Here is a 230,686-nt window from a genome sequence, read left to right on the forward strand (position 1 = left end):
ACGCCTGCCGCACCCACCTGCATCACGGCGCCGGGTAGATCGGCTTGCCGGTGGCGGTCTCGTGCGGATAGATCGAGACGAACTTGATGTGATCGTGCTCGTCGACCGTGAGCTGGCCGAGCGGCGTGAGTTCGCCGATCTGGCCGCCGGTCTCATCCAGCGCGAAGGTGCCGTCCAGCGTCTTGAGCTGGCCGCTGAGCGAGAACACCGCGCGGCGCAGCTCCATCTGGTCGAGGCTGGTCGCTACCGACAGCGTCTTCTCGATCACCAGCGCCGTGGTGTAGCCGGCCACCGCGTTGAAGCCGAACTCCATCTTGCCGTCGTTGTACTTTTTGGTCCAGGCGGCGCGGAAATCCTTCATGTTCATCCCGAAATTGACGGGATAGTCCAATTCGGACGGCGGCACATAGGTCCAGATGTGCTCGAGACCCTTGGCGCCGACGTTCTTCTCGAGCAACTCGGTCTCGAGGCCGGCATAGATCGCGAACAGCATCTTGAACTTGGTGCCGACGTCCTGGACGTTGCGCAGGAAGGCGATGTCGTTCGGCGCATAGCCGAAATGGATCACCGCGTCGGGATTGGCGTTGCTGATGTTGTTGATGATGACGTTGTAGTTGGTGGTCTCGGTCGGAACGCCCTGGTCATAGACGATCTCGATCGGCGCGCCGGACTCCTTGACGAACTTGCGGAACGCGTTGGCCTGGGTGCCGGTGAACTCGTTGGTCGAATAGAGGATCGCGACCTTCTTGATGCCGAGGCCAGGACCGTCATGGCTGATGAAGTCGGCGACCGGCTTCGGCCACACCGTCGACACCGGATCGGCCATCAGCGCGATGTAGGGATTGTCCTTCGAGAAGAAGCTCGCGCCGGTGCCGGTCTGGTCGAACAGGAACATCTTGTGATCGCGCGCGATCGCAACCGCGGGCGCCGTCAGCACCGATCCGGAATCGGCGACCAGGAGATCGACCTTATCCTGGGTGACGAGCTGATTATAAAGCGTCGAGGCGGTCGCGGTGTTGCTCTGGTCGTCATAGGAGACGAGCTTGATCGGGATCTTCTTGTCGAACGCCTTCACGAAGACGCCGCCCTCGGCGTTCTTCTGCTCGACCCACAATTTCAGCGAGCTGTAGACCGGCATCGAGATCGAGGCGTAGCGCCCCGAGGATGCGTAGAGCGTGCCGATCTTGATCTCCAACGGTGCGTCGGCGGCCATCGCCTGCGTGGCGAATGCGAGGCTGGCAGCGAGTGCCGCGCCGATGATCCTCAGCATCATATGTTCCTCCCGGCTATCTTGAACGTGTCTTGGACGTATCTTGGACGCGGCCCTTCTACGCGCCGGATCGGAGCGACACAAGCAGCGCGGCCTTAGCAATTGTGCGAGGGGCGGAATATGCGGCATGCGCGGGACACAGGCCGCTGCGCGGAGCATGGATGGACCGTTGACGGGCCTTGGTTCAATGTCGCATCAAGACTGTAACGATTTCGGGAGGAGACATCAGACATGGCCGAGCCCGCGCGCGCGAAACCAAAGCCGACACCGGAGACCCAGCATTTCTGGGATGGCACCAAGGCTGGCGAGCTGCGCCTGCAGCGCTGCGATGCCTGCGCCAATGTCTACTTTCCGCCGCGGCCGTTCTGCCCCTCCTGCGCCTCGCGCAAGGTCTCGATCTTCAAGGCCAGCGGCAAGGGCAAGCTCTACAGCTACGTCATCAACCACCGTCCCGCAGCGCCCGGCTTCACGCCGCCTTATGCGATCGCGGTCGTCGAGCTCGACGAGGGCCCGCGCATGATGAGCAACATCATCGATTGTCCGCAGACGCCGGAAGCGCTCGAGCTCGACATGCGGCTCGAGGTCGCCTTCGAGGCGCTCGACGACAAGATCACCCTTCCCTTGTTCCGTCCGGCAAAGGGGTAATGTGATGCGCAGGAACCAGGTTGCCGTCGTCGGTGCGGCCGAAACCACCGAACTCGGCGTCATCCCGAACATTTCGCAGATCCAGCTGCACGCGGACGCGGCGCTGAATGCGATCGCGGACGCCGGCCTGAAGCTGTGCGACATCGACGGCTTCGCTACTGCGGTCGAGACCCCGCAGCAGATGGCGCACTATCTCGGCATCACGCCGACCTGGGTCGACGGCACCTCGGTCGGCGGCTGCTCCTTCATGCTGCATGTTCGCCACGCCGCTGCGGCGATCGAGGCCGGCCTGTGCAAGACCGTTCTGATCACGCATGCCGAAAGCGGCAAGTCGATGATCGGCAAGCAGCCGCGCTTCACGCCGGCCGACAGCCTCAACGGCCAGTTCGAGGCGCCGTTCGGCGTCTACGGGCCGCCGAGCATGTTTCCGATTCCCGTGCTGCGGTTCATGAAGACCCACGGCATCACGCATGAGCAGCTCGCGATGGTCGCGGTGGTGCAGCGCGAATGGGCGGGGAAGAACCCGCGCGCGACCATGAAGGACCCGATCACCGTCGCCGACGTACTGAACTCGCGGATGATCGCCTATCCGTTCCGGCTGCTGCAATGCTGCCTCGTCACCGACGGCGGCGGCGCGCTGATCCTCACCTCGGCCGACCGCGCCAAGGATTTCCCGAACAAGCCGGTCTACATCCTCGGCACCGGCGAGAGCGTGGAAACGCCGATGGTCAGCCAAATGAAGACGTTCGACTCATCGCGCGCCTTCAAAGTGGCAGGGCCGCTGGCCTTCAAGGAGGCCGGCATCACCCACAAGGACGTCGATCATCTGATGATCTACGATGCATTCGCGCATCTGCCGCTCTACGGCCTCGGCGACCTCGGCTTCATGCCGTATGAGGAGACCGGCAAGTTCATCGCCGACGGCAACACCCGCCCCGGCGGCAAGCTGCCGCTCAACACCAATGGCGGCGGCCTCAGCTACATGCACTCCGGCATGTACGGCATGTACGCGCTGCAGGAGAGCGTGCGGCAGATGCGCGGTATCGCGCCGGCGCAGGTGCCGAACGCAAAGATCTCGGTCTGCCACGGCGTCGGCGGCATGTTCGCCGCAAGTGGCACGATCATCTTTACGAACGAGAAGTAACAACTCCGTCGTTCCGGGGCGCGCGAAGCGCGAGCCCGGAACCTCGAGATTCCGGGTCTGGTGCTTCGCACCATCCCGGAATGACGGAGAGCAAACCAGGAGAACCGACATGGCAAAATCACTGCAGGATAAGGTCATCATCGTCACCGGCGCGGGCCGCGGCATCGGGCGCGAGATCGCGCTGCTCTGCGCGGCGGAGGGCGCCAAGGTCGTGGTCAACGATCCCGGCGGCGCCGCCGATGGCGCCGGCACGAGTGCCGCGCCCGCCGAGGAGGTGGTCGAGGAGATCAAGAAGCGCGGCGGCACCGCGGTCGCCAATTTCGAGTCGGTGGCGGAAGCCATTCCCGCCAGCAAGATCGTGAAGACCGCGACCGATCATTTCGGCCGGCTCGACGGCGTCGTCAACAATGCCGGCATCCTGCGCGACATGATCTTCCACAAGATGAGCGTGGAAGCGTTCGAGGCCGTCATCAAGGTGCATCTGATGGGCTCGTTCTATGTCAGCCACGCCGCGGCGCGGATCTATCGCGAGCAGGAGTCGGGCTCCTTCGTGCACTTCACCTCGACCTCCGGCCTGATCGGCAATTACGGCCAGGCCAACTACGCCGCCGCCAAGCTCGGCATCGTCGGCCTGTCGAAATCGATTGCGCTCGACATGGGCCGCTTCAACGTGCGCTCGAACTGCGTGTCGCCGTTCGCCTGGACCCGCATGATCGGCACCATCCCGACCGAGACCGACGCCGAGAAGGCGCGCGTCGAGAAGATCAAGCAGATGGGCCCGGAGAAGATCGCGCCGGTCTGCGCCTATCTGCTCTCGGACGCGGCCAAGGACGTCACCGGACAGATCTTCGGCGTGCGCATGAACGAAATCTTCCTGTTCGGCCAGCATCGTCCGGTGCGCTCGGTTCATCGCGGCGAAGGCTGGACGCCCGAGACCATTGCCGAACACGGCATGCCGGCGCTGAAGGGATCGTTCGCCAAGCTCGACCGCTCGGCCGACGTCTTCACCTGGGATCCGATCTGAACTTGATCTGATCCTCCGATCCGATCTGGACAGTTTTATGAAATCGTCGCCTCGGCGAACTCCGCGCGCAATCGCGCGCTAGGCGGGGGCGACACACTCTTTGGTTGTTTCATCATGGCGTGCCCGCATTGTGCCAGAATTGCGGGGGTATGATCGTCCTCCCGATAACAAAAAAGCCTGGGAGGACTTTCGTGACAAATCCAAGCAACATTCAGAAACACGAGGGCGACGGTGCGAAGGCGTTCGACCGTCGGACAATCTTGCGCGGCGCAACCGCGCTTGCTGCAACCGCGATGGCCGCATCCGATGCCGCAGCGCGCGACTTCGGCCCCAACGCGGAGCCGCAGCGCTATCCCGATCCAGACGTCGTCGTGATCGACGACAAGCGCTTCAAGGCCAAGGTCGGCAACACCGCGATCAAGCGGCTCTACACCGGCTGCCTGTGGGCGGAGGGCCCGGCCTGGAACGCGCAGGGCCAGTATCTGGTCTGGAGCGATATCCCGGCCAACCGCCAGTTGCGCTATCTCGACGATGACGGCCACATCTCCGAGCAATTCCACAAGCCGTCGAACGAGGCCAACGGCTCGACCTTCGATTTCGAGGGTCGCCAGATCACCGCCGAGCGCACCCGGCTGGTGCGCTACGAGCACGACGGAACCGTCACGCCCTTGGCGGAGCAGGCCAATGGCAGGCAGCTCAACGGGCCGAACGACATGGTCGTGCATCCCAACGACAAGTCGATCTGGTTCACCGATCCCGGCTATGGCGCGATCTCGATCTATGAGGGCCAACTGGCCAACACGGGATCGAAGCAGCCCTACCAGAAGGAAGCCGTGTATCGCATCGATGCTGCGACCGGTCAGATCACCAAGGTTGCCGACGAGCCGTTCAAGCCGAACGGCATCGCCTTCAGCCACGACTACAAGAAGGTCTATGTCTGCGACACCGGCATCACGCACTATCCGAATGCCAAGAACATCGTCTGGCAGTACGACCTCAACGGCGACAAGCTCTCCAACCCGCGCACGCTGATCGACATGACGCTGGACGGCAAGTCAGGCTTCCCGGACGGCCTGCGTGTCGACGTCGACGGCAATATCTGGGTCGGCGCCGGCTGGGTCGGACCGGGCTACGACGGCGTGCAAGTGTTTGCGCCCGACGGCCAGCGGATCGGCCAGATCCTGCTGCCGGAGACCTGCGCCAACCTCACCTTCGGCGGCAAGAAGCGCAACCGCCTGTTCATGACGGCAAGCCAGTCGCTCTACGCGGTCTATGTCGAGACGAAGGGCGCGCACAACTGTTGATCTAACCGTCGTCCCGGCGAAGGCCGGGACCCATTACCACTGTAGTTGGTTGTTGAAGAAAGCTGGGGCCCACATCGTTCACGACACTCCGGTCGTGGTTATGGGTCCCGGCGTTCGCCGGGACGACACTGTGGCTAGCCGCTATTCCGCAACCCCGCCGAGATCCCGTTGATCGTGATCTGAATCCCGCGCAGCACCTGCTCGTCCGGGTTCTGCGCGCGATACTCCTTCAACAGCTCGACCTGCACGTGATTGAGCGGATCCATGTACGGGAAGCGGTTGCGGATGCCGCGCTCCAGCAGCGGGTTGCCCTGCAGGAGCCGGTCATGCCCCATGATGTCGAGCAGCGTCTCGATCGACAGGTGCCATTCGCGGCGGATCTGGCCGAAAATCTTCTCGCGCAACGCGACGTCAGGCACCAGCTCGGCATAGCGCGAGGCGATCGCGATCGAGCTCTTCGCCAGCACCATATCCATGTTGGAGAGCAGCGTGCGGAAGAACGGCCATTCCCGATAGAGCTCCTGCAGGAACGCCATGCCCTGCTCCGGATGCTCTGATATCCAGCTCTCGACCGCGCTGCCGAAACCATACCATCCCGGCAGCATCAGCCGGCATTGCGCCCAGGAGAACACCCACGGAATGGCGCGCAGGTCCTCGATCTCGCGGGTCTTCTTGCGCGAGGCCGGGCGGCTGCCGATGTTCAGCGTCGCGATCTCGTTGATGACGGTCGAGCCCCAGAAATAATCGGCGAAGCCTTCGGTCTCATAGACGAGGCCGCGATAGGCCTTGAAGGCGAGCGCGGAAATCTCCTCCATCGCCTTGAGATATTCGGGGCGCGGCGCGCTCTGCCGAGGCTGCAGCAGGCTGGTTTCCAGCGTTGCAGCCGCGAGGATCTCCAGATTGCTGCGGCCGACCTCGGCATTGGAATATTTCGACGAGATGATCTCGCCCTGCTCCGTGATGCGGATCTGGCCGTTCACCGCGCCGCCGGGCTGCGCGATGATCGCGTCATAGCTCGGGCCGCCGCCGCGGCCGACCGAACCGCCGCGGCCGTGGAACAGGCGCAGCCGCACGCCGTGGCGCTCGAACACCTCGACGAGGCCGATCTCTGCCTTGTAGAGCTCCCAACCCGAGGTGACGAAGCCGCCATCCTTGTTGCTGTCGGAATAGCCGAGCATCACCTCCTGCACGCTACCGAGACTGTCGACCAGCTTGCGATAATCGTGCAGCACCAGCATGCGGTCCATGATGCCGCTGGAGGCCTGCAGATCCTCGATGGTTTCGAACAGCGGCACGATGTTGACGGCGCTGCGGCCGGACGGATTGACGAGCCCGACCTCCTTCAGCAGCACCGCGACCTCGAGCATGTCGGACATGCCCTGGCACATCGAGATGATGCATTGGGAGATCACCTCCGGCCCGAACCTGGCATGCGCCTCGGCCGCGGCTCGGAACACGGCGAGCTCGCTCTGGGTCTCCTCGGAATATTTCACGAAGGGCGAGGCCATCGGCCGTGCATTGCGCAGCTCGCCCAGCAGCAGGCTGACGCGGGCGTCCTCGCCGAGCGCCAGATAGGACATCCCCGGATTGGCGGTGTCGAACAGTTCGGCGATGGTGCGCTCGTGCACCGCCGAGTTCTGGCGGATGTCGAGTCGCGCCAGATGGAAGCCGAAGCAATCCACCGCCCGCCGCAACAGCCGCAGCCGGCCGCGCGCGATCACGCTGGAATTGTTCGCAATCAGCGAGCGGTTGAGCACGTCGAGATCGGCCTGGAATTCCCTGGCGCGCGCATAGGGCTCGGCCTTGCCGACCGGCGGCCGCGTGGTCTCGACCTCGAGCCGGGAGGCTGTCGCCGCAAGTCTCGCATAGATGCCCGATACGGCCAGACGATACGGCTCGCCGCTGCGATGCGGTGAGGTGTCGGGCGAACGCCCGGCGAGGCTCCGCAGCTCGTCCGAGACGTCGGCGAGATGCGCCGCCAGCGACAATTCGGCGCCAAGCGCATGCAGCTCCTCGAGGTAGAAGTTGAGCGCCTGGCTCGACTGCAGGCGCAGCGTGCCGCGCATCACCTCCGCGGTGACGAAGGGATTGCCGTCGCGATCGCCGCCGATCCAGCTTCCCATCCTGAGGAAGGAAGCGAGTTCGCCGGCCTCGCCACCCTCCTTGTTCAGGCGATCCTCCAGCGCGCAATGCAGCCGCGGCACCTCCTGCAGGAAGGTGTAGTCGTAGAACGACAGGCCGTTGGCGACCTCGTCGAGGACGGTCAATTTGGTCCGGCGCAGCAGATTGGTCTGCCACAGCGTCACCACGGCGCGGCGAAGCTGCTCGTCGCTGGCCTCGCTTTCGTCCGGCGTCATCTGCAGCCGCTCGCGGCGGTCGAGCAGATCCGCGATCTCCATCTCGCGATCCATCGTGCTCTTGCGGCGGACCTCGGTCGGATGCGCGGTTAATACCGGGCTGACGAGCGCGCTCCGGAAGAAGCTGCGCAAATCGGCCGGGCTGATGCCGGCCTGGCGGGCATGCACCAGCGTCTGTTCCAGCGTGCTCGGCCGCGGCGCCCCGCTCGGCCCGCGGCTGCGCATCTGGCGGATGTTGTTCTGGTCCTCGGCGATGTTGGCGAGATGGGAGAAATAGCTGAAGGCGCGGACGATCTGCAGCGTCTCGGCAATCGACATGCCGTCGAGGATGCTCTCCAGTTCCCGTCGCGCCAGCTTGTCCTCGTCGCGATGGAAGCGAACCGAGGTCTGGCGGATGCGCTCGACTAGGTCGAATACATCGGCCCCTTCCTGGTCGCGCACGGTGTCGCCGAGGACGCGCCCCAAAAGGCGGATGTCGTTCCGGAGCCGCGCATCCTCCTCCTGCGCAGTCGCTTCCAGAAGGCTGGCCTCTGCGGCACGCTTGGCGCGGATTTCGGTCTCGGACGGCATGGTCTGGGGAGGCATTACCTGGGGAGACATGGCTCGGCTACTCCGGAGGCTGCCCGGCTCCTCCCGAGTGTGCGCTTTTTTTGCCGCAGCGCAAGATGAACTTGGTGGCGGTGCACACTCACCAACGCCGTCCCGGCGAAAGCCGACCCATAACCACCGGCGGCTGCGGTCGAAGCAAGCTGGGGCTACTGCAGCGCGCAACACGGAGATTGGTGGTTATGGGTCCCGGGTCGCGCGGAGCCTGTCATCGGGCGGCGCTTCGCGCCGACCCGTTGGCTTGCCCGGGACGACGGCGAGTTTTGTGGCGCTAGATCCTCCGCCCCGCTCGCTCCCAATAGGGATCGCGCAGCCGGCGCTTGAAGATTTTTCCGGAATCCTCGCGCGGCAGGCTGGTCTGGATCTCGATGTGCTTGGGCACCTTGTAATCGGCGAGCGCGGTCTTCAGCTGGGCGCGGACGGAGGCGATGTCGAGCGCGACGCCGGGCTGCGGCTCGACCACCGCCATCAGCGCCTCGCCGAACTCGGCATCGGGAATGCCGAACACCGCACAGTCGTGCACGCCGGTGACGGCATGCAGCACCGCCTCGATCTCGGCCGGATAGATGTTGACGCCGCCCGAGATCACCATGTCGCGCTTGCGATCGCAGATGAAGACGTAGCCGTCGGCATCGATATAGCCGACGTCGCCCGAGGTGATGAATCCCTGCCGGTCGATCTCGGCGCGCTTCTCGGCCTTGTTGTGATAGGTGAAATCGGGATTGCCCTTGATCCGCGAATAGATCTCGCCGATCTGGCCCTGCGGCACCTCCTTGCCGTCGTCGCCGATGAAGCACAGCTCGGCACCGGGCGAGATCTTTCCGACCGTGCCGGGCTTCTTCAGCGCGTCCTCGGAATTGGCGAAGGTCACCGCGCCTGACTCGGTCGAGCCATAGAATTCATAGATCACCGGCCCCCACCATTCGATCATGGCGCGCTTGACGTCGGGCGGACAGGGCGCGGCGGCATGGATGATGTGACGCAGCGATGACATGTCGTACTTGCGGCGCACCTCCTCGGGCAGCTTCATCAGGCGGATGAACATCGTGGGCACCATGAAGATGGTGTCGATCCGCTCGCGCGCGATCAACTGCAGAAACTCCTCCGCGTCGAAGCGCGGCATCAGCACCAGCGCGCCGCCGAGCTTGCCCGAGCGCAAGCCGAAGGAATTCGGCGCGGAATGGTAGAGCGGTCCGGGCAGGATCGCGCGTGCACCGGGCTTCAGGCCGTAGATCATCGCGCGCATTGCTTCCGCATTGGCGGTCTGCTCCGGCGTCGGCGCGAAGCGGCGCACGCCCTTGGGATGGCCTGTGGTGCCCGAGGTGTAGATCATGTTCTGCGGCTGCGGCACCACCGGGCCGTCATAGCGCGGGAACTGCGCCAGCCAGGCTTCGAAATCGATCGCGAAATCCGGTGTCGCCAGATGATCGGGATTGATCTTGTAGTTGGCGAGGATTTCCGGTGGCGTCGGCACGCTGAGCACGATGACGCCGGGCGGGATCGCGCCGCGCAGCGGATGCAGCATGTCGGCATGACCGATCAGGACGCGCGTGCCGGAATCCGTCAGCACGTAGTTGATCTCCTCCGGCTTGAAGTGCCAGTTGATCGGCACGCCATAGGCGCCGAGCCGCATCGCGGCATAGGCAGCCTCGATGAAGGCGATGTCGTTGCGCATCAGCATGCAGACGCTGTCGCCCGGCTTGACGCCGAGCTCGTTGAGGCCGCTGGCAATACGGTCGGCGCGCTCGGCCACTGCAGCGTGATCGCGCCGGCGACCGCCGCTGACGATGCCGAGGAAGGGCTGGGACGTTTCCATTGTCGTTGTCCGATCTTTCGTCGGGTTAAATGTCATTCCGGGGCGCGCAGAGCGCGAACGCGGAATCTCGAGATTCTCCGGTGCGCAATTGCGCACCATGGTTCGATGCTGCGCACCGCTGCGGAATGACTGCGGTCGTTACCCCGCATCCACAAACCTTGGCGCGCGCTTCTCCAGATTGGCGCGCACGGATTCGGTCTGGTTCGGGCTGCCGAGCAATTTCTGCTGCTCGACCGATTCCGCGAGCAGCGCGGCCGCCGGGTCGACCGACAGATTGTTGAGCATGCGCTTGGCGGCACGGATCGCATCCGGGCTCTTGCCGGCGATTTCGCGCGCGACCTCGAGCGCCGCGGCGCGCGGATCGTCGCAGACGCGGGTGGCAAGGCCGTAACTTTGGGCCTCCTGCGCCGAGAAGATGCGGCCGGTATAGGTGAGCTCGCGCAGGATGTCGTCGCGCACGAGGCTCGCCAGAATCGGCGTGCCCGCCATGTCGGGCACAAGACCCCATTTGATTTCCATGATCGACATCCGTGCATCCTGCGAGAGGAAGCGCATGTCGGCGCCGAGCGCGAGCTGGAAGCCGCCGCCGAACGCGACACCGTGAACCGCTGCGATCACGGGCACCGGAAGCTGGCGCCAGCCCCAGACCGCCTGCTGCGGGAAATTGGCCTTGCCGTGGGTGCGGACGGTGAGATCGCGCTTCTCGCCGCCCGGCACTCCGTTACCGCCATCCTTCATGGCGGCGAAACGGCCCATGTCGAGCCCGGCGCAGAACGCCCGGCCCTCGCCGGACAGCACCACCACCCGAACGGCTTTTTCCCTGGAAAGCCGGTCGGTTGCGGCCACCAATGCCTCGAACATCGCGGCGTCGAGCGCGTTCATCTTGTCCGCCCGCACCAGGCGGACATCGGCGATACCGTCCGAAATCGATATCGAAACGCGATCTTCCATTGAAATCTCCTCCGCTGTTCCTTGTTGGCGCTTTACAGAAAGGCCGTTGTCCGCTTTTAGTCAATCGACCAATTAACTGACAACCCCCGTGGAGGAAACGATGTTCTCTGATCAGCTTCTTGCCGGGCGGCGCATACTGGTAACCGGTGGTGGCACCGGCCTCGGCAAGGCCATGGCCTCGCGGTTCCTGCAGCTCGGGGCCGAGGTGCATATCTGCGGCCGCCGCAAGAGCGTGTGCGACGAAACCGCCACCGAGCTGATGGCCGAGCATGGCGGGCGCGTGGTCAGCCACGGCGTCGATATCCGCAACGCCATGGCGGTCGACGAGATGATCGAGGCGATCTGGACCACCAGCGGCCCCCTCACCGATCTCATCAACAACGCCGCCGGCAATTTCATCTCGCGCTCGGAAGAATTGTCGCCGCGCGGCTTCGATGCGGTCGCCAATATCGTGATGCACGGCACCTTCTACGTGACGCACGCGGTGGGCCGGCGCTGGATCGCCGGCGGCCATCGCGGCAACGTGGTGTCGATCACCGTGACCTGGGTGCGCAACGGCTCGCCCTATGTGGTGCCGTCGGCCATGAGCAAGTCGGCGATCCACGCCATGACCATGTCGCTTGCGATCGAATGGGGCCGTCACGGCATCCGCCTCAACACCATCGCGCCCGGCGAGATCCCGACCGAGGGCATGAGCAAGCGCATCAAGCCCGGCGACGAGGCCGGTGCGCGCACCAAGGCGATGAACCCGATGGGCCGCGTCGGCACCATGGAGGAATTGCAGAACCTCGCGGTGTTCCTGATCTCCGGCGGCTGCGACTGGATCAACGGCGAGACCATCGCCATGGACGGCGCGCAGGCGCTCGCGATGGGCGGTAATTTCTATCAGCTCCGCGACTGGAGCGACGACGACTGGACCAAGGCGCGCGAGTCGATCAAGGCGCAGAACGAGAAGGATCGCGCGGCGCGGGGCTGAGGCCCGCGCTTGCTCCTCAATCACTACTGTCGTCCCTGCGAAAGCAGGGCCCATAACCACCGCTGCGCGTTGTCGAGCTCGCTGTGGCTCCAGCGTCGCGCCACATACAGATTCGTGGTTATGGGTCCCGGCCTTCGCCGGGACGACGATGTTGAAACAGCGCGGCCAATTCCTCCGTATTGTTTTTCCCGCGCGATGCCGCCACACTCCGTGCAACCAAAACAAGACGTCACGGGGGAACATGTCCGACGCGCAGAAACTAACCAATCTTGCCGACATGGTGCGCGAGCGCGCCAAGAGCCGCGGCGACGCGCTGGCCTATGAATTCGAGGGACGGCAAACCAGCTTCGCCGGGTTCGACATCAAGACCAACCGCGTCGCCAACGCGCTGATCGCGATGGGCGTCGAGAAGGGTGAGCGCATTGCCTATCTCGGCAAGAACAGTGACTTCTATTTCGAGCTGTTGATGGGCGCGATGAAGGCCGGTGTGGTGATGGCGCCGGTGAACTGGCGCCTTGCAGGCCCCGAAGTCGCCTTCATCGTCGACGACTGCAATGCCCCCGTCCTGTTCGTCGGCCCCGAATTCATCACGCAGGCGCGCAACATCCGCGACAAGCTGCCGAGCGTTCGCACCATCATCACGACCGAGGGCGGCGCGCCGGAATGGCCCGACTTCGTCGCCTGGCGCGATGCGCAGGGCGGCGACGACCCGCGCGTTGCGATCGAGCCGAAGGACATCGCGATCCAGCTCTACACCTCGGGCACGACGGGCAAGCCGAAAGGCGCGATGCTGTCACACGCCAATTTCCTCAACCTCGTGCAAAGCGGCAACGAGGCCGAGAAGCCGGAGTGGAACCGCTGGACCACCGACGACGTCTCGCTGGTCGCGATGCCGATCTTCCACATCGGCGGCTCCGGCTGGGGCGTGATGGGCCTCTATCACGGCGCCCGCGGTGTAATCGCGCGCGAGTTCGACCCGACCAAGGTGCTCGACTTCTTCGAGCAGTCCGGCATCACAAAGCTGTTCATGGTGCCGGCGGCGATGCAGTTCGTGGTGCGGCAGCCGCGCGCGCGGCAGGTCGACTTCTCCCGCCTGAAATACATGCTCTATGGCGCCTCACCGATTCCGGCGGCGCTGCTGAAGGAGTGCATCGAGGTCTTCAAATGCGGCTTCGTGCAGATGTACGGCATGACCGAGACCACCGGCACCATCGTCGCGCTGCCGCCGGAAGACCATATCGAAGGGCTCGACCGCATGCGCTCCGCCGGCAAGGCGTTGCCCGGCATCGAGCTTGCGATTCTCGATCCGGACGGCAAGCCGCTGCCGCCGGGCGAAGTCGGCGAAATCGCCACCCGCTCCGGCTCCAACATGGCCGGCTACTGGAATCTGCCCGAGGCCACCGCGCGCACCATCGACAGCGACGGCTGGCTGCGCACCGGCGACGCCGGCTACATGGACAAGGACGGCTATCTCTACATCCACGACCGCATCAAGGACATGATCATCTCCGGCGGCGAGAACATCTATCCGGCCGAGGTCGAGAGCGCGCTGTGCGACCATCCGGACGTGGCGGAAGCCGCCGTGATCGGCATCCCCGACGACAAATGGGGCGAGGCGGTGAAGGCGGTGGTGGTGATGAAGCCGGGAAAAGCCGCGACCGCGGCCGACATCATCAACTTCACGCGCGAGCGGATCGCCGGCTATAAGACACCGAAATCGGTCGACTTCATCCCGGCGCTGCCGCGCAACCCGTCGGGCAAGATTTTGCGGCGGAGCCTGCGTGAACCGTATTGGGCGGGCAAGGACCGGCAGGTGAATTAGCCCTCGCTGTCGTCCCGGCGAAGGCCGGGACCCATAACCATCGTTGTTCATTGTCTGTCGACGCTGGGGCCACATCTCGTTCAACCAATTGCCGACTGTGGTTATGGGTCCCTGCTTTCGCACTAGCGTGTCTACACGGTTTTGGGGCGCGACAGATTGACTCGGTGCAGCAAGAAGTGGCGTCTCTGCAGCATGTTGTATGATTCTCTCACTGGCGCTTTGATTCGAAGGAGCGCCAGCGATGCAGCCGGATTTGTCTTTGGGTGAGTTCGGGGACGTTCGTCTCGACAAAAGGGGGCGACGCTTCTCCGGGCTATGCTTTGCACGCGCAGCGTCTGCTTGCGCCAGATGGCCCGGGGCGATTGGGCTGCCAATATGGCGTTCTGGCGGTTTGTGAACAACCCCCAAGTCACGATCGATAAATTGATTGAGGGCTGGAGCACGCAGACGCGGACTGCGGTCAGCGGGCGTCATGTGCTGGCGATCCAGGATACGAGCGAGGTCAAGTTCCAGACCCAGGCGGGACGGCGGCGCGGGCTGGGCAAAGTCGGCAAGGGCAATGCTCGCGGCGTGCTGTTGCATGCGATGATGGCGGTGGATGCCGACAGCGGGGTCTGTCTTGGCCTTACTGGCGGCAACGTTTGGACGCGCAAAGGCAAGGTAAAAATCCCGCATGAGCGGCGCGCCTTGGCCGACAAGGAGTCGGCGCGCTGGGTGACGGCCGCCGAGCAAGGCCGCGACGTCCTGGCAGATGCCCGCATGATCACCGTCGTCAACGACCGCGAGGGGGATTTCTTTGCTCACTGGGCGCTGACGCCAGCTGAGAATGTCCATCTTCTGTCGCGTGCCATGCACGACCATGCGCTGGTCGATGGCGACACACTTTATCAGGCGGTCGAGCGGAGCCGCTTCTGCGACAACGCGGTGATCGATCTGCCGCAGCGAATGGATCGGCGCGGCCGGCAGGCCCATCTCTCGATGCGCTTCGGAACCGTCGTGCTCAAGCGGCCGCAGAGGCCCGGCGTCACCGACTTGGCGGAGGGCATCAAACTCAGCTTCGTAGAAGTGGTCGAGTTGCATCCGCCGAGAGGTGCGGAGCCCATTCGCTGGCTGCTCCTGACCACTCATCCGGTCGCCACCGTTAAAGACGCCTGGCAGATCGTCTCCTGGTACCGCCAGCGCTGGATCATTGAGCAACTCTTTCGCTCGCTGAAGAGCCAGGGTTTGCGCATCGAGGATAGTCAGATCGAGAGCGCCGAAGGCCTGATCAAGCTCGTGGCGGTCGCCACCAGAGCGGCATGTATCGTCATTCAACTCGTTCAGGCCCGCAACAGTGGCGAAGAATTGCCGGCTGAATTTGTCTTCACCGCAGAAGAGATCGAGACGCTCAGGGCCATCAACAAAACCATGAAAGGTCGCACCGAGCTTCAGAAAAACCACCATCGCCCCAACACTCTTGCTTGGGCGGCATGGATCATCGCAAAACTCGGCGGATGGACCGGCTACGCCTCCCACCGTCCACCTGGACCAATCACCTTCCACACCGGAATGGCCCGCTTCCAAATCCTCGCAAATGGCCCGACAAACGTGTAGATGCACTAGTGCTTTCGCAGGGACGACGGTGGAGGGAGTGTCGCACTTCACTTCTTCCCCGTCCTCTCCCGCAAGACGCGCCACCGCTCCTGCGCCTCTTTCGGCCAGACCTCTTTCCGATCGTAATACTCGGCGAACACTTTCGCGCCCGGCGGGAACGTCACCCAGGGCTGCTTCGACGAGGTGAAGATGTGAGCATCCGGCGGGCACTGGCTCGGATCATCCAGCGTGCCGACGCGGACGAAGCGTACCGCCGGTCCCGCGCCCGGATAGTTGCTCCACACCGCGACCTTGCAGATGGAGCAACGCGCGATCTTCTGTCCCTTGCCGCTCGCCGAGGGCGTGTCGACGATCTCGGGCTCGGCCGCGATATGCTCGACCCGCTCGGCCTCGTACAACGCGTTGAGCGCGTGCACGGTGCCGGTCTCGCGCTGGCACCAGGTGCAGTGGCAGGCGTGCACGATCAGCGGCCTGCCGGTCAGGCGGTAGCGGACGTTTCTGCAGGTGCATCCACCTTCCATGCTCATGCCGCCTCCTCTGCGTTAGTGCTTGCCGGCTCCCATGTAGCCGAACAGGAAGCCCGCCACCTTGCGCTTCTGGATCTCCTCGCTGCCTTCCGTGATGCGATAGCGGCGGTGATGGCGGTAGATGTGCTCGAACGGCTTGTGGCGCGAATAGCCCATGCCGCCATGCACCTGCATCGCGCGGTCGGCGGCTTCGCAGCACAGACGGTTTGCCCAGAAATTGCACATCGAGACCCGGTCGGACAGCGTGTGCTCGACCTGCGCCTGGGTCAGTTGATCCATCTCCCAGGCGGTCTTGCGGATCAACAGCCGCAGCATCTCGGCCTGGGTCGCGAGCTCGACCAGCGGCCACTGGATCGCCTGGTTCTCGGCCAGCGCCTTGCCGAACGGCTTGCGCTCGCGAGCATATTTCACGCTCTCATTGATGCAGTACACCGCGGCGCCGAGCGAGCTCGCCGCCTGGCGGATGCGGTTCTCGTGCACGAAGCATTGCGCCAGCGACAGGCCGCGGCCGACCTCGCCGAACTGCGCATCCTCCGGCACGAACACATCGGTGAAGCTGACCCGCGGATGGTCGGTCGGCATGTTGAAGGTCCACATATACTCTTCGACCTTCACCCCCGCCGATTTCGCCGGCACCAGGAAGCAGCTGATGCCGCGCGCGTCGCCGTCATTGCCCGAGGTGCGGGCAAACAGCGCACAGTGGGTGGCGACATGCATGCCTGTCGTCCACATCTTCTCGCCGTTGATGATCCAGCCCTTGACGTTGTCGCGCGTGGCCTGAACCGCTCTGGTTTCCATATGGGTGGCGTCCGAGCCGTGCTCGGGCTCCGTCAGACCGAACGTGATGCGGTACTTGCCGGTGATCGAGCCGTCGATCATCGCCTTCTGCTCGTCGGTTCCGTAGCGGTCGAGCATGGTCACGATCGGCAGATTGCCGACGATCGAGTGTTCGTTCTGCAGGTCGTTGTGCAAACCGAGACCCTTTGAGGCAAAATGTTCGCGGATCACGGCCATCCACAGGTTGGAGCCGTCCTTGCCGCCATAGCGCTTCGGGATCGCGAAGCGCAGATGGCCGGCGGCATCGGCCAGGTTCTTGGCCTTGCGCAGCAAGAGCTCCCATTCATGGCGCGGCAGGCCGCCCTTGTCGAAATCGGTGCGCGCCCATTCACGGCGATGGTCGAAGAAGCGGATGTTGTCGTCAGCCTCTTCCAGCGGCTTGATCTCGCGTTCGATGAAGCGATCGAGCTCGGCGAGATAGGCTGTCAGGTCAGCCGGCAAGTTGAAATCCAAGGCGGTCTCTCCCGGAAATATTGTTGATTCTGATTTTGCGTCTAGACGCTGTCGCGCATCCGCGTTCGGATCGATTAAGGTGAGAAGCCTGTCGCCAAGTCAAGCAGGCGAGCGAGGCTTGCACGCGCGGTCGCCTTGCGTAATTGGATGGCACGGAACGACGCGCAGGCGCTAGGATATCAGCAATATTCTTCGCCGCAGAAAATCGACGGGAGCAAACATGGATCTGAAATTCTCCAAGGTGACGCGCAGGGGTCCCATCACCATCGTGACGCTGTCGCGGCCCGAGGTCTACAACGCGCTGCATATCGACGCGCATTTCGAGCTCAACAAGGTGTTCGACGAGTTCTCCGCCGATCCCGAGCAGTGGGTCGCGATCGTCACCGGCGCCGGCGACAAGGCGTTCTGCGCCGGCAACGACCTGAAATGGCAGGCTGCCGGAGGCAAGCGCGGCTGGGACAAGGGCGGCTTCGCCGGCCTGACCACCCGCTTCGACTGCGACAAGCCGATCATCGCCGCAGTCAACGGCGTCGCGATGGGCGGCGGCTTCGAGATCGCATTGGCCTGCGATCTGATCATCGCTTCCGAGAATGCGACCTTCGCCCTGCCCGAGCCGCGCGTCGGCCTCGCTGCGCTGGCCGGCGGCCTGCACCGGCTGCCGCGCCAGATCGGGCTGAAGCGCGCCATGGGCATGATCCTGACCGCCCGCCATGTCAGCGCCAAGGAAGGCCTCGAACTCGGCTTCGTCAACGAGGTGGTGCCGCAGGGCGAGGCGCTGGCAGCGGCCGAGCGCTGGGCCGAGACGATCACCAAGAACTCGCCGATGTCGATCCGCGCCTCCAAGCAGGCGATCCAGAAGGGTCTCGAAGTCTCGCTCGAGCAGGCACTGGCCGAGCAGCGCGACTATCCGGCGGTGAAGGCGATGGCCGCCTCGCAGGATTACATCGAGGGCCCGAAGGCGTTTTCGGAGAAGCGGCCGCCGAAGTGGCTGGGGCGGTAGCACGTCCCTTCTGTCATTCCGGGGCGATGCGAAGCATCGAACCCGGAATCTCGTCATTCCGGGTCTGGTGCTGACGCACCATCCCGGAATGACGGCAATCCTCTCATGACGACGTAGGATGGGTAGAGCGTAGCGAAACCCATCGAGGCTTGGCGCGTGGTCCTGATGGGTTTCGCTTCGCTCTACCCATCCTACTTTCCGAGCTCCCGCTTGTAGGACGCGTAGTTCGGCTGGTCGACGGCGAGCTTGTCCATCGTGGTCTGCCAGAGATGCTCCGATAGCCCCGGCGTTTTCAGATCGACCTCGCCACCTGCGATCTTCTCCGACAGCACGCGGTTCAGCTCCATCAGCGTCCCGTCGGTGCCCAGCAATTGCTTCAGCCGCGCGGCCTCGGTCGCATCGCCGGCCTCGGCGAGCGCGAGCTGCCGCGTCACCAGGTCGAGCGCGTTGATGCCGACGCGCAGCTTGAAGCCGTTGTGCCCCTTGATCGCGGGCGCGATCTCGCTGCGCAGGAAGTCGGCGACGGCCTTGATCAGTTCGGTGGGTGTCGGTTCGTCCTGCATGTCACTTGCTCTCTTTCTTGCGCATGATCGATTCCGAAGACCGGTCTCCACGTTCCGGGATCATGCGCGCGGCGCCAGCAACCGCAGCAGATCGATCTCGGTCTCCGACGCGCGCCGCCCGATCATCGCGCGCTCCATCGAGTGATCCGGGCCGCTTCGGAAGCGCTGCATCATGCCGCAACACATCACGCCCCAGCGCAGCGTGCCCATCACTTCCCAGAACATCACGCGCTCGGGGTCGGCCCTGCGGCCGGCTTCCTCATAGCCCGCGAACAAATCTTCGCGCGTGCCGAAACCGCCGACCGGCTTGTCGATCTCGCCGAAGCGCCATGAGTTGACGCAGATCCATCCGAGATCCTCCATCGGATCGCCGGTATGCGCGAGCTCCCAGTCGAGCACCGCGCGCACCCCGTCGGGACCGATGATCAGATTACCGTGGCGGAAATCGCCATGCACCAGCGTCGTCTCCGACGACGGACCGGGATCGTGATCGCGCAGCCAGCGCAGCGCCAATTCGAACACCGGCCGCGGCCAGTTGAAGCTGTGATACTCGCGGGAGAGATCCTCGATCTCCCTGGTCGCGGTCAGGCTGCGCAGCTTCGGCAGTTTGGCCTGCGGCAGGCCATGGATGCCGGCGATGACACGGCCGAGCTGGCGGGCGAGAATCGGCCGCGCGCCGGCAAATTCCTCGTCGCGCAAAATTTTCCGCGCGATGGTCTCGCCTTCGACCCGCGCCATGATGAAGCCGCGGCCAAGGCCGTCCTCCGGCCTCAAGACATGCATCACCTTCGGCGACGGCAGGCCGGCGTCATGCGCGAGCTGCATCAGCGTCGCCTCGGCATCGAGGCCGGCGGCGCGGCCCGGCGCGGCACCGTAGCCCGGCGGCGCGCGGCGCAGGATCGCGCCGACAGTGCCGTTCGGATGCACGATGTCGAACGTCCAGGTCTCCTGGCTGGCGCCGCCGGAGAGCTTTGCGGCGCCGGTGACGCCGGTCGCGCCCGGATGAAACGAGGCGACGCAGCGGGTGAGTTCGGTCTCGATCATTTGCCCTTGAACTTCGCCGGCCGCTTCTCGAGGAATGCGGTGACACCTTCCTTGAAATCCTCGGCGCTACCGGCAAGGCGCTGCGACTCGAATTCCAGATTGAGCTGATCCTCGAGGGTATTTTCCGGGCTGTCCCAATAGAGCTTGCGGATCAGCGACAACGCCACCGTCGGGCCGTTGGCGAGATCGTGCGCGAGCTTCATGGTTTCTTCCATCAGCGCGGCGTCGTCATAGACGCGGTTGACGAGACCCCACTCCAGCGCCTTCTCGGCCGGCAGCCGCTCGCCGAGCAGCGACAGCTCGACCGAGCGCGCCTTGCCGATCAGCCGCGGCAACAGCCAGGTCGAGCCGCAATCCGGCACCAGGCCGATGCGGCGGAACGCCTGCAGGAAATACGACGAGCGCGCGCACAGGATGAGGTCGCCCATCAGCGCGAAGCTCATGCCGGCGCCGGCGGCCGGACCGTTCACCGCCGTCACGATCGGACAGTGCAGCTTACGCAACCGACGCAGGAACGGATGGAACGCGGTTTCCAGCGCCGCGCCGGCATTGCTCTTGCCGGGCTTCTGCTGGTTGCGGCCCTGCAGGTTGGCGCCGGTGCAGAAAGCACGGCCCGCGCCCGTGATCACCAGGCAGCGCACCTCGTCGCGCTTGTCGTCGATCGCATCGAGTGCCTCGGCAAGCCCGCCCAGCATGTCGATCGAGACCGCGTTCATGACTTCCTGGTGGTCGAGCTTGAGGATCGCGACTGATCCGTCGAAGTCGAGCGTGACGTGCTTGAACTGCATGGTTTCCTCTTCACGTTGTTTCGGCGGTGGGTACCGCGGTAGGTCGATGCTTCGACCCATATTTGATTTTTGTGCCGGGCTTGTCCATGGTCGGCGGCAAGCCCATCCGTGAACGCGTGATTAGCGCGCACCAAACCAAATGGAAACCCCAATGAGTGGCATCTTCGATCTCACCGGCCGCGTCGCTGTCATCACCGGCGGCAACGGCGGCATCGGCCTCGGCATCGCGCAGGCGCTGAACGCCGCCGGCTGCAACGTCTCGATCTGGGGCCGCAACGCGGAAAAAAACGCCAACGCCGCGGCCTCGATGAAGGCCGGCCCCGGCAAGGTCGCGACGCAATTCTGCGACGTCAGCGATCCCGGCTCGGTCAAGACCGCGATGAAGGCAACCCTGGACACCTTCGGCCGCGTCGACGGCTGCTTCGCCAACGCCGGCATCGGCGGCGGCGGACGTAGAGCCTTCATCGACCGCACCGAGGAGGAATGGCGCAAGATGTTCGCGACCAATCTCGACGGCGTATTTCACGTATTCCAGGCTGCGGCACGCCACATGACCGACCGCGCCGAGGCCGGCGACAAGTTCGGCCGGCTGGTCGCGACCTCGAGCCTCGCCTCGCTGTTCGGCACCGCGCGCAACGAGCACTATGCCGGCACCAAGGCGGCGCTGAACGCGCTGTGCCGCGCACTCGGCGTCGAGCTCGCGCGCCACGGCGTCACGGCGAACGCGATCCTGCCCGGCTGGATCAAGAGCGACATGACCGCCGGCATCATGGCCAACGACAAGTTCGTCGCCAATGTGATGCCGCGCATCCCCCTGCGCCGCTTCGGCGAGCCGAGCGATTTCGGCGGCATCGCCGTCTACATCATGAGCAAGGCGTCGTCCTATCATACGGCGGATTGTTTTGTGATCGACGGCGGGTACACGGCGTTCTAGCCCGGCTCTTGCCGCATCAACGCCGTCGTCCTGGCGAAGGCCGGGACCCATACGCCGCGGCGGATGTTGTGAACGGGACTCGTCGTACCAGCATCGCACCACAAATGACATCGGTAGTTATGGGTCCCGGCCTTCAACGGGACGACGCTGAATATGTGGCGCGCGGTTGAGTCATACATCCGCACCCTCGCGGCGCAGTTGCGCGGCGTGGAATGACGGCCGGAGAGCGACGGATAGAACAACGCGCGACGCAGCGTCGCTTCCGTCGCGGCAAAACTGCTGCTAGCGTTTGAGCCGCAAGGGACGCAATGAGGCGGCTTTTAACAAGCAGGGAGGATATTTCAGATGTTTTCACACGTGATGGTTGGCACCAACGATCTGGACAAGGCCAAGGCGTTCTATGATGCGCTGCTCGGCACGCTCGATGTCCGGCCGGCCCGGGTTGACGGTCACCGCATCATGTACCTCACCAAGGCCGGCATTTTCATGGTGTCCAAGCCGATCAACGGCGAACCGGCGACGCATGCCAATGGCGGCACGATCGGCTTTGCCTGCTCTTCGCCGGAGCAGGTCCATGCCTGGCACGCGGCCGGCGTCGCCAATGGCGGCAAGCCTTGCGAGGACCCGCCGGGCGTACGGGAAGGTTCTGGCGTGAAGCTCTATCTCGCCTATCTGCGCGACCTCGACGGCAACAAGATCTGCGCGATGCACCGGATGAGCTAACAGGCGTCCGCCGGAATCTTTCACGCTGCACGCGGCGGCGTTCAAACAACGTTTGAAACGCCGTCGCTAAATTCCGCGATGCGGTAGAGGTGATCGGAAAATCGGTACTCGCGCTTGGCGTCGCACGCGTCTATTGTCCGCCGCGAAACGCGCCTTCGCGAGGGAGAAAAGACAGTGAAACATGCCTATGTGCCGCGCACCACGAACTACACGCTCAGTCCGGGCGACGAGCTCAATGACCTGCGCATGTCGGACAAGGTCCGCCCGCTCTACGACCATGTGAAGCAGTTCATCCGCGACACGGTCGACCCGATGTCGGTCGAGTTCTATCGCGCCGGCGAGAAGAAGACCAACCGCTGGAGCTTCACGGACGAGCAGCTCGCGATCCTGCAGAAGGCCAAGGACAAGGCCAAGGAAGTCGGCCTCTGGAACTTCTTCCTGCCCGATGCAGAAACCGGCGAAGGCCTCAACAACCTCGACTACGCCTACATCGCCGCCGAGCTCGGGAAGAGCCCGCTGGCCTCCGAGACCATGAACTGCTCGGCGCCCGACACCGGCAACATGGAGGTGCTGGAGCGCGTCGGCACCAAGGCGCAGAAGGAGAAGTGGCTGAAGCCGCTGCTCAATGGCGAGATCCGCTCGGCCTATGCGATGACCGAGCCGAACGTCGCCTCCTCCGACGCCAAGAACATCTCGACCACCGCAAAGCTCGTCGGCGACGAGTGGGTGATCAACGGCGAGAAGTATTACATCTCCGGCGCCGGCGATCCGCGCTGCAAGATCATGATTGTGATGGTGAAGACCAATCCCGATGCCGCGCCGAGCAAGCAGCAGTCGCAGATCCTGGTGCCGATCGACACCCCCGGCGTCGAGATCCTCGGGCCCATGCATGTGTTCGGCCACGACCACGCGCCGCGCGGCCACATGCATCTGCGCTTCAACAATTGCAAGGTGCCGAAGGAAAACATGCTGCTCGGCGAAGGCCGCGGCTTCGAGATCTCGCAGGTCCGCCTCGGACCGGGCCGCATCCATCACTGCATGCGCACCATCGGCAAGGCCGAGAAGGCGCTCGACATGATGGTGCAGCGCGGCCTGACCCGCGAGGCCTTCGGCAAGAAGATCGCCCATCTCGGCGGCAACATGCAGATCATCGCCCAGGCGCGTTGCGAGATCGAGGCGATGCGGCTGATGGTGCTGAAGGCGGCCAAGGCGATGGACGTACTCGGCAACAAGGAAGCCCGGGTCTGGGTTTCGATGGTCAAGGCCATGGTGCCCGAACGCGCCTGCAAGGTGATCGACCAGGCGATCCAGATGCACGGCGCCACCGGCATCTCGCAGTGGTCGCCGCTCGGCGAAATGTACCAGGACGTCCGCCATCTCCGCTTCGCCGACGGTCCGGACGAGGTGCACTGGATGGTGGTCGGCCGCCACGAACTGAGCATGCCGTAGTCGCTTCTTCTCCTTCTCCCCGCTCTTGTGGGGAGAAGGCCGGGATGAGGGGCTGCCTCCGCAAGCACGGTGAGAGATAGTCTCGCGGAGAATCCCCCTCACCCGGATCGCATCTGACGATGCGATCCGACCTCTCCCCGCAGGCGGGGCGAGGTAAGGGAAGAGCGCTCCAAGGAACAAAAACAAACAAGCAAGTCTGCAAGGCGGGTTCGCGCGAGCGTAACCCGCCTTTTGCTTTGCGGTCCGCTCGCGGCGGGTTACCCTTCGCTAACCCGCCCTACGAACTTCCGGACATCCCATGGAATATTCCCCAAGCGACCTCACCCAGCGCGAACGCTACAAGGTGCTGACCTCCTTCGTGCTGCCGCGGCCGATCGCCTGGGTGACGAGCACGAGCGCGGACGGCGTGGTCAATGCGGCGCCGTTCTCGTTCTTCAATGTGTTCTGCGAGGATCCGCCGCTCTGCATGTTTGCGGTCAATCGCCGGCCCGACGGCCGCGAGAAGGACACCCTGGTCAACATCCAGCGTCTCGGCGAATTCGTGGTCAACCTGACCGACGAGCCGCTGGCGCGCGCGATGCATGAGACCTCCGGCGACTTCCCGCCCGAGATCGGCGAGCCCGATTATCTCGGCCTCAAGCTCGCGCCCTCAAGCAAGATCGCAGTCCCTCGCCTCGCCCAGGCGCCGTTCGCGATGGAGTGCAAGACCTGGAAGCTGATCGACGTCAATGGCGACCGCCAGCTGATCATGGGCGAAGGCATCCATTTCCACATTCGCGACGAATTGTGGGACCGCGAGGCGATGCGCGTCCACATGGAGCGCTACCACCCGATCGGCCGCATGTTCGCCGACCGCTACTGCCGCACCGACGACCGCGTGGTGTTTCCCGCGGCCGAGGGCACAAAGAAATAGAGGATCAGACAATGAGCGAAACATTCCGCGACAACGAAGCGCAGAGCCGGTTCGAGCTCGCCGTCGACGGCTCAACCGCTTTCGTGGTCTACCGCAAGACGCCAGACAGGATCACGCTGGTTCACACCGAGGTGCCGGCGGAGCTCGGCGGCCGCGGCATCGGCTCCAAGCTCGCACGCGCCACGCTCGACGCCGTCCGAGCGCAGGGCATCAAGCTCGTCGTGAAATGCGAATTCATCCAGGGCTTCATGAAGAAGCATCCGGAGTATGACGATCTGTTGGGGTGATCGCAGGGCGGGTTGGCAAAGCTGTCATTTCGTCATGGCCGGGCTTGTCCCGGCCATGACGCGTTTCGTCACGACGCCACCGGCTCGCCGATCTTGTCCTGCGTCTTCGTTTCGAAATCGCTGGCGTCGTGGCGCTCATGGAGCTGGCTCGACGGCTCGCCCCAGGTGCGGTTGACCATGCGGCCGCGCTTCACCGCCGGCCGTGCCGCGATCGCATCGGTCCAGCGCTGCACGTTCTTGTAGTCCTGCACCGAGAGGAATTCGCCGCCGCCGTAAAGCAGACCCTTGGCGAGACTGCCGTACCAGGGCCACACCGCCATGTCGGCGATGGTGTAGACATCGCCCGCGAGATACTCGTTGTCGGCGAGCCGTCGGTCGAGCACGTCGAGCTGGCGCTTCACTTCCATCGCGAAGCGGTCGATGGCGTATTCGATCTTGGTCGGCGCATAGGCGTAGAAATGCCCGAAGCCGCCGCCGAGATAGGGCGCGGCGCCCATCTGCCAGAACAGCCATGAGAAGGTTTCGGCACGGGTCTTGACGTCGGTCGGCAGGAACGCGCCGAATTTTTCCGCCAGATAAACCAGGATCGAGCCCGACTCGAACACTCGGATCGGCTCCTTCCCGCTGCGGTCCATCAGCGCCGGGATCTTCGAGTTCGGATTGACCGCGACGAAGCCGCTGCCGAACTGGTTGCCGTCGATCTTGATCAGCCAGGCGTCGTATTCCGCGCCCTTGTGACCCGCCGCCAGGAGCTCTTCCAGCATCACGGTGACCTTGACGCCGTTCGGCGTCGCCAGCGAGTAGAGTTGCAGCGGATGGCGGCCGACCGGCAGTTCCTTGTCGTGGGTGGGACCGGCAATTGGCCGGTTGATGCTGGCGAAGCGCCCACCGCTCTCCTTGTTCCAGGTCCAGACTTTCGGCGGCTCGTAGGCAGGAATGTCATTCACGTCGTTGGCTCCCGATTCATGTTCTTGCCAGGTGGCGCGGCGGCGCCGTGCCCATCCCCATGTCCGCACTAGATGGTGCGCGGGCTGCGCTTTGCCCACCCCGCGGATCGCATTTTCTATCCAGCGGAATGCGCTGCGAGGGATGCAGCCGGAGCAGCGCCTGCACGCAAGATCGCCGTGGCCGAAACCCGCTTGGCTTCGCGGACCGTGATGCGCTAGCGTTGCAGCGGCTGACGCCAACAAGCACAAGAAGCAGCCGCCGGGAGAGAACCAGTCCATGAAATCACCGATCTGCGATATGCTGGGGATAGACTTCCCCCTGCTCGCTTTCAGCCATTGCCGCGACGTGGTGGCGGCGGTCAGCCGCGCCGGCGGCTTCGGCGTGCTCGGCGCGACCGCGCATTCGCCGGAGACGCTGGAGCAGGAGTTGAAGTGGATCGACGCGCATGTCGACGGCAAGCCCTATGGCATCGACGTGCTGATCCCGGAAAACATCTCGACCGCCGGCGAGAAGAACGTCACCTGGAAAAGCCTCGAGGCGCGGGTCTCGCAGGAGCATCGCGACTTCACCCGCAATCTCTTGAAGAAATACGACATCGAGCTGACCGGCCGCAACGTCGCCGACAACCAGCCGCAGCCGTTCGACGCCGAGACCGCGCTGCAACTGCTCGAAGTCTCGTTCCGGCATCCGATCCGGCTGATCGCGAATGCGCTCGGCGTGCCGCCGAAGGCGATGATCGAGATGGGGCGCAAGCACGGCGTGCCGGTGGCGGCGTTGGTCGGCTCCAAGGAGCACGCGCTGCGCCAGGTCGCGGCCGGTGTCGATATCCTGGTCGCGCAGGGCACCGAAGCCGGCGGCCATTGCGGCGAGGTCTCGACCATGGTGCTGGTGCCGGAGGTGATCAAGGCGGTCAAAAAGATCCGCGACGTGCCGGTGCTCGCCGCCGGCGGCATCATGACCGGCAGCCAGATGGCGGCCTGCATGGCGATGGGCGCGGCCGGCGCCTGGACCGGCTCGGTGTGGCTGGCCACGGTGGAATCGGAGACCTCGGAGATCTTCCGCGAGAAGATGATCGCGGCCTCCTCGCGCGACGCGGTGCGCTCCAGGGGCCGCACCGGCAAGCCGGCGCGGCAGCTCCGCTCGGTCTGGACCGACGCCTGGGACCGCTCGCCGGAGAGCCCCGGCGCGCTGCCGATGCCGCTGCAAAGCATCATCAGCCGCGACGCCTTCAACGCCATCGACCGCGCCGCCGCCGGTGGTAACGAGAAGGCCCGCGACCTCGTCAGCTATTTCGTCGGCCAGGGCGTCGGCTTGGTCGACAGCGTCAAGTCGGCCGGCGCCGTGGTGCAGGAGTTCAAGGAAGAGTTCGTCGAGGCCGTCGAGCACATGAACGCGCTGGTGGCGGAGTGACGATCCCTCCCCGCCGTCATTGCGAGGAGCGAAGCGACGAAGCAATCCACCTTTCCCCGTGTCGGAACATGGATTGCTTCGCTTCGCTCGCAATGACGCCAATAACAACCATCGAGTCCAAGACCGCAGAGTGAACCAACAAGAATGTCGAACAGCATCCCCGAAGACCGCATTCCCGTCATCGTCGGCGTCGGCGAGATCATCGATCGTCCGAAGGACATCGCCGTCGGCCTCGAGCCGCTCACGCTGCTTGAGGAGGCGCTGAAGCGCGCCGAGGCGGACAGCGGCGCCAGGCTGCTGTCCGACGTGCAGTCGCTCGACGTCGTCAACTTCCTGAGCTGGCGCTACCGCGATCCCGAGAAGCAGCTCGCCGCACGGCTCGGCATTCAGCCTTCGCATCTCTATTACGGCCCGGTCGGCGGCGAGAGTCCGATCCGCTATCTGCACGAGGCTGCGCAACGCATTGCGCGCGGCGAATGCAGCGTCGCCGCGGTCTGTGGCGCGGAGGCGCAGTCGACGGCGACCAAGGCGCAGCGTGCCGGCGTGGAGCTGCCGTGGACGCCGTTCGCGCACGACGTGGAGGAGCCGAAGCGCGGCGCCGCGTTCCAGAAGCCGATGGCCGTGAGCCTCGGCGTGTTCAGGCCGATCACGGTCTATCCGCTCTATGAATCCGCAACATCGGCGCATTGGGGCCAGACGCCGCGCGACGCGCTGAAGGAATCGGGCGAGCTATGGTCGACCTATGCGCGCGTCGCGGCCGACAATCCGAACTCGTGGCTGAAGAAGACGTTCACCGGCGACGAGATCACCACGGCCACGCCCGACAACCGGATGATCGCCTGGCCGTATACAAAGCTGATGGTGGCGAACCCGACGGTGAACATGGGCGGCGCGCTGATCCTGACCAGCCTCGCGAAGGCGCGCGCGGCCGGCGTGCCGGAGGACAAGCTGATCTATCCGCTCGGCGGCGCCTCGGCGGAAGAGCCGCGCGACTATCTGATCCGCGATCAGTTCGTCGAAAGCCACGCGCAGACCGCGGTGCTGAAGGCGGTGATGGATCTCGTCGGCGGCGACGGCAAGAAGTTCGACGCGATCGAGCTCTATAGCTGCTTCCCCTGCGTACCCAAGATGGCGCGCCGGACGCTCGGCCTCGGTGCCGACGTGCAGCCGACCGTGACGGGTGGTCTGACGTTCTTCGGCGCGCCGCTCAACACCTACATGACGCACTCGGCCTGCGCGATGGTGCGCAAGCTCCGAAGCGGCGGCACGCTCGGCCTGCTCTATGGCCAGGGCGGCTTCGTCACCAAGCATCATGGCCTCGTGCTGTCGCGCGCGGCGCCGAACGTCGCGCTCAAGCAGGACACGTCCGTGCAGGCGGAGGCCGACCGCAACAGGCGCAACGTGCCCGACTTCACCGCCCAGGCTGCGGGAAAGGGCAAGATCGAGGCCTTCACCGTGATCTATCGCGCCAATGGCGAAGTCGAGCATGGCGTCACCATGCTGCGCACCGAGGACGGCCGGCGCACGCTCGGCCGCATCCCGGCGAGCGACACGGCGACGCTGGCCTATCTGCAGGACATGGACCGCACGCCGGTCGGTACCACCGGCGACATCGTCACCGCCGGCGATGGCATGCTGGAATGGCGGGTGGGCTGACAATTCCTACCACGCCGCAAAATCCGCCGTCATCCTGAGGTGCGAGCGGAGCGAGCCTCGAAGGATGGGCTGCGAACACCGTCGTGATCCCATCCTTCGAGGCGCGGAAGGGCGCGCACCTCAGGATGACGGCAGAGCAAGCGGCTTGAGGTGAGAGGCAGGAACGAGCTTACCTGTCCTCCCCTACCCCTTCACGTCCTGCTTTTCGGATGCCGTGGTCGGCTTGCCCTTGGCGCCGGCACCAGTGACGCGGACATGGTCGCCGTCGGCGAGGCCGTCCGGCGGGGCAGTGATGATGCGATCGTCGGGCGCGAGGCCGGTGGCGATCTCGATCTCCTTGCCGAGGTCGCGGCCAATCTTCACGGTCTTGAACAGCACCTTGTCGTCAGGACCGACGGTTGCGACCCGCAGGCCACTGCTGTTGAAGATCAGCGCGCTGGCGGGAATGCTGAGCGGCGTGGATTCGCGCTGCAGATTGAGCTTCACGCTGGCATAGCTGCCCGGCATCAATTCGCCGGAGGAGTTGTCGAGCCCGAGTTGCATCCGCGTCGTGCCGGAGGCGACATCGACCGCCTGCGAGGAGGCTTCCACCGTCGCCTGGAAGGTGCGGTTCGGGTAATCCGGCAGCGCCAGCGTCGCCTTGGCGCCGATCTTGATCGCCGGGACGTAGTTCTGCGGCACGTTGACATAGACGCGCAGCTTGGTGATGTCCGAGATCGTGAACATCGCCGGGCCCGAGTTGCCGCCGGCGTTGATCAGCGCGCCGACGTCGGTGTCGCGCGAGGTCACCACGCCGTCGAACGGCGCCGTGATCTTCTTGTATCCGGCGAGCGCTTCCAGCCGCTCGACATTGGCCTGGCCGGCCTTGACCGCACCGTTCTTGTTGGAAAGGTCGGCGGTGCGCTCGTCGATCTCCTGGGCGGAGACGAAGTTCGAGGCCACCAGCGTCTTGCGCCGGTTCAACGTGGCCTCGGAGAGCTTGGCCGAGGCCTGGGCGCTGGCGAGATCGGCGCGCGCCTGCAGCAATTGCTGGTCGAGGTCGGGCGCCTCGATCTCGGCGATCACCTGGCCGGCCTTGACGCGGGCGCCGATGTCGGCGTCCCAGTTCTTGAGATAGCCGGACACCCGGGCATAGATCGGCGCGCGGGAATAGGCCTCGAGCCGGCCCGGCAGGTCGATCGTGGGGCTCAGCGCCTTGGCATTGGGCAGCGCCACCGCGACGGTCGGAATGGCCTGGTCGTCGGTCCATTCCTTCAGCCGCGTGTCCTGTTCCTCACGGGCGCGGATCCCGGTGCCGACGATCAGGCCCGCCCCTACCAGGGCCACCACGCCGAAGATGCCCAGCTTCCGGCGTGAGACCGGGGGGCGCTTTTCAGTGGGCGGCATGCGGAATCTCCGATGAGGCGGCGGCTTTGGCGCCTTGCTTCTTGTGTACCATACTGAATACCACGGGAACAAACATCAGCGTCGCGAAGGTGGCGAGGATCAGGCCGCCGATCACGGCCCGGCCCAACGGCGCGTTCTGCTCGCCGCCCTCGCCCAGCCCCAGCGCCATCGGCGCCATGCCGATGATCATGGCAAGCGCGGTCATCAGCACCGGGCGGAACCGGACGAAGCCGGCTTCCAGGGCCGCCGCGACGGGATCGCCGAGTTCCTCATAGCGCTCGCGGGCGAAGCTGATCACGAGCACGCTGTTGGCCGTCGCCACACCCATGCACATGATGGCGCCGGTGAGCGCCGGAACCGACAGCGTGGTCTCCGTCGTGAACAGCATCCAGACAATGCCGGCGAGCGCAGCGGGCAGCGCCGTGATGATCACGAACGGGTCCGACCAGGACTGGAAGTTCACGACGATCAGGAAGTAGATCAGCACGACGGCGCCGAGCAGGCCGAACAAGAGGCCGGTGAAGGCCGAGTTCATGGTCTGCACCTGGCCGAGCAGCACCACGGACGAGCCCTTCGGCACCTCCTTGGCAGTGTCGGCGATCAGCTTGCGCACGTCGGTCGCGACGCCGCCGAGATCCCGGCCTTGCGTCGTGGCGTAGATCTGCACCAGCGACTGGATGTCATATTGCGACACCACCGCACTCGAGGTCGCGCGCTTGATGTCGGCGATGCCGCCGAGGATCGGTGCCTGGGTGTTGCCGGTCGCGGTGATCGGCAGGGTCTGCAGCGCGCTCAGCGAGTCGATCTGGTATTGCGGCGTCTGCATCACGATCGAATACGACACGCCGTTATCGGGATTGAGATAATAGGTCGGCGCCACCTGCGAGGAGCCGGCGAGGTTGACCACCAGCGAGTTGGTGACGTCGCGCTCGGTCAGGCCGACATATTGTGCGCGGGTGCGGTCGACATCGATGTTGAAGGTCGGGTTGTTCGGCGACTGCTGGATCCGCGCATCGGCGATGCCGGGGATGCGCTTGATCCCGGCCAGCAGCTTGTTGGCATAGGCGAAGTTGGCCTCGAGATTGGCGCCGCGGATCTGCAGGTCGATCGGCGCCGGCGCGCCGAAGTTCAGGATCTGGCTGACGATGTCGGCCGGCAGGAACGCGAAGCTGGTGCCCGGGAACAGCCGCGGCAATTGCTCACGAAGTGCGCGGACATGCTGTTCGGTCGGCTTGTGGCCTTCCTTGAGGCGGATCTGGATGTCGCCGTCCTGCGGACCGATCACGCCGGTGTTGTTGTAGGTCATGTTGATGCCGGAGATCGGCATGCCGATGTTGTCGGTCATGGTCTCGATCTCGCCGGGCACCAGTTTGCGGATCGCCTTCTGGATGTCGGCGAGCTGGTTGGCGGTCTCCTCGACGCGGGTGCCGACCTGGGTGCGGACATGCATCAGGATGTTGCCGGCGTCGACCGACGGGAAGAAGTTGCGCCCGAGGAACGGCACCAAGAGGAACGACGCGGCGACGACTGCGAGAAAGCAGCTCACGAACACCGTGCGATGACCGAGCGCCATCGCGAGCAGGCCACGATAGCCGCTGCGGATGCGCTCGAACCGCGCCTCGAAGCCGCGCTGGAACCAGACCAAAGGATTGCGCGACTTCGGCGGCGCGCCCTCATGATGCACATGCGCCTGCAGCAGATAGTTCGCCATGGTCGGCACCAGGGTGCGCGACAGGATGAACGACCAGATCATCGCGAACATCACCGCTTCGGCCATCGGCACGAACAGGAAGCGCGCCACGCCGGTGAGGAAGAACATCGGCACGAACACGATGCAGATACAGAGCAAGGAGACGAAGGCCGGCGTCACGATCTGGTTGGCGCCATCGAGGATCGACTGCTCGACGGGTTTGCCCTGCTCGAGGTGATAATTGATGTTCTCGATCGTCACCGTGGCGTCGTCGACCAGGATGCCGACCGCGAGCGCGAGGCCGCCGAGCGTCATGATGTTCAGCGTCTCGCCGATCAGGGACAGCATGATGATGGCGCCGAGCACTGACAGCGGGATCGACACCGCGATGATGACGGTCGAGCGCCAGCTGCCGAGGAACAAGAGGATCATGATGCTGGTGAGCAGCGCGGCGATCACGCCCTCGAACGCGACGCCGGTGATGGCGCCGCGGACGAACACCGACTGGTCGCCGATGAAGCCGATCTTCAGCGCGTCCGGCATCTGGTCCTTGACCTCGATCACCTTCTGCTTGATGCCGGAGATGATATCGAGCGTCGAGGTGGCGCCGGCCTTCAGCACCATCATCAAGACCGAGCGGTTGCCGTCGACATGGACGATGTTGGTTTGCGGCGGGTTGCCGTCGCGGACCGAGGCGACGTCACGCACATAGACCATCGCGCCGTTGACCTGCTTGATCGGCAGGTCGCCGAGCTCCTCGAGCCGCAGCGGCGAGTTGTTGAGGTTGATGGTGTATTCGAAATTGCCGATCTTCTGCGTGCCGACCGGCGTGATCAGATTCTGCGCGGCGAGCGCGTTGGCGACGTCCTGGCCCGACAGGCCGCGCGCCTGCAGCGCGGTCGAATTGAGATCGATCTGGACCTGGCGCTGCTTGCCGCCGAACGGATACGGGATCGCCGCACCAGGCACCGTGACCAGCGGCGTGCGCAGCTGGTTGATGCCGATATCGGCGAGGTTCTGCTCGGTCAGTCCCTCGCCCGACAGCGCGACCTGGATGATCGGAACCGTCGAGGCGCTGTAGTTCAGGATCAGCGGCGGCGTCGCGCCCGGCGGCATCTGCTTGAGCAGGGTTTGCGAGATCGCGGTGACCTGCGCATTGGCGGTGCGGATGTCGACGTTGGGCTGGAAGAAGATCTTGATGATGCCGACGCCGTTATAGGAATTGGCGACGATGTGCTCGATGTCGTTGACGGTCGTGGTCAGCGCGCGCTGGAACGGCGTGGTGATGCGGCCGGACATCTGGTCCGGCGGCAGGCCGGTGTACTGCCAGACCACGCCGATCACGGGGATGCGGATGTCCGGGAAGATGTCGGTCGGCGTGCGCAACGCCGCCAGCGGTCCGATAATCAACAGCAGGATCGCGAGCACGACGAAAGTATATGGCCGGCTCAGCGCGATACGGACCAGTGCGATCATAAAACAAGCGTTCCCGAAATGAAGCCCGCCCAGGCAGAGGAATCGACATTGCAAAAGCCGTTCCGTAGCGGCCGATTTACCCGATGCCGGGCAAAACGCCAACCCGCGGAGCCGCGGCGGCTTTCACTTCCTCGGCATAGTGCGTGAGGCTGCGCGCTCCGAGCGACCATGCCGGGCGCAGTGCCGCCGATCGCGTGCGGATCATCGTCAAAAAGAGACGGCTCTGCTGCGAATGCGAGCCGGCCGAGGATGCTATTTCGGCCGACGCGAGGTTAACGCATCGCTGCTCTGCGAAAATGTAAAACGTGGTGGGCCGGGTCAGCCCACCACGTCGGCATCGGTTAGGCGAAGGATGGCGGCCGCCCGAGCGGCGCCGCCGGATCAGGCGGCGCGGACGGCGTCGAGGAACTTGCTGACCTCGAGCTTGAGGCGGCTGCTGTCGCCCGAGAGCGATTGGGCCGCCGACAGCACCTGGCTCGACGCCGAGCCGGTCTCGTTGGCGCCATGCTGGACGTCGGTGATGTTGGCCGAGACCTGCTGGGTGCCCTGCGCCGCCTGCTGCACGTTGCGGGAGATTTCCTGCGTCGCCGCGCCCTGCTCTTCGACCGCGGCCGCAATGGTGGACGAGATTTCCGACAGCCGTTCGATGGTCGAGGAGATTTCCTTGATCGCGCCGACCGACTCCTGGGTCGCGGTCTGGATGCCGGCGATCTGCTGGCCGATCTCGCCGGTCGCCTTGGCGGTCTGCTCGGCCAGCGCCTTCACCTCGGACGCCACCACGGCGAAGCCGCGGCCGGCGTCGCCGGCGCGTGCCGCCTCGATGGTGGCGTTCAGCGCCAGCAAATTGGTTTGGCCGGCAATGGTGTTGATCAGCTCGACGACGTCGCCGATCCGCGCGGCGGCCTTCGACAGCTCGCTGACGCGATCGTTGGTGGTGCGCGCCTGGCCGACGGCATCGCCGGCCATCCGTGCCGACTCCTGCACCTGGCGGCTGATCTCGGTCACCGACGACGACAGCTCCTCGGTCGCCGACGCCACCGACTGGACATTGGTCGAGGCCTCCTCGGACGCCGCGGCAACCGAGGTGGTCAGCTCCTGCGAACGCCGGGCGGTCGACGACAGCGTGCCGGCGGAGGCTTCGAGCTGGGTCGAGGCCGACGACACGGTCTGCACGATCTCGCCGATCATCTGTTCGAAATTGCGGGTGATGGTGTCGACCCGGCGGCCGCGCTCGATCTTGGCTTCGGCGTCGGCAGCCGCGGCTTCATCGGCCGCCTTCTTGGCGACCAGGGCTTCCTTGAACACCTGCAGCGTATCGGCCATCGCGCCGATCTCGGTCTTCTCGCCCTGATGCGGGACGTTTGCGGTCAGGTCGCCGCGGCCCAGCGCCTGCATCGGGCTCACGATCGAGGCGATGCCGGCCGAGACGTCGCGGATCATCAGGAAGCTGACGCCGACGCCGACGATGATGGCGGCGCCAAGGATCATCGCAAGCAGCATGACGGCCGACGCGTAGCTGTTTGCCGCCTCCTGCGCCGCCTTGTCGGCGCCGGCATTGTTGAGCTCGATGTCCTTGCGCAGGATCTCGTCGGCCTCGAGGCCGATCTTGTTGACGGTCTTGGCGTTCAGCTCATGCGCATCGTGCGGGGCCTTGCCGACATCCCTGCGCGACAGCGCCATCACCTCCTCGGTTCCCTTCTTGTAACGGGTCCAGGCATCGACCCATTGATCGTAGAGCGCGCGCTCCGCGGGGGTCGCGATCAGCGGCTCGTAGATCGCGCGGACCTTGAGGTTGGCGTCGACCACCGAGGTCAGGGTCTTCTCCTGCGCGAGCTTGTCCTCTAGCGTCTCGGACAGCATGTGCTCGCGGATCACGTTGCGATAGGTGATGACGCCGGCGCGCAGATCGCCGAGCGCACGCACGCTCGGCAGCCAGCTCGTCGTGATGTCGACAGTGTTGGCGTTGATCGACCGTAAATTCACGACCGCGAGCAGGCCCATGCCCGTCATCGCGACAAGCAGGAACGCAACCACGGCAATAATCTTGGCGCGGATCGAGAATTTGGCGAACATCGTGGGGGTCTCTTGATATCGGGCTCGCGAAGCCCGATCGAATGGCTGGGGGCGTGGCGGGACGCCGCAGACATCAAAGCCAGCCCCCCTCCTTAAGTAGGGTTAATTTGGTTCCCCGTTGAACTACGGAGGCGCTCTTCGACACCGTGGCATGATGCGCGCCAGCCGCATCAAGGCATCAACACGAGCGCATCCGAGAAAAACTCCGGCCCGCCGAAATTGCCTGATTTCAGGGCAAGCACCATCTCGCCTCTCCCGGCGCCGACCGCTCGCAGAACCGGCACGCCGGCGGCGATTTCCGCACCGACCAGGAATCCAGGAATGCGCAGGCGATCGACCACGGCGCCCGAAGTTTCACCACCGGCGACCACCAGCCTGTGCACGCCCGACTGCACCAGACCATCCGCGATGTCGGCCATCGCCTGCTCGATGGCATGCCCGGCTGCATCGCGACCATGACGGGATTGCACAGCTGCCACCTGATCCGGGGTCGAGCTGCTCGCAATCAGGATTGGCCCCGCCCCGAGCCGGTCTCTGGCCCAGGCGAGCGCACGCTGCGTTTCGTCCTTGCCGGCGACCACCTGCTCGGGATCGAGGTGCAGGACCGGCATCACTTTCTCGGCGTTTGCGATCTGGCGCAGGGTCGCCTGCGAGCAACTGCCGGCAAGGCACGCCGCCGGGCCGCCGACCGGCGTCGCCAGCATCGCATCCGCGCTGTCCGGTTTGGCCTTGCTCGCGGCGACCAGCGCCCGCGCCAGGCCAAGCCCGATCCCGGAAGCGCCGACTGAAAGACGGTGATCCAGCGCGACCTGCCCGATGGTCTCGAGGTCGCGGTCGAACACCGCATCGACGATGGTGGCGCCGATGCCGCTTTGCGTGAGCTCGGCGAGCTTTGCCCGGACGGCGTCCGCGCCACGGCTCAGCGTCGCCAGATCGACCAGGCCGACCTTGGTCGTGCTTTGCCGCGCCAGCACGCGAACCAGATTGGAATCATGCATCGGGTTGAGCGGGTGGTCCTTCAGCGGACTCTCGTTCAGCGGCACCGAGCCGACGAACAGATTGCCCTGGTAGACGGTGCGGCCGGTCTCCGGGAATGCCGGAGTCACCAGCACGATGGCATCCCTGGAATCGGCGCGCAGCGCGTCCATCACGGGGCCGATGTTGCCGGCATCGGTTGAATCGAAGGTCGAGCAGATCTTGAACAGGATATGTTTGGCACCGCGGCCGCGCAGCCAGGCCTCCGCTGCGCGCGAACGCGTCACGGCGAGGCCGGCCTCGATCGAACGGCTCTTCAGCGACACCACGACGGCGTCGACCTCGGGCAGCGCGAGATCGTCCGCAGGCACGCCGATGGTCTGCACCGTGCGCAGGCCGGCGCGGGTCAGCGTGTTGGCGAGGTCGGAGGCGCCGGTATAGTCGTCGGCGATGCAACCGAGAGACAGTTTTCCGGCTCGCGTCACGGCTTCACTCCGGCATAGGGCTTGAACCAGGCGAGACCGTCGGTGGTCTTGCCGCGCGGATTGTACTCGCAGCCGACGAAGCCGCCGTAGCCGAGCCGGTCGAGCTCGCCGAACAGGAACGGATAGTTCAGCTCCTCGCCGTCGGGCTCGTTGCGCGAGGGGATCGACGCGATCTGGACGTGGCCGATGATCGGCATCATTTCACGCAGCCGCATGGTGACGTCGCCATGGATGATCTGGCAGTGGTAGATGTCGAACTGCAGCTTCAGGTTCGCGATACCAAGCTCGTTGATCAGATCGCGCGCGAAGATGAAATCGTTGAGGAAGTAGCCGGGCACGTTGCGCGGATTGATCGGCTCGATCACGACGTCGAGGCCGTGCGGCGCGAAGAACTCTGCGGCATGGGCGACCGATTTGCGAAACGCGGCGACCGCCCTGGCATCGCTGCGGTCGGCTATTCCCGCCATCAGATGCACCCGCTTGACGCCGGTCGCCTGCACATAGGGCAGCGCGGTCTTCAGGCTTTGCTGGAGGTCGGCGAAACGGTCCGGCAGCGCGGCAAACCCCTTCTCGCCGGCGTTCCAGTCGCCCGGCGGCAGGTTGAACAGCGCCTGCGTCAGCCCATTGCCATTCAGCCGCTTGCCGACCTCCTCGGCCGGATGGTCGTAAGGAAACAGGAACTCGACCGCGGTGAAGCCCGCCTTCGCGGCCGCCTCGAAGCGGTCGAGGAACGGGACCTCGTTGAACATCATGGTGAGGTTGGCGGCAAAACGGGGCATTGCAGGATCCTCTTATTTCTCGCCTGGAAGCTTGGTGCCGGTAACCTGCGCATACATCCGCGCCACCGACGCATCGTCGTCGCGGCCCATGCCGGCGGCCGCGGTCATCAGGAACATCTGCAAGGCCGCGGCCGAGACCGGCACCGGGAAGCGTGCATTGCGCGCCATGTCCTGGATGATGCCGAGGTCCTTCACAAAAATTTCGACGGCGCTGCGCGGCGCATAGTCGCCGTCGAGCACATGCGGCATGCGGTTCTCGAACATCCAGGAATTGCCGGCGGAGGCGGTGATCACCTCATAGACCTTGCGGATGTCGAGCCCCTGCTTGGCGGCGAAGGCGATCGCCTCGGAGGCGGCCGCGATATGCACGCCGGCCAGCAGCTGGTTGATCATCTTGAACGCGGCGCCCTGCCCCGCGGCATCGCCGAGCTCGTAGAGCTTTGCCGCCATCGCATCCAGCGCCGGCCGCGCCTTCGCAAATGCCGCGGCGCTGCCGGAGGCGAGAATCGTCAATTCGCCCTGCGCCGCGCGCTGCGCGCCGCCGGAGATCGGGGCATCGAGATAGTGCCGGCCGGTCGCCTCGAGCTGCTTTGCGAGGCGCCGCGCGATATCAGGGTCCATGGTCGCCGAGGAGATGAAGACCGCGTCCTTGGCCAAGGTCTCGGCGACGCCGTCCTTGCCGAACAGGATCCCTTCAGTCTGCGCCGCGTTGACGACGACGCTGACGACAATGTCGGCATCCCGGGCCGCCTCGGCCGGCGACTTGGCGCCCTTGCCGCCGTCGGCGACGAAGCGCGCCACCGCATCGGCCGTGACGTCGCAGCCGGTCACCTCGAAACCGGCCCGCCTGAGTGAGGTCGCCATGCCGTATCCCATCGAGCCCAGCCCGATGACGGCGACACGTGATGTTGCGGAACTGGACATTTGGCGATCCCTGAACATTTTTAGTTGTTTGAGCATGACCTTTTCGGAAAACCGGCTGCCACTTTGCGCCAGCGCGGCCTTCCGGGCCCGGTTCATGCTCGTTGCTGCTTGCCTATCACGGCTTGGCCGCGCTGCCAAAGCATGAGACAAAGCGGAAAACGGATAGCGCCAAAGATGGCGCGGCGAGCGAAACCGGATGAGCGAAACAAAGCTTCGTGAGGACATCTGCCGCTTCGGCCGCTCGCTGTTCGAGCGCGGCCTGACGCCGGGCTCCTCGGGCAATATCAGCGTCCGGCTCGCGGACGGCGGCTGGCTGGTGACGCCGACCAACGCCTCGCTCGGCTTCCTCGATCCGGCGAAAATGTCGCGGCTCGACGGCAACGGCCGGCTCGTCTCCGGCGACGCCCCGACCAAGGAAGTGCCGCTGCACACCGCGCTCTACCAGACGCGCGCCTCCGCCGGCGCCGTGGTGCACCTGCACTCGACTCATTCGGTCGCGCTCTCGATGCTGCCCGAGATCGACCCGCGCGCCGCGCTGCCGGCGATGACCGCCTATTACGTCATGAAGTGCGGCCAGACCGCGCTGGTGCCCTATTATCGCCCCGGCGATCCGGCCGTTGCCGACGCGATCCGGGGACTGGCCGGGAAATATTCATCGGTGCTGCTCGCCAATCATGGGCCCGTCGTGTCGGGCGATACGCTGGAAACGGCGGTGTTCGCGACCGAGGAGCTGGAGGAAACCGCAAAGCTCTATCTGCTGCTGCGCGGCCTGAACCCGCGCTATTTGTCGCCCGACCAGGTGGCGGATTTGACCAGGACGTTCGGGCTCGTGCTGCCGGATCACCCTCACTAGATCAAGCGGAGGATCGATATGCGGAAGACAGTCATGATGAGGTTCACAGGCTTGGCGTTAGCGATTCCGTTCGCCGTCGGCCTTGCGGCGTCGGACGGACGGACCGAAGAGACCTTGCAAGGCATGCTGGCAACCCAGCTGCGCGCGCAAGGCTATGCCTGCGACAAGCCGCTCAAGGCCGAGCGGGACGACAAGCTCTCGAAGCCCGACAACGAGGCCTGGACGCTGACCTGCAGCAACGCGACCTATCGCGTCAGCCGCGTGCCGGACCTCGCCGCCAAGGTCGAGAAGATCGACGAGAGCAAGTAGGCTGCGTGGGCTGGATCAGTAGCCCGCATGAGCGCAGCGATATGCGGGACGCCCCGGATGTCGCTGCGCTCATCCGGGCTACGGGCTGGATTGCGCGCACCGCATGCACTGGCGTCATCCCCGCGCAAAGGCAAAGCCTTTGTCGCTGGAGGTACGAGCGTGGAGATTCCGTCGCTACAGCCCCAGATACGCCTTGCGCACGTCGGGATTGCCGCTGATCTCGGCGGCGGTGCCCTGCATCAGCACGCGGCCGGTCTGCAGGATGTAGGCGCGGTCGGCGATCTCGAGGCATTCGGCCATGCGCTGCTCGACGATCAGGACCGTCATGCCGGCGTCGCGGATGCGCTTCACGGCCTGGAAGATCTCGTCGACCAGTTTCGGCATGATGCCCTGCGACGGTTCGTCGAGCATCAGAAGCCGCGGCCGCGTCATCAGCGCACGGCCAATCGCGAGCATCTGCTGCTCGCCGCCGGACAGCGTCTCGGCGCGCTGGTCGAGCCGTTCGCCGAGTCGCGGAAACAGCTTGAACACCAGATCGAGCGGCGCGTCGCGGTCGGACTGGCTGCGATAGAGATAGCTGCCGAGGCGCAGATTGTCGCGCACCGAGAGCCGCGGAAACAGCCGGCGGTTCTCCGGCACGTAAGCAATGCCGCTTGACGTGATGACGTGCTGCGGCTGGCCGTCGACGCGCTTGCCGTCGAAGGTGACGGTGCCAGCGCGCGGCCGCTCGGCGCCGGCGATCGATTTCAACAGCGTCGACTTGCCCGCTCCGTTGGCGCCGGCGACGCAGACGATCTCGCCCTTGGTGACGTCGATCGACACCGAGGAGATCGCGACTAGGCCCTGATAGGCGGTGGTGACTTCACGCACCGACAGCATGACGATCCCCGAGATAGGCAGAAATGACTTCCGGATTGCGGACGACCTCAGTCGGCTTGCCCTCGACCAGCACCTTGCCGAGATTCAGCACGATGGCGCGATCGACCAGCGGCATCACGATCTCCATCACATGCTCGACCATCAGCACGGTGATGCCGGCGGCGCGGACCTTGCGCACCAGCTCGACGCCGGTCTGTGCCTCGACCGGCGTCAGTCCGGTGAGGACTTCGTCGAGCAGCAGCAGCTTCGGCTCGGTGGCGAGCGCGCGGGCCACCTCGAGCCGGCGCTTCTCCGACGGCACGAGGTCGGCGGCGAGCTTGTCGGCGCGCGCCGCAAGGCCGCAGAACTCCAGCACCTCGTAGGCCTTCTGCCGCGCGATGCGCATCTTGGTGTTGCGGATCAGCGCGCCGACGATGACGTTGTCGATCACGGTCATGGTCTCAAAACTCTTGACGACCTGGAAGGTACGCCCGACGCCGCGCTGGCAGCGTTCCGCCGCCGGCAGCTTGGTCACGTCCTCGCCGTCGAAGATGATCGAGCCCTGGGTCGGCGGCAGCACGCCCGCGATCAGGTTGAACAGCGTCGACTTGCCGGCGCCGTTGGGGCCGATCAGGCCGACGATCTCGCCGCGCCCGACCGAGATCGAGACATCGCTGTTGGCGACGAGGCCGCCGAAGCGCTGCCATACTCCGCGCGTTTCCAGCAGCGCCGTCATCGTGCAGCTCCCTTGCGCAGGGAGAACACGCTGACCAGTCCGCGCGGCAGCGCCAGCGAGATCACGACGATCAGCGTGCCGTAGACGATGAGGTCGACGCCGCGCCCGGAGCCGCCGATGAACGAGCGCGTCAGCTCGGTGAGCGGGATCAGGATGACCGCGCCCAGCACCGGGCCCCACAAGGTGCCGATGCCGCCAAGCACCGCAGGCAGCGCCATCAGCAGCGAGAACTGGAAGCCCATCACGCTCTCAGGATCGATGTAGGAGACGAACTGGGCGTAGAAGCTGCCGCCGACCGCAACGAGGAAGGCCGAAACCGCCGCCGCGCCCATCTTGGAGTTGAACACGACCACGCCGAGGCTTTCGGCCGCATCGGGATTGTCCTTCACCGCGCGCCACCAATAGCCCCATTTGGAATCCTCCAGCCACCAGGTGACGAACCAGGCGATGCAGGCCAGCGCCAGCGCGAAATAGAAGTAAGGCAGCTTCGAGCGGGTGAACTGGAATTTCAGCCAGCTGTCGCCGCGCACCGGGATGTCGATGCCGAGCGCGGCGCCGGCCCAATCCCAGTTCTGGATCAACAGCAGCGCGATCTCGGCGATCACGATGGTCGCGATCACGAAATAATGCCCGCGCAGGCGGAAGCAGGGATAGCCGAGCGCCAACGCGATCAATGCGGAGATCGCCCCGCCCGCCAGCATGCCGAACCACGGCAGCACGCCGAACTTGGTGAACAAGAGCGCGGTGGTATAGGCGCCGAGCCCGAAATACAGCGCATGGCCGAGCGAGATCTGGCCGCAATAGCCGGACAGGATGTTCCAGCTCTGCGACAGCGCCGCATACATCAGCGTCAGCACCATGATGTTCTGGACGTAGACGTCCTTGACGAACAGCGGCACCAGCGCGGCGATCACCGCGAGGCAGGCCGCCACGATCAGGTCACGCCTGCGGCGTTGGGCGAACTGGGTGTCCATCACATCGATCCGAACAGGCCACGCGGGCGGATGAAGACGACCAGCAGGTAAACGGCATAGATGCCGACCGATTTCAGCGACGGCGGCAGGATCAGCGCGGTGGTTGCTTCCACCAGGCCGACGATGATGCCGCCGGCAAAGGCGCCGAACACGCTGCCGAAGCCGCCGAGCGCCACGGTGACGTAGGCGATCAGGGCGAACGACGCGCCCACGTCGGGGTAGACGTAGAAGAAGATCGCCATGATGGCGCCGGCGAGGCCGACCAGCGCCGCACCAAGGCCCCAGCCGAGCGCGAACACGCGGTTCTTGTCAATGCCGACCAGCGCCACCGCGCCGGCGTCTTCGCGCGTCGCCTCGAGCGCGCGGCCGAAATCGGTGCGATTGATGAAGAAGTAGAGCGCGACGAAGGCCGCGATCGACAGCATCGCGCCGATCAGCTGCGGCTCCGGCAGATAGATGCCGGCGATCGACACCGTCTTGCCGCCGACCCAGGAGTTGGTGACGCTGCGGTAGTCGGGCGTGAAGAAGAACTGGGCGAGGCCCCGCATCACGATCGCGAGGCCGAAGGTCGAGAAGATCTGCACCATGCCAGCATTGGCCTTGGCGCGCATCGCGAAGCGGACGATCAACAAATAGACCACCGCACCGAACACGAACAGCGCCGCGGCGACCAGCGGCGCCGCGAGCAAGGGATCGATCGCGAAGAACGCGAACAGGAAGAAGGTCGCGTACATCGCGATCATCAGGAACTCGCCGTGCGCGAAATTCACGACGTCCATCAATCCGAAGATCAATGCGAGGCCTGCGGCGATCAGTCCGTAGAGCAGCCCCATCAACAGGCCGCTCGCCAAACTCTGGATAATGGTCTCGGCTGTCACGGTCGACGCTCCATGTTCCGACCATTGTCTTTAGCCCCCGTCATTGCGAGGAGCGAAGCGACGAAGCAATCCATGCTTCCTTTTCGCGGAGACGTGGATTGCTTCGCTTCGCTCGCAATGACGGAACATGCGAGACTCTGAATGATGTCTTCGGCTGTCACCGCCGTCTGCCCCCTCAATAGCGTTTTCGAGCGAAGTGGATACCGGTTCGCGCTAGGAAAACGCGTCGCAACAAGAATCCAGAGCTCCGCTCCGATACGATCGGAACGGACGCTCTGGCGCCCGACCGATCAGCTGTTCATCGGCCAGATCGCCTCGGAGACGGCGGCCTGTTCCGGGAAGATCGTCACGAAGTTCTTCGCGGAGTACTGCAACAGCACCGGATCGGCGAAGTTGTTCTGCCCCATCTCGTCGAACTTGACGCGCCGCCACGGCATGATGGTCTGATCGCCCGGCATGTCGGTGGCGACCAGCGCCTCGCGGATCTTGTCGCCGTCGGTCGACTTGGCGCGGTTGATGGCGTCCGCCATCACGATCAGGCCCATGAACTGGCGCGACGAATAGTCGTTGAAGTCCTTGCCCGACTTGGCGCGGTACATCTCGTTGATGAGACCGACCATCGGCCGCTTCTGCGCCAGGTCGAGCGAGAAGCTGCCGCGCGAGATCACGCCCTCGAGCTTGTCGCCGACCGCGTCGTAGGTCGCCTTCTCGGAGAAGCCGGCGTCCTGCGCCATGATGTTCTTCGGCTTGTAGCCGAGCTCGGCCATGGTCTTCACCAGGAGGATCGCGTCGGTGGTGTAGCTCGACGGCATCAGCACGTCGGCATTCGCCGCCTTGAGCTGCTGCACCTCCGCGGTCAGCGACGGCGAGTTGGCGCGGTACTTGATGTCGGCCACGATCTTGTAGCCGCGCTCGCCGGCGAGCTTGGTCTGCGCGTTCGCCGAATCGGTGCCGAAGATGGTGTCTTCGTGGAACAGCGCCAGCGTCTCGATCTTCTGGCCCTTCTTCTTCATCGCATCGAAGAAGTCGAACATCGCGGTCGAGAACATCTCGTCATGCGGCGAGGCGCGGAAATAGTATTTCAGGCCGCGGCGATGCAGGCTCGGCGAGGAATTGTCCGCCGAGAGGAACGGAACGCCGTAGCGCTCGCAGATCTGGCTGACGGTGACGGCGACCGCGCTCTGATAGGTGCCGATCACGGCGCAGACCTTCTCCTGCGTGATCAGGCGCTCGGCTTCGGCGCGGCCCTTTTGCGGATCGGCCTGGTGGTCGGCGAACACGAGCTTGACCTTGGCGCCGCCGAGGCCGGACAGGCCCTCGCCCTTGGCGAGCGGCAATGCGAAGTCATAGTTCTTGTTGATGATGTCTGCCGCGGTCTCGAACGCGCGCTGCGCATCGACGCCGATCTGGGCGCTGGCGCCCGAGAGCGGATAGATCACGCCGATTGCCACTTCACTGGTCTGCGCGCGCGCGGCCATCGGACCGAGCGCAGCAGCGGCAGTGGCACCCAGCAACACGTTACGGCGAGAGATCGTCATCGAAATTTCCCCTTGGTCAGCTTGTTATTATCGATGTGACGCTTGTAGCGCGCAGTAAAGCCTCAATGAATTGCACGAATTGCCTATTCAGAGCACAGCGAGCTGCTTGTTCCTGAGATCGGTCACCAGCATCAGGCCCGGCGAATGCGTGATCGCGAACGGCAGCTTCGCACTTGCGATCACCGATTGCGGCGTGACGCCACAGGCCCAGAACACCGGGATCTCGTCATCGGCGACCGGTACCGCATCGCCGTAATCGGGCTTGGCGATATCCTTGATGCCGATCGCATGCGGATGGCCGAGATGGACCGGCGCGCCATGCACCGACGGGAAGCGCGAGGTGATCTGCACCGCGCGGATCGCATCCGCCGGCTTGAACGGGCGCATCGACACCACCATGGGTCCCGCGAACGGTCCCGACGGGCTGCAGGCGATATTGGTGCGGTACATTGGCACACGCAGATTGCGTTCAATGTGACGGATCGGCAGGCCCTCATCCTGCAGCGCCTCCTCGAAAGAGTAGGAGCAGCCGAGCACGAAGGTGACGAGATCGTCGCGCCAGTATTTGGTGATGTCGGTCGGCTCGTCCGCCACCTCGCCGTCGCGCCAGACCCGGTAGCGCGGCACGTCGGTGCGGATGTCGAGGTCGAGACCAAGGGCCGGAATGCGGGGATCGCCGACGTCAGACATGCCGATGATCGGGCACGGCTTCGGATTGAGCTGGCAGAAGCGGTGGAAGGCGCCGGCGAGCTTTTCCGGCAGGATCGCGAGATTGCCCTGGACGAAACCGTTGGCGAGGCCGGCTGTGGTGGCCGAGGCCACGCCGTCACGGCAGGCGCGGCGCGCTTCGACGCTCGCCAGCACTGGCTCCCCCTGAGATCGCTGCACTGCCGCAAAAACAGTCATGGGATTCTCCTGCCCATAATCTCGACAAGGACAAACCAACACCAAGCGTGATATAATGTCTAATCGTCCTTTCTAATCAAAATCGATAAAGCAGATTTATCGATCGGGAAAATGCTTCCAATGACGGACTTCCGCTCGATCGAGACATTTCTCTGGGTCGTCAAGCTCGGCAGCTTCCGCGGCGCCGCCCAGCGGCTCAACACCACCCAGCCGGCGATCTCCCAGCGCATTGCCCAGCTCGAGCGCGAAATGGGCGTCAAGCTGCTCAACCGCGACCACCGGGTGGCCTCGCCCACCCCGAGCGGGCGGCTGATGATGATCTATGCCGAGAAGCTGATCGGCCTGCGTTCGGAGATGATGGCCGAGGTCGGCGACCGTTCGGCGATGCGCGGCGCGCTGCGGCTCGGTGTCGCGGAGACTATCGTGCACACCTGGCTGCCGCGCCTCGTCAAAAGCGTCAACGAGGTCTACCCGAACCTGTCGCTGGAGATCGAGGTCGACATCACGCCCAATCTGACGCAGCGGCTGCTGGCGCAGGAGATCGAGCTCGCCTTCGTGCTTGGACCGGTCTCGGCGTCCGGCGCGCACAACCACGTGCTGTGCGATTACCCGATCGGTTTCCTGGCGAGCCCGGCGCTCGGCCTCGGCGACGGCCCGGTGGCGCGGCAGGACCTGGCGCGGTTTCCGATCATCACCTTTCCGCGCAAGACCCAGCCCTACGAGACCGTACGCGCGCTGTTCAACGCCCCCGATCTGCCGCCGATCCGGCTGCACGCCTCGACCTCGCTCGCGACCGTGATCCACATGGCCAATGAAGGGCTTGGCATCGCGGTGATCCCCGCGGCGATCGTCGAGAACGAGCTTGCCGACGGGCGCTTGCTGCTGCTCGACACCGACCTCAAGCTGCCGCCCCTCACCTTCACCGCGAGCTGGCTCGCCTCGCCCGATGCGGTCGCCATCGAGCGCGTCGCCAATCTCGCCAGGCAGATCGCGCAGACGAGCGTGGCGGTTGACGGCGCGAGAGTGGCGCGTCATTGAACGATTGCCGGATAATCGAACGTCATTCCGGGATGGTCCGAAGGACCAGACCCGGAATCTCGAGATTCCGGGTTCGATGCTGACGCATCGCCCGGAATGACGAAAATAAAAATGGACTGACGACATGAGCCGAGCCGCCACCAACCTGCAGATCGATTCCGCCCGCCTCTGGGGCACCATCCACGAAACCGCGCAGTTCGGTGCAACGCCCAAGGGCGGTGTGCGACGGCTGACCTTGAGCGCCGAAGACAAGCAGGTGCGCGACTGGTTCCGCAAGGCATGCGCGGACGCCGGCCTCGAGGTGCAGGTCGACGCACTCGGCTCGATGTTCGGGTTGAGGAAAGGACGGGACATGTCGAAGCCGCCGATCGGCGTCGGCTCACATCTCGACACCCAGCCGACCGGCGGCAAATATGACGGCGTGCTCGGCACGCTGGCGGCGCTCGAAATGGTGCGCACGCTGAACGATGCCGGGATCGAGACCGAGCTGCCGATCTGCATCTGCAACTGGACCAATGAGGAAGGCTCGCGCTTTGCGCCGGCGATGATGGCCTCGGCCGCCTATGTCGGCGATTTCACCACCGACGACATCCTGTCGCGCAAGGACGCCGAGGGCGTCACGGTGGCGCAGGCGCTGGACACGATCGGTTATCGCGGCGACGCCCCGGTCGGCCGCCAGAAGTTCACCAGCTTCGTCGAGCTGCATATCGAGCAGGGTCCGATCCTGGAGGCCGAGAACAAGACCATCGGCGTGGTCGATTCCGGCCAGGGCGTGTTGTGGTACGACGGCAAGATCACCGGCTTCGAGAGCCACGCCGGCTCGACCCCGATGCCGCTGCGCCGCGATGCGCTGGCGACGCTGTCCGAGATCGTTCTGGCGATGGAGAGCATCGCGAAGAAGCACGGCCCGAAGGCGGTCGGCACCATCGGCGAGGCCGTGATCGCCGCGCCCTCGCGCAACGTCATCCCCGGCGAGATCACCTTCACGGTGGATTGCCGCAGCGCCGACGCTGGGATCATGGATGCGCTGGATCGCGACCTGCGTGCCGCTGTGAGCGAGATCGCAGCAAAGCGCAAGGTCGAGGTGCAGCTTGATCTCGTCTGGCGCAAGGCGCCGACGCACTTCGATCCGAAGCTGGTCGACGCGGTCGAGAACGCCGCCAAGCAGCTTGGCTATTCGCACCGCCGCATCACCTCGGGCGCCGGCCACGACGCCTGCAACCTCAACACGGTGATGCCGGCAGCAATGGTGTTCGTGCCCTGCAAGGACGGCATCAGCCATAATGAGCTGGAAGATGCCAAGCAGACAGATTGCGCCGCCGGCGCCAACGTCCTGATGCATACGGTGCTGGCGCTCGCCGGCGTCGCGTCCTGATCATCATTTCTCCTCATCGGATGGAGGCTTTCGTGCGCGCAGTGTTTGTCGACGCCAATGAATCGCTTGCTGTCATCACGGAACGACTGGAAAAGCCCGGCGATCCCAGGATGCGGATCAACCGCAACCCGGACATCAAGTCCGAGGACTATCCGGCGGTGCTCGACGGCGCCGAGATTGCGGTGGTCGACCACACCGCGCTGCCGACCGATGTTGCGAAGAAGTGCGCCGGCCTGAAGCACGTCGTGTTCCTCGGCACCGGCGCGCGCAGCTACATGAACCCGGAAGAGCTTGCCGAGCTCGGTATCTCCGTGCACCTGATCAAGGGCTATGGCGACACCGCGGTCGCGGAGTCAGCGATCGCGCTGATGTGGTCGTCGGCGCGCGTGATCGCGCAGATGGACCGCGAGATGCGCGCCGGCAACTGGCTGCGAGAGGACGGCATGCAGCTCACCGGCAAGACACTCGGCCTGGTCGGCTTCGGCGGCATCGCCGCCGAGGTCGCCCGCATCGCACTCGGCAGCGGCATGAAGGTGATCGCCTGGAACCGGTCGGCCAAGAGCCATCCGGGTGTCGAATTCGTCGATCTCGACACCGTGCTGGCGAGCAGCGACGTGGTTTCGATCCACCTGCTGCTGAATGACGAGACCCGCGGCCTGATCACGCGCGACAAGATCGCGAAGATGAAAAAGGGTGTGGTGCTGATCAACACCGCGCGCGGCGCGATCGTCGACGAGCTGGCGATGATCGATGCGCTCAATTCGGGCCACATCCGCCACGCCGGCCTCGACGTCTACAACATCGAGCCGCTGCCGAAGGATCACCCGCTGACCAGGATCCCGAACGTGACGCTGTCGGCGCACTCCGCCTTCCGCACGCCCGAGGCGAGCGAGAATTTGATCCACGCGGCGTGGGAGCACTGCCGAAGGATCGTGAAGGGGTAATTTCACCGTCGTCCCGGCCAAGCCAACGGGTCGGCGCAAAGCGCCGCCCGATGACAAGCTCCGCGCGAGCCGGGACCCATAACCATCACTGCCCATTGTCACGAAGGCTGGGGGCACAGCGAGCCCCAACAACGAGACCCTGTGGTTATGGGTCCCTGCTTTCGCATGGACGACAGTGGCCGTAGGGTGGCTAACCCGCCCTACGCAGATTGCGAAGCAATCAATAACGACGTCGTCCTGGACAAGCGAGCGTAGCGAGCGCGATCCAAGACCCATTACCACCGGCCTGCGTCATCGCGCAGGGCGGTGGTCAGACCCAGCAACACAACAAGCACTCGGGGTAATGGGTCCTGGCTTTCGCCAGGACGACCCCGTTCTTGACGGCGCAGCCTAATCCACCATCTCCGCGACGGCCTTGCCGCATGCCGTGGTGTCGGCATTGCCGCCGAGATCGCGCGTGCGCAGCGTGCGTTCGCCGAGCGTGCGCTCGATCGCGCCGACGATCGCAGCCGCCGCCTGCTTCTCGCCGAGATGCTCCAGCATCATCGCGCCCGACCAGATCATGCCGATCGGGTTGGCAATGCCCTGCCCGGCGATGTCAGGCGCCGAGCCATGGACCGGCTCGAACACCGAGGGGAAGTCGCCTTCCGGATTGATGTTGCCCGACGGCGCGATGCCGATCGTGCCGGTGCAGGCCGGGCCGAGATCGGAAAGGATGTCCCCGAACAGGTTGGAGCCGACCACGACGTCGAACCAGTCCGGATGCAGCACGAAGTTCGCGGTCAGGATGTCGATGTGGTATTTGTCCCACTTCACGCCGGGATATTTCTTGGCCATCGCCTCCACGCGCTCGTCCCAATAGGGCATGGTGATGGAGATGCCGTTCGACTTGGTCGCCGAGGTCAGATGCTTCTTCGGCCGCGACTGCGCCAGATCGAACGCAAATTTCAGGATGCGGTCGACGCCGGTGCGGGTCATCACGGTTTGCTGGGTGACGAATTCGCGGTCGGTGTCCGGGAACATGCGGCCGCCGACGGACGAGTATTCGCCCTCGGTGTTCTCGCGCACCACCCAGAAATCGATGTCGCCGGGCTTGCGGTTCGCCAGCGGCGACGGCACGCCGGGCATCAGCCGCACCGGGCGCAAATTGACGTACTGGTCGAACTCGCGGCGGAATTTTATGAGCGATCCCCACAACGAGATATGGTCGGGTATTTTCGCCGGCCAGCCGACCGCGCCGAAATAGATCGCATCATGCTTGCCGATCTGGTTCTTCCAGTCGGCCGGCATCATCTCGCCGTGCTTCTCGTAATAGTCGTAGGAAGCGAAGTCGAAATGGTCGAACTTCACGTCGACGCCGTGCTTCTTGGCCGCCGCCTCGATGACGCGCAGGCCCTCCGGCATCACTTCCTTGCCGATGCCGTCGCCGGGAATGACCGCAATCCGATACTGCTTCTTTGCGCTGCTCATCGAGAACACCCTTGTGATTTGCCCGGCCGGCAATGCCGCCTATTCTCATGGTCCTGCAATGGACCAAACTTTGCGCGAGCGCAACGCTGCAGTGCAGTGTTGACCGCGGCGCGACCCTGCCCCACCAAATTCGCCGACACCCACTCCTCATACCAAGCGAGACATCCCATGGATCTGCATCTGCGCGGCAAGCGTGTCCTGATCACCGGCGCCTCCAAGGGCATTGGCGCGGCCGCCGCCGAAGCCTTTGCCGAGGAAGGCGCCAACCTCCTGCTCGCCGCCCGCAACGGCGACCAGCTCAAGGCGCTCGCCGAGCGGCTGCGCTCCGCGCACCAGATATCTGCCGCGACCAGCGTGGTGGATCTGCGCAAGTCCGAGGATCTCGCGCGCCTCGCCGGGGAGGCCGCCGACATCGATATCCTTGTCAACAATGCTGGCGATATCCCCGGCGGCTCGATCGACAAGATCGACGAGGCGACCTGGCGGCATGCGTGGGAGCTCAAGGTGTTCGGTTACGTCAATCTGACGCGCGCGATCTACGCCCAGATGAAGGCGCGCGGCGGAGGCGTGATCGTCAATGACATCGGCGCGGCCGGCGAGAAGTTCGACGCCAATTACATCTGCGGCAGCGCCGGCAATGCCGCGCTGATGGCGTTCACCCGCGCGCTCGGCGGCAAGAGCCTCGCCGACAATATCCGCGTCGTCGGCATCAATCCCGGCCCGGTCGGGACCGACCGCCACGTCACGCTGCTCAAGACCCGCGCCAAGAACCAGTTCGGCGACGAGAACCGCTACAAGGAATTCCAGAAGGGCCTGCCGCTCGGCCGGCCCGCACATGCACGCGAGATCGGCGACCTGATGGCGTTCCTCGCCTCCGACCGCGCGGGCTATACGTCGGGCGTGATCTACACGGTGGATGGCGGGCTGACGTCGGGATGGGGTTAGAAATCGCCCCTCCGCTTGTACCGCCGTCATCCTGAGGAGCCGCGCGTAGCGCGGCGTCTCGAAGGATGGGCCACGGGCTGCGCCATCCTTCGAGGCTCGCCGAAGAGGCTCGCACCTCAGGACGACGCCGTCCGCTCGAACAGCTGCCGGATCAGCGTCGTGATGCGGCCCTGCGGCGCCAGCATCTGGTTCATGATAGAGAAATGATCGGCGCCGGCGATCTCCTCATAGGTCACCGGCAAGCCGTAGCGGGCGCGATGGCCGGCGAAATCGGCGGTCTGCTTGCGCAGCAGCGGCAATTCGGCGCTGCCGACTACCAGCGACAGCGGCTTTGCCGTGCCGCCCTCCGCCATCATCGGCGAGTTGCGCCGCGACGCCGCTTCGTCGAGCCTCAGCTTTTCGTTGAGGTAGGAATGCCTGATCGGCTCGAGGTCGTAGATTCCCGAGATCGCCATGCCGGCCCGGACATGGCCGTTCGACAGCGCCATCGATGTCAGATGTCCGCCGGCCGACCAGCCCGACACCACGATGCCCTCGGCAGCGGCCCCGAGCGCGGGCAACTGCCCGGCCAGAAAGTCGATGCCGGCATGGATCTCGGCGACGATGTCGTCGAGCGTCGCATCCGGCGCCAGCGTATAGCCGATCAGCGCGACATTGATGCCGTGGACCATCGGCCCCTCGGCGAAGGTCGTGAACACTTCCTTGGCACGGGTCTGCCAATAGCCGCCGTGGATGAACAGCAGCGTCGGCGCGCCGTCGCGAACTTTCACGAAGTCGATCCGGTTGCGCTCGCGCGAGCCGTATCTGAGGTCGAGACGGCCGGCGTGCTTTTGCCGCAGTGCCGCCGAGCGTTGCTCCCAGCCGGCGGCGATCTCGGCGCTGCCCTTGACGGCAACGCCGTTGTTCAAGCCGAGGTCACGCTCCTGCTGGCTCATCGCGCGCCAGTCCAGCGCGGAAAACAACGCTGCCATCCCTGTCCCTTCGGTTCTCGTCGCATTGCCACGACGGCAGGAAATGTTCTACAGCACAAGCAAACAGAAGGCATAGGAGCAACGGCGCATGGCTGATCAGGGCTTGGTGAAGGAAACGGCGTGTGCCGTCGTCGAGAAGCTGAAGGCCGGTGACGTTACGCCGCTCGATCTGCTCGACGTGCTGGAGACGCGCATCGCCGAGGTGGACGGCAAGGTCAACGCGCTGCCGACGCTCTGCTTCGACCGCGCCCGCACCCACGCCAAGGCCCTGATGCAGAAACCGGCCAGTGAGCGCGGCCTGCTCGCAGGCCTTCCGGTTCCGATCAAGGACCTCACCGCCGTCTCCGGCGTGCTGACCACGCTGGGCTCTCCGATCTTCAAGGACAACGTCCCGGCGAAGTCGGACATCCTGGTCGAGCACCTCGAACAGAATGGCGGCGTGATCTACGCCAAGTCGAACACGCCGGAATTCGGCGCCGGCGCCAACACCTTCAATGAGGTGTTCGGCCCGACCCGCAATCCCTGGGACACATCGCGCTCGGCCGCTGGCTCCTCCGGCGGCGCCGCGGCGGCACTTGCGAGCGGCACCGCGTGGCTGGCGCACGGCTCCGACATGGGCGGCAGCCTGCGCAATCCGGCGAGCTTCTGCGGCATCGTCGGCCTCCGGCCGTCGATCGGCCGCGTCGCGCAGACGCCGAAATTCGGCGTCGACCGCACGCTCGGCCAGCAGGGACCGATGGCACGCAATGTCGAGGACCTCGCGCTGCTGCTCGACGCGATGAGCGGCGAGCATGCCGCCGATCCGCTGTCGCTGCCCGCACTGCCGACGTCGTTCCTGTCGGCGGCGCGGTCAGGCAGCAGGCCGAAGCGCATCGCCTATTCGCCCGATCTCGGCATCACGCCGGTCGATCCCGAGGTCAAGGCGGTGACCCGCAAGGCGGCGGAGCGGTTCGCGGCAGCCGGTGCGATCGTCGAGGAGGCGCATCCCGATTTCAGCGAAGCCCATGAATGCTTCCACGTGCTGCGCGCGTTCGATTTCGCAATCAGCAAGGCCGAACTGCTGCGCACCAAACGCGATCTGCTGAAGCCCGAGGTGATCTGGAACATCGAGGAAGGGTTGAAGCTCACGGTCGAGAAGCTCGAACGCGCCGAGGCGCAGCGCGTCGCGATGACGGCGCGTACGCTCGAATTCTTCGACAAGTACGACCTGCTGCTGGCGCCCGCGACCATCGTGGCGCCGTTTCCGGTCGAGAACCGCTATGTCGCGGAGTGCGACGGCAAGAAGTTCGACAACTACGTCGAATGGCTCGGCATCGTCTACGCGATCACGCTGGCCTGCTGCCCGGCGCTGTCGCTGCCCTGCGGCTTCACCGCCTCGGGCCTGCCGGTCGGCCTGCAGATGGTCGCAAAGCCGCGCGCCGAGGCGCAGCTTCTGGCCGGCGCGAAAGTGCTGGAGGACATTCTGGGCGTGCGCGGCACCACCCCGATCGATCCGCAGCCGCCGCGATCCTGACCCTTATGGTGGAGAGGCGGGCGATACCCTCCACTTCGTCATTGCGAGCGAAGCGAAGCAATCTGTCACCGAGCGCGCAGAACGATGGATTGCTTCGTCGTTTCAGCGCAAAATTGCTCTGCAATTTTGTCGCGAGCTCCTCGCAATCCCGGGGCTATCTATCTCTATGGGACGAAGGGATAGGCTGCAGACGATCTGCCCTACGCCTTATCCTCCGTCGCCTGCAGCGCCACAGTGAGTGCCGCCTTGGTCTGCTCGACGATTTCGTCCAGCAACTCCTCGCGGCTGATCTGCGCGGACTCGCCGGTCAGCAGTCCCTGCTCGGCGAGCATCACGATGCCGTGCAGCCCGGCCCAGATCTTCAGCGCCTGCCGCTCGCGCAGCAGGCCGACCGCGGGCGCCTCGAACGACTCGATCAGCAGTGCCAGCGTTTCCATCGCCGCGGTGTGCAGCTCGCTGCCCTTGGGCGCGCAGGCCATGGTGCGCGACGCGAACATCAGCCGGTAGATGCCGTGGCGCTCGAGCCCGAAGGCGAGCGCGGCCTGGGCAAAGCGCGACAGCTTCGAGCCCTTGCTCGACTGCTCGATCGCCTCGCGCATGATCACGTTGAACTGCCGGAATGCTTCCGCGGTCACCGCCTCCAGCAGCGCCTCGCGGTCGGCGAAATGCCGGTACGGCGCCGGCTGCGAGACGCCGAGCTGCTTGGCCAGCGCCTTGATGCTGATCGCCTCGGGACCACCGAGCTCGACCTCGCGTAACGCGGCCTGGATCAGGGCTTCGCGGAGGTCGCCATGGTGGTAGGTTTTGAACGGCTTACGAACGATTTGTCCCATTGCGGCAATGATCGCTGAATTTTCGCTTGACGCGCAAGCGCGACGATAATGTAATATACTATAACTTGGCGATCCGGTTAAGAGGGCCGGCCGCCCAAGCAAGCCAAGAGCTTGCCTAAACAAGAACTTGCCTAAACAAGGCTTGCATAAACCGGAATGAGGAACCCGGCGCAACCCACAATGCGCCAGAGCCGAGGGAGGTGCTTGCATGTCCAAGCTCAGAATCCGCGTCGACCAGGACAAGTGCCAGGGTCACGCCCGCTGCAAATCACTCGCCCCCGAACTGTTCGAGCTCGACGAATACGGCAACGCCCATGAGGTCGGCGACGGGACGGTCCCGGCCGGGCTCGAGGACAAGGCCTGGCTCGCGCAGACCAATTGCCCGGAAATCGCGATCGAAGTCACCGAGGAATGACGGCCAGCCGGGGACGGCCGTGCGCCGCCCGTTGAGCCAACCAGCGTTTGATCGAACGAGAAGGAAACGAGCTGATGTCCGATTCCCCGTCCGCAAGCTATCTGCCCGAACATCCCCCGGTCTCCGACTGGGTCCATGATTTCGACCATACCGATCCGGTCTGGACCGACGACCCGTTCCCGATCTGGGAGACGCTGCGCGCGGCTTCGCCCGTCGTGCATACCGAGCGCTTCCTCGGCTGCTACATGCCGACCACCTATCAGGCGGTGAAGGAGATCGCCTACGACACCGAGCACTTCTCCTCGCGCCGCGTCATCGTGCGCGACATCCGCCCCGAGATCACCGCTCGCGCGCCGCCGATCACCTCCGATCCGCCGGAGCACAAGCCCGCCAAGCAGGTGCTGCTGCCGCCGTTCACGCCGGACGCGATGAAGCGGCTGGAGCCGCGGGTGCGCGCGATCTGCAACGAGCTGATCGACGAATTCATCGCCGATGGCCATTGCGACGCCGCCGCGCGCTACACCAAGCACATCCCGGTGCGCGCCATCGCCCATATGCTGGGAATTCCCGAGAAGGACGGCGACCTGTTCATCAAATGGATCCACCAGATCCTCGAGCTCGGCATCAAGAACGAAGACGAGCTGATGAACGGCGTGCGCGAGATGACCGGCTACTTCGTGGCCCATCTCGAGCAGCGCAAGCTCGAGCCGGGCGACGATCTGATCTCGCAGCTGCTGCGGGCCAAGGGCCCCGGCGGCCAGCGGCTCACCGACGAGCATGTGCTCGGCTCGCTGCGGCTGCTCTTGATCGCCGGCATCGACACCACCTGGAGCGCGATCGGCTCCTCGCTCTGGCACCTCGCCAAGACGCCGGCCGATCGCGAGCGCCTGATTACGGAGCCGGCGCTGATCCCGACCGCGATCGAGGAATTCCTGCGCGCGTATTCGCCGGTGACGATGGCGCGCGAGGTGATGAAGGAGACCACGATCTCCGGCTGCCCTGTGAAGGCAGGCAACATGGTGCTGCTGTCCTTCCCCGCCGCCAATCGCGATCCCGCCATGTTCCCCGATGCCGACAAGGTGGTGATCGATCGCAAGGAGAACCGCCACGCCGCCTTCGGCCTCGGCATCCACCGCTGCGTCGGTTCCAACCTTGCGCGGATGGAGATGCAGGTCGCGATCGAGGAATGGCTGAAGCGAATCCCTGATTTCCGGCTCGATCCGGCCGGCAAGGTCACCTGGTCGGAAGGCACGGTCCGCGGCCCGCGTCAACTGCCCGTTCTGTTCGGCAACAACGCCTGAGGAACCCGACAGCGGTTACATCGCGTCACCCAATGAGGTAGCTTGCCCCGGAATCGAACCGACGAGTCCGGGAGCAATGCAATGACCGAACAAACCGCTCAGCCCGCGAGCGATCATCTCGACATCCACGATGTCGAGCGGCGGGTGAAGGCGATCTTCATCGGCTCGGTCGGCAATCTCGTCGAGTGGTACGATTTTTACGCTTACACGGCGTTTGCGCTGTATTTCGCGCCGGCGTTCTTCCCGCACAGCGACCCGGTGGTGCAGCAGCTCAATGCGGCCGTGCTGTTTGCCGCGACCTTCCTCATGCGCCCGCTCGGCGGCTGGCTGTTCGGCTTCATCGCCGACCGCTATGGCCGGCGGCTGTCATTAACCCTCTCGGTGGTCTGCATGTGCTTCGGCTCGCTGATCATCGCGGTGACGCCGACCTATGCCTCGATCGGCATCGCGGCCCCGGCGATCCTGGCGCTGGCCCGCGTGATCGAGGGCCTGAGCCTCGGCGGCGAATATGGCGCCAGCGCCACCTATCTCAGCGAGGTCGCCGATCCCAAGCACCGCGGCTTCTATTCCAGTTTCCAGTACGTCACGCTGATCGGCGGCCAGCTCACCGCGATCATCGTGCTGCTGTTGCTGCAAAAGGTGTTCCTGACGCCCGACGAGCTGAAGGCCTGGGGCTGGCGGATTCCGTTCGTGATCGGCGCCATGCTCGCGATCGTCGCGGCGGTGATGCGCCGCAGCCTGCATGAGACCGAGGCCTTCGAGGAGGCCAAGAAGGTTTCCAAACCGACCGGCTCGATCGTCGGCTTGTTGAACTATCCGCGCGAATTGCTGCTGGTGGTCGGCCTCACCGCCGGCGGCACCGCGGCGTTCTATACCTTCACCACCTACATGCAGACCTTCGTGAAGCTGTCGGTCGGCCTCACCGAGGACCAGACCACCTTCGTGATCTTCGGCTCGCTGATCTTCGCGACCATCCTGCAACCGATCTATGGCGGGCTCTCCGATAAGATCGGCCGCAAGCCGCTGCTGATCTTCTTCGGCATCGCCGGCACGCTCGGCACGATCCCGATCCTGACCGCGCTGAAGGATACCAAGTCGCCGTTCATGGCCTTCCTTCTGATCTGCGGCGCCTGGATCTTCGTCGCCGGCTACACCTCGATCAACGCGATCGTGAAGGCCGAGCTGTTTCCAACCAACGTCCGCGCGCTCGGCGTCGGCCTGCCCTACGCCATCACGGTGTCGATCTTCGGCGGCACCGCGCCGGCGGTCGCGCTCTATTTCAAGAGCATCGGGCATGAGGACTGGTTCTACTACTATCTCAGCGGCATGATTTTCCTGTCGCTGCTGATCTACTCGACGATGCGCGATACCAAGCGCGACTCCGCGATGCACCGCCACGAATGATCGCACGACGCCATGACCGACGATAACGAACCGCCCGAGAGCAAGCTGACGCGCAGCAAGCAGCGCTGGGCACGCGAAGGCAAATTCCTCACCGGCAAGGTCACCCGGCCGGAGGAGCAGCGCCTGCCGCCGGGCCAGCATCTGACGGCGGATTGGCCGGTGCTCGATCTCGGGCTGATGCCGAACATCTCCCAGGAGCGCTGGCGGCTCGACGTCTACGGCGCGGTCGAGCAGACCATCTACTGGACCTGGCAGCAGTTCATGGCGCAGCCGCAAACGCAATTCGTCTCCGACATCCACTGCGTCACGACCTGGTCGCGCTACGACAACCAGTGGGAAGGGCTCGCCACAAGCGACCTGCTCGCCGCCTGCCAGCCGCGCGAGGACGCGCGCTTCGTCGCGCTGCATTCCTATGACGGCTATACGACGAATCTGCCGATCGAGGACTTTGCCGCCGAGGACGCGCTGCTCGCCCATAGCTGGTCGGGCAAGCCGCTGGAGCAGGAGCATGGCGGCCCGGTGCGGTTCGTGGTGCCGCATCTGTATTTCTGGAAGAGCGCGAAGTGGCTGCAGCGCATCGAATTCCTCACCGAGGACGCGCCCGGCTTCTGGGAGGTCCGTGGCTATCACAATCGCGGTGATCCCTGGGCCGAACAGCGCTATTCTGGCGACTGACACACCAACAAGATGATGGAGCCTGCCCGTGCCGCACGAACGCTTTCAATTCACCGGTGTTGGCGGCCATCAGCTGGCCGCCGCGCTTGACACGCCCGACGGGCCGATCAAGGCCTATGCGCTGTTCGCGCACTGCTTCACCTGCGGCAAGGACGTGCTGGCCGCAAAGCGCATCGCGGTCGCGCTCGCGGCCAAGGGCATCGCCACGCTGCGCTTCGACTTCACCGGCCTCGGCTCCAGCGAGGGCGAGTTCGCCAACTCGACCTTCTCGTCGAACGTCGCCGATCTCGTCCGCGCCGCCGACCATCTGCGCGAGATGCGCACAGCACCCGCGATCCTGATCGGCCACAGCCTGGGCGGCGCCGCGATCCTCGCCGCCGCGGGTCAAATCCCCGAGGCCAAGGCGGTCGCGACCATCGCCGCGCCGTCAGATCCCGTCCATGTCACGCATTTCTTCAGAGACCGGATCGAGGACATTCGCACGCAGGGCGAAGGCGAAGTCTCGCTCGCGGGCCGCCCGTTCCGCATCAAGCGCGAATTCCTCGACGACGTCGCCGAGCAGAAGTTGATGGCGCAGGTGAAGCAGCTGCACAAGGCGCTGCTGATCATGCATTCGCCGACCGACGACACCGTCGGCATCGACAACGCCACGCACATCTTCAGCGCCGCCAGGCACCCCAAGAGCTTCGTCTCGCTGGCCGAGGCCGACCATCTCTTGAGCGGCAAACAGGATGCCGACTATGTCGCCGACGTGATCGGCGCCTGGGCCGAACGCTACATCGATATCGCGCCGCAGCCGGCGGCGGATACCGGCACTGCGCCGCGCAACGTCGTGGTGCAGGAGACCCGCGCCGGCAAGTTTCAGCAGATCATCACGGCAGGCCCGCATCGCATGCTGGCCGACGAGCCGATCGCCGTCGGCGGTCAGGATTCCGGCCCCGGGCCGTACGACTTCGTGCTGGCCGGGCTAGGCGCCTGCACCTCGATGACGATGCGGATGTATGCCGACCGCAGGTCGCTGCCGCTCGGTCGCGTCACCGTAACGCTGACGCACAGCAAGATCTACGCGAAGGATTGCGAGGAGTGCGAGACGCGCGAAGGCATGCTCGACCAGATCGACCGCGTCATCAGGATCGAGGGCGACCTCGACGCCGACCAGCGCAAGCGGCTGATGGAGATCGCCGACAAGTGCCCGGTGCACAAGACGCTGACGTCGGAGGTGCGGATCGTCACCAAGGCCGCGGAGTAAGCCTGCGACACAGCGAGACGGGTCGTGCCGTAGCAGCATCTGGGCGGCGTCCCTCTCCCGCACGAGGGCCGTCGCAGGGGCGTGCTAAAAAATATCGAAAACAACCCCATGCAAAGGTGCCGGCGGCCGCCGGCGCTCGACAAGGCAACTGTCCGTAGCGGGTGAAGATGTCGTGTTTTTGTAGCTCGTGATCTGTCGCCTTCGTTGTTGATTATCGGCGTGGCCGGAAGGCGCGGACGGCTCGGCCGATTTGGTCATGCCAGGGATATTGTTGGTGGGGACTTTGTCAGTTTCTTTGTTCGGCTTGAAGCCCGTTTCTCCGCCCCGACCCGCACGATCTTGACGGCGGTGCGCGCAGGAGCGGTCAAGGACGCGCGCTTGCGCGCCCGCCAGGGCTTGTCCTTGACGGCTCCGAGCACGCCGCCAGGCTGGGGCGCGTCGGGGCTGATCTGCTGTCCGTTGGCGCTAAACATCGCCAACCGATGCGGTCCGAGGAACACGCTGACGGTGCCATCGGGATACTCATGGAGGCGCACCACAGCCTTGACGAAGTGAGGCCTGAGCCGGCTCTCCGGCAACTGCAGCCGCCGACCGTTCCATGCAACGGTATTGTCGTTGGCGACGGTTCGCTCCTCGATCACGCACAGCGCCTCGCGCCAGGCCTCATGCCGGTCGGCCACGAATGCCGTGCCTTCCTGTTCGGGCTTGATCGCAAACGCGGCGTTGTGCCCGGGGATGTAATGCGCCTTCAGCCACGCGTTGGCAGCCTCAACCGTCGTGATCCCGGCAAGCCGCAGCTCCTTCGGCAGCCGGTCCTGCAAGGTGCCGAACACCCGCTCGGAGCGCCCGCGCGCCTGCGGCGAATAGGCTGCGATATGCTCGATCCCAAGATGCGACAAAGCCCGTCCCACCTGGGTTTGTTGCGTCTTCGAGATCTTCTCGCCAGCTTTTGGGGTCAGGAAATAATGGCTGCCGCGGTCGGTGTAGAGCGCGCAGAACAGGCCATGCTCGCCAATCACTTCGCGCAAGGCCTGGAAGGTCGAGGCCGTTCCTTCTTCCTCGACCAGCACCATCGAGTAGATCTCGCTGGTCGCATCGTCCATCGTGACGATCAGGTCCCTCGCGGGCAGGCCTTCGATCCAAACGTGGCGCGATCCGTCCTGGTGCAGCAGCATGCCCCGAAGCGGCCGCCGCGGCCGCTTCTTGCGGTGCGCCGAACGCTTCGGAGCCTTCCGCACCAGCCCTGCCGCGTGCAGCGCCAGCTTCGTCACCGTATAGCCCAGCACATAGTCGTGCCGCTTTTGCATCTGCTCGTGGAAGTGCTTCACCGTGAAGTCCGCGTACTTGTCCCGGTACAGCGCAAGCATCCGTTCCAGCTCCTCCTCCGGCGCCCGCCGTGGCGAACGACGCCCCAGCCGGCGGTCGACAAGCCCGTCGTCGCCCTCCGCCTCATAGCGCTCCGCCCAGCGTTGAAACGTCCGAACACTGATCCCAAGAACCTCCGATGCTGCCTCCTGCGTCAGTTCCTTCGCCTCCGTCCGATCCAGCAAATCTGAAAACCGCATCCGTCGTACACCCTCGTGAATGGATGCCGTGCCCATCGTGCCCCCCTTGTTCCGGAGCACCGAAAACACGACACTTCACGAGCTACAAACAGGCGACAGATCACGAGCTACTGACACCGCTCGACAAGGCAACTTGACACGTCGGGCAACTCAGGGATATCTTCCATTATTCCGAAATCGTGCGAGCGTCCCTTTGCCCGCGCGCCGCGCGCTTGCCGGTCAGGCAGTTCGCCATGATCCGCACCGCGGCGCCGATCTCGTTCTCGCGCCAGGCGGCGAAGCCGAGCAACAGGCCGTGGTCGCGCGGCCGCTCCAGCGCGAGGCTCGACAGTGCGCGCACCTCGACGCCGGCGACCACCAGGCGCGTCACAGCATCCCGGTCCGCACGGCCATCCTTGAAACGGGCAATCAGCTGCATGCCGCCCGGCGGCACCTCGGCGGTGAGCACCTCGCCGAGCTGCCGCGCCAGCGCCGCCGCGAGGTGATCGCGGCGCGCGCGATAGATCCGCCGCATCCGCCTGACATGCGCCAGGAAATACCCGTCGGCCATGAAGCCGGCCAGCGCCTCCTGGACATGCACGGAGGCGATCAGCCCGAGATGGCGCTGCGCGATCTCCATCGTCCGCGCCAGTGATGGCGGCACCACCAGATAGCCGATGCGGATATCGGCGGTCATCGCCTTGGCGAAGGTGCCAAGATAGAGCACGCGTCCCTCGCGATCGAGCCCCTGCAGCGCCGGCATCGGGCGACTGTCATAGTGAAACTCGCCGTCGTAATCGTCCTCGACGATCCAGGTCTTGCCGGGCTCGGCAGAAGCCAACAGCTCGGTGCGGCGCGCGACCGGCATCACGCGCCCTGTGGGGTGCTGATGCGAGGGCGTGGTGAAGATCAGCTTCGGCGCGCGCGTCGCGCGCGTCCGCATCATGCCCCATTGATCGAGGCTGACACCGACGACGTTTGCACCGGCGGCACGAAACGCCGCCGCCGCACCGGGATAGCCGGGATCCTCGGTCCACACCGCATCGCCGGCGACGATGGTGGTCGCGGCGATCAGCGTCAGCGCCGCCTGCGCCGTCGGCAGCACCAGGATCTGATCGGCCTCGGCGCGCACGCCGCGGCTGACTTCGAGATAATCGCGCAAGGCCTCGCGCAGGCTCGGCCGGTTGACCACGGTCTGGTCATTGAAGCGGCGGCGCAATGCGCTGCGACGCAGGCAGCGCGCCCAGATCTCGTGCGGAAACTCCCGTGCATCCGCAAGCCCGGGACGCAGCGGCCGGAAATCGGCCTGGTAGGACAGCGGCCAATCCGTATCGGAGAGCTGCAACGCCCAAGGCGACAGCAGCGGCTTGCGGGCGGCATCACGGCGTGGCGCGGGCAGAGCCTTGGCGAAGCGCGCCTCGATATCGTCGGTCACAACCGGCCGCCGCCGCGCCGCGACCCGCAGATACCCTTCGGCGACGAGCTGCTCATAGGCATGCGTCACGGTGTTGCGCGCCACGTCGAGCTCGGCCGCAAGGCTGCGGCTCGATGGCAGCATGGCGCCGCTCCTGATCCGGCCGCTCGCCATCAGCGCGCGCAGCTGCTGGGTCAACTGCGCGGCCAGCCCGGCATCGTCCGATCGCTTCAGCGCGAGCAATTCGGCGAGGATCAATCTGGCTCCACTACTCTACCAAATCTGGCTCTTTCGAGAGAGCCAGCATGATCCTATTCACAAGCGGTATTGCCTGCAAGGATCCTGCCGTGAACCAGTCACTCTCCCCCGCCAAGGCCGCCGCCCTGTTCATCGTCGTGGTGCTGGCCTGGGGCATCAACTGGTCGGTCACGAAATCGCTGGTCGAGGCGGTGCCGCCGCTGTGGACCGCATCGATCCGCAGCTGGGTCGCCCTGATCGCGCTGCTGGTGATCCTGCGCGCCAGCGGCAATTTGATCATTCCGCGGATCGCCGATGTCCCGGTCGTGCTCAGCGTGGCGCTGCTGCACATGACGTTTTTCTCGACGCTGGTCGCCGCCGGCCTGCGCTATCTCCCGGCCAGCAAGGGCGTCGTGCTCGGCTACACCACGCCGCTCTGGGTCGCGCTTGCCGCGGCCGCCGCGCGCACCGAACGGCTCGGGACGCTCAAGCTTGTCGGCGTCGCGCTGGGACTCGCCGGGCTCGGCGTGATCCTCAACCCGGCGTCGCTGGACTGGAGCAATCTGCATGTCCTCGCCGGCGCCGGCATGATCATCATCGCCGCGATCTGCTGGGCCGCGAACATCATCTATATCCGCTCGCACCGCTGGATCGCGACGCCGCTGCAATTGCTGCTGTGGCAGGTGCTGGTCGCGACGCTGGTGCTGACGATGTCGGCGCTCGTCACCGAAGGCGTGCCCGAGGTGAAATGGTCGCCACACCTCCTGCTGCTGTTCCTCTATTCCGGCTTCATCGGTACGGCGTTGGCCTATTGGGCGATGTCCATGGTCAACAAGAGCCTGCCGGCACTGACCACCTCGCTCGGCACCACGGCGACGCCGATCGTCGGTATCGTGACCGCAGCCCTCTTGCTCGGCGAGCCGATCGATCTCTCGCTGGCGATTGCCGCGGCCCTGATCGTCGGTGGGATCGCGCTGAGCTCGCTCGCGGATGCGCCGTCGCGTGCGTAATTAGGACCTGTGCTCATAGATTCGTCACGTCCGCTTCGGTCTCGGAAGCTGACGTCGAAACCGACGCGCTGCATGTCGGCCTTGGGCCACAAGCGGTCCTCAACAGGACGAATGTCGCGCAGCCGGCTTCCCTTTGTAAGCCATTTCACACAGTAGCGAAGCGCCGCCCATTATGATTACTTGAGGGACTGCCCCCAAAACGGGAGGTCGAGATGCCAACGTCATCTCACCTTTTGCGATGGTCGACCGAGATGCTGCCGGAGCGCGTGCGGTTCTCCACGTTCCGTGAGGAGTTTGCGCGGCTGAACCTCGCGTTGGACGTGATAGACCACAGCGGTGGCCGCCCACGTATCGACGTCACCTGCTTGTCGCTCGGTGCGGTTGGCGTTTGTAGCCTTGTCACGACGCCGGTGGAGTTTATTCGTCACAAACACCACCTCAAGGATAGCCGTGAGCAATTCGGACTGAACCTCGTCGAGGCTGGACCGGTCCAATTTGCAAATGCTGGCCAAGAGTATGGCTATGACGTCGGCTCCGCTTGTTTGGTCGATCGGGGAAGGACGCTGCGAGTATTTGGGCCGCGTGGGGGGAGCGTCAAATTCGTAACCGTGCAGGCTGCCGCCCTTAGGTCTCTGGTGGCCAACCCGGAAGACCTATCAGGTCGGCCAGTGCGTTCCGGACCGGCGCTGAGACTTCTCAACCGCTACCTGCGGTCGCTCGCATCCTTCAAAGAACCTCCGTCATCAGAGCTAGCCGCCACCGTCGGCGTACATCTCCTCGATCTTGTCGCCGCGACGCTCGGGCCGACCGACCAAGCAACAGACATCATTACGGAGCGCGGTGTGAAGGCAGCAAAGCTGCAGGCGATCCTAGCGGAAGTCGCGAGACGCTACAGCGATCCCAATTTCGATTTGAACAAGGTCGCTGGGGCGATCGGCATGTCGCGGCGATACGTGCAAAAATTGCTCGAGGAGGGGACCGGAAAGTCTTTCACCGAGCATCTTGCAGGACGCCGGCTCGAGCGTGCCTTCGCGATGTTGACTGACCCGCACCATCTGCATTTGGCCATCATCGACATCGCGTATGCAGTCGGCTTTGGTGACGTTTCTAATTTCAATCGCACGTTCCGCCGGCACTTCGGCGAGACGCCCTCAGGTGTGCGCGCCGCATCGACCATGCGGGAGCAGAAGTGATCCTGCGGCTCCTTACCAGTGCGCCGACGATGCCGCAGAATGCGAGTATTTGCGGGCTTCGCGAACACCCTTTCTTTAACATCATCGCCAAGAGGCGCATACCGACATCGCAGGGAATGAGCGCTAGACATGCAGACCGTCAGCTTAGGGCTAGCAGGCAACATCGAAATGAATTAGGCCGCCAACTGAGGCGGCCTAGTCATGTGACCAAAGTTGGTGGTCACTTCTCAACTTCCACGATGTATCGCCGTATCGTTTTCGCGGTTTTCGCGCCCTCAGGTGCAAGGTCCTTCCAGACCTTGGACTGGAAAAATGCTATCGCGGCATCTGCGCTATCCCACTCGGTCATGGCCACACTGATTGGAGCAGGCCCACCCTCCGCGTGGAAAACTCTGCCTTTCAAAGTCCCCATTGAGCGGCCACCGGCCTCGGCCAGTGCCCTTCTCGCTGCCTCGATATAAGCGGGCGAAACAGTTGCACCAGCAATTGGTTCGATCTCACCGATACTGTAGGCCTTCAGCTTGGTTTGAGCGTGCAAACCTTGGAACGCGAACCCGCCGATTGCGATGCCGCTGAGCAGTGACAATGCCATCAAGTATTGAGTTTTCATGATTTCCTCCAGCTTGCCGATAACCGGCCGGGCGAGAGTAGGGTGAGAGGCAGCCGCACTCAACTTCGATAAAAGCGCGAGGGACTTCCGGTGACCCTCGAAGAGCCAACCTCTCGGGAGTCATGCAGACCATCAGCTTAGGGCCATCCCGGACTCATGCGTGCGATGACCATCCTACTCGATCACCTCGTCGACATTGGCAGGCAACGCACGAGAATGATGAGCCGGAGCACGCTGCGGTGGTGAGATTGAATGCAAAGACATCTCAACGTATTGGCTCGATCCATTGGGCGCGCGACGGCCCCGGCTCAAAGGGATCACCGAAGTACTGGGTTTCACGAACGACCTTCCCGCCTCTGAATTCCATGATGCTCACCGTGTAAGATGGCAAGCCGTCGTATGTAAGGACAAATTCAGTAACCCAAAGGTCGGCAGCGCCGAGTATGCGTCGCACCGTAAAGCGCTTCTTGTTCGGCTGCGCAAAACGAGACGCTTGAATATTGCGTCGACCGCGGATTCTCTCCCCGGATTGAGGGTACTCAAGCACGGCATCATCACGGTAAATCTCATGCTCCGCCTCGAAGTCATTTGCATCTGAGGCTGCCCAGTGATGATCCAAAGCCGCTCGAATGGTTTGATCTTCATTCATTCTCTTCCCTCGCGTCGCAATGCTGCATATTATCTCCAAAACGGAGCATCGGCACGAACGGAATGTCTGCTGAGGGGCCATAAGACGCCGATAACTACCGAACCGGGCAACTTCCGCTTTATGACGGGAAGCCGACGGTTATGAGGACACGCCTAGGCCGTCGCAAGCGGCCTGACCCGCAAGCTCCCGCGCAGGCCGGCGCCGGTGCCGAGCATGATGCCGGCGATCGCGATGAGGGACGACAGCGAGAGCGTCGACAGCCCAGTCAGCCCCTGCCCGACCGAGCAGCCGAACGCCATCACGCCGCCCGCGCCCATCAACGCGGCGCCGCTCGCCGAGCGCAGCATATGCTGCGGCGACCGGTAGCCTTCGAGCTGGAAGCGCCCGGTGGCGATGGCCGTGATCAGGCTGCCGGCGAACACGCCGAACACGGTGACGATGCCGAAATTGAGCGTCGAGCCGGTCGACAGCATGACGTATTGCAGGGCGTCGGCGATCGGCGCGATGAAGGTCAGCGACGTCACCGGCACCGGATTGAAATCATCGGCGCCGAGATAGCCGGTCGCGTACCAGCCCCCCGCCACCAGCAGGCCGACGATCAGGCCGGCCGCGATCTGGCCCGGTGACTTGCGGAATGGCGCATGGGCAAAGGCGAAAATAATCAAGAGGGCTGCGAGAACCGAGGCCGCCACCATCCGCGCCGGCACCGCGCCGAGGCCGATGTCCGCCAATAGCGCCGGCACCGAATTGGCTGACACTGTGGCCTGTGACGCCTGCACCATCGCGATCCGCGCCGGGGCGATCAGGCCCTTCAGCGTCATCTCGGCGAAAATGCCGAGCACGATCACGACCACGAAGGAGCGCAGATTGCCGCGCCCGAGCAGCACCAGCGCCCGCGAGCCGCAGCCATTCGACAGCACCATGCCGTAGCCGAACAGGAGCCCGCCGAGGAACATCACCGGCGCCGAGAAGGACGGTTGCAGATAGATCGACTTGCCGAGATCGACGAGGCCTGCCGCCGCCAACAGCTGCGAGGCCGCGATCGCGACGCCCATCGCCAGCGCATAGGTGCGCGCCAGGCGGCCGTCGCCCTCCGCCCACCAGCCGCGCAGGCCGCTCATCATGCAGAAGCCGCTGAGCAGCGCGACCGAGCCATAGATGAGGCCGATGGTCAGGGCGGCAATGATGACGATCGTGGCGGGGTCCATAATAGTCCTTCAATTACGTTCGTCATTGCGAGCGACGCGAAGCAATCCATACTATCACGCTGGAGAGAAATGGATTGCTTCGTCGCTTCGCTCCTCGCAATGACGGTGAACTAGGGTCGCAAAATCACGCGGTCGCGCGACGAGCCTGCCACGGCAACAAACGCCGCCTTGGCCTGTTCCAGCGGGTAGATCGCGCTCGGCTTGATCGGGAATGGCTTCAGATGTCCGCCGGCAAAGCCCGGCGCGAGCTCGCGCAACACCTCGCCGGTCGCAACCGACGACAGCGCAAGCGTGTCGATGCCGACATAGGTGTGCTGGCCGCGGTAGAATTCGAGGATGTTGAACTGCACGATGCGGTCGACCGCCGCGATCAGGATCTGGCGGCCGCGCAGCGCCAGCGACTTGTGCGCGGCCTGGAAATAGGGATCGCCGACCGTGTTGTAGACGATGTTGGCGCCCTTGCCGCCGGTCAACTCGCGCACGCGAGCGGCGACGTCGGTGGTCGAGGCGTCGATCACCTCGACCGGCGAATTGCTGTGGCCTTCATAGGGCTCGCTCTTGCGCACCACGCCGATCACGCGCGCGCCGTGCCAGCTCGCGATCTGCACCGCGGCCTGCCCGACCTTGCCGTTGACGCCCATCACGAGCACGGTCTCGCCCGCCTTCGGCAGGCCGGCGCGGCGCAGGCCCTCCATCGCGGTGACGAAGGGCACGCCGATCCCGGCGGCTTCGTCCCAGGAAAAGCCCGCGGGTTTTTCCACCACGGCATCGCGCTCGACCACCAGATGCGTGGCATGGGTGCCGTCGCGGCGGATGCCGAGGTCGCCGGACGAGCCGAACACCTCACGCCCGATGAATTCAGCGGGACCATCGATTACGACACCGGCGTAGTCGCGGCCCGAGGTACGCGGGAATATGGCATAGGGCATCAGCCCGGTCGCGGCCTTGACGTCGGACGGATTGACCGCGGCGGCCCTCACCTCGATGAGCAGATCGTCCGCCGCGCGCGACAACGCAAGGGTCTCGACCGCTGGCGCCACCGCCGCCGCGTTCTCCGCCTTCGTCAGCAGGCGGACGCAGCGCGCGTCGACAGGATGACGGTTTGCTTGCGGGGCCGGCGGCATCAGCGTTCCAGTCTCGGTCATGGAGCGCGCCGCAAGGCACGCGGATGGTGGCGGCCGGATGGCCTCGGGCCATGACTAATCGACTGACCGATCAATTCAAGGGGCTTGTTGCGGCCGGCCGAGTCAGAGCTTCGGCGGCGGGGCCGTGCCCAGGATCGCCTCGATCGACAGGCCGAGCCCGAGCAGCCTTGCATCGCTGCCGACCGGACCGTCGAGCTCGAGCCCAACCGGCAGGCCATCGGACGTCATGCCGGCATAGAGCGACAGCCCGGGAAGGCCAGCATTGCTGCCGGGATCGGTGTTGCGGATCAAGGTGCCGAAGGTCGGCACCTGCGCGCCGCCATTGACCGACATCTCGCCGGATCCGTTGTTTTCGTCGATGACCGGTGCAGGCGCGATCGTGGTCGGAAACAGGATCGCATCCAGCCCGTTGTCCCTGATGTAGGTGGCATAGATCGCCTGCAGCACCGGCCGCTGCACTTTGATTGCATCATCATAGGCGGCACCGAAGGCGTCCGTAGTGATGGCACCGAATGCGCCGACGACATCAGGACTGGCGACGCCGGCCGCGATGTCGGACAGCGTGATCCCTTCAATCCCGGAGGCGGCGAGCCAGGCCGGGATATCGGCGATCGGCTCGTGCAACGCGACCACAAACGACACCTTGCCGTTCTGCTCAAACAGATCGGGCATGTCGACATCGACCAGCACCGCGCCGGCCGCCGAGAGCCGGGCGCAGGCTGCGCGGGCGACGGCTTCGACATCGCGATCGAGGCCGCTCCAGAAACAGGCGGGAATGCCGAGACGCACGCCGCGTAGCGGGATGCTCGTTGCCAGCGGCGTGCCTGTCATCACGGCATCGAGCAGCGCGACATCGGCGACGGTGCGTCCCATCGGGCCGACGGTGTCGCGGGTATGGCTGATCGGAACCACCTGGTTGTCATCGTGATAACGCCGCTCGGCGCCGCCATCGCCGACTGAAGGCCGAAGGCCCACGGTCCCGGTCAACGCCGCGGGCACGCGGGTCGAGCCGCCGGTGTCCGATCCGAGGCCACAGGTGGCGATGCGCGCGGCGATCGCCGCCGACGTTCCGCCGGACGACCCGCCCGGGATCCGGCTGGTGTCGTATGGATTCCGCACCGGTCCCGCGAACGGTGCGAGATTGGTACTGGTGATGCCGAAGGCAAGCTCGTGCAGATTGGTCTTGCCGATGACGACGGCACCCGCATCGAGCAGCTTTTGCAGCGACGGCGCATTGCGCGCAGGCCGCGCGTGTTGCAGCGCCGGCGTGCCGCCCGATGTCGGCAGTTCTGATGTGTTGATATTGTCCTTCACGACGATCGGAAGCCCGGCCAGCACGCCGGTCCGCGTCCCGGCATCGACCTCGCGCGCCGCGGCCAGCGCGCCGTCGCGGTTCAGCACGATGAAGGCGTTGAGGTGCTTGAGCCGCTCCGCACGATCGAGCGCGGCCTCGACGACACTGACCGCCGTTACCTTGCCGGCGCGGATATCAGCCAGGATCTCCGCAGCGGTCGTTTCATTGGTGTCGGCCATACCCTGCGCCCTGTTGAATTGCAGGGATTAGGCTATTCTTTCGGCCGCTTGTCGTAAACACGTTTCGCCTTGCCGAGCGAACGCTCCAGCGTCTCGGGCGCAACGACGCGGACGCGGGTGGAGATGCCGATCGTGTTCTTGATGAAGGCGGAGACCTTCTCGGCGTGTGCAGTCAGCCCCTCACCGTCCCAGCTCTCCGGCCGGGCTTCGGCGAGCACCGTCATCTCGTCCATGCGGCCCTCACGGGTCAGCTCGATGACAAAGTGACCGCCGCACCAGTCGGTCGCCAGCAGCGCTTCCTCGATCTGGGTCGGGAACACGTTGACGCCGCGCAGGATGATCATGTCGTCGGAGCGGCCGGTCACCTTCTCCATCCGCCGCATGCCGGGCCGCGCCGTGCCGTGCAACAGCCGCGTCAGGTCGCGGGTGCGGTAGCGGATGATCGGAAAGGCTTCCTTGGTCAGCGAGGTGAACACCAACTCGCCCTTCTCGCCGTCGGGCAGCACCTTGCCGGTCAGGGGATCGATCACCTCCGGATAGAAGTGGTCCTCCCAGATGTGCAGGCCATCCTTGGTCTCCACGCATTCCTGCGCGACGCCGGGACCGATCACCTCCGACAAGCCATAGATGTCGGTGGCGTCCATGTCGAACGCCTGCTCGATCTCGACGCGCATCGCATTGGTCCAGGGCTCGGCGCCGAAGATGCCGAACTTGAGCGACGATTTGCGCGGGTCGAGGCCCTGTCGCTTGAACTCGTCGAGGATCGCCAGCATGTAGCTCGGCGTCACCGTGATGATGTCGGGCCGGAAATCATTGATGAGCTGCACCTGCCGCTCGGTCATGCCGCCCGAGATCGGGATCACCGTGCAACCCAGCCGCTCGGCGCCGTAATGCGCACCGAGGCCGCCGGTGAACAGGCCATAGCCATAGGCGTTGTGCATCAGCATGCCGGTGCGGCCGCCGGCGGCGCGGATCGAGCGCGCCATCACGTCCGCCCAGGTGTCGATGTCGGCTTTGGTGTAGCCGACCACGATCGGCTTGCCGGTCGTGCCCGAGGACGCATGGACCCGCACCAATTGTTCGCGCGGCACCGCGAACATGTTGAAGGGATAATTGTCGCGCAGATCCGTCTTCACCGTGAACGGAAATTTGGCGAGATCGGGAAGCTGCCTGAAGTCGGACGGCTGCACGCCGGCGGCATCGAACGCCTTCCTGTAGTGCGCGACATTGTCATAGGCATGCTTGAGCGACCAGGCCAGCCGCCTGGTCTGCAGCGCCATGATCTCGTCGCGCGAGGCGCGCTCGGCCGCATCGAGCTCGGCGTGATAACCGCTGTCCTTGACCTTGAGCTTTGCCGTTGCCATCGACGTTTCCCCTGAAGCCTTTATGCCTGGATGTCCGTGTCGGGCAGCCAGGTGCCCGCTATCACGCGCGAATGCCCGCGGAATTCGGCGATCACGCTGTCGCCGGAGGTCACGCTCACGTCGTAGATTCCCGAGCGGCCATTGCGCGAGATCTCGCGCGCGGTCGCCACCAGGCGGTCGCCAAGCTTGCCGGGCCGGATGAAAGTGACGTTGCCCTGCGCCGCCACCGCGCGATCGTTGCGGCTGTTGCAGGCAAAGGCGAAGGCTGAATCGGCCAGCGTGAAGATGTAGCCGCCATGACAGATGCGCTGGCCGTTGACCATGTGCGGCTGCACCGTCATCGCCATCACCGCCTGCCCCGGCCTGATCTCGACGAGCTCCATGCCGAGGCCCTTGCTGGCGTCGTCTTCCTTCCACATCGCGTCCGCGCAGGCGCGGGCAACGTCCTCGGGCGATAGCGTGGCCTTCACGTTCACATCGAACTCCCTGTGCCCGGGCCCGTTGCGGAGGGCCTCTTGTGCCGAACTTCAATTTCAAGCGCGACGCACGAGGCGTCAACGCTACTTCCGTCATTCCGGGACGATGCGCAGCAGCGAACCCGGAATGACGACAATCTCAGACGTGGTCGTAGTCGACCACGACCTTCTCAGAGCACGGCTTGGCCTGACAGGTGAGGATGAACCCCGCCTTCAGCTCCCACGGCTCCAGCGAATAATTCAGGTCCATCGGCGCCTCGCCTTCGACCAGCTTGGCGCGGCAGGTCGAGCACATGCCGCCCTTGCAGGCAAACGGCAGGTCCATGCCGGCGCGCAGCGCAGCGTCGAGGATCGACTCGCCGTCGGCCACCGGGACCTCGCGGCGCTTGCCGTCGATGATCAGCCCGGCAATCGCCTTCGGCGGCGCGCCGGCCGGAACGACGACCTTCGCCCGCGGCTTGCCGCCGAATTCCGACACGAAGCGTTCGACATGGATGCGCTCGTCGGCGATGCCGATCTCGCGGCAGGTGGCCTCGATGGTCTCGCTCATCGCGGCCGGACCGCAGACGAAGACGTGATCGACCGTCTCGGCCGGCACCAGCGAGCGCAGCAGCACCCGCACCTTCTCGCCGTCGAGCCGGCCGTGCAGGATCGGAATGTCCTGCTCCTCGCCCGAGATGACGTGGAATACCGAGAGCCGCTGCATGAAGCGGTCCTTCAGCTCCTCCAGCGCCTCGCGGAACATGACGCCCTCAGTCGAACGGTTGCCGTAGAACAGGAAGAAGCGGCTGTCCGGCTCACGCGCCAGCACGCCCTTGATGATCGAGAGGATCGGCGTGATGCCGCTACCGGCGGCAAAGCCGACATAGGTCCGCGCCTCGCCCGGCGCGTGGGCGACGCCGAAACGCCCGGTCGGCGTCATCACGTCGAGCTCGTCGCCGGTCTTCAATTCCTCGGCCGCCCAGTTCGAGAATGCGCCGCCGTCGACCTTCTTCACCGCGATGCGCAATTCGCCGTCGTCGGGACCGGAGCAGATCGAATAGGAGCGGCGAACCTCCTCGCCATCCATCGTGGTGCGCAGCGTCAGATACTGGCCCGGCGTAAAACGGTAGTCGCCTTGCAGATCGTCGGGGATCGCAAAAGTCATCGAGATCGCGTCCGACGCTTCGCGGCGCAGATCGCTGACGGACAGGCGGTGAAAGCGCGGTGTCGACATGGTCAATGACACTTGAAGTAATCGAAGGGTTCACGGCAGCTCCTGCAGCGCCACAGCGCCTTGCAGGAGGTCGAGCCGAATTCGGAGAGCAGCTCTGTATCAACGGAGCCGCATTGCGGGCACATCACATGCTGCTCGCCGAACAGCGCGCGGCGCGAGGAGCCCGGCAGCGGCGGCGCGATGCCGTACTCCTTCAGCTTGCGGCGGCCGTCCTCGCTCATCCAGTCGGTGGTCCAGGCCGGCGACAGCACGGTGCGGACCTTCGGCCCATGAATGCCTTCACGCGCCAGAGCGAGCTCGATCTCGAGTGCGATCATGTTCATGGCGGGACAGCCGGAATAGGTCGGCGTGATCGCGACCTCGACGTGACCGTCGTGGACCGCGACATCGCGCAGCACGCCGAGATCGGCGATGGTCAGCACCGGGATCTCGGGATCGACCACCTGCGCGGCCGCGCGCCAGGCGCGCCGGCGCAGATCGGCATCGCTGAGCGCAACGGTCACCATGTTGCCCCCGGAAAGGTCCGCTGCATCGATTGCAGCTCGCTGAGGAGATGGCCGAGATGTTCGCTGTGGCTGCCGCTGCGGCCGCCCTGCTGCATCCAATCGCTCTTCGGCAGTGCCAGCGTCGCCTCGTTGATGATGCCGGTGACCGTCTTCAGCCAGCGCGGCTGCAGCGCCGCCGGGTCGATCGCAATGCCGGCATCGATCAGGCCGCGCTCGCCGTCGTCCACCGCGAACATCTCGCCGGTATAGGCCCAGAGATCGTCAATGGCGTCCTGCGCGCGGCGATGGCTCTCCTCGGTGCCGTCGCCGAGGCGAACGATCCATTCCGACGAATGTCTGACATGATAGGCACTCTCCTTCTCCGACTTCGCCGCGATCGCGGCAAACGTCGGATCGGACGAGGCCATCATGGCGCGCCAGTAGAGATCGGCAAATGCCGCGTAGAAGAACTGCCGCACCATGGTGTGGGCAAAGTCGCCGTTCGGCTGCTCGACCAGCAGCAGGTTGCGGTACTGCCTGACGTCGCGCAGATAGGCGAACTTGTCTTCGTCGTTGCCTCGGCCTTCGACCTTGGCCGCGTAGGTGTAGAGCTCACGGGCCTGACCGAGCAGGTCGAGCCCCATATTGGCGAGCGCCATGTCCTCTTCCATCGCAGGCGCATGGCCGCACCATTCGGACAGCCGATGGCCGAGGATCAGCGCGTCGTCGGCGCGGCGCAGCGCGTAGAGCACCAGCGGCGTTTCGGAGACTTCGATGTTGGCGGTTGCCATGTTCTCTATTCCACCTGCATCCACTTGCTCGACGTCATCCTGAGGAGCCTGCGCAGCAGGCGTCTCGAAGGATGGCCGCGGTTACGATCGGGCGTCATGGTTCGAGACGGCGCTGCGCGCCTCCTCACCATGACGGGTGAAATTCACATGTGCCCGACTTCGTCGGGGACGTCGTAAAAGGTCGGGTGACGGTAGATCTTGGATTCCGCCGGCTCGAACATCATGCCCTTCTCGGACGGATCGGACGCGGTGATCGCGTTCGAGGGCACCACCCAGATCGACAGCCCCTCGCCGCGGCGGGTGTAGATGTCGCGCGCGGCCTGCAGGGCGAGCGTCGCGTCGGCCGCATGCAGCGAGCCGACATGCTTGTGCGCCAGGCCATTGCGGCTGCGGATGAAGACTTCCCAGAGCGGAACGTTCGGCGTGGCCATGGCGGCGCTCCCTTATTCTGCGGCTTGCGCGAGCTGACGGCTCTTGCGCTTCTCGGCATAGGCCATCGCGGCCTCGCGCACCCAGGCACCCTCCTCATGCGCCTTGCGGCGCGCGGCGAGACGATCGCGGTTGCAGGGGCCGTTGCCTGCCAGCACCTGCTTGAACTCGTCCCAGTCGATCGGGCTGTGCTCCCAATTGCCGTTTGCGTTCTGCTTCATGCCGGGATCGGGGATCGTCAGGCCCAGGAATTCGGCCTGCGGGACGGTGGCGTCGATGAATTTCTGGCGCAGCTCGTCGTTGGAGAAGCGCTTGATCTTCCATTTGGTCGAGGTGTCGCTGTGCTGGCTGACCTGGTCCGGCGGACCGAACATCATCAGCACCGGCCACCACCAGCGATCGAGCGCGTTCTGCGCCATCGCCTTCTGCTCCGCGGTGCCGCGGCACAGCGTCACCATGATCTCAAAGCCCTGGCGCTGGTGGAACGACTCTTCCTTGCAGACGCGGATCATCGCGCGCGCATAGGGGCCGTAGGAGCATCGGCACAGCGGGATCTGGTTCATGATCGCGGCGCCGTCGACCAGCCAGCCGATGGTGCCGATGTCGGCCCAGGTCAGCGTCGGATAATTGAAGATCGAGGAATATTTCGCCTTGCCCGATAGCATCGCATCGACCAGCTCCTCGCGCGAGGTGCCGAGCGTCTCGGCGGCGGCGTAGAGATAGAGGCCGTGGCCGCATTCGTCCTGCACCTTGGCGAGCAGCGCAGCCTTGCGGCGCAGCGACGGCGCGCGGGTGATCCAGTTGCCCTCGGGGAGCATGCCGACGATTTCGGAATGGGCGTGTTGGGAAATCTGCCGCGTCAGCGTCTTGCGGTAGGCGGCGGGCATCCAGTCGTTCGGCTCGATGCGCTCGTCGGCATCGATGCGGGCCTGGAACTGACTGGCACGGGCGACATCCTCGACGCCGCGATCGTCGCCGTCGGATGAGTTGAGCGCCTGCGTGTACATGGCCGACCTCCCAATGTGTTGTTAGGCAGCAATATATAACACAAATTTTCGAATGCAAGAAGTTTTTGTAATATATTCAGACACCCTCGAAACGGCGCGCCACCGCCCCGTTGGGCTTCGGCAGCGGCCCGTCCTGGTTGGTTGCGTGGTCGTCAAGCCATTGTTCCGACGGCGAAAGCAGCCCGCGATAGATCTCGCCGCAGAGTTTCCGCGCCGCCCTGCCCGGCCAGTCCTTCGGCAGCAGCTGATACGGCAGCAGCGGATCACGCAGCACGACCCGCCGGTAATGGTGGATCAAGAGAATGCGCGCGGTGAAGGCGTCGGCGTCGCTCAGCGTCTCGCCGCGGATGATCGAGCCGTGCAGCGGCTCGAACGTCTTCATGAACTTCAGATAGGCGTCCGCGGTGCGGTCGAGCGGCCAGCTTTCGCTAAGCAGCCGGCGTCCGCTGTCATCTTCCGCGGAGACTTCGAGCCGGATCGCGCGCGACGCTTCAACGGGGATCGGCACGCCCGACGGCGCGACCCACACGCCGGGCAGCGGGCTGCCGAAGCCGGCATTCTTCAACGCCTCGCGCGCGGCGTCGCGGTCCTCGGCATTGCCGATCAACAACAGCTCGAAGCGGCCGGTCCAGTCCGACGGCGGCGGATCGTAGATGTGCCGAGTCGCGGTGTCGAAGGTCTGCCGGCCCTTGGCGTTCAGCCGATAAAAACTGTTGCGGCCGACCTTGTTGCGCTCGAGCCAACCATCGGCGGCGAGCCGCGACATCGCGGTGCGCACCACATTGCCGTCGATGTCGAGGAACTTGAAGAATTCCAGCAGCGTGCCGAGCCACACCGAGCCGCCGCGCGGCACGATGGAATCGCCGAACACGGTGATGATGATCGAGCCGGTGCGTGACGGCTCGCGCTTCAGCTGATCGACGATGCGGGCAAGCGGCTGTGACATGCCCAACGCATAGCGCGTTTTGTCGATTCACGACAATGCAGGGTCTTCTCCTTCTCCCGCGTGCGGGGAGAAGCTCGGGATGAGGGGGCTCTCCGCAATCACGGTGCGAGTTGCGCTCGTGGAGACTCCCCTCACCCGGATCGCATTGCGCTGCGCTTCATGCGATCCGGCCTCTCCCCGCAAGCGGGGCGAGGCAAGGAAGAGACATGTCAGCGATTGGGATCCGGATAGACGATGCTGCGCCAGCCGCTGCGATCGAACGGCGCCCACTCGCCTTCCTTCTGCGCGAGGCGATCGGCGACCGCGTAGACCACGGCCGGGTGATGACCCATGCCGCAATGGCTGCTCTCGACCTCGATGCTGTCGGTCATCGACGAGGCCTGCTCGCGGCAGCCCTGCCAGGCGCAGACGCCGTCGGTGCGGCTGAAGATCGCGGTGGTCGGCACCGGCGGCGCGCTGGCGAGCGAGCCGCCGAAACGCTGGTCCTCCTCGTCGGCACGACGCCCGCTGGCCATCTCATAGACGCGCCAGGCGTTGGTCGACTTCGGGCCGGCGGCAAACGGGCTGCCGAGCGTGATCACCTGGCGCACGCGCTCCGGCATCATCTTGGCGAGCTGGCGCGCATAGAGGCCGCCGAGGCTCCAGCCGACCACCGAGACCTTGCGGCCGGTGGTTTCATTCATCTCCTGCAGCAGCTCGACCATCCCGTCCTGCACGCCGGCGCGAAGCCCGAGATTGCGGCCCTGGCGCCAGCCGCTGACGGCGTAGCCCTTGCTCCTGAGAAAGTCGCGCAGCGGCCGGGTCGACATGTCGGAAGCGATCAGCCCCGGCAGCACCAGCACCGGATGCCCATCGCCGCGCGGCGCGAGGCTAAGCAACGGCAATGCACCAAGAAAGGCGCCGAGCTCATGAATGGCGCGGCCTTCCAGAAACATCAGCGTCCTGGACGGCGGGCGTAGCGTCTGCGCAGCAACGGACATTTCAGCTCCTCTTCCGGCAGGGCCGCCGGCAATGGGACCAACGAGAATGGGTCAACGGAGTTGACGCGAACCCGGCGGAATTCGTTCCGCAACGCAACAATCTGTCCTGAAAAGCTAGGGAACCGGACACTTTCGTGCAAGCGGTCCGGGTCACACTTGCCACAACTAAAGTGACGTTCGTGCCCAATCGGTCACAGCAGCCGCAGCGTGTATTCCAGGGTGTAAAGCGCAAGGCCGGCAAGCCCACCGATCAGCGCGCCGTTGAAGCGGATGTATTGCAGATCCTTGCCGACATTGACCTCGATCAGGGAGATCAGCTGCTCCATGTCCCAGCTCTTCATCTGGTCGGCGATGAAGCCCGAGACGCCGCTCTTCTGCTCGGCGACGACGGTGCGCAGGATCGCCACCAGGCCCTGATTGATCTCGCCGCGCAGGTCGGTGTCGCCGTCGAGCGCGTCGCCGGCCTCGACCAACATTCGCGCCAGCTGATGCTGCAGCACCTGCGACTCGCCCGAGGCGCTGCGTTCGATGAAGTCCTTGACGTTGGCCCAGATGGTGCGCCCGAGATTGGCAAGCTCCGGCCGCGCCATCAAATCGCGCTTGAGACCATCGATGCGGTCGGCGAATGCCTTGTCGCTGCCGAGCCGGTCGACAAAGGACAGCAGCATGCGGTCGAACTCGCCGCGGAACGGATGCTGCGGATCGTTGCGCACTTCCTCGAAGAACTTCGTGGCGGACGCGATGATCCGGTTCACCACGAACTTGTCGGCACGATAGAGCCTGAGCAGCGTCGGCATCTCGGCGCGGACCTTGTCGCGGATCACGGCCATGGTCTCCTGCTGCGTCAGCGTCTGGTGCAACACGCGCAGGATGTCGTCGAGCAGGCCGCCATGCTTGCCCTCCTGCACGAAGCCGCGCAGCGCGCCGGCCGCAAGCGGCGCGAGGTCGATCGAGAGCACCTGCGTCGTGACGCGGCGGCTGATGAACTGCATCAACCCCGAGCTCTCGGTCGCCGCGAATGCCTCGGGCAGCATCCGCAGCACGAAGCGGGCGAGATCCTCCGAACGTTTGCGGTCGCGCAGCCAGTCGGCGATGAACGAACCGAAATCGATCTCGCGCAGCTTGGCCTCGACCGGCCCGGATTCCAAAAAGTTGTTCTCGATGAATTCGCCGAGCTTCTCGGCGATGCGCGCCTGATTGCTCTGGATGATCGCGGTATGCGGGATCGGCAGGCCGAGCGGCCGCTTGAACAAGGCGACGACGGCATACCAGTCGGCGAGGCCGCCGATGGTTGCAGCCTCGGCAAATGCCGCGATGAAACCGAACACCGGGTGCACCGGCAGCAGCGCCTTCGCTGCGATGAAGATGATGAAGGTTGCCGCCAGCACGCCGGTCGCCAGCCACTTGACGCGCCGCAGCTCGGCCGCGCGTTCGACGTCGACTGGCGTTGCGATGAGGGCGGCGGGAAGGGTCATGGGGTTTCGCAGGGGTGACGAACGAAGCATAGCATGGCCGCACCGCCGTCATTCCGGGGCGTGCGAAGCACGAACCTCAGGTGCGCAATTGCGCACCGGGGAATCTCGAGATTCCGGATCGCCGTTTCGCGTCGTCCGGAATGACGATGGATACATGAGTTATGAAGGACACCGCCAAAAAAGAAGGCCCGCAAAATGGCGGGCCTTCGAAAAGGGCAGTTGGTCAGCGCGGCCGCGATCAGGCGGTCTTGCCGTAGACCTTGGCGAAGTTGTCCTGCGCGGTCTTCGCACCGTCGGTGACGAGCTTGCCGAGATATTCGGTGGTGGCCTTCGCCCGCGAGACGAACAGTTCGCCACGCGCACGGGCCAGCTCCGACTGGATCTGGGCGGCTTCGCTCAGCGACTTGGCCGACGCGAGCTTGTCGATACCGGCGAAGAACGCCTCGGCGTCCTGGTAGATCGCCTGCTGGATGTTGCGGCTGATCTTGGCGGCTTCGGTCACCGAACCGGCAACGGCGGACTCGATCACGTTGGTCACCTTCTCCGAGCCGGCATAGGCATCGGCAGCGCGGGTCTTGGCGGCCTCGGCCTGCTTCTTCACGAACTCACGGGCGGCTTCCGGAACTTCCAGGTTCTGAAGCTTGGTGAACGCCTCGGTGACGGGCGCGAAGGCTTCCTTGACGCTGTTCAGCACGGAATTGGTTTCGGTGGTCATTGGGGTCTCTCCATCCTCAGGTTTGAGCTATGGGCTCACCCCGTCCGGTTTGGCCCGGGGCAACGGTGTTATGACACGCCTCATGGTGCGTCGCAACATCTATGTTGCAGCGCGATATCACGAACCTGTGAACAGCACGAAGATCCGGCGGAATGCCTAGAGAACCAGCAGGAAACGGTTTCTAATTACCACTGACCGCGTCAGACACCCCGTAAGCCTCCATTTGGGCCCGGACCTGCGCCACGTTGTGCCCGAGCACGACAATGTCGTGGGTCTTGCCCTCGACGTCGCGGACATGGTCGCGCAGCAGGGCCTCAGCCTTGAAGCCGAGGCTCTCGAACAGCGCGATCGCCGCCCGCTGATCGACGGTCATCTGCACCGAGAACTTCTCCAGCCCGGCACCGAGCGCGATGGCGAAGGTCTCCTGCGACAGCGCCCGGCCGACGCCCTGCCCGCGCACGTCGAGCGACACCACCATCCGGATCTCGCCGACATGCGGCGACCAGGAATGCGGATCGCGCACCAGGGTGCCGCAGCCGACCACCTTGCCGTCCTTGATCGCGAGCAGGCTCGTGATGTCGCCGCGCTCGATCTCGTTGATCCAGGCCGACAGCACCTTCGGCTGGCTGATGTTGCGCGGCAGGAACAAGAGATCATGCGTCGGCAGCTTTTGCGCGAAGGCCAGCACCGCGGCCTCGTGGTCCCGAATCATCAGGCGAAACTCGATGTCGCCCGCCTCGGTCTTGACGCGGCGCGGATAGGAACGTTGTTCGGTCATGTCGATCTCTCTCAAGTCGACCCCTCTTAGGTCGATCTTTTGCTCAGCCAGGAGTCCAGTTTCGGCCACAGCCGCTTGATTGCATTGGCGCCGGCGACCAGCGAGACGTGACCGCCCTTCAGCATCACCTCCTCCTTGTCCTCGGAGCCGATCTTGGTGATCAGATGTTTTGCCGCATCATACGGCACGATGTGGTCGTGCTCGGCGACCGCGTGCAGGATCGGCACCTTGATGTCGGCAAGCTTGGCCGCGCGGCCGCCGACCGTCATGGTGTCGTTGTAGAGCTTGTTGTCCCACATCAGGTCCTTGGTGATGGAGCGGAAATATTCGCCCGCGAGCGGCAGCGTGTCGGTCGCCCAGCGATCGAACATCCGGTACGACTTGACGAACTCGTCGTTCCAGATGTTGTCCCAGAGCTGGATCTGGCCGACGACACGCGCGGCCGGCCGCAACATGTCGAACGATTGCAGGATCAGTTCGGGCGGCATGTTGCCGGTGCTGTCGATCAGGCGGTCGACGTCGAAATAACGCCGGTCGGCGAAATTCGAGAACAGCTTCATCTCGCGGAAATCGATCGGCGTGGTGAAGCAGATCAGGTTCTTCATCGGCCCGTCGTTGAAGATCGAGCCGTAGAGCAGCGACAGCACGCCGCCGAAGCAATAGCCGATCACCGAGACGTCCTTTTCGCCGGAATCCTGCTGCACGCGGCGGACCGATTCCGGAATGAAGTCGAGGACGTAATCCTCCATGCGCAGCGATTTTTCCTCCGGCTTCGGCGCACTCCAGTCCAGCATGTAGACGTCGAAGCCGCGCCTGAGCAGGAATTCGATGAAGCTCTGCCCCGGCACCAGGTCGAGGATGTAGCCGCGGTTGGTGGTCGCCATCACGATCAGCACCGGCACGCGATAGACTTCGCTGGCCAGCGGCCGGTAGTGATAGAGGTTCATGGTGCCGCGCGAATACAGCACGTCTTTCGGCGTCGAGCCGAGCGACGGGCCGGAGCTCGAGAAATACTCGACGCCCTTGATGCTGCGCTGGATCGCGCGCTGCACCTCGGACTGGACCCGCTCGGAGATCGAGGCGAAATCAAAGGGGGTGGGAGCATTCATTTGCTGCCTCCCTCCGCTGGCGGCTGCTTGGTGCGCGGTGGCCGCGGCGTTGCGCCATGGCCGTCGTCCGGCGCCAGCGAATTGTGGTGCACCTGCTGCAGCAGCGTCTTGATCTCGTTGAGCTGGTTCTCCATCGATTGCAGGCGCTCGGCCATGCCGACGAGCTGGGCGCGGCTCGGCAGGTTCATCGCCAGCAGATATTTCTCCATCAGCTCGCCGAGCTGCTTCTGCGCGCCGGCCGCAACGCCGCCGGCCTGGTTCATCGCCTTGGAAAATTCCGGCGAGCTCATGAGCTGGTTGCCGAAGGAGTTGAACCCCTTCTCCATCTCACCAATCATCGTCTGCCAGATCACGGCAGGGTCGTTGCCCTTGTCGGCCATGCGGCGCTCCTCCACACCAATTTCGGGCGCTTGCCGCGCTTCCATTTGTTTCTGCCATACGACACTGTTGCTGCTGATCGGTCAACTGCGCGGCGCGACCAGCGACGCCGAGGCTCTTCTGCGCTGCGTCAATCCGTGGCATAGAGGTTCCTGACCGCGACACCAGCAGGGGACGCCCGTGACCACGCTCGCCCATCAGCCGCCGCAGATCATCCGCGCCAATGGCATCGACATCTGCTACGAGATTTTTGGCGATGCGAATGCCGAGCCGCTGCTCCTGATCATGGGCCTCGGCGCCCAGATGATCCATTGGGACGACGAGTTCTGCCGCCAGCTCGCCGCCCGCGGTTTTCGCGTCATCCGATTCGACAACAGGGATATCGGCAAATCCTCCCGCCTGAGCGGCGGCAAGCGGCTGACCGCGCTCGAATTGCTCAAGCTCCGCTTCCTGAAGATCCCGGTCGCAGCGCCCTACAAGCTGGCCGACATGGCGAGGGATACGATTGGGCTGATGGATGCGCTCGGCATCCGCACCGCGCATCTGGTCGGTGCATCGATGGGCGGCATGATCGCGCAGGAGGTTGCCATCACCTTCCCCGAGCGTGTGCGCTCGCTGACCTCGATCATGTCGACCACGGGCAATCCAAAGATCCCGGGCCCGACCCGCGAGGCGACCGCAGTGCTGATAGCGCCGCCACCGAAGAGCAAGGAAGAGTATTTCGTCCGCTTCGGGCAGACCTGGAAAGTCCTGCGTAACGGCTCGTTCCCTGAAGATGAGGCGCTCGATCCCGAACGCGCGCGGCGCACCTTCGAGCGCGGCCTCAATCCGGAGGGCGTCGGCCGTCAGCTCCGCGCCATCCTCGCCTCCGGCAGCCGCAAAGAGCGCCTGCGCGGCGTCAAGGCGCCGACGTTGGTGATCCACGGCACCATCGATCCGCTGGTGCATCCCGAAGGCGGCAAGGACACCGCGGTCTCGATCCCGGGCGCGAAGCTGGTGATGATCGAGGGCATGGGCCACGCCCTGCCGATTCCGATGTGGCCGCAGATCATCGACGCCATCGACAAGCACGCGCATGGCGCGGCGGCGAAGGCGGCGTGAGGCCAGAGCGTTTTCGAGCGAAGTGGATTCCGGTTCGCGTGAAGAAAACGCCCCAAAGCCAAAATCGAGAGCCCCGTCCCGATTCAATCGGAACGGGGCTCCGGTATCTTCCGGTAACCATGTGAGCCGGGAGTGCGTTCTTCCGGGCGCGGCATGGACGCTGTAGAGAGCGCTATCCACCGCTCAGCCACCGGGAGCAACCAGATGAAGACCATCCTCCGGCCACAGACAGCCGTCGCCGCTCTCCTCCTCGCGCTCGCGTCTTCATCGGCAATGGCGGCTGCCAGCGAAGCGCAGCAGGAAGCCAACCGCAAGGCGGTGCTGGCGTTCTACGAGAAGGGGCTGAACCAGAAGGACGCCGACGCGGCGCTCGCCTATGTCGGCAACCGCTATGTACAGCACAATCCCGGCGCGGCCGACGGCCGCGAAGGCTTCCGCAAGTTCATCGGCTTCCTGCGCGAGAAGTTTCCGAACTCGCACAGCGAGATCAAGCGCTCATTCGTCGACGGCGACTACGTGATCCTGCACGTCCACGCCGTGCGCGAGCCCGGCACCCGCGGCAACGCGATCATCGACATCTTCAAACTCGAGGACGGCAAGATCGTCGAGCACTGGGACGTGGCGCAGCCCATTCCGGAGAATCCCGCCAACAGCAACACGATGTTCTGAGGCATCGTGATGGCTTGTGTTCAGCCACTGGCATGATCAGGCTGGCGAGCGCGCCGGGACGCCCGCTATTGCTTGACCGCGATCCAGATCACGTGGCGGACACCGCGGCCTCGGCCGGTGGCGCGGACGGCAATTTCGTTGACCGCGAACCCGGCCCGGGTGAGCGATTTCGGGAACTTGGCATTCGGACCGGACGACCAGACGGCGAGCACGCCGCCGCGCCGCAACGCGGCGTGTGCGATCTTGAGCCCGGAGACATCATACAGCGCGTCATTGGCCTTGCGGGTGAGACCTTCAGGCCCGTTATCGACGTCGAGCAGGATGGCATCGAAGCCGAGCGGTTGGCGTTCGATCACGCTGGCAACATCCTCCTCCCGGATGCTCACGCGCGGATCGTTCAGGCTGTCGCCGAAGATTTCCGCCATCGGGCCTCGCGCCCAGGCAACGACCGCCGGCACCAGCTCGGCCACCGTGATCCGCGCCTCGGGTCCGAGCACGGCGAGCGCGGCCCGCAGCGTAAAGCCCATGCCAAGGCCGCCGATCAGAAAATGCGGCCGTGCGACCGTCTCGATCTTCTTCGCGGCAAGCGTCGCCAACGCCTCTTCCGAGCCCGACAGGCGGCTGTTCATCAGCTCGTTGGTGCCGAGCATGATCGAGAATTCGTGGCCTCGCCGCATCAGACGCAATTCACCCTCGGTGCCGGGAATGCGCGCGGTATCGATCTTTTCCCATGGAATCATGCGGCGGTTTGTATCATGGCAGGCACCTCTGCCGTAGCCCGGATGGAGCGAAGCGAAATCCGGGGTCTGCCCCGTCCGCATGAGACGCTGTCCCGGATTACGCTTCGCTTCATCCGGGCTACGAAGGCGTGAGCCTAGCCGCCTGTCCAGACGTCGAGCACGTAGCGGTTCCTGGTGCCCATTTCCTCGATCCAGCGCGCGGCGGCGTCGGTGTCGACACCGGTGCGCTCGCGATAGATCGAGATCAAGGTCGCCTTGACATCGGGCTCCATCCTGCCGCCGTCGCCGCAGACATAGACGATCGCGCCCTTCTGGATCAGCTCCCAGACCCGGTCCTTGTGTGCGGCGACAAGGTGCTGCACATAGGTCTTCGGGCCATCGGCACGCGAGAAGGCGGTGTGGAGTTCACTGACGCCGTCGGCTGCGAACGCCTTCAGCTCATCCGCATAGATGAAATCCTGCTCAGGATGCCGGCAGCCGAAGAACAGCATCGCCGGCCCCAGCGTCGCGCCCTGCGCCCTGCGCGCGGCGCGCTCCTGCAGGAAGCCGCGGAACGGTGCGAGCCCGGTGCCCGGCCCGATCATGATGATCGGCACGGCATTGTCATCGGGCAGGCGGAAGCCGGCCTTGGTCTCCTTGATGGTGGCGTGGACGGTGTCGCCGGCGCGGCGGCGCGCCAGATAGTTCGAGCAGACGCCCTTGTAGATGCCGCGGCCGGAACTTGCCGGCGCCTCCACCACGCCCACGGTGACACTGCAGCGCTGCGCCTCGCCGGCCGGAGACGACGAGATCGAATAATAGCGCGGCGCCAGCAGCGACAGCATTTCAAGATAGAGGTGGAACGGCAGCTCGCAGGCCGGATATTCCTCGAGCAGGTCAAATACCGATTTGCGCTTCGCCAAGACGTCGGTGCGATAGCGCGCGGCCGAGGCATCGTCGTCCCCGACATAGGCCATCAGCTTCGGCTTGGTCGCCGGGCAGCGAGTGTGCTCGGCCATGATCTGGATCTGCTTGCGGGTCGCGACCTGCTGCAGCTCGACGAACTCGGTGAGCAGCCGTCCGACCGACACGGCGTTGCCGACCGGCAGTTGCGCGCGGCGGCCTTCCGAGACCTGCAGACGGATCTGGTCGGCCGGCAGGAAGCCGAAGCGGCGCGCAACGGAATCGACCAATGTAGGATCGTTGCGCGGCACCACGCTGAGATGATCGCCGACGCGGTATTTCAGACTGGACGGCAGCTCGACCTCGATATGCCGGGTCGAACGCTCCGACGGATGAGCGCCTGCCTTGGTCTGCAGCTCGCTGTTGGCGAGCACCTTCATCGGCACCGCGCCGCCCTGTGTCACGATGGTATTGACCGCACCCTGCGCCACCGGCTCGATCGCGTAGAGCGGTTCGTCCTCGGCGGTGCGGGTGAAATTCCAGTCGATGCCGAATTCCTTGGTCGCGACCTTGGCCGCCTCCGGGAACCATTTCTGGAACTGGCCGTCGAGATCGCTGCGCGCGTCGCCCTCGCCGCGCGGATAGACGGCGCGCGCGCCATGTTTGGTGAGCTGCTCGTCGATGAAGCGCGGCACCGACTGGTAGGTCGCCGCCCAATCGCTGTTGCCGCAGCCGAACACCGCGTAGCGGACCTTGGCGAAGGCATCCTTCGGCAGGTCGCTGTCGAGCCATTTGACGAACTGCGTCGCGTTGTCGGGCGCCGCGCCATTATAGGAGGCGCAGATGATCAGCACGCCGCCCTCCTCCGGCAGCTTGCCCACATAATCGTCCAGCGGACCCAGCCGCGTCGCGAAGCCGTTGATCTCCGACAGATCGGCCATGCGGGTCGCCAGTTCCTCGGCGGAGCCGAGATTGGAGCCGTAGAGCACCAGCATCGGCGTGTTGTGGCCGGGACGCGTGGTCGGCGCGCGCGGAGCCTTCGGCGCGGCCGCAACCGCGCCCGTGCTGCCGGCGAACGCGCCGCGGTCCTTGTCGTCGCGCGGCCGCACCTTGATCCTGAAGCCATCCGGCTTGACGGTCAGCGTCTCCTTCAGATGCATCTGGTAGCGATGCACGTCGATCAGCTTGAACCGTTGCAGGATCATCCCGATCGCCAGCGCCGCCTCGTGCATGGCAAAGCCGCGGCCGATGCAGGCGCGCTGGCCGTTGCCGAACGGCTTCCAGGCATTGATCGGGCGCTTGGCCTCCGCCTCACGGCTGAAATTCTCGGGATCGAACACGTCGGGGTTCGGACCCCAGACGCTGGGATCGCGATGCAGCGCCATCACCAGGATGGTGATGAAGGTGTTCTTCTTCAGCTTGTACTTGCCGCCGATCATCTCGTCGTTGAGCGGCGCGATGCCGTAGGCCGGCGCCGGCGGCCACAGCCGCAGCGCCTCCTTCAGGCATTGCGTGATGTAGGTGAGTTGGGTCACCTGCTGATAGGTCGGCCGCGCATTGACGTCGGGACCGAGGACGCGATCGACCTCCTCATAGGCCTTCTTCAGCACCTCCGGGTGCTTCAGCAGCGCGTAGATCGTGCACGACAACAGGCCGCTGGTGGTCTCGTGGCCGGCGATCAGGAAGGTGTTGATCTGGTAGCGGATGTTGACGTCGTCGAGCTGCTCGCCGGTGGCGCGGTCGACGCCGGTCATCATCGCCGCCAGCATGTCCTTCTTGTCGTCGGTCGCCGCGGTGCTGCCGCGCCGCTCGGCGATGATCTCGTCGACCATCTTGTTCATGAAGGCGACGTCGTCGGCCAGCGTCTTGCGCCGCTTCTGCATCCACAGACCCTCGAGCGGCAGGCCGCGGGTCATCATGATGGTTTCGAGCGATCGCACCAGCGATTCCACGAACGGGTGGTAGTCGCGGCGGTAGAATGAATTGAAGCGGTAGTCGAAGCCGCAGAGGCCGATGGTGTCGAGGGTGAGCGCCGTCATGTCGTGGACGACCTCGATCTCCTCGTCGGCGTTAAGGCGCTCCCATTTCTTGACCAACTGCTCGGCAATGTCGACCATGCTCGGGTGGTACGACTGCATGGCGCGGTTGCCGAACGGCTGCATCAGGATGTTGTGCGCCTTGCTCCAGTTCGGCTCCCTGGTGTCGGCGGTGAACAGGCCGTCGCCGCCGACCGCGCGCACCCGGCGCAGCGAGCCGCGCACCGCCTTGTCGAAGCGCTTCTCGTCGCAGAGTTCGTCGACCAGATCGTGACCGGACACGATCACGAGCGGCGCGCCCATCATGTCGAGCCAGAAGATCGGTCCGAGCTCCTTGGAGAGCTTGACGAGATGCTGCACCGGCGCGGTCGAGTCCAGCGACAGCATGTTGCCGACCACCGGCTTCGTCGGCGGATGCGGAATCGGACTCAGTCTGTTGCCGGACGCCATTTTCGAAGTGCCCCCTCTAACCTCAGTCATTCCGGGATGGTCCGAAGGACCAGACCCGGAATCTCGAGATTCCGGGTTCGATGCTGCGCATCGCCCCGGAATGACGACGCCGTCGTCAGCCAAACCGCTTTCTGCGCCATTCGATCAGCTTCGCGCTGACTTCGTCAGGCTTTTCCTGCTGCGTCCAATGGCCGCTGTCCTTGACCAGGTACTTCTCGAGGTCCGGCACCAGCCGCTCCATGCCGTCGGCGGCCGAGGGCGGCAGCACCGCGTCGTTCTCGGCCATGATCATCAGCGACGGCACCCGGACGTGATGGTCCAGCCCGGCCGAGCGCTCCCAGTTGCGGGTGAAATTGCGATACCAGTTGATGCCGCCGGTGAAGCCGGTCTTGATGAAGGTGTCGACGAACACCTTTTTCTCGTCCGCGGACAGGATCGGCGTGCGCGGATCATGCTTGGCGTCGTAATTCGCGATCATCTGCGGAAACGCCAGGTTGAGCCGCGCCGAGGCGCCGACGCCGGCGATCGGCTGTTCGGGCGGCGCGTCCGCCGGACGCGGCACCGGCTTGCGCATGAAGGCGTCGAAGGTCTGCTCGACGCGGCTGCCGAAGATGCGGTCGGGCTCGCGCCCCGGATCCTGGAACTGGACGATGTACATGTGATCGCCGAAGCGCTGGCGGAACAGCGCGATCGGGTCCATCGGCGCGCGGTCCCAATGCGGCGTGTTGACGCCGACGACGCCGGCGACCCGCGCAGGATGCTTGAGCGGCATCTGCCAGACGACAAAGCCGCCCCAGTCGTGACCGACGAAGATGGCCTTGTCGATCTTGAGATGGTCGAGCAGGCCGACGAGGTCGCCGGTCAGGTGCTCCATGTCGTAGGCCTCGACCGGCTCCGGCCGGTCGGTCGCGCCATAGCCGCGCTGATCCGGCGCAATCACCCGGATGCCGGCCTCGCCCAGCGCCTTGACCTGGTGGCGCCAGGAAAACGCCAGTTCAGGCCAGCCGTGGCACAGCACCACCGGCGGCGTGTCGGTCTTGGGGCCTGCTTCATAAAACCCCATGCGGATGCCGTTCGTCTCGGCGAACTGCAGCGGTGGCATCTCAATCATCGACAGGGATCCTTATTCGGCTGCGCCCTTGATGTCCGCGGGCGGGGGAGCGAACGCCGCCTCGAGTACATCGAACTCGAGCGGCAGCATGTCGCACATCACCTGCACGTGGGGAATGATGTTGGCGCCCACGATGAAGCCGAAATCGAGCTGATCGCGGTAGCTCTGCACGGTGATGTTGAGCGCCACGCCGTGGGTCGAGATCGAAACCGGGAAGATGTGCAGCAGCTCGGCACCCGCCGCATACAGCGTCTGCCGCGGCCCCGGCACATTCGAGACCGTGATGTTGGTGGCCGGCGGCAGCACGTTGGAGAGGTCGGAGCGGCTGTAAAGCAGCGCCATGATCTGCACCAGGATCGGCGCGCCCAGCAACGAGATGTTGGTGACCTGCGGCACCAAAGCGCGCAGCGGATGCGACATTTCCTTGGACTTGGTCGACTGCGCGATGATGGTTTCCAGCCGCTTCCGGGGATCCTCGATGTCGGTCGCGATCGAGCAGATCATGCCGAACACCTGGTTGTTGGATTCGGCGTTGCCCTCCTCGCGCAGCGAGATCGGAACGCCTGCCGTCAGCGACTTGTTCGGCAGCGCGCCCTGGCTGATCAGATAGCGCCGCACCACGCCGGAGGCGAGCGCCAGCACGACGTCGTTGAGCTTGCCGCCGGACGCCTTCGCCAGTGCCTTGGCACGCGACAGCGAGATCGAGGTGCCGGCAAAGCTGCGCTCGGACGAGATCGCCTTGTTGAGGATGGTCGGCGGCGAGGACATCGCCTGCAGGCTCTCGCGCGACCTCGGATCGGCGACCTTGGCGACGACGTCGGACAGGCTCTTCATGACCGTCGGCATGGAGCCGGCGAACTTCACCGCGCTCTCGATCTGGAACATGGCGTTGTCGAACAGGATCGAGCCGAGATCGCTCTTGCCGGAGCGCGGCAGCTCCAGGCTCTTCTGCGCGGCGGCGGCCGCCTCGAACGGCTGGGTCCAGAGTTGCTGATAGGCGTCGATCAGATTGGCCGCGATGTCGCGCGGCTCCTGCGCGACTTTCTTCGCGCTCGGCGGCTCGATCTCGCGCGGCACCGGCGTCAGATCGTAGATCATGCTGGTCAGCGCCGCGCCGGCGCCGCCGTCGATGCAGGCATGGTGCATCTTGGAATAGAGCCCGATCTCGTTGTCCTTCATGCCCTCGAAGACGTAGAACTCCCAGAGCGGGCGGGCGCGGTTCAACAGCTTGGCATGCATCCAGCCGACGATGCGCTCCAGCGTCGCGCGATCGCGCGGCGCCGGCAGGCTGGCGCGGAAGATGTGACGGTCGATGTCGAACTGGTCGTCCTCGACCCAGGACGGATGATCGATGTCGAGGGGCGCCTTCTGCAGCCGTGCCTTGAGGATCGGCGCGATGTGCAGCCGCGAGGCGATCATCGCCTTGAACTCCTCGAAGAAGTCGCCCTTGTAGCCGTCGGGCAGGCGGAAGATCGCCATGCTGCCGACATGCATCGGCATTTCCGGCGTTTCCAGATAGAGAAACGATGCGTCCAGCGAGGACAGCTTCTTGGCGTCGCTCATGGTCTCCTCCCGAGAGCCTACTTACGCGGGCGCCTTGGGCGGCGCTTCTCGTCGTTTGGTCAGGATAGTGCCTGTTCTGCCGGCCCGTAGGCAATGGCAAAGGGGCCCGAGCGGTCAAAATGCCGGAATTCCCCTTCCGGCTGGGCCAGCCGGTCCGCAATCGCCCACAGCGCCGCGGGATTGACGCCGAGGCCGATATGGCTGGCGAAATGCACCTCGATGTTCTCGGCGGTGGCCGACGGCCGCACGCGCGAGGTCCGCCAGTTCACGATGCCATCGGTGCGGGAATAGATCGAGGTCGTCGGCACCGGCATGTCGCCGGCGATCGCGGCGCGGATCTCAGGGATGTCGTCCACAGCTTCGCCGGACAAGAGCTCATAGAGCCGCGTCGCATTGGTGGCGCGGATGTCGTCGGCGAACGGGCTGCCCAGCGTCATGATGGAGCGCACCAGCTCCGGCATCTGCGACGCCAGGTCGCGCGCATAGACGCCGCCGAGGCTCCAGCCGATGATCGAGACCTTGCGCCCGGTCGCCTCATGGACCCGCTTCAGCAGGTCGCGCAGCGCAGCCCGCCTGCTGGAAATCCCGCCGAAATTGCGGCCCATGTTCCAGGCATAGGCGTCGTAGCCGAGCTCCTTCAGATAGCGCCGCATCGGCGCCATCGAAAGGTCGCTGGCAAGGAAGCCCGGCAGCGCCAGCACCGGATGACCATCGCCCTTCGGCGCCTGCATCAGGAGGGGCGACAGCAGCAGGCTCGAATTGAGTTCGAGCACGCCGCGCGCCTCCGCCAGCATCAGGAACAGGCTCGGCGGGCGCAACCGGCGTTCGGTCCCATCAACGCTCCTGTCCATGTCGGTCACTATTTCTTCTTGCTCGTGCCGCCGAAGCCGGCCATCGCCACGAACATGTCCTGGAAGCGTTCGGCGAGCTTGGGATCGAAGGTGAACCAGCTCTGCATCAGCGATTCCGGTGAGATCTTGTCGATGTTCGACGTCATCTGCTGCTGCAGCTTGTCCATCACCGCGGTCTGCATCGGTCCCACATCCGGCAGGCCGAAGAATTGCCGCGCTTCGAGGGGCGTACAATCTATCTCGACGTTGACTTTCATATCCGCCTCCTCAAATGCGCCTTGGCCCGCCACAGTATCGCCGGGACGGGGCGAGTTGCGCAAGCGAGCCGTACCTGCCCCGGGGGGCAGTCGGCCTCAATCATCCGTTATGGTCAACCAAACCGTTTGGAGCGGCTGCTCGAAGCGCGCCGGTGATCATTCCCGTGACCGACAAGCGGCACTCCGAAAGTCGAATGTCACGCGTTCGCGCCAACAGCCTACTCTCCAAGCCGGTTCATTGCGCTGCACCCGCGCGGATGGGTTAACCCTTTGGCAAATCGCGCTTGCGCGGCCGGTAAACTCTGGCAACATGGATCAATAATACCAGCCGGACAAAGCAGCCGGCGGACAAAAACGGGGACGCGGGATTACATGTCGGGACGTTGGAGTTTGTTTGCGGCCACTGTCGCCGCACTCGTCGCCTTTGCTTTGCCGGCATCGGCCCAAACGTTGAAGTATGCGAACCAGGGCGAGTTGAAGTCGCTGGATCCCTACACGCTGAAGGAAACCACGACGATCGCGCACCACGCCCACGTCTACGAAGGCCTCACCGCGCGCGACAAGGACCTCAAGATCATTCCGGCCCTGGCGGAAAGCTGGGAGACGCTGAGCCCGACCAAATGGCGCTTCCATCTGCGCAAGGGCGTGAAATTCCACAATGGCGATCCCTTCACCGCCGACGACGTGCTGTTCTCGGCCGAGCGCGTCCGCGCCAAGGGCTCCAACTTCCTCAGCAACGTCCCGGCCGACGCCAAGTTCAGCAAGGTCGACGACTACACCGTCGACGTGACGCTGGACTCGCCCAATCCCATTCTGATCTCACAATGGGATAGCTGGTACATCATGGACAAGAAGTGGTGCGAGGAGAACAACTCGGTTGCACCGACGCCGGCCTCCGCGACCACGCCGAGCTACGCGGCGCTGCACGAGAACGGCACCGGCCCCTTCACGATCGAGAGCCACCAGCCCGGCGTGAAGACCGTGTTCAAGGCGTTTGCCGGCTATTGGCGCAAGCCCGAGCATAATCTCAAGGAGATCATCTTCACCCCGATCGGCTCCGACGCCACCCGCGTTGCCGCGCTGCTCTCGGGCGAAGTCGACGTGATCGAACCGGTTCCGCTGCAGGACATCCAGCGCGTCAATTCCAGCGGCGTCGCCACCGTCATGACCGCGCCGGAGATTCGCACCATCTTCATCGGCATGGATACGGCGCGCGACGAGCTGCTGTATTCCAACGTCAAGGGCAAGAATCCGTTCAAGGACATCCGCGTCCGCGAAGCCTTCTACAAGACGATCGACGTCGATCTGATCAAGACCCGCGTCATGCGCGGCATGTCGACCCCTTCGACGTTGATGATCGCCCCCGAGCTCTATCCGCTGTCGAAGGAATTCACCCGGCCGAAGCTCGATCCTGATGGTGCTAAGAAGCTGCTGGCCGACGCCGGCTATCCGAACGGCTTCGAAGTCACGATGGACTGCCCGAACGACCGCTATGTCAACGACGCCGCGATCTGCCAGGCGGTGGTCGGCATGCTGGCCCGCATCGGCGTCAAGGTGAACCTGCTGGCGCAGCCGAAAGCGCAGTATTTCGCCAAGGTGCTGAAGCCCGGCGGCTACCAGACCTCGTTCTTCATGCTGGGCTGGACGCCCGCGACCTCCGACTCGCACAACGTGCTGCACGACATCCTCGGCTGCCGCGACGATCCGAAGGATGCCACAAGGGGCGAGGCCAATCTCGGCGGCTATTGCAACAAGGAAGTCGACGCGCTCACCGACAAGGTCTTGGTCGAGGGCGACACTGCCAAGCGCGACCAGTTGATCAAGCAGGCCTACGACATCGTTATCAAGGATTACGGCTACATTCCGCTGCATCAGCAACCGCTGGTGTGGGGCGTGTCGAAAAAGGTCAAATTGACCCAGCGCGCGGACAACCAGGTGCTGCTCTACTGGGCGACCAAGCAGGGTGAATAGTGGCTTTGGCGAATTGGGTCCCGGAAGCGCAGGCTTCCGGGACCTCGCGTTTTCCGGCCGCGCAAAGCCGCGCGCCGAATGTCAAAGGCAGTGAAAGGTAGAGATGCTGGCTTTCACTCTTCGCCGCTTCCTGCAGGCGATCGGCGTGATGCTCGCCGTGGGCGTGATCGCGTTCGCGATGTTCCGTTTCGCCGGCGACCCGGTGAACCAGATCGTCTCGATCGACACCTCGGCCGCGCAGCGCGCTGAGATCCGGCACTCGCTCGGCCTTGACGATCCCGTGCTGGTGCAGTTCGGCCGCTACTTCATCAATGCGCTGCAGTTCAAGTTCGGCGTGTCCTACCAGTTCCGCCTGCCGGTCTCCTCGCTGCTGGCGGAGCGGCTGCCGGCGACGCTCGAGCTTTCGATCTGCGCCACGCTGTTCGCGATGGTGGCCGGCATCCTGATGGGGGTCTATTCGGCGCTGCGCCGCGACACCGTGCTTGCCAAATTATTCCAGGCGGTATCGCTGATCGGCATTTCGCTGCCGACCTTCCTGATCGGCATCCTCCTGATCTATCTGTTCGCGGTGACGCTGGGCTGGCTGCCCTCCTTCGGCCGCGGCGAGGTGGTGAAGCTCGGCTGGTGGACCACCGGACTGCTGACCGTCTCGGGCCTGAAGGCGCTGATCATGCCGGCGATCACGCTCGGGCTGTTCCAGATGACCCTGATCATGCGGCTGGTGCGTGCCGAAATGCTGGAAGTGCTGCGGACCGACTATATCCGTTTCGCCCGCGCCCGCGGGCTGACCACGCGCGCAATCCATTTCGGCCATGCGCTGAAGAACACCCTGGTTCCCGTGATCACGGTGGCCGGCCTGCAGTTTGGCTCGGTTATTGCTTTCTCGATCATCACCGAAACCGTGTTCCAATGGCCGGGCATGGGACTTCTGTTCGTGCAGGCCGTGCAAAATGTCGATATCCCGATCATGGCCGCATATCTGTTGATGGTCTCGCTGATCTTCGTCACCATCAATCTCGTGGTCGACATCCTCTACACCGTGGTCGATCCGCGCTTGCGCTCGACCGTCGGCCGCGCGGCGTGAGGGCTGACCGATGTCCGATGCCGTCGTCCCCCATCGTTCCCAAGGCCACCAGGCCCCTGCCGGCTGGTTCAGGCGCGCGCTCGACAGCGACATCTTCTATTCGTTCCGTCGCTCCAGGCTGACGATGGTCGCCGCCGTGATTACGCTGCTGTTCTTTCTGCTCGCAATCTTCGCGTCGTGGCTCGCGGTGCAGAACCCGTTCGATCCGGCGCAACTGCAGCTGATCAACTCGCGGATCGCGCCGCTGTGGACCGCCGACGGCCAAAGCCCGTTCCTGCTCGGCACCGACGAGCAGGGCCGCGATGTGCTCTCGGCGATCCTTTACGGCCTGCGCATCTCCCTTGCGGTCGGCCTGGCCGGCGTGGTCTTTGCCGGCGCGCTCGGCATCGCCCTCGGGCTGATCGCAGGCTATTTCGGCGGCGTGGTCGACACCGTGATCATGCGGATCGCCGACGTGCAGCTCACCTTCCCCGCGATCCTGATCGCGCTGCTGGTCAATGGCGTCGCCAAATCGGTGCTCGGCAACCGGCTCGACGAGATGAGCACGCTCGGCGTCCTGATCATCGCGATCGGCCTCAGTTTCTGGGTGCAATATGCCCGCACCGTGCGCGGTTCGGTGATGGTCGAGAAGAACAAGGATTACGTGGCCGCGGCGCAGCTGATCGGCCTGCCGGCGCCGAAGATCATGCTGCGGCACGTGCTGCCCAACACGATGGGCCCGATCCTTGTCATCGCCACCATCAACCTCGCGCTCGCGATCATCACCGAGGCGACGCTGTCGTTCCTTGGCGCCGGCATGCCCGACACCATGCCCTCGCTCGGCACCCTGATCCGGATCGGCAACAACTATCTGTTCGCCGGCGAATGGTGGATCGTCGCCTTCCCCGGCATTGCGCTGGCCGGCCTGATCCTCTCCATCAACCTGCTCGGCGACTGGCTGCGCGACGCCCTCAATCCGAAGCTCCGATGACCAAGCCTGTTCTTTCCGTGCGCAATCTCGAGGTGGAATTCGTCACCCGCCGTGCGACCTTGCGCGCCATCAACGGCGTGTCGTTCGACATCGCCAAGGGCGAGGTGCTCGGCGTGGTCGGCGAGTCCGGCGCCGGCAAATCGGTCACCGGCCTTGCCGTGATCGGGCTCATCGATCCGCCCGGCCGCATCTCCGGCGGCGAGATCGAACTGTCGGGCACGCGGATCGACCATCTTCCGATGGAGGAGATCCGCCGCATCAGGGGCAAGCGGATCGGCATGATCTTCCAGGATCCGCTGACCAGCCTCAATCCGCTCTACCGGATCGGCGACCAGATCATCGAGACCATTCGCACCCACAGCAATCTGAGCGAGAGCGCCGCGCGCAGGCGCGCCATCGATCTGTTGGCCGAAGTGGGCATTCCAGCGCCGGAGAAGCGCATCGACGGCTACCCGCACGAATTCTCCGGCGGCATGCGCCAGCGCGTCGTCATCGCGCTTGCGATCTGCGCCGAGCCCGAACTGATCATCGCCGACGAGCCGACCACCGCGCTCGACGTCTCCGTGCAGGCGCAGATCATCGCGCTGATCAAGCGCCTCGGCCGCGACCACGGCACCGCGGTGATGCTGGTGACCCACGACATGGGCGTGATCGCCGAGACCTGTGACCGCGTTGCGGTGATGTATTCCGGCCGCATCGCCGAGATCGGCCCGGTGCAGGAGGTGGTGCGCAATCCGCTGCATCCCTACGCCAGGGGCCTGATGGGTGCGATCCCGACGCTTGCCGGCGAGGACGAGCGCCTGGTGCAAATCCCCGGCTCGATGCCGCGGCTGTCGGCGATTCCGCCGGGCTGCCCGTTCAATCCGCGCTGCGCGTTTGCCTTCGATCGCTGCCACGTCGAGCGCCCCGAGCCGATCCGACAGGGCACGCAATTCGTTGCCTGTCATCTGTTCGAGCCGGCGAAGGAGACGGCGGCATGAGCGGAACATTGATCGAGGTCAGGAACCTGCGCCGCGTCTTCGACGTCTCCAAGCCGTGGCTCAACCGCGTGATCGAGGGCGGCCATCTCGAATTCCTGAAAGCCGTCGACGGCGTCTCCTTCGACATCAAGCGCGGCGAGACCTTCGCGCTGGTCGGCGAATCCGGTTCCGGCAAGACGACGGTCGCGCGCATGGTCGTCGGCCTGCTGCCGCCGAGCTCGGGCGAGGTCGTCATCGACGGCGTCTCGATGACCGATCCGCGGCAGGGCCAGGCGCGCCGCCGGCTGCGCCGGCGCATCCAGATGGTTTTCCAGGATCCCTATGCGAGCCTCAATCCGCGCTACCGGGTCGCCGCCATCGTCGCCGAGCCGATCCGCGCTTTCGACCTGATCCAGGGCGAGCGCGACGTCAAGGCCCGGGTCGGCGAATTGCTCTCGCTGGTCGGCCTGCACCCCGACGACGGCCAAAAATTCCCGCACGAATTTTCCGGCGGCCAGCGCCAGCGCATCGCGATCGCCCGCGCGCTGGCATCCGAGGCCGAGTTCATCGTCTGCGATGAGCCGACCTCGGCGCTCGACGTCTCCGTGCAGGCGCAGATCCTCAACCTGATGCGCGACCTGCAGGACAAGTTCGGCCTCACCTATCTCTTCATCAGCCACAATCTCGCGGTCGTCCGCCACATGGCGAGCCGGATCGGCGTGATGTATCTTGGCCGCATCGTCGAGATCGCCGAAGGGCGAGAATTGTTCGAGAACCCGCGGATGCCCTACACGAAGATGCTGCTCGGCGCGGTTCCGGATCTTGCGATGTCCGGCCGGCAGCGAATTCCGGTGAAGGGCGAAATTCCCAACCCGATCGATCCGCCGCCGGGCTGCTCGTTCAACCCACGCTGTCCCCTCGCCTTCGATCTCTGCCGCCAGAAGACGCCGGAACTGATCGACGGCGTCGCCTGCCATGCCGTCAACAGTCCCGCCGTCGTTCCGGCATGATCACGAGGATGGGAGCGGCCATGTCCACCAAGCGGTTGGCATACCAGCCGGCCTGTGATCAAGTGCGGCCGCCAAAGAGGCCCAACAACAAACCGACGAACGGTCAATCGCCATGAGCAACATCAACCCCGATCCGTTCACAACCCGGCCCGAGATCGAAGGCACCTTCGGCGTCGTCACTTCGACGCACTGGATCGCCACCGCGGTCGGCATGGCAACGCTGGAGAGAGGCGGCAACGCCTTTGACGCCGGAGTAGCCACCGCCTTCACGCTACAGGTGGTCGAGCCGCACCTGAACGGCCCCGGCGGCGACGTGCCGATCATCGTGCACGACGTCAAGCGCGGCAAGAGCGAGGTGATCTGCGGCCAGGGCCCGGCGCCGGCGAAGGCAACCATCGCGCATTATCGCAGCGAGGGTCTCGAGATGGTGCCCGGCACCGGCCTGCTTGCGGCCTGCGTGCCCGGCACATTCGAATCCTGGATGCTGCTGCTGCGCGACTACGGCACCATGAAGCTGCGCGACGTGCTGGAGCCCGCTATCGCCTACGCGCGCGACGGCTACCCGCTGGTCGAGCGTGCATCGGCCACCATCAAGACCGTCGAACAACTGTTCCGGAAATACTGGACCACATCGGCCGACGTCTATTTGCCTGGTGGCGAGGTGCCGAAGCCCGGCACCATCTTCACCAACAGGAAGCTCGCGGAAACTTACACACGCATCCTGACCGAGGCGGAGAGCGCAGGCCACGACCGCGTGGCGCAGATCGAGCGCGCGCGGCAGGCCTGGTCGAAGGGCTTCGTCGCCGAGGCGATCGACAAGTTCTGCCGCACCCAGGAGGTGATGGACGTCTCCGGCTCGCCGCATCGCGGCGTGCTGTCGGCCGACGACATGGCGCGCTGGCAGCCGACCATCGAGGCGCCGCTCACCTATGATTACGGCCGCTACACCGTGCAGAAGGCCGGAGTCTGGAGCCAGGGTCCGGTGATGCTGCAGCAGCTCGCGCTGCTGAAAGGCTTTGAGCTCGACGGGCTCGATCCCGCAGGCCCCGACTTCATCCATCTGCAGATCGAAGCCGCCAAGCTCGCCTATGCCGATCGCGAGACGTTCTACGGCGACCCGAAATTCACCGACATCCCGATCGAAACGCTGCTCTCCGACGCCTATAACAACGAACGGCGCAAGCTGATCTCAAAAGACAAGGCGTCGCTCGACTTCCGCCCCGGCTCGGTCGAGGGCTTCGGCGGCGTTGTGAAGTTGCGACACGCCGAAGGGCATCGTGAAGCGGTCGGCGCCATGGGCGCGGGCGAGCCGACCGTCGGCCGGTTCGGCGAAGTGCGCGGCGACACCGTGCATTTCGACATCATCGACAAGGCCGGCAACATGATCTCGGCGACGCCGTCCGGCGGCTGGCTGCAGTCCTCGCCGGTGATTCCCGAGATCGGTTTCTGCCTCGGCAGCCGCGCCCAGATGTTCTGGCTCGAGGAGAACCACCCTGCCTCGCTCGCGCCGGGCAAGCGGCCGCGCACCACACTCTCACCGACCATGGCGCTGCGCGACGGCGAACCGTATCTCTCCTGGGGCTCGCCGGGCGGCGATCAGCAGGACCAGTGGATCACGCAGTTCTTCCTGCGCCATGTCCACGCCAGGCTCAATCTGCAGGAGGCGATCGACGCGCCGGCCTGGCACTCCGAGCATTTCCCGATCTCGTTCTGGCCGCGCACCTCGCGGCCCGGCGTCCTGGTGCTGGAAAACCGCGTGCCGAAATCGACCATCGACGAATTGAAACGCCGCGGCCATGTGGTCGAGATTGGTCCCGATTGGTCGGAAGGCCGCCTCACCGCGGCCTCGAAGGTCGGTGCCCGCCGCCGCGCCGCCGCCAATCCGCGCGGTATGCAGGGTTACGCCGCAGGCCGCTAGACACGAAGGTTTGAGATGACCTGGTCGATCATCGCCCGTGACAGCGCCACTGGCCAGCTCGGCATCGCCGTCGCGACGCGGTTCTTCGCGGTCGGCGCGCTGGTGCCGCACATCGCACCCGCAATCGGCGCGGTGGCGACGCAGGCGCTGGTCAATCCTTATTACGGCATCGACGGCCTCGCGCTGTTACGCAGCGGCGACAGCCCGCATGAGGTGATCGCGGCGCTGATTGCGCCCGACAGCGGCCGCGAAAGCCGGCAGCTCCATGTCATGGACGCCAGGGGCCGCATCGCTGCGCATTCCGGCAAGGACTGCGTCGACTGGTTCGGCCATATCGCCGGCGACGGGTTCTCGATCGCCGGCAACATGCTGGCCGGCCCCGCGGTGCTCGAGGAGACCGCGCGCGTCTATGCCGCGAACGAGAAGCTGCCGTTCGCGGAGCGGCTGATCAAGGCGATGTTCGCCGGCGAAGCGGCCGGCGGCGACAAGCGCGGCAAGCAGTCGGCGGCTCTCTTAATTCACGGCGCGGAGGAATGGCCATTGCTCGACCTGCGCGTCGACGACCACGCCGATCCCCTGCGCGAGCTGGAGCGGCTGGAGGCCGTCAGCCGCGAGCACTGGGTGCCATTCCGGAGCTTCATGCCGACCCGCGACAACCCGGCCGGAACCAGCGATCGCGCCACGATCGACGCCGGCGTCGCAGCGGCAAGCGCGAGCCGCGAATGACGGCTGGCCCGCTGATCGAGATCGAAGGCCTGCGCGTCACTTTCCAGGGCGATGACGGCCGCACCACGCATGCCGTCGACAGCGTCGATCTCTCCGTCGCCAGGGGCGCCACGCTCGGCCTGGTCGGCGAGTCCGGCTGCGGCAAGAGCGTGACCTCGCTCGCGATCATGGGGCTGTTGCGGAAGCAATCCGCCGCGGTCTCCGGCACGATCCGCTTCGACGGCTTCGACCTGCTCGACGTGCCTGATGCGACGCTGCGCGACCTGCGCGGCAATCGCCTCGCGATGATCTTCCAGGAGCCGATGACCTCGCTCAACCCGAGCTTCACCATCGGCGACCAGATCACGGAGACGATTCTGCGCCACCGCGGCGGCTCCCGCCGCGCGGCGCGCGAACGCACCATCGAGCTGCTGCGCCGCGTGCATATTCCCTCGCCCGAGAAACGCGTCGACGAGTTTCCGCACAAGCTGTCCGGCGGCATGCGCCAGCGCGTGATGATCGCGATGGCGCTGGCCTGCGATCCGCAGCTTCTGATCGCCGACGAGCCGACCACCGCGCTCGACGTCACCTTGCAGGCCCAGATCCTCGATCTGATGCGGGAGCTGAAGGCCGCGAGCGGCGCCGCGATCATCCTGATCACCCACGATCTCGGCGTCGTCGCCGAAGTCTGCGACGAGGTCGCGGTGATGTATGCCGGCGAGATCGTCGAGCGCGCGCCGGTCGACGAGCTGTTCGCCAATCCGCAGCATCCCTACACGGTCGGCCTGCTCGGCTCGATCCCGCGGCTCGATCGCCGCACCAGCCATCTCGCCACCATCGAGGGCATGGTGCCGAACATGGCGAACCCGCCCGCCGGCTGCCGCTTTGCCAAGCGCTGTCCGTTCGTGGAACTTGCCTGCACCCAAGCGCCGCCGCCGCTCGCGATGCTGAGCCCAACCCACGCCTCGCGCTGTCTCCGCGCGCCGCTGGAGCGGCTGGTGTCATGACCGCGCTGCTCGAGGTCGAAGGGCTGGTCAAGCATTTCGTCGCCGAACGCTCGCTGTTCGGCCGGCCGACCGCCCATGTGAAGGCGGTCGACGGCGTCAGCTTCACGGTCGAGGCCGGCAAGACGCTGGCGCTGGTTGGCGAATCCGGCTGCGGCAAATCCACCGTCAGCCGGCTGGTGCTGCGGCTGATCGAGCCGGATGCCGGACGGATCCGCTTCGAAGGCCGCGACCTCGGCACGCTCAATGCCGAGCAGCTGCGCGCATTCCGCCGCGACGCGCAGCTGATCTTCCAGGACCCCTACGCCTCGCTCAACCCGCGCATGACGGTGAGCCAGATCCTGACCGAGCCGCTGGCACTGCACAATCTCGTCCCGGCCGCGGACCGCCGCGAGCGGGTCGAGCAGCTGTTGCGCCTGGTCGGGCTCGAGCCGCGGTTCGCGCGGCGCTATCCACATGAATTCTCCGGCGGCCAGCGCCAGCGCATCGCGATTGCCCGCGCGCTCGCGGTCGAGCCGAAGCTGATCATCTGCGACGAGCCGGTGTCGGCGCTCGACGTCTCGATCCGTTCCCAGATCCTGAATTTGCTGCGCGACCTGCAGGATCGCCTGAAGCTCGCCTACATCTTCGTCTCGCACGATCTCGCCGTAGTGAAGCACATCGCCGATCGCGTCGCCGTGATGAATCTCGGCACCATCGTCGAGACCGCGGATGCCCAAGCGCTGTTCGCCGCGCCGCGCCATCCCTATAGCCGCGCGCTGCTGTCGGCGATCCCGGTGCCGAAGCCGCGTGCGAAGCGCAGCCGCATCGTGCTGGAGGGCGAACTGCCGAGCGCGCTCAATCCGCCCTCCGGCTGCCGCTTCCATACCCGCTGTCCCTATGTGATCGCGCGCTGCCGCAGTGAAGTGCCGCAGTTGCGCGAAGATGGCACCGGTTATGCATCGGCCTGTCACCGGACGGGCGAGCTGCCCGGCGCGGAGGCGATCGTGCCCTCCGATGGCGGGTTCTCGCCGACACTGGAAAAGCTGGTGGCGGCGTTCAATGCGGCGGAAGCCTCGGGACAGCCCGGGGTTATTTCACAGGGAACAGAGGCGTAGGGAACAAGGGGTTGGCGATGAGATTTTGGCGCTTGGCGGTCCTGATGGCGGCCCTCGTGACCTGGTGCGGAACGAGCGCGCGTGCCGAGACGACACTCCGCATCGGGCTCGCCGAGGACCCGGACATCCTCGATCCTTCAATCGGACGCACCTATGTCGGCCGCATCGTCTTTTCAGCCTTCTGCGACAAGCTGTTCGACATCGACGAGAAGCTGAACATCGTTCCGCAACTCGCGCTGTCCCACGAGAACTCGGCCGACGGCAAGGAGATGACGATCAAGCTCCGGCCGGGCGTCAAGTTCCACGACGGTGAGCCGTTCGACGCCGAAGCCGCCAAATTCTCGCTGGAGCGCCATCTGACACTGCCGACCTCGTTTCGCAAACCGGAATTGGCTGCGCTCGACCACGTCGACGTCGTTGATCCCCTGACCATCAAGCTGGTGCTCAAGACGCCCTACTCGCCGCTGATCGCCCAGTTGACCGACCGCGCCGGCATGATGGTTTCGCCGAAGGCGGTGAAGGAAGCGGGTGACAAATTCGGACTGCATCCAGTCTGCGCCGGACCCTACAAGTTCGTCGAACGCGTGCAGCAGGACCGCATGGTGTTCGAGAAATTCGGGGATTACTGGAACAAGGACAACGTCTTCATCGATCGCATCGTGTTCCTTCCTATCGTCGATGCCACGGTGCGGCTCGCCAATCTGAAATCCGGCGGGCTCGATCTGATCGAGCGCGTGCTTGCCACCGATATCAAGGACGTCCGAAGTGACAAGCGGCTCGTGCTGTCGACCGCACCTGAACTCGGCTATCTCGGCCTCACCATCAACATCGGCAACGACAAGAGCAAGGGGCCGCTCAGCCAGTCGGAAAAGGTGCGCCAGGCGCTCGATCTGTCGATTGACCGCGAGGCGCTCAACCAGGTCGTCTTCAACGGCGAGTTCACGCCGGGCAATCAGTGGGTCAGCCCGACACACCCTTACTATCAGAAGGCGTTTCCGGTTCGGGGACGCGACATTGCCAAGGCCAAGGCGCTGCTGAAGGAGGCCGGTGTCACGCTGCCCGTCGCCATCGACTACATGGTCCCCAAAGGCGCCGAGAACGAAGCCGTAGCCCAGGTCGTGCAGTCGATGGCGGCCGAAGCCGGCTTTGACATCAAGATCCGCGTGGTCGAATTCGCGACGACTTTCAAGCAGGCCCAGGCCGGCGAATTTCAGGTGTTTCAGATCAACTGGAGCGGCCGGATCGATCCCGACGGCAATTCCTATGTCTTCCTGCACACCAAGGCGCCGCAGAACGATGGCGGCTATTCTAACGCGGAAGCCGACAAGCTGATGGAAGATGCACGGCTGATCAACGATCCCGCCCAGCGCAAGGCAATCTACGAGAAGATGACCAGGATCGTGCTCAATGACGAGCCGATCATCTATCTCTATCACCGCACACTCCTGATCGCGCATTCCACAAAAGTCGCGGGTTACCGGCAGATGCCGGACGGATTGGTGCGCGTGGTCGGGCTGAAATTGAAATGATCGCCACAGCGCAGGACACGCGGGGCCGACAATGCTGAACTTCCTCGCCAAGCGGCTGGTTCAGCTGGTCCCGACGCTGTTCTTCGTCTCGCTCCTGATCTTCTCGCTGCAACATTTGCTGCCCGGCGATCCGGCACTCGTCATGGCCGGCGAGGAGCGCGATCCGGCCGTCATCGAACAGATCCGCCAGCAATACCATTTGGATCAACCGATCCCGGTGCAATACGCCTATTGGGTCAAGGGCGTGCTCACGGGCGACCTCGGCGAGTCACTGCGCAACAAGATGCCGGTGTCGAGCCTGATCGCGCAGAAGCTGCCGGTTACGATGCAAATCGCCGGCATGGCGATCGTGGTCGCCTTCCTGATCGGCATTCCCGCCGGCATCATCTCGGCGGTGAAAATCGGCACCGCGTGGGACTATGGCGCCAATTTGTTCGCGCTGTGGGGTATCTCGACGCCGAATTTCTGGCTCGGCATCATGCTGATCTTCCTGTTCTCCGTCGAACTTGGCTGGCTGCCGGCCTCCGGCTACGTGCCGCTCAGCGAAAACTGGCGCGCGAGCCTCGCCGCATCGGTCATGCCGGCCTTCGTGCTCGGCAATGCGATCGCGGCGATCCTGATGCGGCATACGCGAAGCGCGATGCTGCAGGTGCTGGAGAGCGACTATGTCCGCACCGCGCGCGCCAAGGGCCTGTCCGAGCGCACCGTGATCCTCAAGCATGCGATGCGCAACGCGCTGACGCCGATCATCACGCTCGGCGCGCTCGAGCTCGGCACGCTGCTGTCGGGCGCGGTGCTCACTGAGCAGATCTTCTCGATCCCGGGCTTCGGCAAGCTGATCGTCGATGCCGTGTTCAACCGCGACTATGCGGTCGTGCAGGGCGTGGTGCTGACCACGGCGACGATCTACATCACGCTCAACCTGATCGCCGACATCGCCTACATCCTCGTCAACCCGCGGCTGAGGGGTTGATCGGATGACCGACGTTGCACTCAGCCCCCTCGCTCCGCTTGCCGCCGCCGAAACGCTCGAGAGCCCGGCGCGGCGCGCCTGGCGGCGGCTGATCCGGCGCAAGGGTGCCGTGCTCGGGCTCACCGTGATCGCGCTCTTCATCCTGCTCGCCGTGTTCGCGCCGTTGATCGTGCCCTATGATCCGGTCGCGACGAGCTGGTCGCTGGTACGCAAGGCGCCGTCGGCGCAGCACTGGCTCGGCACCGACGAGCTCGGCCGCGACGTGTTCGCCCGCGTCGTGTTCGGCGCTCGCGCCTCGCTGCTTGCCGGCGTCATCTCGGTCGGCATCGCGCTTGCGGTCGGCGTGCCGCTCGGCCTCGTCGCCGGCTATCGCGGCGGCTTCATCGACGCGCTGATCAGCCGCATCACCGATGCGATGCTGGCCTGCCCGTTCCTGATCTTGGCGATCGCACTCGCAGCGTTCCTCGGACCGAGTCTTAGCAATGCCATGATCGCGATCGGCGTCTCGGCGACCCCGATCTTCATCCGCCTGACCCGCGGCCAGGTGATGAGCGTCAAGGTCGAGGATTATGTCGAGGCGGCGCGCGCCATGGGCAATCCGCGCTGGCGCATCGCGCTGGTCCACATCCTGCCCAACATCCTGCCGGCGCTGCTGGTGCAGGCGACGCTGTCGATCGCGGCCGCGATCATCGCCGAGGCCGCGCTGTCGTTCCTCGGCCTCGGCCAGCAGCCGCCGGCACCGTCCTGGGGCAGCATGCTCAACGCCGCGCAACGCTTCCTGACCAGCGCGCCCTGGATGGCGGTCTGGCCGGGGCTTGCGATCTTCCTGGTCGTGTTGTCGTTCAATCTGGTCGGCGACGGCCTCCGCGACGCGCTCGATCCGAAGGCGCGGTAGTGGATTCGTGCCACAGCGAGCGCCTGTGCTCTTTCCGTCACCCCCGCGCAACGGCTTCGCCATTGTCGCTGGAGGAGCGCGCATCTTGCGCGCGTCTCGAAGGGTCGACGGCCACCGACCGGGCCGTTCATCCTTCGAGACGCGCCACGCGCTCCTCAGGATGACGGGACACCAAGTTCTCGTCATTGCGAGCGAAGCGAAGCAATCCACCATCACCGCGCATGCGGAGCTATGGATTGCTTCGTCGCTTCGCTCCTCGCAATGACGGCGGAAGCTAAATCACCACTTCCCTGAGCACCCTGCGGCAATCCATCTCGTATTCGAGATCGACCACCGGCGGGCGGCAGAAGTGCCAGGTCAGGCCGGAGCGGGTGGCGCCGCGGCGGACCAGCTCGTCGACGAGCACCGGATGGATGTCGTGCACGGTGTAGGCCTGCACCGCCGTCGTCTCCTGCCAGCCGAAGCTGAACTCGGCGAGACGGCGTTCCATCTCGCCGGCGGTGAAGCGGACCTTCTCCCGCCACGCGCCGGGACTGAGATCGCGATAGCAGACGATGCGGTCGGGATAGCTCGCGGTGCCGCCGCGCGCCTCCGCACCGCCGGCGATCACGAAGGATGGCGACGTCGTCGTGCTCGGCCGCGTGAACGAGAACGCATGGAACGACGGCTCGGCCGGCGGATCGATCTCGGGACAGACGTTGCTGCGCGCCACCGGATTTATGGTGCCGTCGAACAGGCCCCATTCGGCGAGCGTCTTGACGTAGTGCTGGTTGAAGGCGCGGAAGCCGTCCTCGGTGAAGGCGGCCGGCGAACGCAATTCGCAGGCGCAGAACGCGGTCAGCGGCCGGCCGGCGTCGCGGATGTAGGCCGCGATCCGCGCAAAACCTTCCGCGAGCGGCAGCAGGCGATCGAAGCGCACCCGTTCGATCTCATAGCCCGCGTTCGCCTGCGCGCCGCTTGAATATTGGAACACGGCCGGAATGAACCGGTAATTGCCCGCCGCAAACTCGCTCGCCATGCCTGTTTCCTCCGGATTTCCTTGAGGCGAGTATTTTCTGCCCGCCGTCGGCAAAGGCTATCACGAGACAAAGAAAAGGCGGCAGTGGCTTTCGCCAGTGCCGCCTTCCCTGCGAGCATGAGCTTGGAGGGCTCAGGTCGGTTTCAGCGCGCCGCCGCGACGGTCGAGCTCGTAGTCGGCGATCTGCTTGGCGCGATCGGAATGGGCAGCGGCCTGGTGGTCGGTCGCGATCACCGTGTAGACCATTGGCAGCACGAACAGCGTGAACAGCGTGCCGATCGTCATACCGGCGACGACCACAAGCCCGATCGAGAAGCGGCTGGCAGCGCCGGCGCCCGAGGCCGTGAGCAGCGGCAGCAGGCCGGTGACCATGGCCGCCGTCGTCATCAGGATCGGACGCAGGCGGATCCGGGCGGCCATCTCGATGGCCGCGCGGCGGTCCAGTCCCTCGTTGAGCTGCAACTCGTTGGCGAACTCCACCATCAGGATGCCGTGCTTGGTGATCAATCCGACCAACGTCAGCAGGCCCACCTGGGTGTAGATGTTCATGGTGGCGACGCCGAAGAACAGCGGGATCAGGGCGCCGACGATCGCCATCGGCACCGAGATCATGATCACGAACGGATCGCGCAGGCTCTCGAACTGCGCCGCCAGCACCAGGAAGATGATGATGATGGCGAACGCGAAGGTGACCAGCAGCTGGTTGCCTTCGTGGACGTATTGCCGGGAGTCGGCCAAGAAGTCGTAGCTGAAGCCGGACGGCAGCTTCTTGGCTTCACCCTGCAGGAACTCCACCGCCTGGCCCATCGAGACGCCGGGCATCGGCACCGCCTGGAAGGTCGACGAGTTGAGCTGGTTGTAGTGTGTCAGCGCGTTCGGATCGACGCCGGTCTCGACCGAAACCACGGTGGACAGCCGCACCAGCTGCCCGGTCGCGGTCGGGACGTAGTAATCGTTGAATGCCTCAGGCGCGAGCCGGCTGGCGCGCGGCACCTGCGGGATCACCTGGTAGGAGCGTCCTTCCAGATTGAAGCGGTTGACATAGTTGCCGCCCAGCAGCGTCGCCAGGGCGCCGCCGATCGACTGCATGGTGATGCCGAGGTCGCTCGCCTTCGAGCGGTCGACCTTCACCCGGACCACCGGCTGGTTGAAGTCAAGGTCGCTGTCGGTGACGATGAACAGGCCGCTCTTGCGCGCCGCATCCTTCAGCTTGCTCATCTGGTCGAACACCTGCTGGAATCCGGCCGTCGAAGAGATCACCATCTGTACCGGCAGACCGCCGGGGCCGCCGGGCAGCGGCGGCAGGCTGAACGCGAACGCGCTGATGCCCTCGATCTTGGACAGCTCGGCCTGAACCAGCGGCTGCAGCGCCTGCGCGCTGCGCTTGCGCTCATCCCACGGCTTGAGCAGCATGCCCGCGAAGCCGCCCTGCGGACCGGTGATGCCGTTCAGGATGAACCGCAGGTCGGTCTCGGGAAACTTCTGGAACTCCTTGTCCATCTTGTCGCCGTAGAAATCGATGTAGTCGATGTTGGCGTATTTCGGCGCCTTGGTCACCGCGAACACGATGCCCTGGTCCTCCTGCGGCGCCAGCTCCTTCTGGATGTGCATATAGAGGAAGCCGACCAGACCGAGGATGGTCACAGCGAACAGCGCCGTGATCGGGCGGTAGTCGAGCGAACGGTCGAGCTGACGGCCATAGGCCCGCGTCAACGCGCCGAACACGCGATTGACCACCTTGGCGAAACGCCCCTCCTCCGCGCTCTTGAGGAACACCGAGCACATCATAGGCGACAGCGTCAGCGCGATCACGCCCGACACGATCACCGAGCCCGCCAGCGTGAAGGCGAATTCGCGGAACAGCGTGCCGGTCACGCCGCCGAGGAAGCCGATCGGCGCGTACACCGCCGCCAGCGTGATCGTCATGGAGACGACGGGACCGACGATCTCCCGGGCACCCTTTAGCGATGCCTGCACCGGTGGCAGGCCCTCCTCGAGATGTCGATGGATGTTCTCCACGACCACGATCGCGTCGTCGACCACGAGGCCGATCGCCAGCACCATCGCCAGCAGCGTCAGCAGGTTGAAGCTGAAGCCGGCGGCCAGCATCAGGATGCAGACGCCAATCAGCGACAGCGGGATGGTGACGACGGGAATGATCACCGACCGCAGCGAGGCCAGGAACAGGAAGATGACGACGACGACGATCAGGACCGCTTCAGTGAGCGTCTTCTCGACCTCATCGATCGACGATTGAATGAACTTCGTGGAATCGTAGGCCACCTTCATCTTCATCGACGGCGGCAGGTTGCGCTCGAGGTCGGGGAACAGCGCGCGCACGCCCTTCACCAGGGTCAGCGGGTTGCCCTGCGGCGTCGCCTTGATGCCGATGAAGATCGCATGCTCGCCGTTGAAGGCGACGCTGGCGTCCGTGCTTTGCGCGGCGAGCTCCACCGTCGCGATGTCCTCGATGCGCACAAAGCCGCCGTCCTTCGCCTTCACGATCATCCGCTTGAACTGATCGATGTTCTGAAGGTCGGTATTGGCCGAGACGTTGGAGACGATGAAGAAGCCCTTGGTCTGGCCGGCGGCCGCCTGGAAGTTGTTGGCGGCGATCGCGGCGGCGACGTCGTTGGGCGATACGCCGCGTCCGGCCATGCGGGTCGGATCGAGCCAGACGCGCATCGCGAAGGTCTGGCCGCCGAGGATGTCGGCCGAGGCGACGCCATCGACCGTCGAGAGCACCGGCTGCACGACGCGGGTCAGATAGTCGGAGATCGACGATCCGGTCAGCTCCTCGCTGGAGAAGCCGAGATACATCACGGCGATGGTGTCACCGGTCGCCTTGGTCACGACGGGATCGAAGGCTTCCTTCGGGATCAGGTATTTGACCGAGTTGACCTTGGCGAGCACCTCGGTGAGCGCCTGGTTCGGATCGTGATTGAGCTTGACGTAGACCTGAATCGTCGAGGTGCCGAGCACCGAGTTCGACGTCATGTAGTCGACGCCTTCGGCCGACGCGACGGCCTGCTCGATCGGCGTGGTGATGAAGCCGTTGATCAGCTCGGGCGACGCACCGGGATATGACGTGGTGATCGTCACGACGGTGTTCGAAAGATTCGGATATTGCCGGATCGGCAAAACCATCGCCGCGCGCAGGCCGATCAGCAGGATCAGCAGACTGACGACGACCGACAGCACCGGGCGCTTGATGAAAATATCAGTGAAGGCCATCGCCAACTCGATTCGTGTTCTGCCGGCTTGCGGCAAGATGTGGCGGAGGGCCGATGGCCCTCCGAGTTCGATGAATGAAGATCAGTAGCGCGGCGGTTCGGCCGGAACCGGCGGCGGCGGATCGGTCGAGATCGCAACCGGCATGCCCGACTGCAGCTTGATCTGGCCGACTGCGACGACCTTGTCCCCCGCCTTCAGACCCTTGAGGATCTCGACACGGCCCTCGACGCGGTTGCCGGTCTTCACGAAGGTGCGGTCCGCGGTCAGGGTGGTCTTGCCGTCGTCGCCCTTCTTCTCGGTGATCAGGAACACCGAGTCGCCGTACAGCGTGTAGTCGACCGCGGTTTCGGGAATGGTCACGACCGGCGGCTTCCCGGGCAGCACGATCGTGGTGGTCGCGAACATGCCGGGCTTGAGGATGCTGTCCGGATTCTGGATCGTGGCCTGCACCCGGATGTTGCGGGTGTCGGTCGCGATCTGCGGCTCGATGGTCGTGATCTTGCCCTCGAAGGTGCGGCCCGGATAGGCGTCGACCGAGACCCGTACGGCCTGGCCGACCTTGATCTGAGAGCTCTGCTTCTCGGTGACGGTCAGGTTGGCGTACAGCACCGACAGATCGGTCAGCGACACGATCTGCGTGCCGGCCGTCAGATACTGGCCGACTTCGACCTGGCGCACGCCGAGATCGCCTTCGAACGGTGCGCGCACCAGCTTCTGCGAGATCAGCGCTTCGGTCTTGGCAATGCCCGCCTTGGCCTGGTCGTAAGCCGCCTGCGCCGTATCGACGGTCGACTGCGGACCGAACTGGCGCGACGCGAGTTGCTTGGCGCGGTCGAGCTGCAGCTCGCCCACGGTCGCCTGCGCCTTGTAGTTGGCGAGGTCGCCCTGCTCCGGTGCGTCGAACAACTGCACCAGCGGCGTACCGGCCTTTACGTGGCTGCCGGCGGTGAACTGGATCTCGGTGATGCGGCCCGGCACGTCGGTCGTGACGTTGACCTGGTGCACGGCGACGAGATCGCCGACAGCGGTCAGCAGGTTCGGAATCACCTCAGTCTTCGCCTCGACGGCCGACACGTTCGCCGGCGGCGGCTTATTGTTGGCAAAGAACTGCGCGATCATGTGGCTGCGGAAGGCGTTGAAGCCGACCAGCGCACCGACGAGCAGGGCCAGCAACAGGCCTACGATGATGAACCAGCGCACCATGCGGACGGGACGCTTGGCTTGCTTCTCCTTGATCGGTTGCCCCGAGATGTGGCTTTCGGTCTGAATATTCATGTCATGCACTTTCTGCAGTTACCGACGGTCCTGCGATCGGCGACGGCTGGCGGCCCAAATGAGTTGAAATTGCGGCTTCGGTAAGTCCGATGCCGCGAAGGATGAATTGGCAAAGCTGCCGCTCGGCCGCAGCGGCATCGCCGTAGGGGAGACATGGTGTCGCAGGCAGCTGGGTCAGCGCACCCATCAGCACGGTATGGTGCGCAAACCAGAATAGGTTGAGCGGCTCGTCGCCGATCTTCGTGGCCTCGCCGGCGGCGATCGCCCGCTCGAGCGAGGCGGCGAAGGTCGGGCCGATCAGCTTGCCGACCTTGTCGTAGAGCAGGCGCGCAAACTCGCCGTCGTCGAGATGGCTCGTCACCATCAGCCGCATCCGCTGCGTCTCTTCCTGGTCCGGCGCATCACGCAACTGCATGAAGTGATCGACCATGCCTTGCACCAGCTCGACCAGGGTCGCGGTCGAGGGCTCCTGGCCGAGCAGATGCGCGAGATCGGGATCCGCCTCGCACTCCTCGGCAAGGATCTCGGCATAGAGCGCCGCCTTGGACGGGAAGTGCTTGAACAGCAGCCCTTCCGAAATGGCAGCCGCGGCCGCCACGCTCTTTGTCGTGGTGCCGGCAAAGCCGCTGCGGGCGAAACACCGCTTGGCGGCGCTCAGGATCAACTGACGCCGCAAGTCACTCGTCATGCGTAAGGTAGACATTTGGGTCGTGAGTAATCACTCACTTTACCAAAAGTCAAGGTTCTATTGCACCGCGAAAGCCACTTTAAATAGGAGTGTGGCCGATCGACCCTCTGATGCGGTTCACGAGGTAGGTGCCGTCGCGGCTGGACAGCACGCGCTCCAGATTGGCCCCGTCGATCTTCGCGCTGGCGAACCGCGGCCCCGCCGTAACGTCTTGCAAAGACGAGGCAAAAGCCTCGACCTCAGCCATCGTGCTGATCGCCCGGCTATCCCCGATTCCGCAGGCTTTGGCAATACCCACGAGGTCGGCGGTTCCGCCGGTATGGCTGGCCTGGCCGCCGGTCTCGCCGTAAGCCTCATTGTCCAGCACGATGATCGAGAGATTTTTGGGCTGCTGCAGGCCGACGGTGGCGAGGCTTCCCATCCCCATCAGCATCTCGCCGTCGCCGGTGATCACGACGACCGGCAGCGTCGGCTGGGCCAGCGCGAGGCCGAGCCCGATCATCACGGCGCCGCCCATGCCACCCCAGAGATAAAAGTTGCGGTCGTGGTCGCCGGCAGCGGCGATGTCATAGGTCGAGGCGCCGAGGCCGCCGACGGCGAACGCGCCCTTGCGATCTTTCAGCAGTTCGGAAACGACGGCACGGCGGTCGAGGAGATTGGCTTTGCTCATTTGGTGAAGACCTTTGCCCCGATCAGGCGCTGCGACAGCAGGACGGCGGTGGGCGTGCAGGCGTTAAAGGCCTGCGCTGCGCCGGCCTCGACGACTTCGCGGACTTCTTCAGGGTGCGAGGCGCGCAGCACCTTGATCCCGGACAGTTCGAGTATCCCTTGCGTGTTCGAGCCCATCGGCACCTGCCAGGGATTGAACTCGCCCCATTCGCCGCGCATCGTCACCAGCGTCAGGAACGGCAGGCGGAAGATCTGCACCAGCGACAGCATGTTGATGCAATTGCCGACCCCGCTCGACTGCATCAGCAGCACGCCGCGCTGGCCGCCGGCCCAGGCGCCCGCGAGCAGCGCCACGCCCTCTTCCTCGGTGGTCAGCGCGATGCCGCGCATCGAGGACGACCCCAGCACCCGCTCGATCAGCTCTGAATGGCCGGCGTCGGGCACGTAGGGCACCTGACGCACCTCGAAGCGCTGCAATATCGAGAAGATCTCCTCGGGCCAGGAGGCCGCAGTGTCGGCACGGGCATGCATTGGCGTTTCCGGTCTTGTTGTTTGGTCGCGACTGTAGAGGGGCGCGCGCGCTTCATCAAAGCGCAAAACCGCATATGGCTCTGCGATTTGCTCGCACCACGCGACGCCCCGGCGCGCTGTTCCCGGCCCCAGCAAATTGTGTTGCGCGGCCGCCGCACGCGGCTTACGATAGTTGCAAATGAAACTAATTGGGTTGGATGCGCCATGAACGGACACGCGCGCGAGCTGGCTGACGGCTTCGACCTCGAGAAGCTGACGCCGGAGTTCTATGCCGACCCCTACCCGACCTATCGCGCGTTGCGCGAGAGCGCGCCGGTCAAGCGGCTGCCGAACGGCTGCTATTTTCTCACCCGCTACGACGACCTCATCGCCGCCTACAAGAACACCAAGGCATTCTCCTCCGACAAGAAGAAGGAGTTCTTGCCGAAATACGGCAACTCGCTGCTCTACGAGCATCACACGACCAGCCTCGTCTTCAACGATCCGCCGGCGCATACCCGCGTGCGGCGGCTGATCATGGGCGCATTGTCGCCGCGGGCGATCGCCGGCATGGAGCCTGACCTGATCGCGCTGGTCGACAGCCTGCTCGACCGGATCGAGACCCGCGACCGCTTCGAGCTGATCGGCGACTTCGCCTCGGCCATTCCGGTCGAGGTGATCGGCAATCTGCTCGACGTGCCGCACGACGAACGCGAGCCGCTGCGTGACTGGTCGCTGGCGATCCTGGGCGCGCTGGAGCCGGTGATCGGCAAGGAGGCGTTCGATCGCGGCAACAATGCGGTGAAGGATTTCCTCGCCTATCTCGAAACGCTGGTTGAACGCCGCCGCAAGAAGCCGGGCAACCCCGAACGCGACGTGCTGACAAGGCTGATCCAGGGTGAGGACAATGGCGAGCGGCTGACCGCGAAGGAATTGCTGCACAACTGCATCTTCCTGCTCAACGCCGGCCACGAAACCACGACCAATCTGATCGGCAACGGGCTGGTGACGCTCAGCCAAAATCCGGATCAGAAGCAACGGCTGATCGCGCAACCCGAGCTGATCAAGACCGCGGTCGAGGAGATGCTGCGCTACGAAAGCTCGAACCAGCTCGGCAACCGCATGATCGTGGAAGAGACCGAGCTCGGCGGCATCAAGCTGCCGGCGGGCACGCTGGTCACGCTCTGCATCGGCGCGGCCAACCGCGACCCCGCGCAATTCCCCAACCCCGAAGCTTTCGACGTCGCGCGCACGCCGAACCGCCACCTTGCCTTCGGCACCGGCGCGCATCAATGCGCCGGCATGGCGCTGGCGCGCCTCGAAGGCGCCATCGCGATCTCGCGGTTCCTCAAACGCTTCCCGAACTACGCGCTCGACGACGAGCCGGTGCGTGGCGGGCGGGTGCGCTTCCGCGGCTTCCTCAGCGTGCTCTGCAGCATCAGCGCATAAATTGTTCCCTGCGAATTCGGCCGGCGACACACTTCCCTGTGGAGGAACTGATGCCCAAATCAACTGCAGGCACGATTTGATGTAATCTCTCGTGCGCTGCAGCGGGAGTGACGCATGATGAATGCATCGGTCACTGATTTCCTCGCAACCGAGGCGCAGTTCGGCACTTACAATTACGAGCCGATCGGGGTCGTGCTGTCCCGCGGCGAAGGCGTCTGGGTCTGGGATACCGATGGCAACCGCTACCTCGACTGTCTCTCCGCCTATTCGGCGGTGAGCCAGGGCCACTGCCATCCTAAGATCCTCGCAGCCATGATCGAGCAGGCGCAGCGGCTGACGCTGACCTCGCGCGCCTTCCACAACGACCAGCTTGCTCCCTTCTACCGCGAGCTCGCAGAGCTGACCGGCTCGCACAAGGTGCTGCCGATGAACAGCGGCGCCGAGGCGGTGGAGAGCGCGATCAAGTCGGTGCGCAAATGGGCCTATGAGGTCAAGGGCGTGCCGGACGGGCAGGCCGAGATCATCGTCTGCGCCAATAATTTCCACGGACGCACGCTCGGCATCGTCGGCTTCTCGACCGATCCCGGCTCGCGCGACCATTTCGGCCCATTCGCGCCGGGCTTCAAGATCATCCCGTTCGGCGATGCCGCCGCGCTCGAGCAGGCGATCACGCCGAACACCGCGGCCTTCCTGGTCGAGCCGATCCAGGGCGAAGCCGGCGTCGTGATTCCTCCGCCAGGCTATTTCGCCCGCGTGCGCGAGCTGTGCACCACGCATAATGTGATGCTTGTGCTCGACGAGATTCAGACCGGGCTCGGCCGCACCGGCAAGCTGCTCGCCGAGCAGCACGAAGGGATCGAGGCCGACGTGACGCTGCTCGGCAAGGCGCTGTCGGGCGGCTTCTATCCGGTGTCGGCGGTGCTTTCCAACAACGCCGTGCTCGGCACGCTGCGGCCCGGCCAGCACGGTTCGACCTTCGGCGGCAATCCGCTGGCCTGCGCGGTGGCGCGGGCGGCGCTGCGCGTGCTGATCGACGAGGGAATGATCGAGAACGCCGCGCAACAGGGCGCCCGCTTTCTCGCCGGATTGCAGGACATCCGCGCCAACGTGATCCGCGAGGTGCGCGGGCGCGGGCTGATGTTGGCGATCGAGCTGCATCCCGAAGCCGGCGGCGCCCGTCGCTATTGCCTGGCGCTGCAGGCGCGCGGCATCCTCGCCAAGGACACCCATGAGCACACCATCCGGATCGCTCCGCCGCTGGTGATCACGGCCGATCAGGTCGACTGGGCGACGCAGCGGATCGCGGCGACCCTCACGCAGGACGTTTCCTGACGGTTCCCCTCGCCGGAAGACCGTAACGCCGGCCGTAGCCACAACGAACGAATCCGACGTCGGTGCGTTAAAGTACTGCGGGCGACTGTTGAACGGAGAGCTAAGCTCATGCTTTCCCGCAGCGCTTTGTTTGTTGTCTTTTCGATTGGCAGCTCGATGCTCGTGCCGCACGGCGGCGCGTCCGCCCAGCCACACGGAAAGGGTCCACCGGCGGCAAGGCCGGCTGCACCGGCCGCAATGGCGCGTCCCGCCGCGCCGATGGTACACGCCGCCCCTCCCGCAATGGCCAGGCCGCCCGCAATGGCGAGACCGCCTGCAATGGCTCGGCCACCCGCGATGGCACGGCCGGCAGCACCCGCGTTCCACGCCCCGCAGCGACCGGCGATGGCGCCGCGCCCGGCCCCGCATTTCGCCGCCCCGTCGGTGCGCCAGGCCCCCCATATCGCCGCGCCGCGTGTCGCAACGCCACGCCCCGAATTCCGTCGAGGAGCACCGCAGCGCCAGGCTCCGCATATCGCGGCGCCATCACGCCCGAGTCCACCTTCGCGCTTGAGCGAGCGGCCGTCGCCGACGGAGCGCGTTCAACAGCGCGCGCAGCAGCATCAGCAGATGATCCAGCAACGCCAGCAGGCGGCGCAGCAGCGGCAGCGTGACGCGCTCTCGCGCCAGACCACCGAGCGGCAGACCCGGATCGATCGCCTGCAGCAACGCGTGCAGCAATTGCAGTCGCAAAAGGTCCAAGGTGCACGCGCGCAACGCGTCCATGACCGTGCCCTGCAGGCGCAGAGCCGTCTGTTGCAGCGCGAGCAGCGTGCGCAGCAGGCCGACGTTGCCCGCCAGCAGAGATTGGCGCCGGCAGCAACGGTTGGAGCCGCGGTCGCGACCACGGCCGCGACGCAGGCGGCGCAGCGCGAGCGGTTTGCCGCGCACTTCCGCGAGCAGGCAGGCGCGCAAGGCCAGGCAGGGCTTGCGGCGCGCCAAGGCGGCTGGGCGCCCCGACATGCCTGGCGACGCGGCAGCCACGCGGCCTTCGTGGCGTGGCTTGGGCCGGTGTTCTGGCCCTACGCCTATTCGGACATCTTTGACTACACGTTCTGGTCCTATGCCTACGAGCCCGGCTATTGGGCCTACGCCTATGACGACTTCGTCGACACCGTGTTCTGGGACACCAACAGTCCCTACTCCGCCTATGCCAGCATCTATCCTGGCGACTATCCGGCGACCGCGGGCCGCGATCGGTCCCGTCAGCGCACCGACACGAGCCCGCAGGCAGTCAAGCAGCTCTGCGGCGAACCGGACAAGGGCGTCACGGCCTGGCCGCTTGCCGACATCGCGCGGGCGGTACGGCCGGACCAGCAGCAGCGCGCCCTGCTCGACGAGTTGAAGACATCAGCGGCAAAGGCCGCCGATATCTTCAAGGACTCCTGTTCGGACAGCTATGCCATGACGCCCACCGGCCGCTTGCGGTCGATGCAAAACCGCATCAGCGCGACGCTCGAGGCGATCAAGATCGTGCGGCCTGCGCTGGAGAATTTCTACAGCTCGCTCAGCGACGAGCAACAGGCCCGCTTCAATGCGCTCGGTCCACATGTCGGCGAGCGTTCGCCGCAGCAGGAGGCGACCGCGCAAGCCGGCAATTGCGGCGATTCGAAATCCGACCTGGCGCACCTGCCGATCAACCGGATCGCGGCCTCGCTTCATCCAGCCGGCAAGCAGAAGGAGGCGCTCGACCGCCTGAGCGATGCGACCACAAGAGCCATAGCGGACCTGCAGGCGGCCTGCCCGAACGACGTGCAGCTGACGCCGGTCGGCCGGCTGGAGGCGATGCAGCACCGGCTCGAAGCCATGCAGAAGGCCGCGAAGCTGATCGAGCCCGCACTGGACGAGTTCTATGCGATGCTGAGCAGCGAGCAGAAAGCCCGCTTCAACACGCTGCAGCGGGTCGCGAGCCCCTGAGACGGCCGGACGGCGCTCTGGATCGCCGGGCGCGCCACAGAATGCCAGTCCCCCATCTTGCCTTTGCGGCCGGCGCGCAGCAATGTCTGGTATCGGCATCCCGATGCAATGCCGAATGACGGGGCGGGAATGAAGCGCGGCTGGATGAGCACTGGCGAGCTACGCGAGCGCTGGGGCGATTCCTTGTTGACGGTGCTCACTGTCCTGCTCCTGGTCATGATTTTCGTGGTAGCGCCGTTGCAGGCATTGGGGCTGTTCGAGTTCCAGATTTTTGAGCTCCTGCTCGCGCTGGTCCTGGTCGGCGGCGTCTTCCTGATGTCAGGCAGCACGCTGGCGGTCGTCACGATGCTGGTCGCGCTCGTCATGATCGTCACGGGCGGGATCCTGAGACTACGCTCACCTTCAATTTTCGATCTCAACCTGTTCGCCGCATCCTGGCTGCTCGTCGGCCTCACCATGGCCGTGACGGTGGCGCGCGCGACGTTCGCGCCAGGCCGCGTCACCTATCACCGTGTGATCGGCGCGGTCCTGCTCTATCTCACGGTCGCCGTGATCTTCGCGGCGCTCTACACCTTTGTCGGCACGCTGAGGCCCGACGCATTTCCCGGCATGAAGGTGGAAGACAGCCCGACATTGGCGAGCCGCGTCCTCTATTTCAGCTTCGCCACGCTCACGACGACAGGTTATGGCGACGTCGCTCCGTTGCATCCGATCGCGCGGAGCCTGTGCAATCTCGAGGCGATCTTCGGCCAGCTCTATCCGGCAACGCTGCTGGCGCGGCTCGTCACGCTTGAGATCGAGCACCGCAACGAGGAGTCCTGATGGGGCGGGAAGCATGCAGCGCCGTGCCCACCTGACGGCGTACTAGACCACCGTCCGGTGCCGCTCGATGCAGGTTCGCAGCACTTCGTCCAGCGGACGGCCCCACCAGTCATTCGAAAAGATCTCAATCTCCGAATAGCCGTCAAAGCCCTGCGCCTCGACGGCGGCGCGCACCGATCTGATGTCGATGACGCCGTCACCCATCATGCCGCGGTCGTTGAGGATGTCCTTGGTCGGCACCAGCCAGTCGCAGACATGGAACGCGAGCAGGCGATCCTGGCCGGCGCGCGCGATCTGGCGCATCAACTCCGGATCCCACCAGATGTGATAGACGTCGAGCGCGACGCCGATCGCGCCGGTTCTGCCGGGATCGAGTGCGTCGCAGATATCGAGCGCATGCCTTGTGGTGTTCACGCAGGCGCGGTCGGCGGCATAGGCCGGATGCAGCGGCTCGATCGCGAGCGGCAGCTTTGCTTGTTTCGCATAGTCCAGCATCTCGGCGATGCCGTCATGCACCTGCGATCGTGCCAACGCTATATCCTTCGACGCCGCGCTGCCCGGCCGTGAATATTGCGGCAGGCCGCCGACCACCAGCACGATGCAGGAGGCGCCGAGCGCCGCCGCCTCGTCGACAGCACGGCGATTGTCGTCGCGCGCCTCGCTGCGATGCGCGCCATCTGCCGTGAACATGCCGCCGCGGCAATAGCCCGACAGATCGAGCCCGGCATCCCTGACCGCACGGACGGCGCGATCGAGGCCGACGGCTGCGACCTGGTCGCGCCAGGGATCGATGGCTCGGATGCCATGGCGCGCGCAGGCCTCGACGATGGCGAGAAGATCGCCCTGCTTGCGGACGGTCGCCGTGTTCAGCGACAGCCAGCGGTGGTCGTTGGAAAAGTCGCGCATCAGGCGTCGATGCCGCGCGTGGCCAGGATCGTCGCCATCCGGCGCGTCGCGAGCTCCGGATTGGCGAGCAGACCAGCCTTGTCGGCGAGCCGGAACAGCTCGGCAAGATGCAAGGTCGAGCGCGCGCTCTCCTGCCCGCCGACCATCGTAAAATGATCCTGGTGCCCGTTGAGATAGGCCATGAACACGATGCCGGTCTTGTAGAAGCGCGTCGGCGCCTTGAAGATATGGCGCGACAGCGGCACCGTCGGTCCAAGCACATCGTGGAAGCTGGCCTCATCGCCGGCCGCGAGCCGCGACAGCGCGTAGGACGCCGCCGGTGCGATCGCATCGAAAATGCCGAGCAGCGCGTGGGAAAATCCCTTGTCGTCGCCGGCGATCAGTTCGGCATAGTTGAAGTCGTCGCCGGTGTACATTTTGACCCGCGGATCGAGTCGGCGCCGCATGTCGATCTCGCGCTGCTTGTCGAGCAGCGAGACCTTGACGCCATCGACCTTGGCCGCATTGGCGTTGATGATCGCAACCGCCGTATCCATCGCCTTGTCGAGATCGGCCGTGCCCCAGTAACCTGATAGCGCCGGATCGAACATGTCGCCGAGCCAATGGATGATCACGGGCTCACGAACCTGCGACAGCACGCGGTCGTAGACCCTGGCGTAGTCGTCAGCGCTCTTGCCGAGCTTTGCCAATGCGCGCGAGGCCATCAGGATGATGCGGCCGCCGGCCCTCTCCACTGCCGCGATCTGCTCCTCATAGGCGTGGATCACATTGTCGATCGACCTGGCGTGCTCAACCGCGAGATGGTCGGTGCCGGCGCCGGAGAACACCAGCGCATTGCCCCTGGCCTTGGCCGCCTTCACCGAGCGCTGGATCAGTTCGAGCGAGGTCGGCCAATCCAGCCCCATGCCGCGCTGCGCGGTGTCCATGGCTTCGGCGACGCCGAGGCCGAGGTCCCAGACGTGCTCACGAAACGCGATCGTCCTGTCCCAGTCGATCGCCGCGGCCAGCCAGGGATCGACGTCGGCGCGCGGATCGGCCACCACATGCGCGGCCGAGAATGCCACGCGGTTCAGCGTACCCTCGAGCTTCGCCGGAAAGGTCCGCGACGCCGCCAGGCGATAGGTCTCGAGGGCGCCATCGGCGGTCGGCAGCTTCAGCGACTGAGATGATATCGGCCGGACTGGCTTGTTCATGGCAAGGTCCCTTCTCAGACTGATATCGGGGCGACGTCGATCCAGCGCCGCTCCTTCCAGCTCCTCAGCGCGCATTCGGCGAGCTGCACGCCCTTGGCGCCTTCGAGCAGGGTGTATTTGTAGGGCGCGTCCTCGCAGACATGGCGGATGAACATCTCCCACTGTTCCTTGAAGCCGTTGTCGTAGACGACGTTCTCAGGCAGCTTCTGCCAGTCGGCATAGAAATCATGCATCCGCTTCTCGTCCGGATTCCACACCGGCCGCGGCGTCGCCTGGCGTGCCTGGATCACGCAGTCGGTCAGGCCCGCCACCGCCGAGCCATGGGTGCCGTCGACCTGGAAGGTGACGAGGTCGTCGCGGTAGACACGCGTCACCCAGCTCATGTTGATGTGCGCAATGACGCCACCCTTCAGGCGGAACGTGGCGTAGGCGGAATCATCGGCGGTCGCCTGGTATTTCTTGCCCTTCTCGTCATAGCGCTCGGGGATGTCAGTCGTGCCGAGGCAGGTCACGCTCTCGACTTCGCCGAACAGATTGTCGAGCACGTAGCGCCAGTGGCAGACCATGTCGAGGATGATGCCGCCGCCGTCCTCGGCGCGGTAGTTCCACGACGGCCGCTGCGCTTGCTGCCAGCCGCCCTCGAACACCCAATAGCCGAACTCGCCGCGCACCGAGAGCATGCGGCCGAAGAAGCCGGAGTCGCGCAGGAAAGCGAGCTTCTTCAGGCCCGGCAGGAACAGCTTGTCCTGCACGGTGCCGTGCTTGAGGCCCCTGGCATTGGCGAGCTTCACCACCGCAACGGCCTCCTCGAGATTGGTCGCGATCGGCTTCTCGCAATAGACATGCTTGCCGGCATTGATCGCCTTGGTCAGCAGCGAGGGCCGCGCCTGCGTGGTCGCGGCGTCGAAGAACACGGTGTCGCCGTTGTCCGCGAGCGCACGATCGAGATCGGTGGTGTGGCGTTCGATGTTGTAGCGTTTTGCCAACGCGCCGACCTTCTCGGCGTCGCGGCCGACCAGGATCGGATCGGGCATGACGCGGTCGCCGTTCGCGAGCCGCACACCGCCCTGCTCGCGGATCGCGACGATCGAGCGGATCAGATGCTGGTTGAGCCCCATCCGGCCGGTGACGCCGTTCATGATCAGGCCGAGGCGTTTGGTCGTCATACTGCTTGCTCCTGCGAAACGCGTGGTGTTGGCCGCTTGAGCGGCTGCATGGTGGACCAGTCCGGATGGATCGAACTGGCAAAGCCCGGCGCGGCGGCGATCGATTCCGTCAGCAGATCGCCGTCATGGATCGCGAGGCGGACCTTGCTGCCCGCGCGCGTGTAGAGATCGGAATGCGCGGTGAAGAAGGCGTCGGCCTCGTCAGCCGGGGTGTCGGCAAAGCCATCGACATAATGATGTCCGTTGCGCTCGGCATGGGTGACGCCGATCAGCGCCCCGAGCGCGAGGTCCTGCTGCACGCCGAGCCCGGCCTGGCAGGTCAGGTCCTCGCCGCTGATGAAATACCCGCCGCTCTCAGCGTTCCACGCCGCCGCGCGGGTGGCGTTGATGATGGACTTGTAGATGCCCTTGCAGGATTTCGAGGAGATGCCGCGATAGCCGAGCACGCGGGCCTGCGGGAATGCGTCATAGGAATCGTCGGCTTCGTCGATGATGATGCCGTACGCCGCCAGTTTCCCGAGCGGCGAGGCTCTTGTGATATCGCGCGGCATCGGCTGCTCGATATAGAGCAGGTTTGCCCTGATCGGCTGCAGCGCCGCGTCATGGTCGAGCCGGTCGACCAGCGCGTTCAGCGCGGCAAGGTCGGCATATTGCTCGTTGGCGTCGAGCGTGATCCTGGTTGCGTAAGGCAGCTTTGCGAGCTCGCCGCCGATCCGCGCCAGCCGCGCCGCGTCATGTGCGGGATCGCCGTTCAGCTTAAGCTTGAAATAGCGCGCACCGGCGTTCTCGTTGCGGTCGGCGACGCCGCCCTCGCCTTCAACCTTGTCGTCCATTCCGACCGTGTGCCTGACGGCGACACGCTCGAGCCGTTGGCGCGTCGACAGAAACCGCGCGATCGCCGCGTCGTCTAGATCAGGCGTCAGCCGCTCGTCGATGCCGGCGATATTGCCGGCCATGCCGTCGAAGAAGTTCGCGCCGGCGGCGCGCAGCAGCGCATCCAGGATCGCCTTGTCGATCTCGGCCGGGCCAAAGCCGGCGGCAAGCGGCGGAATGTCTTCAGCTGCGCAGGCCGCAACCTGCGGGCCGATACGTTCGGCGTGGAGGCCAAACGCGGTCTCAAGACCCTTGTTCGCCAGATAGAGCCCGCGCGCGATCGCAAGCGAGCGGCGAAGCCCGTCGAGCGACTGCGCTTCGGTGAGATGCGGCCGCTTGTCGAACCATTTCGGCGCCAGCATCTCGGCGCTGGCGCCGGTGGCGCGGCCCTTGCCTTCCACCTCGATCTCGACCCGCACGAACATCTGCGTCGATGCGGTGATCGTCACCGCGCCGAAGCGGAACGGCCGGGCGAACACCAGCGGCCGTTCGAAGAAGGCGATATCGTTGACTTTGAGGCGAAGCGGCATTGACGGCTCGGGTGTTAGTCCAGCGACCCCTGTGAGAAGAAATGCTTCCGGATCCGCTGCACCAGTTCGTTGAAGACAGGATCGGACATCGTCTCGAGCGAGCGCAGCCGTGGCATCGGCACGTCGTAGATCGCGGCGATCGCGCCGGGCCGCTCGGTCATCACGAGCACGCGGTCGGCGAGGAACACGGCTTCCGGGATCGAGTGCGTGATCAACAGGACCGTCTTGCCGGTCTCGCGCTGGATCCGCATCAATTCGACATTCATCCGCTCGCGCGTCATGGCGTCGAGCGCGCCGAACGGCTCGTCCATCAGCATGATCTTGGGGTCGTGCACCAGGGCGCGACAGATCGAGGCGCGCTGCTGCATGCCGCCGGAAAGCTGCCAGGGCAGCTTCTTCTCGAAACCTTCGAGGCCGACCAGCTTCAGCAGATCCTTGGCGCGCGCGAGATACTTGTCCCGCGGCAGCTGCTTCATGTCGATCGGCAACATCACGTTGGAGAGGATGTTGCGCCACGGCAGCAGCAGCGCGTTCTGGAACACGATGCCGACATTGCCGTGCGGCCTGGTCACCGGCTCGCCGTCGACCAGCACCTCGCCGGTCGTCGGCGGCAGCAGGCCCGAGATCATCTTGAGCAGGGTGGACTTGCCGCAGCCGGAGGGCCCGACCACGACAAAGAACTCGCCGTCGTTGATGGTGAAGTCGAGCGGCCGCAGCGACGGCACATCGCCGTCGCGTGACCGGTAGGTCTTCGAGACGCCGGAGAGTTTGATACCCGGCGTGGCATCCGCGGCGCGGTCCGACACCAGGCGCAGATGCGCGGCGGGCTGAACATCGGCTGGTTTGGTTGCAGGATTCATTCTGTCGAATCCACTAGGATGTAGAATGCTGTCATTCCGGGATGGTCCGAAGGACCAGACCCGGAATCTCGAGATTCCGGGTTCGATGCTTCGCATCGCCCCGGAATGACGGTGTTTGTTGCGCTCACGAGTCACCCTTCGGCAGATAGTCGTTGGTGTAGAACGCCTTCGGATTGGCCTTGGCCTTGGCGTCGAGGCCGCCATACTCGACCATCAAATTGACCGACTCGGTCATGTTCTGGTCGGTGACCTGGAACGGCCGCCTGGTCCTGGTCTCCGGCGTACGATAGAGCGGGATCGTCAGCTCGAAGCCTTGCGTCAACGTGTGGATCTTGCCGCCCTTCGGGTTGGCGTCGAGGATCGACTGCGCAGCGGCCTTGGGGTCCTTCTCCGCGGCTTCCACCGCCTTTGTCGTCGCCGACATGAAGCGGCGGACCAGGTCCGCATTGGCCTTCATATAGTCGGAGTTCGCGATGATGCCCGACGACACCATGTTGATGCCGTAGTCGGCGAACTTGATCGGATAGACGTCCTTGCCGGTGGCGTCCTTGATCTTCATCGACTGGTCCATGACGTAGCCGAGCAGCAGGTCGGCCTGGCCGTTGATCACGGCGTTGAGCTTGGTCTGGCCGTCGCCGGCGACGGTGTTGAAATCGCTTTCCTTCAGACCGGTCTTCTTCAGGAACAGCGGCCAGATCTGCGTCATCGAATCCGCCGGCGTGATCGCGACCGTCTTGCCCTTGATGTCCTCCGGCTTCCTGATGTTCTTGTCGGCAAGGCTCATCGCCGACATCGGGCTGGTCTGCAGCAGCACGCCGGTGGCAATCACCGGCGCACCCTTCACGGCCGCGCGCATCATCGTCGGCACGTCGACATAGCCGAAATCGGCGGTCTTGGCGGCCACCGCCTGCGTGGTCGCGGCCGAGCCGCGGCCTTCCTGGATCTCGAGGTCGATGCCCTCAGTGGCATAGATGCCCTTGGCCTTGCCGTAATAGAACGGCGCGTGCTCGCCGTAGACGTACCAGTTCAGCATCAGCACGACCTTGTCGGCCGCAGATGCAGGGGCCACCGCAAGCGCGGTCCAGGCCAGTGCGGCAATGACAGCAGTGATCAATCGCATCACGTTCTCTCCCTGTTTTTCGTCATTGCGAGGAGCGAGAGCGACGAAGCAATCCATTTCTCAGCTTGTGGCGCGATGGATTGCTTCGCTTCGCTCGCAATGACGGTTTCCCTTTTCGTTAGGTGGCTCTGCGATATCCCTAGGAAGCAAAAATGATGTCATCGCGCTGGCTGACGTGCCAGGGGATCACCAGCCGCTCGATGCGGTCGACGATCCAGAACAGGATGACGCCGAGCAGCGCGAGGATCGCCAGCGCGGCGAACATCGTCGGCAGGTCGAAGGTGCCGATCGAGCGCTGCATCACATAGCCGATGCCGGAATTGGAGCCGACGAACTCGCCGACGACGGCGCCAACCACGGCGAGCGTCACCGAGACTTTCAGGCCGGAGAAGATTGCGGGCATCGCGTGCGGCAGGTTGACCGCACGGAACACCTGGAAGCGGCTGCCCTGCATCGCGCGCGCCAGATCGACCATATCAGGGTCGACCGACTTGAAGCCCTGCACCGCCGACACCACCACGGGGAAGAAGCCGAGCAGGAACGCGGAGATCACCTTGGGGATGATGCCGAAGCCGAACCACACCACGAACAGCGGCGCGATCGCGATCTTCGGCACGGATTGGGAGAACACCAGCAGCGGATAGACGTAGCTCTCGATCGTCTTCGAGCCCGCGATCAGCATCGCAACGGGAATGCCGAACAGCGCCGAGAGCAGGAAGCCGCAGATCGTTGCATAGGTTGTCGGCCAGGACTGCCGCAGCAGTTCCGGCCAGTCGCTCCACAGCACCGCGACGACGTCGCCGGGCGAGGGAATTTGGTAGGCGGGAATATGGAACAAGCGGATCGCGAGGTCCCAGGCCGCCACGATGACAACCAAAAACAGGAACGGACGTACCCACGCCGCATTCAGCACCTTCGACAGGCCCGAAGGGCTCTTTGCCTCCGCCACGTCACGCTCCCTTTGCAGTCTCTCTGTTCGTTCAGAAATTAACCCGTTGGATAAATACTGTCCAGTCCCAAGCGCGCGGCAAAATCGCGCCGAAATACGCTACTTTCGTCAGGTGGGAATTTTTGTCGGATGAGACTTCGTAGCCCGGATGAAGCGCAGCGAAATCCGGGACCGCTATCCGCGCATGCAACTCCCCGGATTGCGCGGAGCCTGTCATCGGGCGCGCGTTCGCGCGACCCGTTGGCTCCATCCGGGCTACGGATCACCGCAATGATCGCAAGACCTCACACCACGCGGTGCTCGGCCGCGCGCAGCACCGGCATCGCGCCGCCGAACGCCGCCGTGGATTTGCCGGTCAGCGCCGCCAGTACCAGCGCGGTCATGTGCTCGAGGCGCTCGTCGCGGGCGTCCTTCTTCAAGAGGTCGCGGCCGAAGATCACGCTCAGCGTAGCGCTGTTGGATAGATAGAAGAACGCCAGCCCGGCGATCGAGATGTAGAGCTGCACCGGATCGACCGCGACGCGGAAATCGCCGCTCTCGACCCCGCGCGTCACCACGGTGCGGATCATCTCGACAAAGGGCGAGTGCATCGACTTGACCTTGGTCGAACGCTTCAGGTGTTTTGCCTTGGCCAGGTTTTCGGTGTTCAGGAGCGCCAGGAACTCGGGATTGCGCAGAAAATAGTTCCACGTGAAGTCGATCAGACGCCCGATCGCCTCGGGCGGATCGAGATGCTCGAGATCGAGGGTGCGCTCCTCGGCGCGGATCTTCTCATAGGCGCCTTCCAGCACCTCGAGATAGAGATCCTCCTTGTTGCCGACGTGGTAGTACAGCATGCGCTTGTTGGCGTCGGCGTTGGCCGCGATGCGGTCGACCCGCGCGCCGGCGAGGCCATGGGCGGCGAATTCCTGCTTGGCAGCCTCGAGAATCCGCAGCCGCATCCCCTGGGGGTCGCGCTGCCATCTCTGTATTCGCTTTGCCTTGGCCAAATCGATCGCCCGTGATGCTGAATTGATGAATGTAGCATGACGAACGACGTTTGAGAACGAATGTTGTCGTGACGGCCATGCGGGAATATTTCTCGCAGACGCGGCATGCAGCGTTCTCCCTGCCATTCCCGGATGCACGCTGTCATGACGACGCGCGCATGAAACGCGCCCTAGTCCGGTTTTCCTTGCGAAGGCTGCACCAGCAGCGTCGGCACGCCGCAGGTGCCGTTGCGCACGGTCATCACGCGCGTGCCGGGCTTGCGGCCGGTACGAACCTCGGAGACGTCGACGCCAGCGGCGATCAGCCGCGCACGTGTGGCGTCGATATCGGCGACGCGCCAGCAGATGCCGCGCAGCCGGTCCGGCGCGTCGGCCTCCGCCTTGTCGTTTTCCTTGCCCGGCCGGTGCGTGACCTCGACCACGAGGTCGCCGCAGCGGAAGAACATCAGCCGGCCCCACTCCGGATGCGACCGGTCGAGCGCCATGTCGAGCCCGAGCCGCGCGCCATAGAGCGCGGCGGCGCGTTCCGGGTCGGCGGTCGAAACCACCACATGATCCATCGCGGTGATCGATGCGGTCGTGGTACGCACCGACAACGGCCGCTCCTGCTCGCGTTCCAGGAAGAACATGCGCACGCCGCGCGTCGCATCGGTCGCGGCCCGCGTACGCTTCCACGACAGCACGGCGCCGCTGGTCTCGTCGCGGCTTTCGACTTCAGTGACGGGTTCGGGCTTCAGCGTCAGCCGGTCGAGCCGGCGGTGTGTCCTGGCGATGTCGCTGGTGCGGAAGCAGAGGCTCGCAAGCCCCTCACCTTGCGTAACGAGCGCGCTGCGGATGCGCTGGGCTGCGTCATCGTCGCCGAGCGGCGCCACCAATTCCAGCGTGGTGTTGTCGAGCGTGACAGCGTGCGGTTCGCACCACCGCCACTGTAGCGCCAGGAAGGCGTCCGCGCGAACAGCGCCTCATAGGCCGCGCTGGCAGCAGCGATGTCACTGGTCAGGACGACGATGTGATCGAGACCGGTAATCATGGCTGCAACCTCCCCGAATCTGCCGTCATTGTGTTTCTCCCTTAACCCAACCCGGAACCACGGACTGCCGCCGGCCGTTATGCCGCATGCCAGAACGGCCCGGCGCAGCCATCATCTCTACCTGTAAACCAGGCAGGGTTGCGAATATTTTCAGCGATATCGGCCGATCAGCAATGCTAGTCTGGAACCGCCGGCCGGGACCACACCAAGCCACGACGGAAAGCGAATGCAGGCCCTCTTCATCGGACAGACCTATATCGACGTCACCTTCATCACAGATCACATGCCTGTTGGCGACGAAAAGCACGTCGCCGACGCCTATGCGGTGTCGTTCGGCGGCAACGCCGTGACCGCAGCATTCTGCTGCGCCAAGCTCGGCGTCCCGCCGGACCTGATCGCCACCATGGCCAATGACTGGCTGGGACGGATGTTCTGGGACATGGCCGACAGGTACGGCATCTCGTTCCACCCCCGCAAAGTCAACTCCTCCTCGCTGTCCTTCATCATGCCGAACGACGGCAAGCGCGCCATCGTCCGCTGCCGCGACGACCAGCACATCCATCCTTTTCCGCTGCTGAACATCAAGGGCTGCCGCGCGTTGCACATCGACGGCCACCAGCCGGACGCCGCGATCCATTATGCGAAGCTGTGCCGCGAGGATGGCATCCTGACCTCGCTCGACGGCGGCGGCCTGCGCACCAACACCCACGAGCTGCTCGCATTCATCGACATTGCGATCGTCGCCGAACGCCTGTGCGAGCAGATGGACAAGACGCCGGAGCAGATGCTCGACTATCTCAAGGGTCGCGGCTGCAAGGTCGGCGGCGTCACCATGGGCGAGCGCGGCCTGCTCTGGTATGACGAGGCCGGCACAGTGCGCACGCTGCCGGCTTTCCCGATCCCGCGCGCGCGCGTGATCGACACCAACGGCGCCGGCGACGTCTTCCACGGCGCCTACATCTACTCCTACCTTTCAAACCCGAGCAAAGGCTGGCATGAGCACTTCAAGTTCGCGCGCGCAGCCTCGACCTTCAAGATCCAGAAGCTCGGCAACGAGGCCGGCCTGCCGACGCTGGCGGATATCGCGGCGGTCAAGCAGGAGTTTCGCGCCGAGGCTTGATAGGGGTGAATGGGGCTAGGCCATGGGGCGCGTCTTCGTCGCCGGCAGCATCAATATGGACGTGGTGGCGACCGCCGAGCGCCATCCGCGGATCGGCGAAACCGTGGCAGGCGAGGCCGTGCTCTATTTTCCCGGTGGCAAGGGCGCCAACCAGGCGGTGGCTTCGGCCAAGCTCGGCGTACCGACCACGCTGATCGGCCGGCTCGGCACCGATGCATTCGGCAAGGAGCTGCGAACGTTCCTTGCCGCGCAAGGCGTCGATCTCAGCTTCGTCAAGGACACCGACGGCACGCATTCAGGCACGGCGATCATCACGCTCGCCAACGCCGACAACACGATCGTCGTCGTGCCGGGCGCCAACGGGCTGGTCGAGGCCGATGATGTCGCGGCCCCCGTCCTCGCGAGGGGTGACGTCGCGGTCAGCCAGTTCGAGATCCCGCTGCCGGCGATCGCTGCCTTCTTCCGACGCGCCCGCGCCGTCGGCGCCACCACGATCCTCAATCCGGCACCGGCAAAACAGGCCGACAAGGCTCTGCTCGATCTCGTCGACATCCTCGTTCTAAACGAGACCGAACTCGGCTACCTGACTGGCACGGAGCTGCGCGACAGCGACACGCCGGAGCGCTTCTCCGAGGCGGCCCGGGCGTTGGGGCAAGGCAGGATCGTCTGCGTCACGCTCGGAAAGCGCGGCGTGCTGGCGCTGGTCGACAACCAGCCGCTGCTCGTGCCGGGACGCGAGGTCAAGGCCGTCGACACCACAGGCGCCGGCGATTGCTTCGTCGGCGCCCTCGCCTCACAGCTCGCCATCGGCAAGCCGCTCGGCGACGCGCTGGCCTACGCCAACGCCGCCGCCTCGATTTGCGTGCAACGGATGGGAGCCGCGCCGTCGATGCCGACGGCGGATGAGGTGGAGGACGCTCTCTCCCCAAGTCGTCCCGGCGAAGGCCGGGACCCATAACCACCGGCCACAGTTTGGGGGCACACGCGTGGCAACTGCGTTCGTCTCCGCCAACGACTGCCGCGGAGTATGGGTCCCGGCTTTCGCCGGGACGACGCTTGCTTACATTTGCGCCAGCGCACTCTTCAGATCAAAGCTCGCATCCGCCGCCTGCTCCGGCGTAATCGAGCCGCCGGCGCCGAGCAGCCGGCGACCGAACATGTGATCGCCGGCGCGATTGATCGATTCGATGCCGAGCAGCTTGTCGCCGCGATAGCAGAACGCCGAGAACGCGCCCTGCGCGCGGTCGCCGCGCACTACGACGCGGTCGTAGCCGGTGGTGAGACCCGCCATCTGCAGCTTGTCGGGGCCCTGGTCGCTCCAGAACCACGGCAGACCGTCATAGACCTCGGTCTTGCCGGTCAGCCGCGACGCCACGCAGCGCGCATGGTCGGTCGCATTCTGCACCGACTCCAGCCGCAGCGACCCGCCGAAGCGTTTGCTGGTATAGAGCGCGCAATCGCCGATCGCGGAGACATTCGGATCGGCGGTCAACAGATGCTCGTCGACGATGATGCCGGATGCCACCGGCAGCCCGGCCTCCGCCGCAAGCTCGACATTCGGCAGCACACCGACGCCGACCACGACGAGGTCGGCCGGGATATGCGTGCCGTTGCTCAGGCTGACACCGGTAACCTTGCCGCCATCGGCCTCGATCGCCGTGACCTGCACCCCGAGGTGAATCCGGATGCCGGCCGCGCTGTGGCGGGATTGCGAGAACTCGGAAATCTCCGCGGTCACCGCCCGCGCCATCACGCGGGAGGCAAGCTCGACCACGTCGACCTCGAGGCCCTTGGCCCGGGCAGTGGCGGCGAATTCGAGCCCGATGAAGCCCGCACCGATCACGACGACGCGCATGCCGGGCGCGATCAAGTCGCGCAGCGCCTGGCTCTCATCCAGAATGCGCAGGTAGCGGACTGCGTCGAGCTTGGCGTTGGGGATATCCAGCAGCCGGTTCCGCGCGCCGGTTGCGAACACCAGGTGTCCGTAATCGAGCGACGCGCCGGAGGCGAGCGCCACCTTCCGCGCATTGCGGTCGATCGCATGGGCGCGATCGGTGATCAGCTCGATCTTGTTGTCCTGGTAGAACTTGTCGGGCCGGAACATCAGGCTCTCGGGCCCGCCGGTCCCTTTCAGATAGGCCTTCGACAGCGGCGGCCGCTGATACGGCAAATGGCCTTCGTCATTGATCAGGGCGATGCGCTCGGCGAAGCCGGCCTGGCGCAGCGACGCCGCGAGCTGGAAGCCGGCGTGTCCGGCGCCGACGATGATGACCGAGCCTGTCATCGGAACAACCCAAATACGCGCGAGCAGGAGTGACCCATGCCGTTTCCTCTTGTCGATGTTAGCTTGCTTGCCCCGTCCCCACAGCGCTCGTGTCTGCGTACCGAAGGCGCACGCCATTTGGCCTCATGGCTCGTACCGATGCAAGGGGGTCCCAGGCGATTCTGGGCGCGCCCGCGGCCCCCGGGCGCCGGGCCGGATTGCCACGGCTCCCGCCAAGGCCTTAAATGTCCGGAACCAACAAGCCCAAGGTCTTCAATATGCCAGCACCCGCCCCCTCCGCCACCGACCCCGCTTTGCTCCGCATCGACGGCGCCATCGCGACCATCACACTGAACCGGCCGGCCGCGTTCAACGCGATCGACATGACGATTGCCAAGAAGCTCGAGCAGCTCAGCGCCGAGGTCGAAGCCAACAAGGACGTTCGCGTACTGGTCATCGAGGGCGAAGGCCGCGCCTTCTGCGCCGGTGGCGATTTGCAGACCATCGGCGCCGCGACCGAAGCCAACAATGTCGCCCCCGTGGTCGGCGAGATGCTTCACCACTACCATGCCTTCATCGAGACGGTCCGGCGGATGCCGAAGATCGTGCTATCCAGCGTGCATGGTTCGGCGGCCGGAGCCGGCATGGGCCTCGCGTTCGTGACCGACCTGTGTATCGCCGCAGAGGATGCCCGCTTCACGCCCGCCTATGCCAAGATCGGCGTATCGCCGGATGGCGGCAGCACGGTCGGCATCGTCGGCACGGTCGGTACCCGCCGCGCGCTGCAGATTTTCCTGGCCGAGGATGGCTTCACCGCGCAGCAGGCCTATGAATGGGGTCTCGTCGTCAAGACCGTCCCCGCGGCCGAGCTGAAGGCAGCGACGCGGCAGCTCGCCGAGCGCCTGGCGCAGAATCCGCCCGCCGCAATCGCGGGGACCAAATCACTGGTCTATCAGGCCGCCACCACGCCGACCAATCAGCAGCTCGACGCCGAGGAACACAAGATCATCACGGCGATGCATACCGACGATTTCCGCGTCGCCGTGAAGAAGTTCACCAGCAAGTCGAAGTAGGCGCGACGGACCGGCTAGTTCGGACAGATATAGCCGGTGCCGCCGGGTGCCTTGAAACAGCCGACCGATTCCGGGATCACCTGCTTGGGCAGCCACAGCACGACCTTCGGAAAATAGATCGTGAAGCAGATCGTGACCAGGAACACGACATAGATCGGCAGCGCCGCCCGCAACGCTTTTGCAAAACTGATGCCGACGAATTTTGAGGCCATCAGCAGCACGAGCCCGTACGGCGGCGTGATCAGGCCGAACGCCAGCGTTGCGATCAGCACCACGCCCATATGCACGCCGTTGATGTCGCCCGCCTGGGTCAGCGCGTTGACCAGCGGCATGAAGATGATGATGGTCGGCACCGGCTCGATGAAGTCGCCGACCACGGTGAACAGCAGCACCATCAAAAGCATGATGAGATGCGGGTCGTTGCCGGCGATCGAGGTGATCCAGTCGGCGATGTAGATCGCGCCGCGCAGATAGGCCAGCATCCAGCCGAACGCGTTCGCGGCACCGATCGTGATCAGCGGCAGCGAGAAGATCAGGCCGGCGAGGCAGAAATCATACGGGATCTTCTTCAGGTGCCCGCGGTTCAGCGCCGGGATCACCACGACGATGATGTAGGCGACCGCGACGACCCCGGCCTCGGTCGGCGTGAACCAGCCGGTCAGGATGCCGCCCAGCAGGATCACCGGGATCATCATCGGTAGCGCCGCGTCACCGGCGGCGAACGCAACCTGGCGCAGCGGCGCGCGCGGCTTGCGCAGGCCCGAGGGACCGAAGAAGTAGCAGTAGATCATCAGCCCGAAGCCGATCATCAGCCCGGGGACCACACCGGCCATGAACAGCCCGGCGATCGAGACATTGCCGACCGCGCCATAGACCACCGCCGTGATGCTCGGCGGCACCAGCGCTGCGATCGTCGACGCCGAGGCGATGATCGCGGCGATGAAGGCCGGCTCATACCCTTCCCGCCGCATCGGCCCGCCGAGCGCCCGGCTCATGACCGCGACATCGGCGGTGGTCGAACCGGACATTTCCGAGAAGAACATGCTGAAGACGACAACGACCTGCGACAGCCCGCCCCTGATGTGACCGACCAGCGAGACCGACAGATTGGCGATGCGGACCACGACATTTGCCGAGCTCATGAGCTCGCCGACCAGCAGGAAGAACGGGATCGCAAGCAGCGCCTCGGAATCGACGCCGTCGAAGACCTTCTGGATGATCGCCGCCAGCGAGACGTCTGATAGCACTGCGCCGACGAACACGCCGGCCATCAGCGAGAACGGCACGGGCACGCCGAGATAGCCGAAGAACAGGAAGCAGAACGACATCAGCGCAAGCACGACCGGTGCGCTCACGGCTGCACTCCCGTCGTCGCGCGGGTATCGATCGCAGGAATCGGAAGGTGGTCATCCGGCGGCTCCGGATGGTCGAAGCCATTGCGGATCCCATTGACGAGCTGCTCGATCGTGAACAGGCCGATCAGGATGCCGGACAGCGGGATCACCGCATAGAGCGAGGCGATCGGCGTACCGGACGGCAGGCGGAAGCTGCCGAAGCCTCGGAGGTAATTTTGATAGCCGTACCAGACCAGGCAGAAGGCGACACCCAGCACCACCAGACGGATGACGATCTCGACGATCAGCCGCGACCTGCCATGCAGCGCTTCGGAGATCGCGGTGAGATAGAGATGGTCGTTGCGCCGTGTCGCGACCGCGGCCCCGATGAAGATCGCGTAGATGAACAGCGTCGAGGTCACCTCCTGCAGCCACAGCCAGGGATGACCGATGGTGCGGGTGACGATATCGGCGGTCACCGACAGCGAGAAGCCGAAGCACAGCAGGCCGCACAGCATCATCAGGATCAGCTCGAGCCGGTCGAGCGCCCGCCATTTCAGATGCCGCTGCCGTTGCAGCACCAGTGTGTCGGCGATGGCCATCGAATGCTCCGTCCTCGTATGTCGTCCCGGCGAAGGCCGGGACCCATAACCACCGGCGCCTGATGCTTTGAGAAAGAACGGCGGCCCGGTGCTTCAATGGACGAGCCGCGGCGTATGGGTCCCGGCCTTCGCCGGGACGACGCAGGAAGTGGGCTAGTTGACCGCGCGGATCAAATTCTTAATCTTCTCCGCATGCGGCCCGAGATCCTTGGCGAGCTTGTCGAGATAGGGATCGGCGATCGCGGTAAAGCTCTTCTTGTCCACATCCTCGACCACCTTGACGCCGAATGACTTCAGTTTTGCAGCCGCATTCTTCTCCAGTTCGAACGCCTTCGCCGGCTCCTTGGCGCTCACCTCGGCGGCCGCTGTCGTCACCCAGGCCTTCTGCTCGGCTGAAAGGCTCTGCCACAGCCTGTCGCTGATGAACAACAGCGCATTGTTGGCCTCATGCTCGGTCATCGAGAGCACCGGCGCGACTTCGTAGTGCTTATTGACGAGGTAAACATTCACGCTGTTTTCCGCCGCCTCGACGACGCCGGTCTGCAGCGACGTGTACACGCTGCCGAACGGCATATGGACGGTTTGCGCGGCGTAAGCCGGGAAGATCGTGTCTTCCGTAGCCGTCGCCTGAACGCGAATCTTTACACCCTTGAGGTCGCTGACGTTGTGGATTTCCTTCCTGGCGTAGATGCTTCTTACGCCTTGGCTGCCCGTCGCGATGACATGAAGGCCTTGCGACGTGTCGTCGATCATCGCCTTGATCGCGTCAATCACCTTCTGATCGGCAAGGGCCTTCACCACATGGTTGGCGTCGCGGAACAGGAAATGCAGCGACATCACACCGGCCTGCGGCGAGATAGTCGCGGTGTTCGCCGACGAGATGATGGCGAATTCAATGTCTCCGGATTTCACGAGCTGCAGCAGCTGCGGCTCCTGTCCGAGCTGCGCTCCCGGATACTGGTCGACGATCATGGTCCCCTTGCTCAACTCCTTGAGCTTGGCGGAGAACATGTCGTAGGCCACGCTGTATCCGGTGTTGAGCTGCTGATCGTGCGCGAAGCGGTAGTGCTTGACTTCCTGCGCGCCGGCGCCCGCGGAAAGCAGCAGCGCTGCCGCGGCCATGGCAATCCCGACGATCCTGGCTGAATAGCCCATCGCGACGTTCCCCCTGTTTTTAATTGAGGGGGATCATCCCACCAGTCGCGCAGGATTGTCAATAAAACAGAGGCAATCAGCTCGTCGTAGGCGACAACGAGCACCACATCGCAGAAATTATCGACAATTCAGCAGATGCGCCGAACTTTGCAAGCTACTTCCCCTTGGCGCGCATGAAGTCGAAATCGCAGCCCTCGTCGGCCTGCAGGATGGTGTCGTTGAAGAGATGCGCGTAGCCGCGCTTGGCCCAATCGGGCGAACCGGCCGGCGCGAGCGCGTCGCGGCGCTTCTGCAATTCGGCCTCGTCGACCAACAGATCGATGCTGCGCTTGGCGACATCGAGCCGGATCATGTCGCCGTTCCGCACCAGCCCGAGCGGACCGCCGACCGCGGATTCCGGCGTGATGTGCAGCACGATGGTGCCGAACGCGGTGCCGCTCATCCGCGCATCGGAGATGCGGACCATGTCCTTCACGCCGGCGCGCGCGAGTTTCTTCGGGATCGGCAGGTAACCCGCCTCCGGCATGCCCGGCGCGCCCTTCGGGCCGGCATTGCGCAACACCAGCACGTCGTCGGCGGTGACATCGAGCGCGGGATCGTCGACCCGCAGCGTCATGTCCTCGACCGATTCGAACACCACGGCGCGGCCGGTGTGCTGCAATAGTTTCGGGCTCGCCGCCGACTGCTTGATGACGGCACCGCGCGGCGCGAGATTGCCGTGCAGGATCGCCATCGCGCCTTCGGATTTGATCGGGTTCGCCTTGGAGCGGATCGCGTCCTGCCCCGGCACATCCTCGGCATTGGCGACGACCTCGCGCAAGGTCTGGCCGGTGATGGTTTTGGCATCGAGATCGATCAGGTCGCCGAGCTGTGCCATCAGCTTCGGCACGCCACCGGCGTGATGGAAATGCTCCATGTAGTGTTCGCCCGAAGGCTTGAGGTCGACCAGCACGGGGACCTCGCGGCCGAGCTTGTCGAACGCCTCGAGGTCGATCTTGTGCGGCGAGCGGTTGGCGATCGCCGTGAGATGGATCAGCCCATTGGTCGAGCCGCCGATCGCCTGCATGACGACCTGGGCGTTGCGGAACGAGGACGGCGTCAGGATCTCGCTCGGCTTCGGTCCCTTGGTCTTCGCCATCTCGGCGGCGACGCGGCCGCTGGCCTCGGCGGAGCGGAAGCGTTCGGCATGGGGCGCCGGGATCGTCGCGCTCATCGGCAGCGACAGGCCGAGCGCCTCGGTGATGCAGGCCATGGTGGAGGCAGTGCCCATCACCATGCAGGTGCCGACCGAGGGCGCGAGGCGGCCGTTCACCGCCTCGATCTCGTTGTCGTCGATCTCGCCGGCGCGATACTTGCCCCACAGCCGGCGGCAGTCCGTGCAGGCGCCGAGCACCTCGCCCTTGTGATGGCCGACGACCATGGGCCCGACCGGAATCACCACCGTCGGCAGATCGGCGCTGATCGCGGCCATGATCTGCGCCGGCAAGGTCTTGTCGCAACCGCCGATCACGATCACCGCATCCATCGGCTGGGCGCGGATCATTTCCTCGGTATCCATCGCCATCAGGTTGCGCAGATACATCGAGGTCGGGTGCGCAAAGCTCTCCGCGATCGAGATGGTCGGGAACACGAACGGCATCGCGCCCGACAGCATCACGCCGCGCTTCACGGCCTCGATGATCTGCGGCACGTTGCCGTGGCAGGGATTGTAGTCGCTGTAGGTGTTGGTGATGCCGACGATCGGGCGATTGAGCGCATCGTCAGAATAGCCCATCGCCTTGATGAACGCCTTGCGCAGGAACAGCGAGAAGCCGGCGTCACCATAGCTTGTCAGTCCCTTGCGAAGTCCGTCGGCCATTTTCTTCTCGTCCCGTGGTTGTTCGGCCGCACTTAAGGAGCGGCAGGAATTATTGTCAATATGAGATAATCCAGTCGCGGCGGGTGGCTGGTCTGCGGCAAAATCGCCCCCATTATTGACAATAACCGTGGCGCCATGCTGACCTCAGGCACCGATCCAAAGCCGAGAGCGCATGACAGCCGAGCCCACATTGCCCGAACTCCAGGCCCCCTCGCGCGAGGAGGAACAAGCGGAGGTGATCCGCCGGCTGGAGGAGGACATCATCTTCGGCCGCTTCGCGCCCGGTTTGCGCCTGGTCGAGGATAACCTGATGCAGCGCTACGGCGCGAGCCGGCATTTCGTCCGCCAGGCCCTGTTCCAGCTCGAGCGCCAGGGCATCGTGCTGCGCGAGAAGAATGTCGGCGCCACGGTGCGGTTCTATTCGGCCGAGGAAGTGCGGCAGATCTATGAGGTGCGCGAGATGCTGACGCGGCAGGCCGCGCTGATGATCGCCCTGCCCGCGCCGCAAAGCCTGATCGACCAGTTGAGCGAGCTGCAACGGCACTACTGCATCAAGGCCGAGGCGCAGGACATGCGCGGCATTCACGAGACCAACGATGCGTTCCACCTCGCGCTATTCTCCGCCTGCGGCAATCCCTATCTGGTCCGCTCGCTGCAGGACTACATGAACCTGACGCTGCCGATGCGCGCCAAGAATCTCGCCGACAGCGAGGGCCTTGCATTGTCGCGCCGCCAGCACGAATTGATGATCGAGCTCTTGAAGGGCCGCGACAGCTGGGCGCTGGCGCAGCTTTGCGTCGATCACATGCAGTACAGCAAGGCGGATTATCTCGTCCGCATCTCCAACGACAAAAAGCCGCAATAGCGCGATACGCGGCGGCCTGCTCGTGAAGGAGACGGCGATGCGCTATGTGGCTATATTCCTTGGATCGTTCACCGTGCAGCTTGCGCTCGGCGGCGTCGGCGAAGCGGCCGATCCGCGCGCGACGCAGCTCACCTACGAGCCCTGGACCAAGACGTGCCTGACAGAGGCGAGCTGCTTCGTCGGCGCCGCCGCGCGCGGTCAGTGCTCGCCATCGGGCGGCACACTCAGCGTCTCGCCGCAGAGTAGCAAGCGCGCGATCGTGAGCGCCAATGTCGGAACGCGGACCATGCTGGAAGGCACGATCAGCCTCCGCATCGATCAGGACGAGCCGATCCAGATCGCGAGGCCGCATTGCTACACGCTCGGCTGCGGCGGCACGCTCGAGGCCGACGGCGAAATGATCGAGCGGCTGAAGCACGCGCAGACGATCGCTGTCGAAGCCAAGAACCTCACCGGGCAGACCATAAGCCTCGCCTTTCCCCTCACGCACTTCGCCGAGACCTTTGACGGGCCCGGCAGCCCGCCCAAGACATCCGGGCAAGGTTCGAAGGAGGCGCAGCAGCACACCGAATCCGTGAAGCAACTGCCGCAATGCGAGGATTGATCACTTCTTCCAGTCGATCACCCTCTCCTTGTCGCCGTCGAACTCCATGCTGCAGAACGCGCCGCCCTGGTAATAGTCGCCGACCGGATCCGGCGGCAGCTTGGCCTGCTCGGCCATCGCGTGCTCGCGGAAATCTTCAGCCCTTCCGGTCGGACGATAGCCGAGATCGTAGGCGCGGTGATTGTCCCACCACGAGCGCTCATTGTAGGACGCGCCGTACAGCACCTCGAAATGGATGTCGGGATGCTCGAGCCCGATGCGGCAGAGCTGGACGAGGTCTTCCGGCTTGAGCCAGATCGAGAGCCTGCGGTGGTCGAGCGGCGCCTCGCCGAAATTGCCGATCCGGAGGCACGTGACCTTGATGCCGTGCTTGTCGGCATAGAGCGCGCCGACGCCTTCGCCGAACACCTTGCTCACACCATAGCGACTGTCCGGCCGCGCGGTGACGTCGGTGCCGATGCGGTGATGACGCGGATAGAACCCGACCGCGTGATTGGATGAGGCGAAGATCACGCGCTTGACGCCCTTTTTGCGCGCCGCCTCGAACAGATTGTAGCAGCCGATGATGTTGGACTGCAGGATCGCGTCCCAGGGGCCTTCGACCGAATAGCCGCCGAAATGCAGAATGCCGTCGACGCCTTCGCAGATCGCCTCGACCTGTGCGAGGTCGGCGAGATCGGCCGCCTTGAACTTTTCGTTGCTGCCGAGATCGGAGGGCTGCTTGATATCGCTCAGCAGGAGATCCGGATAGATCGGCGGCAGCAGCTTGCGCAGGCTCGTTCCGATTCCCCCTGATGCGCCGGTCATCAATATGCGTGGCATGCCGTCCCTCTTCTTTCCTGATTGCTGCGATCGAATTGCGGTCGCAGGCCGACAATGATAGCAAACCAGGCGCTCAAGGAAACACCATCGAAACACAACAACGAGAACAGCAAATGTCCGATGTTCATTCCGCCGGCTGGCGTCCCGCGACCTGCTATCCCGATCCCGCGATCCGCGCGCTCGATCCGCGTTTCGAGAAATACTGGCTGAAACTCTCCGCCGTCGAGCGCATCGCGACCGGCCTGCGCTGGGCCGAAGGTCCGGTGTGGTTCGGCGACGGCCGCTATCTGTTGTGCAGCGACATCCCGAACCAGCGCATCCTCAAATGGGAGGAAGAGACCGGCGCGGTCAGCATCTTCCGCAAGCCGTCGAACTTCGCCAACGGCAACACCCGCGATCGCCGGGGCCGGCTGATCACCTGCGAGCATGGCGGCCGCCGCGTGGTGCGCACCGAATATGACGGATCGATCACGGTGCTGATCGACTCCTTCGGCGGCAAGCGGCTGAACTCGCCGAACGACGTCGTGGTGAAATCCGACGGTTCGATCTGGTTCACCGATCCGATCTTCGGCCTGCTCGGCAACTACGAAGGCTACAAGGCCGATCCCGAGATCGAGCCCAACGTCTACCGGCTCGATCCCGAAACCGGCAAGGCCACCATCGTCGCCGAGGGCGTGCTGGGGCCGAACGGGCTGTGCTTCTCGCCGAACGAGAAGATCCTCTACGTCGTCGAATCCCGCGGCGAGCCGAACCGCAAGATTCTCGCCTATGACGTCGCAGCCGACGGCAAGACGATCTCCAACAAGCGCGTCTTCATCGACGCCGGCCCGGGCACGCCCGACGGCATGCGCTGCGACATCGACGGCAATCTGTGGTGCGGCTGGGGCATGGGTGATCCCGAACTCGACGGCGTCGTCGTGTTCGCGCCCGACGGCGTCATGATCGGCCGCATCGCGCTGCCGGAGCGCTGCGCCAACCTCTGCTTCGGTGGCGTCAAGCGCAACCGCCTGTTCATGGCGGCGAGCCAGTCGATCTATGCGCTCTACGTCAACACCCAAGGCGCGCTCGGCGGCTAGCCCGGCCGTCATTGCGAGGAGCGAAGCGACGAAGCAATCCATCTGTCCGCCCGTGAGGAGAGATGGATTGCTTTGCTTCGCTTCGCTCGCAATGACGGCGAGACTGCAACCTTCATCTTCGCAAGATTCGCACTCTTCAAGACCTTGCGCCCCCAAAATGGCTAACGCCGGAGCAGTTGCCTGCCCCGGCGCCAAAAGTCGCGTCTCTCGTGGCTCGGCTTACGCGGCGTTGTAGCCGGCGACCGCCTTGGCCTCGAGATATTCTTCCAGACCGTAGCGGCCCCACTCGCGGCCGTTGCCGGACTGCTTGTAGCCGCCGAACGGCGCGGTGCGCTCGTTCGGCACGCCCTGCAGGTTGACGTTGCCGGCGCGGATCTGGCGGCCGACGCGGCGCGCGGTTTCCACGGTGTCGGCGGAGACGTAACCGGCGAGACCATACGGCGTGTCGTTGGCGATCTTCACCGCGTCGGCTTCGTCCTTGGCGCCGAGGATGGTCAGCACCGGTCCGAAGATCTCTTCGCGGGCGATCGTCATGTCATTGGTGACGTCGGCGAAAATGGTCGGACGGACATAGAAGCCCTTGTTGACGCCCTCGGGCAGGCCCGGGCCGCCGGCGACCAGCGTTGCGCCCTCGTCGATGCCCTTCTGGATCAGCGCCTGGATCTTGTCCCACTGGCCGCGGTTGACCACCGGACCGATCGTCGTGCCGTCGGCACGCGGATCGCCGGCCTTGGTCTTGTCGGCGACGCCCTTCGCGATGGCGGCCACTTCCTTCATCTTGGAGAGCGGCACGATCATGCGCGACGGCGCGTTGCAGGACTGGCCCGAGTTGTTGAACATGTGCATCACGCCGCCGGTCACCGCCTTGGTCAGGTCGGCACCGTCGAGGATCACGTTCGGCGACTTGCCGCCGAGCTCCTGGCTGACGCGCTTCACGGTCGGGGCCGCACGCTTGGCGACGTCGACGCCGGCGCGGGTCGAACCGGTGAACGAGATCATGTCGATGTCCGGGTGCTCGCTCATCGCCGCACCTACCTCCGGGCCGAGGCCGTTGAGCAGGTTGAACACGCCCTTCGGCACGCCGGCTTCATGGAGGATTTCCGCGAAGATCAGCGCCGAGGTCGGGGTGAACTCCGACGGCTTCAGGATCATGGTGCAACCGGCGGCAAGCGCGGGCGCGACCTTGCAGGCGATCTGGTTGAGCGGCCAGTTCCAGGGGGTGATCATGCCGACGACGCCGACCGGCTCGCGCACGATCACGGCGGTGCCCATGGTCTCCTCGAACTCGTACTTCTTCAGCACTTCGAGGGTGTTCATGAGGTGGCCAAGGCCGGCGCCGGCCTGCAGCTTCTCGGCCATCGGCAACGGCGCGCCCATTTCGTCGGAGACGGCGGCGCCGATCTCCTTCATGCGGCCCTTGTAGACCTCGACGATCTTGGTGAGCAGCGCGACGCGCTCCTCGCGGCTGGTCCGGGAAAAGGTCTCGAAGGCGCGCTTGGCGGCGGCGACTGCCTTGTCGACATCGGCCTTGGAGCCGAGCGCAATCTCATACATCGCTTCTTCGGTCGCCGGATTGACGACCGGGGTGGACTTGCCTTTGACGACGGGATCGACCCAGGCGCCGTCGATGTAGAATTGCATGCGATTGACCATCGGAAACCTCTTGTACGGGGCGTATGGAATGGGGAACGAAAGCGTTCGGCAGGCATCCTTGCACGAAAGCCCGGCGAATTGAACCCGCCATATGCGGGACGCGGCTCGTGCGCGCGAACAGCATATAATGTCGCTATCGCGCAGGTGGCAAGGTTGGTCTCGTCGCCCCGGCGAAGGCCGGGGCCCATAAACTCCGCCGGCAATTGGTAAAGGGTGCTGTTAGAACGAGTCGCGTTTACTTGCTGCCAGTTGTGGTAATGGGTCCCGGCCTTCGCCGGGACGACGATGTGGCTACACCGCCATCTTGCGATGCCGCACCGGGGCGCCGACCGAGACGCTTTCCGCCGCGTCGATGATGGCGTTGGCGTCGATGCCGTAGTGGCGGTAGAGGTCGCCGATCGTGCCGGTCTGGCCGAAATGCTCGACACCGAGCGCCTCGACACGGTGGCCGCGCACGCTGCCGAGCCAGCCGAGCGTTGCCGGATGGCCGTCGATCACGGTCACAATGCCGCAGTCGCGGCCGAGCGGCGCCAGCATGCGCTCGATATGACTCAAATGCTGCGCGCCGCGGCGGTCGCGGCGCAAATTCCGCGCGGCGGACCAACCCGCATAGAGCCGGTCGGCGGAGGTGACCGCCAGCAGACCGACGTCGCGGTGGCTCTCGCCGATCAGGCCGACCGCCTCGATCGCCTCCGGCGCGACGGTGCCGGTATACGCAATGACGATGTCGCAGTTCGGACCCGGCTTGCGCATCCAGTAGGCGCCGTCGGTGATGTCGCGCTGCAGGTCCGGGGTCATGATCCGTTGCGGCTGCTCCAGCGTACGCGTCGAGAGTCGCAAGTAAACCGAACCACCCTCGGCGCCCTCGCGCTGCATGTGGCCGAACCCCCAGCCCATGATCACGGCAAGTTCATCGACGAAGGCCGGATCGAACGAGGCGAGCCCGTCCTGCCCGATGCCGATCAAGGGCGTCTTGATCGACTGATGCGCGCCGCCTTCCGGCGCCAGCGAGATGCCCGACGGCGTCGCCGCCACCATGAAGCGGGCATCCTGGTAACAGGCATAGTTCAGCGCATCGAGGCCGCGTTCGATGAAGGGATCGTACAGCGTGCCGACCGGCAAGAGCCGCGCGCCGTTGATCTGGTGCGACAGGCCGAGCGCCGACAGCATGATGAACAGATTCATCTCGGCGATGCCGAGCTCGAGATGCTGTCCCTTCGGCGAATATTCCCAGGTGTAGGCCGACGGGATCTTCTCCTGCCGGAACAGGTCGTGGTTCTCCGCCTTCGCGAACAGGCCGCGGCGGTTGACCCAGGCGCCGAGGTTGGTCGACACGGTGACATCGGGCGATGCGGTGACGATGCGCGAGGCGAGTTCGCTATCGCCGCGCGCCAGCTCGTGCAGCACGAGACCAAAACCCTGTTGCGTCGACATCTGCGCCGAGGCCTTGAAGGCCAGCCGTTCCGGCACGTCGATTTCTGGCGCCGACAGGCGGCGGCGCCCCTCGCGGTTGAACGGCGCCTCGGCCAGGAAGGCCTCGAGCTTCGCAGGCTCCTGCGAAAGGCCCTCGAACTTGTCCCACTCGTGGCCGGGGCGGATATTCTGCGCGGCGCGCCATTTCTCCATCTGGGCGACCGTCATCAGGCCGGCGTGGTTGTCCTTGTGGCCCTGCATCGGCAGGCCGACACCCTTGATGGTATAGGCGATGAAGCAGACCGGCCGATCATGGTCGATCGCCTCGAAGGCCTCGATCATGCTCGCCATGTCGTGGCCGCCGAGATTCGACATCAGCGCCAGCAACTCGTCGTCGCTGCGGCGCTCGATCAGCGCCGACACCTCGCCCTGGTCGCCGATGTCGTCGCGCAGATGCTTGCGGAACGCGGCGCCGCCCTGGAAGCAGAGCGCGGCGTACATCTGGTTCGGGCAGTTGTCGATCCAGCGCCGCAGCGCCTCGCCGCCGGGCTCGGCGAACGCCTCGAGCATCAGCTTGCCGTACTTCACGATCACCACGTCCCAGCCGAAGTTGCGGAACATGGTCTCGAACTTGGCCCACAATCCCTCGCGCACCACGGCGTCGAGCGACTGCCTGTTGTAGTCGACCACCCACCATGTGTTGCGCAGGCCGTGCTTCCAGCCTTCGAGCAGCGCCTCGAAGATGTTGCCCTCGTCCATCTCGGCGTCGCCGACCAGCGCGATCATGCGGCCCTCCGGCCGGTCCTGCAGCCAGCCATGCGCCTTGACGTAATCCTGCACCAGCGAGGCGAACAGCGTCTGCGCTACGCCGAGGCCGACCGAGCCGGTCGAGAAGTCGACGTCGTCGCTGTCCTTGGTGCGCGAGGGGTAGGACTGCGCGCCCTTGTAGCCGCGAAAATTCTCCAGCTTATCGCGGGTTTGGTGGCCGAACAGATACTGGATGGCGTGGAACACCGGGCTCGCATGCGGCTTCACCGCGACGCGGTCCTGCGGGCGCAACACCGAGAAATAAAGCGCCGACATGATGTTGGCGAGCGAGGCCGACGAGGCCTGGTGGCCGCCGACCTTCAACCCGTCGGTAGAGGGCCGCACATGGTTGGCGTGATGGATGGTCCATGACGACAGCCACAGCACCTTGCGGGCCAGGGCAGACAGCATGTCGAGGCGTTCGGGCGCGATTCCCATGGCAATGCTCCGGGCGATATGCCGGAATGTTACTGCCGCAGGCGGCGGCGAAAATCTCAATTCCACGCGACAGCACAGCAAAAATTGGGATAAATTCCCACGATCCGACTTCAACTAACGAGTTCATCCCAATGCCTGCCCTCGATGCCATCGACCGCAAGATCCTGAGTCTGCTCCAGACCGACAGCCGCATGACCATGCAGGAACTCGCCGACAAGGTCGGGCTGTCGGTGTCGCCCTGCCACCGCCGGGTCAAGCTGCTCGAGGAGCGCGGCGTGATCTCTCGCTACATCGCAACCGTCGACCAGAAGTCGATCGGGCTGCACGTCTCCGTCTTCATCTCGATCAAGCTGGCGCGGCAGAAGGAGGAAGACCTCAACCGCTTCGCGCGCGCGATCTCGAAATGGGACGAGGTGCTCGAATGCTACCTGATGACCGGCAACCGCGACTATCTGCTGCGCGTCGTCGCCGCCGACCTTTCCTCCTACGAGGCATTCCTGAAGAACAAGCTGACCCGGCTCGACGGCATCGCCTCCATCGAGTCGAGCTTTGCGCTGAGCCAGGTGAAGTATTCGACGGCGTTGCCGGTGTGAGGGCGTTGGTTGGTCACTCGAATGACGCCAACCCCACAGTGTCGTCCCGGCGAAGGCCGGGACCCATACGCCGCAGCAGTTGTTGTGAGAGGGACTCGCCGTTGCAGCATCGCTTAACAATTTGCATTTGGGGTTATGGGTCCCTGCTTTCGCAGGGACGGCACTGAGTGTGTGAATCGTCCGAGCTTTGCATCTCGTTCCGTTTTGCAAAAGAGGCTTGCGCCGTCGGGCAACTCAGTGATTGGCGCTGGCGCCCTGCCCGGCTGGACGGCCTCGCCGCGACAACCAGGCTACGGCGCGATCCATATCCCAATCACGATGATGGCCAGTGATACGGCAATGACCAGCATATCGGTGGTGAGCCAATCGGGCATTCCGTTTGATGGCTGCTCGCTCATGTCCGCGACTCCTTCTGTTCGCGTCGAGCCGATATGCTGGAGCGGACCGGCGCGAACGAGGATGAACTGGTTCACATAAAGCTAGGAAAAAGCGGCAAATTCCGCGTGTTTTAACGCGCTCAAGTTGCGCCACACGGTCGATCTGCCGCGCAGGTTTCTGAACATGTTCGACAACGCCGCCGCTTCGGCACAGTCACCATCGTCGTCGTTCAACGCGCTGCGAGAGGCGGCTGAACGTCACCGGATTGTCGGCGCAACCCGGCGCCGACCTGCCGCGCACGCGACAGGCCGCACACGGCCGACGAAGCAGCCGAGGTAGTGGAGTCGCCGTCCCGTCCCGATCCTCACAGCACCTTGCGCTGTGCGAGGTTCTTCATCAGCGCACCGACGCCGAAGGTCCAGGGCTCGCATTCGTCGCTATTGCGCATCCGGTTGACCAGCTTGCCGAGCTGTGGTGCGGCGATGGTCACGATGTCGTCGCGCTTGTGGGTAAAGCCCTCGCCCTTGGCATCGCGATCCTTGACCGGCGCGAACATCGTGCCGAGGAACAGCGCAAATCCATCAGGATATTGATGCACGGGGCCGATGGTCTGGGCGACCAGATCGGTCGGGTCGCGGCTGATCTTGCTGATCGAGGAATGGCCCTCGAGCACGAAGCCGTCCGCGCCAGTCACGGTCAGGCCGACATCCATCTTCCTGACATCGTCGAGCGAGAAGGTCTGGTCGAACAGCCGGAGCAGCGGACCGATCGCGCAGGACGCGTTGTTGTCCTTGGCCTTCGACAGCAAGAGCGCCGAGCGCCCCTCGAAGTCGCGCAGATTGACGTCGTTGCCGAGCGCGGCGCCGACGATCTTGCCGGCGGCGGAGACAACAAGCACGACCTCCGGCTCCGGATTATTCCAGGTCGACTTCGGATGCAGCCCGGCATCCATGCCTGATCCGACCGAGGACAGCGTCGGCGCCTTGGTGAACACTTCGGCGTCGGGACCGATGCCGACCTCGAGATACTGGCTCCAGGCATTCTGATCGATCAGCACCTGCTTCAGTTTCATCGCCTGCTCGGAGCCGGGCTTCAGCTTGGAGAGATCGTCGCCGACCAGGCGCACCACCTCCTTGCGGATCGCGTCCGCCGAGGACGGATTGCCGCGCGCCCGCTCCTCGATCACGCGCTCCAGCATCGAGATCGCGAAGGTGACGCCGGCGGCCTTCAGCACCTGGAGATCGACCGGCGCCAGCAGGTGCGGCCTGGCCTTGTCGCGGCTGTCGGGCGGGGTGTTGGCGAGGATCGCCTCGAAATCGCCGATCCGCTCGCCGCCCGTGGCGCGCAGCGCGGCCGCGGGATCGCTTTCCTCGCAGAGCGCGCTCACCGTCGGGAACCGCGCCGTGACATCGAACACACCGTCTGCCCGCACCGCGACGACGGCCGGCCCGCCGGCCTGCGGCAACCAGACCCGCCCGACCAGCGTGCCGGCGGTGCCGTCCTCCGGCAGGACGTCTTTTGGCGTGAGCGAAATCATCGGCACATCTCCCTTTTTGGTTTTGTCGGCTTGTTAGCACAGTCCGCCCGGCGGCGTGAAACAGCGGTCACGGCATTGTCATAGAGGGGTAACATCGCCCGTCAATGCTGCCGTCCGATCCATCTAACACACTGAAAGACGGACCTTCATGACGACCTCCGCCCTCACCGACGAAGCCTCCCGGGATGAAGCCTTGCGCGCCCGCATCCATCAGGAGATGGCCGACAGCCTCGACGAGGAACTCGAGCTCGAGCTCGACGACGTGAGGCTCGACGAGCTCGACCATGACGGCGCCGCCGGCAGGCCGTCGATCGACCGCAAGTTCTATTTCCGCGAATTGCTGCGGCTGCAGGGCGAGCTGGTCAAGCTGCAGGACTGGGTGCAGCACGAGAAGAAGAAGGTCGTCGTGCTGTTCGAGGGCCGCGATTCCGCCGGCAAGGGCGGCGTGATCAAGCGCATCACCCAGCGGCTCAACCCGCGGGTCTGCCGGATCGCGGCGCTGCCGGCGCCGAACGAGCGCGAGCGCACGCAATGGTACTTCCAGCGCTATGTCTCGCATCTGCCGGCCGGCGGCGAGATCGTGCTGTTCGACCGCAGCTGGTACAACCGCGCCGGCGTCGAGAAGGTGATGGGGTTCTGCAGCGACGAGCAGTATGAGGAATTCTTCAACTCGGTGCCGGAATTCGAGCGCATGCTGATCCGCTCCGGCACCGTCCTCCTGAAATACTGGTTCTCGATCACCGACGAGGAACAGGCGTTCCGCTTCTCGATGCGGATCCAGGATCCGCTGAAGCAGTGGAAGCTGAGCCCGATGGACGTCGAGGCGCGGACCCGCTGGGAGCTCTACACCAAGGCGAAGGAAACGATGCTGGAACGCACGCACCTGCAGGACTCGCCGTGGTGGATCGTCGATGCAGTCGACAAGAAGCGCGCCCGGCTCAACTGCATCTCGCATCTCTTGAGCCTGATCCCCTATCAGGCGGTCACCCACCAGCCGGTGGTGCTGCCGCCGCGGGTGCGCAACCCGGACTATCACCGCGGCCCGATCCCGCAGGAGATGTACGTGCCGGGACGATATTGATTCTGGGCACGAGCACGCTCTGTCCTCCCCCGCTTACGGGGAGGATCACTAAATCGCGATTGGAGATTGTGAGGCAGCTCACTGGTCCTTTTGCGCCCTCCCTTTAAACCAGAGGTTGCTCGCAATTCGCGGGCTAGAAGGAGGCGTACGCTATGTTGAAAGAACATCTTGAAAGCAAAAGCTCGGCGACCGACCAGCCAAAAAGCTATAAGGGTGTTGCGACACATGCTATCCAAACCCTTGACCTCAGTTGGAGCGCGCCTATTCGTTACGGCGATTGCAAGCTGTCCGGCTTCTTGAACGGCACCCTGAACAACGGCCCCACTCTCAGGCTTCGTTCTGACGGAACAGCAGAATTGCTGGCAAAATTTTTCTCGACCGACGACGGTGATGTTTGGGTTATCGATCGTCTCGTTCTTTTGGACATTCACGGGACGGTGCTTTTTCAATTTCCACACCTTTCAAGTCCAGAAACCCAGACAGACAACCAAGTGCTCGATTGGGTAGCCGAACTGAGCTTCCCCGCCGTTTTCTTTTCTTCGGTCACAGGGGCGAACATGACCTATCGTTGCTAACCCCTAAGGGCGCGGTTCGCGGCTTATTCGACCTCCCCCACAAGCGGGAGAGGTGAAGTCCGGCACGTAGGCGACCGCGCCCTCGCCTTGCCTACCAATGGTGCAGGCGCGCGCACTTGCTGGCACCGGATACCGACGCTAGGCTTCCCCCGATCTGGTGCAGGGAGGCCCGCTTGACTCAATCCGACGACATCAAAATCTCCGAAGATCGCCGCGACGCGCTGCGCTATGCGCTCGGGATCGGCAGCGGCGCGGCGCTCGCGGCCGCGATGGCAACGCCGGCCTCGGCGCAGACGCCAGCCGACAACACGCTGGATCGCATCCGGGCCAACAAGGTGCTGCGGATCGCGGTGCTGCCGGGCGAGCTGCCCTATTTCAACAAGGACCTCGCGTCGGGCACCTGGTCCGGCTTCTCGATCGAGATGGCCAACGACCTGGTCAAACTGCTCGACGTCAAGCTGGAATATGTCGAGTCGACCTACGGCAATTCAATCCTTGATCTGCAGGCCAACAAGATCGACCTCGGCTTCGCGCTCAACCCGACGCCGCAGCGCGCGCTGGTGGTCGATTTCACCAATCTGGTGTTCCCGCATCCGTTCGGCGCGATGCTGAGGAAGGGGCTGGAAGCCAAGACCTGGGCCGACATCAACAAGCCCGAGGTCAAGATCGCGGTCGACGTCGGCTCGGCCAACGAGGCGGTGGCGCGCCGCTTTGCGCCGAACGCCACCATCAAGTCGCTGAAGTCGCGCGACGAGGTGATGCTGGAAATGTCGTCGGGTCGCGTCGATTGCGTGGTCAACGCGCTGGTGCTCGGGCTGACCGCGATCGCCAAGAACCCGAACCTCGGCACCTACAAGATCCTGGCCTCGCCATCGGTGACGATCGCGAGCGGCACGGCGGTACGGCGCGAAGCCGACAAGCGCTGGCGCGATTTTCTCTCGGTGTGGATCGACTACAACCGCGGCATCGGCCAGATGCGCGAATGGTTCGTCAAGGGCCTCGGCCTTGCCGGCGTCAAGCCCGAGGATGTACCGGTGGAGTTGAGTATCTGAGGCGATTGCCGAGACGGCAGTGATCTCCCTCTCCCGCTTGCGGGGAGGGCCGGGGTGGGGGTGTCGCCACAAGCGACACCCTATGTATGGAGAGAGCCCCCACCCGGATCGCACCTAACGATGCGATCCGACCTCCCCCGCAAGCGGGAGAGGTCAGGCAACTCACACCTTGTCGTAGGTCAGCCCGCGCTCCAACCGCCTCGCCACCAGCGTCGACGGGAACAGGATCGCAAAATAGATCAGCGCCACGATGGTGTAGACCTCGAGCGGCCGGTAGGTGTCGGCGTTGATCAAGGTCGCGTTGTAGACGAGATCGGGTACCGCGATGATCGAGACCAGCGAGGTGTTCTTGAGCTGCGTGACCGACTGGTTGACATAGGGCGCCATCATCGGCTTCAGCGCCTGCGGCAGGATCACGAGCCGCATCAGGCGCCAGCCGCGGAAGCCGAGCGCCTTCGCCGCGTCCCACTGCCCGACCGGCACGCTCTCGATCGAGCCGCGCACGATCTCGGCGTAGAATGCGCCGCCATAGAGCGACAGCACGCTGACGGCGGCGACATGCGCCGGGATGTTGACGCCGATCACGACCGGAAACGCGTAGTAGAACCAGATGATCTGCACCAGCAGCGGCGTGCAGCGGAACAATTCGATATAGGCGATCAGGAGCCAGTCGATCACGGGAATGCGCCGCAGCCGCAGCATGCCGACGATCAAGCCGATCAGGGTCCCGAGGATGATGGTGCCGATCGTGTAGGCGATGGTCCAGCCGAGCCCGAGCCAGAACAGATGGCTGTACTTGGCAAGGATGCCGAAATCCCAGACGTAGTTCATCCTGCCCCTCGGTTGCCGCGCGCTTGATCGCCAAGCATTGCAGGCGGTCTCGCGCGAGTCACGCGATATACCGGGCGGGCGAAAATGCCCGCACCTCGAACGGCGGCGCATCGCCCGCGATCATCGCCGCAATTGCGGCGCCCGTTCCGGGGCCGGTGGTGAAGCCGATATGCTGGTTGCCGAAGGCGAACCAGAGCCCGCGATGTCGCGGCGCCGCGCCGATCATCGGCAGGCTATCGGGCAGCGTCGGCCGCGCGCCGCGCCAGCGCTCGCCGACCGCATCGCCGAATTCGACTACGCTGCGCGCCATCGGCACCACCGCCTCGAGCTGCGAAAAATTCGACGGCGCATCGCGCGCAGTGAGCTCGACGCCGCTGGTGACGCGAACGCCCTGCTCCATCGGCGTCATCAGAAAGCCGCCCTCCGCATCATGGATCGGCCGCAGCAATTTGCGTGCCGGGTTCGGCACGAAATGCTGATGATAGCCGCGCTCGAACGCCAGCGGCACGCGATAGCCGAGCGGCTGCAGCAGCTCGGCCGACCACGGCCCGAGCGCGACCACGACATGGCGCGCGGCGATCTCGCCGTCGGCGAGCTGCACGCGCCAGCCGTCGCCGTGCGGCTCGATCCGCCGGATTCCGGATTGCCTGATCGTGCCCCCGCCAGCGGCGAACATCTGCGCGTAGGCCTTGACCACTGCGCCGGGTGAATCGACCGATGCCGTCTGCGTGTGCAGCAGGCCGACGCTATAGGCAGGAATGATGTTGGGCTCGAGCGCGGAGATCGCCTGCCGATCAAGCACCTCGCTCCGGATGCCGAACTCGGCGAGCGCTGCCTGCTCAGCCTGGGCGGCGGCGAGCCCGTCGCTGCGCCAGGCCTTGAGCCAGCCGGTTTCGCGGATGCGATGGCCGGCGCCGGCCTGCACGATCCAGTCGCGATGCAGCTTCAGCGAGGTCCTGATCAGGCCGTGCAGCGCGGCGGCGCGCGGTTTGGTCTGCGACGGCGTTGCCGCCGCGAGGAAGCGGATCACCCAGCCGGTATTGGCGAGCGCCCACGCAATGTTCCAGCGCAGCGCCGGATGCGCGTTGGTCAGATATTTCGGCAGGTTCTTCAGCAGCGACGGCGTATTGAGCGGCAGGATCGAGCCCGAGGAGATGATGCCGGCATTGCCGTAGGAGGTTTCGCTGCCGGGCTCGCGGCGATCGACGACGACGACGGAGAGCCCGCGCTGTTGCGCGGCGAGGCCCGCCGAGACGCCGACCATGCCGGCACCGAGCACCGCAACATCGACCTGCTCTGTTGGTTCGCCCTCGCTCATGGCGTCACATCAAGGTCAGGCCGCCATCGACCGGCAGCGTCGCGCCAGTGACGTGGCATGCTTCCGGCGACAGCAGGAAGGCGACGACGGCCGCGACCTCGTCGGCCTCGGCCAGCCGCTGCATCGGATTGGCCTTTGCGACGCTCTCCCAGGTCGCGGTATCAAGCGCGCCGAACAGGCCGGGATCCTTGCGGGTGTAGCCCGGCATCACGGCGTTGGCGGTGGCGCCTGACGCGGCGAGCTCGATCGCGAGCGACTTCACCAGCACCTCGAGCGCGGCCTTCGCGGCGGCCGATGCCGGATAGGTGGCGCCGGGCACGAAGCGATGCGGCCCGAAGCTCGACACCGCGACAACGCGGCCTTGCGCGCTGCGCGTAAGGTCAGACAGCGCCGCCGCCGCGATTTCATGGAAGGCCGCCGCCATCACCGCGAAGGCGCGCTCCAGCGCCTCGCGCGGCAGGCTTAAGAATTCGCGCCGGTCGGCAAAACCCGCGGCGTGCACGATGGCGTCGATCGGACCGAACGCGGCCCGCGTTGCCGCGACCAGCGCGGTGCCGGCGCCGGCCTTGGCGAGATCGCCGGTGCTCACCTCGACCTTCGCGCCCTTGCTGCGGCATTCCTCCGCGACCGAATTCAGCCGCGCGAGGCCGGCGGCCTCGACGCCCTGTCCGTGCAGCATCAGGGATTGAGCGGGGCCGGCGAGCCGGCGCGCGACTGCGGCGCCGATGCCGGAGCCGCCTCCCGTGATGATCGAAATTCGCATGAGGTACGTGCTGTCAGTGCGATACGAGACAGCGAACTATAGATTCGGCGTCACGAAATGCAAACCGCGCCCCTGGCCATCAGTTTAGCGCCGCGTTCAACGCCAGATCAGCGCCACGGCTCGACCAGGATCTTGGTGTGCGCCTCGGGATTGGCGAGATCGGCAAACGCCTGCGCGACGCCGTCGATGCCGACGCGGCCAGTGACCAGCGAGGCGGCATCGACCTGGCCTTCCGCGATCAGGCGCAGCGAATAGGCGAATTCCTCGGGCGTGTAGCCGAGCACATATTGGACGTTGAGCTCCTTGATGATGCCGAGCATCGGCTCGGACTTGTCGGTCTCCATGCAGACGCCGACCACGACGACACGGGCGCTGCGCGGGGCGCCCTCGAACACCTGCTGCAGCACGCCGGGCACGCCGACGCATTCGAAGATCAGCGCAGGCTTCAGCGGCGGCAGCAGCGCCTGCATCGGCGGACGCGCCGCCTTCTCCGCATCGGTCATCTGGGCGTGCTCGGCCCAGCTCGCATAGGGCTGCGTCCTGGCGGGATCGACCACCACATCGGCGCCCATCTTCTCGGCGAGCAGGCGCCGCGCCGGCGAATAATCCGCAGCAACGATCGGTCCGAGCCCCCTGATCTTCAGCGCCGCGATCACCGCCAGCCCGACCGGTCCGCAGCCGATCACCAACGGCACCTCGCCGCCCTGGATGTTGGCCATCGCCACCGCATGCACGCCGACCGCAAGCGGTTCGGTGAGCGCGGCGTGCTCGGCCGCAAGCCCGTTCGGCACTTCGAGCAGCAGCGGCTCGCTGAGCAGCATCTGCTCGGCATAGCCGCCGAGATAATCGTTGGAATAGCCGATGCCCTTCGGGCCCTCCGGCGTCAGCAGCGCCGGCAGCGAGCACACTTTCGTCCCGGGCTTCAGCTTGCGCGTCGTGTTCGGGCCGTAGTCGAGGACCTCGCAGCAGAACTCATGGCCGAACACGACGTCGCGCGACAGATCCATCGGCGTGCGACCGGGCAGGAACTTGCTCAGCTCCACCATGCGGTCGGCATGCTTGCGTGCGTGCAGATCGGAACCGCAGATGCCGCAGGCGAGCGATTTGACCAGCACCTGGCCGGCGCCGGGCTTCGGCTCGGGCACCCGGTCGACGACAATCTCGCCGTTCCTGAAGATCGCTGCGCGCATATTCCCTCCCGCGTGGGTTTTGTCCCACTCATTTTGATGCGTATTTCGTCTCGCGAAATGCTGTCGCGGATCAAGTCCGGGACAAGCTTTCGCCGCAGGAGGCTATAGCACGGAGGGTCACCACGTATAGCGCATAACGCCCTTGCCGGCGTAAGACTGTGTCACGTTGGAGAATTCGCCCTCGAAGGTCGCGGCGGCCGACCAGCCGTTGCGCCACTTCAGCTCGGCGGAGGCGGTGGTCAGCGCCGAGTCGCTGGCCTGCGCCGCGCCGTTGACCATGAAGGCCGCGCCGGGCAGCGTCTGGAACACCGCACCAACGGCGCGGTCCGGATTGAAGTCGTGCGCCCAGGCAACGCGGCCGCGCAGCGTGAAGATGCCGCCGTCAATAACGAACGATTTGTCGGAGCGCAGACCGAGTTCGCTCCGGACGTCGGTGACGCTCTTCGCGGCATAATTCAGCGCGAAGGCACCGCCGCCGGAGACCACGCTCTCCGCATAGGCCGGCAGCTCGAAGCTCGTGAACTGCGCCGCCGCATAAGGCGTCAGCCCGATCCACGGCGTGGCAGTGCGATAGCCGCCCTCGAGCCGGCCCGACCAGGCATTGGCATTGAAGTTGGCGCGCAGATGATCGGCGCCGGCCGCGGCGACGATGCGATCGGTGGTGACATCCTGCCAGCCATAGGCGAGCGCCGCGCTCAAGTACGCCGCGCCGACGCTGTGGCGAACGAACGCACCGGCCTGGAACAGATCAGAGCGGCCCCAGCCGAGACCGTTGACGCTGAAGCTGCTCGCGCCGCCGGCGAGCGCAAAGCCGGCAATGGTGTTCGGCGAGAAGCGGTAGTCGGCGCCAACCGCGGTGCCATAGAGGCTGCTGCTGGTGTTGTTCGAGCCCAGCACCGCATTGCCGCTGGTGGTCTGCGAGCCGCCATAGCCCGCCGCCCATACGCTCCAGCGCTGCTCGAAATCGACCAGTCGCGACGGCGCCTTGGTGTAGATCGCGGCCAGCGCATCGCGCGGCTCGCTCTGGCGCGCCGCATAGGCGAGCGGCATGCTCTTCTCGGCGAACGGCGTCGCCCCCGCGCCGCCGCCAAACCCACCATCGCGCCCGGCGACGAACGGATCGGTCAGCAGACCGAGGAACAGGCCCATCGCGTTGAACGTCGCCTGCTGCGAACCGGTCGCGCCCTCGCCCGAGGCCTGCGTCAAGCCGGCCGGCGACAGCCCGGCGAACACCGCGTTGATACCGCCATTGGCGTTGAAGAAGTTCTGCAGTGTGGCGGCGACGTTCTGCTGATTGACGTTCAGCTTCGACTTCGCGCCGTAATCGAGCGTGAAGTTCAGATAGGTGTTGCTCGCGTCATAGCCGAGCGTCGCGACGAGGTTCGACGGCAGCCCGGTTGAATCGATACCGGCGAACGTGCCGTTGCGGCCGCCGGCCGCCGACAGGATGGTGTATTGCTTGGCAATCGTACTGCCGGCGGCGACGCTGACGCCGACCGATCCGGCCAGCGTCGCACTGCCGCTCACCTTGGCCAAGGTGGACGCCGTCGAATTGAGCCCGACGAGGTACAGTGCCCCCGACTGGAAGGCGAGGTTGCCCGCCACGTTCAGGGATGTGCCTGGTGTCGCGTTGCCGGGCATCAGGATGCCGCCGCTTGCAATCGTCGTGTTGCCGACGGTGCCGATGCCGGAGAGCGCGCCGCCGGCATTCACCGTGGTGAGGCTCGACGAGGCGATCGAGCCGTCGACCTGCAGGATGCCGCCATTGACGACGGTGGTGCCGGTGTAGGTATTGGTGCCCGACAGGGTCAGCGTGCCGCTGCCGGTCTTTTCAAAATTCGCCGGACCGGTGCGACCGCCGCCGAAACAGCCACAGATATGGAATGGGTTCAACGGATCGAAGTCGGCAAGCACGCCGCTGAGCGTCGTCGAGAGATTATTGCTGCCAACGGCGAGGGTGTTGCCTGAGCCGATATAATAGAAGCCAGAGCCTGCGATCGAACCCGCGGTGATGCGCCCGTCGCCGTTCAGCCCCGTGCTGAGCGAGAAATCGACCAGTCCGGTGCCGTTGGTGATGAACTGTGCGTTGCCGCCGGTCGCGTTGTTGAAGAACTTAATGGTACTGCCGGCTTCAGTGGTAATGGTGGCGTCGCCCGCGGTAGCGAACGCCGTGAAGATGTGTTGGCTGCCGGCCTGGTTGTCGATAATCGCATTGCCCGCGGTGGCATAGGCATCGAACTGGAAAACGCCGCCAGCCCGATTGACGATCGTCGCGTTGGCCGCGGTCGGCGCCTCTACCGGGTTGATACCGACAGATCCGAAATAGAGCACGCCGCTGTTGTCGAAACTGGCGTTCGCCGCCGTGCTGTTCTGAAAAAAGGCGACCTGACCGCCCGCGAGCGTAACGATGGTTGCCGAAGCCGCAGATGAGGACTCGAAAAACTGCGTCGAGCCGCCATTGGTGCCGTTGGTGATGGTGGCCTGCCCTGCATTGGTGTGGCCCAGAAACACCGCGGCGCCGCCGTTGGAGTTGTCGATCACGGCCTTGGCGGCCGTGCTGGTGTCGGAGCCGCCGGGAGGACCAAACGCGTCGCCGAACACCACAATGCCGCCGTTGGTGTTGGTGAACCTGGCGTTGCCGGCAGAACTGGTGTCGCGGAACACTGTGAGCGCACCATTGGTGTTGCTCACGGTGGCATTGCCAGCGGTGCTGCTGTCGCGAAACTCCGTAATGCCGAAATTCTGGTTGACGATCGTCGCCGTCGACGCCGTGGTGGAATTGTAGAACGTCGTGGTGGCGATCCCGTTGAAGCCGTCGTTGACGATCTTGGTGATGCCCGCGGTGTTGGCATTCACGATGTCGAACTTGCCGTCGACGGCGACCTCGCCGACGATCGAAGCGGTGTGGCTGGCGTCGCCGAGTTGCAACGTCGCGCAATCGCAGATCGTGGTGCCGCCGGTGTAGGTGTTGGTGCCGAGCAGCACGACGCGGCCGAGGCCGCCTGAATTATCCAGCACCGTCAGCTTGCCGGGGCCGTTGCCGTCGGCGATGTTGCCGGCGATCGTGAGCGTCACGCCATTGGCGTCGATCGCGCTGCCGATCGCCGACGTGTTGATCTTGAAGTTGTTGCTGAAAGTCAGGTTGATGAGGCCGTCGGCCTGAAACGAGGCATTGTCGAGCGTGACGGTGCCTGACCCGACCGAACTGTTGTTGCTGACGACAACGGTCGTATCGACCACCAGCGTGCCGCCGGAATAGGTGTTGGCGCCGGAGAGCTGCACATTGGAGAACGCGGACGCCGACGAGTCGATCAGGCGCAGAACCCCGGCGCCGACGCCGTCGGCGATCACGCCCTGGAGATTGACCTGGGCGCCGTTCGCATCGACCGTGCCGCCGGCCGCATTGACCGCGATGTTGTTGGCGAAGGCGACGCTCGAGACCGTCGGCGACTGCATCTGGAACGTGCCGCCATTGAGCGTGATGGTGCCGGTGCCGACCGAATCCGCATTCGTCACCTGCACGGTCCCGGCGGAGATCAGCGTGCCGCCGGAATAGGCATTGGTGCCCGCGAGCACCAGCGTGCTATTGCCGAGCTGCTGCACCATCGCCGGACCGCCAATGCCGTCGGTGAGGTTGGCGTTGATCGTGATGGTCTGGCCGTTGTTGGCCTGGTTGATCAGGCCGCCGGTCGGCCCGGACAGGCTGAAGCCAACCGGGTTGCCATTGATCGTGTAGGATTGCGAATTGGCGGTGAAGCTCCAGGACCCCGGCAGCATCAAGCCGGGCCCGATGGTGACCGTCGCCGATCCCGATGAATCGAAAATGGCTGACTGGTTCGGGAGGATCGGCGGCGCGCCGGCCGACGTGGTCGACCAGTTGGTCGGGAGTTCGTAGACATCGGTGCTCGTCGAGCTGCCCGTGCCGCCCCAAGTGTAGCTTTGCGCTTGTGCCGAGCCGGTCGGCAACTCGATTGCGCTGGTCAGGGCGCAGAGTGCCAAGGCCATCGCAGCGCGAGACGACCGACCGCCTGACAGGAAAAAGAACGAACCAAAATGCACTTACCCGCCCCCCAAACGCTCTGCGGCGCCCTTGGGGCTAGGGTTAGCACGCGGCGAAGTGTGAGGTTGCCGATCGTTTCCGAAATCCGGTGATTCAGCGATCCGAGATCAAAGATTTCGGCCCGACTGTTGTACCCGCGCAACGCTAGTTGAAGCCGGCTTCGCAACCGACGCACGATTTCGTCCGGACGCTCAGGCGTTCGGCGACGGCTCGCTGGCCACGGTCAGCAGCTGCGACCGTCGGACGCGCTCGCGATGCGCGGTGTAGAGGCCTGAGGCGACGATGAAGCCGGCGCCGAGAATGGTCCAACGGTCGGGCACTTCGCCGAAGATCATGAAGCCGAGGATGCTGACCCACAGCAGCTGCGTGTAGGAGAACGGCGCGAGCACCGAGGCATCGCCATAGCGGAACGCCAGCACCACGATCCACTGTCCGACGGTGGACGCAACGCCGATCAGGATGCCGAACATGATGTCGTGCCAGCTCGGCGTGACCCAGACGAACGGCACCAGCGCGCTGACGATGGCGACGCCGACGATCGACGAATAGGTCATCACGGTGATCGGGCGCTCGCTGCCGCTCATCATACGCGTCAGGATCAACGTAGCCGCCCACGCCAGCGCCGAGACGATCGGAAAGATCGCGGCGGGATGGAAGGCACTGGTGCCCGGCCGTAGGATGATGAACACGCCGGCGAGGCCGACCGCGGTCGCGATCCAGCGTCGCATGCCGACCCTCTCACCGAGGAAAGCGATCGACAGCGCGGTGACGAACAGCGGCGAGACGAAGCTGGTGGCGGAGGCTTCGGCGATCGGCAGGAAGCCGAGCCCCGTGATGAAGATCAGCGAGGAGCCAAGCAGCGCGGCGCCGCGCAGCACGTGCAGGCCGGGACGGCTGCTGCGCAGCGCGAACAGCGGCGAGCCTGGCAGCATCGCCGGCGTCATGATCATCACAAACACCAGGAAGCGGATCCAGGCGATCTCGATCGAGGGCAGCGTGGAGGAGAGATATTTTGCCGTGACGTCGGAGGTGCCCAGGAACACGGTCGACAGCAGGATCAGCGCGATGCCCTTGAACGGCCGGTCGGTGCGGGCGGGCGCCTTGCTTGTCGCTGCGGGCGCGGTCTTTGCGGGCAATGAAAGGGGAACGCTGTCCAGCCTGGCGGCCACGGCTGCGGGGGGCGGTGTCACGGCAATCTCGAAGGCAAAATAAAGGGAATCTGCTCCTCGTACAAAACGCCAATTCCGCCGCGAGAACAATGCCCGAAAACGGGACTCCGATATGCGCCAGCGCGCGCGACCGCCCGCCGCAGGCCGTGTGCCGCCGCAACTGCAACAGTTTGTTAAGAACTGTGTGGAGCGGAACGCCCTCAGAGCATCGGCAGCGAGCGCGGCTTCGGCCCGCGCGGGAACGCGGCATCGAGCGCGGCGAGTTCATCGCCGCTGAGCTTCAGAGTTCCTGCCGCCGCATTCTCCGCCGCGTGTTCCGCGTTCGACGCCTTCGGAATCGCGAGCACCGACGGCAGCCGCGTGAGGAAACTTAGCGCCACCTGGCGCGGCGTTGCCTTGTGCGCCTGCGCGATCGATTGCAGCAGCGTGCCGGCCCTGCTCGACGACGAAGGAAAATCATTGTGACCGAACGGCGAATAGGCGACGACGGCGACGCCGTGCTGCTCGCACCACGGGATCACGGCGTGCTCGATGGCGCGCTCCTGCAGATGGTAGAGCACCTGGTTGCAGGCAATCTTGCCTTCACCCGCGACATCCAGCAGTTCGTCGAGATCCTCGGTGTCGAAATTACTGACGCCCCAGGACCGGATCTTGCCCGCCGCGATCAATTCGTCGAACGCCGCGACCGTCTCGGCAAGCGGAGTGGTTCCGCGCCAGTGCAACAGATAGCAATCGAGGCGATCGGTCTTCAGCCGCTTCAGCGAGCGCTCGCAGGCGGTAATAGTGCCGCGCCGCGAGGCGTTGCTCGGCAGGACCTTCGAGACCAGGAACAGTTCGTCGCGCCGGCCGGACATCGCATCCGCGATCACGAGCTCGGCGTCGCCATACATCTCGGCGGTGTCGATATGCGTCGTGCCGGCATCGATGCCGCGCTTGAGCGCAGCGACGGCCGCCTTGCGATCACCGCGATCGAGATACCAGGTGCCCTGCCCGATCACCGAGACCTGCGGGCCGTTGTCGCCGAATTTTTTTGTCTGCACGATCGCCTCGTTCTGCGTAGTTCCCTTGTGGCTCCGCGCAGGACGATAAAGCATACCGACGACCATGTCTCCACATCGTCATCCCGGCGATATCTCCACATCGTCGTCCCGGCGAAGGCCGGGACCCATACTCCGCAGCAGTCGTCGTTGGCGGGACTCGCCATTCCACCCGTTGTGCAACAACAGATATTCGTGGTTATGGGTCCCGGCCTTCGCCGGGACGACAGCTGTATTGTGACGCGCGCTCTCGCGTCTCTCGACGCGCATCAAACGTTGAGGTTCATCCACACCGCCTTAGGCTCGGTAAAATTGTCGAGCGCGGCGGTGCCGTGCTCGCGGCCGAGGCCGGAATCGCGCTCGCCGCCCCACGGCAATCGCACGTCGGTGTAGCCATAGGTGTTGATCCACACCGTGCCGGCGCGGGCCTTTTTGGCGAAGCGCTGCACGCGGCCCATATCCGCGCTCCAGACGCCGGCAGCGAGGCTGTAGGCGGTGCCGTTGGCGATGCGCAGCGCATCGGCCTCGTCCTTGAACTTGATCACGCTGACGACGGGGCCAAAAATCTCCTCCTGCGAGATGCGCATCTCGTGCGCAACGTTGGCGAACACCGCGGGGCTGATGAAATAGCCGAGGTCACCGACCCGCGCACCGCCGGTGGCCAGCAGCGCGCCCTCATGCTTGCCGATCTCGACATAATCGAGGATCGAGCGCATCTGCTTCTCGGAGATGACTGGCCCGAGCGCGGTGGCGCGATCGGCGGGATCGCCGATCCGCAACGCTTCCGCACGGTCGACCAGACGCTCGACCACCTCGTCATAGGCGTTCTCCTGCACCAGCACGCGCGAGCCGGCCGAGCAGACCTGCCCGGCGTTGAAGAAGATGCCGGCAGCCGCGGCCTTGGCAGCGGCTTCGAGATTGGCATCGTCGAAGATCACATTGGCGGACTTGCCGCCGAGCTCGAGCGAGACCCGTTTGAAGTTGCCGGCGGCGCCCTTCATGATGCCGCGGCCGACGCCGGGCGAGCCGGTGAACGTCACCTTGTCGACATCGGGATGATTGACCAGCGCGTCGCCGACGACGCGACCGGGCCCGGTCACGATGTTGAGCACGCCCTTCGGCAAACCGGCCTCGAGCGCGAGCTCGCCGATGCGCAGCGCCGACAACGAGGTCAGCTCGGCCGGCTTCATCACCACCGTGCAGCCGCAGGCGAGCGCCGGCGCGAGCTTCCACATGCCGATCATCAGCGGGAAATTCCACGGCACGATCGCGGCGACCACGCCGACCGGCTCGCGCACCGTATAGGTCAACGCGTCGTCGCGCGCCGAGACCACATCGCCGCTGATCTTGTCGGCCCAGCCGGCGTAATAGGTCAGCGTGTCGATGGCGGCCGGAAAATCCTGGCGCAGCACACCCGCAATCGGCTTGCCGGCATCGAGGCTTTCGAGCGCGACAATCTCGTCGGCATGCTGCTTCAGCAGTTCAGCCCATCGGAGCAGAATGTGGCCACGTTCAGCCGAGCGCATGGTGCGCCACGGCCCCTCGAAGGCGCGGCGGGCAGCCGCCACGGCACGATCGACATCGGCCTCATTGCCCTCGGCAATCGTAGCGATCATCTGCTCGGTGGCGGGATTGAGCGACTTGAAGGTATTTCCGGACAACGAACGGACGCGGGCGCCGTCGATCAGCAGCAGTTCGTCCCTGATGGTCGGGGCGCGGCGGGCGTCACGCTCATAGTCATATGCAACGGACATCATATTTCCTCCTGGTGTTGTCACTCAACCTAGGAGGCTTCGATCAGCAGTAAATATGATATCTTGTGCCGATTGGCACGCCAAGGATATGAAGTCAACTTCATAAGTGGTGACCACGATGCTGCAGATCGAGATCGAGACCGTCTGGCGCTTTCGGAAAGAGGACAGCCCGCAGACCGCGGTCGTGATGCTCGGCATCCTCAACGAGATCCGGAAGACCGGAAAGATCACCAGCGCCGCCAGCGATGCGCAGCTGTCCTATCGCCATGTCTGGAACCTGATCGAGCAATGGACCGAGTTCTTCGGCGTGCCGCTGGTTGAAACCCACCGCGGCAAGGGCTCGAAGCTGACGCCATTCGGCGAGAAGCTGGTGTGGGCCGGCGAGCGCATGCAGGCGCGGCTCGGGCTGCAGCTCGAGAACCTCGCGCAGGAACTGGTCACCGAGATCAAGCCATTTCTCGAGCAGCGACCGTCGGTGATCCGGGTCCATGCCAGCCACGGCTTTGCGGTATCCAAGCTGCGCGAATTCCTTGATCGCGCGGGCGGCGTCGGCGTCGATCTGCGCTATGTCAGCAACCAGAACTCGCTGGTCTCGCTGGCGCAGGGCGCCTGCGATCTCTCCGGCGTGCACCTGCCGCGCGGCGAATTGCGCGCGCAGGGCATCAAGGCCTGCCGCGAATGGCTCGATCCGCGCGAGGACCGCGTCATCAATTTCGTGACCCGCGAGATGGGCCTGATGGTCAAGCGCGGCAACCCGCTGAAGATCACGACGCTGAAGGACCTCGTCGAGCGCAAGGCCCGTTTCGTCAACCGCGACCACGATTCCGGCACGCGGCTGCTATTCGATCAATTGCTGAGGCTGCATAAGATCCCGGAAGGGCGGATCAACGGCGCCCAGCATATGGAATTCACCCATGCGGCGGTCGCCGCCTATGTCGCGAGCGGCATGGCGGATGCGAGTTTTGGCGTCGAGGCCGCGGCGCGGCAGTTCGGGCTCGATTTCATCCGCCTGCTCACGGAAGATTATTTCTTCGTGTGCAAGCGCGCCTTCCTCGAGACCGAGCCGATGCAGCGCGTGCTCGACATCATGAAGAGCAGCGAGTTCCACAAGGCGGTGGGCGCCCTTCCCGGTTATGTCGCCTCCAACACCGGCGCCGTCAGCGGGGTGAAGGAGTTTCTCGAAAAGCTGCATTCCGACCGCTGATCAGCCAGACCCCGGCAACGGCCGACCTGATGGCCGTCGATCCTTCGGGACTCGCGCCAGGTGCGATAACGATGGTCGACAGTCAGGAAGATAGCTAGCCGAGCCCGCTGATGTCGGCGACCAGCACCGAGCCAGTCACCGATTCCGTGATGTAGAGGCGGTCGCGGTCGGCGCCGCCGATGGCGACATTGGTGCAGCTCGGCCCGGCGCAGGACTTGATCCGCGCGATGCACTCGCCGTTCGGCGCAAACACGAAGACATGGCCGAGCGAGGCGTGCGCGACGAACAGCCGACCGGCGACGTCCATCGTCATGCCGTCGGGTCCGCTCGGGCCGAATAGCGAGCAGAAGCGGCCGACCTTGGAGACGCTGCCGTCCTTCATGAACGGCGCGCGCCAGACCGCATTGTCGCGCGTCATCGCGACGAATAGCACCGCCTCGTGCGGATCGAGCACCAGGCCGTTCGGGCTGATGCCGGTGTCGATCAGGCAGTCGAGCGCTCCGTTCACCCGCAGCCGATAGACGCGGCCGGTCGGATCGTGCAGCCCGGTCTGGCCCTGATCGGTGAAACAGATGTCGCCGTTCGAGGCGATGTGCAGGTCGTTGCAGCCGCGGAACGATTCCGAGTTGCGCGAGCGCAGCAGCGGCGTGACCTCGCCGGACCTGGCGTCGAGCTCCATCAAGCCGTGCCGATAATCGGCGATCAGGATGCGGCCCATCGCATCGATCTTCAGCCCGTTCGGCCAGCCGTCATACTCGGCAACCTGCGACCACGACTTGTCCGGCGCGATCCTGAAGATGCGGCCAAACGGAATGTCGACGATGTAGAGATTGCCGTCGGCATCGAACGACGGTCCCTCGATGAAGCAGTCGGTCACCGCGCCCGGGCGGTTGGCGTCGGCCCATTCGCTCGCCACCCTGCGGCGGAATTCCGCCGGCACGACGGAGAAGATTTCAGTCGCGATCAGTTTCGGCGGCGTTTCCAGGAACATCATTGTTGGTTCACCCGTTGGCGGAACGGGGCGAACCATAGAGAAGATTGCTGGCGCCGTCGAATACCCCAAAGCCCACCACGTCATTGCGAGCGAAGCGAAGCAATCCATACCTCCATGCGTGGCAAGATGGATTGCTTCGTCACTTCGTTCCTCGCAATGACGTTGGACAGCCGTCCTGTGCTTACGACGTTTTCCTATTCGGCCGGCTGCGCCGGGCGATAGGCTTCCGAGATCATGTAGCCGGACAGCGTGCCGTACGCCGCGGTCCACGCGGCGGCGACGTCAGGTGTCCAGGCTTCGCCGAGCCCCTTCTCCAGCGTCCACAACAACGCGCCGCCGACCACCGGATAATGCTCGGGCTTGGCGCCGTAGCTGACATGCCGCTTGGCCAGCGCACTCGCGGCCGGCAGGATCGTGTCGAGATTGCTCAGCCCATTCACGACGACGGCAAGCGTCGTCATCAATTTCTTGCGCTGCTCCTTCATGTCGACCGGAAACATCGCCTTCACGGCGGGCGCGACTTCGAACAAGCGATCGTAGAAAATGACCGCGGCCTGCTCCGAGATCGGCGCGACCTTGCCAAAGCTGTCCTGAACCAGCTTGATTTGGGTCGGATTCATCTCAACTCTCCTCGGTCATGAAATAAGCTCTGAAGCGATTTTTCAAAACGCGAGCATTGGTAACCGAAGCCGGCGCTTCGGTTCAAAGCGGAAACGCTTGCCGTCGACGTGATCATCACGCCGCCTCGACGAAGCTGTGGCGCTCATAGAGGAATTCGAGCACGCGCTGCCGGCACTTCAGGTAGCCCTGGTTGGTCGCGAGCTCGAGCCGCTTGCGCGGCCGCGCCAAGGGCACTTCGAGCACCTCGCCGATCCGCGCGCTCGGACCGTTGGTCATCATCACGATGCGGTCCGACAGCAGCACCGCCTCGTCGACGTCGTGGGTGATCATCAGGATGGTGTTGCCGAGCTTCTGGTGCAGCGCCATCACCGAATCCTGCAGATGCGCGCGGGTCAGCGCGTCGAGCGCGCCGAACGGCTCGTCCAGCAGCAGCACCTTCGGCTCCATCGCGAGCGCACGCGCGATGCCGACGCGCTGCTTCATGCCGCCCGAGATCTCGCTCGGCCGCTTATCCTTGGCATGCGCCATTTGCACCAGGCTGAGATTGTGCATAACCCAGGCGTCGCGCTCGGCCTTGCTCTTGGTCCTTGCAAACACCTTGTCGACGCCGAGCTTGACGTTCTCGTAGACGGTGAGCCACGGCAGCAGGCTGTGGTTCTGGAACACCACGGCCCGATCCGGCCCCGGCGAATTGACCTCGCGGTTCTCCAGCAGCACGCCGCCATTGGTGGCGCCGGTGAGGCCGGCGACGATGTTGAGCAGGGTCGACTTGCCGCAGCCGGAGTGACCGATGATCGAGACGTATTCGCCCTTCTCGATTGTCAGGTTGATGTCCTTCAGCACCTCCGTGGTGGCGTTGCCGCGGGTGAAGGTCTTGTCAATGTGATCGAGCTTCAGATAGGCCTGCATGACTTCCTCCTCAGTTCGCCGCCGTGCCGCGGGTCACCACTTTGCCGAGGCCCGCAATGAGCCGGTCGAGCACGAAGCCGATGATGCCGACATAGAACAGCGCCAGGATGATTTCGCTGATATGCGAGGAATTCCACGCATCCCAGATGAAGAAGCCGATGCCGACGCCGCCGATCAGCATTTCCGCGGCGACGATCGCGAGCCAGGACAGGCCGATGCCGATGCGCAGGCCGGTGAACATGTAGGGCGCGGCCGCCGGGATCATGATCTTGGTGAAGAACTCCAGCGGATTGAGCTGCACGACCGCCGCGACGTTGCGGTAGTCCTGCGGGATGTTGCGGATGCCGACCGCGGTGTTGATGATGATCGGCCACACCGAGGTGATGAAGATCACGAAGATCGCCGAGGGCTGGCCATCGCGGAATGCGGCCAGCGACAGCGGCAGCCAGGCGAGCGGCGGGATGGTACGCAGCACCTGGAACAGCGGATCGAGTCCGCGCATCGCCCAGACCGACTGTCCGACCAGCGTGCCGAGCGCGATGCCCGCAATCGCCGCCAGCGAATAGCCGTAGGCGACGCGCTGCAGGCTGGCGGAGAGATGCCAGAACAGGCCCTTGTCGATGCCGCCATTGTCGAAGAACGGATCGAGGATCAGCTCCTTGGTATCTTTGAACACTTTCGACGGCGGCGGCAGGCTGGAGCCGGCGCGCCGGCAGATCAGCTCCCACACCACCAGCAGCAGCGCGACCACGATCAGCGGCGGCACCACGCGCGCCGCGGTCTCCTTCGCCATCCTGGCGTAGGTCTCGGCGCGCGGCGCGCGCTTCGGCGTCATGGTCACGACCGGCGCCGCGGCAGCGGCCGTCGGGATCGCGACCGCCGACACTTCGGTCTTCATGGCAGGCATCGACATTGAACGAAAATCTCCATGGTCAAAAAAAGGAGAGCCGCACTGCTCGCGCGGCTCGCTCAAATCAGACGTCAACACGCTTGATGGACAACGACTTCAGATAGGCCGCGGGATCGGCGGGATCGAACACCTTGCCGTCGAAGAAGGTCTCCTTGCCGCGCGAGGTCGAGGCCGGAATGTCGGACACGCCAAGCTCCTTGGCGGCCTCTTTCCAGAGATCCTCGCGGTTCACCTTGGCGATCAGCGCCTTGGTGTCGAAGCCTGCCTCGTACTTGCCCCAACGGATGTCTTCCGTGAGGAACCAGAGGTCGTGGCTCTGATAGGGATAGGAGGCGTTGTCGCTCCAGAACCGCATCTGCTGCGGCGAATTCTCGATCACGCGGCCGGTGCCGTAGTCGAACTTGCCCTTCATGCGGTCGGTGATGTCCTCGACCGGGCAGTTGATCCACTGCCGCTTGGCGCAGATCGCCGCGGTCTCCGCGCGGTTCTCCGCCTTCTCGCACCACTGCTGGGCTTCCATGACAGCCATCAGCAGCGCCTTCGCGGCCTTCGGGTTCTTGTCGACCCAGGCGGCGCGCAGGCCGAACGATTTCTCCGGATGCTTGTCCCAGAGCTCGCCGGTCGTGATCGCGGTATAGCCGATCTCCTGATGTATCAATTGCAGATTCCACGGCTCGCAGACGCAGAAGCAGTCCATCGTGCCGACCTTCATGTTGGCCACCATCTGCGGCGGCGGCACCACGATGGTCTCGATGTCCTTGTCGGGATCGATGCCGCCAGCGGCGAGCCAGTAGCGGATCCACAGATCATGCGTGCCGCCCGGGAAAGTCATCGCGGCCTTCACCGCCTTGCCGGAGGCCTTCTTCTTCTCCAGCGCCGCCTTGAACGGCGCGGTGTCGATGCCGACCTTGAGATCGGCATATTCCTTGGCGACCGAGATGCACTGGCCGTTCAAATTGAGCCGCGCCATGATGTACATCGGCGTCGGCTGATTGTTCTGCGTTACCTTGCCGGCCGAGATCAGATACGGCATCGGGGTCAGGATATGCGCGCCGTCGATACCGTTGCCCTCGGAGCCGAGCACGAGGTTGTCGCGCGTGGTGCCCCACGAGGCCTGCTTCTGCACCTCGACATCGGGCATGCCGTATTTGGCGAAGATGCCCTTCTCCTTGGCGACGAACAGCGGCGAGGCATCGGTCAGCGCAATGAAGCCGAGCTTGGCGCCCTTCACCTCGGGACCGGCGCCCTGCGCGAACGCGCCTGCGGGAAAGTTGAGCTTGGCCGCGGCGAGCAGCGCGGCGGCGCCGCTGGTTGCCTTCAGTAGCTGACGGCGGCTGAGGCCGCGGCTTGGCGGCTTGTCGGTGGGCTTGGTCATCGGTCGTCCTTTGCGTCGTTGCGTTGCGGTGTTGCGTCAGTGCGTCGAGCGCCGTCCTCCGGATGGCGACGCGCGCAGGGCGCAAAAAGGCGTGCACCGGGAAGGCCCCAGTCTGGCGGCGTCAGAAATCCGATGGGGTAGCCTCGAGGGACGGCTTCAATGGCGTCGGCTAATGATGATTCAAGCCTTGTGCCAATCTACCGCAGTGCAAAAATCGATTTTGATGCAAAGCCTTGCGCAACATGTCGCAGCCCGCGCGAATTTTCCGCGCGCTGCCAAAACTTGCGATTCGCCCAATCCTTGTGCGACGCACAAGAATTGGGCAGAAGCGTTCGGAACCGATCAGGCGTCTTCGGTGACCTTGGCGCCGAGCGGCGCGGGCGCCATTCCGCCGCCGGGCTTCACATGGAATTCGTAGGTCATCAGGCTCCACGGCCCATCCGAACGCTGGCCATCGGGCATGACAGGATCGGTGCGGCGCTCGACCTTGGCGATCAATTCATCCTTCACGCCGAACACGACGTCGGAATCGATGTACTTGTCGCCCTCGACGAAGACATGCGTGATCAGCGGCTCGTAGCCCTTGGCGTTGACCAGGAAGTGCACATGCGCCGGCCGCATCGGGTGACGGTTGGTCTGCGTGATCATCTGCCCCACCGGGCCGTCGGTCGGGATCGGATAGCTGCACGGCACGATAGTGCGGAAGAAGAAGCGGCCGTCGGCATCGGTGATGAAGCGCGCCCGCGACGACGGACCTTCGGTGGCATAGCTCGGCTTCTGCGAGTCATAGAATCCGTCATCGTCCGCGTGCCAGATATCGACCGGCACATTGGCCAGCGGCTTGCCGCCGAGGTCGGTGACGCGGCTCTGCACGAACATGCGCTCGCCCGGCAGGCTTGCCGAGATGTCGGTGCCGTGCGGCGTCACCTTGTGCTCGCCGACATAGAACGGGCCGAGCACGGTGGTCTCGGTCGCGCCATCGCGATCGCGATGGTTGACCGCATCGACGAGCATCGACACGCCGAGCACGTCGGACAACAGGATGAACTCCTGGCGAATGTCGGTGCACTTCTGCCCGGTGCGGGTCAGGAAGCCGATCGCCTGGTCCCATTCCTCGAAGGTGAGATCGGTCCTGCGCACATAATCGTGCAGCGACTTCACCAATTCCTGCAGCAGGAACTTGGCCCGCGGATCGGGTGTCTGGTCGAAGCTGCGGATGACGGCGGCGGTGAGCTCGGTTTCGTTGAACTGGGTCATCTCGGCGTTTCCCTTGACGGATACCTTGGCAGATACTTTGGGCCCCTTCGGGGGCGCGATTGCAGGGGCGACGGTACACCACCAGCTCAATGCCGGTAAGCGGCAGCGGATTGGTGCAGCAGACACTTTTCGGCTATCAAGGCTGCCTTGCAAGCCGGAGAAACGCCTGATGCTAGCCCCCACGCCTGCCTCGCCCGAATCCGCGGGAATGTCGACCACTGCCCTCAACCGCCTCGAAGCGCATCTGAAGAGCCGCTACATCGATGCCGGCCGTTTTCCTGGCACGCAGGTCCTGATCTATCGCCGCGGCAAGATCGTGCATTCCACGGTCCAGGGCTTTGCCGATCTCGAGCGCAAGGCGCCGGTCAAGGACGACACCATCTTCCGCATCTATTCGATGACCAAGCCGATCACATCAGTCGCCTTCATGATGCTGGTCGAGGAAGGCAAGGTCGCGCTCGACGAGCCGGTCGCGAAATATATTCCGGAATGGAAGAACCTCGGCGTATTCGTCGCCGGCACCGCGCCCGCCTTCCTGACCCGCCCACCGACGCGGCCGATGCAGATCGTCGACCTCTTGCGCCACACCTCGGGCCTCACTTACGGCTTCCAGCAGCGCTCGAATGTCGACGCGGCCTATCGCGAGAAGAAGATCGGCGAGGTCATCAAGGCCGGCACGCTCGACGGCATGATCGAGGACCTGGCGAAGATCCCGCTGGAGTTCTCGCCGGGCGAAGCCTGGAACTACTCGGTCTCGACCGACGTGCTCGGTTATCTCGTCGGCAAGATCTCCGGCCAGCCGTTCGAGCAATTCCTGAAGGAGCGCATCTTCAAGCCGCTCGGCATGAACGACACGGATTTCTTCGTGCCGGCCGACAAGGCGCATCGGTTTGCCGCCTGCTATTCCGCCGATCCGCAGGGCGGCTTCAACCCGCTCGCCGCCGAGCGCAAGGGCACACTGACGCTGCAGGACGATCCGACCACCAGCTCGTTCCTGGCGCCGCCTTCGCTGATCTCGGGCGGCGGCGGACTGTGCTCGACCGCGGCCGACTACCTGACCTTCTGCCGGACGCTGCTCAATGGCGGCGAGCTCGGCGGCGTCAGGCTGCTCGGCCCGAAGACGCTGAAGCTGATGACCTCGAACCATCTGCCCGGCGGCGTCGACCTGCCGGCGATGTCGCGCTCGATGTTCGCCGAAGCCGCCTATAACGGCATCGGCTTCGGCCTCGGCTTCGCCGTCACCATGCACCCGTCGCAGACGCTGATCGCCGGCAGTCCAGGCGAATTCAACTGGGGCGGCGCCGCGACGACGTCGTTCTTCATCGACCCGGCCGAGGAGCTGATCACGATCTTCATGACCCAGGTGCTGCCGTCGAGCGCCTATCCGCTGCGGCGCGAGCTGCGCACCATGGTCTACGCCGCGATCACCGAGAGCAATCTCTGACACGACGTCATTGCGCGGCGCACGCTCCTCGTTCGAGCATGATCCTTTCGGAAAACCGCTTCACACTTTTCCGGATCTTGCTTTGGGCGCCGCGGAACCTTTCTGATATAAAGCTATTTCCTTTGGCGAATTTTTCCCGCCTCCCCTAAGCTCGCAGCGAATGGGCACCGACCCGGGGACTTCGTGCCGAAACTGACATTGCCAGTCCGTCTCGCGCTTCTGGTCGCGGGAACGATGTTGCCGCTGATCATCTTCGCGGTCGGGATCGTCTTCCACAATTATCAGCGGGATCGTCAGGCGGCCACGCAGCGCGTGCTGGAGACGGCGCGCAGCATCCGTCTGCTGCTCGATGCGGAAATGCAGCGCATGACCGGCGGGCTGCAGGTACTGGCCCTGACCAACTCGCTGCGCAACAGCGACTTCGACAACTTCCGCCGCGTCGCGGTCGGTTTCATCGACCAGTACGGCAAGGAAGGCGTGGTGCTGGTGGCAGACCGCGCCGGACGCCAGGTGTTCTCCTCGCTGACGCCGGACACCGCGAGCCTGCCGCCGCGCAACAATCTCGAGATCCTCGAGAAGGTGTTCGCGACGCGGCAGCCGCAATACTCCAACCTGTTCTTCGGCGCGGTGAAGCAGCGGCTGATCATCACCGTCGAGGTACCGGTGATGCGCGACGGTGAGGTGCTCTACGACATCTCCTTCAGCCCGCCGATCGAGGTGTTCCAGGCCATCATCGAGAAGCAGCGCCTCAACCAGGACTGGACCATCTCGATCTTCGACAGCGACGGCGTCAACCTCGCGCGGGTGCCAAATCCGCAGGCGACCATCGGCCAGCGCGCCTCGCCATCGCTGTTTGCCGAGATGTTCCGCCGCGGCGAGGCGACGCTGCCGACCGTGTCGCTGGAGGGCGTGGCGCTGATCACCGGTTTCACCAGGTCGCGCGTCACCGGCTGGACCGTCGCCGCGGGGATCGCCGAGAACTCGCTGGTGGCGCCGCTGTGGCGCTCGCTGGCGATCACCAGCGTGATCGGCGGCATCCTGCTGCTGGTCGGGCTCGGCTTTGCGGTGCGGATGGCAACCACGATCGCGCGCGGCGAGATGCTGCACGACCTGCTGATCGAAGAGCTCAACCACCGCGTCAAGAACACGCTGGCGATCCTGCAATCGATCGCCACGCAGACCTTCCGCAGCGCAAGCCGCACCGAGCGCGACAAGTTCGAGGGGCGGCTCGGCGCGCTGGCGGAGGCGCACAATCTGCTCTCCACCGACAAATGGCAGGGCTCCGACTTCCAGGACGTCGTCAGCCGCGTGCTGCGGCCCTACCTCTTGAACACGTCCGAGCGGGTCAGGATGTTCGGCCCCCGCGTGCCGCTGTCGCCCCGGCTTGCCTTGGTGCTGTCAATGATCCTCCATGAGATGGCGACCAACGCCGCCAAATATGGCGCACTGTCCAACGACACCGGCACGGTGACGCTGGACTGGGAAATCCTCAACGAGAGCCCCGGACCGAAGCTGCGCATGATCTGGACCGAAACCGGCGGCCCACAGGTCACCGCGCCGGTCCAGCGTGGCTTCGGCTCCCGGCTGATCGAGCGCAGCGCCCGCGACCAGCTAGGTGGCGAGGCCACCGTGGATTTCCTGCCCCACGGCGTCGTCTACACCGTGACCAGCACTCTCGAAATCGACGGCTGACCCGACAGGAGTGGCCGATCCTGCGACATCTTGGCACGCAAGTTGCTATGATTGGCGGGTTCGGCCGGCCAGAAACAGGGGGAAGTCATGTCGACCATCGCAGCGGAAGCGACAGTTGCGCGCAAGCCGCTTTACACATCACTGTTCGTGCAGGTGCTCGTCGCGCTGCTGCTCGGCATCGTCATCGGCATGGCCGCGCCCGATTTCGCGATCGGGTTGAAGATCTTCAGCGATGCCTTCCTGAAGCTGATCTCGATGATCGTGGCGCCGATCGTGTTCTGCGTCGTCGTGCACGGCATCGCGGGTGCCGGCGACCTCAAGAAGGTCGGCCGGGTCGGCGTCAAGGCACTGGTCTATTTCGAGACGATGACGACGGTCGCGCTCGTGGTCGGACTGCTGCTCGCCTATCTGTTCGGCCCCGGCCACGGCATGAACATCGATACCTCGACGCTGGATGCCAAGGCCCTCGGCAACTATGCCAGCAACGCGCAGAAGCTGAAGGGCGAAGGCATCGGCAGCTTCCTGCTCAACATCATCCCGACCACCTCGTTCGACGCGCTGTCGCGCAACGACGTGCTGCAGGTCTTGTTCTTCGCCATCATCTTCGGCGTCAGCCTGGCACTGGTCGGCGGCGAGAAGGGCGAGAAGATCTCCTCCTTCATCGATGCGGTCTCGACCGTGCTGTTCCGCGCCATGGGCCTGATCGTGCGCTTCGCGCCGATCGGCGTGCTCGGCGCCGTCGCCTATACGGTCGGCAAATACGGCGTCGGTTCGCTGAAGCAGCTGCTGTCGCTGGTCGCGCTGTTCTACGTGTCGGTCGCGATCTTCGTGCTCGGCGTGCTCGGCGCCGTGATGGCGCTCGCCGGCATCAACATCCTCAAATTCCTCGGCTACCTGCGCGAGGAGCTGATGATCGTGGTCGCCACTGCATCGTCCGACGCGGTGCTGCCGCAGGTGATGCGCAAGTTGGAGCGTTTCGGCGTCAAGGATTCGGTGGTCGGCCTCGTGATCCCGACCGGCTATTCCTTCAATCTCGACGCCTTCTCGATCTACCTGACGCTCGCGGTCGTGTTCATCGCGCAGGCGACCAACACGCCGCTGTCGTTCGGCGACCTGATGCTGGTGCTCGGCGTGTCGCTGATCACCTCGAAGGGTGCGCATGGCGTGCCCGGCTCGGCGATCGTCATCCTGGCGGCGACGCTCAACGCCGTGCCGAGCATCCCGGCGATTGGCCTCGTGCTGGTGCTCTCGGTCGACTGGTTCATCGGCATGGCGCGCGCAGTCGGCAATTTGATCGGCAACTGCGTCGCCACCGTCGTGGTCGCGGCATGGGAAGGTGACCTCGACCGCGACAAGGCCCGTCGCGTGCTCGAAGGCGCCGAGGCAGTTGACGTGACTGCGGGCTGAGCCGCGCGTCCCAAGCCGAGCGGCGTCCCGCGCGTGGCGCGGGGCGCTGACTTACTTGATCAGCCTCAAATACGGCGGCAGTTGCCGGGCCGTCGATTGTTCCAGCACGGGCTCACCCGAAGCGATCATGTCACAGAGGGCCTTCAGCTCGGAATCCGTCACCTTGTGGAGCTCCATCCGAAGCTCGAGGATGGCGAGGGACAACAGCCGTGCCGTCTCCGTGTTCGCCCGGTCGGTCAGGAACGCCTGACATTCCTCCAGCGTTGCAAGCAGCGCCAGCAACCGTTCTTCCGTGTTTGCGACCGCCATATCTTCAACTCCCGAAGCCGCGAGGTAGAGTCGAGGCGTTCCCCTCTTTCGCTTCATTGGCCCCTCCCGCCAGAGTTCGCCGGCTTGTCGTAGGCACACATTTGTTCCAGATGATTGAGAACTTTTGGGCAATTGTCCAGCAACATTCCGAAAGCCTGACTTGGACTTACGTCAAACTCTTGCAAATCGGATGATTCAGTCAAGCACTCGCCGGCCACCTCTCGACCTCAGGCTGCACTAGCTGGGGTTGCATCCGTGCAACGACGCTCGTACAATATAGCGGCCCGTAGAACTACGGGCGCTGTGCATTGACGCCTATTATGCATGTGCGCAAAATCTGTGTCGATCAAACTCGCGCTAGTTGTGGTTTGGTCAATATTTTGCCAAATGTAGAGGGCGGGGTGTCGACAGACACCTTGGCGCGGTCGACTTCAGGTAGTCGACCGAGTCGGTACTAGGGTGTTTCCTTGCGCGTTTGCGTTTGGATACCATCCCGCGATCTTCCTGGATTTCGTGGTTCAGACGAACTGGCGATCCACTCGAGCTTAACGCGGTACATCATGAACGTGTCCCTGACCCAGCCGGGCCAGGGATTCTCGATTTGAAGGACGGGTCACAAGAATGAACAGATCAGCAGCAAAGAAGATGAAGCAGCGCAGTGCCGGCAAGCCGGACATTGAGTTGGGCAAGCGGATTCGCCTGCGCCGTGTCGAGCAAAAGATCTCGCAGGCCGAACTCGGCGACAAGCTTGGCGTCAGCTTCCAGCAGGTTCAAAAGTACGAGAAGGGCGTCAACCGTGTCGGCGCTGCCCGCCTTCAACAGATCGCGACCGCGCTGGATGTGCCGGTCACCTTCTTCTACGACGGCGACAATAAGGCCCGCGAAGTCGAGAGCCTGCTGTTCCTCGACAGCGCGTTCAGCCTCCGGTTGCTGCGCGCCTACAGCAAGATCAAGGATCAGACGGTGCAACGTCAGCTGGTGTCGCTGATGGAATCGATCGCCGCCAACGAAGACTGAGCGCGGATCGGGTCGCGTCTCCGCGAACGCGATCCCACCACACCGCAACGGCCGGTCACCGGCCGCTGCGGCTGCACACGCCGGTCGGGCCAGGAAGACGTCGAAGCGCTGCCATCGCCGATGGTAGCGCTTTTTCTTGAGGCGCGGCTGTCTTTCAAGATTTTGTGATCCAGGCGGATAGCTTCAGTACCCGCCGGATGCGCGGTCATGAAGCGGCGACGAGCATCGCGTCATGATCCCGCCGCTCCACGTGAGCATGATCTTCGCGCAGGTAGCCTCGCATGCGCGCCGCTCTTTTCAGCTCGCGCTTCGACTGCCGATCTCGCGCAGCGCATGCGCGCGCAATGCGTCGCTATTCTGTCGCGCGGCCAATTGTCGCCCGCACATCAGGCGACCTCATAACTCCCGCATTTCCTCAGTTGAACCGGCGCCGCCAGAACCAAGTGCACGAGCTTGTCTTTTTTGTCGCAGCAACGAAGTGGCCCGCATGGACGTTCTCAGGCTTCAACCAAGGAGATCTCGATGAATATCAAGCTTGCCGTTACTGGACTCGCCGCGCTTGGAAGCGCAGCGTTGATGTCCGGCGCGGCATCCGCGATGCCCAACGGGCTTCCGCAAGCCGGTCACATCGCGGGCGAAACGTCCAATGTCGACAAGGTGCGCCAGGACTGCGATCGCTGGGGCCGCTGCTATTGGCGACCGGGCGCATACGGCTACTACGGACCGCGCCATCACGGATGGCATCATCGTCCGCAATTCCACCATCGCCCGCATCATTACGGGCACCGCCCTCATCACGGCGGACATCATGGTGGCCATCACGGCGGACACCATCGCTAATCATCAGCGAGGGGGCTTCGGCCCCCTCACCCTTCCGCGCTAGAGCGCTGCCAATACCGCCTTCGCGACATCGGTCGTGCCGTTGCTGCCGCCGAACTCAAACGGCTTGATGCCGTCGGCGTAGACCTTGTCGACCGCGCGCTCGATCCGTTCGCCGGCTTCGGCGGCGCTTTCGAGTCCATGCTTGTCGGCGAGCCAGTCCAGCATCATCGCGGCCGACAGGATCATCGCGGTCGGATTGGCCTTGCCCTGCCCCATGATGTCGGGCGCCGTGCCATGACACGGCTGAAACACCGCGTAGCGGTCGCCGATGTCGGCTGACGGCGCCATGCCCATGCCGCCGATCAGACCGGCGGTGAGATCGGACAGGATGTCGCCGAACATGTTCTCGGTCACCATGACGTCGAAGTCCCACGGACGCTTCACCAGCGCAGCCGCGGCCGCATCGATGTAGAGGTGGTCAGCCCTGACGTCGGGATGACGCCTCGCAGTCTCGTCGAAGATGTTCCGGAAGAATGCGAACGCCTTGAACACGTTCGCCTTGTCGACGCAGGTCAGCCCGCCATTGACCTTGCCGCGCGCCTTGCGGCGTTCGGCGAGCCGGAACGAGAACTCGAACAGCCGCTCGGAGGTGTGGCGCGTGATCACCATCGTCTCGCGCGCCTCGCTGTCGGTGACGACGCCCTTGCCCATCGAGGCGAACAGGCCCTCGGTCGATTCCCTGATCACGACGAGGTCGATACCCCGCTGGTCGGCGCCGACGATCGTGCTCGATACGCCGGGGATCAACCGCGCGGGCCGCACGCCGGCGTAGAGATCGAAGATCATGCGCAACTCGATCTGCGGCGCGATCTCGGTGTTGTCGGGGTAGCGCACCGACGGCAGGCCGCAGGCTCCGAGCAGGATCGCGTCGGCCTCCTCGCACAGCCGGATCGTGCTCTCCGGCATCGACTTGCCGGTTTCCTTGTAATGGCCCGCGCCGGCCGGCGCCTCGGTGAAGCGAAATTTGAGACCGGCCGACGCCTCGATCTTGCGCAGCACGTCGAGCGCCGGCGCCATCACCTCGGGGCCGATGCCATCGCCACCGAGGACGGCGATGTGGAGTGCGTTGTTGGCCGACATGAGATTCTCCGGAGCACAACAGTCATTCCGGGGCGATGCGGAGCATCGAACCCGGAATCTCGAGATTCCGGGTTCACGCTTCGCGTGCCCCGGAATGACGGAAGGGAGACTACGGCGTCAGCACCGCGCGGCCGACCAGCTGGCCCTTCTGCAGGTTGGTCAGCGCCTCGTTCGCCTTTGCCAGCGGCATCGGCGTGACCGGGATCGCCGGAATCTTCTTGGTCCGCACGAGGTCGAGCAGCTCCTGGGTCTCGCGCAGATTGCCGACATAGCTGCCCTGGATGGTGACCGCCTTGATCGGGATCAGCGGCAGCGCCCAGGGCGCGCCGCCGCCGAACAGGCCGACGATCACGAGCTTGCCGCCCTTGGTCAGGCAGTCGAAGCCGAGCTGCGAGGTCTGGGCGTTGCCGACCAGATCGATCGCGGCACGGATCGGCTGGCCGGCCTTCTTGACAAGCTGTTCCAGCGCGTCGGGCGCCTTGCCGTCGACGGTCGCGAGCGCGCCGGCGGCTTCGGCCGCCTCACGCTTCCTGGCGTCGATATCGACCACGATCGCACCCTTGCCGCCCATCGCCTTCAACAGTGAGAGCGCCATCAGCCCGAGACCGCCGGCGCCGAAGATCACGATCGGTGTGTCGAGATCCTTCTCGACCTTCTTCAGCGCGCTGTAGGTCGTGACACCGGAGCAGGCATAGGGCGCGGCCGTGACGGGATCGAGCCCCTTGAGGTTGAGCAGATACTTCGGATGCGGCACCGTCATGTGGTCGGCGTAGCCGCCGTCGCAATAGACACCGAGCGCATTCGGCTTGATCGCGCACATGTTCTCGTCGCCGCCGAGGCAGGTCGGGCATTTGCCGCAGCCGAGCCAGGGATAGGCCAGCGCGATATCGCCGACCTTGAGGCCGCCCTTGTCGGCGTCCCTGACGTCGGGCCCGAAGGCCACGATCTCGCCGACCGTCTCATGGCCCATCGTGCGCGGCAGCGAGACGCCGCGATCCTTCAGGGACAGCGGCTTGCGGCCGTGGCCGAGATCATAGCCGCCCTCCCAGATATGCAGGTCGCTGTGGCAGACGCCGGCGGCCTTGACCTTGATCAGCACCTGCGTGCCCGACGGCTGTGGCGTCGGCTGATCGACCTCCTTCAAGGGGGCGTTGAAATCGACGACCTGGAAACTCTTCATCGCTGTTCTCCCGTAGCTTGTTCTTGCGGCGGACCTTGCCACGCCTGCCCGTCCGGGACAAACGCGGTGTCGGCCTCCGGATATTTAGATCAGGGGATGATGGCAAGCCGCGAACTGGCCGGGCGCAACCACGCGCAGTTCCGGCACTTCGCTGGCGCAGCGCGCGTCGGCCCGCGGGCAACGGGTGCGGAAGCGGCAGCCGGAGGGCGGCGCGATCGGCGACGGCGGCTCGCCGACCGGCACGCTCTGGGTCGGGCGGACATCCGGATCCGGCACCGGGATCGCCTCGATCAGCAGCGCGGTATAGGGATGCGCCGGCCGTGCAAACAACTGCTCCGACGGGCCGACCTCGCAGAGCCGGCCGAGATACATCACCGCGACGCGATCTGAGACTGCCTTCACCACGGCGAGGTCGTGGGCGATGAACAGCAGGGTCAGGCCGTAGCGCGCCTTCATCTCCTCCAGCAGATTGAGGATCTGGGCGCGGATCGAGACATCGAGCGCGGACACCGGCTCGTCGCAGATCACGAATTCCGGATTGAGCACCAGCGAGCGGGCGATGCAGATGCGCTGGCATTGTCCGCCGGAGAATTCATGCGGCAGGCGTCCGCTCACCAGCGCCGGATCGAGGCCGACCGCCGACAGCACGTCACTGACGCGCCGCCGGCGTTCCTCGGGATCCTTGACGCCCGCGATCACCAGCGGCTCGGCGACGATGTCGCCGATCCGCCGCCGCGGATTGAGCGAGGCAATCGGGTCCTGGAAGATCAGCTGCACGCGCCGGCGCATCTTGCGCAGTGGCTCGCCCTTCAGTGTGGTGAGATCGTGCCCATCGAACAGCACCTTGCCGGAGACGGCCTGGCGCAATTGCAGCACCGCGCGGCCAAGGGTGGACTTGCCGCAGCCGGATTCGCCGACCAGCCCCAGCGTCTCGCCGCGCGCGATCTCGAGACTGACATCGGAGACGGCATGGATGGTCTTGCCTCCCACCGAATATTCGACGACGAGGTTTTCCACCTTCATCAGCGGATCGGGTGCTGCCTGCAGCATCATGCGCGGACCCCCGCGGTGATCGGATGGAAGCAGGCGTAGAGATGCTCCGGCGTTTCGGCCCGGCTGAGCTGCGGCTTCTCCGCGCCGCAGCGCTCCGCGGAATAGCGGCAGCGCGGCGAGAACGAGCAGCCCTTGAGCGGCCGGGTCGGATCGGGCGGCCGCCCCGAAATCGCCGGCAGCGGCGTATGCGGCGCGACGTCGAGCTTCGGCAGCGCGGCGAGCAGCGCCTCGGTGTAGGGCATCCGCATCTGCTTGAACAAGGCAGGCGTCGGCGCGCGTTCGACGACGCGTCCGGCATACATCACCGCGACCTCGTCGGTGCGGCCGGCGACCACGCCGAGGTCATGCGTGATGATGATCATCGCCATGTGACGGCGCTGCTGCTCGCGCGCCAGGAGATCGAGGATCTGCGCCTGGATCGTGACGTCGAGCGCGGTGGTCGGCTCGTCCGCGATCAGGAGCTGTGGCTCGCAGGACAGTGCCACCGCAATCGCGACGCGCTGGCGCATGCCACCGGAGAGCTGGTGCGGATATTGCGCGAGGCGCTGCTCGGGCGCGGGAATGCCGACCGCCGCCAACAGTTCGATGCTGCGCTGCCGGGCCTCGGCGAGTTCGAGCTCGAGATGTTCCACAATGGTCTCGATCAGCTGGGTGCCGATGGTCAGCACCGGATTGAGCGAGGTCATCGGGTCCTGGAACACGACCGCGAGCGAGCGGCCGCGCAGCTTGCGCAATTTCTCGGCCGGCAGTTTCGTCAGATCCTGCCCGTCGAACATCACGCGGCCGGACAGTTTCGCCTTCTTGGGCAGCAGCTGAAGGATCGCGCGCGACAGCATGGTCTTGCCGCACCCGGACTCGCCGACGATGCCGAGCGTCCTGCCGGCGCCGACGGCGAGATCGACATGATCCACCGCCCGCAGATTGCCGCGCGGCGTCGGCAGGTCGACCACCGCATTCTCGACCGAGAGCAGCGTCCGGCTCATAGCGCCCCCTGCCTGGGATCGGTCAGCGCACGCATCGTATCGCCGATCAGGTTGAACGAGAGCACGGTCAGGAACATCGCGATCGCCGGAATGAAGGCGAGCCGCGGCGCCACCTCGAGGCTCTCACGCCCCTCCCCGATCATGCTGCCCCAGCTCGAGATCGGCGGCGGCACGCCGAGGCCGAGGAACGACAGCGAGCCCTCGACCACGATGGTGACGGCGACGCCGAGCAGGAAGAAGGCGAGCAGCGGCAGCATCACATTGGGCAGCAGCTCGCGTAGCAGGATGCGCGCATGCGTGGCGCCGAGCGCCTGCGCCGCGATGACGAATTCGCGCCGCGCCAGCGACAAGGTCGCCGCCCGCGCCACCCGCATGAAGGCTGGAATGCCGAGCACGCCGAGGATGCAGGTCAGATTGAAGATCGACTGGCCGAGGTAGGCGGTGACCGCAAGCGCCAGGATCAGCGGCGGGAACGCCAGCAGCACGTCCATGCTGCCGACCACGAAGGATTCGAAACGGCCGCGGAAATAGCCCGCGAGCATGCCGAGCGCGCCGCCGATCGTGACACCGATCATCGGTGCGCAGAGACCGACGATCAGCGAGATGCGCGCGCCATAGATCAGCCGCGACAGCTCGTCACGGCCGAGACCGTCGGTGCCGAGCCAATGCTCGACGGAGATCGGCGCCCGCCGCTCCAGCATGTCCATGTCGGTCGGGCTCGGCAGCGGCAGCAGGTCGGCAAAGATCGCGACCGTGAACACCAGCGTCATCCAGCCGATCGCGATCCAGAACAGCATGCCGAGCCCGCGGCGGCGCCGAGCCGGCGTCGCACCGGCCTCTTCCTCGAGGCTGAGCTCAAGCGTGGCCATGGCGGATCCTCGGATCGAGAAGGGCGTAGAGCATGTCGACGATGAAATTCATGATCACGAAGCCCGCGGCAACCAGCAGCACCACGCCCTGCAGGATGATCAGATCGCGGGTATAGATCGCGCCGACCAGGAGGCGGCCGATCCCCGGCAAGGCGAAGATCGACTCGACGATGACGGCGCCACCGATCAGGCGGCCGATATTGATGCCGGTGATGGTGACGAGCGTCAGCGACGACGGCTTCAGTGCGTGCACGAACAGGATGCGCGACGGCTTGAGGCCCTTCGCCTTGGCGAGCGCGATGTAGTCCTCCTGCAGCGCCGCGATCATGTCGGAGCGCAGCACGCGCATGATGCCCGGCCATTCCGCAAGCCCGAGCGTCAGCGCCGGCAGCACCATGAAGCGCAGATTGGCGACCGGGTCCTCAGTGAACGGCACGTAGCCGGTCGCCGGCAGCAGGCGCAGCTCGACCGCAAACAGATAGATCAGCAGGATCGCGGACAGGAAGGTCGGCACCGACAGCATGCCGAAGGCCGAGCCAGTCATGAAGCGGTCGAACGCGCTGCCGGCCTTGGCCGCGCAGGCGATCGCCAGCGGCACGCCGATCGCGAGCCCGATCAGCTCGGCCAGGATCATCAGCTCGAACGAGACCGGGACGCGGTCGCTGACAGCCTGCAGCACCGTCTGCCCGGTGCGGAAGGATCGTCCGAAGTCACCCTGCAGGATGTGCCACAGCCAGCCGAGGTAGCGCAGCCAGATCGGCTGATCGAGCCCCATGTCGTGACGCAGGGCCGCGACGTTCTCCGGCGTCGCTTGGTCGCCGAGGATCACATAGGCCAGATCGCCGGGCAACAGCGAGGCGATCACGAAAGTCAGGACCGAGACCGCGATCAGCACCGGTACCAGGTACAGGAGCCTACGCGCGACGAAGAACAGCATGAAAGGCTATTCCTTCCAGGCGTCGGAGACGTCGAGCACCCCGTTGAACATCTTCGGCACGCCCTTCACCTTCGCGCTCGAGATTGCGTAGTAGGTGTTCTGGAAAGTCCAGAACCAGATTGCTTCCTTGTTGATCAGGCGGCTGATCGCGCAATAGTCCTCGGTGCGCTGGGCGACGTCGGCCGTGGTCCGCGCATGCTCCAGCAACCGGTCCAGCTCTGGATTGGAGTAGTTCGCGAGCGCCACCGGGCTGCCGGTGTGGAAATTGGCGTACATCTGCGGATCGGGATCGGCGAGATCGACGATGCGCCACGGCGTGAGCTGGAACTGGCGCATGAAGGCGCGCGGCGGAATGGTTGCCTGATCGACCTGCTCGATCTCCATGTTGGCGCCGATGCGCTTCCAGAATTGCTGCAGCACCTGGCCGCCGGTGCGGCCGCGCGGCGTCGCCGTGACCAGCATCTTGAATTCGACCGGCTTGCCGTAATCCTTGATCAACGCCTTGGCCTTTTCGACATCGTAGGGCAGCGCGCCGTCATCCTTGCACTTCACCCAGGACCCGTCGCCGTAGGGATTGCTGGCCGGTCGCGCCAGACCATTGGTAATCGCCTGCGACATCTTCGTGCGGTCGAGCGCCATCACCAGCGCCTGACGCACGCGCACGTCGTCGAACGGCGGGACCTTGGTGTTGAAGGCAGCGACTGCAGCCCCCGAGCCTTCATAGGTATGCACGGTCAGGCTCGTGTCCTTGCGCGCCCTGATGATGTTGTCGGCATCGGCTTCGTCGTCCCAGATGATGTCGGCCTCGCCCGATTGCAGCGAGGCAAAGCGCGACTGTGCATCCGGCAAGGGCTTCAGGACGATGCGGTCGAGATACGGCTTGCCCTTGTTCCAGTAGTCCGGGTTCTTCTCGAGCACCATGCGGTCGCCGGCGGTCCAGGACTTCAGGATGTAGGGACCGGTGCCGACCGGGTTGCGGTTGTAGTCGTCGCCCTTGGTCTTCCATGCGGTCGGCGACTGCATGACGTTGTTGGAGCTTTGAATGGTCTGCGTCGCCGGGAAGTTCACGGCCGGGTCGCTGAAATTATAGACCACCGTCAGGTCGTCGACTGGGTTCACGCTGATGATGTTCGTGATGTAGAAGGCGCAACGGCATTTGTTGGCGGGATCCTTCTGGCGGTCGAAATTCTCCTTCACAGCCTGCGCGTTGAATGGCGTGCCGTCATGGAATTTGACGCCTGGCCGCAGCTTGATGGTCCAGGTCTTGAAGTCTTCCGAATGCTCCCATGACAGCGCGAGCTTCGGCTTCACCTCGCCCTTGTCGTCGAGTGTGGTCAGCGTGTCGAAGATTGCGGCCGCCGCGGTATTGGCTGAGGTGTCGTAGACGCCGACCTTGAGCGGGTCGAAGCCGGGAATGTCGAGTTCCTGGCCAACGTTGAGCGTGCCGCCCAGCTTCTGCGCATTGGCCGATGCAGCGAATGCCGCGGCACTGAATCCCGCCACAAGAAATATGCGCGCAACGGCGTGCGCGCGCCCGACCAGCTTCATCAATGCTCCCTCCCAGGTGGGCGACGTCCGGTGTTCCGGATCGTCGTCTGTTGGGCGGCAGATTGTCCGGAATCGCCGCGCGCGACAAGACCGTAATGCGGATGAAAAGCCGCAGGCTTAATGACGCGCCGTCTTTGCCGGTTGCGCTGCGAAGCCTGCGATCTGATCCTCGGAGAGCCCGATCTCCTTCAGATAGGACAGCGTGTGCTCGCCGAGCGTCGACATCCGCTTGCGCGCACCGACCGCAGCGCCAGACATGCGGAACGGCAGATTGAGCACCTTGAAGCTGCCGCCGCCGTCCGCAACCTCGGCCAGCGCGCCGCGATGGGCGATTTGCGGATCGGCGAGTGCCTCGCGCACGGTGCGATAGGCCGATGACGGCACGCCATACTCGTTGAGCGCGGCAAGGCAGGCCTGCGTGCTGACCGAGCGCGACCACGCCTCCACGCCCTCCATCAGGCCCGCCCAGTTCTCCCGCCGATCGGCATATTTGGCGAAGCGCGGATCGGAAACCCAATCGGGACGACCGATCACCTGCATCAGGTTCTGGAACGTCTTCTCGCTGGCGATCGCCACCATCACGTAGCCGTCCGTGGTCTCGATCGGGCCGAACATCGGGCGCTGGGTTTGCTTCACCTCGAATTGCGACCATTGCAACTCGTTCAGGGTCAGGCTCAGCATCGATTCCAGCATCGAGACGTCGATGTGCTGGCCCTTGCCGCTGGCGGCGCGCTGGTAGAGCGCCGCCGAGATCGCACCGAAGGCGTAGACGCCGGTCAGCACATCGGCGTGGTAGATGCCGCAATAGTCCGGCCGGCTGCGGCCCGGTTGGTAGGCGAGATGCGCCATCTCGTAGCCCGAGGCGGCATGGATCACCGGCGCATAGGCCGGCAATTCCGCCGACGGGCCGGTCTGGCCGTAGCCGGAGATCGAGCAAAAGATCAGCTTCGGATTGATGTCGCGGATAGAGGCATAGTCGAGCTTCAGCCGCCGCATCACGCCGGGACGGAAATTCTCCACCAGCACGTCGGCGGTGGCGATCAGCCGGCGCACGACTTCGACGCCGGCCGGCGACTTCAGGTCGAGCACGAGGCTGTTCTTGCCGATATTGAGCTGGCCGAACGCCGTCGAGCAATTGTTGCGCACCGGCGGCCGCGTCCGCATCGTCTCGCCCTCGGCGGGCTCGATCTTGATCACCTCCGCGCCCATGTCGGCGAGCATCCGCGTGCAATGAGGTCCGGCGATCGTGGTCGAAAAATCGAGCACGCGAAGGCCGTCGAAGCTCCGTGTCAAATTCCCCTCATCGTCAGCGGCTATGGTCGTCGGCAAGGCTTCCTCCACCTTCGTCATTGGTTGTTCGGCGTCGCGTGACCCTAAAGTGAGCCGCCCTGGCAGGAAAGCGTCTCGTCCAGACCGGGAGCGCGGGCCGTCTTGCATTTTACTCAAAGGCAGATTGGACCCGATCTTGCATAGCCATGTCACGGGCTGGAACGAGGGCGCTTGTTGAAGGTCTTATTCGTCACGACGGAGATGGACGATTTCGTCCGCGTGGGCGGGCTCGCCGCCGTTTCCGCCGCCCTTCCACGGGCGCTCCGCCCGTGGAGCGACGTCAGGATCATGCTTCCCGGCTACCGGGATGTGGTCGAACAGTTCACGCATATTGAAATCGTTGGGCAATGCCGAGCGCTCGCCGAGATGCCGGCCTGCACGCTCGGGCGTGCGTCGACCAGGGACGGACTTCCGGTCTACGTGCTGCTGTGCCCGCAACTCTACGAAAGGCCGGGCAATCCCTATGGCGATGAGTCCGGCCGCGACTGGCCCGACAACGACATCCGCTTCGGCCGCTTTGCCTCCGCCGCTGCCGAACTTGCAGCCGGGATACTGGACAAGAATTGGGCAGCGGACCTCGTACACGCCAACGACTGGCAGGCCGCGCTCACACCGGCCTACCTCGCCTGGCGCGGCGCGCGGATCCCCTCGATCCTGACCATCCACAATCTCGCCTATCAGGGCCTGTTTCCGAAGGACTCGCTGCGACGGATCGGCGCACCGGAAAGCTCATTCCACATCGACGGGCTGGAGTTCTACGACAAGCTCTCCTTCCTCAAGGGCGGCCTCGTCTACGCCTCGCATCTGACCACGGTCAGCGCGACCTATGCCAGGGAGATCACGACCGCAGAGCTCGGCTGCGGCCTGGAAGGCCTGCTCCGGGTGCGCTCCGACGCCGACCAGCTGACCGGCATCCTGAACGGCATCGACGAGAGCTGGGACCCGCGCCACTGCGCGCAGCTCGCACAGCCGTTCGGCTCCGGCGACTGGAAGGGCAAGCAGGCCAACGCCGACTATGTCCGCCGTCAGTTCGGCCTTGCGGTCTCGCGCGGGCCGATCTTTGGCCTCGTCGCCCGCCTCGTGCATCAGAAAGGCGTCGACCTCGTGCTGTCGGCCGCCGACGAGATCGTCAGGGACGGCGGACAGATCGTCGTCACCGGCAGCGGCGAGCCGGCCATCGAGGATGCGCTGGTGGCCGCGCATCGCCGCCGGCCCGATGCGATCGGCGTGATCATCGGCTTCAACGATGGGCAGGCGCGCCGAATCTTCGCCGGCAGCGATTTCACCCTGATGCCGTCGCGCTTCGAGCCCTGCGGCCTCAGCCAGATGTATGCGCAGCGCTTCGGCTCGCTGCCGATCGGCCACCAGACCGGCGGGCTTGCGGAAACCATCGCCGACGGCGAGACCGGCTTCCTGTTCGCGCAGCCGTCGGCGGAATCCTTCCTCGGCGGCGTCAGGCGCGCCTTCGACGCCTACCGCGTCAAGGACCGGCTCAACGCCATGCGCTCCAGCGCGATGGCCAAGTCCTACAGCTGGGACCTGTCGGCCGCCTGCTATGGTGCGCTGTACAAAAGGCTGATCATGCCGCGCGTGATGGCGTAGGCGGCTCGCCTCGCGGGCTTGTGAACCCCGGCGTTTGTGGGATCCCACCGGCCCGGTAACAATCGGGTCATTGCACCGAACCTTTCAGGCAATCACGTCGCCACACGGCTGGACGACGACGCATGCGTGAAATTGCGAATGATGACTTTTGGCCAAACGCGATTGCGATGGAGGAACATCATGGACGTCAACGAAGAGCGCCTCAATTCATTCATGGGAAAGATGATCGGCGATGTCGGCGCGGCGATGAATGCCTCGTTGATGCTGCTGGGCGACAAGCTCGGGCTGTACAGGGCCCTCGCGCAGGGCGGGCCGATGAATGCCGCGGCCTTGGCCAAGGCAACGGGAACGGCCGAGCGCTACATCCAGGAGTGGCTGTCGGCGCAGGCGGCCTCCGGCTACATCGAGTACGACAAGGCATCCGGAAAATTCTCGATGCTGCCCGAGCAGGCGCTCGCGCTGGCCGACGAGGACAGCCCGGTCTTCCTCGGCGCCGTCGGAAGCCTGGTCGGCGCGACCTTTCTCGATGAGCCAAAAATTACCGACGCCTTCAAGACCGGCAAAGGCGTCGGCTGGAACAGGCGCAGCGAGTGCCTGTTCTGCGGCACCGCCCGCTTCTTCCGCACCAGCTACAAGCACTATCTGGAGCAGGAATGGCTGCCGGCGCTCGAGGGCGTCGTCGACAAGCTGAAGAAAGGCGCCGTCGTCGCCGACGTCGGCTGCGGGCACGGCGTCTCGACGCGATTGATGGCGGAGGCGTTTCCAAAATCAACCTTCTACGGCTTCGATTATCACGAGGGCTCGATCGAGGCGGCGCGGAAGTCCGCGCGGGAGGCGGGATTGTCGGACCGCGCTCATTTCGAAACGCATTCCGCCAAGACATTCCCGGCCAAGGGCTATGACCTGGTGTGCTTCTTCGACTGCCTGCACGACATGGGCGATCCGGTCGGCGCCCTCAAGCATACCCGCTCCACCCTCGCCGACGACGGCACCTGCATGCTGATCGAGCCGTTCGCCAACGACCGGCTGGAGGACAACCTCAATCCGATCGGGCGCGTCTACTACGCCGCCTCGACGATGATCTGCACGCCGGCGTCGCTGGACCAGGAGGTCGGGCTCGCGCTCGGCGCGCAGGCCGGAGAGGCAAGACTGCGCGAGGTGGCGCGCCAGGGCGGCTTCTCGCGGTTCCGCCGCGCCGCGGAAACGCCGTTCAACCTGATCCTGGAAGCTCGCCCGTAAGACGGGCAACCGCACAATGCGATTGGGCGGCGACATCACGCCGCCGCCCAACGCTGCAATGCTGATCTCACGCCCCGGCCGCTCGTTGTGGCCTGCGTCCTCGACGCCCCGCTACCAGTCCTGTTGCGATTGCCAGAAGTACTGGCCGCCGCGCCGGCGCGGATTGGCCGCTTGCGGATTACCGTAAATCTGGGGATTGCCGTACTGAGGATTGCTGTATTGGGGACTGCCATACGGAGTACCGTATTGGGTGCCCGATTGGGGATTCCAGCTGCGCTGATAGAAGAAGCCGAAACCGTCGTCGTCTCTGCTCGCAACCATGTCGTCGGTCATCATGGGCCGGGTCGGCTTGCGCGTGATGAAACCGCCCTGAGGCTGGTTGCTCAGAACGGCGACGAATTCGGTGCGATAGTTGGTCTCGGCGCTCAATGGCTCGTCCGAGATGATGATCGAAGAGCGCGCAACGGCGGTCGGCGCGATGCGATCCAGCACATCCTGCGGGATGGTGATGCGGTCGAGCGCGTTCCTGGCGCTGTCGCCGTCGTCGATCGACACCTCGGTCCAGCGCAGACCGCCCGCGTCGTTGCGTGCCATCGCCGTGTAGATGTGCGTGCCGATCGGTTTGTCCGGATCGCGAATCGTGACTGGAACCTCGATGCTCGAGTCGAACACTTCGCCGCCATCAGCCCACGGCTTGTGGGTGTTGCGCCGAACGTAAAGCTTCTGCGTCGCGCGGCTGATGTAGACGGACACCGGCTCCAGCGCGAGCTTCGCCTCGGTCGCCGCCTTCTGGGTATCGGCTTTCCTGGTCTCGGCCGCCTTGGTGGCGTCCTTGGCGGCGGCTGCGGCGTCGAGCTTCGGCTTGGCGTCGCCCTGGGCGGCCTCGAACTGCGTGGTCGCTTCCGCGGCCTTGGCCACCGCCTTCTGCTTCAGATCCTCGGCGCGCGCCTTGGCCTGGTCGGTCTTGGCCGCGGCGAGCGTCTTGTCGGCCAACGCAACCGCAGCATCGGCACGGGTCTTGATCTGTTGCAATTTGCGCAGCGACGCCGGTGTGAACAGTGCGGCCTCCTTGGTCGCGGCTATCGAAGCCTTCTTCGCCTCGTCGGCTGCCTTGGCGGCATCCGCGGCCTCGCGGCTGAGCTTCTCGGCGCGCGCCGGAGCTGCCGCAATGGCTTGCGCGTTCGGCACGAACAGCGCCTGATGGGTGAAATCGACCGGGGCCGGGTCGTTCGGCGCGATGATCACCCGCATCCCGATCCGGGTCTTGTCGAACAGCTTCTCGGCAAAATCGTAGGGCATCCGGACGCAGCCGTGCGAGGCCGCATATCCCGGCAGCGGCCCGCCATGCAGCGCGATGCCGTTCCAGGTGATGCGCTGCATGTTGGGCATCCAGGCATCGTCATACAGGGTCGAGTGGTGGTCCTTGTCCTTCTCGATCAGCGCAAAGACGCCGGCCGGCGTCTCGCGTCCCTTGACGCCGCTCGAGACCGGCGCACGGTAGATCCAGCCCTCGGCGTCGTAGAGCGTCACCTTCTGGGCCTTGATCGACACGATCGCCATGATCGGCTCGCCAGCGGTGCGCGGCGCGGTCGCCTCGACGGCTGCCGCGGGACGCTGCTCTTTCGCCGCGACGCCACCGGTCAGTGACGCAAGTGTGACCATCGCTGCGAAAGTCACAAAGGCGGGTTGGCCCCAACGCCGCATCGCTCCGGTGGTTTGCGCCGTCGTCGTTCGATGTACCATGCCGCTCCTCGGTCGAAATGCCTGCCCGCGCTCCGTCAACCCCGTACCAGACCGCGATTTTGGATTGATTAATCGCCGCCACGGTCCAACGCGCGAACTCGCTCCTGGGGACCATCGGACTCGTTCCAGCAGCAAATCACTTATGTATTCACTCATATATGACGGCACATGCAGGAGAAAGGGTGCCGCGCAGCAAAACCGACCGGTAGCCGTATCCCAGTCTGGTCGGTGGCGGCCAATGGTGCCGCGGTTGCGCCCTGCCATCATGCCGTCCGCCGCGTCTCCGGCATCACCAGCCAGATCACGAACAGCCCGAATGCGGCGATCCCGGCGAGGCCCATGAAGGCCGTGCTGCTGCCGAGCTTGTCGCTGACATAGCCGGCCAGCACCGTGCTGAGCGACGCGCCAATGCCGACCGCGGTGCCGACAATGCCCTGCGCCAGGTTGAAATGGCCGCTGCCGAAGGCGATGTCGGCCACGATCAGCGGCACCATTACGCTGAAGATCGCCGCGGTGATGCCGTCGAAAATCTGCACCGTGACCAGCACATAAGGGTCGCGCACCGTCGCGAACAACAGGCCGCGGATCGCCAGCGCGGCGAATGCGATCAACAACAGCGGCCGCCGCCCCCAGGCCTGGGCCTTGCGGCCGACCGACGGCGAGGACAGCGCGACGATCGCCTGCGGCACAATGATGCAGGCAGCGATCAGGACCGGCGCCCATTGGCTCGACCGTGTCGTCACCACGCCCGCCATCAAGGGCAGCATCGCGGCATTGGCGAGCTGGAACAGCATCATCGCGCCGGCGAAGATCAAGAGCGGCCGCTGCCGCACCAGGCCGACGACGCTGGTGGCGCGCTTGTCGGGGACTTCCCGTTTCACCTCGCCATGGGCCTGCGCGATGTCGATCTCGCGCTCGCGGATCCGGGCCAGCGACAACAGCGTCGGGATCGCCAGGATGAAGGTGACGAGGAACACCGAGCGGCTCGACAGCAGATAGCCGCAGGCGCCCATCAGTGCTGCGGCCGAGCCGCTGCCGAGCGAGGCGAAGCGCGCATTGCGGCCGAGCCGCTCGCCGATCGCAAGCGGCCCGACCAGGCCGAGGCTGATCGCGGCGATCGCCGGACCGAGCACGCAGCTCGCGAGCGCGTGCAGCGTCGCGGCGAGCGTCACCACGGGAAAGATCGGCCAGAGCGCGTAGGCCAACGCGCTGGCGCCGATCGCGGCCACCGCACAGCCCGCAACGACCCGCTCGGAGCGCGCCGCATCGACGATCGCTCCGCCGGGCATCTGGCCCAAGAGTCCGATAATGCCGCCGATCGAGAGCACGAAGCCGATCTCGACCTGGGTCCATTTCTGCGTCGTCAGATAGACCGCGACGAACGGGCCGAAGCCGGTCTGCACGTCGGCCAGGAAGAAGATGAACCAGTCGAGGCCGCGCTGGCTTTCCCGCGACGGCCCGCGCGGTTCCTCCGGAGTGGGCTGATCGGGGACAATTGACACAACGTTGGTGCTGCCGGCTGATCGCTCGCCACGATCGTCGCCAACCGTCTCTAAAGAAGAGTTCGGACGCGCGACCAGCTCTACCCCCCTAATGTTCGTAATCCCATGGATGCAGGCTTCCCGCCGCGCCCAGCACGATCAGCGGCGTATCTTCCTTGTACTCGGGCGCAGCGCTCACCTGCTGCTTGTTGAGGTCCAGCGTGATGCTGTCGCTCTTGCTGGAAACACCGGCGAAACGCAGCGCGTTCCAATCGACCACGATCTTGCGGCTGCCGACGCCGAGGAAGCCGCCGAAATCGATCACTGCGGCGCGGACCTTGCCGTCGCGGTCGACAATGACGTCGACGATACGGCCCATGTTCTCATTGGCGGAACTGCGAACGTCGCGCCCGAGAATGCCGTGCGCATCGCGAGCACCGATCACGGTCACCGACGGCGGCGGCGACGGTTCCTTGGACGGTTCCTTGGACGATTCCTTTGAGGGCTCCTTCGCCTGCTCCTTCGGCGTCGCAGAGGCTGCTGGCGGCGCCTGGGCTGCCGGCGGCGCAGGAGTTGCTGGCGTTGCTGGCGGCGCCTGCACGGCCGGCGGCGATGGTGCAGGCGCCGGCGCTTCGTCGTCGGCGGCCCGGACACCCGCGCATGCCAGCAGCGCCGCTGCGACCAGCATCATCATCATCCTCGGACGCATGTTACCCTCCCCGCGATTTCCCGGCGCACGCATGCCGCGCGACGACGCTCAATGCGTCAGCACGATAGACACCTGGATCTGGCCGCGCGTGCGCAACACTTCGAGCGACACCTCGTCGTCATGGCGGCGCAGCCTCAGATCGACGCTGGAAGCGCCGAGCCTGAGGTCGCGCAGCACCACGTCGTTGAGGAACTCCGGCAGCCGCGGATCGCGCAACCTAATCTCGCCGCGCGCGGTGTCGAACTCGAGGCCGAGCGCCGCCTCCAGCAGCGTGAACGGCGTCGCGCTCGCCCAGGCCTGCGGTGCACAGGCCACGGGATAGAGCACCGGGCCGCGCCGGCGCTCGCGGCGGAAGCCGCAGAACAATTCCGGCAGCCGCCGCAGTTCCATATAGCTCGCGGCGTCGAACAGGCCCTTGAACAGATGCGCGACCGAATGCTTGAGGCCGTAGCGGGCAAATCCGAGCGCGATCAGCGCATTGTCATGCGGCCAGATCGAGCCGTCGTGATAGGACATCGGGTTGTAGCGCACTTCGCCCGCGGCGACGGTGCGGATGCCCCAGCCCGAGAAGAACTTCTGGCTCATCAGATCGGCGGCGACCCGCCGCGCGCGGTCTTCCCGCACCATACCGGAAAACAATGCCTGGCCGGCATTCGACGTGCGCACCTTGCAGGGCTGCTTGGCGCCGTCGAGCGCGACCGCATAGGTGCCGAGCTCCTCGCACCAGAATGCTTCCTCGAACCGCTCGCGCAGCCGCTCGGCCTCGGCTTCCAGCTTCGCAGCCTTGTCGGCAAAGCCGAGCTTGCGCGCCGCGCGCGCGGCAAGCTGCTTGCCGGCAAACACGTAGCCCTGCACTTCCGCGAGCGCGATATTGCCCTCGGCAAGCGTTCCGTCGGCGTGGAAGATGGCGTCGAACGAATCCTTCCAGCCTTGATTGCGCAGCCCCTCCTCGGTGGCGCGCTGATATTCGACGAAGCCGTCACCGTCGGGATCGCCGGGGCCGTCGATCCATTGCAAGCCGGCCTCGACCGCGGGCCACAGCTCGCGCAGCGTCTCCAAATCGCCGGTGCGCTCCAGATAGAGCCCGGCGAGCAGCACGAACAGCGGAGTCGAATCGACGCTGCCATAATAATGCGCGAACGGCACCTCACGAAGCGCGGCCATCTCGCCGCCGCGCATCTCGTGCAGGATCTTGCCTGGCGCGGCATCGGCCAGCGGATCGACCGCCTTGGCCTGGAACAGCGCGAGCCGCTTCAGCACGCCCTTGGCGATCCGTGGATCGACCCACAGCATCTGCAACGCGGTGATCAGCCCGTCGCGGCCGAACGTCGTCGAATACCAGGGAATGCCGGCATAGGGGTAACGGCCCTGCGGCGTCTCGGTCATCAGCATGTTGAGGTCGGCCATCGCCTGGCACAGCACCTCGTTGAAGATGTTGTTCGAGGTCTCGATGCTGGCTGCGCCGGCCGACGAAGTCCGCATCTCGCGGCGATGCGCCAGCAGGCCGCGGAAGAACGGCACCGGCTTCTGCATGATCGGCTTGTTGCAGGAGACCGCGACGAACAGCGACGTGACCTGCCCCGGCTCGAGATCGAAATGATAGGTCGCCGCGTTGACCGACAGCCGCGTCGGCCGCGGATCGAAATGCAGCGCGGTGATCCGCGTCTGCTCGTCGAGGCCGCAATATTCCAGCACCACGTCGGTCGGGCCGAGCAGCTTGCTCGAGCCGATGCCCCGCCGCGGCCGGCGCTCGCCGCGCACTTCGAACAGATCGGCAAAGTCATTGTCGAACAGCAGCGTGAGATCGAAGCTTGCGGCATGATCGCCGTGATTCTGCAGGCCGATGCGCTGATAGGCCGTGCCGCGCCACAGAAAGATCGAGCGCACGATATGCAGCGTGTCCTTCGGCAGCGTGAGGCGGTCGTCGCGATAGACGTCGGAATTGGTAAGGTCGACCGTCAGCGCCGAATTGTCGTCGCGCATGTTGGAGCCGAGCAGGAGCGGCTGCACGTCCTCCAGCACCATTTCCAGCCGCGCCAGGTAGCGGGTGTCGGCGTTGAACAGGCCGTCCGGCCCGCCGGCCGAGGCGCCGATGTCGCCATGGCTGTCGAGCACGATGAAGGTGTCGTCATGCTTGAGCGAGCGCCGCGGCCGCGCCGCGGGCCCGGTCATCGGAATGTAGAACGGCGATTCGGCGACGTGCTCCGTGATGCGAGCGGTGATGATCTGCGTAACGACGTCAGCTGCCATCTGAACCTCTGGCGACTTTGCTTGGCCCGTATCCTGGTTCGAACGAACGCACCGGAACGCACAAACGCACTTGACGACGCGGGGTCAGGCCGCGCTGGTGGAAAGTCGGCCCATTTCACGCGCGACCAGGTCGCGGTAGGGGCCCCTTCCCTTCACGAGGATATCGGGCGGACCGTCCTCGACGATCCGGCCGCCCTGCAGCACAAGCACGCGGTCGAAGCTGCGCAACGTCGCGAGGCGGTGCGCGATCGCGACCACGGTACGCCCGCGCATCAGCCGCGACAACGCCTCGCGGATCGCCTCCTCGGAGTCGGCATCGAGCGCCGCGGTGGCCTCGTCGAGCAGCAGGATCGGCGCATCCTTCAGGAAGGCGCGCGCGATCGCGATGCGCTGGCGCTGGCCGCCGGAGACCTTGACGCCGCGATCGCCGACGATGGTGTTCATGCCCTCGGGCAAAGTTTCGATGAAGTCGCAGCGCGCCGCGATCGCCGCCCGCAGCACCTCGTCGTCGGTGGCGTCCGGCCGGCCGTAGCGGATGTTCTCCAGGATCGAACGGTGGAACAGCGAGATATCCTGCGGCACCACCGAGATTGCGGCGCGCAGGCTTTGCTGCGTGACGCGCGAGATGTCCTGGCCGTCGACGGTGATGTTGCCCTGCTCGACGTCGTAGAAGCGCTGCAGAAGGGTAAACAGTGTTGACTTGCCGCCGCCGGAGTGGCCGACCAGGCCGACCCGCTGGCCGGGCTGGATGCGCAGGCTGAAGCGCTCGAACACCTGCAGGCCGCCGGGATAGCGGAACGAGACGTTGTTGAAGGCGATCGCGGCGCCGCTCTTCACCAGCGCCTCGGCCTCCGGATGGTCCTTCAGCTCGTGCGGCTGCAGCAGCGTCGCCAGCGCCTCGGTCAGCCGCGCGACATGCTGGGTGACGTCGACCAGCGCGACCGCGAGATCGCGGGTGGCGCTGAGGATCGAGATGCCGAGCGTGCAGACCAGCACGACATCGCCGGTGGTCGCCGCGCCCTGCTGCCAGAGACTGAGCGCCCAGGCCAGCATCGCGATGGTCAGGATGACGGTCACGCCGGCGTGAATGAGACGAAGCTTCTCGAGGTAGCGCAGGGAACGGCCACGCGCGACGAGTTCCCGATTGACGGTCGCATCGAAGCGTTCGTGCTCATAGCCGAGGCCGCAGAACGCGCGTACCAGCGGCAGGTTGTTGATGACGTCGACCATTTCGCCGTCCACGGCGGCCGCCCTGTTGGCGAAATCGTCATGCAGCGGCCGGCCGGCGGCGGCGATGCGGAACATGGCCACCACCATGGTTCCGGCGATCAGGATCAGCACTGCTGACATTGTCACGCTGACTGTTCCAACCAGGGCGATCGCCGCGAAGGTCGCGATGCAGGGCGGCAACACGTTCCATACGAACATATTCTCGACGGTGAACACCGCGTTCGAGGTCGCCGTGATCCGGCTGGTCAGCATGCCCGGCAGCCGGTCCGTGAAATAGCTCGGCGCGTGGCCGGTGAGATGGCGGAACATGTCGCGGCGAAGATCGCCGGTGACGCTGACAAAGGTGTAGCTCGCGGTCCAGCTCGCGATCCGCCACAGGAAGTTGTCGGCTGCAATCAGTGACATGAGCAGAGCGAATGCCAGCCATACGCCGTTCGCGGCCGACGGCCCTGCCGACAGCGCATCGACCAGATTCTTCACGCCGTATTGCGTGCCTACCGAGCAGGCAACCGCCGCAACAACGGCTGACAAAATCACAACATGCGACGGCAGACGCCGGCGCAGATAGCGCAACACAAAGGGAAACGGACGATGCGCGTATCCTGACAGATGGTCCATGACGTCCTGCAAAGCTGTTGAAGGTGAACGAGAAAATTCTAGTCGAAGCTCTCGCGCACGATGACGTGAAGGGCGGCGGTGGGATTCCTTGATGCAGCCATCACTGCGCAACAATTTTGCAACGCTGGCATAGGCAAAACCGTGTTGGAGCGTGATGGCATCAGCAAGACCACAGTGTGATGGAAGAAAGAAGCGGCAGATCTCCCACATCTAAGGAACCTCGCACGTGCGAGAACGTTCCCGTCTTTGGCATGTCGGTGCCATCTGAGGGCTGAGGGTAGTTCATTCCACATTACAAACAGGAGACGGAGAGATGCGCATCGCGCAGGTTGCCCCGCTGACGGAGGCTGTTCCCCCCAAGCTCTACGGCGGCACCGAACGGGTCGTGCACTGGCTGACCGAAGAACTTGTAACACTTGGACATGACGTGACGTTGTTCGCCAGTGGCGATTCTCAAACCTCCGCGAAGCTCGATGCGACCTGGCCGAAGGCACTGCGGCTCGACGGCTCGGTCCGCGATCCCAATGCGCTCCACATGGTGATGCTGGAACGCGTGCGGCAGAAGGCCGACGACGAGGAGTTCGACTTCCTGCACTGCCATCTCGACTATTATCCGTGGTCGCTGTTCGCGCGGCAGCCGACGCCGTTCGTCACCACCTTGCACGGACGGCTCGACCTGCCGGAGCATCAGCCGGTCTTCAACACCTTCTCGAAGATTCCGGTGATCTCGATCTCCAACGCGCAGCGGCGGCCGGTGCCGCAGGCGCATTGGGTGCGCACCATCCATCACGGCCTACCGGAGAATCTGCTGACGCCGCAACCGGCGAAGCCGTCCTATCTCGCGGTACTCGGGCGCATCGCGCCGGAGAAAGGCGTCGATCGCGCGATCAAGATCGCAACCCGCTGCGGCATTCCGCTGAGGATCGCGGCTAAGGTCGATCGTGCCGACCAGGAATATTACGATGAGTTGATCAAGCCGCTGATCACCAGCAACCCGTTGGTCGAGTTCATCGGCGAAATCAGCGACCGCGAGAAGCCGGATTTCCTCAGCGGCGCGATCGGGCTCCTGGTTCCGATCGACTGGCCGGAGCCGTTCGGCCTCGTGATGATCGAAGCGATGGCCTGCGGCACGCCCGTCATCGCCTATAACCGCGGCTCGGTGCCGGAGATCATCGAGGATGGCCTGACCGGCTTCATCGTCGAGGACGAGATCAGTGCGATCTCCTCCGTCGGCCGCCTAGGAACGCTCAATCGCGACGCGATCCGCAAGCAGTTCGAGACCCGCTTCACCGCGCGGCGCATGGCGCTCGACTATCTCGCCGCCTTCCGCGGCCTGATGGAAGCCGAGCCGCGCTTCAAGCTGGTGGCCAGCGCAGAGTAGCAGTTGCAGCGGCCGATCGAATGATCCGGCGGGCCGGCCGGCACCATCCGTGCGGTCCGTCGGGTCGTTCGATTGTCAATAATACCGTCGTGCGCGGCGGCAACTGTCACGCAGCAAAACACTCCGCATGCGCGCGTCGCACGATTGCTGCGACGCACCAGCGATGACAGGTTTCCCCATCAGTTCGGCTGATATCGCCTTTGCGAATGCCGAATTACGTGCTCTTATGCGCCGCGCTTGAGCAAAAAATAATAAGCGAGCGGACGGAGCAACCGTGCCGTGATCGCGCAGGGGGAACGCCATGACAGGGGACCGCAAGCCGTCGGCCATTAATAATGCCGCACCGACCAGAGCCTCACAAAACAAGCTGAACCGCCGCAAATTCCTCGCCAAGACCGGCGGCGTGCTGGCGGCAGGCGCGTTCGGCGCCGTTCCGCTGCGCGGCTGGGCGGCCGATCCGATCAACATCGGCGCGCTCTATCCGACCACCGGCAGCATGGCGCAGATCGGCGTCGGCTGCGTGGCTGCGGCCAAGCTCGCGGTCGACATGGTCAACGAGGCCGGCGGCATCAAGTCGCTCGGCGGCGCCAAGCTCAACCTCATCGTCTCGGACGTGCAGAGCGACACCACGGTGACGCGCACCGAGACCGACCGCCTGATCACGGGCAACAAGCTGTCGGCGATCCACGGCTGCTATGCCAGCGCGCTGACCTTGATCGCGAGCGAAGTCTGCGAACGGGCGAAGGTCCCGATCATCACCGGATCGAGCTCCGATCAGCTCAACAAGGGACGCACCTACACCTTCACGCCGTTCGCGCGCGCTTCGCAGTTTGCCAAGGCGCAGCTGCAGATGGCCAAGCTGGTCAGCGAGCAGGCCAAGGTCGCCGTCATTTTCGAGAACACCGCGTTCGGCACCTCGACCTCGAACGGGCTGAAGGAGCTGGCGCCGGGCGAAGGCGTCGAGATCGTGATGTTCGAGCCCTACTCGGCCGGCTTCACCGATGCGAGCCCGCTGATCAACAAGGTCAAGGCCTCCGGCGCCAACACGCTGTTCTCACTGTCCTATCTCAACGACCTCATCCTGATCGTGCGCACCGTGAAGCAGGTCGGGCTCAACATCGCGATCAACGGCGGCTCCGGCGGCTTCGTGATGCCGGACTTCTACAAGAATGTCGGCAATGCCGCCGAGGGCCTGCAGGGCGTTGCGCACTGGAACCACGACGTCAGCGACGACGCGCAGAAGGTGAATGCCGAATTCAAGAAGCGCACCGGCGAGTTCGCGTTCGAATATGCCGGCGGCCTGGTCGCGCAGACCTTCATGCTGGCCGACGCGCTGGAGCGCGCCGCCTCCGCCGATCCCAAGAAGGTGCGCGAGGCGCTCTCGACGCTCGATGTTTCCTCGGGCTTTGCTGCGATGGCGCCGGGCGGCAAGGTGAAGTTCGGGCCGGACGGCAAGAACGTCTACGGCCGCCCGGTCGGCGTGCAGTGGCAAAACACCGATCTCGTCAGCGTCTTCCCGAAGGAAGACGCCCGCGCCCCGCTGATGAAGACCTGAACCGCGGTCGCATCGCATGTGGGAGACACTGGCCCAGGCCGTGATCAACGGCCTGCTCATCGGCGGCATCTACGCGCTTGTCAGCATCGGCGTCACGCTGATCTTCGGCGTGGTCAAGATCGTCAACTTCGCCCAGGGCGAGTTCGTGATGATCGGGATGTATATCTCGTTCTTCCTCGCCACCCAGTTCGGCATCGATCCACTGGTCTCGCTCGTGGTCTCGATGCCGGTGCTGTTCCTCGCCGGCGTCCTGATCCAGCATTTCCTGATCCGCAGGGTGCTGGGGCCGAACGACATGCCGCAGATCTTCCTGACCTTCGCGCTGTCGCTGTTGCTGCTCAATCTTTCGCTGATGTTGTTCAGCGCCAATTACCGCACAGTCCACACGTCCTATTCGGATGCGGCGTGGCATATCGGCGGGCTGTACATCCCGGTGGCGAAACTGATCGCCTTCGCGGTCGCGATGGCGCTAAGCGGGCTGCTGTGGGTATTTCTGCACACCACCGATCTCGGCCGCGCGATGCGCGCCGCATCGCAGAACCGCGACGTCGCGATGCTGATGGGGATCAATCCGAACCGCGTGTTCGCGGTCGCGTTCGGCACCGCGCTGGCGCTCGCGGGCGCCGCCGGCTCGCTGCTGATGCCGTTCTATTCAGCCTATCCATTCGTCGGCCAGGTGTTCGTGCTGATGGCGTTCGTCGCGGTCGTGATGGGCACGCTCGGCAATGTGATGGGCGCGCTGATCGCAAGCCTGATGATGGGCGTCGCGGAATCGCTCGGCATCCAGTTCGTCGGCGCCGATTCCGGCTTGATCGTGGTGTTCGCGCTGCTGCTGCTGACGCTCGCGTTCAGGCCGAGCGGGCTCGGCGCCAGGAGGGGCCGGTGATGCAGACGTCCAGCAACTTCAAATGGCTGTGGCTCGCGATCGGGGCGGTCGTCATGCTCGCCTTGCCCCAGCTCGTCACCTCATCGTTCGCGATCGACATCTTCATCCGCATCCTGCTGTTCTCCTTCATCGGCGTCGCCTGGAACCTGATGGGCGGCTACGCCAAGCAGCTGTCGCTCGGCCACGCCGCCTATTTCGGGCTCGGCGCCTACACCTCCACCATCATGCAGGTGAACTACGGCATCTCGCCCTGGATCGGGATGATCGCGGGCGGCGTGGTCGCGATGCTCGCAAGCCTGCCGATCGGCTGGCTCTGCTTCCGCCTGCGCGGCCCCTATTTCACCATCGCCACCATCGCGACCGCCCAGGTGCTGATGCTGATCTTCCTCAAGTTCCGCGACTTCGCCTGGGGCGCCGAAGGCACCACGATCCCGAATCTCGGCAGTGCGCCGTTGATGATGCAGTTCGAGGAAAAGTCGTCGTACTATTACGTCGTGCTCGGCCTGCTCGTGGTCGGCCTGTGGATCACCCACAGAATCGAGAAATCCTGGATCGGCTACTATCTCGTCGCGATCGGCGAGGATGAGGACGCCGCCGAGGCGGTCGGTGTCAACGCGCCGAAGGTCAAGCGCGACATCTACATGATCAGCGCGTTCCTGACCGCGCTCGCCGGCACCTTCTACACGCAATACATCTACTTCATCGATCCCGCGACCGCGTTCAGCTTCAACGTCTCGATCGAGGCGGCGCTGGTGTCGATCGTCGGCGGCATCGGCACGCTGTGGGGACCGGTGATCGGCACCGTGCTGCTGGAGACCACGTCGGCGCTGCTGCAAAGCTGGCTCGGCAGCTCGGTCGGCGGCATCCAGCTCACGGTCTACAGCCTGATCCTGATGGCTGTCATCCTGTGGCGGCCGACCGGACTGATCGGGTTCGCGACCGACATCTATCACCGCACCGCCCGGCGCAAGCCGGCGCGCGCCTGAGGTCGTCGCGATGGCAGAAGCACTCGTCATCAAGGGTCTCAGCAAGCGCTTTGGCGGCCTGCGCGCCGTGCAGGACGTCAGCTTCACGGTGCAGGAGAACGAGACGGTCGCGCTGATCGGGCCGAACGGCGCCGGCAAGACCACGAGCTTTCATTTGATCACGGGATTTCATCGGCCGGATTCCGGCTCGGTGCTCGCCTTCGGTCACGAGATCGTGGGGCTCAAGCCGCATGATGTCTGCGCGCTGGGCCTTGCCCGCACCTTCCAGGTGGCAAAGCCGTTCGGCGCGATGACCGTGCTCGCCAATGTGATGACCGGCGCGTTCCTGCGCGACCGGCATATCGCGGCCGCGCGCAACAAGGCGCTCGAGGCGATCGAGTTCGTCGGCCTTTCCGTCAAAGAGCAGACCCCGGCCAAGGACCTCACCACCATCGACCAGCGCCGGCTGGAAATGGCCCGCGCGCTGGCAACGCAGCCAAAGATCCTGCTGCTCGACGAGGTGATGGCCGGACTCAACCCGGCCGAGATCGACCAGGCGGTGGCGCTGGTGAAGAAGCTCTCCGCCAGCGGCCTCACCATCGTGATCGTCGAGCATGTGATGCGCGCGATCATGGCGGTGGCTCGCCACATCGTGGTGCTCGACCACGGCCAGAAGATCGCCGAGGGCGCGCCGAAGGAGATCGTGGAGAATCCGGAAGTGATCCGCGCCTATCTCGGCTCCTATGTGCATCCGCCGGCGCAGGGAGACGCCCATGCTTGAGCTCTCGCGCGTCAGCGCCAGTTACGGCTCGGTCCCTGCCATCACCGATGTCAGCATCTCCATTGGCGAGGGCGAAGCCGTCGGCCTGTTAGGTGCCAACGGTGCCGGCAAGAGCACGACGCTGCGCGCCGTCTCCGGCCTCGTCAAGCTGTTCGGCGGCAAGGTCACGTTCGACGGCGTCGACCTCGCCACGCTGCCGCCCTACCGGATCCCCGAGCTCGGCATCGCGCATGTGCCGGAAGGCCGCCAGGTGTTCCCGGAAATGACGGTGCAGGAGAATCTCGAGATCGGCGCCTACACGCCGAAGGCCAAGGCGGATCGCGCGCGCACTATGGAGCTCGTCTTCAGCATCTTCCCGCGGCTCGCCGACCGCAGGAGACAGCTCGCCGGCACCATGAGCGGCGGCGAGCAGCAGATGGTCGCGGTCGGCCGCGGGCTGATGCTGAAGCCCCGCCTTCTGATGCTGGACGAGCCCTCGCTGGGCCTCGCGCCTGTGATGACCGACGTCACCTTCGAGAAGATCGGCGAGATCCACAAGATGGGCACCGCGATCCTGCTGGTCGAGCAGAATGTCAGCCGCGCGCTGTCGCTGGTGCAGCGGGCCTACGTGCTGGAAAGCGGCAATGTGATCATGCAAGGCAGCAGCGCCGAGCTCGCGGGCAACAAGCAGGTGCAGGCGGCGTATCTCGGGATTTGAGATACTTGCCAACTCAGTGCGTAAGTTAAGTGCCACGTCATTCCGGGATGGTCCGAAGGACCAGACCCGGAATCTCGAGATTCCGGGTTCGATGCTTCGCATCGCCCCGGAATGACTTCGTCACGTCACCGCCGTCCGCTTCGGCTCGACGATCTCGAACATCCGCGGGAATTCGTCCATCAGCGCCATCAATTCATCGAGCCGCTGCAGCTCGCCGGATGTCTTGATCCTGCCGGCATCGACGGCGTCCGGGAAAGTGGTCAGCTTGGCGATGACCTCGTCCAGCACGCTGCGCGCCAGCGTGAAGCTCGCCTGCGCATCGGCCGCCTGCGCACCCCTAACGTAGGTCAGGGCTGAATTCTCGAGATTGAGCACGAAGGTCTCGCCGGTATCGGTAAAGCTCCAGTTCAGCACGATGCGCTTGCCTTCGGCCTTGGGGCCGTTGAGGCGGATGCCGAGCACGTCCCAAAGCTGATCGGTGCGCAGCGCAGCCAGCGTCTCGCGCGGCATCGGCGAGCGCGGCGGCGTCTTCGGCATGCCCTGCCGCAGCTCCTGCGCACCGAACAGATAGGCGTTGCGCCAGGTCGAGCTTTCCGCGGCATAGCCGAGCTGCTCGAACGTGTCGGCGAGGAGCGAGCGCGCGGCCTGATTATCAGGCTCGGCGAACACGAGATGGCTGACGGCCTGCGCCACGAAACGGAATTCGCCCTTGGCAAAATCCGCCGCGGCGCGTTTCAGGATCGCGTCGGCGCCGCCCATATACTCCACATATTTCTTGCCGGCCTCGACCGGCGGCAGCGGATCGAGGTTGACCGGATTGGCATCGTACCAGCCGAGATATTTCTGGTAGATCGCCTTCACATTGTGCCTGATGTGGCCGTAATAGCCGCGGCCGTGCCAGGCACCCTCCAGGCTCTGCGGCAGGCGGATCGTCTCGGCGATCTCGGCTGCATTGAGCCCATGGTTCATCAGACGGATGGTCTGGTCGTGCGCGTATTTGTAGAGGTCGCGCTGCTCGCGGATCATGCTGTCGATCCGCGCCTGCCCCCACACCGGCCAGTGGTGCTGGCCGCACATCGCTTCCGCCTTGCCGCCCCACATCTGCAACGCCTCGCCGAGATATTTCGACCAGGCCAGCGCATCGCGCACATCCGCGCCGCGGAACGGCAGCAGATTGTGGAAATTGTGCGTGCAGTTCTCCGCAAGATTCAGGAGCTTGTAGCGCGGGATGAAGAAATGCATCTCCGCCGGCGCCTCGCTGTTCGGCGCCATCTGGAATTCGAACTCGACGCCGTCGATCACGCGCTTGTCGCCGGTCGCGATGATCAAATCGGTCGGCCGCAGCAGCGCCACGCCGCCCGCCGCCATAGTCTTGCCGAGGCCGCAGTCGACATGGCCGCGCACGCCCTTGGCGAGGAACGGCCCGAACTGGTATTGCGCACGGCGCAGCATCGCCGGCCCCGCGATGATGTTCTCGGAGACCGCATGCTCCATGAAGAGGTTCGGCGCGATGATCGGCACGCCTGCCGCCAACATAGCGTCGTCGAGCACACCGCGGGCGCCGCCCCAATGGTCGGTGTGGGTGTGGGTGAAGATGACGGCGGCGACCGGCCGCTTGCCGCGGTGCCGGAAGTACAATTCCATCGCGGCGCGCGCGCCCTCGATCGAGGTCAGCGTGTCGACCACGATGACGCCGGTGTCACCCTCGATCAGGGTCATGTTGGCGATGTCGAGGCCACGCACTTGGTAGACACCCGGCACCACCTCGAACAGGCCGTGATGCATGTTGAGCCGCGACTGCCGCCACAGGCTCGGATCGACGGTCGCGGGCGCTTTCTCCTCGGACAGGAATCCGTAGGGCTCGAGACTCCAGACCACCCTGCCCTGGGCCGAGGTGACGCGTGCGTTCTCGATGGTGCCGAGAAAGCCGCGCGCGGCGTCGTCGAAGTCCCTGGTGTCGGCGAACGGCAGCGCCTTCAGCGTCGCCGCGTGCTGCGCGATGACCGGCGCGGATGCCGCCTTCGGACTTTCGTGCGACGTTTCGCTTGCGGTTGTCTGGGCCATACTCAAGCACTCCCTCGATTGGCGGAAATCGGTTCCGATCGCGCTTCCCTCAGCGGAATTGCACGCCCTCGAACTGGCCGCTACGGCGCCAGCCGTCGATATATTTGAAGTAGGCCAGCGCGCCCGAGGGATGGCCGACACTGAGCTTGGCCGCGGGACCGGGCTCACGGCCCTCATTGTTGTAGTAACCGGGCGTGCAATCCGGCCCGCCGATCATCCGGCCGACGCCAGTCAGCAGCAGTTCGACCCAGCGATCCTCGGCTTCCTTGCTGACCTCGATTTCCATGAAGCCGTTGTCCTGCGCGTGGCCGACCATCAGCGCGATGGTGCGCGCCGCTTCGGTCAGATTGTGTGGCACGTTGGAGATCAGATTGGCGCCCTGGGTCGGCTGCACGAAGAACACGTTGGGGAAGCCGTGCACGTGGATGCCGTGCTTGGTACGCATGCCCTCGGCCCAGTGCTCCGATAGCTTGATGCCGTCGCGGCCGGTCAGATCGAAGCCCGCGCGCCGCTTGTACTCGGTACCGACCTCAAAGCCGGACGCATAGATGATGCAGTCGAGCTGATACTCCTTGCCCGCAACGACGATTCCGTTCTCGGTGATCTCCTCGACGCCCTTGCCGTCGGTATCGACCAGATGGGTGCCCGGCGTATTGAACGCCTGCAGATAGGCGTCGTGGAAGCATGGCCGCTTGCAGAGCTGGCCGTACCAGGCCTTGAGATTCCTGGCAGTGTGGGCATCGCGGACGATGGTGTCGACCCGGTTGCGGATTTCCTCCATCTTCTCGAAGTCAGAATCCTCGAACGCGGCCCGCATGTTCTCCACGCTTCGCTGCTCGCGCGGCAGCAGCATGATCTTGGCGCGGATCCGCTTCGACAGGTCGGTCCAGCCGTCCTGCACCAGATCCTCCTCGGCCGATCCGCCGGCCTGGTTGGCGGTGAAATTCTCCAGCCAGCGCTGTTGCCAGCCCGGCGTCGCGATCTCGGCAAACCAGTCGGGATCGATCGGCTCGTTGCCGCGCACATCGACCGACGATGGCGTACGCTGGAATACGTAGAGCTCCTTGCAGGCGCGCGCGAGGTGCGGAATGCATTGCACCGAGGTCGCGCCGGTGCCGATGATGCCGACGCGCTTGTCGGCCAGCTTCTCCATCAGCGCGCCCTTGGGGTCACCGCCGGTGTAGTCGTAATCCCAGCGGCTGGTGTGGAACGAGTGGCCCTTGAAGCGCTCGATGCCGGGTATGCCGGGCAGTTTCGGCACGTGCAGCGGGCCTGTGCCGATGCCGACATATTGCGCGGTAAACGCGTCGCCCCGCGTGGTGCGGATGATCCAGCGCGATTGCGCGGCGTCCCAATCGAGGCTCGTGACCTCGGTGTGGAACAGCGCGTTGTCGTAGAGACTGAATTGCCGGCCGATCCGCTGGCAATGCGCGAGGATCTCGGGCGCATGCGCGTATTTCTCGGACGGCATGTGGCCGGTCTCTTCCAGCAGCGGCATGTAGACCATCGACGCCGTATCGCATTGCGCGCCGGGATATCGGTTCCAGTACCAGGTGCCGCCGAAATCGCCGCCCTTCTCGACAATGCGGACGTCCTTGATCCCGGCCTCGGTCAGCCGCGCCGCGGTGGCGAGCCCGGCGAAGCCGCCGCCGATAGAGGCGAAGGTGACGTGATCGGTCTTCGGCGCGCGCTCAACGACCGGCGTGTAGGGATCGTCGAGATAATGCGCGAGCTGGCCCTTGATCTGGAGATACTGGTCATTGCCGTCGGGACGCAGCCGCTTGTTGCGCTCCTCCTGATACTTCAGGCGCAGCCTCTCCTTGTCGATCGCGGCGGGCTTTGCGTCTCGGGCTTGCTCGGTCATCGTCATCGGGAGTCGCCTCGCTCCAGCGGTTCCTTGTCCTTATTCCCGGCAGATAAACCGATATCGACACGATTTGCAAATTCATTCCGATATATTGACAAATCAGGCCATCTGCGACCAATATTCCGTATGATAGCATCTTCCCCTGCCGAGACTCAGGCGGACCCGTCCTTTGCGACCACCCTGGCGCATGGGCTCGATGTACTGGCGGCGTTTCGCCGTCATCCCGGCTCGCTGTCGAACGCCGAACTCGCGTTGCATACCGGCCTGTCGCGGCCGACGGTGTCGCGGCTGACCTACACGCTCGAGCAGCTCGGTTATCTCAGGCGCGACACCAAGGGCCGCTTCGTGCTCGGGCTGGGTGCGCTCGCCGCCGCCTATCCTGTGTTGTCCGCGCTGAAGGTGCGTCAACTGGCACGTCCGCTGATGCGCGACTTCGCGACCTATGCCGGCGGCACGGTGTCGATCGCGATGCCGTTCGGCATCGACTTCATCTATGTCGAGACGCTGCGCACGACGGATACGGCGCCGCACGTGCCCGACGTCGGCTTTGTCAGCACGCTGGCGCCGACCGCGGTGGGGCGCGCCCTGCTGTCGCTGTTCACCGAGGACGAGCTCGGCGCCTATGTCGCGCGCGTCAAGGCCGAGCGCCCCGACGAATTCGATTACGTGCAGAAGCGCACCTTGCCCGACATCGAATTGTGCCGCGAGCGCGGCTTTGCCGTCTCGCTCGGCGAATGGCGGCGCGAGATCTTCGGCGTCGCCGCCCCGCTCTATCGGACGCCGACCGGCGAATGCCTGTCGGTCAATTGCGGCGTCCCCTCCTTCCGCTTCAGCGCCGAGCAGATCGAGCGCGAATGCGGTCCGCGCATCCTCGGACTCGCCCGCAGCATCCGCGCGCTGGTGGAGGAAGGTTAGGCGGCGCGCTGGCGGCACGGGCTGCCTGCCATCGCGCCACGCGACGGCCGCCGCTTCACCTCGCCCCCGCGTGCAGAACGCATCGTTAGATGGGTTCCGGGTGAGGGGGATTCTCCGCAAACGCAACTATCACTGTATTCGCGGAAGCAGCCCCTCACCCCAACCTCTCCCCGCGAAGAGCGGGGCGAGGGAGCCCAGCCCCTTCGCCACTCGACGCGACAATACCACGCTCTACTCATGCGATGCCGGCCCGCTGTCGCGATAGGCCCACAGGCATTCGCGCGGCAACGCGACCTGTGCCTCGACGCCGACCTGATGGCGCGCGGCCGTGCCGAGCTCGATCGCTTCCAGCCGTTTGCCGAACAGCTCGATGCCGTAGGCGGTCTGGGTGCCCTGATATCTGCGGTCGAGCACCTTTGCCGAGAACGTGTTGGCGCCGTCGGGCCGGCCGATCGCGATGTTCTCGGGCCGCAGCGCGATCCGCACTTTCTCGTCGGGCTTGAGCGCCTGGCACAGCGCGACCTCCCCCTGCCGGCCGTCACCGAAATCGACCACCCCATAGCGGCCATTGCATGTGACGAGCGTGCCCGCGAGCTCGTTGGTTGCGCCGGTGAAATTGGCGACGAACAGATCGGCCGGACGGTTGTAGATCACGTCGGGCGTGTCCATCTGCAGCAGCTTGCCGTCGCGCATCACCCCGATCCGGTCGCCGAGCACGACCGCCTCGGCCTGGTCATGGGTGACGTAGAGCGCGGTCATCCCGGTCTGCTTGAGGATGACGCGAAGGTCGTCGCGCAGCCGCAGACGCAGTTTGGCATCGAGGTTCGACAGCGGCTCGTCGAGCAGGAGGAGTTGCGGCCGGTACACCATGCTGCGCGCCAGCGCGACGCGCTGCATCTGGCCGCCCGACAGCGCCACCACCGGCCGGTCGGCATAGTCGGACAGTCCGACCAGCGCCAGCGCCTCCTCGACCATGCGGGCAGCATCGGTGCGCCCGATCTTGCGGTGCTTCAGCGGATAGATCACGTTCTGCCGCACCGTCATATGCGGCCACACCGCATAGGACTGGAACACCATGCCGAGATCGCGCGAACGCGGCGGCACGAGGATGCCGCTTGCCGGCGAGGAGACCACCCGCCCGGAAATGCTGATCTCGCCACCGGTCGGATGCTCGAGCCCGGCGACGCAGCGCAGCGTCGTGGTCTTGCCACAGCCGGACGGCCCCAGCAGCACCACGATCTCGCCGGCCGGCACGCCAAAGCTGACGCCGTCGATGGCCGGGCGGCCGATCGAAAACTGCTTGCTGAGATCGGTGACTTCGAGCGTCGCCGTCATCGCTGCACCATCAGCCTATTGCCGGTAGCCAAACGTCTTGTCCCAGTCCGCGACCCACGCCGCGTGCAGCTTCACATACTCGTCGAACTTCGGATACCAGAGCTTGACCACCTTTGGATCGAACCCCTCCGGATATGCCGGCGGCGCCTTCAGGGATGTGAGATTGCCAAGCTCCTTGATCATGAAGGTCTGTCCTTCCTTGGACAGACACCAGTTCAGGAACAGCTTTGCTGCATTGGGATGGACCGCCGTCTTCGGAATGCCGGTCGCGTAGGGATTGACCGGAGCGCCTTCGGGCGGAAAGAAGATCTCGATCGGCGCGCCGTCCTTCTTCTTTTGGTAGATCACGTTGTAGAGCAGCGGCGCGATCGCGATCTCGCCGCGCACCAGCGCATCGGCCGTCGGCGCGCCGGAGGGATACAGCACCGGATGGGTCGCGGCCTGCTTTGCCCAATAGTCCTCGCCGAGCACCTGGCGCTCGAACATGATCCGCGTCCAGGTGGTGCCGCCGGACTGCGCGAACACCTGCCCGATCAATTTGTCATACTGCGGCTTGGTCAGGTCCATCCAGGATTTCGGCGGGTCCTTCACCAGCTCGGCGTTGTAGGCGATCGACCAGGCGATCGTCGCGCGCGGCCAGTATTTCGGCGAGATCAGCGCGTGCGGATCGTAATCGGCCGCGTTCGGCGGCGCGTAATCCTGGAACAGGTCTTCCAGCGGCTGCATCAGCGCGCGGTCGGAATGGTCGACGACGTCGGCGATCAGCTTGCCGGCCGCGGCCTCAGTCTTCACGCGGGTGATCAGCTGGCCGCCGGGCGCCCGGACCATCTCGACCTTGATCTCGGGAAAGCGCTTATTGAAGGCCTTGATGACCTGCTGCTCGATCTCGGCGAAGTTCGCGGTGTAGTAGACGAGCTTGCCTTCGGACTTGGCCGCCGCGATCAACTCCGCCGAGCCGAACTCCTGCGCCTGTGCCGCAGGCGCCAATGCAAGCGTCGCCACGCTTGCCAAGGCCAGTGTGGTGAAGGTTCGTCTATCCATCGCAATCCTCCCCTTATTCGTTGTTATCCGGTCCGCGCCACGTTGCCCTGCGCCGATCCGCGCGACAGCCAGTTGGCGCCGCCGATCAGGACACCGAGCAGCACGGTCTGCACCAGGCTGAAGGCCGCGGTCTTGCCGATATTGCCGCCCTCATAATAGTCGAGCAGCAGCACCGACATCACCATGGTGTTGCTGGTGTAGAGGAACAGCGACGAGCCGAGCTCGCGGATCGCCAGCACGAACAGCAGCGTCATCGACGCCAGCACCCCCGGCCGCGCCAGCGGCAACACGATCGTCCTGATGGTGCCGAGCATGCCCTTGCCGCAGACCCAGGCGGCCTCCTCGAGTTCGCGGTGGATTTGCAGGAACGAGGTCGACAGCGCTTTCACGGTGTCCGGCATGAAGCGCGCAATGAAGGCCAGCGCGAGAATCCAGATCGTGCCGTAGAGCCCACCCGGCACGCCGATCCAGGCCCAGAGATAGGCGACGCCGACCACCAGCCCGGGGATCGCGACCGGCAGCGTCGAGATCAGGTCGATGGCGCCGCGTCCGCTGACGCGGGTGCGATGGATGGTGTAGCCGATCGCAAAGGCGAGCCCGCCGCCGACAACAGCCGTGATGACGCCGACCTCGACCGCATTGTAGATCGAGCGCATCGTCAACGGATTGTCGAAGATGCTCTCGAAATGCGTCAGCGAATATTGCCGCATGTCGAACAGGCTCGCGACGTCGCGGATGAACATGAACTTGCGGAACGCCGCGACGATCAGCGCCAGCGACGGCAGCACCACGACGATGAGGAGGTAGACGATCCCGATCGCGAAGGTGAGCCAGCGCCATGGGCCGAGATCGAGGCTGCGCGGCCGGAACGCCTTGCCCGCGACGGTGGTATAGCTGCGTCCGCTCAGCAATTTCTGCTGCAGATAGACCAGGAGCCCCGTGACCACCATCAGGATGATCGCGACCGCAGCCGCGGTGTTGTAGAGCGGCGGCGACCAGTTGGTGAGCTTGAAGATGTAAGTGGTGAGCACGTTCAGGTTGGTCGGCGCGCCGAGCACGGCGGGGATGCCGTAGATGCCGAGCATCACGATGAAGGACAGCAGCATGCCCGAGACGATCGCCGGCATGATCAGCGGGAACGTCACCGTGAACAGGGTCGCGACCGGGCTCGCGCCGGAGATTTCCGCGGCCTCCTCCAGGCTCGGGTCCATGTTGCGCAGCGCCGACGAGGTGAACATGTAGACATAGGGCGCGTAGTAGATGCCGAACACGAACACCAGGCCCCACATCGAATAGAGATCGACGCGCAGGTCGGAGCCCATCCACTTGAACATCGTGTTGATCAAGCCGGTCTTCGGCGAGCCGAGAATGGCCCAGGCCACCCCCGCGACCAGCGGCGGCGCGAACAGCGGCAGGATGCTGGCCGCGGCGATGAAGCCCTTGAACGGCGTGTTGGTGCGCACCACGATCCAGGAGAACAACAGCCCGATCGCGACCGCGATCACCGTGCCGCCGCCGCAGGCAATCAGCGTGTTGAGCAGCGCTTCGGCGACGTTCGGATTGGCCAGCACGGCGAGGAAATTTGCGATCGACAAATGGCTCAGGCTGAGACGGATGCCGTCGACCACCGGATTGGTGTCGGTGAGCGCGCCGAGCAGCAGCATGAAGACGGGATAGATGACCAGGAAGGTCAGGATCGCCAGCAATGCCGCGACCCAGAGGCCGGTGAACGCGCGGCGGCGAGTTCCCTCGCTGGCGCTTCGCATGGCTTCGCTGCGCCGGTCGGCCTGTCCGTGCAATGCGCGTTCCCTCTTGCGGCCCGATCTGACGCCGGGCCTGCTTGTATACCAAGGGTAGTCGATCGCGACTGTGACGCAAGCTATCCGAAAGTCGCTTCGGCGCGATTCTGTGACGCACCGCGGGAACACGAAATCGATTGATCGCGTTCGCACGCTGCTCCACCGCCGTCGTCCCGGCGACGGCCGGGACCCATACTCCGCGGCGGATGTCTTGAACGGGACTCGTCGTTCCAACACGCCCGATAAGCAGCATCGGTGGTTATGGGTCCCAGCCTGCGCCGGGACGACGATGCGGGTGGGGCGGAATTCGAGATGCCAAAACAGCCACTCGGTGTCATCACCCGCGCAAGCGAAAGCGGGTGATCCATCACTGACACCTCACTCCAAGGCATGGACGGCCTCCCGAATCGGACCAATCCAGCCAATGTTGATGTGTCAGCTATGTCTCCGAACACCCGTCAGTGATCTGTCCGGGCTGAACCTCGAGCCGGGCGATGACAGATGTGGATGGGACGCAGTTGCGTCGCCACAGGCTGCCGGGACGCCGGCCCGGAACGATCCGGGCCGGCGTCGGCATCCTAGGCAAGGTAATTGCCTTCGAGCGCCGGCATGATGTCGAGCACTTCGAAATAGTGGTCCCAGAACCTCGTCTCGCGCAGGTGGTCGCAGAACCACGCCCAGGCCGAGAGGTCATCGGTCTCGCAGATCATGACGTCGGTCGCCCTGGTCGAGAAGGCCTCCGGCTCGAACCAGCGCACCTTCAGCTCCGGGCGACGCCGGAGCAAGGGAATGACCTCCTCGTGCAGGAAGGCGAGACGCTGCTCGGTCTTCAGATCGAGCCAGTGCCGCGTGGTCTTGACCATGACGAAGATATGAAACCTGTGCGGATCGTCCTCGTGCTCGGGAAGCACGGGAGACGAGGTCGTTTGCAGTGTCACCATTGATCGGTTCTCCTTTCACGGCCATAATGTGAGTAATTGCTCATATTTCACAACTCGCGTTTTGGGAGATGCCCCTCATGCCGGCGAAGCGGCGCATCAAGGCCCGGAAACAGCCGCTTCAGCAGCGTTCGCGGGAAACCGTGGCGGTGATTCTGGAAGCGGCGGCTCGCGTTTTGGAAGCGGGCGGGCTCGAGGGCTACAACACCAATGCGGTCGCCGAGCGCGGCGGGATCAGCGTCGGCTCGGTGTACCAGTACTTCCCGAACAAGGACGCGCTGACGCTGGCATTGATCGCCAGATTCGAGGACGCGCTGCTGGCGAAAGTACGGGATGCGGTCGCGGCATCCGAGGGCAAGAGCCTGACGGCATCGCTCAACCTGATCGTTCGGGCCCAGCTCGAGGCGCATGCCGAGCGGGCCGGGCTCAATCGCATTCTGGAGGCCGAGGAGGATCGCCTGCGCGCGGCGTCATCGGGCACGTCAGCGGCCGGCGAATTGAAGGAGCTGGTCGCCGCCCTGCTGGCGCGGCATCGTCGTGAGATCGCAAGGCCAGTCGATGATGACGCCATCGAGGACTTGATCGTGATCAGCCGCGCCATGGTCGACCATGCGCTTCAAAACGACCTCTCGCAGGCTGCGGCCAGCCGCCGGGTGCTGCGCGCCATCGAAGGATATCTGTTCGGTCCGCGGCGGGACTTCTGACGCTTCCGGCAAGGCCGCTTCGCATACGCATCATGCAATGGCGCGGCTGGGGAACGGGATGCCGGCGTAGTACATGGCGGCCCCGGAGACATTTTCAGGCATGCTCGAGAAGACCCCGACCACCGCGGCTGCGGCACCGATCACCGATGGTTTGCCTTGGGAGACCCGCCGCTGGGCGGTGGCCGCGATCTTCACGGCGCTGGCGATGGCCTCGCTCGATACCGCGATCGCCAATATCGCGCTGCCGGCGATCGCGAGCGATCTGCATGTCAGCCCTGCGGAAGTGGTCTGGGTCGTCAACGTCTATCAGATCGCGCTGGTCGCGACGCTGCTGCCGCTCGGCGCGCTCGGCGAGATCGTCGGCCACCAGCGAATCTATCTCGGCGGCCTGCTGCTGTTCACATTGGCGTCACTCGGCTGTGCCCTGGCGTGGTCGCTGCCAAGTCTGCTGGTTGCGCGCACCTTGCAGGGGCTCGGCGCCAGCGGCCTGATGAGCGTCAATACCGCGCTGGTGCGCTTCGTCTATCCGAGCCGGATGCACGGCCGCGGCTTCGGCCACAATGCGCTCGTGGTCGCGACCGCCTTCACGCTGGGGCCGACCATCGCCTCCGGAATCCTCGCGCTCGGCCCATGGCCCTGGCTGTTCGCCGTCAACATTCCCTTTGGCGTCGTCGCGTTGCTGATCGGCATGAAGACGCTGCCGACGACGCCGCGCGCCACCCATGCCTTCGATTTCGCCGGCGCGGCGCTGGCCTGCGCCTGTCTCGGCCTCTTCATCATCGGCATCGGCAGCGCCGCGCACAAGGCCGCGCCGGCGCTTGTCATCGCCGAGCTTGTCGGCGCCGTTCTGTTCGGATGGATCCTGACCCGGCGGCATGCCGATCATCCGGCGCCGATGCTGCCGATCGACCTGTTCCGGCGGCCGATCTTCGCGCTGTCGGCCGCGACCGCCGTCTGCTCATTCGCTGTGCAGGGCCTCGCCTTCGTATCGCTGCCGTTCTACTTCGAGGACATATTGCACCGCTCGCAGGTCGAGACCGGCTTCTTCATGACGCCCTGGCCGCTGGTGGTCGCCTTCATGGCGCCGATCGGCGGCCGGCTGTCGGACCGCTATCCGGCCGGCATCCTCGGCGGCATCGGCATGCTGCTGCTCGGACTTGGCATGGTGCTGCTCGCGACCCTGCCGACCGAGCCCAGCGTCGCCAACATCGTCTGGCGCACGATGATCTGCGGCATCGGCTTCGGTTTCTTCCAGACCCCGAACATGAAGGCGATCATGTCGAGCGCGCCGTCGCATCGCAGCGGCAGCGCCAGCGGCATCGTCGCGACCGCGCGGCTGACCGGGCAGACCACCGGCGCCGCCCTCGCCGCGCTCTGCTTCGCGCTGGCCGACCGCGAGGGCGCCACCGTGGCGCTGGCGCTGGGTGCCGGATTTGCCGCGCTCGGCAGCGTCATGAGCTTCCTGCGTTTGGCCGTCGCTTCACCGCAAAAGTCATGACAGGTATGCGGCGCGCACAGTCCGCGGCCAAACACCACAGCATCAACTTTCTTTCGCGCTGCGAGCGCATTTTCTTGATTTGAACCGTTCCAGTTTCAAGGCCAACATCGCGCTGCAGTCCGGTCGGAGGATCGGACCATTCAGGGGATCGCGATGGCAAACCTCAAAATTAACGGCAAGACAATCACTGTAGACGTCGAGGACGATACGCCACTGTTGTGGGCTATCAGAGAGAACATCGGACTGACGGGGACCAAATACGGCTGCGGCATCGCCCAATGCGGCGCCTGCACCGTGCATATCGACGGCGTCGCGATGCGCTCCTGCGGCGTCACGGTGAGCGAAGCGGCCGGCAAGGAAATCACCACGATCGAGGGTCTCGCGGCGGGCGGCGTGATGCACAAGGTGCAGCTCGCCTGGATCGCCAGCGACGTGCCGCAATGCGGCTATTGCCAGAGCGGCATGATCATGGCCGTCGCGGCGCTCTTGAAGGACAATCCGAAGCCGACCGACGACGACATCAACGACGCCATCACCAATATCTGCCGCTGCGGCACCTTCCAGCAGGTGCGCGAGGCGATCCATGCTGCCGCGAACGCATAAGGACGCAGCGATGAACCAGCACGTCATGCCAAAACTGAATCGCCGCGCCTTTGTGATCGGCACCGCAACCGCCGGCGCCGGCCTCGCGCTCGGCCTCGACCTGCCGTTCGGCGGCCCCGCCGTGGTGCGCGCGGCCGACGGCGCGCCTGAAATCAACGCCTGGGTCGTGATCCGGCCCGACGACACCGTGGTGATCCGCATCGCCCGCTCCGAAATGGGCCAGGGCACGCTCACCGGCCTCGCCCAGCTCGTCGCCGAAGAACTGGAATGCGACTGGTCGAAGGTCACGACAGAATATCCGACGCCCGGCCAGAGCGTCGCCCGCAAGCGCGCCTGGGGCGACTTCTCGACCGGTGGCAGCCGCGGCATCCGCACCTCGCAGGACTATGTCCGCAAGGGCGGCGCCACCGCGCGCGTGATGCTGATCCAGGCGGCAGCCAACGAGTGGAAGGTGCCGGCCTCGGAATGCAAGGCCGTCAACAGCGTCATCACCCACACGCCCTCGGGCAAGACGACGACCTACGGCAAGGTCGCGGAAGCCGCGGCCAAGCTCGAGCCGCCGGCCGACGTCAAGCTGAAGGACCCGAAGGACTGGACCATCGCCGGCAAGGGCCTGAAGCGGCTCGACACCGTCGACAAGACCACCGGCAAGATGGTCTACGGCATCGACGTCAAGCTGCCGGGCATGCTGAACGCCGCGATCAAGGATTGCCCGGTGTTCGGCGGCAAGGTGAAGAGCTTTGACGAGGCCAAGGTCGCCGGCATGAAGGGCGTCAAGAAGGTGGTGCAGGTCGGCGACAGCGCCGTTGCCGTCGTCGCCGACACCTGGTGGCACGCCAAGACCGCGCTGGATGCGCTACCGATCGTCTGGGACGAAGGCCCCAACGCCAAGGTCTCCAGCGAGACGATCGCGACATGGCTCGCCGAAGGCCTCGACAATGCGCAGCCGGCCTATGTCGGCAACCAGAACGGCGACGCCAAGGCGGCGATCGCCAGCGCTGCCAAGAAGGTCGAGGCGGTCTACAGCTATCCCTACCAGAACCACGCCACGATGGAGCCGATGAACGCCACCGTGCTCTATACGTCTGACAAATGCGAGGTGTGGTGCGGCACGCAGAATGGCGAGGCGGCGTTCGCGGCGGCGCTGGAGGCCTCCGGCCTGCCGGCGGAGAAGGTCGACGTGCACAAGCTGATGCTCGGCGGCGGCTTCGGCCGGCGCGGCATGACCGACTATGTGCGGCAGGCGGTGGCGATCGCCAAGCAGATGCCGGGCACGCCGATCAAGCTGCTGTGGTCGCGCGAAGAGGACATGCAGCACGGCAAGTATCACCCGATCACGCAGTGCAAGCTGACCGGTGCGTTCGATGCCGACAACAACCTGGTCGCGCTGCACTACCGGCTGTCGGGTCAATCCATCCTGTTCTCGGTGCGCCCGGAAGCGCTGCAGAACGGCATGGACCCCGCCGCGTTCCAGGGCGTCGCGCAAGCCGGCGAGGCCGCGATCGGCTATTCGGTGCCTAACCTGCTGGTCGAGCATTCGATGCGCAACCCGCACGTTCCACCGGGCTTCTGGCGCGGCGTCAACGTCAATCACAACGCGATCTACATGGAATGCTTCATGGACGAGCTGGCGCTGGCGGTCGGGCAGGACCCGCTCGAATTCCGCCGCAAGCTGATGGGCAAGCACCCCAAGCATCTCGCCGTGCTCAACGCCGTGGCCGAGAAGATCGGCTGGGGCACGCCGGCGCCGCAGGGCGTCTATCGCGGCATCGCGCAGGTAATGGGCTATGGCAGCTATGTTGCCGGCGCCGCCGAGATCTCGGTGACCGACGGCAGCAAGATCAAGGTGCATCGCATCGTCGCCTCCACCGATCCCGGCTATGTCGTCAACCCGGCGCAAGTCGAGCGGCAGATCGCGGGCTCCTTCGTCTACGGCCTCAGCGCGCTGTTCTACGGCGGCTGCACCGTGAAGGACGGCCGCATCGAGCAGACCAATTTCGACACCTACAACTCGATGCGCATCAACGAGATGCCGAAGGTGGAATCGGTGATGGTGCCGAGCGGCGGATTCTGGGGCGGCGTCGGCGAGCCGACCATCGGCGTTGCGGCGCCGGCGGTGCTCAACGCCTATTTCGCCGCGACGGGAAAGCGCATCCGCAGCTTCCCGCTGCGCAACCAGAACATCAGCTTCGCCTGATCAAACCGGAAGCGGCGGCCCCGACCGGCCGCCGCCTCCTTTTTTCGGATTCTCGTGCATGGCCGTCACGCGTCATCAGACGCGCAGGGATGTGATCCGTGGCGCCGCTGCCGTCGCAGCGGCCGCCTTGGCGCGTCCGGCGTTGGCGCAGGCGGCGCCGCGCATCGCGGTGATCGGCGGCGGCTTCGGCGGCGCGGCCTGCGCGCGGGCGCTGCGGCGGCTCGACACCAAGCTTCAGGTTACGCTGATCGAGCCGAACAGGACTTTCACGGCCTGCCCCTTCAGCAACGAGGTGATTGCAGGTCTGCGCGAGCTTGCCGCGCAGCAATTCACCTATGACAAGGTTGGGGCCGACGGCATCACGATTGCCGCACAGGCGGCGACGAAGGTCGACGCGCAGGCGCGCAGCATCGCGCTCGCTGATGGGACAACGCTGTCCTATGACCGGCTGGTGCTGGCCCCCGGCATCGACATGCGCTTCGACGCCCTCTCCGGCTATGACGAGGCAGCGGCCGAGAAGATGCCGCACGCCTGGAAGGCCGGCGAGCAAACCATGCTGTTGCGCAAGCAGCTTGAAGCCATGGACGATGGCGGCCTCGTCGTGATCGCAGTGCCGGCTGCGCCGCTGCGCTGTCCGCCCGCGCCTTACGAGCGCGCCAGCCTGATCGCGCATTATCTGAAGGCGAACAAGCCGAAGTCGAAGATCCTGGTGCTCGACGCCAAGGACAATTACTCGCAGCAGAAGCTGTTCGAGAAGGCCTGGACGGAGCTCTATCCCGGCATGATCGAACGGATCGCGCTGTCGCAGGGCGGACGGGTGACGTCGGTCGATCCGGCGACAAACGAGATCGTCACCGACTTCGGCAACTACACCGCCGCGGTCGCCAATGTGATCCCGCCGCAAAGGGCCGGCCGCATCGCTGACATCGCCGGCGCCGCCGACCACACCGGCTGGTGCCCGATCGATCCCGTCACATTTGCTTCAAAGCTCGTGCCCAACATCCACGTCATCGGTGATGCCGCGATCGCCGGCGGCATCCCGAAATCCGCCTCCGCGGCGGCAGCGCAAGGCCGCGCCTGCGCGGCCGCGATCGTGAGCGCGCTTGCCGGCAAGGCGCCGGAGACGCCGCGGCTGGATGGTGCCTGCTACAACACGGTCGCGCCGGGCTACGCCTTCTCGCTGAAGGGCATCTATCAGCCGAAGGAAGATCAGTACGCCGAAGCGGCGGTCACCACGAGCCCGGTCGATGCGCCGCGCGAGCTGCGCCAGCGCGAGGCCGATCAGGCGCTCGACTGGTTCAAGAGGATCACGGGAGATGCCTTTGGCTAGGCTCGCCCTCACAATGCTTCTCGCCGCGGGACTGTTCGCGGCCTGCTGGCCCGTCGGCGCCGAGGAGCTGCGGAATTACACCGTCGTGGGCGATGCGATTCCGGCCTCGCTGACGGGAACCAGGGGCGATGTGGCGCGCGGCCGCGCCCTGATCGTCGAGCGTTCCTCCACTTGCATCCTCTGTCACAGCGGCCCATTTCCCGAGCAGGCGTTCCAGGGCGACCTCGCGCCGAACCTTGCCGGAAGCGGCAGCCGCTGGTCGGAAGGACAGTTGCGGCTCCGCCTGGTCGATGCGTCGCATCTCAACGCGGCGACGATCATGCCGTCCTACTATCGGGTCGAAGGGCTCGTGCGGGTCGGTACCTCTTGGCGCGGCAAGCCGATCCTGTCGGCGGAGCAGATCGAGGATCTCGTGGCTTACTTGACGACACTGCGGAACTAGGACCAATCAATCGATGGCGAATTCGGACCACACCACACGCCGGACGTTTCTGAGCCTGACTGGCGGCGCCGCCGCGCTGGTGATCGTTCGCCCCGTGGACGCGACGCCGGCGATGCTGTCCGCCGCGATCCGCAATGTCGTCGGCGAGGCCGATGTGCACACCGGCAAGGTCAAGCTCGACATTCCGCCGCTGGTCGAGAACGGCAACACGGTGCCGATGACGGTCAGCGTCACCAGCCCGATGACGGCGGACGAGTATGTGAAGAGCATCCACGTCTTCAACGAGAAGAACCCGCAGCCGAACATCGGCAATTTCCATCTCGGGCCGCGCGCCGGGCGCGCCCAGGTGTCAACCCGCATCCGCCTCGCTGACAGCCAGAAGGTCACCGCCATCGCGCGGCTGTCCGACGACACGTTCTGGTCTGCAACCGCCGACGTCGTGGTGACGCTCGCTGCCTGCACCGAGGAGGCGATCTGATGCCGTCGGCCCTGATCAATGTCCCGGCCAAGGCCAAGCGCGGCAGCGTCATCGAGATCAAGACGCTGATGTCGCACATCATGGAGACCGGCTACCGCCACACGGCCTCGGGCAGCGTGGTGTCGCGCGACATCATCACGAGCTTCACTTGCCGCTTCAACGGCAAGGAAGTGTTCCGCGCCGATCTTTATCCTGCGATCGCGGCCAATCCGTTCATCACCTTCTTCACCACGGTGACCGAGAGCGGCAAGTTCGAATTCGAATGGATCGGCGACAAAGGGTTTTCGGAGACCGCGCAGGCTTCGATCACGGTCGAATGAGGATTGCGGTCTGCATCGCGCTGCTGACGGCGATGGCGGGCGCCGCGCTCGCGACCGAGATCCCGCGATCCGAACGCCGCTCCGGCTACAGCTTCATGAGCGCCGACAGCAAGGCGATGCAGGACGAGGACACCGCCAATCCCGGCATGCTGTCCGTGCTCGACGGCGAGGCCTTGTGGACGCGCAAGGCCGGTACCGCAAACAAGGCCTGCGCCGACTGCCACAACGACGCCCGCGTCAGCATGAATGGCGTCGCGGCGCACTATCCGGCCTTCGACAAGGCGCTAGGCAAGCCGGTCGACCTCGAGGGACGGATCAACCTCTGCCGGACCAACCACCAGCAGGCCTCGCCCTTCGCCTATGAAAGCCGTGAGCTGCTGGCGCTGACCGCCTATGTCGCACGGCAATCGCGCGGCATGCCGATTGTGGCCGACGACGATCCGGAGCTCGCGCCGTTCGTCGAACAGGGCCACGCGCTGTTCATGCAGCGGCAGGGCCAGCTCAATCTCGGCTGCACCAACTGCCACGATGATAACTGGGACAAGAAGCTCGCGGGCAGCGCGATCACGCAAGGGCAGCCGACCGGCTATCCGCTGTACCGGCTGGAATGGCAGGCGCTCGGATCGTTGCAGCGGCGGCTGCGCGCCTGCATCACCGGTATCCGCGCGCAGGCTTATGATTACGGCTCGCCCGAGCTGGTCGAGCTCGAGCTCTATCTGATGACGCGGGCGCGTGGCATGCCGGTCGAGACGCCGGCGGTCAGGCCTTGACTACACAGCTCCATCCGCGTCATTGCGAGGAGCGGAGCGACGAAGCAATTCATCCCTCCGCGCGCTGGGTAGCAATGGATTGCTTCGCTTCGCTTGCAATGACGGCGAAATGTGCGGGCTTCAGCGCTCGGCGAACGCCTTCTCCACCACGAACTGCGCGGGCTCGCCGTGATTGCCCTCGACGAAGCCGCGGCCGTTCAGCAACGTGCGGGTGTCAGCGACCAGCGCCGGCGAGCCGCAGATCATGACGCGGTCATGCGCGGCATCGAGCGCCGGCAGGCCGATGTCGGTGAACAGCTTGCCCGAGATGATGAGGTCGGTGATGCGGCCGCGGTTATGGAACGGATCGCGCGTCACGGTCGGGTAGTAGATCAGCTGGTCGCGCACCAATTCGCCGATCAGTTCGTCCTGCGGCAGCTTCTCGGTGATCATCTCGCCATAGGCGAGCTCCTTGACGCGGCGGCAGCCGTGCAGCAGCACGACCTTCTCGAACCGGTCGTAGGTCTCGGGATCCTTGATCACGCTGAGGAACGGCGCGAGGCCGGTGCCGGTGCCGACCAGATAGAGGTTGCGACCATCCTTGAGGTTGTCGATGACCAGCGTGCCGGTCGCCTTGCGGCTGACGATGATCTCGTCGCCTTCCTTGAGGTGCTGGAGGCGTGAGGTCAGCGGGCCGTCCGGAACCTTGATCGAGAAGAACTCCAGCGTGTCCTCGTAATTCGCGCTGGCGACGCTGTAGGCCCGCAGCAGCGGCTTCTCGCCGACCTTGAGCCCGATCATGGTGAACTCGCCGTTGCGGAAGCGGAACGACGGGTTGCGCGTGGTCTTGAAGGAGAACAGCGTGTCGGTCCAGTGGTGAACGCTGAGGACGCTTTCCTGGTTGAAATTGCTCATCGTCAGTTTCCTTGACGCGCGGGCCGGATTGGCGGCAAAATCATTTGTACACGATCGTTCGTATACAAATGAATAATCCAGCTTGATCCGGCCGTCAAGCCACGGGCACAATGGCCGGCGAAGGCGTTGAACCAAAAGGAAAAACCATGGCGCACGATGCACCCCAGGCGACCGGTCCGAGCAAGCTGGTGATCCGCAATATCGGGCTGATGCTGTCGGGGGCCCTGGAAAAGCCGATCCTGGATGCCGACACCATCGTCGCCGAGAACGGCAAGATCACTGCGATAGGCCGCCTCAAGGACGTCGACACCGAAGGCGCCACCACCATCGTCGATGCCAATGGCACGACGGTCGCGCCCGGCCTGATCGACAGCCACGTCCACCCCGTCGCCGGCGACTGGACGCCGCGGCAGAACCAGATCAACTGGATCGACAGCTATCTGCATGGCGGCGTCACCACCATGATCTCCGCCGGCGAGGTGCACATGCCCGGGCGTCCGCGCGACGTCGTCGGTTTGAAGGCGATGGCGATCTTCGCACAGCGCGCGTTCTGGACGCTGCGACCGGGCGGCGTGAAGGTGCATGCCGGCGCGCCCGTGATCGAATGCGAGATGGTGGAGGACGACTTCAAGGAGATGGCCGCCGCCGGCGTCAAGCTGCTCGGCGAGGTCGGGCTCGGCGGCGTCAAGGACGGACCGACCGCGCGCAAGATGGTCGGCTGGGCGCGCAAATACGGCATTCAAAGCACGATCCACACCGGCGGCCCGTCGATCCCGGGCTCCGGCCTGATCGACAAGGACGTGGTGCTGGAGGCCGACACCGACGTGGTCGGTCATATCAATGGCGGCCACACCGCCCTGCCCGACGACCAGATCCGCTGCATCTGCGAGGGCTGCAAGCGCGGACTCGAGCTGGTGCATAACGGCAATGAGCGCTCGGCGCTGTTCACGCTGCGCACCGCGCGCGAGATGGGCGATTTGCACCGCGTCATCCTCGGCACCGACGCGCCCGCCGGCTCCGGCGTGCAGCCGCTCGGCATCTTGCGGATGGTCTCGCTGCTGTCCTCGCTCGGCGAGCTCCCGGCCGAGCTGGCGTTCTGCCTGGCGACCGGCAACACCGCGCGGATGCGCGAGCTCGATTGCGGCCTGATCGAGGTCGGCCGCTCGGCCGATTTCGTGCTGATGGACAAGGCACAGCATTCGCCGGGCAAGAACATCCTGGAGAGCGTTCAGCTCGGCGATCTCCCGGGCATCGGCATGACCATCATCGACGGCATCGTCCGCACCCAGCGCAGCCGCAACACGCCGCCCGCGGGCAAGGTGCCGGAGGTGGTGGCGAAGTGACGTGCACCAAAGCCGTTGCGCGGAGGTAACGGGGTGAACAGCGGTGCAACATATCCGGTGTCGCCCCGGCGAAGGCCGGGACGGCGCTGAACGTTTGGTGCCACTCGTCAGTCATACATTCACTTGCTCTCAGGCTGATGTGCTGGATCGGTTGCTCAACCCCTTGAGCAGGCTGCCAGATCGCGCGCCCGGCGGCGCGCGGCTTTGCCGCGCCAGCGCCGTCACCGAACCTTGTTTTCAGCTGTCACCGTTGAGGTGTAGTCTGCCCGCAAGCGAACCTTAGCCGGCAGCACTCGCAAGAGGCATTTTTCGATCCGGATTTAAGTTCTTGCTGCTGCATGCCGCCGTGCCGTGTCGATCCACATCACACAATCAGGAGGCAGCCGATGACGATGAGGCCAGATCCTACGTTCCACGCCTCGCCGAAGCTCGCGATGGAAGCGCCGGCCGAGAGCTTTGCCTACACCGTGCTGCTCAGTCCGGATTTCTCGAAGCCGGACACACTCGCGGTGATCGACGTCAAGCCCGGCTCTCCGACCTACAGCAAGATCGTCCACACGGTGACGATGCCCAACAAGGGCGACGAGTTCCACCATTTCGGCTGGAACGCCTGCTCGTCGGCGCTGTCCCCGCTGGCCGGACACGCCTTCCTCGAGCGTCGCTATCTCATCATCCCCGGCATGCGATCCTCCCGGATCTATATCGTCGACACCAAGCCGGATCCGACGCAAGCCAAGATCCACAAGATCATCGAGCCCGAGGAGATCTTCAAGAAGACCGGCTACTCGCGACCGCACACCATCCACTGCGGGCCGGAAGGCATCTATGTCAGCACGCTCGGCGGGAGCGGCAAGGACGGCACCGACGGGCCGCCCGGCATCTTCATCATGGACTGCGAGACATTCGAGGTGCTCGGCCGGTGGGAGATCGATCGTGGGCCGCAGACCAAGCATTATGACTTCTGGTGGAATCTGCCGCGCGACTACATGGTGAGCAGCGAGTGGGCCTTGCCGCCGCAGTTCGAGAACGGCATCGTGCCGGAAGACCTGCTGTCGAACAAATACGGCCATCGGCTGCATTTCTGGGACCTGCGCGCCCGACGCAATGTCCAGACCATCGACCTCGGCGCCAATCATCAGATGGCGCTGGAGGTGCGTCCGGCGCACGATCCGGTTCGCGAACACGGCTTCGTTGGCGTCGTCGTCGATACCACGAACCTCGAGGGTTCGATCTGGACCTGGTGGCGCGAGGGCGGCAAGTTTCACATCGAGAAGACGGTGACGATCCCGCCCGAGCCTGCATCGAAGGACCAGCTGCCGCCGCTGTTGCAGGGTTTCGGCGCCGTACCTCCGCTGGTGACCGATATCGACTTGTCGATGGATGACAAGTTTCTCTATGTCGCCTGCTGGGGCACCGGCGAGATGCGCCAATACGACGTCAGCGATCCGCGCAAGCCGAAGCTCGCCGGATCGGTCCGCATCGGCGGCATCGTTCATCGCGCGCCTCACCCGAACGGACAGGCCTTTGCCGGCGGGCCGCAGATGGTCGAGATCAGCCGCGACGGCAAGCGGGTGTACTGGACCAATTCGCTCTACTCGACCTGGGACGACCAGTTCTATCCGCAAGGCATTCCCGGCGCCGAGGTGATGGCGAATGCAAGCCCGGGCGGAGGGCTCGAACTGGCGAAGGACTACTGGGTCAGCTTCCCCGACGGCTACCGGGCGCACCAGATCCGACTCGATGGCGGTGACTGCTCCACCGACTCCTTCTGCTATCCGTCGGTCTAGAGCGTTTTCGAGCGAAGTGGGTACCGGTTCGCGTGAAGAAAACGCGTCAAAACAAGAATCCAGAGCCCGTTCCGATTCGATCGGAACGGAAAGGGCCCTGACGTGAGCCCGGCCGACTGGACTCCGGCCTGGCTGTGGCTGGCGGTCATCGCGAGCGGCCTCTACCACGGAATCAACCCGGGCATGGGCTGGCCGCTCGCGGTTTCCGCAGGGTTGATGCAGAAAAGTTCGCGTGCGCTGGTGACCGCGCTTGGCCCGCTCGCGATCGGTCATTTGCTGGCGATGCTGCTGGTGATCCTTCCGTTCGCGCTCTTGATCACCCTCGTCGAATGGCAGCGCACGATCCGGATCGGCGCCAGCCTGCTCGTCATCCTGTTCGGCGTCTACCGGCTGATCGACCGACGCCATCCGCGCGCCCTGGCGCGGATACCGCCGACGCAACTCGCTTTGTGGTCGTTCGCGGTGGCGATCGCGCATGGCGCGGCGCTGATGCTGGTGCCGATCTATCTGGGGCTGTGCCGCGAGGCTGAAGCGGACCAACGCCATGCGGCTGCCAACAGCCTGATCGATACCAGCCTCACGATGGCCGTACTGGTCTCGATCGTCCATGCCGGCGCGATGATCGCCGCCGGCGGATGCCTGGCGTGGCTGGTCTACCGCTACCTCGGCCTGAAATTCGTATCCCGGAGCTGGTTCAATCTGGACACGGTTTGGGCGCTCAGCCTGGTGCTGGTCGGCGCCGTCGCGCTGGCGCTTGGCCTGGAATCGTAGTGCGGACACAGCACGCTGCCCAATCGGCAAGGTTGCGGAGGTCGTGACACGTGAGGCACGATAGATGACCCGTCATCCTGAGGTGCACGCGCAGCGTGCCTCGAAGGGTGAACGGCCCGGCTAGGTCTGCGCGGCGAAAGCCGGGCCTTCGAAACGGTCGCTTCGCGACCTCCTCAGGGTGACGGTGTTAGATTTGCGTCAGCGGAGCTTGCCGAGCAACGCGATCAGCGTCTCGCGCTCCTTGGCGTCGAGCGGCGCCAGCGTTTCCCTGGAGATCACCAGCGCATTGGGTGCGGCCTTGTCGGCCATCTGCTGGCCGGCGCGCGTCAGACTCACCAGCAGGCGGCGGCCGTCGTCGGGATCCGGCGAGGTCTCGGTCAGGCCGCGCGCGGTCAGGCGATCGATCACGCCCTTGATGGTCGCAACGTCCATCGAGGTCAGCCGCCCGAGCTGGTTCTGCGAGCAGGCGCCGACCTCGGACAACTTCGACAGCGCCGCCCACTGTGTCGGCGTCAGATTGATGCCGATCTCTCGGGCGAAGATCACGGCGTGGCGCTGCGACACCTGGCGCAGGATGAAGCCGATCTGCTCGTCCAGCACATATCCCGGCCTGGTCGCCTTCCCGTTTCGCTTCGGTGCCGCACTCCTCGCCATTGTCCACTCCGCCCTTACAGCGACAGATGCGCGTCCCGGATATCCGGACGCGCATCGAGCTCCGCCATGGTGCCGCCGAAACAGATCCGGCCGCGCTCGATGATATAGGCGCGATCCGAGATCAGCCGGGCGAAATGCAAATTCTGCTCGGAGACGACGATGCTAACGCCCTCTTTCTTCATCGCCAGGATCGCATCGACCATCTGCTCGACGATTTTCGGCGACAGCCCCTCCGAGGGCTCATCGAGCAGCACCAGCGACGGATTGCCCATCAGCGTGCGCGCGATCGTCAGCATCTGCTGCTCGCCGCCGCTCATGCGTCCGCCGGGCCGGCCGCGCATCTCGCCGAGGTTCGGGAACAGCTTGAACAGTTTTTCGCGATCCCATTGCGGCGCGCCTGCCCGCTTCGGCTGACGGCCGACCTCAAGATTCTCCTCGACCGTCAAATCCGTGAAGATGCGCCGCTCCTCCGGGACATAGCCGAGCCCGCCCCGCACGATCGCATGCGTCGGCAAATCGGAGACGTCCCGGCCCTCGAACATCACGCGGCCGGAGCGGTTCGCGACCAGGCCGACGATGGAGCGGAACGTGGTCGATTTGCCGGCGCCGTTGCGCCCGAGCAAGGCGACCACCTCGCCCTCGCCGACCTCGAGTGCGATGTCGAACAGGATATGCGCCGGGCCGTAGAAGCTGTTGAGATCCTTTACCGTCAGCTTCATGCCGATGCTCCCTCGCGGTGCCGCGCATCGTAGACGAGGCCCTCGCCGAGATAGATCGCCCGCACCTGGGCATTGCCGCGCACCTCTTCGGGCGAACCTTCGGCGATCAGGCTGCCGCGGTTCAGCACCAGGATGCGGTCGGCATGCTCGAACACCACGTCCATGTCGTGCTCGGTGAACAGCACGCCGATCGACTGCTCGCGCGCGATCCGCGCCGTCAGCCGCATCAGCTCGACGCGCTCGCGCGGCGCCATGCCGGCGGTCGGCTCGTCCATCAGGAGCAGCTTCGGCTGGTTGGCGAGCGCGATCGCAAGCTCGAGCCGCTTGACGTCGCCATAGGCGAGCTCGCCGCAGGGCCGCTCCGCATAGGCACCCATGCCGACCAGATCGAGCAGCCGCCCGGCCTCGTCGCGGGCGTGGCGGGCGGTGGAGGCCCACAGGTTGAACAATTGCCCGCCATGCGAGACCAGCGCGACCTGCACGTTTTCGCGTACCGTCATGGTGGGGAATGTCGCCGCGATCTGGAAGGTGCGGCCGACGCCCATGCGCCAGATCACGCGCGGCTTCTTGCCCGTGGTCTCCGCGCCCAGCACGCGAATGCGGCCGCTGTCGGGAATATTCTGGCCGTTGAGCATGTCGAAGCAGGTGCTCTTGCCCGCGCCGTTCGGCCCGATCAGCGCCAAAATCTCGCCGGCACGCAGTTCGAAGGAGACGCCGCGCACGGCATGCACGCCGCCATAGGATTTGGTCAGCCCCTCGACCGACAGCAATGTGGGAACCATGCTCATTCGGCGCTCTCGATGCGGGAGGTCAGCAAGGGCGATACCGACGACGAGGATTTGCGCCGGCGATGCATGAAGGCTTCCAGCGTGCCGACGATGCCCTTCGGGAACGCGACCACGATCAGCACCACGAACGCGCCGAGCACGAGTTTTGACCAATCGGTCTGGCTGACCAGCCAGATGTTGAGCGCCTTGTAGACGATGGCGCCGACCACCGCGCCCGACACCGTCTCGACACCGCCGAGCAGCACCATGACCAGCGCATCGACCGACAGCGAGATGCCCATATTGTCGGGGAACACGCTGCCCTTGAGATAGGCGAACAGCGCGCCGGCAAGGCCGGCGACCGTGCCCGCAATGACGAAGGCGGTCCACTGGATGCGCTTGCCGTCGATGCCGATGGCTTCGCTGCGCAGCGGCGAATCGCGCGTCGCGCGCAGCGCGAAGCCGAACGGCGAGAACACGATGATGCGGAGGATCACCACCGCGAGCGCGGCGATGCCGAGCGACAGCCAGTAGAAATGCGACGGGCTCGCCGCCCAGCTCGCAGGCCAGACCCCGAGGATGCCGTTGTCGCCGCCGGTGACCGACACCCACTGGAACGCGATCGACCAGACGATCTGGGCAAAGGCCAGGGTCAGCATCGCGAAATAGACCCCGGCGAGCTGCACCGCGAAGAAGCCGAATACGGCGGCGCCGAGGAGCCCGAGCAGCGGCCCGAGCAGCAGGCAGGCAATCATCGGCAGGCCGGCCATCTTGGCGAGCAGCGCCACGCCATAGGCGCCGAGGCCGAAATAGGCGGCGTGGCCGAACGAGGCGAGCCCGCCGACCGACATCAGGAAGTGCAGGCTGACCGCGAAGATCACGAAGATCGCGATCTCCGAGCCGACCGTGAGCAAATAATTGCCGGCGACGAACGGCAGCGCGGCGGCGAGGACCAGCACGGCAATCGCGGCGAACCGCTCGTTCATCGTCAGCGGACGCCACGGATTGACGGTCAGCCCCGGCGTGCGCCGTGCCAGTGCCTCCGGCTTGCCGAACAGCCCCCACGGCCGGACGATCAGCACCACCGCCATCACCAGGAACACCAGGATGATGGAGATCTTCGGGAAGATCAGGATGCCGAAGGCGTTGAGCTCCGAGACCAGCACCGCCGCGACGAAGGCGCCGATGATGCTGCCGAGGCCGCCGATCACGACCACGACGAAGACCTCGACGATGACGCGCAGATCCATCGCGTGATTGACCGCATCGCGCGGAATCTGCAGCGCGCCGCCGAGCGCGGCGAGGAAGACGCCGAGCGCGAACACGCTGGTGAACAGCCATTTCTGATTGACGCCGAGCGCAGCCACCATGTCGCGGTCCTGCGTCGCCGCGCGCACCAGCACGCCCCAGCGGGTGCGCTGGAACAACAGCCAGAGCACGCCGAGCACGACCGGCCCGAGCACGATCAGGAACAGGTCATAGCTCGGAATATTCTGGCCGAAGAAATCGATCGCGCCCTTGAAGCCGGGCGCGCGGCGGCCGACCAGATCGTCCGGCCCCCAGATCAGCACCACGAGGTCCTCGACCATCAGCGTCAGGCCGAAGGTGGCGAGCAACTGGAACAGCTCCGGCGAATGATAGATCCGGCGCAGCAGCACCATCTCGACCAGCACGCCGATCGCAGCAACCGCCAGCGCGGCAACGACGATGCCGCCCCAGAAGCCGAGCGCACCGGAAAAGCGCTCGGTCAGGGTAAAGGCGACATAGGCGCCGAGCATGTAGAACGCGCCATGCGCGAAGTTCACGATCCGCGTCACGCCGAAGATGATCGACAGACCCGAAG

General features: G+C 64.9%; 199 protein-coding genes and 1 pseudogene (1 of these 200 running past the window's edge). 84 read left to right on the forward strand and 116 right to left on the reverse strand.

Annotated features, from left to right (window positions below):
- Nucleotides 1-22: 22 nt before the first annotated feature.
- On the reverse strand, nucleotides 23-1,273 hold the full coding sequence (locus J2R76_RS14590; protein ID WP_233475624.1) for an amino acid ABC transporter substrate-binding protein: 1,251 nt from the start codon (nucleotides 1,271-1,273) through the stop codon (nucleotides 23-25).
- Between the two features lie 228 nt (nucleotides 1,274-1,501).
- Between J2R76_RS14590 and J2R76_RS14595 the strand changes: the two genes are divergently transcribed.
- The 4 genes from J2R76_RS14595 to J2R76_RS14610 all read left to right on the forward strand — a co-directional run bounded on the left by J2R76_RS14595 (nucleotide 1,502) and on the right by J2R76_RS14610 (nucleotide 5,387).
- Nucleotides 1,502-1,915 (forward strand): Zn-ribbon domain-containing OB-fold protein, encoded by a 414-nt coding sequence (locus J2R76_RS14595; protein WP_016841161.1) that lies wholly within the window; start codon nucleotides 1,502-1,504, stop codon nucleotides 1,913-1,915.
- Between the two features lie 4 nt (nucleotides 1,916-1,919).
- Complete coding sequence (locus J2R76_RS14600; RefSeq protein ID WP_076833558.1) at nucleotides 1,920-3,059, forward strand: thiolase; 1,140 nt, start codon at nucleotides 1,920-1,922, stop codon at nucleotides 3,057-3,059.
- A gap of 109 nt (nucleotides 3,060-3,168) precedes the next feature.
- On the forward strand, nucleotides 3,169-4,083 hold the full coding sequence (locus J2R76_RS14605) for an SDR family oxidoreductase (protein ID WP_018270553.1): 915 nt from the start codon (nucleotides 3,169-3,171) through the stop codon (nucleotides 4,081-4,083).
- A gap of 191 nt (nucleotides 4,084-4,274) precedes the next feature.
- The gene (locus J2R76_RS14610) at nucleotides 4,275-5,387 is read left to right on the forward strand and encodes an SMP-30/gluconolactonase/LRE family protein (RefSeq protein WP_143271172.1); all 1,113 of its coding nucleotides are present in this window, start codon (nucleotides 4,275-4,277) and stop codon (nucleotides 5,385-5,387) included.
- Between the two features lie 134 nt (nucleotides 5,388-5,521).
- Here J2R76_RS14610 and ppc read toward each other — a convergent pair whose 3' ends face one another.
- The 3 genes from ppc to J2R76_RS14625 form a co-directional block, all read right to left on the reverse strand.
- Nucleotides 5,522-8,329, reverse strand: a complete 2,808-nt coding sequence (ppc, locus tag J2R76_RS14615; protein WP_076832967.1) for a phosphoenolpyruvate carboxylase — start codon at nucleotides 8,327-8,329, stop codon at nucleotides 5,522-5,524.
- A 292-nt stretch (nucleotides 8,330-8,621) separates the two neighbouring features.
- On the reverse strand, nucleotides 8,622-10,166 hold the full coding sequence (locus J2R76_RS14620; RefSeq protein WP_076832964.1) for an acyl-CoA synthetase: 1,545 nt from the start codon (nucleotides 10,164-10,166) through the stop codon (nucleotides 8,622-8,624).
- A 138-nt stretch (nucleotides 10,167-10,304) separates the two neighbouring features.
- Nucleotides 10,305-11,117, reverse strand: coding sequence for a crotonase/enoyl-CoA hydratase family protein (locus tag J2R76_RS14625; RefSeq protein WP_076832960.1), 813 nt, complete (start codon nucleotides 11,115-11,117; stop codon nucleotides 10,305-10,307).
- A 100-nt stretch (nucleotides 11,118-11,217) separates the two neighbouring features.
- Here J2R76_RS14625 and J2R76_RS14630 point away from each other — a divergent pair, with 100 nt between their 5' ends.
- From J2R76_RS14630 to J2R76_RS14640, 3 genes are all read left to right on the forward strand, one after another.
- Complete coding sequence (locus J2R76_RS14630; RefSeq protein WP_057015759.1) at nucleotides 11,218-12,093, forward strand: SDR family oxidoreductase; 876 nt, start codon at nucleotides 11,218-11,220, stop codon at nucleotides 12,091-12,093.
- Between the two features lie 241 nt (nucleotides 12,094-12,334).
- Nucleotides 12,335-13,915: a fatty acid--CoA ligase gene (locus tag J2R76_RS14635; protein ID WP_076832958.1), complete on the forward strand. Its 1,581-nt coding sequence runs from the start codon at nucleotides 12,335-12,337 to the stop codon at nucleotides 13,913-13,915.
- Nucleotides 13,916-14,290: 375 nt separating this feature from the next.
- A complete protein-coding gene (locus J2R76_RS14640; RefSeq protein ID WP_253624111.1) occupies nucleotides 14,291-15,508 on the forward strand; it encodes an IS4 family transposase in 1,218 nt (405 codons plus the stop codon).
- Nucleotides 15,509-15,555: 47 nt separating this feature from the next.
- Here the strand turns inward: J2R76_RS14640 and J2R76_RS14645 are convergent, their stop codons facing one another.
- Both J2R76_RS14645 and J2R76_RS14650 read right to left on the reverse strand, forming a co-directional pair.
- A complete protein-coding gene (locus J2R76_RS14645) occupies nucleotides 15,556-16,035 on the reverse strand; it encodes a GFA family protein (protein WP_076827205.1) in 480 nt (159 codons plus the stop codon).
- 15 nt (nucleotides 16,036-16,050) lie between these two features.
- Nucleotides 16,051-17,325, reverse strand: a complete 1,275-nt coding sequence (locus J2R76_RS14650) for an acyl-CoA dehydrogenase family protein (RefSeq protein WP_076827204.1) — start codon at nucleotides 17,323-17,325, stop codon at nucleotides 16,051-16,053.
- Between the two features lie 220 nt (nucleotides 17,326-17,545).
- Here J2R76_RS14650 and J2R76_RS14655 point away from each other — a divergent pair, with 220 nt between their 5' ends.
- Complete coding sequence (locus J2R76_RS14655; RefSeq protein ID WP_076827202.1) at nucleotides 17,546-18,325, forward strand: enoyl-CoA hydratase-related protein; 780 nt, start codon at nucleotides 17,546-17,548, stop codon at nucleotides 18,323-18,325.
- Nucleotides 18,326-18,516: 191 nt separating this feature from the next.
- Here J2R76_RS14655 and J2R76_RS14660 read toward each other — a convergent pair whose 3' ends face one another.
- From J2R76_RS14660 to J2R76_RS14670, 3 genes are read right to left on the reverse strand one after another with little or no spacing between them, the layout of a single operon-like run.
- Nucleotides 18,517-18,888, reverse strand: coding sequence for a DUF6285 domain-containing protein (locus tag J2R76_RS14660; protein WP_076827200.1), 372 nt, complete (start codon nucleotides 18,886-18,888; stop codon nucleotides 18,517-18,519).
- 60 nt (nucleotides 18,889-18,948) lie between these two features.
- Entirely contained in the window at nucleotides 18,949-19,932 is a 984-nt protein-coding gene (locus J2R76_RS14665) for a phosphotransferase family protein (protein ID WP_076827199.1), read from the reverse strand.
- The gene (locus tag J2R76_RS14670) at nucleotides 19,929-20,720 is read right to left on the reverse strand and encodes an enoyl-CoA hydratase/isomerase (protein ID WP_092083353.1); all 792 of its coding nucleotides are present in this window, start codon (nucleotides 20,718-20,720) and stop codon (nucleotides 19,929-19,931) included. Before J2R76_RS14670 ends, J2R76_RS14665 begins: the two co-directional genes overlap by 4 nt.
- Before the next feature lie 151 nt (nucleotides 20,721-20,871).
- On the opposite strand from J2R76_RS14670, the gene J2R76_RS14675 reads away from it, so the two are divergent.
- The 5 genes from J2R76_RS14675 (at nucleotide 20,872) to J2R76_RS14695 (ending at nucleotide 25,026) form a co-directional block, all read left to right on the forward strand.
- Entirely contained in the window at nucleotides 20,872-21,654 is a 783-nt protein-coding gene (locus J2R76_RS14675; RefSeq protein ID WP_016845858.1) for an SDR family NAD(P)-dependent oxidoreductase, read from the forward strand.
- A gap of 345 nt (nucleotides 21,655-21,999) precedes the next feature.
- On the forward strand, nucleotides 22,000-22,377 hold the full coding sequence (locus tag J2R76_RS14680; RefSeq protein WP_057015741.1) for a VOC family protein: 378 nt from the start codon (nucleotides 22,000-22,002) through the stop codon (nucleotides 22,375-22,377).
- Nucleotides 22,378-22,551: 174 nt separating this feature from the next.
- Entirely contained in the window at nucleotides 22,552-23,826 is a 1,275-nt protein-coding gene (locus J2R76_RS14685) for an acyl-CoA dehydrogenase family protein (protein WP_076827195.1), read from the forward strand.
- A 298-nt stretch (nucleotides 23,827-24,124) separates the two neighbouring features.
- Complete coding sequence (locus J2R76_RS14690; RefSeq protein WP_057015743.1) at nucleotides 24,125-24,739, forward strand: flavin reductase family protein; 615 nt, start codon at nucleotides 24,125-24,127, stop codon at nucleotides 24,737-24,739.
- An 11-nt stretch (nucleotides 24,740-24,750) separates the two neighbouring features.
- A complete protein-coding gene (locus J2R76_RS14695; RefSeq protein WP_076827194.1) occupies nucleotides 24,751-25,026 on the forward strand; it encodes a GNAT family N-acetyltransferase in 276 nt (91 codons plus the stop codon).
- A 68-nt stretch (nucleotides 25,027-25,094) separates the two neighbouring features.
- Here J2R76_RS14695 and yghU read toward each other — a convergent pair whose 3' ends face one another.
- Nucleotides 25,095-25,973 (reverse strand): glutathione-dependent disulfide-bond oxidoreductase, encoded by an 879-nt coding sequence (gene yghU / locus J2R76_RS14700; protein WP_076827192.1) that lies wholly within the window; start codon nucleotides 25,971-25,973, stop codon nucleotides 25,095-25,097.
- A 277-nt stretch (nucleotides 25,974-26,250) separates the two neighbouring features.
- Between yghU and J2R76_RS14705 the strand changes: the two genes are divergently transcribed.
- Nucleotides 26,251-27,384 (forward strand): nitronate monooxygenase, encoded by a 1,134-nt coding sequence (locus J2R76_RS14705; RefSeq protein ID WP_076827190.1) that lies wholly within the window; start codon nucleotides 26,251-26,253, stop codon nucleotides 27,382-27,384.
- 144 nt (nucleotides 27,385-27,528) lie between these two features.
- Nucleotides 27,529-29,040, forward strand: a complete 1,512-nt coding sequence (locus J2R76_RS14710; protein ID WP_076827188.1) for an acetyl-CoA acetyltransferase — start codon at nucleotides 27,529-27,531, stop codon at nucleotides 29,038-29,040.
- 183 nt (nucleotides 29,041-29,223) lie between these two features.
- Here J2R76_RS14710 and J2R76_RS14715 read toward each other — a convergent pair whose 3' ends face one another.
- From J2R76_RS14715 to ltnD, 6 genes are all read right to left on the reverse strand, one after another.
- Nucleotides 29,224-30,426 carry an efflux RND transporter periplasmic adaptor subunit gene (locus J2R76_RS14715; RefSeq protein ID WP_057017653.1) on the reverse strand — a complete coding sequence of 401 codons (1,203 nt, stop codon included), beginning with the start codon at nucleotides 30,424-30,426 and terminating at the stop codon, nucleotides 29,224-29,226.
- On the reverse strand, nucleotides 30,413-33,592 hold the full coding sequence (locus J2R76_RS14720) for an efflux RND transporter permease subunit (RefSeq protein WP_076827187.1): 3,180 nt from the start codon (nucleotides 33,590-33,592) through the stop codon (nucleotides 30,413-30,415). The genes J2R76_RS14715 and J2R76_RS14720 overlap by 14 nt, the downstream gene beginning before the upstream one ends.
- A 381-nt stretch (nucleotides 33,593-33,973) precedes the next feature.
- Nucleotides 33,974-35,665, reverse strand: a complete 1,692-nt coding sequence (locus tag J2R76_RS14725; RefSeq protein WP_057017651.1) for a methyl-accepting chemotaxis protein — start codon at nucleotides 35,663-35,665, stop codon at nucleotides 33,974-33,976.
- Between the two features lie 170 nt (nucleotides 35,666-35,835).
- On the reverse strand, nucleotides 35,836-37,125 hold the full coding sequence (gene otnK, locus J2R76_RS14730; RefSeq protein ID WP_057017650.1) for a 3-oxo-tetronate kinase: 1,290 nt from the start codon (nucleotides 37,123-37,125) through the stop codon (nucleotides 35,836-35,838).
- Complete coding sequence (gene otnI / locus J2R76_RS14735) at nucleotides 37,122-37,904, reverse strand: 2-oxo-tetronate isomerase (protein WP_057017649.1); 783 nt, start codon at nucleotides 37,902-37,904, stop codon at nucleotides 37,122-37,124. Before otnI ends, otnK begins: the two co-directional genes overlap by 4 nt.
- A 12-nt stretch (nucleotides 37,905-37,916) precedes the next feature.
- Nucleotides 37,917-39,053, reverse strand: coding sequence for an L-threonate dehydrogenase (gene ltnD, locus J2R76_RS14740; protein WP_375162622.1), 1,137 nt, complete (start codon nucleotides 39,051-39,053; stop codon nucleotides 37,917-37,919).
- Here ltnD and J2R76_RS14745 point away from each other — a divergent pair.
- Both J2R76_RS14745 and J2R76_RS14750 read left to right on the forward strand, forming a co-directional pair.
- Nucleotides 39,025-39,681 carry an aldolase gene (locus J2R76_RS14745; RefSeq protein WP_057017647.1) on the forward strand — a complete coding sequence of 219 codons (657 nt, stop codon included), beginning with the start codon at nucleotides 39,025-39,027 and terminating at the stop codon, nucleotides 39,679-39,681. The two genes, ltnD and J2R76_RS14745, sit on opposite strands and share 29 nt — an antisense overlap.
- Nucleotides 39,682-39,714: 33 nt before the next feature.
- Complete coding sequence (locus J2R76_RS14750) at nucleotides 39,715-39,990, forward strand: hypothetical protein (RefSeq protein ID WP_057017646.1); 276 nt, start codon at nucleotides 39,715-39,717, stop codon at nucleotides 39,988-39,990.
- Nucleotides 39,991-40,164: 174 nt separating this feature from the next.
- On the opposite strand, the gene J2R76_RS14755 is transcribed toward J2R76_RS14750, so the two are convergent.
- The 6 genes from J2R76_RS14755 to J2R76_RS14780 all read right to left on the reverse strand — a co-directional run bounded on the left by J2R76_RS14755 (nucleotide 40,165) and on the right by J2R76_RS14780 (nucleotide 45,880).
- Nucleotides 40,165-40,869 carry an ABC transporter ATP-binding protein gene (locus J2R76_RS14755; protein WP_076827185.1) on the reverse strand — a complete coding sequence of 235 codons (705 nt, stop codon included), beginning with the start codon at nucleotides 40,867-40,869 and terminating at the stop codon, nucleotides 40,165-40,167.
- Complete coding sequence (locus J2R76_RS14760) at nucleotides 40,853-41,584, reverse strand: ABC transporter ATP-binding protein (RefSeq protein ID WP_016842862.1); 732 nt, start codon at nucleotides 41,582-41,584, stop codon at nucleotides 40,853-40,855. Before J2R76_RS14760 ends, J2R76_RS14755 begins: the two co-directional genes overlap by 17 nt.
- The gene (locus tag J2R76_RS14765; RefSeq protein WP_076827183.1) at nucleotides 41,581-42,558 is read right to left on the reverse strand and encodes a branched-chain amino acid ABC transporter permease; all 978 of its coding nucleotides are present in this window, start codon (nucleotides 42,556-42,558) and stop codon (nucleotides 41,581-41,583) included. Before J2R76_RS14765 ends, J2R76_RS14760 begins: the two co-directional genes overlap by 4 nt.
- Nucleotides 42,558-43,436: a branched-chain amino acid ABC transporter permease gene (locus J2R76_RS14770; protein ID WP_076827182.1), complete on the reverse strand. Its 879-nt coding sequence runs from the start codon at nucleotides 43,434-43,436 to the stop codon at nucleotides 42,558-42,560. The genes J2R76_RS14765 and J2R76_RS14770 overlap by 1 nt, the downstream gene beginning before the upstream one ends.
- A 290-nt stretch (nucleotides 43,437-43,726) precedes the next feature.
- Nucleotides 43,727-44,974: an ABC transporter substrate-binding protein gene (locus tag J2R76_RS14775; RefSeq protein ID WP_076827180.1), complete on the reverse strand. Its 1,248-nt coding sequence runs from the start codon at nucleotides 44,972-44,974 to the stop codon at nucleotides 43,727-43,729.
- 87 nt (nucleotides 44,975-45,061) lie between these two features.
- Entirely contained in the window at nucleotides 45,062-45,880 is an 819-nt protein-coding gene (locus J2R76_RS14780) for a putative hydro-lyase (protein WP_076827179.1), read from the reverse strand.
- A gap of 120 nt (nucleotides 45,881-46,000) precedes the next feature.
- Between J2R76_RS14780 and J2R76_RS14785 the strand changes: the two genes are divergently transcribed.
- The 3 genes from J2R76_RS14785 to J2R76_RS14795 all read left to right on the forward strand — a co-directional run bounded on the left by J2R76_RS14785 (nucleotide 46,001) and on the right by J2R76_RS14795 (nucleotide 49,237).
- Entirely contained in the window at nucleotides 46,001-46,918 is a 918-nt protein-coding gene (locus J2R76_RS14785) for a LysR family transcriptional regulator (RefSeq protein WP_057017643.1), read from the forward strand.
- A gap of 124 nt (nucleotides 46,919-47,042) precedes the next feature.
- On the forward strand, nucleotides 47,043-48,293 hold the full coding sequence (locus J2R76_RS14790) for a Zn-dependent hydrolase (protein WP_057017665.1): 1,251 nt from the start codon (nucleotides 47,043-47,045) through the stop codon (nucleotides 48,291-48,293).
- Nucleotides 48,294-48,325: 32 nt separating this feature from the next.
- Entirely contained in the window at nucleotides 48,326-49,237 is a 912-nt protein-coding gene (locus J2R76_RS14795; RefSeq protein WP_076827234.1) for an NAD(P)-dependent oxidoreductase, read from the forward strand.
- Nucleotides 49,238-49,627: 390 nt separating this feature from the next.
- Here the strand turns inward: J2R76_RS14795 and J2R76_RS14800 are convergent, their stop codons facing one another.
- Nucleotides 49,628-50,707 carry a tartrate dehydrogenase gene (locus J2R76_RS14800; protein ID WP_057017663.1) on the reverse strand — a complete coding sequence of 360 codons (1,080 nt, stop codon included), beginning with the start codon at nucleotides 50,705-50,707 and terminating at the stop codon, nucleotides 49,628-49,630.
- 168 nt (nucleotides 50,708-50,875) lie between these two features.
- Between J2R76_RS14800 and J2R76_RS14805 the strand changes: the two genes are divergently transcribed.
- Nucleotides 50,876-51,652, forward strand: a complete 777-nt coding sequence (locus tag J2R76_RS14805; RefSeq protein ID WP_057017642.1) for an SDR family oxidoreductase — start codon at nucleotides 50,876-50,878, stop codon at nucleotides 51,650-51,652.
- Between the two features lie 116 nt (nucleotides 51,653-51,768).
- On the opposite strand, the gene J2R76_RS14810 is transcribed toward J2R76_RS14805, so the two are convergent.
- Nucleotides 51,769-52,623: an alpha/beta hydrolase gene (locus J2R76_RS14810; protein WP_076827177.1), complete on the reverse strand. Its 855-nt coding sequence runs from the start codon at nucleotides 52,621-52,623 to the stop codon at nucleotides 51,769-51,771.
- An 88-nt stretch (nucleotides 52,624-52,711) separates the two neighbouring features.
- On the opposite strand from J2R76_RS14810, the gene J2R76_RS14815 reads away from it, so the two are divergent.
- Nucleotides 52,712-54,136, forward strand: coding sequence for an amidase (locus J2R76_RS14815; protein ID WP_076827175.1), 1,425 nt, complete (start codon nucleotides 52,712-52,714; stop codon nucleotides 54,134-54,136).
- Nucleotides 54,137-54,336: 200 nt separating this feature from the next.
- On the opposite strand, the gene J2R76_RS14820 is transcribed toward J2R76_RS14815, so the two are convergent.
- Nucleotides 54,337-54,969, reverse strand: a complete 633-nt coding sequence (locus J2R76_RS14820) for a TetR/AcrR family transcriptional regulator (RefSeq protein WP_076827173.1) — start codon at nucleotides 54,967-54,969, stop codon at nucleotides 54,337-54,339.
- Nucleotides 54,970-55,177: 208 nt separating this feature from the next.
- Between J2R76_RS14820 and J2R76_RS14825 the strand changes: the two genes are divergently transcribed.
- The 5 genes from J2R76_RS14825 (at nucleotide 55,178) to J2R76_RS14845 (ending at nucleotide 60,013) form a co-directional block, all read left to right on the forward strand.
- The gene (locus tag J2R76_RS14825) at nucleotides 55,178-55,384 is read left to right on the forward strand and encodes a ferredoxin (RefSeq protein ID WP_016842874.1); all 207 of its coding nucleotides are present in this window, start codon (nucleotides 55,178-55,180) and stop codon (nucleotides 55,382-55,384) included.
- A 74-nt stretch (nucleotides 55,385-55,458) separates the two neighbouring features.
- Nucleotides 55,459-56,685, forward strand: coding sequence for a cytochrome P450 (locus tag J2R76_RS14830; protein WP_076827172.1), 1,227 nt, complete (start codon nucleotides 55,459-55,461; stop codon nucleotides 56,683-56,685).
- 81 nt (nucleotides 56,686-56,766) lie between these two features.
- Nucleotides 56,767-58,089 carry an MFS transporter gene (locus J2R76_RS14835; RefSeq protein ID WP_076827170.1) on the forward strand — a complete coding sequence of 441 codons (1,323 nt, stop codon included), beginning with the start codon at nucleotides 56,767-56,769 and terminating at the stop codon, nucleotides 58,087-58,089.
- A gap of 12 nt (nucleotides 58,090-58,101) precedes the next feature.
- Nucleotides 58,102-58,764, forward strand: a complete 663-nt coding sequence (locus J2R76_RS14840; protein WP_076827168.1) for a sulfite oxidase-like oxidoreductase — start codon at nucleotides 58,102-58,104, stop codon at nucleotides 58,762-58,764.
- Between the two features lie 28 nt (nucleotides 58,765-58,792).
- Nucleotides 58,793-60,013 carry a bifunctional alpha/beta hydrolase/OsmC family protein gene (locus J2R76_RS14845; protein ID WP_076827166.1) on the forward strand — a complete coding sequence of 407 codons (1,221 nt, stop codon included), beginning with the start codon at nucleotides 58,793-58,795 and terminating at the stop codon, nucleotides 60,011-60,013.
- A 254-nt stretch (nucleotides 60,014-60,267) separates the two neighbouring features.
- Here J2R76_RS14845 and J2R76_RS14850 read toward each other — a convergent pair whose 3' ends face one another.
- Nucleotides 60,268-61,578, reverse strand: a complete 1,311-nt coding sequence (locus J2R76_RS14850) for an ISNCY family transposase (protein ID WP_076827164.1) — start codon at nucleotides 61,576-61,578, stop codon at nucleotides 60,268-60,270.
- A gap of 166 nt (nucleotides 61,579-61,744) precedes the next feature.
- Nucleotides 61,745-63,229, reverse strand: a complete 1,485-nt coding sequence (locus tag J2R76_RS14855; protein ID WP_082653809.1) for a PLP-dependent aminotransferase family protein — start codon at nucleotides 63,227-63,229, stop codon at nucleotides 61,745-61,747.
- Nucleotides 63,230-63,276: 47 nt separating this feature from the next.
- Here J2R76_RS14855 and J2R76_RS14860 point away from each other — a divergent pair, with 47 nt between their 5' ends.
- Together J2R76_RS14860 and J2R76_RS14865 are read left to right on the forward strand one after the other, a co-directional pair.
- Entirely contained in the window at nucleotides 63,277-64,218 is a 942-nt protein-coding gene (locus tag J2R76_RS14860; RefSeq protein WP_076827162.1) for a DMT family transporter, read from the forward strand.
- A 212-nt stretch (nucleotides 64,219-64,430) separates the two neighbouring features.
- A complete protein-coding gene (locus J2R76_RS14865; protein WP_083714984.1) occupies nucleotides 64,431-65,411 on the forward strand; it encodes an AraC family transcriptional regulator in 981 nt (326 codons plus the stop codon).
- Between the two features lie 220 nt (nucleotides 65,412-65,631).
- Here J2R76_RS14865 and J2R76_RS14870 read toward each other — a convergent pair whose 3' ends face one another.
- The 19 genes from J2R76_RS14870 to J2R76_RS14960 all read right to left on the reverse strand — a co-directional run bounded on the left by J2R76_RS14870 (nucleotide 65,632) and on the right by J2R76_RS14960 (nucleotide 82,707).
- The gene (locus J2R76_RS14870; RefSeq protein ID WP_076827158.1) at nucleotides 65,632-66,021 is read right to left on the reverse strand and encodes a DUF1330 domain-containing protein; all 390 of its coding nucleotides are present in this window, start codon (nucleotides 66,019-66,021) and stop codon (nucleotides 65,632-65,634) included.
- Nucleotides 66,022-66,286: 265 nt separating this feature from the next.
- Complete coding sequence (locus J2R76_RS14875; protein ID WP_057017631.1) at nucleotides 66,287-66,670, reverse strand: nuclear transport factor 2 family protein; 384 nt, start codon at nucleotides 66,668-66,670, stop codon at nucleotides 66,287-66,289.
- A 152-nt stretch (nucleotides 66,671-66,822) separates the two neighbouring features.
- On the reverse strand, nucleotides 66,823-67,878 hold the full coding sequence (locus tag J2R76_RS14880) for a YeeE/YedE family protein (protein WP_057017630.1): 1,056 nt from the start codon (nucleotides 67,876-67,878) through the stop codon (nucleotides 66,823-66,825).
- A 110-nt stretch (nucleotides 67,879-67,988) separates the two neighbouring features.
- On the reverse strand, nucleotides 67,989-69,023 hold the full coding sequence (locus J2R76_RS14885; protein WP_371852123.1) for a zinc-binding alcohol dehydrogenase family protein: 1,035 nt from the start codon (nucleotides 69,021-69,023) through the stop codon (nucleotides 67,989-67,991).
- Nucleotides 69,024-69,125: 102 nt separating this feature from the next.
- Nucleotides 69,126-70,556 (reverse strand): indoleacetamide hydrolase, encoded by a 1,431-nt coding sequence (gene iaaH / locus J2R76_RS14890; RefSeq protein WP_057017629.1) that lies wholly within the window; start codon nucleotides 70,554-70,556, stop codon nucleotides 69,126-69,128.
- Between the two features lie 32 nt (nucleotides 70,557-70,588).
- Nucleotides 70,589-71,920 (reverse strand): phenylacetate--CoA ligase PaaK, encoded by a 1,332-nt coding sequence (gene paaK / locus J2R76_RS14895; protein WP_057017628.1) that lies wholly within the window; start codon nucleotides 71,918-71,920, stop codon nucleotides 70,589-70,591.
- 20 nt (nucleotides 71,921-71,940) lie between these two features.
- Nucleotides 71,941-72,396 (reverse strand): hydroxyphenylacetyl-CoA thioesterase PaaI, encoded by a 456-nt coding sequence (gene paaI, locus J2R76_RS14900; RefSeq protein WP_076827156.1) that lies wholly within the window; start codon nucleotides 72,394-72,396, stop codon nucleotides 71,941-71,943.
- A 139-nt stretch (nucleotides 72,397-72,535) separates the two neighbouring features.
- Complete coding sequence (gene paaE, locus J2R76_RS14905; protein WP_057017627.1) at nucleotides 72,536-73,612, reverse strand: 1,2-phenylacetyl-CoA epoxidase subunit PaaE; 1,077 nt, start codon at nucleotides 73,610-73,612, stop codon at nucleotides 72,536-72,538.
- A gap of 2 nt (nucleotides 73,613-73,614) precedes the next feature.
- Nucleotides 73,615-74,118, reverse strand: a complete 504-nt coding sequence (paaD, locus tag J2R76_RS14910; RefSeq protein WP_076827154.1) for a 1,2-phenylacetyl-CoA epoxidase subunit PaaD — start codon at nucleotides 74,116-74,118, stop codon at nucleotides 73,615-73,617.
- On the reverse strand, nucleotides 74,112-74,888 hold the full coding sequence (gene paaC, locus J2R76_RS14915; protein WP_076827152.1) for a 1,2-phenylacetyl-CoA epoxidase subunit PaaC: 777 nt from the start codon (nucleotides 74,886-74,888) through the stop codon (nucleotides 74,112-74,114). The genes paaD and paaC overlap by 7 nt, the downstream gene beginning before the upstream one ends.
- Nucleotides 74,889-75,031: 143 nt before the next feature.
- Nucleotides 75,032-75,319, reverse strand: coding sequence for a 1,2-phenylacetyl-CoA epoxidase subunit PaaB (gene paaB / locus J2R76_RS14920; RefSeq protein ID WP_016842890.1), 288 nt, complete (start codon nucleotides 75,317-75,319; stop codon nucleotides 75,032-75,034).
- Nucleotides 75,320-75,331: 12 nt separating this feature from the next.
- A complete protein-coding gene (gene paaA / locus J2R76_RS14925) occupies nucleotides 75,332-76,324 on the reverse strand; it encodes a 1,2-phenylacetyl-CoA epoxidase subunit PaaA (protein ID WP_076827150.1) in 993 nt (330 codons plus the stop codon).
- A gap of 76 nt (nucleotides 76,325-76,400) precedes the next feature.
- Nucleotides 76,401-77,270: a phenylacetic acid degradation operon negative regulatory protein PaaX gene (paaX, locus tag J2R76_RS14930; protein ID WP_076827148.1), complete on the reverse strand. Its 870-nt coding sequence runs from the start codon at nucleotides 77,268-77,270 to the stop codon at nucleotides 76,401-76,403.
- A gap of 209 nt (nucleotides 77,271-77,479) precedes the next feature.
- Nucleotides 77,480-78,250 (reverse strand): triacylglycerol lipase, encoded by a 771-nt coding sequence (locus tag J2R76_RS14935; protein WP_076827146.1) that lies wholly within the window; start codon nucleotides 78,248-78,250, stop codon nucleotides 77,480-77,482.
- Between the two features lie 191 nt (nucleotides 78,251-78,441).
- Nucleotides 78,442-79,725 carry a DUF445 domain-containing protein gene (locus J2R76_RS14940; RefSeq protein ID WP_141340846.1) on the reverse strand — a complete coding sequence of 428 codons (1,284 nt, stop codon included), beginning with the start codon at nucleotides 79,723-79,725 and terminating at the stop codon, nucleotides 78,442-78,444.
- 238 nt (nucleotides 79,726-79,963) lie between these two features.
- Nucleotides 79,964-80,440 (reverse strand): phasin, encoded by a 477-nt coding sequence (locus tag J2R76_RS14945; protein WP_028331816.1) that lies wholly within the window; start codon nucleotides 80,438-80,440, stop codon nucleotides 79,964-79,966.
- 181 nt (nucleotides 80,441-80,621) lie between these two features.
- A complete protein-coding gene (locus tag J2R76_RS14950; RefSeq protein ID WP_038383826.1) occupies nucleotides 80,622-81,218 on the reverse strand; it encodes a GNAT family N-acetyltransferase in 597 nt (198 codons plus the stop codon).
- 26 nt (nucleotides 81,219-81,244) lie between these two features.
- Nucleotides 81,245-82,327, reverse strand: a complete 1,083-nt coding sequence (locus J2R76_RS14955; protein WP_057017619.1) for an alpha/beta hydrolase — start codon at nucleotides 82,325-82,327, stop codon at nucleotides 81,245-81,247.
- Nucleotides 82,324-82,707, reverse strand: a complete 384-nt coding sequence (locus J2R76_RS14960; protein ID WP_057017659.1) for a hypothetical protein — start codon at nucleotides 82,705-82,707, stop codon at nucleotides 82,324-82,326. The genes J2R76_RS14955 and J2R76_RS14960 overlap by 4 nt, the downstream gene beginning before the upstream one ends.
- A 178-nt stretch (nucleotides 82,708-82,885) precedes the next feature.
- Between J2R76_RS14960 and J2R76_RS14965 the strand changes: the two genes are divergently transcribed.
- Both J2R76_RS14965 and J2R76_RS14970 read left to right on the forward strand, forming a co-directional pair.
- Nucleotides 82,886-83,806: an alpha/beta fold hydrolase gene (locus tag J2R76_RS14965; protein WP_076827143.1), complete on the forward strand. Its 921-nt coding sequence runs from the start codon at nucleotides 82,886-82,888 to the stop codon at nucleotides 83,804-83,806.
- Nucleotides 83,807-84,010: 204 nt separating this feature from the next.
- On the forward strand, nucleotides 84,011-84,475 hold the full coding sequence (locus J2R76_RS14970; RefSeq protein ID WP_076827141.1) for a nuclear transport factor 2 family protein: 465 nt from the start codon (nucleotides 84,011-84,013) through the stop codon (nucleotides 84,473-84,475).
- Between the two features lie 65 nt (nucleotides 84,476-84,540).
- Here J2R76_RS14970 and J2R76_RS14975 read toward each other — a convergent pair whose 3' ends face one another.
- From J2R76_RS14975 to J2R76_RS15000, 6 genes are all read right to left on the reverse strand, one after another.
- The gene (locus J2R76_RS14975) at nucleotides 84,541-85,215 is read right to left on the reverse strand and encodes a spermidine synthase (protein ID WP_057017658.1); all 675 of its coding nucleotides are present in this window, start codon (nucleotides 85,213-85,215) and stop codon (nucleotides 84,541-84,543) included.
- A gap of 134 nt (nucleotides 85,216-85,349) precedes the next feature.
- The gene (locus J2R76_RS14980) at nucleotides 85,350-88,583 is read right to left on the reverse strand and encodes a bifunctional cytochrome P450/NADPH--P450 reductase (RefSeq protein ID WP_076827139.1); all 3,234 of its coding nucleotides are present in this window, start codon (nucleotides 88,581-88,583) and stop codon (nucleotides 85,350-85,352) included.
- A 115-nt stretch (nucleotides 88,584-88,698) separates the two neighbouring features.
- Nucleotides 88,699-89,694 (reverse strand): alpha/beta fold hydrolase, encoded by a 996-nt coding sequence (locus tag J2R76_RS14985; RefSeq protein ID WP_076827137.1) that lies wholly within the window; start codon nucleotides 89,692-89,694, stop codon nucleotides 88,699-88,701.
- Between the two features lie 12 nt (nucleotides 89,695-89,706).
- Nucleotides 89,707-91,257 carry a wax ester/triacylglycerol synthase family O-acyltransferase gene (locus tag J2R76_RS14990; protein ID WP_076827135.1) on the reverse strand — a complete coding sequence of 517 codons (1,551 nt, stop codon included), beginning with the start codon at nucleotides 91,255-91,257 and terminating at the stop codon, nucleotides 89,707-89,709.
- A gap of 59 nt (nucleotides 91,258-91,316) precedes the next feature.
- A complete protein-coding gene (locus J2R76_RS14995) occupies nucleotides 91,317-92,108 on the reverse strand; it encodes an alpha/beta fold hydrolase (protein ID WP_076827229.1) in 792 nt (263 codons plus the stop codon).
- An 8-nt stretch (nucleotides 92,109-92,116) separates the two neighbouring features.
- Nucleotides 92,117-92,365, reverse strand: coding sequence for a DUF6489 family protein (locus tag J2R76_RS15000; protein WP_057017614.1), 249 nt, complete (start codon nucleotides 92,363-92,365; stop codon nucleotides 92,117-92,119).
- A gap of 372 nt (nucleotides 92,366-92,737) precedes the next feature.
- On the opposite strand from J2R76_RS15000, the gene J2R76_RS15005 reads away from it, so the two are divergent.
- The 12 genes from J2R76_RS15005 (at nucleotide 92,738) to J2R76_RS15060 (ending at nucleotide 106,480) form a co-directional block, all read left to right on the forward strand.
- Nucleotides 92,738-94,336, forward strand: coding sequence for an ABC transporter substrate-binding protein (locus J2R76_RS15005; protein WP_076827133.1), 1,599 nt, complete (start codon nucleotides 92,738-92,740; stop codon nucleotides 94,334-94,336).
- A gap of 103 nt (nucleotides 94,337-94,439) precedes the next feature.
- On the forward strand, nucleotides 94,440-95,420 hold the full coding sequence (locus J2R76_RS15010; protein ID WP_028331828.1) for an ABC transporter permease: 981 nt from the start codon (nucleotides 94,440-94,442) through the stop codon (nucleotides 95,418-95,420).
- Between the two features lie 10 nt (nucleotides 95,421-95,430).
- Nucleotides 95,431-96,390, forward strand: a complete 960-nt coding sequence (locus J2R76_RS15015) for an ABC transporter permease (protein ID WP_076827131.1) — start codon at nucleotides 95,431-95,433, stop codon at nucleotides 96,388-96,390.
- Nucleotides 96,387-97,370, forward strand: coding sequence for an ABC transporter ATP-binding protein (locus J2R76_RS15020; RefSeq protein ID WP_076827129.1), 984 nt, complete (start codon nucleotides 96,387-96,389; stop codon nucleotides 97,368-97,370). The genes J2R76_RS15015 and J2R76_RS15020 overlap by 4 nt, the downstream gene beginning before the upstream one ends.
- A complete protein-coding gene (locus tag J2R76_RS15025) occupies nucleotides 97,367-98,359 on the forward strand; it encodes an ABC transporter ATP-binding protein (protein WP_076827127.1) in 993 nt (330 codons plus the stop codon). Before J2R76_RS15020 ends, J2R76_RS15025 begins: the two co-directional genes overlap by 4 nt.
- Nucleotides 98,360-98,471: 112 nt before the next feature.
- On the forward strand, nucleotides 98,472-100,277 hold the full coding sequence (locus J2R76_RS15030; RefSeq protein ID WP_076827125.1) for a gamma-glutamyltransferase family protein: 1,806 nt from the start codon (nucleotides 98,472-98,474) through the stop codon (nucleotides 100,275-100,277).
- 15 nt (nucleotides 100,278-100,292) lie between these two features.
- Nucleotides 100,293-101,003: a DUF1028 domain-containing protein gene (locus tag J2R76_RS15035; protein WP_076827124.1), complete on the forward strand. Its 711-nt coding sequence runs from the start codon at nucleotides 100,293-100,295 to the stop codon at nucleotides 101,001-101,003.
- Entirely contained in the window at nucleotides 101,000-101,989 is a 990-nt protein-coding gene (locus J2R76_RS15040; protein WP_076827122.1) for an ABC transporter ATP-binding protein, read from the forward strand. The genes J2R76_RS15035 and J2R76_RS15040 overlap by 4 nt, the downstream gene beginning before the upstream one ends.
- On the forward strand, nucleotides 101,986-103,083 hold the full coding sequence (locus tag J2R76_RS15045; RefSeq protein WP_076827120.1) for an ABC transporter ATP-binding protein: 1,098 nt from the start codon (nucleotides 101,986-101,988) through the stop codon (nucleotides 103,081-103,083). The genes J2R76_RS15040 and J2R76_RS15045 overlap by 4 nt, the downstream gene beginning before the upstream one ends.
- 17 nt (nucleotides 103,084-103,100) lie before the next feature.
- Complete coding sequence (locus J2R76_RS15050; protein ID WP_076827118.1) at nucleotides 103,101-104,612, forward strand: ABC transporter substrate-binding protein; 1,512 nt, start codon at nucleotides 103,101-103,103, stop codon at nucleotides 104,610-104,612.
- Nucleotides 104,613-104,643: 31 nt separating this feature from the next.
- Nucleotides 104,644-105,585: an ABC transporter permease gene (locus tag J2R76_RS15055; RefSeq protein ID WP_016842919.1), complete on the forward strand. Its 942-nt coding sequence runs from the start codon at nucleotides 104,644-104,646 to the stop codon at nucleotides 105,583-105,585.
- A gap of 4 nt (nucleotides 105,586-105,589) precedes the next feature.
- Nucleotides 105,590-106,480, forward strand: a complete 891-nt coding sequence (locus J2R76_RS15060; RefSeq protein WP_076827116.1) for an ABC transporter permease — start codon at nucleotides 105,590-105,592, stop codon at nucleotides 106,478-106,480.
- A gap of 274 nt (nucleotides 106,481-106,754) precedes the next feature.
- On the opposite strand, the gene J2R76_RS15065 is transcribed toward J2R76_RS15060, so the two are convergent.
- From J2R76_RS15065 to J2R76_RS15090, 6 genes are all read right to left on the reverse strand, one after another.
- Entirely contained in the window at nucleotides 106,755-107,498 is a 744-nt protein-coding gene (locus J2R76_RS15065) for a hypothetical protein (protein ID WP_057017604.1), read from the reverse strand.
- Between the two features lie 132 nt (nucleotides 107,499-107,630).
- On the reverse strand, nucleotides 107,631-110,732 hold the full coding sequence (locus tag J2R76_RS15070; RefSeq protein ID WP_057017603.1) for a multidrug efflux RND transporter permease subunit: 3,102 nt from the start codon (nucleotides 110,730-110,732) through the stop codon (nucleotides 107,631-107,633).
- Between the two features lie 81 nt (nucleotides 110,733-110,813).
- Nucleotides 110,814-112,007, reverse strand: coding sequence for an efflux RND transporter periplasmic adaptor subunit (locus J2R76_RS15075; RefSeq protein WP_076827115.1), 1,194 nt, complete (start codon nucleotides 112,005-112,007; stop codon nucleotides 110,814-110,816).
- A gap of 1 nt (nucleotide 112,008) precedes the next feature.
- Nucleotides 112,009-112,710: a TetR/AcrR family transcriptional regulator gene (locus tag J2R76_RS15080; protein ID WP_076827113.1), complete on the reverse strand. Its 702-nt coding sequence runs from the start codon at nucleotides 112,708-112,710 to the stop codon at nucleotides 112,009-112,011.
- 64 nt (nucleotides 112,711-112,774) lie between these two features.
- Nucleotides 112,775-113,365 (reverse strand): thiamine pyrophosphate-dependent enzyme, encoded by a 591-nt coding sequence (locus J2R76_RS15085; protein ID WP_076827111.1) that lies wholly within the window; start codon nucleotides 113,363-113,365, stop codon nucleotides 112,775-112,777.
- On the reverse strand, nucleotides 113,362-113,895 hold the full coding sequence (locus J2R76_RS15090; protein ID WP_057017601.1) for a thiamine pyrophosphate-binding protein: 534 nt from the start codon (nucleotides 113,893-113,895) through the stop codon (nucleotides 113,362-113,364). The genes J2R76_RS15085 and J2R76_RS15090 overlap by 4 nt, the downstream gene beginning before the upstream one ends.
- A gap of 204 nt (nucleotides 113,896-114,099) precedes the next feature.
- Between J2R76_RS15090 and J2R76_RS15095 the strand changes: the two genes are divergently transcribed.
- Nucleotides 114,100-115,323 carry a cytochrome P450 gene (locus J2R76_RS15095; protein ID WP_076827109.1) on the forward strand — a complete coding sequence of 408 codons (1,224 nt, stop codon included), beginning with the start codon at nucleotides 114,100-114,102 and terminating at the stop codon, nucleotides 115,321-115,323.
- A gap of 117 nt (nucleotides 115,324-115,440) precedes the next feature.
- A complete protein-coding gene (gene rocD / locus J2R76_RS15100; protein ID WP_076827228.1) occupies nucleotides 115,441-116,655 on the forward strand; it encodes an ornithine--oxo-acid transaminase in 1,215 nt (404 codons plus the stop codon).
- Between the two features lie 525 nt (nucleotides 116,656-117,180).
- On the opposite strand, the gene J2R76_RS15105 is transcribed toward rocD, so the two are convergent.
- Nucleotides 117,181-117,636 (reverse strand): hypothetical protein, encoded by a 456-nt coding sequence (locus J2R76_RS15105; protein ID WP_244558779.1) that lies wholly within the window; start codon nucleotides 117,634-117,636, stop codon nucleotides 117,181-117,183.
- A 51-nt stretch (nucleotides 117,637-117,687) separates the two neighbouring features.
- Between J2R76_RS15105 and J2R76_RS40815 the strand changes: the two genes are divergently transcribed.
- Together J2R76_RS40815 and J2R76_RS15115 are read left to right on the forward strand one after the other, a co-directional pair.
- Entirely contained in the window at nucleotides 117,688-118,611 is a 924-nt protein-coding gene (locus J2R76_RS40815; RefSeq protein WP_244558778.1) for a Spy/CpxP family protein refolding chaperone, read from the forward strand.
- A 144-nt stretch (nucleotides 118,612-118,755) separates the two neighbouring features.
- Complete coding sequence (locus J2R76_RS15115; RefSeq protein ID WP_225160765.1) at nucleotides 118,756-119,433, forward strand: potassium channel family protein; 678 nt, start codon at nucleotides 118,756-118,758, stop codon at nucleotides 119,431-119,433.
- 42 nt (nucleotides 119,434-119,475) lie between these two features.
- Here J2R76_RS15115 and J2R76_RS15120 read toward each other — a convergent pair whose 3' ends face one another.
- From J2R76_RS15120 to J2R76_RS15160, 9 genes and pseudogenes are all read right to left on the reverse strand, one after another.
- Complete coding sequence (locus J2R76_RS15120; RefSeq protein WP_057017598.1) at nucleotides 119,476-120,339, reverse strand: sugar phosphate isomerase/epimerase; 864 nt, start codon at nucleotides 120,337-120,339, stop codon at nucleotides 119,476-119,478.
- The gene (locus J2R76_RS15125; protein ID WP_057017597.1) at nucleotides 120,339-121,532 is read right to left on the reverse strand and encodes a dihydrodipicolinate synthase family protein; all 1,194 of its coding nucleotides are present in this window, start codon (nucleotides 121,530-121,532) and stop codon (nucleotides 120,339-120,341) included. Before J2R76_RS15125 ends, J2R76_RS15120 begins: the two co-directional genes overlap by 1 nt.
- Before the next feature lie 14 nt (nucleotides 121,533-121,546).
- Nucleotides 121,547-122,698, reverse strand: coding sequence for a Gfo/Idh/MocA family protein (locus J2R76_RS15130; protein ID WP_076827107.1), 1,152 nt, complete (start codon nucleotides 122,696-122,698; stop codon nucleotides 121,547-121,549).
- A complete protein-coding gene (locus J2R76_RS15135) occupies nucleotides 122,695-124,101 on the reverse strand; it encodes a hypothetical protein (protein ID WP_057017595.1) in 1,407 nt (468 codons plus the stop codon). Before J2R76_RS15135 ends, J2R76_RS15130 begins: the two co-directional genes overlap by 4 nt.
- A gap of 14 nt (nucleotides 124,102-124,115) precedes the next feature.
- The gene (locus J2R76_RS15140) at nucleotides 124,116-124,961 is read right to left on the reverse strand and encodes an ABC transporter ATP-binding protein (RefSeq protein WP_057017594.1); all 846 of its coding nucleotides are present in this window, start codon (nucleotides 124,959-124,961) and stop codon (nucleotides 124,116-124,118) included.
- A gap of 124 nt (nucleotides 124,962-125,085) precedes the next feature.
- Entirely contained in the window at nucleotides 125,086-126,084 is a 999-nt protein-coding gene (locus tag J2R76_RS15145) for an ABC transporter substrate-binding protein (protein ID WP_375166494.1), read from the reverse strand.
- Nucleotides 126,085-126,220: 136 nt separating this feature from the next.
- Nucleotides 126,221-127,030 (reverse strand): ABC transporter permease, encoded by an 810-nt coding sequence (locus J2R76_RS15150; protein ID WP_076827105.1) that lies wholly within the window; start codon nucleotides 127,028-127,030, stop codon nucleotides 126,221-126,223.
- Nucleotides 127,031-127,314: 284 nt separating this feature from the next.
- Nucleotides 127,315-127,971 carry a TetR/AcrR family transcriptional regulator gene (locus J2R76_RS15155; protein WP_057017592.1) on the reverse strand — a complete coding sequence of 219 codons (657 nt, stop codon included), beginning with the start codon at nucleotides 127,969-127,971 and terminating at the stop codon, nucleotides 127,315-127,317.
- Nucleotides 127,972-128,189: 218 nt separating this feature from the next.
- A pseudogene (locus tag J2R76_RS15160) lies at nucleotides 128,190-129,049 on the reverse strand (VOC family protein).
- Between the two features lie 226 nt (nucleotides 129,050-129,275).
- On the opposite strand from J2R76_RS15160, the gene J2R76_RS15165 reads away from it, so the two are divergent.
- Both J2R76_RS15165 and rbsK read left to right on the forward strand, forming a co-directional pair.
- Nucleotides 129,276-130,169 (forward strand): sugar kinase, encoded by an 894-nt coding sequence (locus tag J2R76_RS15165; protein WP_028331857.1) that lies wholly within the window; start codon nucleotides 129,276-129,278, stop codon nucleotides 130,167-130,169.
- A gap of 22 nt (nucleotides 130,170-130,191) precedes the next feature.
- Entirely contained in the window at nucleotides 130,192-131,127 is a 936-nt protein-coding gene (gene rbsK / locus J2R76_RS15170; protein ID WP_076826993.1) for a ribokinase, read from the forward strand.
- 102 nt (nucleotides 131,128-131,229) lie between these two features.
- Here the strand turns inward: rbsK and J2R76_RS15175 are convergent, their stop codons facing one another.
- Entirely contained in the window at nucleotides 131,230-132,453 is a 1,224-nt protein-coding gene (locus tag J2R76_RS15175) for an NAD(P)/FAD-dependent oxidoreductase (protein WP_057017492.1), read from the reverse strand.
- Between the two features lie 257 nt (nucleotides 132,454-132,710).
- Between J2R76_RS15175 and J2R76_RS15180 the strand changes: the two genes are divergently transcribed.
- Nucleotides 132,711-133,505 (forward strand): enoyl-CoA hydratase/isomerase family protein, encoded by a 795-nt coding sequence (locus J2R76_RS15180; RefSeq protein ID WP_057017572.1) that lies wholly within the window; start codon nucleotides 132,711-132,713, stop codon nucleotides 133,503-133,505.
- A gap of 14 nt (nucleotides 133,506-133,519) precedes the next feature.
- Here J2R76_RS15180 and J2R76_RS15185 read toward each other — a convergent pair whose 3' ends face one another.
- From J2R76_RS15185 to J2R76_RS15200, 4 genes are all read right to left on the reverse strand, one after another.
- Nucleotides 133,520-134,860: a TRAP transporter large permease gene (locus J2R76_RS15185; RefSeq protein ID WP_076826995.1), complete on the reverse strand. Its 1,341-nt coding sequence runs from the start codon at nucleotides 134,858-134,860 to the stop codon at nucleotides 133,520-133,522.
- Nucleotides 134,857-135,441, reverse strand: a complete 585-nt coding sequence (locus J2R76_RS15190; RefSeq protein WP_076826996.1) for a TRAP transporter small permease — start codon at nucleotides 135,439-135,441, stop codon at nucleotides 134,857-134,859. The genes J2R76_RS15185 and J2R76_RS15190 overlap by 4 nt, the downstream gene beginning before the upstream one ends.
- A 153-nt stretch (nucleotides 135,442-135,594) precedes the next feature.
- A complete protein-coding gene (locus J2R76_RS15195; protein ID WP_057017493.1) occupies nucleotides 135,595-136,596 on the reverse strand; it encodes a TRAP transporter substrate-binding protein in 1,002 nt (333 codons plus the stop codon).
- A gap of 154 nt (nucleotides 136,597-136,750) precedes the next feature.
- A complete protein-coding gene (locus tag J2R76_RS15200; protein ID WP_076826998.1) occupies nucleotides 136,751-138,454 on the reverse strand; it encodes an IlvD/Edd family dehydratase in 1,704 nt (567 codons plus the stop codon).
- A 172-nt stretch (nucleotides 138,455-138,626) separates the two neighbouring features.
- On the opposite strand from J2R76_RS15200, the gene J2R76_RS15205 reads away from it, so the two are divergent.
- Nucleotides 138,627-139,319 carry a GntR family transcriptional regulator gene (locus J2R76_RS15205; protein ID WP_057017495.1) on the forward strand — a complete coding sequence of 231 codons (693 nt, stop codon included), beginning with the start codon at nucleotides 138,627-138,629 and terminating at the stop codon, nucleotides 139,317-139,319.
- Between the two features lie 37 nt (nucleotides 139,320-139,356).
- Nucleotides 139,357-139,923, forward strand: coding sequence for an invasion associated locus B family protein (locus tag J2R76_RS15210; RefSeq protein ID WP_141340326.1), 567 nt, complete (start codon nucleotides 139,357-139,359; stop codon nucleotides 139,921-139,923).
- Here J2R76_RS15210 and J2R76_RS15215 read toward each other — a convergent pair whose 3' ends face one another.
- Nucleotides 139,924-140,745 (reverse strand): NAD(P)-dependent oxidoreductase, encoded by an 822-nt coding sequence (locus J2R76_RS15215; RefSeq protein ID WP_050384739.1) that lies wholly within the window; start codon nucleotides 140,743-140,745, stop codon nucleotides 139,924-139,926. It lies immediately after the preceding gene.
- A gap of 113 nt (nucleotides 140,746-140,858) precedes the next feature.
- On the opposite strand from J2R76_RS15215, the gene J2R76_RS15220 reads away from it, so the two are divergent.
- Nucleotides 140,859-141,821, forward strand: coding sequence for an SMP-30/gluconolactonase/LRE family protein (locus tag J2R76_RS15220; RefSeq protein WP_076827002.1), 963 nt, complete (start codon nucleotides 140,859-140,861; stop codon nucleotides 141,819-141,821).
- A gap of 219 nt (nucleotides 141,822-142,040) precedes the next feature.
- Here the strand turns inward: J2R76_RS15220 and J2R76_RS15225 are convergent, their stop codons facing one another.
- Both J2R76_RS15225 and J2R76_RS15230 read right to left on the reverse strand, forming a co-directional pair.
- Complete coding sequence (locus J2R76_RS15225) at nucleotides 142,041-143,474, reverse strand: aldehyde dehydrogenase family protein (protein ID WP_076827004.1); 1,434 nt, start codon at nucleotides 143,472-143,474, stop codon at nucleotides 142,041-142,043.
- Between the two features lie 291 nt (nucleotides 143,475-143,765).
- Nucleotides 143,766-146,132: a transketolase gene (locus J2R76_RS15230; protein WP_076827006.1), complete on the reverse strand. Its 2,367-nt coding sequence runs from the start codon at nucleotides 146,130-146,132 to the stop codon at nucleotides 143,766-143,768.
- A 131-nt stretch (nucleotides 146,133-146,263) separates the two neighbouring features.
- On the opposite strand from J2R76_RS15230, the gene J2R76_RS15235 reads away from it, so the two are divergent.
- A complete protein-coding gene (locus tag J2R76_RS15235) occupies nucleotides 146,264-146,725 on the forward strand; it encodes an Lrp/AsnC family transcriptional regulator (RefSeq protein ID WP_016841346.1) in 462 nt (153 codons plus the stop codon).
- A 742-nt stretch (nucleotides 146,726-147,467) separates the two neighbouring features.
- Here J2R76_RS15235 and J2R76_RS15240 read toward each other — a convergent pair.
- On the reverse strand, nucleotides 147,468-148,640 hold the full coding sequence (locus J2R76_RS15240; protein ID WP_057017502.1) for a fumarylacetoacetate hydrolase family protein: 1,173 nt from the start codon (nucleotides 148,638-148,640) through the stop codon (nucleotides 147,468-147,470).
- A gap of 148 nt (nucleotides 148,641-148,788) precedes the next feature.
- Between J2R76_RS15240 and ppk2 the strand changes: the two genes are divergently transcribed.
- The 3 genes from ppk2 (at nucleotide 148,789) to J2R76_RS15255 (ending at nucleotide 151,348) form a co-directional block, all read left to right on the forward strand.
- A complete protein-coding gene (ppk2, locus tag J2R76_RS15245) occupies nucleotides 148,789-149,721 on the forward strand; it encodes a polyphosphate kinase 2 (RefSeq protein ID WP_057017503.1) in 933 nt (310 codons plus the stop codon).
- A 152-nt stretch (nucleotides 149,722-149,873) separates the two neighbouring features.
- Nucleotides 149,874-150,296, forward strand: coding sequence for a DUF6294 family protein (locus J2R76_RS15250; RefSeq protein ID WP_057017504.1), 423 nt, complete (start codon nucleotides 149,874-149,876; stop codon nucleotides 150,294-150,296).
- 173 nt (nucleotides 150,297-150,469) lie between these two features.
- Nucleotides 150,470-151,348, forward strand: a complete 879-nt coding sequence (locus J2R76_RS15255; protein ID WP_076827009.1) for a transporter substrate-binding domain-containing protein — start codon at nucleotides 150,470-150,472, stop codon at nucleotides 151,346-151,348.
- A 162-nt stretch (nucleotides 151,349-151,510) separates the two neighbouring features.
- Here the strand turns inward: J2R76_RS15255 and J2R76_RS15260 are convergent, their stop codons facing one another.
- The 8 genes from J2R76_RS15260 to J2R76_RS15295 all read right to left on the reverse strand — a co-directional run bounded on the left by J2R76_RS15260 (nucleotide 151,511) and on the right by J2R76_RS15295 (nucleotide 163,470).
- Nucleotides 151,511-152,179, reverse strand: coding sequence for an amino acid ABC transporter permease (locus tag J2R76_RS15260; RefSeq protein WP_016839817.1), 669 nt, complete (start codon nucleotides 152,177-152,179; stop codon nucleotides 151,511-151,513).
- A 58-nt stretch (nucleotides 152,180-152,237) separates the two neighbouring features.
- Nucleotides 152,238-153,497: an FAD-binding oxidoreductase gene (locus tag J2R76_RS15265; protein ID WP_057017507.1), complete on the reverse strand. Its 1,260-nt coding sequence runs from the start codon at nucleotides 153,495-153,497 to the stop codon at nucleotides 152,238-152,240.
- 4 nt (nucleotides 153,498-153,501) lie between these two features.
- Nucleotides 153,502-154,260 carry an SDR family NAD(P)-dependent oxidoreductase gene (locus tag J2R76_RS15270; RefSeq protein WP_076827011.1) on the reverse strand — a complete coding sequence of 253 codons (759 nt, stop codon included), beginning with the start codon at nucleotides 154,258-154,260 and terminating at the stop codon, nucleotides 153,502-153,504.
- A 107-nt stretch (nucleotides 154,261-154,367) separates the two neighbouring features.
- A complete protein-coding gene (locus tag J2R76_RS15275; RefSeq protein ID WP_141340327.1) occupies nucleotides 154,368-155,450 on the reverse strand; it encodes a zinc-binding dehydrogenase in 1,083 nt (360 codons plus the stop codon).
- Between the two features lie 117 nt (nucleotides 155,451-155,567).
- Nucleotides 155,568-159,455, reverse strand: coding sequence for an autotransporter domain-containing protein (locus J2R76_RS15280; RefSeq protein ID WP_141340328.1), 3,888 nt, complete (start codon nucleotides 159,453-159,455; stop codon nucleotides 155,568-155,570).
- A 246-nt stretch (nucleotides 159,456-159,701) separates the two neighbouring features.
- The gene (locus tag J2R76_RS15285) at nucleotides 159,702-160,646 is read right to left on the reverse strand and encodes a DMT family transporter (RefSeq protein WP_200844602.1); all 945 of its coding nucleotides are present in this window, start codon (nucleotides 160,644-160,646) and stop codon (nucleotides 159,702-159,704) included.
- A 233-nt stretch (nucleotides 160,647-160,879) separates the two neighbouring features.
- On the reverse strand, nucleotides 160,880-161,719 hold the full coding sequence (locus tag J2R76_RS15290; protein WP_141340330.1) for an aldo/keto reductase: 840 nt from the start codon (nucleotides 161,717-161,719) through the stop codon (nucleotides 160,880-160,882).
- Nucleotides 161,720-161,985: 266 nt separating this feature from the next.
- On the reverse strand, nucleotides 161,986-163,470 hold the full coding sequence (locus J2R76_RS15295; protein WP_200844603.1) for an aldehyde dehydrogenase family protein: 1,485 nt from the start codon (nucleotides 163,468-163,470) through the stop codon (nucleotides 161,986-161,988).
- Between the two features lie 118 nt (nucleotides 163,471-163,588).
- On the opposite strand from J2R76_RS15295, the gene J2R76_RS15300 reads away from it, so the two are divergent.
- Complete coding sequence (locus tag J2R76_RS15300; RefSeq protein ID WP_057017575.1) at nucleotides 163,589-164,674, forward strand: substrate-binding domain-containing protein; 1,086 nt, start codon at nucleotides 163,589-163,591, stop codon at nucleotides 164,672-164,674.
- Between the two features lie 94 nt (nucleotides 164,675-164,768).
- Here J2R76_RS15300 and J2R76_RS15305 read toward each other — a convergent pair whose 3' ends face one another.
- The 6 genes from J2R76_RS15305 to J2R76_RS15330 form a co-directional block, all read right to left on the reverse strand.
- Entirely contained in the window at nucleotides 164,769-165,668 is a 900-nt protein-coding gene (locus tag J2R76_RS15305; protein ID WP_200844598.1) for an SMP-30/gluconolactonase/LRE family protein, read from the reverse strand.
- 194 nt (nucleotides 165,669-165,862) lie between these two features.
- Nucleotides 165,863-166,288 (reverse strand): globin family protein, encoded by a 426-nt coding sequence (locus tag J2R76_RS15310; protein ID WP_141340332.1) that lies wholly within the window; start codon nucleotides 166,286-166,288, stop codon nucleotides 165,863-165,865.
- A 115-nt stretch (nucleotides 166,289-166,403) separates the two neighbouring features.
- Entirely contained in the window at nucleotides 166,404-167,198 is a 795-nt protein-coding gene (locus J2R76_RS15315; RefSeq protein ID WP_057017512.1) for an ABC transporter ATP-binding protein, read from the reverse strand.
- Between the two features lie 10 nt (nucleotides 167,199-167,208).
- Complete coding sequence (gene ntrB / locus J2R76_RS15320; RefSeq protein WP_141340333.1) at nucleotides 167,209-168,111, reverse strand: nitrate ABC transporter permease; 903 nt, start codon at nucleotides 168,109-168,111, stop codon at nucleotides 167,209-167,211.
- A 61-nt stretch (nucleotides 168,112-168,172) separates the two neighbouring features.
- Nucleotides 168,173-169,483: a CmpA/NrtA family ABC transporter substrate-binding protein gene (locus tag J2R76_RS15325; RefSeq protein ID WP_141340334.1), complete on the reverse strand. Its 1,311-nt coding sequence runs from the start codon at nucleotides 169,481-169,483 to the stop codon at nucleotides 168,173-168,175.
- Between the two features lie 342 nt (nucleotides 169,484-169,825).
- Nucleotides 169,826-170,740, reverse strand: coding sequence for an intradiol ring-cleavage dioxygenase (locus J2R76_RS15330; protein ID WP_076827021.1), 915 nt, complete (start codon nucleotides 170,738-170,740; stop codon nucleotides 169,826-169,828).
- Nucleotides 170,741-170,909: 169 nt separating this feature from the next.
- Between J2R76_RS15330 and J2R76_RS15335 the strand changes: the two genes are divergently transcribed.
- The 3 genes from J2R76_RS15335 (at nucleotide 170,910) to J2R76_RS15345 (ending at nucleotide 175,283) form a co-directional block, all read left to right on the forward strand.
- Entirely contained in the window at nucleotides 170,910-172,184 is a 1,275-nt protein-coding gene (locus tag J2R76_RS15335; RefSeq protein WP_057017516.1) for a serine hydrolase, read from the forward strand.
- Between the two features lie 183 nt (nucleotides 172,185-172,367).
- A complete protein-coding gene (locus J2R76_RS15340) occupies nucleotides 172,368-173,876 on the forward strand; it encodes a sensor histidine kinase (protein ID WP_200844599.1) in 1,509 nt (502 codons plus the stop codon).
- 87 nt (nucleotides 173,877-173,963) lie between these two features.
- Nucleotides 173,964-175,283: a dicarboxylate/amino acid:cation symporter gene (locus tag J2R76_RS15345; RefSeq protein WP_141340335.1), complete on the forward strand. Its 1,320-nt coding sequence runs from the start codon at nucleotides 173,964-173,966 to the stop codon at nucleotides 175,281-175,283.
- Nucleotides 175,284-175,334: 51 nt separating this feature from the next.
- Here the strand turns inward: J2R76_RS15345 and J2R76_RS15350 are convergent, their stop codons facing one another.
- Nucleotides 175,335-175,592: a hypothetical protein gene (locus J2R76_RS15350; protein WP_141340336.1), complete on the reverse strand. Its 258-nt coding sequence runs from the start codon at nucleotides 175,590-175,592 to the stop codon at nucleotides 175,335-175,337.
- 621 nt (nucleotides 175,593-176,213) lie between these two features.
- Between J2R76_RS15350 and J2R76_RS15355 the strand changes: the two genes are divergently transcribed.
- The gene (locus tag J2R76_RS15355; RefSeq protein WP_016844123.1) at nucleotides 176,214-176,609 is read left to right on the forward strand and encodes a helix-turn-helix domain-containing protein; all 396 of its coding nucleotides are present in this window, start codon (nucleotides 176,214-176,216) and stop codon (nucleotides 176,607-176,609) included.
- Between the two features lie 522 nt (nucleotides 176,610-177,131).
- Nucleotides 177,132-177,449 (forward strand): hypothetical protein, encoded by a 318-nt coding sequence (locus J2R76_RS15360; RefSeq protein WP_159109533.1) that lies wholly within the window; start codon nucleotides 177,132-177,134, stop codon nucleotides 177,447-177,449.
- Nucleotides 177,450-177,488: 39 nt separating this feature from the next.
- Here the strand turns inward: J2R76_RS15360 and J2R76_RS15365 are convergent, their stop codons facing one another.
- The 8 genes from J2R76_RS15365 to J2R76_RS15400 form a co-directional block, all read right to left on the reverse strand.
- Complete coding sequence (locus J2R76_RS15365; RefSeq protein ID WP_076827029.1) at nucleotides 177,489-178,571, reverse strand: isocitrate/isopropylmalate dehydrogenase family protein; 1,083 nt, start codon at nucleotides 178,569-178,571, stop codon at nucleotides 177,489-177,491.
- Nucleotides 178,572-178,680: 109 nt separating this feature from the next.
- Complete coding sequence (locus tag J2R76_RS15370; protein ID WP_057017522.1) at nucleotides 178,681-179,751, reverse strand: alcohol dehydrogenase; 1,071 nt, start codon at nucleotides 179,749-179,751, stop codon at nucleotides 178,681-178,683.
- 84 nt (nucleotides 179,752-179,835) lie between these two features.
- On the reverse strand, nucleotides 179,836-180,804 hold the full coding sequence (locus J2R76_RS15375) for an ABC transporter ATP-binding protein (RefSeq protein ID WP_057017523.1): 969 nt from the start codon (nucleotides 180,802-180,804) through the stop codon (nucleotides 179,836-179,838).
- Entirely contained in the window at nucleotides 180,801-181,787 is a 987-nt protein-coding gene (locus J2R76_RS15380; protein ID WP_253624112.1) for an ABC transporter ATP-binding protein, read from the reverse strand. The genes J2R76_RS15375 and J2R76_RS15380 overlap by 4 nt, the downstream gene beginning before the upstream one ends.
- Complete coding sequence (locus J2R76_RS15385) at nucleotides 181,784-182,656, reverse strand: ABC transporter permease (RefSeq protein ID WP_141340338.1); 873 nt, start codon at nucleotides 182,654-182,656, stop codon at nucleotides 181,784-181,786. The genes J2R76_RS15380 and J2R76_RS15385 overlap by 4 nt, the downstream gene beginning before the upstream one ends.
- Nucleotides 182,643-183,593 (reverse strand): ABC transporter permease, encoded by a 951-nt coding sequence (locus tag J2R76_RS15390; RefSeq protein ID WP_057017526.1) that lies wholly within the window; start codon nucleotides 183,591-183,593, stop codon nucleotides 182,643-182,645. The genes J2R76_RS15385 and J2R76_RS15390 overlap by 14 nt, the downstream gene beginning before the upstream one ends.
- A gap of 6 nt (nucleotides 183,594-183,599) precedes the next feature.
- Nucleotides 183,600-185,141: an ABC transporter substrate-binding protein gene (locus tag J2R76_RS15395; RefSeq protein WP_141340339.1), complete on the reverse strand. Its 1,542-nt coding sequence runs from the start codon at nucleotides 185,139-185,141 to the stop codon at nucleotides 183,600-183,602.
- A gap of 117 nt (nucleotides 185,142-185,258) precedes the next feature.
- Entirely contained in the window at nucleotides 185,259-186,491 is a 1,233-nt protein-coding gene (locus J2R76_RS15400) for a CaiB/BaiF CoA-transferase family protein (RefSeq protein ID WP_141340340.1), read from the reverse strand.
- Nucleotides 186,492-186,644: 153 nt separating this feature from the next.
- Between J2R76_RS15400 and glgA the strand changes: the two genes are divergently transcribed.
- The gene (glgA, locus tag J2R76_RS15405) at nucleotides 186,645-188,072 is read left to right on the forward strand and encodes a glycogen synthase GlgA (protein ID WP_141340341.1); all 1,428 of its coding nucleotides are present in this window, start codon (nucleotides 186,645-186,647) and stop codon (nucleotides 188,070-188,072) included.
- Between the two features lie 180 nt (nucleotides 188,073-188,252).
- Entirely contained in the window at nucleotides 188,253-189,311 is a 1,059-nt protein-coding gene (locus tag J2R76_RS15410) for a class I SAM-dependent methyltransferase (RefSeq protein ID WP_200844600.1), read from the forward strand.
- Between the two features lie 111 nt (nucleotides 189,312-189,422).
- On the opposite strand, the gene J2R76_RS15415 is transcribed toward J2R76_RS15410, so the two are convergent.
- The 5 genes from J2R76_RS15415 to J2R76_RS15435 form a co-directional block, all read right to left on the reverse strand.
- Nucleotides 189,423-191,054 (reverse strand): L,D-transpeptidase, encoded by a 1,632-nt coding sequence (locus tag J2R76_RS15415; RefSeq protein WP_141340343.1) that lies wholly within the window; start codon nucleotides 191,052-191,054, stop codon nucleotides 189,423-189,425.
- 263 nt (nucleotides 191,055-191,317) lie between these two features.
- Nucleotides 191,318-192,556 carry an MFS transporter gene (locus J2R76_RS15420; RefSeq protein ID WP_141340344.1) on the reverse strand — a complete coding sequence of 413 codons (1,239 nt, stop codon included), beginning with the start codon at nucleotides 192,554-192,556 and terminating at the stop codon, nucleotides 191,318-191,320.
- 88 nt (nucleotides 192,557-192,644) lie between these two features.
- Nucleotides 192,645-193,232, reverse strand: coding sequence for a PRC-barrel domain-containing protein (locus tag J2R76_RS15425; RefSeq protein WP_141340353.1), 588 nt, complete (start codon nucleotides 193,230-193,232; stop codon nucleotides 192,645-192,647).
- A gap of 60 nt (nucleotides 193,233-193,292) precedes the next feature.
- The gene (locus tag J2R76_RS15430; RefSeq protein ID WP_141340345.1) at nucleotides 193,293-195,494 is read right to left on the reverse strand and encodes an amylo-alpha-1,6-glucosidase; all 2,202 of its coding nucleotides are present in this window, start codon (nucleotides 195,492-195,494) and stop codon (nucleotides 193,293-193,295) included.
- 84 nt (nucleotides 195,495-195,578) lie between these two features.
- The gene (locus tag J2R76_RS15435) at nucleotides 195,579-197,342 is read right to left on the reverse strand and encodes an ABC transporter ATP-binding protein (RefSeq protein WP_076827043.1); all 1,764 of its coding nucleotides are present in this window, start codon (nucleotides 197,340-197,342) and stop codon (nucleotides 195,579-195,581) included.
- 313 nt (nucleotides 197,343-197,655) lie between these two features.
- Between J2R76_RS15435 and J2R76_RS15440 the strand changes: the two genes are divergently transcribed.
- The 6 genes from J2R76_RS15440 (at nucleotide 197,656) to J2R76_RS15465 (ending at nucleotide 203,607) form a co-directional block, all read left to right on the forward strand.
- Complete coding sequence (locus tag J2R76_RS15440) at nucleotides 197,656-198,723, forward strand: glycosyltransferase family 4 protein (protein WP_057017535.1); 1,068 nt, start codon at nucleotides 197,656-197,658, stop codon at nucleotides 198,721-198,723.
- A 301-nt stretch (nucleotides 198,724-199,024) separates the two neighbouring features.
- Complete coding sequence (locus tag J2R76_RS15445; RefSeq protein ID WP_057017536.1) at nucleotides 199,025-200,278, forward strand: ABC transporter substrate-binding protein; 1,254 nt, start codon at nucleotides 199,025-199,027, stop codon at nucleotides 200,276-200,278.
- Nucleotides 200,279-200,294: 16 nt separating this feature from the next.
- Nucleotides 200,295-201,164: a branched-chain amino acid ABC transporter permease gene (locus J2R76_RS15450; protein WP_028334343.1), complete on the forward strand. Its 870-nt coding sequence runs from the start codon at nucleotides 200,295-200,297 to the stop codon at nucleotides 201,162-201,164.
- On the forward strand, nucleotides 201,164-202,150 hold the full coding sequence (locus J2R76_RS15455) for a branched-chain amino acid ABC transporter permease (RefSeq protein WP_076827047.1): 987 nt from the start codon (nucleotides 201,164-201,166) through the stop codon (nucleotides 202,148-202,150). Before J2R76_RS15450 ends, J2R76_RS15455 begins: the two co-directional genes overlap by 1 nt.
- 10 nt (nucleotides 202,151-202,160) lie before the next feature.
- Nucleotides 202,161-202,910 (forward strand): ABC transporter ATP-binding protein, encoded by a 750-nt coding sequence (locus J2R76_RS15460; protein WP_076827049.1) that lies wholly within the window; start codon nucleotides 202,161-202,163, stop codon nucleotides 202,908-202,910.
- Entirely contained in the window at nucleotides 202,903-203,607 is a 705-nt protein-coding gene (locus J2R76_RS15465) for an ABC transporter ATP-binding protein (RefSeq protein WP_200844601.1), read from the forward strand. Before J2R76_RS15460 ends, J2R76_RS15465 begins: the two co-directional genes overlap by 8 nt.
- A gap of 120 nt (nucleotides 203,608-203,727) precedes the next feature.
- Here J2R76_RS15465 and J2R76_RS15470 read toward each other — a convergent pair whose 3' ends face one another.
- Together J2R76_RS15470 and J2R76_RS15475 are read right to left on the reverse strand one after the other, a co-directional pair.
- Entirely contained in the window at nucleotides 203,728-205,671 is a 1,944-nt protein-coding gene (locus tag J2R76_RS15470) for an alkyl/aryl-sulfatase (RefSeq protein ID WP_141340347.1), read from the reverse strand.
- A 49-nt stretch (nucleotides 205,672-205,720) separates the two neighbouring features.
- Nucleotides 205,721-207,541, reverse strand: a complete 1,821-nt coding sequence (locus tag J2R76_RS15475; protein ID WP_141340348.1) for an NAD(P)/FAD-dependent oxidoreductase — start codon at nucleotides 207,539-207,541, stop codon at nucleotides 205,721-205,723.
- Between the two features lie 123 nt (nucleotides 207,542-207,664).
- On the opposite strand from J2R76_RS15475, the gene J2R76_RS15480 reads away from it, so the two are divergent.
- A complete protein-coding gene (locus J2R76_RS15480) occupies nucleotides 207,665-208,453 on the forward strand; it encodes an IclR family transcriptional regulator (RefSeq protein ID WP_057017541.1) in 789 nt (262 codons plus the stop codon).
- A 231-nt stretch (nucleotides 208,454-208,684) separates the two neighbouring features.
- Here J2R76_RS15480 and J2R76_RS15485 read toward each other — a convergent pair whose 3' ends face one another.
- The 4 genes from J2R76_RS15485 to J2R76_RS15500 all read right to left on the reverse strand — a co-directional run bounded on the left by J2R76_RS15485 (nucleotide 208,685) and on the right by J2R76_RS15500 (nucleotide 213,569).
- Nucleotides 208,685-209,788, reverse strand: a complete 1,104-nt coding sequence (locus J2R76_RS15485) for an ABC transporter ATP-binding protein (RefSeq protein ID WP_141340349.1) — start codon at nucleotides 209,786-209,788, stop codon at nucleotides 208,685-208,687.
- Between the two features lie 15 nt (nucleotides 209,789-209,803).
- Complete coding sequence (locus tag J2R76_RS15490) at nucleotides 209,804-210,829, reverse strand: ABC transporter substrate-binding protein (RefSeq protein ID WP_246786854.1); 1,026 nt, start codon at nucleotides 210,827-210,829, stop codon at nucleotides 209,804-209,806.
- Between the two features lie 23 nt (nucleotides 210,830-210,852).
- Nucleotides 210,853-212,595 (reverse strand): iron ABC transporter permease, encoded by a 1,743-nt coding sequence (locus tag J2R76_RS15495; RefSeq protein ID WP_057017578.1) that lies wholly within the window; start codon nucleotides 212,593-212,595, stop codon nucleotides 210,853-210,855.
- Between the two features lie 611 nt (nucleotides 212,596-213,206).
- Complete coding sequence (locus tag J2R76_RS15500; RefSeq protein WP_016846500.1) at nucleotides 213,207-213,569, reverse strand: darcynin family protein; 363 nt, start codon at nucleotides 213,567-213,569, stop codon at nucleotides 213,207-213,209.
- Nucleotides 213,570-213,646: 77 nt separating this feature from the next.
- Between J2R76_RS15500 and J2R76_RS15505 the strand changes: the two genes are divergently transcribed.
- From J2R76_RS15505 to soxA, 9 genes are all read left to right on the forward strand, one after another.
- Nucleotides 213,647-214,270 (forward strand): TetR/AcrR family transcriptional regulator, encoded by a 624-nt coding sequence (locus J2R76_RS15505; RefSeq protein ID WP_253624113.1) that lies wholly within the window; start codon nucleotides 213,647-213,649, stop codon nucleotides 214,268-214,270.
- Between the two features lie 100 nt (nucleotides 214,271-214,370).
- Nucleotides 214,371-215,768: an MFS transporter gene (locus J2R76_RS15510; RefSeq protein WP_253624114.1), complete on the forward strand. Its 1,398-nt coding sequence runs from the start codon at nucleotides 214,371-214,373 to the stop codon at nucleotides 215,766-215,768.
- Nucleotides 215,769-215,921: 153 nt separating this feature from the next.
- Nucleotides 215,922-216,371: a (2Fe-2S)-binding protein gene (locus J2R76_RS15515; protein WP_253624115.1), complete on the forward strand. Its 450-nt coding sequence runs from the start codon at nucleotides 215,922-215,924 to the stop codon at nucleotides 216,369-216,371.
- A 10-nt stretch (nucleotides 216,372-216,381) separates the two neighbouring features.
- Complete coding sequence (locus tag J2R76_RS15520) at nucleotides 216,382-218,568, forward strand: xanthine dehydrogenase family protein molybdopterin-binding subunit (protein ID WP_253624116.1); 2,187 nt, start codon at nucleotides 216,382-216,384, stop codon at nucleotides 218,566-218,568.
- A gap of 58 nt (nucleotides 218,569-218,626) precedes the next feature.
- Nucleotides 218,627-219,898: an NAD(P)/FAD-dependent oxidoreductase gene (locus tag J2R76_RS15525; protein WP_253624117.1), complete on the forward strand. Its 1,272-nt coding sequence runs from the start codon at nucleotides 218,627-218,629 to the stop codon at nucleotides 219,896-219,898.
- Nucleotides 219,899-219,911: 13 nt separating this feature from the next.
- Entirely contained in the window at nucleotides 219,912-220,340 is a 429-nt protein-coding gene (gene soxX, locus J2R76_RS15530) for a sulfur oxidation c-type cytochrome SoxX (RefSeq protein ID WP_168857914.1), read from the forward strand.
- A gap of 13 nt (nucleotides 220,341-220,353) precedes the next feature.
- Nucleotides 220,354-220,818, forward strand: coding sequence for a SoxY-related AACIE arm protein (locus J2R76_RS15535; protein WP_076827069.1), 465 nt, complete (start codon nucleotides 220,354-220,356; stop codon nucleotides 220,816-220,818).
- The gene (gene soxZ, locus J2R76_RS15540; RefSeq protein WP_168857889.1) at nucleotides 220,818-221,138 is read left to right on the forward strand and encodes a thiosulfate oxidation carrier complex protein SoxZ; all 321 of its coding nucleotides are present in this window, start codon (nucleotides 220,818-220,820) and stop codon (nucleotides 221,136-221,138) included. Before J2R76_RS15535 ends, soxZ begins: the two co-directional genes overlap by 1 nt.
- Entirely contained in the window at nucleotides 221,135-221,908 is a 774-nt protein-coding gene (gene soxA, locus J2R76_RS15545) for a sulfur oxidation c-type cytochrome SoxA (RefSeq protein WP_253624118.1), read from the forward strand. Before soxZ ends, soxA begins: the two co-directional genes overlap by 4 nt.
- A 120-nt stretch (nucleotides 221,909-222,028) precedes the next feature.
- Here soxA and J2R76_RS15550 read toward each other — a convergent pair whose 3' ends face one another.
- Nucleotides 222,029-222,802, reverse strand: a complete 774-nt coding sequence (locus J2R76_RS15550) for a ferredoxin--NADP reductase (protein WP_253624119.1) — start codon at nucleotides 222,800-222,802, stop codon at nucleotides 222,029-222,031.
- A 146-nt stretch (nucleotides 222,803-222,948) separates the two neighbouring features.
- On the opposite strand from J2R76_RS15550, the gene J2R76_RS15555 reads away from it, so the two are divergent.
- From J2R76_RS15555 to J2R76_RS15565, 3 genes are all read left to right on the forward strand, one after another.
- On the forward strand, nucleotides 222,949-224,145 hold the full coding sequence (locus tag J2R76_RS15555) for an amidohydrolase family protein (RefSeq protein ID WP_057017552.1): 1,197 nt from the start codon (nucleotides 222,949-222,951) through the stop codon (nucleotides 224,143-224,145).
- Between the two features lie 386 nt (nucleotides 224,146-224,531).
- Nucleotides 224,532-225,932, forward strand: coding sequence for a selenium-binding family protein (locus J2R76_RS15560; protein WP_253624120.1), 1,401 nt, complete (start codon nucleotides 224,532-224,534; stop codon nucleotides 225,930-225,932).
- Nucleotides 225,933-226,034: 102 nt separating this feature from the next.
- Nucleotides 226,035-226,703 carry a hypothetical protein gene (locus tag J2R76_RS15565; RefSeq protein ID WP_253624121.1) on the forward strand — a complete coding sequence of 223 codons (669 nt, stop codon included), beginning with the start codon at nucleotides 226,035-226,037 and terminating at the stop codon, nucleotides 226,701-226,703.
- 198 nt (nucleotides 226,704-226,901) lie between these two features.
- On the opposite strand, the gene J2R76_RS15570 is transcribed toward J2R76_RS15565, so the two are convergent.
- The 4 genes in view from J2R76_RS15570 to J2R76_RS15585 are tightly spaced (at most 14 nt apart) and all read right to left on the reverse strand, a layout consistent with a single transcriptional unit that may run on beyond the window.
- Nucleotides 226,902-227,357: a MarR family winged helix-turn-helix transcriptional regulator gene (locus J2R76_RS15570; protein ID WP_028334366.1), complete on the reverse strand. Its 456-nt coding sequence runs from the start codon at nucleotides 227,355-227,357 to the stop codon at nucleotides 226,902-226,904.
- A gap of 14 nt (nucleotides 227,358-227,371) precedes the next feature.
- Entirely contained in the window at nucleotides 227,372-228,076 is a 705-nt protein-coding gene (locus J2R76_RS15575) for an ABC transporter ATP-binding protein (RefSeq protein WP_057017556.1), read from the reverse strand.
- Nucleotides 228,073-228,864, reverse strand: coding sequence for an ABC transporter ATP-binding protein (locus tag J2R76_RS15580; protein ID WP_016842451.1), 792 nt, complete (start codon nucleotides 228,862-228,864; stop codon nucleotides 228,073-228,075). Before J2R76_RS15580 ends, J2R76_RS15575 begins: the two co-directional genes overlap by 4 nt.
- Nucleotides 228,861-230,686 carry the 3' portion of an ABC transporter permease gene (locus J2R76_RS15585; protein WP_253624122.1) on the reverse strand. 64 nt of this gene lie beyond the right edge of the window, so the window shows 1,826 of its 1,890 coding nt (coding positions 65-1,890); the start codon falls outside the window, past its right edge — the gene reads right to left on this strand; it ends in the stop codon at nucleotides 228,861-228,863. The genes J2R76_RS15580 and J2R76_RS15585 overlap by 4 nt, the downstream gene beginning before the upstream one ends.

This window comes from Bradyrhizobium sp. USDA 4532 (assembly GCF_024171315.1).
GTDB classification, from domain to species: Bacteria; Pseudomonadota; Alphaproteobacteria; order Rhizobiales; family Xanthobacteraceae; genus Bradyrhizobium; species Bradyrhizobium australafricanum.

Coding starts and splice junctions, on each gene's coding strand:
- J2R76_RS14590 (WP_233475624.1), bottom strand. CDS start 1,273: ATGATGCTGAGGATCATCGGCGCGGCACTCGCTGCCAGCCTCGCATTC.
- J2R76_RS14595 (WP_016841161.1), top strand. CDS start 1,502: ATGGCCGAGCCCGCGCGCGCGAAACCAAAGCCGACACCGGAGACCCAG.
- J2R76_RS14600 (WP_076833558.1), top strand. CDS start 1,920: ATGCGCAGGAACCAGGTTGCCGTCGTCGGTGCGGCCGAAACCACCGAA.
- J2R76_RS14605 (WP_018270553.1), top strand. CDS start 3,169: ATGGCAAAATCACTGCAGGATAAGGTCATCATCGTCACCGGCGCGGGC.
- ppc (WP_076832967.1), bottom strand. CDS start 8,329: ATGCCTCCCCAGACCATGCCGTCCGAGACCGAAATCCGCGCCAAGCGT.
- J2R76_RS14620 (WP_076832964.1), bottom strand. CDS start 10,166: ATGGAAACGTCCCAGCCCTTCCTCGGCATCGTCAGCGGCGGTCGCCGG.
- J2R76_RS14625 (WP_076832960.1), bottom strand. CDS start 11,117: ATGGAAGATCGCGTTTCGATATCGATTTCGGACGGTATCGCCGATGTC.
- J2R76_RS14630 (WP_057015759.1), top strand. CDS start 11,218: ATGTTCTCTGATCAGCTTCTTGCCGGGCGGCGCATACTGGTAACCGGT.
- J2R76_RS14635 (WP_076832958.1), top strand. CDS start 12,335: ATGTCCGACGCGCAGAAACTAACCAATCTTGCCGACATGGTGCGCGAG.
- J2R76_RS14640 (WP_253624111.1), top strand. CDS start 14,291: ATGGCGTTCTGGCGGTTTGTGAACAACCCCCAAGTCACGATCGATAAA.
- J2R76_RS14645 (WP_076827205.1), bottom strand. CDS start 16,035: ATGAGCATGGAAGGTGGATGCACCTGCAGAAACGTCCGCTACCGCCTG.
- J2R76_RS14655 (WP_076827202.1), top strand. CDS start 17,546: ATGGATCTGAAATTCTCCAAGGTGACGCGCAGGGGTCCCATCACCATC.
- J2R76_RS14660 (WP_076827200.1), bottom strand. CDS start 18,888: ATGCAGGACGAACCGACACCCACCGAACTGATCAAGGCCGTCGCCGAC.
- J2R76_RS14665 (WP_076827199.1), bottom strand. CDS start 19,932: ATGATCGAGACCGAACTCACCCGCTGCGTCGCCTCGTTTCATCCGGGC.
- J2R76_RS14670 (WP_092083353.1), bottom strand. CDS start 20,720: ATGCAGTTCAAGCACGTCACGCTCGACTTCGACGGATCAGTCGCGATC.
- J2R76_RS14675 (WP_016845858.1), top strand. CDS start 20,872: ATGAGTGGCATCTTCGATCTCACCGGCCGCGTCGCTGTCATCACCGGC.
- J2R76_RS14680 (WP_057015741.1), top strand. CDS start 22,000: ATGTTTTCACACGTGATGGTTGGCACCAACGATCTGGACAAGGCCAAG.
- J2R76_RS14690 (WP_057015743.1), top strand. CDS start 24,125: ATGGAATATTCCCCAAGCGACCTCACCCAGCGCGAACGCTACAAGGTG.
- J2R76_RS14695 (WP_076827194.1), top strand. CDS start 24,751: ATGAGCGAAACATTCCGCGACAACGAAGCGCAGAGCCGGTTCGAGCTC.
- J2R76_RS14705 (WP_076827190.1), top strand. CDS start 26,251: ATGAAATCACCGATCTGCGATATGCTGGGGATAGACTTCCCCCTGCTC.
- J2R76_RS14710 (WP_076827188.1), top strand. CDS start 27,529: ATGTCGAACAGCATCCCCGAAGACCGCATTCCCGTCATCGTCGGCGTC.
- J2R76_RS14715 (WP_057017653.1), bottom strand. CDS start 30,426: ATGCCGCCCACTGAAAAGCGCCCCCCGGTCTCACGCCGGAAGCTGGGC.
- J2R76_RS14720 (WP_076827187.1), bottom strand. CDS start 33,592: ATGATCGCACTGGTCCGTATCGCGCTGAGCCGGCCATATACTTTCGTC.
- J2R76_RS14725 (WP_057017651.1), bottom strand. CDS start 35,665: ATGTTCGCCAAATTCTCGATCCGCGCCAAGATTATTGCCGTGGTTGCG.
- otnI (WP_057017649.1), bottom strand. CDS start 37,904: ATGCCCCGTTTTGCCGCCAACCTCACCATGATGTTCAACGAGGTCCCG.
- J2R76_RS14745 (WP_057017647.1), top strand. CDS start 39,025: ATGAGCGAAACAAAGCTTCGTGAGGACATCTGCCGCTTCGGCCGCTCG.
- ltnD (WP_375162622.1), bottom strand. CDS start 39,053: ATGTCCTCACGAAGCTTTGTTTCGCTCATCCGGTTTCGCTCGCCGCGC.
- J2R76_RS14750 (WP_057017646.1), top strand. CDS start 39,715: ATGATGAGGTTCACAGGCTTGGCGTTAGCGATTCCGTTCGCCGTCGGC.
- J2R76_RS14755 (WP_076827185.1), bottom strand. CDS start 40,869: ATGCTGTCGGTGCGTGAAGTCACCACCGCCTATCAGGGCCTAGTCGCG.
- J2R76_RS14760 (WP_016842862.1), bottom strand. CDS start 41,584: ATGACGGCGCTGCTGGAAACGCGCGGAGTATGGCAGCGCTTCGGCGGC.
- J2R76_RS14765 (WP_076827183.1), bottom strand. CDS start 42,558: ATGGACACCCAGTTCGCCCAACGCCGCAGGCGTGACCTGATCGTGGCG.
- J2R76_RS14775 (WP_076827180.1), bottom strand. CDS start 44,974: ATGACGATCTCTCGCCGTAACGTGTTGCTGGGTGCCACTGCCGCTGCT.
- J2R76_RS14780 (WP_076827179.1), bottom strand. CDS start 45,880: ATGACTGTTTTTGCGGCAGTGCAGCGATCTCAGGGGGAGCCAGTGCTG.
- J2R76_RS14785 (WP_057017643.1), top strand. CDS start 46,001: ATGACGGACTTCCGCTCGATCGAGACATTTCTCTGGGTCGTCAAGCTC.
- J2R76_RS14790 (WP_057017665.1), top strand. CDS start 47,043: ATGAGCCGAGCCGCCACCAACCTGCAGATCGATTCCGCCCGCCTCTGG.
- J2R76_RS14800 (WP_057017663.1), bottom strand. CDS start 50,707: ATGAGCAGCGCAAAGAAGCAGTATCGGATTGCGGTCATTCCCGGCGAC.
- J2R76_RS14805 (WP_057017642.1), top strand. CDS start 50,876: ATGGATCTGCATCTGCGCGGCAAGCGTGTCCTGATCACCGGCGCCTCC.
- J2R76_RS14810 (WP_076827177.1), bottom strand. CDS start 52,623: ATGGCAGCGTTGTTTTCCGCGCTGGACTGGCGCGCGATGAGCCAGCAG.
- J2R76_RS14815 (WP_076827175.1), top strand. CDS start 52,712: ATGGCTGATCAGGGCTTGGTGAAGGAAACGGCGTGTGCCGTCGTCGAG.
- J2R76_RS14820 (WP_076827173.1), bottom strand. CDS start 54,969: ATGGGACAAATCGTTCGTAAGCCGTTCAAAACCTACCACCATGGCGAC.
- J2R76_RS14825 (WP_016842874.1), top strand. CDS start 55,178: ATGTCCAAGCTCAGAATCCGCGTCGACCAGGACAAGTGCCAGGGTCAC.
- J2R76_RS14830 (WP_076827172.1), top strand. CDS start 55,459: ATGTCCGATTCCCCGTCCGCAAGCTATCTGCCCGAACATCCCCCGGTC.
- J2R76_RS14835 (WP_076827170.1), top strand. CDS start 56,767: ATGACCGAACAAACCGCTCAGCCCGCGAGCGATCATCTCGACATCCAC.
- J2R76_RS14840 (WP_076827168.1), top strand. CDS start 58,102: ATGACCGACGATAACGAACCGCCCGAGAGCAAGCTGACGCGCAGCAAG.
- J2R76_RS14850 (WP_076827164.1), bottom strand. CDS start 61,578: ATGCGGTTTTCAGATTTGCTGGATCGGACGGAGGCGAAGGAACTGACG.
- J2R76_RS14860 (WP_076827162.1), top strand. CDS start 63,277: ATGATCCTATTCACAAGCGGTATTGCCTGCAAGGATCCTGCCGTGAAC.
- J2R76_RS14865 (WP_083714984.1), top strand. CDS start 64,431: ATGCCAACGTCATCTCACCTTTTGCGATGGTCGACCGAGATGCTGCCG.
- J2R76_RS14870 (WP_076827158.1), bottom strand. CDS start 66,021: ATGAAAACTCAATACTTGATGGCATTGTCACTGCTCAGCGGCATCGCA.
- J2R76_RS14875 (WP_057017631.1), bottom strand. CDS start 66,670: ATGAATGAAGATCAAACCATTCGAGCGGCTTTGGATCATCACTGGGCA.
- J2R76_RS14880 (WP_057017630.1), bottom strand. CDS start 67,878: ATGGACCCCGCCACGATCGTCATCATTGCCGCCCTGACCATCGGCCTC.
- J2R76_RS14885 (WP_371852123.1), bottom strand. CDS start 69,023: ATGACCGAGACTGGAACGCTGATGCCGCCGGCCCCGCAAGCAAACCGT.
- iaaH (WP_057017629.1), bottom strand. CDS start 70,556: ATGGCCGACACCAATGAAACGACCGCTGCGGAGATCCTGGCTGATATC.
- paaK (WP_057017628.1), bottom strand. CDS start 71,920: ATGGCAACGGCAAAGCTCAAGGTCAAGGACAGCGGTTATCACGCCGAG.
- paaE (WP_057017627.1), bottom strand. CDS start 73,612: ATGTCGACACCGCGCTTTCACCGCCTGTCCGTCAGCGATCTGCGCCGC.
- paaD (WP_076827154.1), bottom strand. CDS start 74,118: ATGGTGACCGTTGCGCTCAGCGATGCCGATCTGCGCCGGCGCGCCTGG.
- paaC (WP_076827152.1), bottom strand. CDS start 74,888: ATGGCAACCGCCAACATCGAAGTCTCCGAAACGCCGCTGGTGCTCTAC.
- paaB (WP_016842890.1), bottom strand. CDS start 75,319: ATGGCCACGCCGAACGTTCCGCTCTGGGAAGTCTTCATCCGCAGCCGC.
- paaA (WP_076827150.1), bottom strand. CDS start 76,324: ATGTACACGCAGGCGCTCAACTCATCCGACGGCGACGATCGCGGCGTC.
- paaX (WP_076827148.1), bottom strand. CDS start 77,270: ATGTCACAGCCGCTTGCCCGCATCGTCGATCAGCTGAAGCGCGAGCCG.
- J2R76_RS14935 (WP_076827146.1), bottom strand. CDS start 78,250: ATGTCCGTTGCTGCGCAGACGCTACGCCCGCCGTCCAGGACGCTGATG.
- J2R76_RS14940 (WP_141340846.1), bottom strand. CDS start 79,725: ATGACCCTTCCCGCCGCCCTCATCGCAACGCCAGTCGACGTCGAACGC.
- J2R76_RS14945 (WP_028331816.1), bottom strand. CDS start 80,440: ATGACCACCGAAACCAATTCCGTGCTGAACAGCGTCAAGGAAGCCTTC.
- J2R76_RS14950 (WP_038383826.1), bottom strand. CDS start 81,218: ATGACCGAACAACGTTCCTATCCGCGCCGCGTCAAGACCGAGGCGGGC.
- J2R76_RS14955 (WP_057017619.1), bottom strand. CDS start 82,327: ATGAATGCTCCCACCCCCTTTGATTTCGCCTCGATCTCCGAGCGGGTC.
- J2R76_RS14960 (WP_057017659.1), bottom strand. CDS start 82,707: ATGGCCGACAAGGGCAACGACCCTGCCGTGATCTGGCAGACGATGATT.
- J2R76_RS14970 (WP_076827141.1), top strand. CDS start 84,011: ATGAAGACCATCCTCCGGCCACAGACAGCCGTCGCCGCTCTCCTCCTC.
- J2R76_RS14975 (WP_057017658.1), bottom strand. CDS start 85,215: ATGATTCCATGGGAAAAGATCGATACCGCGCGCATTCCCGGCACCGAG.
- J2R76_RS14980 (WP_076827139.1), bottom strand. CDS start 88,583: ATGGCGTCCGGCAACAGACTGAGTCCGATTCCGCATCCGCCGACGAAG.
- J2R76_RS14985 (WP_076827137.1), bottom strand. CDS start 89,694: ATGATTGAGATGCCACCGCTGCAGTTCGCCGAGACGAACGGCATCCGC.
- J2R76_RS14990 (WP_076827135.1), bottom strand. CDS start 91,257: ATGAGCGACGCCAAGAAGCTGTCCTCGCTGGACGCATCGTTTCTCTAT.
- J2R76_RS14995 (WP_076827229.1), bottom strand. CDS start 92,108: ATGGACAGGAGCGTTGATGGGACCGAACGCCGGTTGCGCCCGCCGAGC.
- J2R76_RS15000 (WP_057017614.1), bottom strand. CDS start 92,365: ATGAAAGTCAACGTCGAGATAGATTGTACGCCCCTCGAAGCGCGGCAA.
- J2R76_RS15005 (WP_076827133.1), top strand. CDS start 92,738: ATGTCGGGACGTTGGAGTTTGTTTGCGGCCACTGTCGCCGCACTCGTC.
- J2R76_RS15010 (WP_028331828.1), top strand. CDS start 94,440: ATGCTGGCTTTCACTCTTCGCCGCTTCCTGCAGGCGATCGGCGTGATG.
- J2R76_RS15015 (WP_076827131.1), top strand. CDS start 95,431: ATGTCCGATGCCGTCGTCCCCCATCGTTCCCAAGGCCACCAGGCCCCT.
- J2R76_RS15020 (WP_076827129.1), top strand. CDS start 96,387: ATGACCAAGCCTGTTCTTTCCGTGCGCAATCTCGAGGTGGAATTCGTC.
- J2R76_RS15025 (WP_076827127.1), top strand. CDS start 97,367: ATGAGCGGAACATTGATCGAGGTCAGGAACCTGCGCCGCGTCTTCGAC.
- J2R76_RS15030 (WP_076827125.1), top strand. CDS start 98,472: ATGAGCAACATCAACCCCGATCCGTTCACAACCCGGCCCGAGATCGAA.
- J2R76_RS15035 (WP_076827124.1), top strand. CDS start 100,293: ATGACCTGGTCGATCATCGCCCGTGACAGCGCCACTGGCCAGCTCGGC.
- J2R76_RS15040 (WP_076827122.1), top strand. CDS start 101,000: ATGACGGCTGGCCCGCTGATCGAGATCGAAGGCCTGCGCGTCACTTTC.
- J2R76_RS15045 (WP_076827120.1), top strand. CDS start 101,986: ATGACCGCGCTGCTCGAGGTCGAAGGGCTGGTCAAGCATTTCGTCGCC.
- J2R76_RS15050 (WP_076827118.1), top strand. CDS start 103,101: ATGAGATTTTGGCGCTTGGCGGTCCTGATGGCGGCCCTCGTGACCTGG.
- J2R76_RS15055 (WP_016842919.1), top strand. CDS start 104,644: ATGCTGAACTTCCTCGCCAAGCGGCTGGTTCAGCTGGTCCCGACGCTG.
- J2R76_RS15060 (WP_076827116.1), top strand. CDS start 105,590: ATGACCGACGTTGCACTCAGCCCCCTCGCTCCGCTTGCCGCCGCCGAA.
- J2R76_RS15065 (WP_057017604.1), bottom strand. CDS start 107,498: ATGGCGAGCGAGTTTGCGGCGGGCAATTACCGGTTCATTCCGGCCGTG.
- J2R76_RS15070 (WP_057017603.1), bottom strand. CDS start 110,732: ATGGCCTTCACTGATATTTTCATCAAGCGCCCGGTGCTGTCGGTCGTC.
- J2R76_RS15075 (WP_076827115.1), bottom strand. CDS start 112,007: ATGAATATTCAGACCGAAAGCCACATCTCGGGGCAACCGATCAAGGAG.
- J2R76_RS15080 (WP_076827113.1), bottom strand. CDS start 112,710: ATGTCTACCTTACGCATGACGAGTGACTTGCGGCGTCAGTTGATCCTG.
- J2R76_RS15085 (WP_076827111.1), bottom strand. CDS start 113,365: ATGAGCAAAGCCAATCTCCTCGACCGCCGTGCCGTCGTTTCCGAACTG.
- J2R76_RS15090 (WP_057017601.1), bottom strand. CDS start 113,895: ATGCATGCCCGTGCCGACACTGCGGCCTCCTGGCCCGAGGAGATCTTC.
- J2R76_RS15095 (WP_076827109.1), top strand. CDS start 114,100: ATGAACGGACACGCGCGCGAGCTGGCTGACGGCTTCGACCTCGAGAAG.
- rocD (WP_076827228.1), top strand. CDS start 115,441: ATGAATGCATCGGTCACTGATTTCCTCGCAACCGAGGCGCAGTTCGGC.
- J2R76_RS15115 (WP_225160765.1), top strand. CDS start 118,756: ATGAGCACTGGCGAGCTACGCGAGCGCTGGGGCGATTCCTTGTTGACG.
- J2R76_RS15120 (WP_057017598.1), bottom strand. CDS start 120,339: ATGCGCGACTTTTCCAACGACCACCGCTGGCTGTCGCTGAACACGGCG.
- J2R76_RS15125 (WP_057017597.1), bottom strand. CDS start 121,532: ATGAACAAGCCAGTCCGGCCGATATCATCTCAGTCGCTGAAGCTGCCG.
- J2R76_RS15130 (WP_076827107.1), bottom strand. CDS start 122,698: ATGACGACCAAACGCCTCGGCCTGATCATGAACGGCGTCACCGGCCGG.
- J2R76_RS15135 (WP_057017595.1), bottom strand. CDS start 124,101: ATGCCGCTTCGCCTCAAAGTCAACGATATCGCCTTCTTCGAACGGCCG.
- J2R76_RS15140 (WP_057017594.1), bottom strand. CDS start 124,961: ATGAATCCTGCAACCAAACCAGCCGATGTTCAGCCCGCCGCGCATCTG.
- J2R76_RS15155 (WP_057017592.1), bottom strand. CDS start 127,971: ATGCGGCTGCGGATTCTCGAGGCTGCCAAGCAGGAATTCGCCGCCCAT.
- J2R76_RS15165 (WP_028331857.1), top strand. CDS start 129,276: ATGCAGGCCCTCTTCATCGGACAGACCTATATCGACGTCACCTTCATC.
- rbsK (WP_076826993.1), top strand. CDS start 130,192: ATGGGGCGCGTCTTCGTCGCCGGCAGCATCAATATGGACGTGGTGGCG.
- J2R76_RS15175 (WP_057017492.1), bottom strand. CDS start 132,453: ATGACAGGCTCGGTCATCATCGTCGGCGCCGGACACGCCGGCTTCCAG.
- J2R76_RS15180 (WP_057017572.1), top strand. CDS start 132,711: ATGCCAGCACCCGCCCCCTCCGCCACCGACCCCGCTTTGCTCCGCATC.
- J2R76_RS15190 (WP_076826996.1), bottom strand. CDS start 135,441: ATGGCCATCGCCGACACACTGGTGCTGCAACGGCAGCGGCATCTGAAA.
- J2R76_RS15195 (WP_057017493.1), bottom strand. CDS start 136,596: ATGGGCTATTCAGCCAGGATCGTCGGGATTGCCATGGCCGCGGCAGCG.
- J2R76_RS15200 (WP_076826998.1), bottom strand. CDS start 138,454: ATGGCCGACGGACTTCGCAAGGGACTGACAAGCTATGGTGACGCCGGC.
- J2R76_RS15205 (WP_057017495.1), top strand. CDS start 138,627: ATGACAGCCGAGCCCACATTGCCCGAACTCCAGGCCCCCTCGCGCGAG.
- J2R76_RS15210 (WP_141340326.1), top strand. CDS start 139,357: ATGCGCTATGTGGCTATATTCCTTGGATCGTTCACCGTGCAGCTTGCG.
- J2R76_RS15215 (WP_050384739.1), bottom strand. CDS start 140,745: ATGCCACGCATATTGATGACCGGCGCATCAGGGGGAATCGGAACGAGC.
- J2R76_RS15220 (WP_076827002.1), top strand. CDS start 140,859: ATGTCCGATGTTCATTCCGCCGGCTGGCGTCCCGCGACCTGCTATCCC.
- J2R76_RS15225 (WP_076827004.1), bottom strand. CDS start 143,474: ATGGTCAATCGCATGCAATTCTACATCGACGGCGCCTGGGTCGATCCC.
- J2R76_RS15230 (WP_076827006.1), bottom strand. CDS start 146,132: ATGGGAATCGCGCCCGAACGCCTCGACATGCTGTCTGCCCTGGCCCGC.
- J2R76_RS15235 (WP_016841346.1), top strand. CDS start 146,264: ATGCCTGCCCTCGATGCCATCGACCGCAAGATCCTGAGTCTGCTCCAG.
- J2R76_RS15240 (WP_057017502.1), bottom strand. CDS start 148,640: ATGATTTCGCTCACGCCAAAAGACGTCCTGCCGGAGGACGGCACCGCC.
- ppk2 (WP_057017503.1), top strand. CDS start 148,789: ATGACGACCTCCGCCCTCACCGACGAAGCCTCCCGGGATGAAGCCTTG.
- J2R76_RS15250 (WP_057017504.1), top strand. CDS start 149,874: ATGTTGAAAGAACATCTTGAAAGCAAAAGCTCGGCGACCGACCAGCCA.
- J2R76_RS15260 (WP_016839817.1), bottom strand. CDS start 152,179: ATGAACTACGTCTGGGATTTCGGCATCCTTGCCAAGTACAGCCATCTG.
- J2R76_RS15265 (WP_057017507.1), bottom strand. CDS start 153,497: ATGAGCGAGGGCGAACCAACAGAGCAGGTCGATGTTGCGGTGCTCGGT.
- J2R76_RS15270 (WP_076827011.1), bottom strand. CDS start 154,260: ATGCGAATTTCGATCATCACGGGAGGCGGCTCCGGCATCGGCGCCGCA.
- J2R76_RS15275 (WP_141340327.1), bottom strand. CDS start 155,450: ATGCGCGCAGCGATCTTCAGGAACGGCGAGATTGTCGTCGACCGGGTG.
- J2R76_RS15280 (WP_141340328.1), bottom strand. CDS start 159,455: ATGGCCTTGGCACTCTGCGCCCTGACCAGCGCAATCGAGTTGCCGACC.
- J2R76_RS15295 (WP_200844603.1), bottom strand. CDS start 163,470: ATGTCCGTTGCATATGACTATGAGCGTGACGCCCGCCGCGCCCCGACC.
- J2R76_RS15300 (WP_057017575.1), top strand. CDS start 163,589: ATGCTGCAGATCGAGATCGAGACCGTCTGGCGCTTTCGGAAAGAGGAC.
- J2R76_RS15305 (WP_200844598.1), bottom strand. CDS start 165,668: ATGATGTTCCTGGAAACGCCGCCGAAACTGATCGCGACTGAAATCTTC.
- J2R76_RS15310 (WP_141340332.1), bottom strand. CDS start 166,288: ATGAATCCGACCCAAATCAAGCTGGTTCAGGACAGCTTTGGCAAGGTC.
- J2R76_RS15315 (WP_057017512.1), bottom strand. CDS start 167,198: ATGCAGGCCTATCTGAAGCTCGATCACATTGACAAGACCTTCACCCGC.
- ntrB (WP_141340333.1), bottom strand. CDS start 168,111: ATGTCGATGCCTGCCATGAAGACCGAAGTGTCGGCGGTCGCGATCCCG.
- J2R76_RS15325 (WP_141340334.1), bottom strand. CDS start 169,483: ATGACCAAGCCCACCGACAAGCCGCCAAGCCGCGGCCTCAGCCGCCGT.
- J2R76_RS15330 (WP_076827021.1), bottom strand. CDS start 170,740: ATGACCCAGTTCAACGAAACCGAGCTCACCGCCGCCGTCATCCGCAGC.
- J2R76_RS15335 (WP_057017516.1), top strand. CDS start 170,910: ATGCTAGCCCCCACGCCTGCCTCGCCCGAATCCGCGGGAATGTCGACC.
- J2R76_RS15345 (WP_141340335.1), top strand. CDS start 173,964: ATGTCGACCATCGCAGCGGAAGCGACAGTTGCGCGCAAGCCGCTTTAC.
- J2R76_RS15350 (WP_141340336.1), bottom strand. CDS start 175,592: ATGGCGGTCGCAAACACGGAAGAACGGTTGCTGGCGCTGCTTGCAACG.
- J2R76_RS15355 (WP_016844123.1), top strand. CDS start 176,214: ATGAACAGATCAGCAGCAAAGAAGATGAAGCAGCGCAGTGCCGGCAAG.
- J2R76_RS15360 (WP_159109533.1), top strand. CDS start 177,132: ATGAATATCAAGCTTGCCGTTACTGGACTCGCCGCGCTTGGAAGCGCA.
- J2R76_RS15365 (WP_076827029.1), bottom strand. CDS start 178,571: ATGTCGGCCAACAACGCACTCCACATCGCCGTCCTCGGTGGCGATGGC.
- J2R76_RS15370 (WP_057017522.1), bottom strand. CDS start 179,751: ATGAAGAGTTTCCAGGTCGTCGATTTCAACGCCCCCTTGAAGGAGGTC.
- J2R76_RS15375 (WP_057017523.1), bottom strand. CDS start 180,804: ATGATGCTGCAGGCAGCACCCGATCCGCTGATGAAGGTGGAAAACCTC.
- J2R76_RS15380 (WP_253624112.1), bottom strand. CDS start 181,787: ATGAGCCGGACGCTGCTCTCGGTCGAGAATGCGGTGGTCGACCTGCCG.
- J2R76_RS15385 (WP_141340338.1), bottom strand. CDS start 182,656: ATGGCCACGCTTGAGCTCAGCCTCGAGGAAGAGGCCGGTGCGACGCCG.
- J2R76_RS15390 (WP_057017526.1), bottom strand. CDS start 183,593: ATGCTGTTCTTCGTCGCGCGTAGGCTCCTGTACCTGGTACCGGTGCTG.
- J2R76_RS15395 (WP_141340339.1), bottom strand. CDS start 185,141: ATGAAGCTGGTCGGGCGCGCGCACGCCGTTGCGCGCATATTTCTTGTG.
- J2R76_RS15400 (WP_141340340.1), bottom strand. CDS start 186,491: ATGACGAAGGTGGAGGAAGCCTTGCCGACGACCATAGCCGCTGACGAT.
- J2R76_RS15410 (WP_200844600.1), top strand. CDS start 188,253: ATGGACGTCAACGAAGAGCGCCTCAATTCATTCATGGGAAAGATGATC.
- J2R76_RS15415 (WP_141340343.1), bottom strand. CDS start 191,054: ATGGTACATCGAACGACGACGGCGCAAACCACCGGAGCGATGCGGCGT.
- J2R76_RS15425 (WP_141340353.1), bottom strand. CDS start 193,232: ATGATGATGATGCTGGTCGCAGCGGCGCTGCTGGCATGCGCGGGTGTC.
- J2R76_RS15430 (WP_141340345.1), bottom strand. CDS start 195,494: ATGGCAGCTGACGTCGTTACGCAGATCATCACCGCTCGCATCACGGAG.
- J2R76_RS15435 (WP_076827043.1), bottom strand. CDS start 197,342: ATGGACCATCTGTCAGGATACGCGCATCGTCCGTTTCCCTTTGTGTTG.
- J2R76_RS15440 (WP_057017535.1), top strand. CDS start 197,656: ATGCGCATCGCGCAGGTTGCCCCGCTGACGGAGGCTGTTCCCCCCAAG.
- J2R76_RS15445 (WP_057017536.1), top strand. CDS start 199,025: ATGACAGGGGACCGCAAGCCGTCGGCCATTAATAATGCCGCACCGACC.
- J2R76_RS15450 (WP_028334343.1), top strand. CDS start 200,295: ATGTGGGAGACACTGGCCCAGGCCGTGATCAACGGCCTGCTCATCGGC.
- J2R76_RS15455 (WP_076827047.1), top strand. CDS start 201,164: ATGCAGACGTCCAGCAACTTCAAATGGCTGTGGCTCGCGATCGGGGCG.
- J2R76_RS15460 (WP_076827049.1), top strand. CDS start 202,161: ATGGCAGAAGCACTCGTCATCAAGGGTCTCAGCAAGCGCTTTGGCGGC.
- J2R76_RS15465 (WP_200844601.1), top strand. CDS start 202,903: ATGCTTGAGCTCTCGCGCGTCAGCGCCAGTTACGGCTCGGTCCCTGCC.
- J2R76_RS15470 (WP_141340347.1), bottom strand. CDS start 205,671: ATGGCCCAGACAACCGCAAGCGAAACGTCGCACGAAAGTCCGAAGGCG.
- J2R76_RS15475 (WP_141340348.1), bottom strand. CDS start 207,541: ATGACGATGACCGAGCAAGCCCGAGACGCAAAGCCCGCCGCGATCGAC.
- J2R76_RS15480 (WP_057017541.1), top strand. CDS start 207,665: ATGATAGCATCTTCCCCTGCCGAGACTCAGGCGGACCCGTCCTTTGCG.
- J2R76_RS15485 (WP_141340349.1), bottom strand. CDS start 209,788: ATGACGGCGACGCTCGAAGTCACCGATCTCAGCAAGCAGTTTTCGATC.
- J2R76_RS15490 (WP_246786854.1), bottom strand. CDS start 210,829: ATGGATAGACGAACCTTCACCACACTGGCCTTGGCAAGCGTGGCGACG.
- J2R76_RS15495 (WP_057017578.1), bottom strand. CDS start 212,595: ATGCGAAGCGCCAGCGAGGGAACTCGCCGCCGCGCGTTCACCGGCCTC.
- J2R76_RS15500 (WP_016846500.1), bottom strand. CDS start 213,569: ATGGTGACACTGCAAACGACCTCGTCTCCCGTGCTTCCCGAGCACGAG.
- J2R76_RS15505 (WP_253624113.1), top strand. CDS start 213,647: ATGCCGGCGAAGCGGCGCATCAAGGCCCGGAAACAGCCGCTTCAGCAG.
- J2R76_RS15510 (WP_253624114.1), top strand. CDS start 214,371: ATGCTCGAGAAGACCCCGACCACCGCGGCTGCGGCACCGATCACCGAT.
- J2R76_RS15515 (WP_253624115.1), top strand. CDS start 215,922: ATGGCAAACCTCAAAATTAACGGCAAGACAATCACTGTAGACGTCGAG.
- J2R76_RS15520 (WP_253624116.1), top strand. CDS start 216,382: ATGAACCAGCACGTCATGCCAAAACTGAATCGCCGCGCCTTTGTGATC.
- J2R76_RS15525 (WP_253624117.1), top strand. CDS start 218,627: ATGGCCGTCACGCGTCATCAGACGCGCAGGGATGTGATCCGTGGCGCC.
- soxX (WP_168857914.1), top strand. CDS start 219,912: ATGCTTCTCGCCGCGGGACTGTTCGCGGCCTGCTGGCCCGTCGGCGCC.
- J2R76_RS15535 (WP_076827069.1), top strand. CDS start 220,354: ATGGCGAATTCGGACCACACCACACGCCGGACGTTTCTGAGCCTGACT.
- soxZ (WP_168857889.1), top strand. CDS start 220,818: ATGCCGTCGGCCCTGATCAATGTCCCGGCCAAGGCCAAGCGCGGCAGC.
- soxA (WP_253624118.1), top strand. CDS start 221,135: ATGAGGATTGCGGTCTGCATCGCGCTGCTGACGGCGATGGCGGGCGCC.
- J2R76_RS15550 (WP_253624119.1), bottom strand. CDS start 222,802: ATGAGCAATTTCAACCAGGAAAGCGTCCTCAGCGTTCACCACTGGACC.
- J2R76_RS15555 (WP_057017552.1), top strand. CDS start 222,949: ATGGCGCACGATGCACCCCAGGCGACCGGTCCGAGCAAGCTGGTGATC.
- J2R76_RS15560 (WP_253624120.1), top strand. CDS start 224,532: ATGACGATGAGGCCAGATCCTACGTTCCACGCCTCGCCGAAGCTCGCG.
- J2R76_RS15570 (WP_028334366.1), bottom strand. CDS start 227,357: ATGGCGAGGAGTGCGGCACCGAAGCGAAACGGGAAGGCGACCAGGCCG.
- J2R76_RS15575 (WP_057017556.1), bottom strand. CDS start 228,076: ATGAAGCTGACGGTAAAGGATCTCAACAGCTTCTACGGCCCGGCGCAT.
- J2R76_RS15580 (WP_016842451.1), bottom strand. CDS start 228,864: ATGAGCATGGTTCCCACATTGCTGTCGGTCGAGGGGCTGACCAAATCC.